We start from the raw sequence: 230,686 nt of genomic DNA on the forward strand, positions 1-230,686 counted from the left end.
GTCCCCAGAAATCGTGGCCTCGACGGAAGAAGCCGGAGCGGCATTCCCGCTTCGAGAGCCGCCATCACTGCCGCCGATTGACCGTCCCGCCTTCCACCGGCTGGTTCCGGATGACACACGGTTGTCATAAAATTAGAGATGCAGCGGTTCATGTCGTTCCAATAAGTGGTCGATTGATAAAGGAGAGTCGGCTTTTGTGGAGGGATGGAGCCGGGGAAACTCCGCAGGCACGCCCTCCGCCGCGCAGCGATCGAGAAGCCAGGGCAGCGTCTGGAAATGGCCGTGTCCCTGGGCTGGAATGTTGGGCGGAAGGTTCGGGTTGGAATGTCCAGAATCTTCGCAGACAATCGGCAGGGGCAGCGGCTAAGATGATGAGCATCGGTTGGCGATGAACGATCCTGGGAAGGCAGGTGCAGTCATGAAGATTCATGAGTATCAGGCCAAGGAGTTGCTGGCAGCGGCAGGAGCGCCGATTCCCCCGCATATTGTGGTGCGTAGTGGAGCCGAGGCGGCCAATGCCTTTGATGCGCTCAGTGGGGGCGGGGGCGTGGTTGTCAAGGCTCAGGTGCATGCGGGGGGCCGCGGCGCGGGGCAGTTGCTGGGTTATCCGGAGAAGCTGGGGGGGGTGAAGTTTTGCCCCAGCCGGGAGAAGGCGCAGCAGGTGGCGGAGGCGATGCTCAGCCATCGGTTGCAGACTCGGCAGACTGGTCCGGAAGGCGTGCCGATCCGCACTCTGATCGTTCAGGCCGATGCCGAGCCGGAACGAGAGTATTACGTGGCGATCGTTCTGGATCGTGCGGCGGGGCAACCGGTGCTGATGGCCTGTGCGGAAGGGGGCATGGAGATCGAGGAGGTGGCCGCCCGCCACCCGGAGAAGATTCTCAAGACCCCGATTGCTCCGGAGGCAGGATTGCAGCCGTTCCAGGCGCGGCGCTTGGCGTATGAGCTGGGTTTTTCCCCGGAGCAGGTGCCGCAGGTGGAGAAGGTCTTCCAGGCGCTGGCACGGGTCTATCTGGAGAAGGACGCCTCGCTGGCCGAGATCAATCCGCTGGCATGGACGCGCAAGGGCCAGATCATGGTGCTGGACGCCAAGATCGATTTTGATGACAACGCCTTGTTCCGGCATCCGGAGATAGCGGCGTTGCGGGACCCGGAGGAGGAAAACCCCCTGGAGGTACGGGCAGCGCAGGCTCATCTGAATTACATTCAGTTGGATGGGACGATCGGCTGCCTGGTCAACGGAGCGGGTTTGGCGATGGCCACGATGGACATCATCCAGTACTACGGGGGCCAGCCGGCGAATTTTCTGGATGTCGGCGGGAGCGTGACGCCGGAAGGGGCGGTGGAAGCCTTCCGCATCCTGCTGAGCGATCCGAAGGTTCGGGGCGTTCTGGTGAATGTGTTCGGCGGGATCGCGCGCTGCGATCTGATCGCGGAAGCGCTGGTTCAAGCGGGGCGGGAGGTGGGCTTCCGGGTTCCGGTGGTGGTGCGGCTGGAAGGAACCAATGCGGACAAGGCGCGGCAGATTCTGGCCGAAGCGGCGGCGGAACTGCCCACGCTCAAGACCGCACCGGACCTGACCAGCGCTGCCCAGATGGTGGTCGCCCTGAGCCGCTAACTCTGGGCCTGGCGGAAACTGAACTTGGTGACGAGGTCTTGTCATGGCAGCATCGCAGGAACCATCACGAGCGGCAGGTTTACTCTCTTGGCCAGGAGGATCGCCTTGCCGCCAGGCTCTCGTGGTCTGGGGCAGGCGGGGTTGGTCCCGTGGGGGCACCGGTTTGGCCGCCTTGCTCAGCCTGGCGCTCGCTGCATGCAGCAGCAGTCCGGTCAAGCCGACGGGAGGAGGGGAACCGTCGGACCGCACGCCGGGAACGGCTTCCCATTCCCAGCAGGCCCCGCCGCTCCCTCCGCCGTCCGGAAAGGATTCCGAACCGCCGGCAGGGCAGAAGTCGGGCGATCCCGCTTCTTCGAGCACCGTTTGGCGGACCGCCAGTGCCGAGGAACCGGCGGTGGCCACAGCGATCGCCTTCCTGAAAAGCCTCAGCGAGGGCACGCCGCGCTTGGAGCTGCTCACCGCTGACTTGGTGCGGATCATCGGGCGGCCCTGGGAACTGCCGGGCGATCGGGAGAAGGGTTACAGTTCGCTGGCGGCCGAAAGCTGGCTCAAGCGCGCTGGCCGCGGACGGACCTTCGCTCCCCCCATCGGCCTGGTGGGAACAGAGTGGGCCATTCTGAGCGGTTCGGCCCAGCAGGACAGCAACCCCGGCCACTATTACCTGCTGCTGCGGCGGGAAGGGCAGAACTGGCAGGTCGATCTCCTGGTCCTCAGCTCGGCGGAGGTCCCCTTGACCTGGCCGAAGCGGGACCAAGCAGCCTCGACTCCGGGAGCGGATCGTGGGGAGCAGGAATTGGCCGGAGCTATGCTGCGATGTTGGCTGGCGGCCCTGGCGGATCGCAAGGCCCTGAGTCCTGATGATCGCTCGGTTCTGGTGGCGGCGGGTTTGTCTCCGGCGTTGCGCCAGGCCTGGGCAGCGCCCTTCGATTCCGACAAAGCCCACGGCTACGACTTCAACCGCGGACAACTGCAACTGAAAATCGCCGCCATGATCCAGGACCTCCAGCAATTCCACCTCCATCCTCTGGATCCGCCCCGGCACTGGCAGATCGAGGGGAAGGGGGACAAGGGCGCCAGCCGGCGGTGGGTCCTGGCGCTGGAATCGGCGGGACCGTCCGGGAAATGGCTCATTGAGCGCATCCAGGAAACCCCCTGACTTGCCGGTGGCGGGAGAGTGAGGGCGGGGGAGCGAAACGCCACAGGGAAGCGAGTGCGGGGCGGGTCTCGCCCTCCGGCCACGGCCTCCGTAACCTCTTCCCCAAGGTGTGCGAGTTCCCCACGATGGGCGAGCGAGCGATGCGCCACCGTTCCTGGAGCGGGAAGCCGCCAACATACGGAACCGCCCCGGAGGTGCCGGAGGACCCAGGGTCGGTCCGCGATAGAAAACGCCGGAGAAAACATCGAAGGAGCCACGGCCTCGGTGCGGAGAAGGTATCGCTGCATTCGGACCCCGACGTGAGAGGGTAAGGAGTTCCACACAGCCATGAGCATATTGGTGGATGCCAGCACGCGTGTGATTTGCCAGGGGATCACCGGGAAGGCGGGCACGTTTCACACGGATCAGTGTCTGCTGTACGGGACGCAATTTGTCGGCGGAGTGACGCCGGGACGGGGCGGGACAACCTGGCGGGGTCCGCAATCGGGCCGGGAGTTGCCGGTGTTCAACACCGTGGCGGAAGCGGTGCGCAAGACCGGGGCGACGGCCAGCATGGTCTTCGTCCCTCCCGCCGGCGCGGCGGATGCCATCCTGGAGGCGGCGGACGCCGGCATCCGCGTGATCGTGGCCATCACGGAGGGCATTCCCGTCCTGGACATGGCGCGGGCCAAGCGCTGGCTGGCGAGCAACACGCCGCACGTCCGGCTCATCGGCCCCAATTGTCCGGGGATCATCACGCCGGGGCAATGCAAGATCGGAATCATGCCAGGTTATATTCACACGCCTTGTGCTCCCGGTCAGGCGGGCGTCGGCGTGATCAGCCGTTCGGGAACCCTGACCTACGAGGCGGTTTTTCAACTCAGCCGCCTGGGCCTGCCGCAATCGACGTGCGTGGGGATCGGGGGCGATCCGATTCCCGGCACGACGCAGGTGGAGCTGCTGGAGATGTTCGAGAAGGACGAGGGCACGTCGGCGATCCTGTTGATCGGGGAGATTGGCGGAGACGCCGAGGAACGTGCCGCCGCCTACGCCGCCCGCCACGTGACCAAGCCGTTGGCCGCCTTTATCGCAGGTCAGACTGCACCGCCGGGACGCCGCATGGGACATGCCGGGGCCATCATCTCCGGCGGCAGTGGTGGAGCGGCCGGCAAAATTGCGGCCCTGCGCCAGGCCGGCTTTGAGGTGGCCGCAACACCCGCCGAGATGGGCGCTGCCGTCCAGAAGGCGTTGTCCCGCCGCCAACACTCCGCCTGAGTCCCCAAAGCCAGCCCCTCCTGGCCGCGGCTCAACCTTCATACTCCCCGGGCTGCCTCCTAAAATATGGTAATGGAACACAGGGAACATGCTGAAACTCGTCTCACCACGCCGACAGTGACCTTCTGGGGAGCCGCGGGGGATGTCACCGGTTCCATGCATGTGTTGCGTGTCGGCCGGCAGGATTACTTGCTCGATTGCGGCCTGCATCATGGACGGAGCCTGGAAGCCCGCCTGCGGAACAGCCGCTTCCCCTTCCATCCCCAGCAAATCCGGGCCGTCCTGCTGAGCCATGCCCACATCGACCACTGCGGCAACCTCCCTACGCTTGTCCGCCAAGGGTTCCGCGGTTTGATCTATTGTACACCTGCCACCGCCGACCTTTTGCCGGTGATGCTCGCCGATGCCGCCCGCATTCAGGAAGAGGACGCCGCTTTCCTCAATCATGCCCGGCACTTCGTGGAACCTCTGGTCGAACCCCTCTATACCCAGCGGGACGTTGAGTGGACACTTAGACAGGTCAAGCCGGTACCCTATGGCCGGGAGGTGGAACTCGGTCCTCACGCCCGCTTCCACTTTCTGGAGGCCGGGCACATCCTCGGCGCGGCCATCTGCCACTTGGTCCTCCAGGGGCCGCAGCGGGAACATCACCTGGTTTTCAGCGGAGACCTGGGCCGGCGCGGCTTGCCCCTGTTGCGGCCGACTAGCCCCTTGCCCCCCGCCGATGTCCTCATCTGCGAGAGCACCTACGGCGACCGGCGCCACCCGTCCTTTTCCGAAACCGTCGAACGGCTCTATGAGGTCATCCGGCAAACGGTCGCGCGCGGCGGCAAGGTGCTCATCCCCGCCTTCAGCCTGGGCCGCATCCAACTGATCATTTACGTCCTTCAGCTCGGCTTACGCCAGCAAGCCTTCCCGCGCGTTCCCATCTACGTCGACAGTCCGCTGGCCCGGCAGGTGGCGGAAGTCTATCGGGCGCACACCGATTGCCTGGCCCCGGATGTGGCCGAAGCCATCCGGCAAGGACGCGGCTTACTCGGCGGCGACGGCATCCACTACGTCGAGGATTTCCAGTTCAGCCTGCGCCTGGCCTCTCAACCCGGCTCCTCCGTCATCCTCGCCTCCAGCGGCATGTGCGATGCCGGACGCATCCAGCACCACCTCAAGCAACTCATCGACGATCCCCGCTGCTCCCTCGTTCTGGTCAGCTATCAAGCGGAAGGCACCCTGGGCCGGCGCCTCCTCGAACCCCGCCCCACCGTCACCTTCCAGGGCCGCACCTGGAACAAGTGGATCGACATCATCCACCTCGACGGCTTCAGTGCTCACGCCGACCGCGACGACTTTGAAGCCTACCTCCGCCCGTTGGTCGGACGCCTCCACAAAATCCGCCTCATCCACGGCGAACGCTCCCAAGCGGAAACCCTCGCCCAGCACCTGCGGCAACTCGGCTTTCCCGATGTCGAAGTACCCTGGCCCGGCGACCAGGTCACCGTCGATCCCCTCCCTTCCTCCCCCTCGCTACATTGACTAAGAGCTGTCATTCGCTCCATCCCCCGTTCCTGTCCGCCCGCTGCCCTGTCCTCCTAAACCGCGGCTTCTCCCCCTGAATCGATGCCTTTCCCCCTCTACCCATGCCCTTCTCCTCCTGAATAAGCGAGGCGCATCTTTCTCCCTGCAACTGCCCTGACACCATTGGTGGCAAGGGCCGTGCTCCCTCAGCACTCGCCCAGCACGGCTGGCTCCGCCGCCCCACGATTGCCGGAATGTCCGCTCCAGAGGATACTGATAACATCGGGGCAAAACCATGCCCAACTCCAGAGAGTGACAGGTCCATAACGACGCCGACCGTTCTTCCGTCCGGATCCCCTCCGCGTCCGACACCGACCCCCGCCGGGCCGCGGGAACCCGATCCCTTCTACCCCGAATCGGACGGTATTCAGTATCGCTGGATTGTTACCATCAAGGAAAACCTGGACTATCTTTACCGCAATGATCCGAATGTCTTTGTTGCCGCGGATAACTTTATCTACCCGGTTAGGGGTGATCCGAGTATTCGCCAGGCTCCTGATATCTCCGTGGTTTTCGGCCGGCCCAAGGGAGATCGGCCCAGCTACAAGGTCTGGGAAGAAGACAACATTTTCCCGCAGGTGATCTTTGAAATCTGGTCGCCCAGTAACCGCGAAGGGGACATGGCCCGCAAGCGGGCTTTCTACCGCCGCTATGGCGCGGAGGAGTACTACGTGTACGATCCGGAAACGCACACGCTGGAAATCTGGCTCCAGAATACCGGCACGGATTTCCGGGAAATCATGGAGCCGCGCAGCTTCATCAGTCCGCGCCTGGGCATCCGCTTCGAGTTGACGCCGGGAGAAGAGCTGCGCCTTTACCACCCGGACGGCCAGCCTTTCCTGAGCGTCGCGGAACTCTGGCAATTGCGCGAGCAACTCGCCCTGGCCTGGGAAACGGAAAAACAACGCGCCGAAGCCGAAAAACAACGCGCCGAAGCCGAAAAACAACGCGCGGAGGCCGAGAGGCAGCGTGCCGAAGCCGAAAAACAACGGGCCGAGGCCGCCGAACGGGAATTGCAGCGTCTGCGCGAATGGCTCCGGCAAAAAGGCCTGTCCACCGAAGAAATGTAATCGGCCCGCCACAGAGTGTCACCAGCCTGCCGCAGGATGTCGCTGGATCGTCACAGGGTGTCACCAGCCCGCCGCACCGGAGGGTGCCACTGGCCCACTTCGGCGTTCGCTGTCTCGCCGCGATTTCGGAAGCACACGGCAATAGAATGGCGGTCGAGTAAACGTTGTCATCCACGAGAGAAGATGGTATCGGGAAGCTGCGCGGCGGCCGGCTTTCGTGAGCGGTCGGAGGCGCAAAACAAGAGGATGGAAGGGCGGATGTCAGGCTATGGCATGCGGAGGGATACCATCCCTTGGACAGACTTTTTGAGCGAGGGGGAAATGATACCAGACCCGGACGCAGGGCGGTTCCCAGTGCCTGCGGGAGTGAGGTTCATCGGATGGTCTCGGTCGGCTCGTGACGGTGGATGGGGGCGGATGCCGGGGAAACAGGGGGAAGTCCAACCGAATTGAGCGCAAAGGTGAGGTCGGGAAAGGAAGGCCAGGAGTTCCGAACCATGACCGAACGCGAGGCACTTTTGGCGGCGATCGTGAGGGAGCCGGAGGATGACCTGCCGCGCCTGATTTATGCCGACTGGCTGGAGGAGCGGGGCGAGACGGCCTACGCCGCATTCATTCGCGTGCAGTTGCGCTTGACCCGCGGTTCCGGCAGTTTGGCCGAGCGGCGGAGCTGGGAACGCCAGCAACGGGAGCTATTGCTGCGGCACGAGGAGGAGTGGGTGCAGCCTTTGCGGGAGGTGCTGAACCTGCCGGCGGGCGTGTGGGGCGGGTGGGTGTTCCGACGGGGTTTTGCCGAGTATTTTCATTTACCCGCCGCCGTGTTGCAGCGTTATGGTGCCGCCCTGGCCGCCCGGACACCGCTGCGCTCGCTTTACGTCCACCCCTGCTCGGCCCCGGAGTTTGCCGAGTTGGTCCGCCAGCCGTGGTTTGGGCAGATCGCCGAGGTGTACGCCCCGCAGACGTTGCTGCATCTGCCCGCGGTGATCGCCCTGCTGGACAGCCCCTACACGCAGCGGTTGCGGCATCTGGGGGTGGGGGGAGCCAGCGGGGATGTGGACGACTACTGGCTGCACGCCTGCCGGGAACGCTTCGGCGTTCAGCTCCACCGGGTCATTCCCCAGTTACCGCCGGCCCGTTCCCGCTTCTACGCCGCCTGACTCCCCACCCGCGCCGTCGCCCAGGTTCCGCGCAACCTTCCCTGCTTCTGCCCCAACTTCTAGAACAAATCCATCCCGGCGGAGAAAGGCACGTCCAGGACAACACCGATGGCCACCTGGTTTCAGACCACCGCGATCGACTATCCCAACAGCCGGCCCCACATCGGTACCGCGTTTGAAAAATTGGGGGCGGATGTCCAAGCCCGCTATCGCCGCATGGAAGGCTTCGAGGTGTTCTTCCTCATGGGCAATGACGAGAACACGGTCAAAGTCTCCAAGCAAGCGGCGCAGATGGGGCTGGACCCGCAGAGCTATTGCGATGAAATGGCCCGGCAGTTCCGCGCCGTCTGGGATGCCCTGGATATCAGCTACGATATCTTCATCCAAACCAGCAGTGAGCGCCATAAACAATGCTGCCGCAAATTCATCCAAAAAGTTTATGACAACGGCTACATCTACAAGGGGGACTACGAAGGCTGGTATTGTTCCGAATGTGAAGAGTTCAAAACCCAGAAGCAGTATGACGAACATCAGGGGATGTGCCCGACGCACAAGATCGCCCTGATTCGGCGGAGCGAGCCGTGCTACTATTTCCGCCTCTCAGCCTTCCAGGAGCGCCTGCTGGAGCACTATCAGAAGCATCCCGAATTCATTCAACCGGAAAGCCGGCGCAACGAGATCATCAGCCTGATCCAGACGGAGGGGTTGCGCGATGTGAACATCTCCCGGCGTGGGGAAAGCTGGGGGATCCGCATGCCCTTCGACCCGGAGTTTACCATCTACGTCTGGTTCGACGCGCTGCTGACGTACATCACGGGCATCGGTTACGGGGACGACGAGGCCACCTTCCGCAAGTACTGGCCGGCGAATGTGCACTTCATCGGCAAGGACATCACCCGCTTCCACTGCGCGCTGTGGCCGGCGATGCTCTGGGCGGCGGGCGAAGAGGCCCCCCGACAAGTCTTTGCCCACGGGTTTGTCTACATCAAAAATGAAGAATCCGGCATTGTGGAGAAAATCAGCAAATCTTTGGGGAATGTCATTGAGCCGATGGAGGTGATCTCCAAGTTCAATCGTGAGGCGTTCCGTTATTATTTTCTGCGGGAATGTCCGTATCCGTCCGATGGGGAGTTTTCCTGGTCTCGTTTTGCGGAGATTTATAATTCCGAGTTGGCGAACAATCTGGGGAACCTGCTGAGCCGCTGCCTGACGTTGATCTGGCGCAACTACGCGGGAGCGCTGCCGGGGTTGGTCGGTCAGGCGCCGGCGGCGGTGGTGGCGGCGGGATCAGCGGCGGAGTTCATCGCTCAGGTGCGGCAGGGGGTGGAAAGCTACCACTATCACCAGGCATTGCAAGCGACCTTGCAGCATCTGCTCACGCCGACGAATCAATATCTGGAAGCGCAGGCGCCGTGGAAGCTGGTCAAGACGGACCCCGCGGCGGCGGCCCAGGTGCTGGCCCGTGCCGTGGAGTCCCTGCGGGTGGCGGCGATTGTGCTCAAGCCGTTCCTCCCCCGCACGGCGGCGGCGATCTACGAGAGCTTCAATTTCCAGCTTCCCTGGGACCAGGTGCGCTATGCCGATGCGGCGGAACCGGAAGTGCTCCGGGAGGACCGGCGGGCCGCCGCCCCCCTGGTCGACGGCAAGCCCAAACCGCTGTTCCCCCGCATCGAGTTGGACAGTCCGCCTCAAAGTCCCAAGACTTCGCGGTAGGCTGCCTCCTGGAAGCCGACGATCAGAGTCGTCCCCACGCGGGCGGTGGGAGCGCGGAGATTGCCGCTAGGGCCGAGCAAACGCCGGAGCAATTCCTCCTCCGCGGGTTTCTCCTGCCGCAGGTCCCACTGCTCCACCTTCTGCCCCCGTGTGACAATCAGCCGGCTTATCCCAGGGAGCAATCCCAACGCCTCCTGCGGACCGTAGCGGACTTTGCTGGCATTGACGCTTTCCCGCACCGAAACCTGCGCGCGCTCCAGGAACTCCTGGGCCTTCTGGCAGGTCATTCACCCTTTGCGTTCGTAGAGCCAATCGATGGCTGGCGGTGCTGCCCCGGGGTGACGACGAGTCATGGCGGTGTTCCCTCCTCTCCTCAGATTTGTCAAAATGGTGCTCGCAACGCGTCTGGGATGCTGCGCCGTCCCTCTTCAAAGCCAAGCGTTGTGTGACATCGAGCGGAACAACCGAGTTGTTTTTCCCTCCTCCGAAGAAATATCGGTTGTTTCACCTCCCGGGGATGACCTGGGCATGATCCAGCAGTCCAGCAGCAGCCCAACCGGATCCGCCACGCCGTCCGGTCTCACGTCTCGAGGCCGCGGAGGACCAACTGGAACTGTTCCGCATCGCGGAAGGTGCCGGTATCAGGATCATAGGCGCGGCGGAGGACGTGAAGCCCAGGGCCATCCAGGCGGTATTCGAGATAGCCGGCCCGTCCCCGTTGGGTGGCGCTGCCGGCTCCGATGGTCGGGCAGGGGAGGTCTGCGCCGGCATCCAGGTAGTACCAGCGATGGCGGTGGCCGTGGAGCCAAAGGCTGATGCCGCAGGACTCAATCCAACGGCGGGCGTCGGCGGCGTCGCGCAGGCGGCGGTGCCAGCCTTCGGGACGGCGTTGTTCCGTCAGCAGGGGGTAATGGCAGACGGCGATCCGCGGGCCAGGGTCCAGCTTCTGGCAGAGTTTTTGGAGGTCCTGCCACTGGGAAGCCCCCACACTGCCGCTGGCATCCCAGAAGCCGACATGGGGGCGGGCCGCGTGCAGGGCGATCAGCCAGACCGGCCCTATGCGGCAGGCAAAGGGATAGGGGCGCTGGGACAGTCGGAGACCGCATTGCCAGGGGGCAAAGAGGCGTTCAAAGGCACCGGATCGTGCTGCCGCTGCCACGTAGTAGTCGTGATTCCCCGGTACGGCGACACCGGGGCAGGGCGCATTCTCGGCCAGTCCCAACAGGCGAGCGGCTTCTTCCAGTTCCGCCGGAAAACCGAGGAGGGATGCATCCCCGCTGAAGATGACGGCGTCGGGCTGCCGCTGGAGGATTTCCGTGTGCAACAGCCGGGTCAGGCGCCCCGCTTGAGCCAGGCGCGCTCCCCGGCCCAAAAGATGGATGTTGATCCAGCCCATCAGCCGCTTGTTGCACCACTCCCGCCAGCTCTTGCTCCGCGGCGCCGCCGTCACGTGAATATCGCTGAAGTGCAGCAATCGCACCATAACACCCTTTACAATCGGCGCTCTGTCTTCAGACTATCGAGCAGGGGCCAAGGGAACAGGGCCGGCATGTTCCGCCGCCGAGCGAGAAGCCGACCCAAAACCGGCGGAACACCCCGCAGCCGGAGAGGCGGCGGCATGCAGGTCCGGACGGGAAAAATGGGGCTGCCGGCAGAATAGGCCAGCGGAACGTTCCCGCCGAACAAGGGCGAGGGAGCGTCGGAAAGAGGAATCCATCCCCGGAAGACCCACGGAGAACGGAGCGATGATCCGGTACGATTTCAGCGGGCGGGTGGCCCTGGTCACGGGCAGCTCGCGCGGGATTGGCGCGGCGATTGCCACGGCGTTTTCCGCCGCGGGAGCCACGACGATCGTGCATTATTGGAACGATCCCAGCGGGCAGAATCGGCGGGACGCTGAGGAGTTGGTCCAGCAGTTACAGGCCCGCGAGCAGGCGCCGCCGGTGCATCTGCTGGCCGCGGATGTGCGGGAAGCCGCGGAGGTCGAAGCCCTCATGCGGCAGGTGCAGGAGCGCTGCGGCGGCCTGGATATTCTAGTCAACAATGCCGGTATTCTCCGCGATCGCAGCCTGCGCAAAATGACCCTGGAGGACTGGCACGCCGTCCTGCGGACCAATCTCGACGGCGTCTTCTATTGCTGCAAGTATGCCGTGGACATCCTGCGGGAGGGGGGGCGGATTGTGAACATCGCCTCGGTGGCTGGACTTGTCGGCTTTCACGGCCAGACCAACTACGCCGCGGCGAAAGCTGGTGTCATCGGTCTGACACGCGTGTTGGCCAAGGAGCTGGCCCGGCGGCAGATCACCGTCAACGCCGTCGCCCCCGGCGTCATCCAAACCGCCATGCTCGGCGAACTCCGCCCGGAAGTCCTCGCCGAGTACCTCAAGCAAATCCCCGTGGGACGCCTCGGCACGCCCCAGGATGTCGCCCATGCCGTCCTGTTCCTCGCCAGCGACGAAAGCAGTTACATCACCGGCCAAGTCTTGCCCGTCACCGGCGGCTGGATCTGAACCGACTGGACGCTAACCGACCGGACTCGAAACCGATGGGGTGAAACTGTTCCTGGCCGTCGGTGAGAGAGTGCCGGCACCATCCGCCTCTCAGACTGCGTCTGGCAACAAGCGACGGCGGGTGAGACATCACCGTGACCGAGAAGTAACGGTATTGCCAGTGAGGTCGATATCCACTCAGAGAAATTCGACATACTGCCGCAAAGCAGAGACAGTTTGCCCCAGCCCCTGCCTTTCCAGAGATTTGAGGTACTGTTCGACGGTCAAGGGTGGGTTTTTGAGACTCTCCCTCTGCTTCTTGGCTGCGGAGCAGACAAGGTGAGGGGCTAGATCGAGCAGGTACAGGATAAACTCGTCCGGATGTTGGGCTTCGATCCCATATTTAGCTAGCGTCTCTTTCGGAAAGTCCGCGAGATTGGCCGTGACAATCACACTGGCACCCGCACGGATTGCAGCGGCGAGGACGTGTCTGTCGTCCGGGTCGGGAAGAGTTAGCGCTCCGATGAGGTCTTCGTAATCCGTGACCAGGCAATCTCTGACATGGGCATTCATAAGGTCGCGGATACGTTCGACTTGGGCTTGAGCGATGTCCGGATAGTCCTTCCGAACGTTTCGCATCCATTCTTCGTGGATAGCGTTGGTCCACTTGGCACGGAATAAGCCCGTGAGCGCCAAGTACATGAGCAGGCTCCGGAGCGGAGCCGGGTAGAGGACGCTGGCGTCGTAAACAACGGTGAGTTGGTTCACTGTCAGTAGCCCATGCCACCGAGTTCCTGATCGAGGGCGGACAGCTCTTCCAAGACCTTCAGCCGCTCCTCGTCATCCTTCTGTTTGTAGGCCATTAGGTCATCGAAGCGAATGCGGCGGTGCTTGCCGACCATGCGGTAGGGGATTTTGCCTTCGTCAAGCAACTTGATCAGATACGGCCGGGAGACGAGGAGCAAGTCGGCGGCTTGCTGCGTGGTCAGCTCGACATGGGTGGGGATCAGCGTCACGGGATTGCCTTTGGCCATCTGGCTCAGGATGTCCGCGAGCAGTCGAAGGATCGACAGCGGCAGCGTGACGGTCTCTTCCGGCTTGTCGGTCGGCTGGATGCGGAAGCGGACGTTCTTCTTCCTCCCCTGGAGCAGCTTGGCGAGCTGCTGGCTGGCTTCCTGGGCCAGCCGCGTGTCCTCCGGTGTCGGGGTGATGGTCGCAGGAAATGCGCCGAGCATGACCGTCATCTTTGTGGCTCCTCCCGTTTCTCTCTTCCCACCCTGCATTCTATCGGCTCATCGCAATAATCGCAATCAACGAAGCCATCGCCAGGGGCCAGAAACCTCGGAGAAAGCATACCGCAGCCGGTGATTTGACCGGATGGAACCGAGTCGACGGGAAGCGGTGGGGTTCTTTCCCAGAGAAGAGAGTGGCCGACTGCCGCGGACAAACGAAAAGGCAAAAAAGACAGCCGGACCGATGTCAGCAGAAGGACGCTGCCCACCTTCCACTGGATCAGTCCGGCCTGTCGCTCCCACATGAGAGGCGACGCTGCCAAACGCCCCTCGCTAGATACGATGCGCGCCGCCGCCGGTTTATTGTCCCGTTGTCGGAAAATTTTTTGGTCCCGTTCCCGAACACCTCTGGCTACGTTATGGCTCGCCGCTCTTTCGCTTCACTTTTGCCCGGCAAGGTTTGCAGCCCCCGCCCTTTTTGATCCGCCGGAATCTCCCCGCTCTTCGCCCTCCTTATAGAGTGGCAGAAAGCGGATAGGGCGGTGGATGGTGCGGGTTTCCCTGCCTGCTGCCGCCTTGGGAGGTTCCCCAGGCACCACGGGGCGAAGGGCCGCTGGGGAAAAGAGGGAGCGCGGCGGAGGGGAGGTAGAAACCTGGACCAGGTAGAAACCTGGACCCCAGGAAAGGCAGCGGACGGCAGGACGAATCTCCGGGGTCCCAACCGGCCCTGGGGAGGCTGATACTGGGGCCATTTTAGCGAGGAGGACAGAGCGATGCGTGCGATCCAGCGGGAGCAGGGTGTGTGGAGTCGGCGTGAGGTGGTGGGAGCCGGGTTGGCCGCCGCGATCGGGGGAGTGAGGCTCGCCGCTGTCCAGGCGGCGAACGACCCGCCGGCCCAGGAGGCGCCAGTCCGCTTCCGCCTGGGCCTGGTCACCTACAACGTGGCCAAGGACTGGGATTTGCCCACGGTGCTGCGCGTCTGCCAGGAAGTTGGGATCGCCGCGGTGGAGTGCCGGACGACCCACAAGCATGGCGTGGAACCGTCCTTGACCGCCCCCCAACGCCAGGAGGTGAAAAAACGCTTCGCGGATGCCGGGATCATTTTCTGGGGTTGCGGCACGGTGTGCGAGTTCCACGCGGCGGACCCCGCAGTGGTGCGGAAGAACATCGAGGAATGCAAGCGGTTCATCGACCTGGTTCGGGACCTGGGCGGCAAGGGGGTCAAGGTGCGTCCCAACGGCGTGCCCAAAGGCGTGGAACCGGCCCGGACCTTCGAGCAGATCGGCAAGGCCCTCATCGAGTGCGGCAAGGCCGCCGCCGACGCTGGCGTGGAAATCTGGGTCGAAGTCCACGGTGCCGTCACGCAAATCCCCCAGAACATGCGCACCATCATGGAACATTGCCAGCATCCGGCGGTGGGGGTCTGCTGGAACTCCAACCCCACGGATGTCAACCGCGGGTCCGTGGCGGAGGCCTTCGCCCTCTTGAAGCCCTACCTCAAATCCTGCCACATCAACGACCTGGACAATGACGCCCGCGGCACTTACCCCTACCGCGAACTCTTCCGCCTCCTCCGCCAGTGCGGTTACGACCGCTTCACCCTCTGCGAAGTGGGCCGAGCTTATCCCGATGTCGCCGAAGGAACCGCCTTCCTGAAGCGGTACAAGGAGCAGTGGCAACGCTTAGTCCAGGGATGAGGCCGCTGCTAGTCTTCGACCGCGCCACTTCCCCTCCATGCGTTTTGTCCCCCCGACTGAGTTAGTCCCGATTGAGTCATTCCCTCCGGCGGAGCCGGCCCCTCCTGGCTAAGTCATTCTCTCCGGCGGAGTTGGCTGGAGATCGGCCCGCGCCTCCCTTTTCCCCTCCTGTTTCCCTCCTTTTCCGGCGAGCGGAAAGACGCTTTTTCCAGCGGATGGCCGGCTTCCTACGGACATTGCCGGAGGCGGGGGAGTTCGGGGACAATCTTGGGCGTATGGCACGGTGCCTTGAGACAAGGCGGAACTTACCCGCGAGGGGCGAACGGACGGAATCCGGCCGCTGGGGCGGCAGAGAGGAGGCGAAAATGGCGGTGCTCACCAATCACCAACTGGCGGAACTATTGCGGGCACGTGCTCAGCATTTGGCGCAGGAGGGGGCCAACGTGTATCGGGTCCGGGCGTTGCGGCGGGCGGCTCTGGTGCTGCTCGGTCTGCCGTGGGAAGCCGCCGAGCTGGCCACCCCCCAGGGACGCAAGGTGCTGGAACGCATCCCTGGCATCGGGCGGGGCATTGCACGCACCCTCTGCGAATGGGTCCGCCGGGCGCACCAGGAAGCGGAAAGCGCTTCCGTTCCGGTGCCTTGTGGGGAAGCTTCTTCCTTTCCCAGCTTTCCCAGGCAGCAAGGAGAAGGTTCCTCCCTCCCGGTGCGGCTAGGGGAAGGTTCTGCCCTGGCGGCCCAGCCCGATGTCGGCAGCCTGTCAGCCGCGGTGGAGAGGAGCGGGAGCGAGACCCAGCCCGTAGGTTGAGGCATGGTCCCGGCCCAGGAGCGGCCCCCTTTCCCGACCCAGGAGCGGCTCACGGAATACCCCGGATGCTTTGCTAGCGCACTGTCAGGATGGAGCGGACTTCAGGGGGGAGGGGGCAAACGGCCCGCGGGGGGTGTAGGCGTGGAGGTAGGCGTTGTCGGAGAAAGCCGCGATGGACGCTTGGGCGAGGTGGAGGGCGTCCGACATGAATCGGGCGGCGCGGCCCTGGAGGGGGACTCGGCCCGTGGCCAGCAGCAGAGGAGCGAGGTACACATGCCATTCATCGATGGCATCGGCCTGCCAGAAGGAGGAGAACAAGGTTGGGCCTCCTTCCACGAGGACGTGGGTGCATCCGCGCCGGCCGAGGTCGTCCAGCAGAGCGGAGATGGAGAGCCGGGGAGCGGAAGGATCGGCGGGGGATTGCAGCGGCAGGGGGACGATTTCGACGCCGGCCGCTTGCCAGGCGGCGAGGCGGGGCACGGCTTCGGCGGTGGTGTAAACCAGGGTGGGCACTTCGCGGGCGGTGCGCAGGAGCTTGGCCTCCGAGGGCAACTGTCCGCTGGCCGACACCACCACTCGCCGCGGCTTGCGCGGTGTGGGCAGTTGGGGGATGAGCAGCGGATCATCAACGCGCACCGTCTTCGCCCCCACAATGATGGCATCCATCACGCCGCGCAACTTATGCACGTGGTACCGGGAGGCCTCGTTGCTGATCCAGTACGAGTGCCCACTGTCACTGGCCAGACACCCATCCAGACTCATGGCCCATTTGGCATGCACCCAGGGCTGGCCGGTGGCGACGCGCTTCAGGTAGGCGGCATTGAGGCGGCGGGCTTCGACTTCTCCCACACCGACAATCACCTCGACCCCGGCCTCACGCAGGCGCTGAAACCCTCTCCCCGCCACCGCGGGAAAGGGATCGGTCATAGCGGCCACCACCCGGCGAATCCCGGCGGCCAGGATCGCTTCGGTGCACGGCGGCGTCTTGCCGTGGTGACAGCACGGCTCCAGCGTCACGATCAGCGTCCCGCCGCGGGCGCGCTCCCCAGCTATCTCCAAGGCTATGATCTCGGCATGCGGACCGCCGTACTCCTTATGGCAGCCCGACGCTATATAGCGCCCCTCGGCGTCCAGGATCACGGCCCCGACCAGCGGATTCGGCTCCACCCTGCCGCGCCCCCCGCCCGCCACCCGCAGGGCCTCTTTCATAGGCTCCAAGTAACGATCGGGAGAATCCATCGGACTATACCCTGCGTATTGGCTCAGCCCACCTGCCGCTACCGAAAATCGAACCCCACGATGAAAGTATGGCCAACTTGCAACGGTAATAATTATACCTCGCGGACAGGAAACCTGTCCCACACGCCTCCGGTCTCGGCGCTGGGAAAGCCGCAGGAAACGGCGACTCATGCCGGCCAGCGGTGCCAAACGTGCCAGGAAAGCAGGCGCTGGTTGTGACGTGCCGCAGTCACTCGAATTTCTGCCAGAAGGTGGATTTTCCGCTGACTGTATACTAACAGTACCGGGAATGCCGATAACGGAGAGAAATCGGACTGGAGTGAGGGGACGGAGCAGAAGAAGCCACGAATAATAAGGGCAAGACCAGCGGAAAGGTCTTGGCCGGATCGTTTGACTTGGAGAAGTGGTGACGAGTGATGATGGAATTGCGTGAAGCGCGGCCCATTGCCCGAATGCTCGCCGGGTTGAGCGAACCAACCCGTTTGATGATCGCCTTGTGCCTTTTGGAACGGCCGCATTACGTGGGCGAGTTGTCCGAAATCCTGAAGATGCCGATGGTGAATGTGTCGCATCATTTGGGGGTCCTCAAGCAAGCCGGTCTGGTGGAGGATACGCGGGAAGGGCGCCGGGTGCTCTACCGCCTGCGGGAGGGAGTTCTGGATGCGGCCAGCGGACCGGACACCCACGTGGTGCTCAACCTTGGTCCGTATCGCCTGTGGATCACGGAACCTCCGCCTGTGCAACCGGTGAATTGGCAGCAGGGGCGCAAGCGGGGCCGGCCCCGGCGGCATAAACGCTCTCACTAAGCCGGCGGTCGCTACAATGACGCAATGCTGGCTCCTGCACCTCCGCCTGCCCCTTCTGCCTCCCTGAGCCGGGCCGTCCTGCATCTGGCGCTCCCGGCCCTGTTCCAGCAATACTTGCACCTGCTGGTCCGCCTGTCCGATCAGTTCCTGGCCGACCGCTTCCCCCTGAGCGATCCTGCCGGGCGGCCCTACTACCTCGCCGCCTTGACCACCGCCGGGTACATCTACTGGTTCATCTCCAGCTACACGGTCCTGGTGAGTGTGGGAGCAACGGCGCTGGTGGCGCGGGCCATCGGAGCACGGGATCACCGGCTGGCCTGGCAGGTAACCGCTCAAGCGGTGCTGCTGGCGGGCGTCTTCGGTAGCGTGGGAACCGTCGCGGGGCTGGCCGGTTTGCCCCACCTTTTGCACCTGTTGCAGCTCGAAGCGGCGGCGGTGCGCTTCGCCCTGGAGTTCCTCACGCCTTTAGCCCTGCTCCTGCCCTTCCAGATGATGGAGACGGCCTGCACCGCCTGCCTGGCCGGCGCGGGGGATACCCGGACTGGTCTGCACGTCCTCGGCGGCGTCGCCCTGCTGAATCTCCCCCTGGCCTGGCTCTTGTGTTTCGGCATTCCTCCGCTGGTCCCCGGCCTGGGATTTGCCGGCATCGCCTGGGGAACCGGCCTGGCGCATACCCTCGGCTGTTTCATCCTGCTGCGGCTCTTGCGGCAGGGGCGCTCCGGCCTGCGCCTTCAGGGGCAGGATCTCTGGCCGAATGGCTCGCTCATCCGGCGGCTGCTGCGCGTCAGCGTCCCGGCAGCGGTGGATAGCCTATCGATGGCCGTCTGCCAGTTCTGGTTCCTCAGCGTGGTCAACCGGCTCGGAGCGACGGCGGCGGCAGCTCACGGCATCGCCTTGCAGTGGGAAGCTTTGGCCTATCTCGCCGGGGGAGCATTCGGCACGGCGGCGATGGCCCTGGTCGGGCAGAACCTGGGGGCGCGCCAGCCGCAGCGGGCAAGCCGGGCCGCCTGGATCGCTTGGGGGCAAGGGGCGGCCGTCATGTGCGGCATGGGGCTGGTCTTCGTCCTGGCTGCGAAGCCGATGTTCCGGCTCTTCTGTCACGAAGCGGATACGCAAGCAGTGGTCCAGGCGGGCGTCCCCGTCTTGCAACTTATCTCGCTGGCCATGCCGGCCCTGGCGGCGCAGATCATCTTCACCGCGGCCCTGCGCGGCGCCGGCGATGTCCGCGTGCCGGTCCTCATCACCTGGTTCGGCTTCCTCGGCATCCGCTTGCCATTGGCTCATTTCCTCGCTTGGCCGGAAATCCCTCTCGGTGCGGACCTCCGCCTGCCCGCCCTGGGCCTGGGACTGCGCGGCGCCTGGATCGCTATGGTCCTTGACCTGTGGGTCCGCGGTCTGCTCCTGACCTGGCGCTTCGTGGCCGGCCGCTGGCGCCACATCGAAGTCTGAGCCTTCGCGGAGACGCTTTGGACACCGGCCTGTCATTCCCTCCCCCCCTTCTCTCGCAAGCTCGGCCTTCCGCTTTCCAGGATGCCCTCCCTTCCGCCCTCTCAGGCTCGGCATACTGTGGGAAAACCCAGGCTAGACGCTTCCGCCGCTCTGCAGTACGTTGGGAGAAGAGCATCGCTTGTGGACGAAATGCCGGTCCAGAGGAACTGGAGAACAAGGCGGAACCCCAGGGGCGAGGAGGCTCAGCGATGTCAGGTGAGAGGCGCAGGCGAGTTTTTCCCCCTCTTTTCCGTGGGCGAGGCAGGTGGCTTCCCCTCCTGCTGCTGTTTTGGCTCCTGGCCCCGCAGCCGCTGCCGTCGAGCATGGCGCAAACTCCTCCGCCGCAGAAGCCAACCCCGCCGGCCCCCCCATCGGAGCCGCCTCAGTCTCCGCCGCAGAAATACTGCCCGGTCATGACCAGCGAGGAAGTCGATCCTGAAACTTCGCCGCGGGTGATGTACGAAGGAGTGCCGATCTACTTGTGCTGCGATCAGTGTGTCAGTAAGTTCCGGCGCGATCCGGCAGCCTATCTCGACTCGGAGATTGTCCCGGCCCTGCGTGGCAAAAAACTGCCTCCGCGTGGTCTGGAACAGGTCTATTGCCCCGTGCTGCGGGACCGCAAAGTTTCGGCGAAAGACCCCTTCACGATCTACCAGGGGGTCAAGGTGTATTTCTACAACGATCTCGCCCGGCAACGCTTCGAGAAGGAGCCGCAGCGCTACGCCGATCCTGCCATCCTGCCCCAGTTGAAGAAGGCCAAACCGCCATCGTAGCCCTGGCGCAGAGCTTGTCAGACCGCGGAACCTCACGCCCGGCACTGGGCGGCAAGACTCAGGCGGGGTGATAACTTTCTGCACCCTGTTTCCTCTGTGCCCCGTTTCCTGGCGGCGGGAAGAGTCATAAACTGTCTGCACTTTCCTGCCCTGGGCCGAGGCAGCCTGCTCTTCGGCCCTCCCCTGTCTCTGGAGGTGGAGTGATGCATCGCAGTGTGGGACTGACGGCGGCTGGTGTCCTTCTGATGGCAGCAATGTTTGCGTCCGCGCCGCGGGGAGAAGCGACCGCACCCGCAGCGGATACCCGGCTGTATGAACTGCGGGTGTACTATGCCGCACCTGGCAAGCTGGAGGCCCTCCATGCCCGCTTCCGCAATCACACCCTGAAGCTCTTCGAGAAGCACGGGCTGAGCAACGGCGGCTACTTCGTCCCCGCCGGCGACAACCCCCAGCGCAAACTGGTGTACTGGATCACGGCACCCAGCAAAGCGGCACGGGACAAGAGCTTCGCCGACTTCCTCCAGGACCCCCAGTGGAAAGCCGTCGTGGCGGAAACCGAAAAGGACGGCAAGCTGGTCGAACGGATTGAGTCCACCTTCCTGCAACTGACCGATTACTCCCCGCCGGTGAAACTGGAACGGGCCGATCCGCCCCGCGTCTTCGAGCTGCGCACCTATACTGCCACGCCCGGCAACCTCGGCGCTTTGAATGATCGCTTCCGCAATCACACGCTCAAGCTGTTCACCCGTCACGGCATCACCAACATCGCCTACTGGAACCTCCTGCCGGACCAGCCGAAAGCGGACCGGATGCTGATTTACCTGCTGGCCCACAAGAGCATCGAGGCGGCGCGGAAATCGTTTGAGGCCTTCCGCAACGACCCGGACTGGATCGCCGCCCGCAAGGCCAGTGAAGAAAAGGCCGGCGGCAGCCTGACCGAACCCAAGGGGGGCGTCGTGAGCGAATTCCTGCTCCCCACGGACTACTCCCCCTTGCGCTGAAGCTCTCCCTGGCGCTGAGAGGTGAAAGAAGGCAGGCACGCCCCGGCCGCGGATCCGGAAGCGCACGCCGGCAGGAGAGGCGGCACAGGACGTGGAGAAGAAACGGTCACACCGCCTCGACCGCCGGGAGGAGATGCACCTATGGCCGAGTATCGTATCGAAACCGACACCATGGGGCCAATTCGGGTCCCTGCTGACCGGTATTTCGGGGCGCAAACCGCCCGCTCGCTGGTCCACTTCGCCATCGGGATCGAGGTGATGCCCCGGCCCGTGATCCGGGCTTTCGGCATTCTCAAAAAGGCGGCGGCCTTGGTCAATCGTGAACTGGGACTGCTGCCGGAGGACAAATGCGCCTGGATCGTTCAGGCCGCGGATGAGGTGATCGCCGGCCAGCTCGACGAGCACTTCCCCCTGCGCGTGTGGCAGACCGGCAGCGGCACCCAGACGAACATGAACGTCAACGAGGTGATTGCCAACCGGGCCATCGTCCTCGCCGGCGGCACGCCGGGCAGCAAAAAGCCGATCCATCCCAACGACGACGTCAACATGTCGCAGTCGTCCAATGATACCTTCCCGACCGCGATGCATATTGCCGCCGCCACGGAGGTCCGGCAGCGCCTCCTGCCCGCCGTCACGGCCTTGCGCGACACGCTGGCGGCCAAATCCCAGGAGTTCGCCGACATTGTCAAAATCGGCCGCACCCATCTCATGGATGCCGTCCCGCTGACGCTCGGCCAGGAGTTCAGCGGTTATGTGGCCCAGATCGACTACGGCCTTCAGGCCATCCAGGCGGCGCTGCCTCCGGTGTACGAGCTGGCCCTGGGAGGAACCGCCGTCGGCACCGGCCTCAATGCCCATCCGCAGTTTGCCGAGCGGGTCGCCCGGAAGATCGCCGAATTGACAGGCTTGCCCTTTGTCAGCGCGCCGAACAAGTTCCAGGCCCTGGCCGGTCACGAACCGCTGGCTAGCCTCGCCGGCGCGTTGCAGACCCTGGCCGCTGGCCTGATGAAGATCGCCAACGACATCCGCTGGCTCGCCTCCGGACCCCGCTGCGGACTCGCCGAAATCACCATCCCGGAAAACGAACCCGGCTCCTCCATCATGCCCGGCAAGGTCAATCCCACCCAGTCCGAAGCCATGACCATGGTCTGCATCCAGGTCATGGCCAACACGACCGCCGTGGCTTTCGCCGCCAGTCAGGGCAATTTTGAACTCAACGTCTTCAAACCCCTCATCATTTACAACATTCTCCAATCGATCCGCTTGCTCGCTGATGCCTGCCGAAGTTTCCGGGAACACTGCGCTGCCGACATGCCGGAGCTGGACTACCAGGCCCTGGAATACGCCGTTCATCCGGAGACGGGCCGCCTGGAAGTCGATGCCAGCAAGCTGCGCCCCAAGGCCGGCGCTCCGCTGCGGCCAGGGATCACGCCCAATCGTGAGCGCATCCGCCGCTACCTGAACGAATCCCTCATGCTGGTGACGGCCCTCAATCGTTACATCGGCTACGACGCCGCGGCCAAGATCGCCAAAGCAGCCCACGCCAACGGGACCACGCTGCGGGAAGAAGCCATCCGCCTGGCGCCGCCGCTCAAAGACGGCTCCGGCGTCCTGACCGCCGAAATTTTCGACCGCATCGTCCGGCCCGAAAAGATGGTCGGACCGGGGTTGGAATAAGCCGACGCAACTCCCAGCGAACCGACTTAAGGACGCGATCCCGCACCCCGCCGCCCTCCCTCCGGCCCACGGAGGCGGTCCGAGCGCCCCGTCCTCTTTTTTCAAGCCATCCGCCAGGATTCCCCCCCTTTTCCCAAGCGGTCCGCCGGGGTTCCCAAACTTTTCCGCCGCTGCCTCGTCTGGAACGATGAGCGGCACAGGGGGTGTGTCGAGGGGAGGGTTTTGCCCTGGAGACGGCCACCCCTAGAATGGCCCGAAACGATTCCTTCTCTTCCGTGGAGGTCAGCCATGAAGAAACGGTTGCTCGGCCTGAGTCTGGCCCTGCTGGGCGTAGTGGTGTTGGTGAGTCCCGCTCCGGCGTTGCGCATTGCCTTTTTCCCGCCGGCGCAGCGGGCGATTCATGCGGAGGTGATTGTCATCGGCAAGGTGGTTGGCATCGAGAAGCAGCCGGTGGACCTGGCCCCGGCTCCCGGCGCCCCGGAGAAAGTGAGCCACAAGATCGCCCTGGTCAAGGTGCAGGAGAACCTCAGCGGTGCGGAAAACATCACGCATTTGAAGATCGCTTTCGTTCCGCCGGCGGCTCCGCCTCCCCCGTCGGATGTCGATGTTCCCGTCCGCCCCGTTCGGCCCGTGCGCCCGCCGATCCGCCCCGGCCTGCAACTGCCGGAATTGCGCGAAGGGGATGAGTTCCTCTTCTTCCTCGTCAAGCATCCGGGCGGGCCGTACTACATGATGCCGGGCATGTATCCCCCCATCGCCGCCAAAGGCGCCAACAAGGAGATCGAGCAGGTCAAGAAGATCACCGCGATCCTGGCCAATCCGCTGGCCGGACTCAAGAGCGACAAACCGGAAGTCCGCGCCCAAACCGCCGCTGTGTTAGTCATGAAGTTCCGCGCCGCCCCAATGTTCGCCCAGCAAGTGGACCAGGTGCCGATCGACGCGGAGATGAGCCGCCTGATTCTGCAAGCCCTGGCGGAAGCCGACTGGAGCCAACAGCCGAATGGCGAGGAGTTCCCCTTCCAGGTCGCGCAAGCGTTCTACGCCCTTGGCTTGACGCCCCAGGACGGCTGGACTCCCCCCAAGTTCACGCCGCCGCAGCCGGGCCAGCCGCCGGTGGACTACAACAAGCTCGTGCACAAGTCCTTCGTCGAATGGCTCAAAGGCCCTGGCAAGAATTACCGCATCAAAAAGTTCGTGGCCAAGAACTGACCTCTATCCTCCCGGCGTCATCTGACCCAAACTCCCCCATTCATTCCGCCGCCCTAAACGACCGGCCCGGCGAGGGGTGCGATCACCCCCGTGCCTGGCTGGCATCTGGCGTGCGGAGGCGGTCCGAGCGCACGTCTCATTTCCAAGCCAAGCGGGCTGCCGGGGTTCCCAAACTTTCCCGCTGTTGCCTCGTCTGAAACGTTGAGTGGCACCCAGGGGTGTGTCGAGGGAAGAGTGAACCCTTCGGCCCGCTTCCCGTGGGAGGCCTGGTCAATGTCCCGTGGGAGGCCCGGCCAATGATCTTTCTCTTCCGTGGAGGTCAGCCATGAAGAATCCAGCCTTGCTGGGTGTAGGTTGGTTGGGTGTATTGGTGCTGGCAATTCCCGCTGCGGCGCAGAAGGATGAGTGGGAGAGGGCGATGGGGTTTAGGATGCTGGTGCAGAAAGTCGTCCGTGCTGACGTGGTGGTCATCGGTAAGGTGATTGGTATCGAGAAAGAGCCGGTGAACTTGGAGACAGTCGAAGTGGTAGGATTCGACTGGCCCCAGAGGAAAACAAGAACAGTAAGCTACAAGGTGGCCCTGGTCAAGGTGCAGGAGAACCTGATTGGTGCGGAGAACATCACGCATCTGAAGATCGCCTTTGTCCCGCAGGAGGTGGCTCCCCCTCCCCCCATCGCCCGTCCCTTCCGTCCCAAGGACCAGGAGATTGTGCAGAGAACCACCGCTTACCCGGTGGATTTGCGGGAAGGGGAGGAGTTCCTCTTCTTCCTCGTCAAGCATCCGGGCGGGCTGTATTTCATGATGCTGTACCCCGACCTGCCCATCGTAGTCAAGGGAAGAGACAAGGAAATCTATCAGGCTAAGGAGGTCGCGGCTATCCTGGCCAAGCCAATGGTTGCACTCAAGAGTGACAAACCAGAGGTCCGGGTCCGAGCCGCCGCTGTGCTGGTCATGAAGTTCCGCTCCGCCCCGATGTTCGCCCAGCAAGTGGACCAGGTGCCGATCGACGCGGAGATGAGCCGCCTGATTCTGCAAGCCCTGGCCGAAGCCGACTGGAGCCAACAGCCCAATGCCGACGAGTTCCCCTTCCAGGTCGCGCAAGCGTTCTACGCCCTTGGCTTGACGCCCCAGGACGGCTGGACTCCCCCCAAGTTCACGCCGCCGCAGCCGGGCCAGCCGCCGGTGGACTACAACAAGCTCGTGCACAAGTCCTTCGTCGAATGGCTCAAAGGCCCTGGCAAGAATTACCGCATCAAAAAGTTCGTGGCCAAGAACTGACAGGGACCACCCGGATGCCTGAGACCAAGGTTTCCAGACTCCTCTGACCAAGAGCCGCGGATTCCCTCCGCCTTCGCAACCGGCAGCTTCCCCCGGCCGGTTTGTTTTTGTCGCTTCTGCCTTTGTCGCTTCTTCCGTCAAACCCCGAAACGGAACTCGACGACCGGCAGCGCCCCCCTGCCGGTTCCTTTGGGGGGTCACACCTTGTTGGCAAACGAAGAGCTGGCCGGAACGGCCGAGCGGCAGCGGGAACGTCAACGGGCAACGTCAGCGTTAGGGTCAATCGAGATGGAGGGCGAGCTGGTAGATTTCCTCGATGTCGAAGACGGCGGTGTGGGTTTCAAACAGTTTGGCCACGGCGGTTTTGTGGATTTTCATCTTGGTGCTGCCGACCCCCAGGGCGCCGTAGCAGACGATGCCATCGCGGATGGTGCCTTTGTCGTTGAGTTCCACGCCTTCGATACCGGCGGGGGGGACGCCGTTGAGGTCGATGAGGAGTTTGAGGGCGTTGGCTTTGTCCCGGATTTTTTTGGGCAGAAGGACGACACCGGGTGCTCCGGCAGCGATGACAAGCTGGCGTCCCTCGAGGGCCTCAGGGGCATCCGCCGCAGTGGCGACGCTGACAGCCTCCACGCCTGCACCGGGGACCTGAGCGCGAATCCGCTGGCAGACCGCCTCGGCCCGTTCCAGTTGCCGGGAACCGACCCGCACATGTCCGCCGGCGCGGGCCAGGAGCCGGACTACCCGCTGCCCCACCGGCCCCGTTCCCCCCAGGACCAGCGAGCGGGCGCGGGACAAATCCAGATGCCGGGCCGCGACCCGCACCGCCGCCGCGGCGGTCGTGTTCGCACCGTTGGGGTCCAGCAGGATCGACACGCTCAGCCCGTATTGCGGCAGCAGATGCTTGCGCACCTCGCTCAGCAGCGCTTCCCCCGCTTGCACATCCGAACCGCCGATGAAAATCGCCGTGCGGTGCAAATCCTGCGGGCCGCGCGTGAAGATGCAGCCATGGACCAGGGGCGCCACATTCTGCGGCGTCACCCCGCCGTAGCTCAACACCTGCTCCGCCCCGGCGTCGATCGCCACGATCCGGTCAAACACGCTCGGCAGGGCATCGGTGTCCAACTGCACCAGAATCTTCGTCTTCTCGGCCATAGGTCCCACCTCGATGATGCTGCCGCGGAGTTGGAGGTCCTGGCGTCCGCTTGCCGCCGCGATGACAATGGCCTGTCCCCCAGAATTTCACCTCCACCGCAGGACGGAACCGAATTGTCCCCCTCCTGGCAACTGCTGGCATCCCGGCAGCGCAGCTCGCACTGCGGTTGCGCGAGCGGTCCCGACCTGCCGTGAGGACCCGGCGAACAGGCAGCGACCACCTCCCGCTTCTGATCGAGCCAGTGTCTGGGGAGACGGCAGCCCGCAGCTCCTCTCCGGCGAGTCAGGCCCCACCGCCTCGCGCAGACACTGGCTGAATCTGGGCCTACCGACGACACACACCGGGCTTTCCCGGTGCTATTGATGCAAGCGCCGCTTATTCAAACGGATGCTTCGTTTCCTTCTGGGCGATGATTTCGTCGATGGTCGGCTTCTGTTGCAGCGCTCGGCGGATGGCCAGTTTGGTCGCTTCGTAGTTGTTCTTGTAGATTTTTTTGTTGTCATTGGCGTTGGGGTCGATGAACACGCCGCAGACGATGCACCACTCTTCGGCCTTGTCCTTGGGGATGACTCCTTCGACGACGCTATCGACGACGGCGCGGGCCACCGCCGCCTGAGCCGGGCCGAACATCTGCATCACTTGCTTGCTCCCCTTGAGGGTCACCTTGGTGATCATGACTGTGGCCGGCTTGGCGGGAATGTTCGGGCTGATCACCGCGAGGAGGTTGGTATGGCCTTGGGATTGGCGGGCCAAGGCGTTGGCAAACGCTTCCCCGACCGGTCCGTCTTTCGGGCCGATCACCAGATCGATGTGGGCCACGTTCGGCAGATCATTCCCTTCCAGCACCAGGGCTTCACCCACATACATCACCGACATGGGAGGCACTCCTTTCCGTAGCACCCAGGGTTTGAAAGACCGCCGGCCGGCGAGCGGCTCGCACCCCCGCCGCGGCACAACCGACGGCGTTGATCGTAGCATTCGGCCCGCTTGAGGCAAGCACCCCGCTGACAGATTCTACCCTTTTTTCCTTGTGCACCAGCCCCCAGCTCCTGGTTGCAAGCCGGTTCGACTCCGGGGCCGGTTCTCGCCCCGGCGAGCCGGCCAGAGGAAAGGAGACGGAGCCAGCTTGCCGTGGCTGTGCGACCGGGGGAACCTGCCGGAACTGGCGGCTCGCCGCGGACCTGCTAACTCAGGATCGCCGAGATCGGATTGCCCCAGGGGCAGACGACCAGAGGCCGCTGGAGGCGGTCATACAGTTCCAGATCGGGAGGGATGCCGAGGCAGGTGTAGATCGTGGCGATCAGGTCGGCGGGAGTCACGGGGTGCAAGCTGGGCCGGGCGCCGATCTTATCACTGGCTCCGTGGACATACCCGGCGCGAATGCCGCCGCCGGCCAGCAGGACGGAGTAGCAGAAGTTCCAGTGGTCCCGCCCGGCGTTGTTGCCGTTGATCCGGGGCGTACGGCCGAAATCGCCCAGGACAGCCACCAGGGTCCGTTCCAGCCGTCCGCGTGCGGCCAGGTCTTCCAGCAAGGTCGAGACGGCGGCGTCAAGCTGCGGAAGCAATTCACGCTTGAGCTTGACAAAATTGCTCCCGTGGGTGTCCCAGGTGGCGTTGGCATCCGGCGCCCAGGACATGCAGACCACCCGCGTACCAGCTTCGAGCAAGCGCCGTGCAAGCAGAATGCTCTGGCCGTAAATGTTCCGCCCGTAGGCGTCCCGGAGTTTGACCGGTTCCCGATCCAGACGGACCGCTTCCCGCAGGGCGGGGGAGGTGAGCAATTCGTAGGCGCGCAGGCGGGCGGTATCCAAATCGGTGGGAGCCAGGCGGGACTGCCCCTGGAGCAACTGGTCGATCAGGCGGCGGCGCTGATCCAGGCGCTGGGGGGTGATGTCCGGACCGAAGGTCAACTCCGGCAGGCCGAAGTCCGGCGCATTGGGGTCCTTCAGGATGACGAAAGGATCGTAGTGTTTGCCCAGCCAACCGGCGAAGAAGCCGGGTTGCGGCGGTCCTCCCGCTCCTTCCTTGGTGATGAACGGCAAGAGCACATGCGCCGGCATGGCCGTCTGGGGCGGGCGCTGCCGGCCGGCCACCGCGCCGATGCACGGATGATCATCCGGGCGGGCGCCCCCGCCAATCTCCCCGCGATCATGCCCCGTCAAGGCACAATACACCGCCGCCGCATGGGCGTTGTTGACGCTGTGATGCATCGAACGGATCAACGTGCAGCGGTGCATCTGCCGCGCCAGTTTCGGCAAATGCTCGCTGAAGTGCACCCCCGGCACCGAGGTCGGAATCGGCCGGAACTCCCCGCGGATCTCCGCCGGCGCCAGCGGCTTGGGGTCCCACATGTCCAGATGCGACGGACCCCCGTTGAGGAAGATGATCAGGCAGGCGTCCGCACGAGCCGGAAGCGTTCGCCGCTGCTGCTCCGCGCGCAACACCTGCGGCAAACTCAAACCCACGTAAGAAGCCAGGCCGACTTGCAACATCTGCCGGCGCGTCACTCGCGGACCAGGACAGACACGATCCATGGGAAAGTTCCTGCACGGAGGGAAGACCACAAGTGCCAGCCCCAATGAATAGGGCTAGCGGCGGGACTTTTCTTCCTTCTATCATGAACACCCGCCCGGCCAACAGCAAGAGGGAAATCCCGATGTGGGAAATCCCGATGTGCAGCGCCCCACGCTCCCTCGGAGCTTAGAGCCAACGGCGTGCTCTCAGCCGGGGCTGAGGGTGAGTCCCCTTTCCCCTCTGGCCGGGGCTGAGGGTGAGTCCCCTTTCCCCTTTGGCCTGTCGCATTCCGTCGGAGAGCTAGCCTTGCTTCGTGCGTGCTTCGGGCTGCCGGTAGGATTGGCCGTGCTGGTAGGGAGAGCAGAGACTGCTAGGACTCCGGAAGTGCCGATTGGCCTTCAATCGCCGACTCCAAGATCGTAAGCGGGAAATTCCTCCTCAAGCTGGCTGCGGTGCCGCCGCTGGCGGGACGTTGTCATCGGCGGAGAGGAGGGAACGCGGGCCGGCACGAGCTTGAGCCGGATGGGCAATTCACTCCCTTCGCCGCGAGGGACGTGGACGGTGACCTCCTGTTCTTCCTCCAGCAGAAAACCGACAGGAACGACCACATGCAACTCGCCGTTGAACAGGTGCGTCATAATTGCCTCCTCCACGGCTCAGGACAACCCTCGCCGGATGACCGGACCACGTTCGCGAACACCTTGCCTGCTTTGCGGAGAGGGGCAGGCCCTCTCTTCCACGTTGCGACTCAGAAACCACCCGCCCCGCGAGTCCCTTGCATGATACCACACCACCGGCTGGGAATCGAGATTTTTTTCCAAATACGGACTGTTTCCGCTCTCTTCGCTGCATGCAACATCTCTAATCCCTACGACCGCTTGGGCAATGAAAACTTTCGGAATGGTCGAAGAAGGAAGAAAACGCTCCACCGCCGAGGAGCGGGAAAGACAGAGGCAGAAACGATAGGGCCAAGAGGCGGGGGCTGTCCAGAAATTGGCCTAGTAGCGCAAGCCGTTTTTGCGAACGGGGGGCGGAAGGCTGTCCAGAAATTGGCCTAGTAGCGCAAGCCGTTTTTGCGAACGGGGGGCGGAAGGCTGTCCAGAAATTGGCCTAGTAGCGCAAGCCGTTTTTGCGAATGTGAACGGTGGGGCGCCCCTCGTGCAGGATGGCCCCGCCGGTGATGTCGGCGAGCACGAGGATGTGGTCTCCCGCGGGGCAATGTCCGGCCACCCGGCAGATGAGATAGGCATGGGCTTCGCAGAGCACCGGAGCCGGCAGATGCTCTCGCCGCACCTTCACGCCCGCGAAGGCATCCGTTCCCGGTTCCCACCCTTTGCCGAAGTGGGCGACCAGCTCCCGGTTCCCTTCCCCCAGAATGTTGAGGACAAAGACCGCTCCCTGAGTCAGCCAGTCGAGGATGGGCCGCCCTTGACGCAGGGCCAGACTCAGCCGCGGGGGAACCATCGAACACTGCTGCACCCAACTGATCAGCAGGGCGGCTTCCTCCTGCTGGCGGCGGACTGTCAGAACGAATAACCCACTGGGAATGCGGCCCAACGCCGCGGCATAATCTGGCGTATCGGTCATATCGCTTCACTCAGCACAATGGCCCTGGCCTAGCAGTCTGGGCCGCTCGCTTCGCCCAGGCATCGGTTCGATGCGTTTGCTCCGAGGGCCGAGCGGGCCGATCGGCCTTGGGTGCGCCGCCACGAGCTTCGGCTCATTCCGCGGTTGGGGGAGCGAGCGGGGACGTTCCCGGCGATGGCTCCGGCGGGGCTTTCTCTGGCGTGGAGGGCGGGGTCCCATCCGCCGCTGGGGGCGAGGCCGTCTCCGCCGCGGAAGCGTTCGGCTGGCGTGCCGGCTGCTCTTGCCAGTACAGCTCCCGGCCGGCGGCGTACACCTCGCTGGCCCGATAATCGTGGACCTTGGCCTGTTCTCCCGGCTCCAGCCCTGAAGCATCGAGCATGAGGTAAAACAGACCGTTCCAGTAGCCGAAGCGAGCCTCCTCAATGATCCGGCGGGGTAGATGGGGACGCATTTGGAAGCGGAACTCCGCGACCTGATGCAACAGGAGTCGGAGGCGGACCGGGCGTGCCGCCGCTTCGCCCGATCCTCGGCCGCTGCTTTGCACCAGCAGGTCGAAGACCACCTGGGTCACCCCCCCGCGCCGGTAGCGGAGCTGAACCCGCCGGACCTTGCCCCCGCGGAACTGATACTTCCGGGCAAACCCTGCCGCCTCATGTGCTGCGAGACGGTTCATCGGACTCTCCTGCTGCCACTCCCATGTCCGAGCGGCTGACGGCCTCGGAGGCCTCCTGTTGGCTTCCTCCGGCGCGCTACTCCCACGGACCCCAGCGCCGTCTCTGGGCAGCCCTCACACCAGGGAATCGAAAACCCGCACCGCGGCCCAGTTCGCCTTGTTCCGAGCGATGAACTCATTGTGGGTGGCATCTTCCTGGTAGGCATCGTGCGCCGCTTTGTCGATAAACACGATGTGCAGACCGACGTGCCAGTCCACATCATTCACATCGCGCGTCAGCTCCGTGCAGCGCGGTCCGGCGGCGAAGAACACAATCCCCGGCTGCACGTTGAGATACTTTTTGCAGTCCTCGACCAGCGCCTGGATTTTTTCGGGACTAGCATCTTTAAGCTTGAAAAAGACGTTGTGGGCCAAACGGGGCGTCGCCATAAGATACCTCACAGAACCGGGGGGCCTTTCCAGAGTTTGGCATACGCTTGTGCCGGGACGCGGTCAATGAGGCCGCGGGAAATTCCTAACCGGCGGGCACACCAGACATTCGGAGAGGATCCCTCCCCCATTCCACCAAGCACTTGCAGGACTTATGCATTGTCTGGAGTATACCGGTCCAACGGCGGCGGAGAATCTGGCCTGGGAGGAAGCCCTGCTGCTGCACGCGGAAGAGAGCGGCGGCCCGGAATTATTGCGGCTCTGGGAATTGGAGCAACCGGCGGTCGTACTTGGTGCGGGCGGCTGCGTCGCCGCGGAAGTCTGCCAAGCGCACTGTCAAGAGGATGGCATTCCGATCCTGCGCCGGGCCAGCGGCGGCGGCACCGTGTTGCTCGGTCCCGGCTGCCTGTGCTTCACCCTGGTGCTGCGCTACGATCGCGCCCCGCTGTTGCACGACATCCGCCGCTCCTTCGCCTATGTGCTGGAGCGGATCATCACCGCTTTGGCGCCGGAGGTCCGCCTCCATCTTCAGGGAAGCGACCTGACGCTGGACGATCGAAAAGTTTCGGGCAATGCCCAGCAGCGCAAGCGGCGGTATTTTCTGCATCACGGTACGCTGCTCTACGCGGTGCAAGCTGCTGACTACGCCCGCTATCTGCTCCCGCCGCCCCGGCAACCGGAGTACCGCCGCCTGCGTTCCCACGAGCAGTTCGTGACCAATCTGCCCTTCACCGCTGCTGAGCTGCGCCGCCGCCTGCTTCAGAACTGGGACGCACGCGAACCGTTCGACCCCCGCCCCCTCTGGCCCCGCGTGCAAGAGTTGATGACGGAAAAATACGCCCAGGACGCCTGGCACCTCCGCCGCTGACAGGGGAGTGTCTGGCTCGGTTTAGCGCCGAGGCAATAACCACACCGCCAAGAGGACGCCGCACCCCAACGCCAGCAGACCGGCGAGAACGCTGACGACCACATTCAGCACTGCCAGCGGCCAGCTTCCCTGCCGAATCAATTGCAGCGTTTCCCACTCGAAGGTGGAAAAGGTGGTATAGCCTCCGCACAGGCCGGTCCCCAAAAACAGGTACCATCCCCGCCACTCCGGTCCCAGCCGCTCCAAAAGCCAGACAGCCAGAAAGCCCAGGAGCAGGGAACCGGTCAGATTGACCCAGATCGTGCCCCAGGGCAGCCCGCCGGGCCACTGCTGCGCCTCCACCCATCGGCCGAGCCAATAGCGCAGGTTCCCTCCAATCGCACTGCCGAGGCCCACCAGGACGATCGGTTGCAGCCACAGTCCCCAGATGCCACTGGTATTGTCCACAGTCATCCCCCTTTCCCACGGGCGTGCCCGGTTGGTGGACAGCGTTGCGTCATCGCACCCCGTCCCCCCGCAGACATTCCGCGTCCCACCGGCTTCCTGCGCTGGCGGCTCCCACCCCCTTCGCCCCCGGTCCCTCCTCTCTCTACGCCTCCACCTTCCGCCACATCTTCACCCCTTCGATGGTGACCAACCCCTCCGGCACCGCCTCGTCCAGAAACGGCAGGAGGCGTTCGATCTGCTCGCGGCTGTCCACGACTTCCACGAGGACCGGCAAGTCGGTGAGGTAATCGGCGGAGCGCGGACTATGGACCCGCCGGTGCGTGCCGTAGCCCAACGGGGCGCGCAGGACCACCAGGGAGTGCAAGCCCAACTGCTGGGCCTGATGCAGGATCGCCTGATACAGCGGCTGGCCGCGCCACTCATCGGAATCGTCCATGAAAATGCGCAGCAGATAGCCGTCCACAAAGGTACGCATCAGGGGAAACTCCTCGGCGGCAGGCAAGCAGGCGGACGGGGGAACCCGGTCCGGAACGGCCAGGTGGGTGCGGATGGCTTGCATCTGCTCCTGGCGGCGGCGAAACACCAGCACGTGGGCGCGTTCGAGCATCAGGGTGCCCCGCCGAACGACCGCGGCGGCGTCGGACAAAAAAGCGCCGATGATCGCTGGAGCATCCAGAAACTCGGCCACGAGTAGGCGGCGGCGGACCAGACTCCACCGGCTCGACCCGACGAACTGCCCCGCGCTATCCAGCCCTCCTTCCCCTTCCAGGACCGTCGCCCCCATCAGACCGCGGGCCAGCGCCCGGCGCAGCAACTCCTCCACCGTCCGGCGCCGCCAACTGTAACGGTCCGTCGAACGCAGCACCACGCGCAGCAGGGTCTGCTCCCCTTCGAGCTTCATCCGCTGCCCATCCTCGGCGGGTACGGCTTGGGCTGGTAATTTTTTCATTGTATCGCCATCCTGTTCCAGCATCTCGCCCCCTGTTCCAGCATCTCGCCCCCCTGTTCCAGCATCTCGCCCCCCTGTTCCAGCATCTCGCCCCCTATTCCTCCCGCCTCCCCCGCTTGCCCTGGCTGTTACTCGCTTTTTTCCCCTCACCAGGGAACCACGCCGTTGCCCAGAGAACACCGCAGGGAACCACGCCGTTGCCCAGGGAACACAGCCGTTGCTCAGCGAACAAACCCACCTCCAGAAACAAATCCACCCCGCCGGGAAGCCCCAGCGGGGTGTCGCACATACCCACAAAAAAACCCCTGCCGGGAGATTCTCCCCGCAGGAGTCATCAGCCACGGCTCGGCCAGGAGAAGGACGGCATTCGCGTTCTGGAGTCGGCGATCGCCGCGGCGGTTCCGGTGAACTCCATCACCGTCAGGTTGTCGCCCGTATTGTACGCCGTGATGTTCCGGACTTCCAGAGGGGAAGGCTCGCCGATGCGCTGGGCCGTTGGGCCTGGGTCTTCCTGTCGCATGGCAAGGTGCCAGGGTTGAGTTGAGGAACCAGCGGAACAAGATCAGACGGGAGACCCAAGTAGGCTACGAGAACCGCAGAACGAAACGAGACGAGAGAAAAGGCGGAAGGGAAGGGATCGACTTTGTCGATACGAAGGGTGGGACTCTGAGGAAGATGTGGGATTCTGGGGCGTATTCGTCCGGTGGGGAAGGAAGGGATGATGGAGCCGGTGTGGGGGCCGCTGTCTCGGCGGGCCTGGATGCAGAGCGTGGCGGCGATCGGAGGAAGCGGAGCGCTGGCGGGAGCGGTCTCCGCTGGGCCGCTGGCCCGCCTCCGGCAACGGCGCAAGCCGGATTGGGTCGTGGGCCGCATGAGCGGGGCGGAAGCCCTGGTCACCGCCTTGCAACTGGAGGGGGTCGGTTGCGTCTACGGCATCCCCGGCGCCCAGGAGAACGAGCTGTGGGACACCTTCAAGCAAAAGGGTTTGCCGTATTTGCTCGTGGCGCATGAGTTCTCCGCCGCCTGCATGGCCGATGGGTATGCGCGGAGTACAGGGCAGCCCGGCGTGCTCTGCGTGGTGCCCGGTCCCGGTGTGACCAACTCGCTGACGGGCCTGGGGGAAGCGCTGCTGGACTCCAGCGCGGTCGTGGCGATTGTCGGGGACGTAGCCAACGGCGCCGACGCCCGACCGTTCCAGGTCCACTCCTTGCCTCAAGTCGAGCTGCTCAAGCCGGTGTGCAAATCCATTTATCCGGTGCAAACGGTGGAGCAGATTCCCGCCGCGGTGCGCCAGGCGTTTGTCGCCGCCCAGCAGGAGGAACCCGGTCCTGTGGCGGTGGTGGTGCCGTACAACCTCTTCATCGAGGTGCGAGATTTTCGCTGTCCGCCGCCGCCGGAGCCGCCGCCGCCGTGGGATGAGGCGGCGTTCGCCCGCGCGCTGGAGCTGCTAGCCGATCCAACGGCCCGCATCGGCATCTATGCCGGCTACGGCTGCATGGAGGCGACAGCGGAGTTGCAAGCGGTCGCCGAGCTGCTCCAGGCTCCGGTCGCCACGAGCGTCTCCGGCAAGGGGGTGATCCCGGAGAACCATCCTCTGGCCGTGGGGTGGGGTTTTGGACCACACGCTTCGGAGGTGGCCGAGGCCGTGTTCGCCGGGGATGGCCGCTTGCCGCGACAGGCCGGTGTCACCACCTTGCTGGCCATCGGGGTCAAGTTCAGCGAGGTGTCCACGGGGTATTACGGCAACCCTCAGCCGCAGCGGGTGATCCACGTTGATAGCAGCGCGGCCAATTTGGGGCGGATTCTGCGCACGGATGTCTGCGTCCATGCGGATGCCCGCCTGTTCCTCGGCCGCCTGCTGACTCACGCGGACCGCCTCCGCCGCCCGGCCAATCCACAGCTCATGCAGCGCATCGCCCAGCTCAAAGCCGAAGTCCAGCGCCGCTTTGCCCGCATTCCCCAGCCGCCGTGCGGGGTCGATCCCCTCGCCCTGATCCGCGCCCTGCGCTGCCACTTGCCCGCTGACGCTTTGCTATTCACCGATGTCACGGTCAGCGAGCACCTGGCCGCCGAGCACTTCACCGTCTATCACCCTCGCACTTACTTCAATCCGGTGGACAACCAGGCGATGGGGTGGAGCATCCCGGCGGCGATTGGAGCGCAACGCGTGCATCCCGGCCGGCTCGTTGCGACCCTCACCGGTGATGGCTGCGCCCTCATGTCCGCCCTGGAACTGAGCACCGCCGCCCGCGAACACCTCCCCGTCAAATTCTTCATCCTCGATGATCAGGCGTATCACTACATGCAGATGCTTCAGCTTCCGGCTTATCTGCGGACCACCGCCACCATCCTGGCCCGCCTGGATTACAAGGCCCTGGCCCAAGCTCTCGGCCTGGCTTATCTAGACATCACCCGCCACGACCAGCTCGACGAGCGCCTCCGCCAGGCCCTGGAGCATCCCGGCCCGGTCCTGGTGCGCGTGGCCACGGATTACCACGAGCGGAAAATCCGCTGGATCGAAGCCGTCCGCCGCCGCTATGCCCGCGAACTCACCCCGGCGCAGAAAGCCCGCTTCCTGGCCCGCATCGGTGCCCGCGCCCTCCGCCTCAAAGAAAGCGACTGACGCCCCCAAGAGTGCGATTGACGAAGGGGGAAAAACCGCCTCCCGCTTCGTCGGACGGCTTCCAGCCAAACTACGCGTCCCCTGCCGTCACCGTTCCCCGTCAACGCTTCGGACTGTGCCCGTGGATCGGACCGTGCCGCTGGACCGGGAGAACAGCGACCGGCGTGCAGACCAGTCCGTGTCCCTCTGCGCTGCCGCTCAGAGCACGGGCAAGCCGAAGTGGCCCCGCCCTTCTTCCGACTGGAGCAAAATCAGCCCCCACAGTCCGACGAGCGCTCCCGGCAGGCAGCAGAGGCCCACAGGATTGAGTCCCGCGGCCAGGCAGCCGATTTGAGCCAGGCGGTAATTCCAGCGCAGGGCGATGGAGAGACCGCCGAGCAGGGCTAGGGCCGCCGCTCCCGCCGAAGCCGGGACAATCCACGGCAGATGCCGCATGGCCCACTCCCCGCGCTCCGCGTCCCGCTGCGGCCGTTCCGCTTCTGCCTCGTCCGCCCCAAAGCCCCACTCCCGCAACCGTTCGATCTGATGCTGGACGTAAGCCCGCGAGCCTTCGGGATCGCTGTACAACCGCCAGGTGATCAGGACGTTGACGATCAGCCCTGCCAGGCCGCAGACGATCAAGCCGTAGGCCGGCAGCCACAAAGCGGCATCGGGTGCTCCCGGAGCGGCTTCCGCTCCCCTTCCCGTCTGGCTTCCCGCTGCGGCTGCTCCGCCTGCCTCCAGCAATTCCGGCTCGCTCAACCGCTCGCCTTGGCGGATCGGCGCTCGGAAGCGCGCCCGGCATTGCGGGCACTGCACCGCTTCCCCCAGCCAGGCTACCGGCACCCGCAACAGATGCCGGCAGGCTGGGCAGGCAATCACCTCGGTCGATCCCGGCTCAGATGGCCCAGACACGCTTTCTCCCTCCCCTCGTGGGGACCCGTGCAGCGACACTCCCACTCCGTACAATAGCAGAGATTGACGGCAGGAGGCTCAGCCGACGGCTTCCCGGTGAATCCCACGATGGCGAACTGTCCCATGTCTCCCCTGCTCGGTGCAGACACCCCTTCCTGGCTCGCCCCCTATCTCCCGGAAGGAAATGGCTGGTTCCTCGCCGTCGGTGTCATCCTACTGACGGTGTTCTCCGCCATCATCAGTTTAGCCGCCGTCGCCTTCGCCTTGACGCGCCTGCCGCCGGACTACTTCGTCAATCCCGAAGCGCGCCGGCCCATCGACCGCCATCCCGTGCTGAAAATCCTTTTGGCCCTCCTGCGCAACGTCTTCGGTTATCTTCTCATTGCTCTGGGCATTCTTCTGTCGCTGCCGGCTGTGCCGGGCCAGGGACTGTTGACGATCTTTCTCGGCGTCTTGCTGGTCGATCTGCCGGGCAAGCACCGCTGCCTCCGCTGGTTCCTGACCCGCCCCGGTGTTCTGGAAGGCATCAACCGCCTGCGGGCACGCTTCGGCCATCCCCCGCTGCTCCATCCCCTGCCGCACGACCCGCCCGACACTCCCCGTGACCCTGCATCCCAAGCGGCGGCCAATCCCGCCCCCCACTCTACGGACCCAAATCCCGCATCCCAAGCTGCGACTGCGACCGCGAACCCCGCCTCCCATGCCGTAGAGACAAACCCTTCGGGCACGAACTCATCGCCCCTACTCGCCGGGAATCCTCCGCCTCCACCTGCGGACACTAACCCTGCCTCCCAAGCCGCCAAGCCGCCATCCTGACTTTCCCCTGGCTTTCTCGAAATGCCCCGAAACATTCCCTTAGCTGACTCGCAATGGCTCCGACACCCCGGCACGACGCAGAAAAAGATGGTATCCTAATAACACCTGGCCGTTGCCCCGAGACGTAGGAAAAGATGGTGTCCTAACAACACCTGGCCGTTGCCTCATCCCATAACCGATGGCCGCTGCCTCATCACCGGGGTGGCTTCCTGACCAATAGTGCGGAGGAACCGTGTCGCTCATTCTGCTGTGGCTCTTGGTAGTGCTGGTGTTGTTCGCCCTGTTTTGGGGAGGCGGACTGCTGGCTCAAGGTCTGTGGTATCAGGAGGTGGCCGACCTTTTTCCGCTCCGCGCCATCGCCGCCGCCGTGCTGGTGGGCAGCTATCTGACCCTGTGGGTGGCTCTGGACCGCCGGGCGCCGGGGAAATACGACACGCTCTTCGAGTTCGCCTCGGAGGAGCAGGTGCCGTTCGAGGAGTTCGAGGCCATCCGCTGGGTGGCGGTGGAACCGCCGAAGCTGAAACGTGATGAGAGCGGCCAGCCGGTGGAAGTCGTGACCCGCTTCCGCAAGAACGTGGGGAACCGCGGGGAGGGCTTCGTCGCGGTGGGAACGGGGGAACCCTTCCGCCTCAACGGCGTGAACCGCAACGGGGAAGCCTTCATGACCGTGGCGCTGCGCGTGCAGCTTGACCCTTCCGGGAAGCCGATTCGCTTCAACGCCGTCCTCCAGGAGGACCCACCGGGAGTCCCCGCTTATGCCAGCGGTTTCGAGGGGCGGCGCTTCATCGAAGCCGGAGGCGAACGCTACATCTTCGCCGATCAACTCGGCACCGTCCACGTCCCCACCCCCAAAGTCGTGGCGGTGTCCCTGGTGCTCAACATCCTGCTGTTTGTCGTCTGGTTTATCGCCTTGTGGCCGATCCTTCAGTTTCTGCCCAGCCACGCCGCCGGCCTGACCCTGGCCTTCGGTTTTGCCACGATGCTGATCGTCTTGCCCCTGCTGTTCCAGCCGAATCGTCAGCCTCCGCCGGCTCCTCCCCCCGCGGCGGTAGCCTGGATCGGCCCCCTCTCGTCCGTCTCCTCCGCTGGGGAACGGCCCGGCTGGTCCAGGGCATAAGGCCGTACCAGAGCGCCGCGCCAGCGTTGTCCGATGGCCCGCAGCTTCTGGATCGCCCACCGCATGGGAAGCCACGCCCGCAGCTTCTGGACCACTCGCCGCACTCGCCGCCCTATCTGACGGACCACTTCCTCCAGAAACCCCCAGGCAAAGCCGAAATGAATGGCGACAAAGGCCAGCGGAATGCGGCAGCGCACGCGCCAGGATCGGCCCCGCCCCACAACGAGGGAAACTGCGACCAGGAGCAAAAGATACCCCGCGGCGGCGAGACCCAGCAGCAGAAGCAGATGCGGCCAAAAAGCAGCGGCGAGAAGAGACGCCAGCAGTCCCACAAGGAGCAGCGGCGGCAGGACCGCCGGCAGCGTCAGCGCTTGCGGATGCTTGAACGCCAGGCGGGCGCGGCCCGTGCCATAACGGCGGAGCTGATAAAACAACGCCCCGAAACTGCGCCGCGGTTCGTAATGCACTCGCAAAGCTGGAGCGAAATAGCAGCGCAACCCCGCCTGATCCACCCGCGTGTTGAACTCGACATCTTCACAGGCATCGAACGTTTCGTCAAACAGCCCCACCTGGTGGAAGACCTCTCGGCGGTAAGCCACCGCGGTGTTTTGCGCCGGAATGAAGCGCGGCGTGTCGGCAAAGATGTCCGAGTCCGGGTTGTGGCCGAGCCAACTGCGCCGAGCCAGGGCCACCGCTTCCTGGAACGGCGTCGGGTCCGGCACTTCCAGGGGTTGGGGCCGCCCCAGGCAATCGGCTCCGCTTGTGGCAAACGCCTCGACCACATGCCGCAGATAGCGCCGGTCCGGCAGATGGCAATGGCCATCCACGATGACGATGTATTCGCCGCGGGAGTGCCGCCAGGCCGCGTTGCGCCCCGCCGAAGACCAGCGCCGCGGATTCGCCACCAGATGCAACTGAGCATACCGCTCCTGCCAGCGCCGGACGATCGCCACCGTCCCATCCTCGGATTGCCCATCCGCGACGATGACCTCATACCGCTCTGTGGGGTAATCCTGAGTCAGCAGGGCCTGTAAGGTCCGTTCCAGATGCCGTTCCTCATTGCGCACCGGCACCAGGACGCTGACAAACGGCCACACTCCCGCGGCAGACTCGGTGGGTGCAGGTTCATCAGCGAACGCACCGCGGGCATCCGCGAAGGCATTGCCGCAAGCAGCAGATTTCACCTGTCCCTCCCTGGTGTGCATCGCGTTCCTCATGTTCCAGGCCCTGTCCTGGGATGGCGGTAGCCGCAGGCGGAAGACCGCGTCAGCTTGCCCCCCTGCCCTTTCCCTGGCCTCGGTGTTGTTCTCGCTGGCCTCTCCTGTTTTCCTTTTGCGCCTGCCACTCCTGCTTGCTGTTGCTTGCCTCGCCAGCGCGCTGTCAAGTCGAGTGTCTGGCCCCAGCCGGCTAGCGGGCCGGGGGTGAGGGGAGAGAGCCGTTTCAGGCGGTGGGATAGCGCGGCGGGCGGTGATAGAGCCGGCGCAAGCCCAGGAGTTTCAGCACGGTGGCCAGCAGAATGTACAGGTCGAAGCGCCAGTGGCGCCGCCGGATGTAGAAGAGGTCGTAAGCCAATTTGTTGCGGACGCTGCGCAAACAGGTATCCGGGGGCAGGTGGATTTGGGCGAATCCGGTGATGCCGGGCTTGACGAGATGGCGGCGGTCGTAACCGACGATGTGTTCGCGCAGTCGGGCGACGATTTCGGGCCGTTCAGGGCGTGGGCCGATGAGGCGCATATCCCCCCGGATTACGTTCCACAATTGGGGCAGTTCATCGAGGTGGAGTTTCCGCAGGATGCGTCCCACAGGGGTGATGCGCGGATCGTTAGGGCCGCTCCAGCGGGGTCCGGTCGCCTTCTCGCAGTCGTGGTACATGGTGCGGATTTTGTAGAGGGTGAAGATGCGGCCTCCGCGGCCGACCCGGCTTTGGGAGTAGATCGCCGGACCGCGGGAAGTCACGCGCACCAGCAGGCAACAGAGCACGCACAGCGGAGCGGTTAGCAGCAACAGTCCCGCTGCCAGCAGCGCTTCCAGAGCATCGCGCAGTCTTTCTCCCACCGTTGGAGGCGGAACCACCAGCGGCGGGACAGCCAGGCGGCGGCGGAGGCGCGGAACCGCTGACGTACGGTTCGCGGAACGCACTTGCAGCTTGCTGCTGCCGGAGGACGAAAGCAGAGTCGGTGCCATAGGGTGTCGATCCTGAAGGGTGGATAAGGGACCAGTCATAGCTTCCCTGCCAGGGGTCACAATGTTTACACCTCAGGGGCGAGACAGCGCCGCCGCGTACTGGCTCAAAGCGGCCTGGGTGAAGGCGCGGATCGTCTCGTCATCCTCGCGCTGACTTGCTAGCTCATCCCCCGCCAGAGGTGTGGCCACGTACAATTTGAAGAGCACGGGGGCCAATTGCAGTTGCCGGGCGAATTGCCAGCGGGGCCGATCGGGAGCGGACCAGGTCCCAAAGTCGCTCCAGGACCAGCGCACGCGGACGCGGTCCCGCTGCGTGGCGGAGCGCTTCTCGAAGTCCGCTACGTAATAGGCAGCCACGGTGCCATCAGGCAGGGTCACGGTCTGCCGGCGCGGGCCGGAAAGCACCCGATAGCCGCTGGCGGGATAGCAAACATCCGGCGTGTGAATGGTGACAGCACCGGGCGGACCGCTGATCAGCGTGACCACCGCTCCTTCCCCGGAGTGGGCCGGACCGTAATGCCGCGCCGTCGCCCGACTCTTCTCGTGGGGGGGCAACTCCTCCGTGGTCAGCAGCGTGGGCCGCCAGTCCGCAAAGCGAATCTCCAGAGCGTGCAGCCGTTCCACGCGGTCCGCCTGAGCCGGGGGCAGACGCCAGCGCTGCGTACTGGCTCCGTGCACCCAAGCCGCCACGACCAGCAGGCCGGCTGCCACGATCGCACCGATCGCACTGATTCCGCGCATCCTTGCTCCTTATGCTTCCTATCGGTCGATCCCGTCCCTTGGGGCGAACTCCGCGGGCCTTCCCGGCTACCCGCTGCCACGGCGAACCCGCAGGGGCGGCAACCCTTGTGGAGATTAACAGAGGCTCTCCGCTGGGCTGGCTCCCACATACACAATCCCGCTGGAAGGGGCCTCCAACTGGAGGATGCGTTCCGCCACCCGCTTGAGCAACGGGACGGTGGTCTCTCGGTACTGGCAGCAGACCAGCAGCACGTCGCAGCGGCGCCCGACCTCCAGGGCCTCCGCCGCAGCCAGCAGTGCGTGATTGTGCACAATGACGCAGTCGAAGCTTCCCTTCCAAGCGGCGAGGAGCTGGGACAGACGCTCGCCCGTAGCCGCCGCCCGGACCTCCTCCGTCCAGCGTCCCGCGGGCAGGAAGTGCAACCCGCCGGACAGCGAGCGGATCGCCGCTGTGGCGTCGGTCTCGCCCCGCAGCCATTCGCTCACACCGTTGTGGTTCTCCACTCCCAGGAACCGGTGAAGCTGCCCCCGACGCAGATCGAAATCCACCAGCAGAGTGCGCAGCCCCGTGTGAGCAATGCTCGCTGCCAAAGCCACGGCCACCACCGCCTTGCCGTCGTCCTGGAGGGCACTCGTCAGGCCGATGACGGTTGCTCCCCGCGTCAGGTAGGCTTGCGAGACATAAGCCCGCAGCTTGTCCACCGCCTCGACCGCCGCCGCTCGCTCCGACGCCGAACGCGCAAAGACCGCCTCCGCCTTGCCGGGGATCACCCCCACCACCGCAAGACCGGCCGCCTGCCGCACATCTTGCAGCGAGCTGATCCGCTGGGCCAGCGTCTCCACCGCGATGACGCCCGCCGCCACCAGCACAAAACCCATCAGGCCGGCGAAGATGGTGCCGACGATCTGCTTCTTCATGTCCCGCTGGATCGGCGTGGATGCCGACTGGATCACACGCACCCGCGGCGGCGAGTCCAGCTCCAGCCGGGTCAGATAATACTGCTGCACCAGGCGGCGGTAGATGCCATCGGTGCTATCCAGATCGCTCAGCTCCGGGCGGTAGATGCGGCCATCGCTCCCCTCGGCGACTTTCTCCCCCAGCGGCAGATGGACCAGTTGCCGCTCGGTTCGGGCGAGCAGGGCCTTGGCCGTGTCGAGCTGCTCTTGCAGGCGCTGGATGCTGCGGATCACCTCCTCCATCTCCGCGGCGACCTTCTGGGCTTCGGCCAGGCGGCGATTCCGTTCCAGGGCATCCGCCTTCTCCTTGCGCAAGGCGGCCAGAGCGGCTTCGTGCGCCTCGTAGCTGGCCTTCAGCTCCCGCAGCTTCGGCGCCTCCGGATCAGCGGCAGCATTGCGGCGGAACTCGTACTCCCGCAGCGCCTGACGGGTCCGCTGCACCTGCGCCATCACCTCCGGGTCCTTCTCGACCAGTTGCAAAGTGATGTCCGAGACCGGAGCGTTTTTGATCGACTCCATCTTCTCCCGCAGGATCGCCAGGCGGCGCTGGGCATGATTGATCTCAATCGGCAGGCGTTCCACCTCCTGGATCAACGCCGTGACTTTGTTGACCACAATCGCCGGATTGCTGCGGATGAGGCGGTCCCACCCGGCTGGTTCCGCCGGCAGCATCGCCGCTGCGGGGATCAGGATCGGGTTGGGAGCGGGCGGTGCTCCCGCTGCGGCAGGTCCACCTTGGGGAACGGCTCCGACAGGCAGGGCCGGCGCTCCCCCCGCTGCCCCAGCCGGTAGCACCGGCGGAACGGGCAAGGGATGATCGCCGCGTCCAGCCACGGGCGGGTTCGGACCGCCCGCGGGCGGATTGGGGCCGGCTCCGGCACCCTCGCCGCCCTCCCGCGCTGCCAACGGACGCTCCGCCTTCCGCTCCAGGATCTTCCGCAGCTCCAACTGCGCCTCTTCCACCTTGCGCAGGAAGAGCTGCTTCTCCTGCACGTCCTTCTGGATCACCTCCGCCATGAAGGCCTTCTGCACCGCATCGACAATCCGCCGCGCATCCTGCGGTTCCCGGCTCTTGAAAGCAATCCGCACCACTTCGGACCCATCCTGCCACTGCACGATCAGCTCCTCGTCCAGGAACTTGATCGGGTCCTTCTGGTTCCGGATGGTGGGCAGGTCGCGGATGTCGCGCAGAGCGGCGTTGAGGACGAACTCCGAGCGGAGCAAGGCCGCCGTGGTCTTCAGGTAGGTCACAAAGTCCGTGCGTGCCTGCGTGGGATTGTTCTGGTTGGCCAAAGCCGCCGGCACGGACGACACCTGCAACAAGGCGTACGACTCGTACTTGCTCGCCAGCAACTGCCACGCGGCATAAGCCGCCACACCTCCCAGCAGCGAACCGCAGAACAGAATCATCAGCCAGTGCAGGCGCAGGTAGTGCAGGACCCGCCAGGTGTTGGCCGCCTCCGGGGCCGGCATCCCCCGCCGCTGTACTGCCAGCCGCAGGGAGGGATTGGCTCCCGTCCCGGAAGGTGTCGCTGCTGTCGCTGTCGTGCTGCTCATCGTGCCATCCTCTGCCAGGTGCCAGGGGAGTCACTCCCCGCTTGTCTCCGAGCCGTGCTTGCCCGCCGTTCCACCGCTGGCCAGGGGCCGAAGACCCGTCGGCAACAAGGGTTCGCGCAGATACTCGGCCGTCTCCTCGACCACCAGGTTCCGCAGGACCCACAGCTCCAGGGCCAGCAAGCCCAGCCCAATCGGCATCATCAGCCAGCCGTGGAAATCGTGAAGAAAATCGAGCAGGCGGGGATCGCGCACATACACGTGGCTCAGCCCCGTCGCCGTGATCCGCACAATGTTCGACACAATCGCGATCGGAATGATCCCCAGCAACACCATTAGCTTCTCGAATCGGCTGCGCCGCAGCAAAAGCACCGCCCCCACCGAAAACGCCGCAAACGTCACGAGCATCTTCAGCCCGCTGCACGCATCGACCACCCCCAGCCGCACCTCGCCCATGAGGATGATGTGCCCATCGCGCAGGGCCGGTTGACCCAGCGTTTGCAGCAAAAAGGTGCTCCCCACCGTCGCCGCCACCTTCAACGGCTCCCCCACGTTCCGCTCGAGTTCGTAAGGCAACGGCACCATGAAAATCAAAAAGCCGATCGCCGCCGCACTCCGCCGCAGCAAACACCAGCCCCCGCAGCCCAGCACCACCGCCGCCAACGACAATTGCAACGCCACCGCGTCGAGCTGATGGAACAGCAGCCGCCCCGCCACCGCCCGCAGCAGCAGCACCGCCACCAACAGACCCAACGCCGCACCCCAACGCGGCGGACCCCACCACGCCTCCGCTTCCTCCCGCTGCCGCCACAGCAGATACAGCGAAAACAACGGCACCAGCGGACCGTGCGAATACTGCGGATCGTGCCACCACCGCTCCGCCAAAATCGCCAGCAACGGCGCATGCCCCCACACCACCAGGGCCAACAGCCCCACCAGGGGCACCCACCGCTGCCCCACGCTCTCCGCTGCTCTGCTCTGTGCTGGCTGACTCTCCGCCATCGCTGGCCCTGCTCGCCCTCTCGCGGACCTCGGCCGGTCCCTCACACCCTCGGACCTCCGCCGGTCCAAGCGGCGAGCCATCCTCACACATTCCGCCATTGCGAATCAAGCCCAATTTTTCGCCTTGGCTCTTCCCCGGCCCATCCCCGCCATTTCCCGCCTCTTTCTCACCCTCTTCTTCCCCGTCCCCTGGCACTCCCGCCGCTCCCTTTGTCGGGGCAACATTCCCGTGGACGACATGACCCGATGAAGCCCGCACGCCGGATTGGGCCGACTCCTGCGCCTCCCCCACCCAGCCGACACCACCGGATAGCTTCTCCTGCCAGGGCAATAAGTCATCAGAACAAAGATTGAAACTAAGAGAACCTAATTTTAGAGAATGATTTTTCCAACGTTGAGTCAGATCAAAAACTTCACAGACTGAATCATCGGATTGGCTCGGATCATCGGGAGATGCTGGATTCGACCGGGGGATGGTCCCCGCAGCGGACTCTGACGGCGGCGGCTCTGCGGCGGCATGGTCAGCCTGACTCTGGGACGGAGAGGAAGATGACAGGTCACCGTCAGCGGCGGATTCCCGGTTCTCCTTCCGCTCCTGGCGTTCGAGGCGGCGCAGGAAGGCGGAGACGCGGGCGAGCCAGCGGAGCTGGGCCTGATGGCGCTTGCGGGCCAGGACGGCGGGGGAACGCGAGCGGCGGCGGCGCTTCTTCCGGCGGAGTTTCTGGCGCAGCAGGGACAGGAGCTTGACCATCAGGGCTAGACGAAGGGTGCGGGCCAGACGGCGGGAACGCTTGCGACCCCGGCGGTGCAGTGAGCGGATGGCTTGACGACAGCGAGAGCGGAACGGCGAACGCCGGTCGCACCCCTCGGCTTCCTCCTCGGCATCACCCCAGCCGATTTGACAATATTCGTTACTATCGCATGAGTGTTCACTATAACAGCAACCGCATTCCGCCTCGTCGCCGTCGCAGCCGTGGCAGCAGTCGCCATCCTCGGCATCGTCCCAGTTGATTTGACAATTTTCGTCACTATCGCATGAGTGTTCACTATGACACCGACTGCATTCCGCCTCGTCGCCGTCGCAACCGTGGCAGCAGTCGCCATCCTCGGCATCGTTCCCGGCGGGATGGCAACAGCCGCGGCAGGCATCCGCGTCATCCCCAGCGTATTCCCAGCCGTCTGGGTCGTCCGCGGAGCAGGGACAGTGACCGTTGCAATGGCAATAGCCATCGCAAGAGCAATGGCAATGACAGTGACACGTCATGTCCTCGTGGCCCGGGTGATCAGTGCCGCAGCCATCGTCGTCCTCGTCATAGCCATCGTCCCAGTTTTCCGGGGGATTTTCGCCGTCCTCCGTGGAGAAATGGTCGTCCTCCCAGGTTTGGCTGTTTTTGTCGGAGTCGGCATCGTTGGGGAAAGGGTGGGAAGCTGGGCGTGCGGTAGGGGAAGCGGTGGCGGCGGGGCGGGAAGCGCGGGCGGGGTCAAGGGGTTGGCTTTCAGCATACAGGTCGGCGGCGGTTGGGGCGGCGTCGGCTTCTTCGAGGAGGTGGACGGGGAGCCACTCGCGGATGACCGCGTCGGGCGGGAGGTTCGGCGGTGGGTTTCGGCGGGCGGTCATGGCTTTGCCTCCATTTGACTTCGTCACTTTTACTATACATCTGATCTGATGTAACTATGCACCCTATTTTGTCCGAAGTCAAGGAAAAATTTTCCGAAAAGGGAAAATTGTTCCAAACCCGCAGAACACGAGGGATTTTTCACGGGGTTTTTGAGAGGAAGGGCAGCGAACGGCAGGATCAGCCCCGTTTCAGGGGGGTGCTTTCCGGTGATGGGTCCCCGTTCTCTGGTCCGCGGGATTTGGTGTCCACGACTTGCTAGGGTAAGACTTGGGAGGTGCCGATCATTCCACCTCGATTTCGATGCCTCCCACAAGGGCGGCCACACCCCGACCGGAAGCGTGATGCTGCCGGATGACTATGGTACCTCATCGCAGTGTGCTTTTCCAGCTCCGTGCCCCGTATCCACCGCCAGGTTAGTTTTACAGGTAAGGTGACGAGAAGCCACAATTCGTTGTCTCTGAAGAGCGGCATTTCTCCAGTCACTCCTCAACGAGTTTACATGGGTTGGAACATTTTCAGGTCAGTGCACGAAAGAGCGTATCAGAACCATTCTTTCTTCTCGATGTAGTAGAGTTGATAAAATTCTTCGTCGCTTTTGGATAGGTAGATGATTCCTTCTATCAGTCCGATGATTGCCATCACCCATGCACCAGGTCCACACACACACGTAAGCAAGCTGACCAGAAGCATGATAAGCCCCGGTCTTGTCAAACCGAGGATAAACTTGTGAATACCGTATGCTCCCAGAAAGATGCCGCAAACACCTGCAGCAACCTTTTTGCTAACAAAAGCCTTGTAAGATTCGTCGGAGGACATGGGCGTTTCAAACCGAGGGTTAGGTTTGAGTTCGACGGTGCTGAAAACTCTTCCTGCGGGTCACAAGAGAAGGAGACGGTCCGTCCGTCCCCGGTGCACCAGTGCAGCGACCGGACCGGGAGGTCCTCCCGCCCGCTTTCCCTTTTGGAAGCGGTTCTCCCTCTGGAGGAAGTTCTCCCTCTGGAGGAAGCGGCCCATCTGCAAGTGCTGAATTGATTGTAACTCTAACGGCTTGATTAATGCTGTCAAGGTAAGAAGGTTTTTTTTCGTCGTTTTGAGGTGCAGGGTTGAATGACGGGAGGGGAGGAAGGGGCGTACAATCCGAGGGATGGGGGGAGCGGCGGGGTGGCTTGGCGGCGTTTGCGTGGAGAAACGAGGAGGAGAGTATGAAGGTGCAGGATGGGGCGGATCGGGGCCGGGCGGGGGCGCGGGAGTTGGGGGCGTTGGCCTTGCCGCTGGTCCTGAGCCAGAGTTTTGCCACCCTTCAGGTGACGGTGGATCGAGTGCTCCTGTCGCGGCATGATCCGCGGGAGGTGGCGGCGGCGTTCCCGGCGATGATGATCTTTTGGCTAGCCTTGGGTTTGGGCCAGGGAACGGTGGGGTATGTGACCACCTTTGTGGCCCAGTATTGGGGTGCGGGGCGGCCGGAGCGGGTTGGTATCGCGGTCGGGCAGGGGTTGTCTCTGGCGCTGCTTGGGGGTCTGGTGTTTCCGCTGCTGGAGCCGGTGTTGGAGGCCGCGGCCTGGTGGGGGGCGGCCGAGGAGGACGTGTGGGAGCTGGAGCGGGTGTACTTGCGGTATTTGAGCTATGCGGCGCTGCCGATGCTCGTGGTGGCGGCGGTGAGCGGCTATTTTTCCGGCTTGGGACGGACCTGGGTGGTGCTGGGAATGGACCTGGCGGGGACAGTGGTGAACGCCGTGTTGGGGTGGGTGCTGATCTTCGGCCGCTGGGGTTTTGCGGAGATGGGGATCGCCGGGGCGGGCGTGTCCACGGTGGTCGGGGCGTGGGTGTCGGCGGGGGTGGGGCTGGCCTGGATGCTGCGCAAGGCGGAGCGGCAGCGCTTCGGAACGGGACGCTGCTGGCAGGTCGAGGGGGACTTGTTCCGGCGCCTGCTGCGCTACGGCGTTCCCGCCGGCGTGCAGATGTTTCTGGAGGCCCTGGCCTTCACCCTCTTCACCCTGCTGGTGGGTCGGCTCGGCGTGGCCGCCATGACCGCCACCAGCATCGCCGTCACCCTGAACATGCTCGCCTTTCTCCCCATGCTCGGACTGGGCCAAGCCGTCGGCATCGTCGTGGGCCAACGCCTGGGGGCCAACCAACCCCAGGAGGCGGAAGCAGTCGTCTGGCTCGGCCTGCGCTGGATGCTGGCCTACATGGGGCTGATCGCCACCCTCTACGTCACCTGCCCCCAGCTCCTGGTGGCGGCCTTTACGCCCCCGGAGCCAGCCGAGGCGGCACGCTTCGCGGAAGCGGCCCAACTGGTGCCCGGACTCCTCCTCGGCGTCGCCCTCTACTCCCTGGCTGACGCGGGCAACGTCACCTTCGCCTCGGCCTTGCGCGGCGCGGGGGATACCCGCTTCGTCGCCGGGGTGACCTTCGGCTTGGCCTGGCCGGTCATGGTGCTGCCCACCGCCTCCATCGTCCTCCAGAGCCAACAGTGGCAACAGAAAGGACTGGGGGAACCCCTCTACGCCGCCTGGGCCAGCGCCACCCTCTACATCATCCTGATGGCCCTCTGCCTCTGGGCACGCTTCGCCGCCGGACTGTGGAAACAAATGCGGGTCATCGAACCGGGACCAGAAGCGCCGCGACGGTGAGCCCCGCTCCCTTCCCCCCGCCATTTCCCATTCGCCGTTTCCCACCATTCGCTCTTTCTATGCGGAATTGACCCACAACATTCAAACCAACAGACATTCAAGCACCTCCGCGTTCAACTTTGACCTCGCCTCAATTTCGACGTAAATCCCTGTCTAACATCCACTTACTCCGAATCCACTAGCGTGGACGTGCTTGATTAATCGCAAACCCTTGTGTCCCAATACTATGCGTTACTGATCTTTCCTCAAAAGGGGGTGGCCGAAAAAAATCGGAAAATTTTTTGGGGGGGTGCTTGAAAAGAGGTCGAGGAAAGGCTATGATTCCTAGGGCGGCGAGAGCCAGCTCTTAAACATGCAGTGATGCCGAAAGGCGTTTGAAACTACTCCTGCACGGCGGCTAGGAAGAGGTCTTTCGTCTTAAACATGCAGTGATGCCGAAAGGCGTTTGAAACCTAAGAGAAAGGAGAGAAGCGATGGCACTACTACCCTTAAACATGCAGTGATGCCGAAAGGCGTTTGAAACGTCAGCTGCTCATTGACCGGCAGAAGGCGTGGCAGGCTTAAACATGCAGTGATGCCGAAAGGCGTTTGAAACCAGTTTTCCCAGCGCATAGCTTGCCCTCCGTTTTGGCTTAAACATGCAGTGATGCCGAAAGGCGTTTGAAACAGGACGATTCTTATCGAAGAAGCACGGAGGAGATCCACTTAAACATGCAGTGATGCCGAAAGGCGTTTGAAACATGATGTCGCTGCGGCTGATGGCAATCAATCGACCCTTAAACATGCAGTGATGCCGAAAGGCGTTTGAAACGTCACGTTATAGAGATGTGGACTCGAATACGCGTTGCTTAAACATGCAGTGATGCCGAAAGGCGTTTGAAACGTGGAGCAGATTTCGCTGTCGGCTGACGGAATTAACCTTAAACATGCAGTGATGCCGAAAGGCGTTTGAAACCAAGACGGCCGCGAGATTCGCTGCGGTTTCCGCTGCGGCCTTAAACATGCAGTGATGCCGAAAGGCGTTTGAAACATCGTCCAATTAGGTGCTGTATCACGAGAATTAAACCTTAAACATGCAGTGATGCCGAAAGGCGTTTGAAACTCCTTGAGCGTTCCGGTAAACCCAGTAGGCGGAGTCTTAAACATGCAGTGATGCCGAAAGGCGTTTGAAACGTGCCCAATCCTGGCATCAAAACAACTCTTGATGCCTTTCACATGCAGTGATGCCGAAAGGCGTTTGAAACTTCGGGGGAGAGCACCAGACGTGCTTTCTGATTTCTAACTTTCACATGCAGTGATGCCGAAAGGCGTTTGAAACTCCAGGACAGGGCTATAATGTTCTCCGACAAGGATACTTTCACATGCAGTGATGCCGAAAGGCGTTTGAAACTCGGACCAGGACGACCCCCCGTCGCCCAACTCGTCTTTCACATGCAGTGATGCCGAAAGGCGTTTGAAACCAGATGACACCGCACTGGCACCTACTCCGGCACTAACTTTCACATGCAGTGATGCCGAAAGGCGTTTGAAACAGTTTTGCGGTTGCCCCACCCCAGTCGAGGTATAGCTTTCACATGCAGTGATGCCGAAAGGCGTTTGAAACAATAGTACAGTCAGGTGTACAGAACCCAATTTCTCTTTCACATGCAGTGATGCCGAAAGGCGTTTGAAACTAGTTTATTGTTGGGAAGAATTGTTCCATAGAACCGCCTTTCACATGCAGTGATGCCGAAAGGCGTTTGAAACAACATCCTCCTCAAACAACTCGCCTAACGTCCCCCTTTCACATGCAGTGATGCCGAAAGGCGTTTGAAACCACTAACAGGAACACCTCCATCTGTCTTCCTCCTCTTTCACATGCAGTGATGCCGAAAGGCGTTTGAAACTTCGCGGCCACCGATGACGATATAGGTACCGCCAGCCGGACTTTCACATGCAGTGATGCCGAAAGGCGTTTGAAACATAGACCCGGAAAATGAGCCTCTTCTCGGAACTACCTTTCACATGCAGTGATGCCGAAAGGCGTTTGAAACACTTCGTCTTCTGACAATACTCTGCCGTTGAGCTTCCTTTCACATGCAGTGATGCCGAAAGGCGTTTGAAACTTTTGGTCCAAGATCAGAACCTCCAGGTTCGGCATCTCTTTCACATGCAGTGATGCCGAAAGGCGTTTGAAACTCGTACGTCCATGCCCGGAAATCCGGGTGACAAAGGACTTTCCCATGCAGTGATGGCGAAAGGCGTGGGAAGCCAGCCTCTCTCCCGAAGCTTCGGAAGAGGGGAAAAAGGGGTGAGGGCCAGCCCCTGATGCCGCAAGGCGTTTGAAACGGGCGAATAGGCCGAACCTTCGAGGTGGAACGGACCTCTTTTCATATGATGCCGAAAGGCGTGGGAAGCCAGCCTCTCTCCCGAAGCTTCGGAAGAGGGGAAAAAGGGGTGAGGGCCAGCCCCTTCACATCCCCTGATGCCGTAAGGCGTTTGCAATGGAAATGCGGAAGAGAATGAGATAGACTCAAATAGGTGTGCTGTTACCTCCTGTGACACCCCAGAATATCGGACCACTGCCATGAGCCAGACAGAAAACAAAAGCAACTTTGAAGACGAGTATTTCGAGGGTTACTTGAAAATTTACAATTACCTTCATCCGTCGCTCGTCGATCTCGTCGTCTTCGACATCCTGGCCGAGAAGTTTGTCAAGGCCGCGGGGCACATCCTGCCGAACCTCGACGGGATCATCATGATTCCGATTTTTGCTCCCTACGAGCGAAGCGAAATCTGCAAGGTGGACGGAGAAGAGCGCGTCATTGTCGAATCCGGTTCGACCGACACCACCGGCTGTTTTTACTCGACCGAGAATTGTCTTCACTACTTCTCCGAGCAAACGCTGCCGGAAATTTTGGCTGCCCACCGCAGTCTGCTGTACCATGCTCTGATTCAACTCGAATTGGTTTATAACAAGATGAAGCGGCTCGCGGACTCAACCGAGCCGCTCAACGGGCTTTTGCAAAGCATCCTCGATCTTCAGAAACGCCTTCAGAAACTCCGGCAGAAGGCGCGGCAGCAGCCAGCCCCCGCCGACGACCCCGACGCCGAGGAGGAAGACGAGTCCTCCCCCAAGCCCTCGGCCTACGAAGTGGAATTGCGTTTTCTTTTGGAACAACTCCGGGACAAATTGCTCGAAATCCCCCTGCCGGAGGACAGAGTCGACGCCGGGGTCGATTACATCAAGTTGTTGCACAAGGCGTTCCATGTCGATCCATCGGAGACCGCCTCCCCCTCGCCGCCGCTCGTCTCCGCCTCGGAAGATACAAATCTCGCCTTTGCCTCGGAAGATGAAATGAATGAGGAAGATAGTCAGCAAATGATCATTCATCAGGCCATGATCAACCAAAGATTTCGCAATTTGGTCGAAAAGAAATTGATCAATTGGAAAGAGTTTCATCAGCACCTCCCCCAACCCCAGCTCTTTCCTGAGGAGGAGCCGACCGAAGAGGAGACAGAGCCGGAGTCGAAGGAAGACATCCCCCCGCCGAACAAGTCGCTGCTGTGAAAGGCATCTCCGCTGAGCCGCGAACGGCGGCAGGCAGCCGATTGATGGGAAAGAGCGAATGAGTCAAAAGGTCCAGATCGTCCGCCAAACGAGGCGGATCGGCTGCCTTCCTTCTTCTCGACAACCCCCGGCCAGCACGTTAGGATAGGGTGGGACATTTTCCAGATCATTCCCCACGCACCACCAGCGGTCCTGGATGCATCCTCGGCAAGCGGGGTGAGGAGGCAGTGTCATGAGCCGCAGGTACGAGTATCGCTCAGCACAGGGTCTGAGCACTTTGTTGCTGCTGTTTCTGGTTTTGTACGTGGTCGGCAATGCGGTGAGCGTCTGGTTCACGTGGGACGAGATCGTCCTGCTCCAGCAGATCATCGACGGGGTGCCGCCGCCGAAGGAGGAGCTGGTAGCGAACGATGAGCGGCTCTTCCAGTTGGGGATTGCGACGCTGCTGGAGCATGTGGTCACGGCCATTGTGTTTCTCAGTTGGGCGTATCGGGTCCATGCGAATGCTCATGCTCTGGGTGCGGAAGGGATGCAGTACACACCGGGTTGGGCGGTGGGGTGGTATTTTGTGCCGATAGCCAATCTGTTCCGGCCGTTTCAGGTGATGCGGGAGACGTTCCGGGCCTCGCATCCGGACTATGGGCCGCGGAATTGGCGGCAAGCACCGGTGCCGTCGCTGGTGGCCTTCTGGTGGGCCTTGTGGATTGTCGGCAACGTGGCGGGGCAGATTGTCATCCGTATGTCACTTGGTCAGAAGGAACCCACACCGCGGCAGATGCAGATTGCGGACAGCCTGCACATCCTCTGCGATTTGCTCTGTGTTGCTCTGGGGTTTGTGGCGATCGGCATGGTGGCCACGTTGCAGCGGTGGCAGGAGGAGAAGCATCAGCGGCAGATGGAGGCGGAGGCGGAGGGGGGGCCGGTTTATGCGGCGGAGCTGGCGGAGGAAGGCGAAGGGGCAGCAGCGGGCGCGGAACTGGCCGCGGAGGAGGAAGGGCGGACGCCGGACGATCCTGCTATGCGCTGGATATTGCCGGTGGGGCGGTCCGGGTGGGCGATTGCGGCGGGGTATCTGGGCTTGTTTTCGCTGTGGATTCTGCCCGGTCCGCTGGCACTCTGGGCGGGGATCATGGCGGTGCGGGACCTGCGGCGGCATCCGGAGAAGCGCGGCATGGGGCGGGCGATCTTCGGCATCATCATGGGCGGGCTGGCGACCCTCTATCTCTCCGTGGGGATAGTCGTTCTGGTGACAGACCTCATCATGAAGAACTGAGGGCGGGGGGCGGTGCGTTGGGCAGCGCTGGCTTCGTTCCGGGTGCGTCTCTGGTGCGTGGCATGGTTTTGTCAGCGGTTGTCGAAGTCCGAAGCGGGGCAGGAGGGAGCTAGCATGCGGCAGAGTGCTGGGGTGCTGGGGGTGGTGCTCGCGTGGGGGGTGCTGGGGGGAGGTCTGCCGCTAGCCGGATGGGAAGGCGGAGCGGCGGCGAGGGCGAAGGGAGCAGCGGAGGAAGAGGCGATGACAGCGGTGGGTCAGTCGATGGAGGCGGAGGTGGTGTATCGCGGGGGTCGGATGTGGACGGGGGAGGCAGCCCAGCCGGAGGCGTCGGCCCTGGCGGTGTGGCGCGGGCGGATCATCTGGCTGGGAGCGGAAGCGGAGGCGAAGCGGTGGATCGGACCGAGCACGGAAGTCGTGGAGCTGGAGGGTCGGCGGGTGGTGCCGGGGTTCATCGATGCCCATGTGCATTTTCTGGGCGGGGGGTTGCAGTTGGCGCGGGTCGACCTGCGGGAGGCGCGGGACGAGGCGGAGTTCGGCCGGCGGTTGCAAGAGTTTGACCGCAAGACGCCGCGGGACCGCTGGCTGCTGGGGGGAAACTGGGACCACGAGCGGACCTTCGGGGGGCGCTTGCCGACGGCGGAACTGCTGGACAAGTACGTGAAGGATCGGCCGGTGTTTTTGCGGCGCTATGACGGGCACATGGGGGTGGCGAACCGGGCGGCGCTGCGGGCGGCGGGGATCACCAAAGCCACGGCGGAGGTGGAGGGCGGCGTGATCGACCGGGATGCGCAGGGGGAACCGACGGGCATCCTGCGGGACAATGCGATGGCGTTGGTGGAGCGGGTGATCCCGGAGCCGACGGACGAGGAGATCGCGGAGGCGGTGCGGGCGGCGTTGGCACATGCGGCGGCAGTGGGCGTGACCGGCGTGGACGACATGGACGGCAGCGCCCCGCAGACGCGTCGGCGGCTGCTGCGCGTCCTGCAAAACCTGGAACGCGAAGGGCGCTTGACCTGCCGCATTCACCTGCGCTGGCCCCTGGGGCGCTACCGGGAACTGGCGGAGCTGGGTCTGGCCGGCTGGTTCGGCAGTCCCTGGCTGCGGATCGGCGGGGTGAAAGGGTTTGTCGATGGCTCGCTGGGCAGCAGTACGGCGCGGATGTGGGAACCCTACGAGAACCAGGGGGGCAACCGCGGGGTGTATGTGACGCCGGTGGAGACGCTGCGGGCGTGGATTCGCGGGGCGGATGCCGCCGGCCTGCCGGTGTGCGTCCATGCCATCGGGGACGAAGCCAACTCGGTACTGCTGGACATTTACGAGCAGATTCAGCGGGCGCAGCCGAGCCGGGAACGGCGCTTCCGCATCGAACATGCCCAGCACCTGCGCGAAGCGGACTATGGGCGCTTCCGCCAGTTGGGTGTCATCGCTTCGATGCAACCGTACCATGCGATCGACGATGGCCGCTGGGCGGAAAGCCGCATCGGGGCGCGGCGCTGTGCCCGCTCCTACGCCTTCCGCTCGCTCTTGGAGGCTGGGGCGATCCTGGCCTTCGGTTCGGACTGGCCGGTGGTGCCCCTCTCGCCGCTGTTGGGGATCGACGCCGCTGTCAACCGGCGCACCCTCGACGGCAAACACCCCCAGGGCTGGCACCCGCAGCAACGCATCGGGGTGCGCGACGCCGTCCGGGCTTACACCTGGGGCAGCGCCTACGCCACCGGCACGGAACAGGAGCGCGGCACCCTCGCCGTCGGCAAATGGGCCGACTTCGTCGTCCTCGACCGGGACATCTTCGACCCCCAGCAGCAGGACCGGATCGCCCACACCCAGGTGCTCCGCACCGTCGTCGCCGGTAAGACGGTTTACGTCAAGCGCTAAACAGAATATGCAGAGCAAATCGAATAGCTGAATCTGTCATACTTAATCACTGAGAGTATCTTCGATCTAACGCATCATGGAATGTGGAGGTGGCGGCGGGGTTCAGGTGGCGGCGCGCTGTCAGGAGGGGGAGCGCCGGATGGCCGAGGCCGGGAAGCGGACGCCGAGGATCGACGTGACCGGAATCTCACGCTCTTTCCAGACGAAGATGCCGGTGCGGAGGTGGACGTGCCAGAGGAGGTCGGCGGGGGCATTGCGGACGGCGCGGCGGAGGGTGGGGTCCGCGGCACTGCAAATGACGAAGGTGCGGCTTTCGCCGGGTTGTAAGGGGCGGTCGTGGTCCTGCTGGGCGGCTTCGTAGCGGCGGACGCCCCGGCGGAAGGGCCACTCCAGCGGCCCGCCAATGAACACCGCCGATCCCACATGCAGGCGGGTGCCGTTGAAGCGGTCCTCCTGTTCCAACTGGCTGGCCTTGCGCACCAGGGCCGGGTCCACCGGATGGAACACCCAGGCGTCGGACGTGTTCGTCAGCTTCAGATGCAGCACCAGGGCCGGGCCTGTCACCTCCTCCCGCTTCTCCTGGGCGGATTCGGCGATCAGGCGCAGGGGCCGCTCTTCCACCCGTAGCGGCTCCACGCGGAGCTGCCCCACGGTGAGCGCCCCGCCCAGAGGGACGATCAGCTCCTCCGGCAAGGGGCCGGTCAGAGGCAGGCGCAGGGCGATCTTTTTGCGGCTGGCCGGATCGTATTCGCCAAAGGTGTCCGGCAGGATGGCCAAGGGATGCGCAGGAGGCAGCGGCGGCTCGCGGAAGAACAAGCCGTAGAGCGCCACACAGGTGGCGAAAGCGGCGTAGACCGCCAGCACGGCAAACGCCAGGGGGGAAATGGGCCGCGGAGGCGGAGGGGTCGCGCGGGCCGCCCCGGACGACGGCGGAGCTTCGACCGGCACCTCCACCGGCACAATCAACGGAATGGGCAGCGGCGGCGTCGGCACATCCCCGGCGTTGCCGAAACGGAACGGACCCGGATCATCCGTCGGTGCGGACGCGGGGGGTGACGGTGGCGCGGGCGCGGCAGCCGGAACGGCGGAAGCTGAAGGCGTGGGAACGGCAGCTAGCGGCGGCACCGGAGCTGAAACCGTGCCGGGAGGCGGAGTCGGCGGGGAAACCGCGGGGGACGGCCCTGCTGCCCCCGGTCCAGCCACCGGCGCACGCGGCGGCGGCAGCGGCGTCTGCGGAGTCACCGACGGACGCTCCGGACCAGCCGGGCGTGCCGCGGCGCCCTTCCCCTCCTCCATCACTGGCAAAATCGGGCGCGGCAACTCATCTCCACAGTCGAAGAGCGAATCGGTCGGCGCGGCTTCACTCAGAATGCTGGCAGCGTCTTCCCCACCGGAGGCGGGCCGGGAAAACGGCAGCGGCGGCGACACGCTCTGCACCACCGTCGGCGCTTCGGACGCTAGCTCCTCCAGCCCAGGAGAAGAAGACGACACCACCGGAGGAGAAGACGACACCGGAGCCGACCCCGCCGAAAGCCCACCGTCCGCTCCCCCGCTCCCTGGCGGTGAAACCGCCCCCGCGGCCCCGGTCGCACCCGCCGTACCGCCTCCCTCCTCCTTCGGCACCACCACCATCTGGCGGCAGTGCGGACACCGCACCACGCGCCCCCGCTGGTGCTCCAACACTCCCATCGGCTTGTGGCAAAACGCACAGGTGATTGTCGCCGTGGCCATAGAGTCGGCAATTTTCAGTAGCTAGCTACAGTTTGTGATCATGCTTCGCTTATCCGGTCCGACGTTCCCCAAATCTTTTTTGTTCCCAAAAAGATACCTCATGGAGAGATTTTGGTCCAAACAAAAAAACCGCAAGCCGGGAACGCCCCATCGGGAACGGCATGGTCCATTCGCCCCCCTGGATGATGACACTGCAACGCTCCACTGCCGCGGGATCAACTTCCGCTTGCTCTTCTGGAAAAGGTGGAAAGCAGTACCGAACCACGCGCCTCCCCTCGGTCTGGCGCTAAACGTGACCGGGTCCGCCGCTAGGCGTCCGGGCGTTCCGTCCCCCGGCTTGCCGCGATGGGCGGCAGTTCGTCGTAGGTGCGGCCGTGGAGGAGGCGTCCGGTCAAGTCCTTGCGCACGCCGCCCCACTGCTTGAAGAAAAACGCCACGCCCGCTCGGCGGCACTGGGTCAGGATCGACTCCACCCACTCCGGCAGCATCGGCCGTGCTCCCGGCCCTGACTCCCCGCCCACGATGACCCAGGCGATCCCATCGAGGGGAAGGTGATCCAGCGGCCCCAAGAGCGGCTCGCAGGAGAGAAACCGCACCGCCGCCGGCACCTGCCGCAAGTCTGCGATGCGGCCCAGCACGCGCTCATCCTCCACGCTTACCCCCATCCAGACATGTTTCGGCCAGGGCAGCCGCGGCGCCAGCTCCCGCAATCTCTGGCTGCGCTTGGTCAGCACCTGGAAGATGTGCTGCGGGCAGGCCGCCATGGTGTCGAAGACTCGGCGGATGAACTCCTCCGGCACCTGTTCGTGGAACAGGTCGCTCATGGAGTTGACGAAGATGCGGCGGCCTCGGTGCCAGCGGCGCGGCAGGTCGAGCAGCTCCTCGTGAAGTGTCACCGCAAAGCCCCGGGCGTAGCGGGGATTACCCATCGCTTGCAGGCGCTGGGCCAGGCGCTCGGCGTAGCAGTGGCGGCACCCCTCGCTCACCTTGGTGCAGCCGGTCACGGGGTTCCAGGTCATCTCGGTCCATTCGATGCTCGATTTCGTCGCCATCGCCTGTCTCCAACACTGCCACTCGTGGTCCGCCCCTGCGGCACGGCGACTTCACGTCGCTTTCCATTCCCGGTACGGCACGGTGACTTCACGTTGCGTCCCACTCTTCCCCTTGCTGGGCCGATTCTCCCCGACCTCCGCCTCCCGCCGGTCTGGTTCGGGAAGCGGTCTTGTCGTGGGGAGCGGGGCTTTCGTCATCTGTGACTTTAGGATGTCATGGACCATTGGGAGCGGTTCTACCGTCTCGGTCACCGCTGGCGCGGCATGGGGGAGATTGCCCGGCCCGTGATGTGCTGCGGGGAAGCCGATGCACCAGAGCACTAGGCGGCGAGCAAAGCCTTCTGAAACTCTGCCGGATCGGACCACTTCACGACGGTGGAGAGGCTCTCCACCAGGCGGAAATCTTCGGGATTCCACACATCGAGCGTGTCGTCGAACAACGAAACGCATTGCAGGGCTTCCGGTCCGACGGTCAGATGGTTTAAGTCATACCAGGCAGCTAGGACGTGCTCCGCGATGGACCGTGCCGCGGCTCGGCTTCCTGTGCTCAGGACGTACACCAGGGAACTGCGAGCAGGAACGCGCACATGGAAGTCCACGACCCAAGTCCGCCCAGAACGGCCCGCGAGTTTCTTCTCCCGCTCGAATGGGAACTGGTGCTTCGTCAGCCAATCGGCTACCTCGTCCTTGACGGATTCCACCGAGCGGGTGCGGAAGGCCAACCACAGGTCCGCGACACGTATAGCGGCCTGGGCCACGCGGAGGACCACCGCTGCCACAGACTCACCGGGCCGACACCGCGCTTGCAGCATCCCCTTGTAGAACTCCACCCCGTGGGTCAGGCAGATGTCTTCGATGAGCGCTCGCTGCTTAGCGGATCGTTTCGGAGAGAGGGTTTGCAGGCGGAGCCAGCGTATCGTCTCGCCGAGGTCGGTAATCGTCAGCTCTTCCCCTGGGAGTGGTCCCACTGCTTCCTGGTGGCAGAACAGATCGATGACATCGCCGTCCGGGTACAGATAAGGCGTGCGGATTCTCAGATATCGCCCTTGGGGAGAGCAAACAAAGAGCGCTCCCAAGCCTTGACGCAAGTCTTCGCAAAAGGACGGAGCCATCATGAGAAGAGGTCCGGCTGCCAGCTTGGCCCCGCCTGAAGAGTGCCGTTGCCCGCAGAATGTCGTTGGCATTAGCTCTTCGCTCATTCTATCTATCGCCTGACTGGGAGATACACCCAGGTATTGTGGCGTCGGGCAGCCTGGCGGCCAGGGGAGATAGGCATAGAACGTGGCTAAGCCTCCTCCTGCACGGGAGCCGGGAAAACATGAGCAAACCATTTCATGAAATCCGGGATCCGATTCACGTCTTTGTGCGTCTCGATTCCGATGAGAGAAAAGTGCTCGATTCCCGCCCGTTTCAGCGTCTGCGGCATATTCACCAATTGGCAATGACTTACTTGCTCTACCCGGCGGCGACCCACAAACGGTTCGAGCATTCCCTAGGTGTCATGGAATTGGCAGGCCGAGTGTTTGATGTCGTGACCAATCCCGCACACATTACCGACGCCATTCGACAAGAATTGCCGGAATTGTCGCAACCGGACAAGCTGAACTACTGGCTGCGTGTTCTGCGGATGGCTGCGCTCTGTCATGACATGGGACATTTGCCCTTTTCCCATGCTGCCGAGAAAGAGCTCCTTCCAGAGGGGTGGAATCACGAGCGCTTGACACGCGAAATCATCCTCTCGGAGGAGATGAGGCAAATCTGGAACGCGGTGACGCCACCTTTACGGGCCGAGGACATCGTCAAGTTAGCTCTGGGACCGAAGGAAGCCGACGACATGACTTTCTCCCCCTGGGAAGCAGTCCTTTCGGAAATCATTGTGGGGGATGCGTTTGGTGTGGACCGAATGGACTACCTGCTGCGCGATTCCCACCATATCGGAGTTGCCTACGGCAAGTTTGACCATTTCCGATTGATCGATACGTTGCGCATCCTACCGACGGACTCCGGACCGGCGTTGGGTGTGGAACGGGGCGGTCTCCACTCCGCCGAGGCGCTGCTCCTAGCACGCTACTTTATGTACACGCAGGTTTATTTTCATCCGATCCGCCGAATTTACGACATTTTGCTCAAGGACTTTCTCGCGGAATGGTTGCCCGGCGGCAAATTCGATACAGACCTCGAAAAACACCTGAGCCTAACAGATGACGAGGTGCTATCAGCAATCCATGAGGCGAGCCGGGATTCGAAAAAGCCAGGCCATGCGGCGGCCCGAAGAATCGTCCGCCACGAGCACTTCAAGATGCTTTACGAACGACACCCGGACGATGTGAAGGTGAATCCCGACGCTGGTGCCGCAGTGGCCGCTGCTGCTCAAGAGAAGTTCGGCCCGGACAATGTCCGCCGCGACGCCTACACGCAGAAACGGCCCGCCACGCTTTTTCCGGTTCTTCACCGGGATGGGCAAATCCTTGATGCTGGCAAACTTTCCGAGGTCTTGGAGCACTTGCCGGTTGTCACTGTCGATTTCGTTTACATTCGCCCTGATTTGCGAAACGAGGCTAAGCAGTGGTTACGACAAAATCGCGGTGTCATCATCGGGGAACTCGCTAAAGAGGAGTGACATGATGGAGCGGTTGGATCGGTTTCAACGGGCCGCGATTTTGACCGAACTGATGGAACAACTTCGCGCTGCCGGAAGCTGGTGCGGCGAGACGCATGTTCAGAAGGCTGTCTACTTCCTCCAGGAGGCTTTGAAGGTCCCTTTGGGTTATAGGTATATTTTTTACAAATATGGCCCTTATTCTTTTGATCTCACCGAAGATCTGACCGCGCTGCGTGCGGACTATCTGATCGAATGGAATCATCGCTCGCCAGGTTACGGTCCCTCGTTGATTCCCACGCCCTGGAGTGATCAATTGCGCCAGCGCTATCCCAAAACCTTGGAAAAATACCGTCCGGCTATTCAATCCGTGGCCCAAGCTCTGGGGAGAAAGGATGTCAAGGAATTGGAGAAACTGGCCACCGCGCTTTACGTCACGCGGCAAGCCGGTGCGCCGAGCGACGTGGATAGCCGAGCGCGGCGGCTTTGTGAGCTGAAGCCACATGTGAGCCTTGAGGAAGCCCAGGCCGCGGTGGACGAGGTGGACCAGATTTGCCAACGTGCCACAGTAACGCACTAGCCATGCCGGAGGCAGAGCGGGTGCAGGGTCCAGCACCAAGGGCAAGGGTGCCGGGGGCGAAGGGGGCGGTGGGGGGCGCGGAGTGGCCCCTCGGCGTTTGTTGGGGAACGGGAAGGGCCGCGCGCAGCGCTTGATTTAGCATCGATGGCGAGGGTCTGAGGCGCAGCGCTGATCGGGCGCCGGTGGCGAAGGGCGGTGGGTCAGCGCTTGAGTTTGCTGCTGGGGGTGTCGTCGCCGGGGAGCAGGCCGACCGCCCACTGCAAGCCGCCGAGCAAATGCTTCTGGAAGCGGGGGTCCTTCCACACTTTCGGATCGTGGCCGAAGGAGGTATAAAAGACGCGCCCTTGCCCTTCCCGGCGGCACCAGGAGATGGCGTAATCGTTGTCGGCACGGGTCAGGTTTTTGCCGGGGTTGAACGACGCCGGGTCGATGCTCAGGATGATGTGGAGGCGGTCCCGGCTGAAGGGCTGATCGCGGAAGACGTACATTTCATCCTGGAACTCTTCACCGTCGGTGAAGGCGGCGGCGGCGGGATGCTTGGGGTCCTCGACCCGGATGCGGATTTTTTGGAGTCCCGGCGGATGGCCGCGGAAATAGGCGCCGATGAGGTCGCCATAGACCGATTCCGTGTAGAGGGTGTCGGTGGCGCAGTGGGTGCCCGCCAGGGCGCCGCCGGCGCGGACCCATTCCCGCAGGTCGTTCAGCTCTTCTTTGGTGACCGGGTTGCCCGTGGTGAAGAAGAGGACGACGTCGAAGTTTTTGAGGGTCTGCTTGTTGATGCGTCCGCAGTGTTCGCGTTCGACGGGAAGGCGGGTGCTGCCGCGGAAGCGTTCGGCGTAGACTTCCAGGGCGGAGCGTTCGCGGCCGCTTTTGTCTTTGACTTTGCTTTCCGGGTCGCCGGTGAAGCGCCAGCAGGTGACCTCGAAGCCGTGGGCCGGTCCGATCTGTTTGAGGACTTCCTCAGCGGTGGCGACGGAAGCGTGGATGAAGCCGCCGCTATGGGTGACCAGGAGCAGGCGTTTAGCGGCACGGGTGCCGCTGGAGGCGGCCCCGTCGAGGCGGGGCGCATCCTGATCCGCCTGGCAAGCCGCCAGGACCGCCAGGGAGAAACCGGCAGCCAGCATTCCGAAGGCGAAGGTTCGGCGACGCATGGGAAAGGACTCCTGAAGAAGGAACGGGAGGGAGGGACAACGGAGCGCCGGGCGTGACTCGGCGGCGCTCTCCGCCAATGTTATAGTCCCCCGGCGGCGGCGGAGCCTAGAGGGCCGATGGTTTCTCGTCTACAACAGGGGCAGGGCCGCGTGCGGGCCAAGGGCCAGATGCAGGGCCGGCTCCGTCTGAGCCTCCATGAGGTGACACATGGCTGACGTTGCAGCATCGAACGGCGGCCAGACTCTGCCTTCCTCCGGCCGACGAGGCTGGCGCGTGCTGCTGGTGTGGACTGTGGCGGTGTTGCTGCCCGGCGCGGGGGCGGTGGCCTGGCCGTATTTGGGACCGGCGGAGGTGGAAGTGTGCTCCAGTCCGGTGTCGCATTTTCCCGCGGCGGAATGGCCCTACGACAAACAGATTTTGGGAGCGGCCCCCCGCTTCCGCCCGCGCATCACCCACGTGCGTCTCGTGGACCTGGACCAGGATGGCCGGATGGACATCCTCGCCTGCGACGCCCAGCGGAAGCGGCTCTACTGGTACCGGCAGACAGACCGGCGGCAGTGGCAGGAAATCCCGGTGGGACCGGAATTGAACGTGCCGGCGGGGCTGGCCGTGGTCGATCTGGATGGCGACGGCGACCGGGACATCGTGGCCGCCGTACTTGGAAGTGTACTGCCGAGCGATGAGCGCATCGGGCAGGTCGTGTGGCTGGAGAACCGGGGCGGCACGTTTGTGCCCCACGTGCTGCTCGATCACGTCCGGCGGGTGGCGGATGTGCAAGCGGGGGACTTCACCGGGGAGGGCCGGCCCGATCTGGCGGTGGCGGTGTACGGCTACCATCACGGCGAGCTATTGTGGTTGGAGAACCTGGGGGGCGGGCGCTTCCGGGAGCATCTGTTGCTGGCGACGCAGGGGCCGTCGCACGTGCCGGTGGCGGACTTCACCGGAGAGGGCCGGCTGGACATCGCCGCTCTGGTGTCCCAGGACCACGAGGAAGTGTGGCTGTGGGAGAACCGGGGCAGCGGAGAGTTTGCCCCGCGGCGCATTTTCCACACGCTCAATTTTGACCTAGGCAGTGCCAGCCTGCGTGCAGCGGACCTGGATGAGGATGGCCGCCCGGACCTGCTCTTGTGCGCGGGAGACAATTTGGAGATCAACCATCACTATCCGCAACCCTGGCATGGGTGTTACTGGCTGCGCAACGGCGGAAGGGGCGGGGAGTTCACGGTCCAGCGGCTGGCTGCGGTCGGCGGCGTCTACGGAGCGGCAGTGGCGGACCTGACCGGCGATGGACGGCCCGACGTCGTCCTCGCCTGCATGTTCAACGACTGGCACCGGGCGGGTGCGGCCAGTCTGGTGCTGTTAGAGAACCGCGGCGGCGAGTTCCTGCCCCGCACGCTCGACACCCATCCGATCCACCTGGCTGTGCTCGATGCCGGTGACCTGGACGGGGATGGCCAAGCCGACCTGGTCGCCGGCAGTTTGCATTTGGACGACCTGGCGCCGGAACGCTGGGGACGGCTCACCCTCTGGCTGCGCCGCCCGCGCTAGGACTGACATGTGTTCGTCACCGTGACCTGCGAGGAACCTGCCATGCCGGCCCGCCCGCTTCTGGCCCGTTTGGAACGCCTCGGCACCTTGCTGCTGTTGCTGGAGCTGGCCGCCGCTGCGCTCGTCCTGTACCGCCGACAGGTTCAGCCCCCGCCGCCCGTCCCGGACCTCGCCGCCCTCGAACCGCTGACACGGACTGAGCTGGAAGCGCAGATCGCCCGCTGCCGTTTCGGGACGAGGTGGTGGAACCTTCTTTCCTGGCGGGACGCCGCTGCCTGGCAACAGCTCGGCGAGCAGTACCTGGCCCTGGGCTACTTTCCCGAAGCGGAAGCCTGCCTGCGCCAGGCGTTGACATGGGACCGTCATCAGGCCGATGCGGCCTTCCGCCATGCTTTCGCTCTGGAACGTCTGGGGCGGATCGACGAGGCCATCGCGGGGTACGAGGAGGCCCTGCGGCGAGGCCACAAGCGTCGGGCGGACATTCACTATTCCATCGGCAAAAATCACCTGCGGGCGGAGCGCCGGGAAGCAGCCCAAGCGGCATTCCAGGCGGCGGGGGACCTGGCGGCCGCCCGCTACGAGCTGGCCCTGCTCGCCGCCGAGGCCGGACAGGGGGAACAGGCTCGCACGCTGGCCGAACAACTGGCCCAGGAGCACCCCCAGGCGTATCACCCCGCCGCCCTGCTCCACCGCCTGGCCGTCTGGCAGAACGATCGCGCCGCTGCCGGACGCTGGGCCGACGCCTTCGAGGCGCGCCCCCACCCTCTCCCTTCCCCCTTCGACACCGAGTTCGACTGGGTCGTCCGCACCGCCAACAGTCTGGGGCGCGACCGGCGCTTCCGCGATGCCGGCCGGCTGTACCACGCCGGCCAACTGGCCGAAGCCGAGCGGCTGCTGCGCCAGACCCTGGAGGCCGCCTGGAGTCCGGAGGCGGCCGACCGCCTGGCGGATACGCTCGCCCTGCAACGCCGCCTGGCCGAAGCCCGCGAGGTGCTCCAGGACATGCTGGCGCGGGACGGGCCGACCTGGGAGCTGCTCTGGCGGCTGGGCCAAGCGGAAGCGGACCTGGGCCGGCGGGCGGAAGCCGAGGCCTACTGGCAGCGGGCCGTCACTTTGGCCACCGGTCCTGCCGCAGCGGAACTGTACCGCGATCTGAGCCAGTGGTATCAGGCGTCCCAGCCCCAGCGGGCCAGGCACTATCAGGCGCGGGCCGCTTTGGCGGAGGGGATCGGCCAGTTGGATCAGGGCCAGGCGGCGGCAGCCCTCCGCTTCCTCGAAGACGCTGTGAAGGCGGACCCGGAGCTGGCGCCGGCCTGGTTTTTCCTGGGTCAAGCTCGGCGCCGGCTCGGCCAGACCGCCGCCGCCCGCCAGGCCTACGAGCAGTGCCTGCGCTTGCAGCCGCATCATGGCCGCGCTGCTGCCGCTTTAGCCCTGCTGCCGCCGCCTTGACAATCGGATGAAATGGATACAGTTGAACATCCTCCGCTTGCGCCGCTTTGGCCCTGCTACCGTCCACTTGACAATTGGATAAAATTGATACAACTGAACATCATCCGACGGCCGCCCTCTGCCGGGCGTTCCTCCCTTTCCCCCGGCCCTGTTCGCCGCCGGCCGTTCTGCCGCCGCTGGCGGCTTTTCCCAGAACCCGGTTCGTGAAATGTCTACGTGGTGTCACAATTGCGTTTCCGCAACTTCGATGGCGCGGAGCAGGGCGCGGGCTTTGTTCACCGTCTCCTGGTATTCCAGCTCCGGCTGACTGTCGGCGACGATGCCGGCCCCGGCTTGGACGTAGGCGGTGGAACCAAGCAGAACCATCGTGCGCAGCGCGATGCAGGTGTCCATGTTGCCGCTGAAGTCCACATAGCCGACGGCCCCGCCGTAAGGACCGCGGCGGTGGGGTTCGAGTTCGTCGATGATCTCCATGGCGCGGACTTTGGGGGCGCCGCTGAGAGTGCCGGCGGGCAGGCTGGCGCGCAGGGCGTCGAAGGCCGTCAGGCCGGGCCGCAAACGCCCCGTCACCGTGCTCGACAGATGCATGACATGGCTGTAATACTCGACGGCCAGCAGGTCGCTCAACTGGACGGAACCGATCTCGGCGACGCGGCCGACATCGTTGCGGGCCAGATCGACGAGCATGATATGTTCCGCCCGTTCCTTGGGATCGCGGCGCAGTTCTTCGGCCAGGGCCTGGTCTTCCTGGGGCGTGCGTCCGCGGCGGCGGGTTCCCGCCAGAGGGCGGCTGGTGATCAGGCCGCTTTCCACCCGGCACATGATCTCCGGCGACGCCCCGATGAGCGTGGCCGGCCCGCAGCGCAGATAGAACATGAAGGGGGAAGGGCTGACCACGCGCAGGGCGCGGTAGATGTCGAAGGGGCGGGCCGTGGTCGCCGCCTCGAAGCGCTGGCTGAGCACGATTTGGAAGGCATCGCCGGCATGGATGTAGGCACGGGCTTTTTCCACCGCTGCGGCAAACTGCTTCGGCGTGAAGTTCGAGCGGACGCGGGGGGGCAGCCCCCCTCCTCCTCCTTCGGCACTGCGCGGGGCGATGTCCCGGAGCGGCCAATCCAGCCGGACCTGTTGCAGGCGCTCCACCAGGCAGTCCACCTGTTCGCCGGCGCGGGCATAAGCCGCCTCCAGGGCCGCACGCGAAGCTGCCATCCCCGGCTCGATCCGGGCGTGGGCCACCACCCGCACCGTCTTGTCCACGTGGTCGAAAATGACCATGCGGTCGTAGAAGCCGAAGGACAGGTCCGGCAGGCCGCGATCATCTGGCGGAGGCTGCGGCAGGCGTTCCACATAGCGCACGGTGTCATAACCGGCATAGCCGACGATCCCGCCGCAAAACCGGGGCAACTCCGGCAGGTGCGGACCGCGATAGCGCGACCACATCTCCTCCAGCCGCCGCAAGGGGTCCGCGCACACCTCTTCGCCCCCTTCCCCTTCGTTCCCCTGCCAGCGCACCCGCCGCTCATACGCCTCAAAGCGCAAAAACGGTCCGCTGCCCAAAAAGCTGTATCGTCCCACCCGCTCCCCGCCGACCACGCTCTCGAAGAGGAACGACCACTCCCCCTCCGCCAACCGGCCAAAGGCCGTCACCGGCGTGAGCGTATCCCCCGTCAACTGACGATACACTGGCACCATGGTGTACTGCTGGGCCAGCTCGGCGAACACCTCCAGCGGCGGATAATAACGCATGCTTGGCACCCGCTTCGTCCCTCCTCCCATTTTCCCGCTCGTGCGGCGGTCAGACCCCGGCTTCTCCCATTCTCCCGGCGGCCAGACCCCGCTGCTTCCTATTGTCGCAAACCGACCAGCCAATGGCGAAGGGGAAAACGGCGAGCGGCGAGCCGTGGGTGGCGGCGAATGGTTAATGGCGAATGGCGGAAGCGGGCGAGCGGGGCGGGTCCGGGCCGAGCTGGGCTGCGTGGTGCGGTTCTATCCGCCTTTTCCACCCAGCGTTCAGCGATTGTCGAGCTGCCAGGGTGACAATGGAAAGACACAGGGTTCAATCCACCTTTTCCACCCAGCGTTCGTCAACCTCCGCTTCCAGGCGCAGCCCCAGGAAGGAAATCTCCAGGACTAAGGCCCAGCGATTCGGTTTGAGGCGGACGACGCGGCCGAGGAATCCTTGCAGCGGCCCGCCGAGGATGCGGACCACATCCCCGACTTGGGCGATGAGCCGTTCTTGGACCAGGCGGCGTTCACTCAGCAACTGGGCCAGGTCGAGCAGTTCGGTCTGCAAGCGGCGGGGGTCCGGGGGGCGCAACACTTGGGCCACCTTGCGTCTAGTGACGGCCAGGACGCGCGGATTGCCGAGGAAGTCCGGCTCGGACACAAAAAGGTAGCCACTGAAGAGCGGGACGAGGCTTTCGCGCCGTCGGCCTTGGGAGCTAGTCCAGCGGGTCAGCAGGGGGAGGAACACGGGCACGCCCGCCTGTTCGAGGGCCTGGGCCAAGGATTTCTCCCACCGTGCCGCCGTGCGCAGGGCGGCCCAGCGTTCCACCGCGCGAACCAATTCCACCAGTTTCGGACCTTCGGTGGGAATCATGGGCGGATACCTCTGAGCACCTTTTAATCTATCATTTATTCTTATGATGAATCCATAATACCCATTGTCCGAAATTTTCTATCTCTACTGCGATTTTCCCGCAGGCTGTATCTTCGGTATTCTCCAACCCCGTGGGTCAAGTCGGGACTTGTGGGCCAAGTCGGAGAGCAACCTTTGTTGACAGCATCGTTTCAGCACCTGTAGAAAAAACAACACCACATGGAATGGGGCGGAATTGGCGCAGTTAAGCGGCGAGGGGACAGGGAGCGTCCCGCGGGTGGGACCTGGCGGTCGCGTTGGCCTGGCGCCAGGCTCGCGGAGCGTTGTCTTTTTTCGGGTGGGAAACTTGCCGGGCAGGGGCCGTTCTGATGCAGGCGGGCGGCTTGCGGATCGTGCAACTGGGCAAGTATTATCCGCCGGCACAGGGCGGGATCGAGCAGCACACCCGCACTCTGGCCCAGGGGTTGGCGCAGCTTGGCTGCCAGATGGCGGTGGTCGTGGTGAACCATCAGGACCGGCGGGGGCGGGATGTGACCTATCGGCCGGTGGCGGTGACGGCGGACTGCCAGGAATGGGACGGTGCGGTGCGGGTTTATCGCGCGGGGCGGTGGTTCCACGCCTGGCGGACGGATGTTTGCCCGCGCTTGCCGGCGCTGTTGGGCCAGTTGCAGCGGGCCTTTCGGCCTCACCTGTGGCATCTGCATGCTCCGAATATCACCATGCTGGCGGCCCTGTGTTTGGTTCCCGGCTTGTCGCCACTCGTCATCACCCATCATAGCGACATCATCCGGCAGCGGATCGGCAAGTATTTGGTCCGGCCCGCGGAACTGCGCCTCTACCGGCGGGCGCAGGCATTGGTGGCCGACAGTGCCGCTTATGCCGCGGGATCGCCATTACTCCAGCGCTTCCGGGCCAAGGTGTTCGCGGTGCCGTTGGGGATCGACGTGACAGCGTTCAGTCAGCCGGAGGCAGAAGTGCTGGAGGAAGCGGAGCGGTGGCGCCGGCGGTATGGCCAGCCGCTCTGGCTGTGCGTCGGGCGGATGACGCCGTACAAAGGGTTCGACGTGGCGATCACAGCCTTGCAGCAGGTACCAGGCCAGTTGCTGTTGGTGGGCAGCGGGCCGGAGGAGAAACGCTGGCGGCATCTGGCGGAACGCCTCGGTGTGCAGGCGCGCGTGCACTTTCTCGGCGCGGTGGAGGAAGCAGTGCTGCGCGTAGCGTACCGGGCGGCCACTGCCTTGTGGTTCCCCAGCCGCAATCGAGCCGAAGGGTTCGGCTTGGTCCAGGTGGAAGCGATGGCCTCCGGCTGCCCGGTGATCAACACGGCGATTGCCCACAGTGGGGTGCCCTGGGTCTGCCGTCATGAGCAGGAAGGGCTGACCGTGCCGGCGGACGATACGGACGCGCTGGCCCAAGCGGCGCAGCGCCTGTGGCAGGATGCCGCCCTGCGCGCCCGTCTGTCGGCGGGGGCGCTCCGCCGAGCCGCGGAGTTCGACACCCGCCTCATGTGCCAGCGCTACCTGAAGCTGTACCAGCGGGTGATCGCCAGTGCTCACAAGGGGCAGCCCGCCCTGTGCAGAAGGTTCGCCGAGTGCCCCTGATGGTTCCGGAGGACGGCCTGCTCCGCGTGCTGCATCTGAACGCCGGCAATCTCTTCGGCGGCATCGAGACCTATTTACTGACACTGGCCCGGCAGCGGCATCTCTGCCCGGCGATGGAGCTGCACTTCGGCCTCTGCTTTGCGGGCCGACTAGAACAGGAGCTACGGGCCGTGGGGGTCGGCGTGCTGGACCTGGGTCCCGTGCGGCTGAGCCGGCCCTGGACCGTCCTGCGGACGCGGCAGCGCTTGCGGCGCTTCCTGGCGGAAGGGACCATCGACGTGGTCGTCACTCATGGTTCCTGGCCGCACGTTGTTTTCGCCCCAGTGGTCCGGCGCGTGGGTCTGCCCCTGGTGCATTGCCTTCACGGCTGGCTCGATTCCCGCCACTGGCTCAACTGCTTCGCCGCCCGCACTCCACCCGATCATCTGCTGGCCAACAGCCGCTTCACCGCGGATTCCGCCGCGCAGCTCTGGCCTCAGGTTCCCGTCACGGTGATTTATCCGCCACTGCCACTGTCCGAGGAAGCCGCGATTTCGGAGGAAGCCCGGCGGCGCCTGCGGGCTAGTTTCGGTACGGACCCCGACGCCATTGTGATTCTCATGGCCGCTCGGATCGAACCACTCAAGGGGCACGCCGTACTCCTGGAAGCCTTGGGGCGCTTGCGCGCGCAGCCGGGGTGGGAATGCTGGATCGCCGGAGGTGCTCAGCGGCGGGAGGAGGTGCAGTGGCTTGCCGAACTGCGGGCAGATGCTCAGCGGCGGGGGATTGCCGAACGGGTCCGCTTCCTTGGCCAGCGTGCGGATGTGCCGGCGTTGCTGGCCGCCGCCAATCTCTACTGCCAGCCGAATGTCCAACCCGAAGGGTTCGGCCTGGCCCTGGTGGAAGCGCTCCGCGCCGGGCTGCCGGTGATCACGAGCCGCTTTGGGGGTGCCGTCGAGATCGTGACGGACGACTGCGGTATCCTTTGTCCGCCGGGTGACAGTGCAGCCGTGGCCGAGGCGCTGTGCGCCCTGATGGCCGATCCGTCCCTGCGGCAAAGGTTAAGCCAAGCCGGCCCGGCGCGAGCGCGCGCCCTCTGCAATCCCACAGAGCAATTGGCGCGGCTCTACCAGACGCTGGCGGCAGTGCGGCACTCAGTCCGGACATCGCGCCGGTAAAAACACGATCCCTGGGGGAAGACAATGCAGACCCCGCGGGCGAAGCAAAGCAAGCCGGAACGCACCGCAGGTCGCTCTTCGCCGAGGGCGGTTTGACAGAACTATGACACTGATCGCCCTTCCCATACTGGCATTCGGAGCGGCGCTGCTCGTGACGCTGCGGTCGCTGGGCGGCGGGCTGATCTGCGTGATCACGATCGGTTACTTTCATGGATATATTCGTGCCAATTATCTAAGTGTGTACACAACATTCCTGTTTGATGCAGCGATCTTGGGGTTGTATTTGGGGTTTGTGCTCGGCCATTCGGCGCGAGTGGGGCAGTTGAGCCGGTGGGCGCTCAGCGGCTGGGTGGGGCTGCTTCTGCTCTGGCCGGGGATGCTGGTGTTCGTACCTGTCAATGATTTCCTGGTCCAACTCGTAGCTTTGCGGGCGACGGTGTGGTTTGTACCCGTGCTGCTGGTGGCCAGTCAATTGACAGCGGCTGAGCTGGTGCAGTTGGCCCGCGCCCTGGCAGTGCTGAATCTGCTCGCCCTGGGCGGCGGCTTGTATGTGTATTACGCCGGTGTGGAAGCGTTATATCCATTCAATGCTGTGACCCAGATTATTTACATATCGCGGGATGTAGGCTCGGCCGGCTATCATCGCGTGCCGTCCTTCTTCCTGAGTGCCCATGCTTATGGCGGGACGATGCTCTGGACGCTGCCGCTTTTGGTGGAGCGGACCTTTGGCGTGGGGGTGCGGTGGGGGGAACGGCTGTTGGCAGCCAGCGGCCTGTTCGCGGCAGTGGTGGGGATTCTGCTCTGCGGGGCGCGGCAGCCGGCGGCTTTGGCCTTACTCATGCTCCCGGCGGCCTGGGGCTTGGCCCGCTTCCATGCCGGCGTGGGACTGCTCGCTGTCGGACTCGCCGGACTGGGACTGATCCTGTTGGAACAGAGCGAACGTTTCCAGCGAGCCAAGGAACTGCTGGACACGGAGCAAGTGGAACGGCGCGTGCGCCTGAGTGCCAATGAGTCGTTTCTGGAGTTGCTGCTGCGTTATCCGGCGGGGGCGGGGCTGGGGTCGGCGTATGGCACGAGCATTCCGTATTTTTTGGCGGATCGGGCGCCGCAGGCCATCGGCCTGGAAAACGAGTTCAGCCGCCTGCTGGTCGATCAAGGCTGGCTGGGTGTGGGATTGTGGCTGGGGTTTCTGCTGTGGCTGCTGGGCCGGCCGCCGCCGCTGCGCCTGGAGGCGAGTTTCGGCCTGGCCGTGGTCTTCATGCACGCCCTGGCGCTCGTGAGCTGGGCGACGGCCTTTATCGGCACGGGCTTGCTCTCGTCAGTGCCAGGATCAGTGCTGATGCTAGCGCAGATGGGAGTGCTCGCACGGGTGCGGGAGGTGCAGACGGCGTGGAGAAACCGGCCGGCTGGCTGATCGTGGCGGGGGACCTGGCGTTCCACGGCGGGATGGACCGGGCCAATCTGGAGCTGGCGCGGCATCTGGCGGCGGAAGAAGCCGTGCAGGTGGTCGCCCATCAGGTCGATGACACCCTGCTGACGCTACCTCAGGTGCGCGTCCAGCGCGTGCCGCGGCCTGCGGGGCGGCATCTTTTGGGCCGCCCGCTGTTGGCCTGGAGCGGACGGCGCCTGGCCCAGCGCTTGGCGCCCCAAGGCTGGCGCGTCGTGGTCAACGGCATGAATTGTCCCTGGCCGGATGTCAACTGGGTCCACTACTTGCACACGGCCTACGCTCCGGCGGCTTACGGCTCGTTGCTGCAACGCTGGAAGATGCGCTACACCCACCGCTGGGATTGCGCCGCAGAGCGCCGCCTGTTCCCGCAGACACGCCGGCTGGTGTGCAATAGCCGCCAAACGGCGCGTGAGCTGGTGGAGAAACTGGGGGTCTCTCCCGAACGCGTCTCGGTCGTGTATCTGGGGTGCGATCCGCAGGAGCTTCCTCTCGTGACTGTCGGGGAACGCGAAGCGGTGCTGCGGCAGTTCGGCTGGTCCGAGCGTCCGCGTGCCGCCTTCATCGGACAGTTGAGCGACCAGTGTAAAGGCTTCGACGTGCTTTATGCGGCCTGGCGGCGGCTGCACCAGCAGGGGGGATGGGACGCCGAGCTGCTGGTGATCGGGGAAGGGTCCCAGCGGCGGCTGTGGGAACAACGGGCAGGCGCAGAGGGACTGGCGGGGTCGATCCGCTTTCTGGGCCGGCGGCGGGATGTGCCGCAGTTACTGGCTGCCTGTGACATTCTCGTGGCACCGTCCCGTTACGATGCCTACAATCTCGCGGCGCACGAGGCCCTGTGCCGGGGCTTGCCCGCCTTGGTCTCCATCCGCGCCGGCATCAGCGAACGCTACCCGCCGGAGCTACACGACCTGATCCTGGCTGATCCAGAGGACGAGGCCGATTTGGCGGACCGCCTGCGCTCTTGGCTCCCCCGGCGGGAGGAATACGCCGCTTGCGTCCGCTCCTTCTCCGCCACGCTGCGCTCTTACACCTGGGCGGACATGGCTCGCGATTTCCGCACGGCTGTCCTGACCAGCTCCTGACTCGGCCTCCGGCGTCCTTCCGATGTCTCCGCTGCGGATCGTTCTGGTGATGATCGAAGCGCCGGTGCCATTCGGCAATGCGGCGGCGCGCTGGTTCTACGTGCTGTTGCGGGAGCTGACAGCCCGTGGACATCAGGTGACGGCCCTGGCCGCCTGTAGCAAGGCCAGCGAGATGGAAGAGGCCCGGCAGCTCTTCCCCGCGCCGCAGTATGATCTGCGCCTCTACCCTTTCCCCCAGCGCCGGGGCTGGCGGGCCAAGCTGGCCACCCTGCGCCGCCCCTACTCCTACATGTTCTCCGAGACCCTCCAGGAGGACCTGCGCGCGGAACTGGCCCGCGGCTTCGACATCCTCCATCTGGAGCAGCTCTGGTCCGGCTGGCTGGGCTTAGAGCACTGCGAGCGCGCCCTGGTCAACGTCCATCATCTGGTCCAGATCGACCTGGAACAGGTGCATCCCGACACCCTGCGGGGCCGCTTCGACCGCGCCCTGATGCTTCAGGCGGAACGTCGCCTTCTGCGCCGTCTGCGGCATTTCCGTGCCTGCACCGAGCGCCTAGTCCCCCGCATTCGCCAGCTCAATCCCCAAGCGCGGATCACCACCATCCCCGTCGGCCTGGACGCCAGCCTGTACCCGTACATAGCGGATGACCAGCGCTCCGGCGAACCGGTCGTCAGCATCATCGGGAACATGGGGTGGTATCCGACTTCCTCGGCCGCCCGCCGCCTGCTGGATCGGCTTTGGCCAGCGATCAAAAAGCGTGTGCCGACGGCCCGCCTGCAAATCGTGGGCTGGAACGCCAAAAGCGTCCTGCGCGGCTATTTGGGACAGCCCGATGTCAGTATCGAGGAAAACGTACCGGACACCCGGCCCTATTTCGAGCGGACCGCCGTGTTGCTGTACGCTCCGGCGCGCGGCAGCGGCATGAAGATCAAGATTCTGGAAGCGTTCGCTTACGGCGTGCCGGTGGTCACGACCGCGGAAGGGGTGGAGGGTCTGCCCGCCCAGGACGGCCTCCAGGCCGGCATCTGTGACGAGGACGCCGGCTTGATCGAACGCACTGTCGCCCTGCTGAAGGACCCCGCGGCGCAGAACCGGCAGCGTGCCGCCGCCCGGCAACTGCTGGAAACCCACTGCCACCCGCAAGTCACCGGATCCGCCCTGGAAGCCCTTTACCAGCAAATGCTCGCCGAGCGATGAAAACCATCGCCTCTGACCGTCCCAACATCATTCAGGGGAACCGAATCAACCTGAGCAGCACTTCCTGGGTTAAAGTTACAGTGACCATGTCATGGCATTCCCATTTGCTGCTGCTCCCTATCTGCTTCAATGCCCGCCGGGAGAGGGTGTTCGATGTCCGCTGAGGGGGGCAGCCGGCGTCAGCCGCCACGTCCGTGGGTGGTGACGGGGGTGGCGGGCTTTCTCGGTTCGCATGTCGCCGAGCGGCTCTTGGCGCAAGGCGTGCCCGTCGTGGGGGTGGACAACTTCTCCGGTGGGAAGCGAGAGTTGGCGGCGGCGTGCGCGGCCCACCCGCACTTCACCCTCGTCGAGCAGGACCTATGCGAAGCGGCAGCGCTGCGGGCGCTCCTGGTCCAGCACCGCCCGGCGGCGGTCGTACATCTGGCGGCCCTCCATTACATCCCGGCCTGCCAGGCGGACCCGGTGGGTACCATCCGCCTCAACGTCCTGGGCACGCAATGCGTCCTGGCGGCGGCGCGGGCCGCGGCGGCGGAACGCTTCTTCTTCGCCAGCACCGGCGAGGTGTACGCGCCCAGTGATCAACCCCATCAGGAAGACGCTTCCCCTCTCGGCCCGTTCACGCTCTACGGCCTTTCCAAGCTCATGGGGGAGCAGTTGCTGGCCCTGGAAGCGCGGGAGCGGCCTTGCGCCGTTTTTGTCATTGGCCGCCTGTTCAATCTGTACGGTCCGCGGGAGACCAACCCGCACATTTTGCCCGAAATCCTGGAGCAACTGCGGCGGGCGCCGGAGGAGCCGCTGCGCTTGGGCAATCTGTGGCCGAAGCGGGACCTGGTGCCGGTGGCAGACGCCGCCCGGGCGGTGGTAGAACTCGTGGAGCGCTGCCCGCCGGGTGTGACCACGGTCAACATCGGCAGCGGCGTGGCGGTTTCTATGCAGGAGGTGCTGGCCCTCCTGGGACAACTCCGCGGACAGCCGGTGAACATCCAGACGGACCCGGCGAAGGTCCGGCCGGTGGAACGGCCTCATCTGCAAGCCGACGTCACCCGTTTGCGCCACCTGCTTGGCTGGACGCCGTCCCGCGATCTCGCCCGCGGCCTGGCCGAGCTGCTGCGCCAGGAGGGATTGCTATGAGCGCGGCCGAGGTGATCCGCCGGGAGCTGCCCGCCGTGCTTCCGGGCTTGCTTCTCGCTGTCACTCTGGCGACACTTCCGTACGGCTGGCGGGGCCAGTGCTCCTGGATCGCCGATTACGACGAGCTGGCTTTCTACCTGCCGGTGGGGGCCAAAGCCTACCGCGAGCATCCCTGGCGTTTGGCTGATCCGGCAACCGGCGGGCCGACGTATTACCAGCCGCTCTCCGTCGTGCCGGGGATCGTACTGCTGCGTGTCTTAGGCGGGAGTCCGTGGTCTTTGGGTTTGGCCTGGCGGCTGTGGGGCGGGATAGCGGCGGCGCTTTTGTGGTATGCCGCACTGCGCTGGAAGCTGCGCCCGTGGGCGGCGGCCTGGGCCACGCTCCTGGTGCTTTGCGATCCGGGGGTGTTGCAGGGCCAGCTAGGGTATGCCTTGCTCAAGACCGGCGTGCGGCATCTGAGCGGGGCGGACCTCGGCCCCACTCCCACCGCCGCTTCTCTACCCCAATGGCGCATTTGGAACCCGCTGCTGAGCTGGCCGTGGTGGCTTGCCTTTCTGCTGCTGGCGAGCCGGGCGGCGGAGCAACCGAGCCGGGGGCGCATCCTGGCGGCGGGGACCAGTTGCGGCCTGCTCTTCCACATTTACTTTTACTTCTGGACCACCGCCGTGGCGGGCCTGCTGCTGGCTTGCCTCGCCGATCGACATCGGGCTGTCACTTACGTGAAAATCCTGGGACTGGGCCTGCTGCTGGGTCTGCCCGCCCTGGCCGGCGCGGTGCAATTCCGCCAGCAGTACGGTGCCGATTGGCTCCTGCGCACAGACAAGTTCCTGCCGGTACCCCGCGGCAGCGAGCTGCTCCTGCCCCGCTTGAGCCTGCTGCTTGTGGCCGCAGCCTGGGTGTGGGTCTGGCGGCGAGGCCGGGAGGTGCGCTTCCTGGCTTGCCTCGCCACTGCTGCCCTGCTGCTGCTCCATCACACCCTTCTGACCGGCCTGCAAATCGAGAACTTCCACTGGAACTTCGCCCTGGGTCCGGCCTTGTCCCTGCTCGTGATCTTCCTGCTGGCCGACCTGGCGAATTGCTTTCCCCTGGTGCAGCGCTGGGGCGGGACGCTGGCAAAAAGCGGGATAACCGCGGCGGTTCTGCTCGCCCTGGTCCTCTGGGCGCGGGCGTGCAGCCTGCTCCCCGAAAACCAGCACATCCAGCAGGTGACACAGGATTATCACTTCCAAAGGGCGAACTGCGCCCTGCCGGCGGGAGGCACAGTGGCCGGTGACCCGGACTTTCAGTATTTGGCGGCGATCGATGCAGGTCTGCGGCCTCTGGCCGGATACACCGCCGTGCTTAGCCCAATCCGCGAGGCGGAGCTATCCGAGCGCTTGGCCCTCAACGCGTGCCTGCTGGGGCAGTCGCGGGCGCAGTTCGAGGCGGAGCAGCGGGAGCAGTTGGCACGCAACCGCTGGGGCGCAGAAGCCCGTTCGGCGGCGGTCCGAGCGCAGCGCTTGGCCGAGCGGCTGGCGGCCTGGGAAGCTGTGAACGCGGACCTGGCTGGGGCAGTGCGGCGCTACGACGTCCGCCTCGTAGCCCGTCCTCCAGGAGCGCCGGAACAACCGCCTTCCCCGGAGTGGGTCCTGCTGGCGCGCGGCCCGCGCTGGACCCTCTATGTCCGCCGGGAGTGAAGGAACAGCCAGAGTGACAGCGTGCTGAGAGTCGGCTTCAACGCCTATCTGCTGGCTGATGGCAATCGCCGGGGGTGGAACCGTTACACGGTCAATCTGCTGGCGGCCCTGCCGGCGCAAGGGGTTCGCCCCGTTCTGTACACACGAGCGCCGCTTCATCCCGATCATTTGGCTCGCCTGCCGCCGGGAAGCTACGAACTCCGTCTCGCTCCGCCGATGCGCTACGTGCTCTGGGAAAACCTCTGGCTGCCCCGGCAACTCCGCCGCGATCGGATCGACCTGTTCCATTGCCCGATGAACTTCGGCCTGCCTTGGTCCACCCCTTGCCCGCGCCTGCTCACCCTGCATGACGCCATCGATCCGGCGTACTATCTGCGGCAAGCGCCGTGGCGCGAGCGCTGGTCCTGGTCCGCGTTGCGCCTGCGTTGGACCTTATGGTCCTGCCGGTCCCGTGCTCATCACATCCTCACGGTCAGCCGGCATGCACGGGAGGACCTCGTGCGGGTTTTGGGCGTGCCGCCGGAGAAGGTGAGCGTGATTTACGAAGCGGCGGACCCGCAGTTCCAATGCCGCATGGAAACCGAAGCGGTTCGAGCGGTGCTCGCGCAGTGGGGGCTAGAGCGGCCCTATTTTCTCTACGCCGGCGGTTGGGAGGGGCGCAAAAATGTGCTGTTTTTGCTGGAGGCGTTCGCCCAGGCTGCCCTGCCGCAGACGGAGCTGGTTTTAGCCGGGGGCACGGCGCCACAACAGCAAGCCCTGCGAGCGCTGGCCGAGAAACTCGGTGGCCCAGCCCAGGTGCGCCTGCTCGGCTTCGTGCCGGACGCCGTCCTCCACGCCCTCTACGCGGGCGCCTTGGCTTTCGTCTATCCCAGCCGCTACGAAGGCTTCGGCCTGCAACTGTGCGAAGCGATGGCGGTGGGCTGCCCCGTGCTGGCGGCCCGCGCTACCGCTCTGCCGGAAATCCTCGGCGATGGCGGCGCAACCTTCGCCCTCGACTCCCCGCAGGAACTGATCGGCCTGCTGCGACAAGTGGCTGCCGATCCGGACTACCGCCGCCAATTGCAACAACGCGCGCAACAACGATCTCAACACTTCTCCTGGCAAAAAACCGCTCAGGAAACTGTGCAAATCTATCACCAACTACTTCAGCGGAAATCATTATAAGAGTTCATGCGACATCACTGGGTCATCCTCACAGGCGAGTATCCTCCAGAGTGCGGCGGGGTCGGGGATTACTCGGCCCAATTGGCAGCCCGGCTTGTTCAGTGCGATCAAGATGTCACTGTCATGGCCTCGTCGGCGGAGGAGGAAAGCGAACAAAGCGGCAATGGCGTGCGCGTCCTGCGGATTCCCCAGGCATTCCGCCTGTCAGGACTCGGTCGGACGGAGCGCGTCTTGCGGCAACTTCGGCCGGACCGTTTGCTGCTGCAATACACGCCGCACGCCTTTGGCTACAAGGCGATGAACCTGCCGCTGGCTAGCTCTCTCGGCCGCTGGGGGCGGTCGATCGCTCCGCTTTGGGTCATATTCCACGAAGTGGTTTTTCCTTTTTCTTTATACAAACCTCAGTATATGGTTTTAGCCTTTGTGACACACATGATGGCACGGATGATTGCGCAGAGTGCTTCGCGGATATTTGTGACGGCGTGGGCGTGGAAGCGGGTCCTGCGGCGGGTCGGTCCCCAGCGGGTGGCGAGTGAGTGGCTGCCGGTGCCGTCGAATCTGGAAGGGGTGGCGCCGGCGGGAGCGTCTCTGCCCGCGGAGGACGATGGGGAGGTGTGGCTGGGGCATCTGGGGGCGTATGGCCCGTGGGCCGAGTCGGTGCTGGAGGCGGCCGGGCGGAAATTGCTTCCCTGTTATCCACGAGCTAAGATGGTGCTGCTTGGTCGTGGGTCGGAGTCACTCGCTCGGCAGTGGCAGGAGCGCGGCGTGGGATGGGCGGACCGCCTGGTGGTCCCCGGCGTGTTGCCGCCGGCGGCATTGGCGGCCTGGCTCCAGCGCTGCTGCCTGCTCTTGCAGCCGTACCCGGACGGGGTGAGCAGCCGGCGGACCACCGCGATGGCGGCCCTCTGCGGCGGCATTCCCTTGGCAACCAACCTCGGCCCGCTGAGTGAGCCGTTCTGGTCCGTCCGCCTGCCGTCTATCGCCGCGGCACCCCGGACGGAGGACTTGCTGGAACTCGCCACTCAGCTCCTCGGCGATGCCCGCCGGCGCGCGGAACTCACCCTCCACGGCCAGCAACTCTATCAGGAACTGTTCCGCTGGGACTGCCTGCTAACCCGCTTGCTGGTCTAAAACCATGCCCTCCGTCCGCCGCCTGCTCACGATTGGGCACTCTTACGTCGTGGCCTTCAATCGCCGTTTACCTCATGAATTGATGCAGCAAGGGAACGGTGCATGGGACGTAACTGTCGCGGCACCAAGATTTGTGTATGGAGATTTGCGGCCCATTCATCTGGAGAATGTCCCGGACGAAAGCTGCCGCTTGCAGCCGCTTTCCGCCTACTTCACACGCCGACCGCACCTCTTGCTCTATCACCACCGGGTCCGAGAATTGCTGGCGCAAAAATGGGACATTGTGCACTGCTGGGAGGAACCGTTCGTGCTCTCGAGCTTGCAGATTTCTCTCTGGCAGCGTTCGGGGAAATTGGTTTATTACACATTTCAAAATATCAGCAAAAGTTATCCTCCGCCGTTCAGTTGGATTGAGTGTTATAGTGTGAATCATTGTCATGGCTGGATAGCCGCAGGTTATAGTGTAGATCACACACTCAGTATGCGGGCGGGTTATTGCGATCGGCCGCATTGTGTCATCCCGCTGGGTGTGGATACGTTGGTGTTTCATCCGGAGCGGGAAGCGGGTGTGTCCGTGCGGCGTCAGTTGGGTTGGGCGGAGGGCGGGCCGCCGGTGGTGGGGTATTTGGGCCGATTCGTGGCGGAGAAGGGGATTTTATTTCTGCTGCGGGTGTTGGAACGGCTGCGCGTGGCGTGGCGGGCGTTGTTTGTCGGCGGCGGCCCCCTGGAAGGCTGCCTGCGGCGTTGGGCCGAGCGGCAGGGAGCGGAACGGGCGCAAGTGGTGACCGGCGTGGCACACCAGGCGGTGCCGCGCTACCTCAATGCGATGGATGTGCTAGCCGCGCCGAGCCAGACGACGCCGCGCTGGAAGGAACAATTCGGGCGGATGCTCATCGAGGCGATGGCCTGCGGCGTACCCGTGGCCGGCAGCGACTCCGGCGAGATTCCCTATGTGGTCGGCGATGCGGGCTTGGTTCTGCCGGAGGCGGATGCAGCGGCGTGGGTCGCGGGTTTGGCCGGCTTGCTGGAAAGTCCGGCGCGGCGGCGGGAACTGGCCGCGGCAGGGCGGGAGCGGACCTGCCAGCGCTATGCCTGGCCGGTGGCCGCCCGGCAGCACCTCCGCTTCTTCCAGCAGTTGCTGGACCTGCCCTGCCATGACTGACAAGGTTCGGTCGCTGCGCCTGGGCGTTGTGCGGGATTACCGGGCCGAGAATTGGCCGAGCATGGACCTGTGCGCCGATGCACTTTTGGCCCATCTTCCTGCGGAAATCGAGGCGGTGGAAGCAGCCCCGGCCTTCCGGCGCTATCTGGGGCGCTGGCAGCCGTCGAGCCGCTGGGCTTTCAATGCCGACCGCTTCTGGAACCGGTATGTCGTCCTGCCGCGCCAGGTGCGCCGCCTGAGCCGCCAGGTGGATGCCGTCCACATCGTGGATCACAGTTACGCCCATCTGGTGCATGCGGTGCCGTATGGCCGTGCGGGCGTGTACTGTCATGACATTGACATCTTCCGCTGTCTGCTGCCGCTTTCGGAGGAAACTCCGCGGCGCCGCCTCCTGCTGACCCGCCTGGCCCGCTGGATCCTCACCGGGCTGCGGCGTGCCGCCCTCGTCTTCACCAACAGCCGCCAGACCGCCGAGGAGTTGCTCGCCCGCGGCTGGGTCCAGCCCGATCGCCTCCATGTCGTACCCTTGGGGGTGGCCCCAGAATACATGGAGATTCACTTGGAAAATGAGTCTTTCCTGCAATATGAAAATCAGCCGTATATCTTGCATGTCGGCAGCACGATTGCCCGCAAGCGGATCGATGTGCTGTTGGCAGTGTTCGCCCAGGTGCGGCAACGGTGGAAAAACATGCGCCTGATCCAGGCCGGGGGGGAATGGACGGGGGAGCAGCGGGAGCAGTTGCGGCGTTTAGGCCTGGAAGGAGCTGTGCAGCAGGTGCGGGGACTGAGTCGGCGGGAGTTGGCGGCGCTGTACCGGAAAGCGGCGGTGCTGCTGTTTCCCAGTGCGGCGGAGGGTTTCGGCTTGCCCGTGCTCGAAGCGCTGGCCTGCGGGACGGCGGTGGTCGCCTCGGACCTGCCGGCCCTGCGGGAAGTCGGCGGCGCGGCGGCCTGCTACTGCCCGCCGGGAGACATCCGCGCTTTTGTGACAGCCGTCTGTCAAGTGCTGTCCGAACCCGATACGCTCGTGCGGCGGGAACAGCGCCGGAGCCAAGCCCAGCGTTTTCACTGGTCCGTGCACGCGCGGCAGATTGCCGAGGCATACCAGCAGCTTCTGAAGTAGGCCATGTGCGGCATCGCCGGCATTCTGGGAGTACCGGAAGAGTTGGCTCGGCCAGCAGCCCAGCGCATGCTCGAGGCCTTGCGTCACCGCGGGCCGGATGACTGGGGTCTGGAAGTGCTCGCGGATCCGGCGGGCCGGGCACCGCCGCTGGTGCTCGTCCATACCCGCCTGGCCATTGTGGACCTCTCGCCGCAGGGGCGCCAGCCGATGTGCCACGCGCTCTCCCCGCAGACATCTCCCACGCTTCCCTCCACGGACCGAGCCTCGGAGAAGCTCTGGATCACCTTCAACGGGGAAATCTACAACTATCGCGCTCTGGCGGCGGAAGCGGCAGCCCACGGCCTGCCTGTGCGGACAGCCACGGATACCGAAGCGATCCTGCTGGCCTATCGCCTCTGGGGGGAAAGCTTCGCCGAACGGCTGCGCGGCATGTTCGCCTTCGCCCTGGCCGATCTGGGGCGGCGGCAGGTCATTCTGGTCCGAGATCGGCTGGGGATCAAGCCGCTGTATTTGGCGCGTGCGCCGCAGGGGGGATTGCTATTTGCTTCGGAAGTGCGGGCGTTGCTCGCTGCCGGAGGGGAGCTGGTCCCGCGCCGCCTCTCCCTGGCCGCGGTGGAGTCGTTCCTGGCCCAGGGAGCAGTTTGGGGCGAAGCGGCCCATGTGGAGGGCGTCCGTCTGTGGGAACCGGGCCTTGTGCTGAGTTGCGACTGGGAAGGCCGGGAGTTGTCCCGGCGGCGGTATTGGCCCTGGCCAGGGAAGGCAGCGCTCGATCCAACGCTGGACCGTCCGGCGGCCGTGACACGGCTTCGGCAAGTGTTGCAGGAAGCGGTGCAGCAGCATTTGGCGGCGGATGTGCCGGTGGGGGTGTTTTTGTCCAGCGGTGTGGATTCGGCGGCGGTGGCCGCTCTGGCGGCAGAGGGTGCCGCGGGGCGCATCCGCACGGTGAACGTCGGGTTCGACCTGCCGCAGTGGGACGAGAGTGCCGAGGCCGAGGAGATCGCCCGCCAGTTGCAGACGGAACATGGCACGATCCGCGTAGCCGCCGGGGACATTGGCCGGGACCTGGAGGCGGTGCTGGCCGCGATGGATCAGCCGACCGTGGACGGGTTCAACACCTGGTATGTGTCGCGTGCGGCGCGGCAGGCTGGCTTGAAGGTAGCGCTGAGCGGTCTGGGCGGGGATGAGCTATTCGGGGGTTACGCGAGTTTCCGGGATGTGCCGCGGGGGGTGCGTTGGCAGCGGCGGCTGGTGCGATGGCGCCTCGCGGTCCGCTGGGTGCGCCGCTGGAGCCAGTGGCAGCCGTCCCGCCGCCTGTTCAAACTGGCCGAGTTGTTCCAGCGCCCCGCCAATCTGATGGCGGTCTATCTGCTGCGCCGCGAGCTGTTCCTGCCGTGGCAACGCCGGGCGCTCTGGCCTTTGCCCCCGGAATGCGATCCGCACAGCGGCCTGCCCCAGCCGGTCCTCGCCGCCCTTCAGCCACACCAGACCGATGGTGACAGCGTCTCGTCCCTGGAACTGAACGGCTATCTACGGCACATGCTCCTGCGGGATGCGGATGTCTTCAGCCTGGTCCATGCCCTGGAGCTGCGCGTGCCGCTTTTGGATCACCTGGTGGTGGAAGCGGTGCTGCCGTTGCCGGTGGAGTGGAAGTGCGACCCCAGACTGCCGAAGCGGCTCTTGGCGGACGCGGTCGGAGCGCGCCTGCCGCCCGCGGTTCTGCGCCGGCCCAAGCGCGGCTTCACCTTCCCCTGGACGGATTGGCTCCGCGGCCCCCTCGCTCCGCACGCCCAGGAACGCCTCCTGCCATCGGCCCTCTGGCACCGCCTCGGCTTCGACCCCCGCGCTGTCCGCCAGCTCTGGCACCGCTTCCAGCAAGGCGACCCTGGCATCGGCGGCCTGCACCTCCTCGCCCTGCTTGTCCTGGCCGACCTCGTCCAGCGCCAGAAACTCACACTGTAAAAATAATGACTTACTGCTGTCACAAAATGACTTTGTACTGACACTCAATGACTTTAATATGTCATAAAGTGACTTTATGATAGCATCAAATGACTGCATATTGTCTTTAGATGTCATTAAATTGTCATCAAATGACTTAATCATGTCCTGGAATGTCTGTCCGTGAACCCCTGGCGTTGCGGATGCGGGAAAGATTGCCCCTAGGGTTCGGGACGCTGCCGTGGCAGGAGGGGTGATGCCGTCGCGGATGCCGGTGGTGTTTTTGACGTCGGCGGGCCAGCTTGGGGGCGCGGAGCGCAGCCTGCTGGACATGGCAGCCGTGCTGCGGCAGCTTCGCCCGGATTGGCCGATCGGGGTCATCGCCGGGGAGGAAGGGCCTTTGGCGGAGGAGTTGCGGCGGCAGGAGGTGCCGGTGGCGGTGCTGCCCTGGCCGGAGGCGGTGGCACGGCTGGGGGAGTCGTTTTGGCTCGGGGCCGGGCGGGGGAAGTGGCGGCAAGGCGCGGCCTGGAGCTACGCCTTGCTGAAAGCGGCGGCGGCCCTGCCCGCTTACCAGCGGCGCTTGCGGCGGCAGCTCTTTCAGTGGCGGCCCCGCCTGCTCCATTCCAACGGTTTGAAGTGCCACTTGCTGGCCCGCGGGGCGGCGCCGCCGGGCTGCGCCGTCCTCTGGCATCTGCGGGACTTCCTCTCACGGCGTCCGGTCCTGGGCCGAACGTTGCCGTATTTGGCGCGTCCCCCGCAGCGGATCCTCGCCATTTCCCAGGCGGTGGCCGAGGATGCCCGCCGCCTCTTCCCTCAAGCCGCCATCGAGACCATCTACAACGGCATCGATACGGAGCATTTCACACCCGCCGGACCGGCCCGGAATTGGGACGCCTTCCTGGGTGGGGCTTCGCTGCCCAGCGCCGCGGTGCGGGTCGGCCTGGTCGCCACCTATGCCCGCTGGAAGGGGCAGGAGGTGTTTCTGGAAGCGGCGGCCCGGCTGCTGGCGGCGGGGGTGCACCACGCCCGCTTCTTCCTCATCGGCGGCCCGATCTACCGCACCGCCGGCTCGCAATTTTCCGTCGAAGAGCTGCGGCAGCGCATCGAGGCGCTCGGACTGACCGGCTATTGTCATCTCGTTCCGTTCCAGTTGGACCTGCCGCCGGTGTATCGGGGTTTGGACATTGTGGTCCATGCCAGCACGCAGCCGGAGCCGTTCGGGCGGACCATTGCCGAGGCGATGGCTTGCGGCCGGGCGGTGATTGCCAGTCGCACAGCCGGAGCAGCGGAACTGATGGCGGACGGCGTCGATGCCCTGAGCGTGCCGCCGGGGGATGCCGGAAGTCTGGCCGCCGCCCTCTACCGCCTGATCCAGGATGGGGAATTGCGGCAGCGTCTGGGCCAAGCGGCGCGGCAAACCGCCCTGCAACGCTTCGACCGCCGGCTCCTGGGGCAGCGTCTCGTGCAGGTCTACGAGGCGTTCAGCCGCCCGGAGGATGCGTCGCCGGAGGGAACCGCAGGATAACCCGCACTGTTTCGACCCAGCAAAAGAAAAAACTTCCTCCTTCCTGGGGAAAGAAGGAAGTTCGATCTTTTCCAGGACCAGCCGAAGGAGGCTCTCCTAGCCGAGGAAAACGGAATGGCGGTCAGTCGATGTTGACGTTGACTTCCCCGCCATTGCGGCTGACCAGAGCGGCGACGATGCCAGAGGCGATGGAGTCGCGGATGAAGTGGACGGAGCCGTCCCCGCGCAGGGCGTTGATGCCGCCGCTGTGGAAGGAGTACATCTGATAGTTGGCCGCACCTCCGCCGTTGGTGCAATTGATGGCGCAGCAGCCGCCGTCGCGGATCAGGCCGTCCGCGCTGTAGCCCCGCACCAGGATCGCTGCATTGTAATCGAAGAAGGCGGCATTGAGCGCCCAGCCCGCGGAACCCGGCGTGTTGGGGCTGACCGGACGATTGCGGGCATAGACCTGATGCCGGCCGGCACTTTCCGCCATCAGGATGGTGTTCGAGGCGCCATCGGTGATGTGCACGATGGAGATTTTGCCGATGGTCAGGCCATTGGGCGTCATCAGTCCTTTGATGCCGAAGGCGCCGCCGGTGTCATTGCCCGGACTGCTGCCGGTGGAAGGGGCGAGCGGGCTGGTCGGGGCGCAAGCATTGCGGAAGTTGTTGTGGTAGCCGCGCACCGGCACATAGTCCGTGCCGCCAAGAGTGAACGGCCCACGATTGGGCAACCCCAGGGAGACAAAGTACGGAGCGTAGTCGATCTCCCGGTCGGGAGCAGAAGGGCAAAGATAGCTTTTGACCTTGGCGGAGGCAGAAGCCTGCGTTCCCCACGCCGGCGGCCAGTTCCGCGGATCGATCACCGATAACTGCGTGTTCGCCGTGCGGATGATGTTCTCCTGCTCCATATACGGCAGGATTTGCATGAGGGCGGAGTGCCCTTGCGTCTGCGCTCCAAGCGGATTGCCAGACGGCGCGGGATTGAAGTCAAAACCCCAGGGCGGCAGATAGCCGTAGGCATCGTGATAATTGTGCAGGGCCAGGCCGATCTGCTTGAGATTGTTCGAGCAGCTCATTCGCGCCGCTGCTTCCCGCACCTTCTGCACCGCGGGCAACAGCAAGCCGATCAGGATCGCAATGATCGCGATCACTACCAGAAGTTCGATGAGGGTGAACCCTCGGCGTCCCAAGGACGATAACCGGGCGGTCATGATACCTCCTTACTCCATAGAGCGATACAACAAGGATAAAGAGAAAGCACGCGGCAGCCACCCGCGGTCTGTGGGAGCCTATTGCAGTTCAATCGGGGGCAAGCTGTTGTTTCCCGGCTGGACCTGGACGGTGATCTTCGAGGTATTCGGGTTGGCGTAGACCCCGCCGAGAATATCCACGCTGTCGTCGCCGCCTGTGTTGATGATCTTCCCTTGGCCTTCGGGTTGAACCGTCCGGGAGCAGATGACCGTCACGAGGTACTGGCCTGCCGGCGCCCCCGGTTTTTGACCCGTGGAAACCGTGAAAGTTCCATCCTCCTGGGTGAAGCCGTTGGGGCGCTCTACGCGGGGATCGCTGCTTCCTTGGGGATGCAACGTGACCAAGGCTCCGGCCAAGGGCTTGCCTTTGTACAGGACTTTGCCGCTGACCGGATGCAATCGCTCCCCAGAGGAGCAACCCAGGCAACCCAGGGCCAGCACCAGCACTCCGGCCCCCGCACTCCTCCAAAGTTTCATAGTGACTCCCGGATTCCGGCTGAAGCGAAGGAATAGTTAGTTTGCAACTTATCAATCTCCGTGGGACTATGCAAGTGAAAAATGCCGGAAAATTCCGTGAGCCGATCACTTGCGATTTATCGGGCCAATCCGCCAGCTTCCTTTCGGCAACAACTCCGCCACCGGCGGGGCCAAGGAGGGGCAGGCCGATGAGGCAACCGGCGAGGAGGGACAAGCAGACGGCAACGCGGAGGATCGTCCAGGAGGCGGCGGATCAGAGGATTTGCAGGCGGGCGGCGTGGTCGCGGAGTTTTTTCCCCAGCTCGTGGATGCGGCGTTTGCATTCATCGCGGGCCTTGGCGAAGCCCGCGGGGGTCACGTGCCCGGCCTGGAGATATTCGAGAATGACGGCCTCGGCGGCGAGGAACTCCGGGCAGGCGTCCGCGACCCACCCGGCCAGCTCCAGCGGGATGGTGGTCACGCCGTTGCGGTCCCCGTGGAGCAGATCGCCAGGATGCACCCAGACGCCGCCGACGCGCACGGGGCAATCCAGGGCCACGATCTGGGTGTAGCCGTGGGAACAGATGGTACCGCTGGTGAAGCAGGGGAACTGGAGTTTTTCGATCTGGTCGAGGTCGCGTCCGGCCCCGCTGGTGATGATGCCGACGCAGCCGAAGGCCTTGTACGTGGTGCACATCACCTCGCCGAAGGTAGCGGCCACCGGCGGATCATCCAGGTCCTGGAAGACGACGACCTTGGGGCCGTCCAGGGCAGCGATCCGCTCCACCTGTTCGCTCAGGCCCATGTAGGTATCTCCGCTGCGGGGCGGAGCGGCGGCTCGGAAGGTCGCCGTCGTCGCGAAACCCACCATCGGCGGAAGCTGCGGGAAACAGGCCCGAATCCGGCTGTCCATGTACCCCGCCGTCCGCGGGCGGTAGTCGAACAGCTCCAGCACATTGCAGATCGTGGGCGTATCAAACTGCCGCAAGCGGTTGAGCACATCTTCCGGCACGCGCATCCTCAGTCCCTCGCCCGTGGGGATTTTCTCCGATGTTGATTGTTCCCCTGCCCCACCTGACTTTTTCTCTTTTTTTATATTGCAACCCCTGCTGCTCCAGTGTATGGTATTTTTTAGCGTGATCGGGGCGATCCGATCCGTCCCACCCCATTGTGTCCCGCCTGTTTTTCTCGTCCCCAGTGGGCCTATTGGCAAAGGAGGGGATCCCGCCATGCTCAGCATTCCCATCGGAACGACGCGGTTTTGTGATGGTGTCAGCCGCCGGGCGTTTTTGCAGATCGGCGCGGTAAGTTTCGGGGCGCTGCATTTGACGTTGAGCGATCTGCTCCGGGCCGAAGCCGCCCAGGACCCGTTCCCCCGCACGCGGCACAAGGGTTTGATCCACATCTTCCTCGGCGGCGGACCACCGCACCAGGACATGTGGGACATCAAGACGGAAGCACCGGCGGAGATTCGCGGCGAGTTCCAGCCCATTGCCACGAGCGTGCCCGGCATCCAGATCGGCGAATGCTTCCCGCGGATCGCCCAACTGGCGCACAAGTTTGTGTTCATCCGCAGCGTGGTCGGCTTGCAGGACCGGCATGACGCGATCATGTGCACCACCGGCTGGCCGGCCAATTCGTTGGCCAACATGGGCGGGCGCCCCAGCATCGGCAGCGTGGTGGCGCGCTTGCAAGGAGCGGTGGATCCCAGCGTGCCGCCCTTCATCGGCCTGGCCGAGCGCACCCAGCACATGCCCTGGAGCGATCCGGGACAGCCCGGCTTCCTCGGACCCACCTTCGCCGCCTTCCGCCCCAGCGGACCGGACATGGCCAACATGGTCCTCAACACCGCCAACCGCGACCACCTGCCGGAACGCAAGACCCTCCTGCGGGCCTTCGATCAGCTCAAGCGGCAGCTCGACCACTCCGGCGTCCTGGAAGCGGCGGACAACAACACGCAGCGGGCGCTGGAAATCCTGACCTCCTCCAGGCTGGTCGAAGCCCTCGACCTGTCGCGGGAAAGTCCGAAAGTGCGGCAGCGCTACGGGGACGGCAAGCCGTACAAGTACCAGTACGACGGCGCGCCGACCGTCAACGAACACTTGCTCATCGCCCGCCGCCTGATCGAAGCCGGAGCGCGGGTCGTTTCCCTCAGCTACGGCCGCTGGGACAGCCACGGCAAAAACTTCGACCTGGTCCGCGATCACGGCGGCAAACTCGACCAATGCCTCACCGCCCTGGTGGAGGACCTGGACGCCCGCGGCCTGCTCGATGATGTCACCGTCATCGCCTGGGGTGAGTTTGGCCGGACCCCCCGCATCAACAAGGACGCCGGGCGCGACCACTGGGCACCGGTCAGTTGTGCCATCCTGGCCGGCGGCGGCATGCGCACCGGGCAAGTCATCGGCAGCACCGACCGCACCGGCGGCTACGCCAAAGACCGCCCCGTCCACTACGCCGAGATCGTCGCCACCCTCTACCACAACCTCGGTCTCGACCCCTCCACCACCACCGTGCTCGACCCCACCGGCCGACCCCAGCACCTGGTCGAAGCCAAGCCCCTGCCGGAGGTCATCTGACCGCTCCTCCGCCAACCCTGAACCATCCCCGATCACAGCTCTGACAACCCAAGCTCACCATCCCCATCGGGCGGGCCAATCGGCTCGCCTCGCTTTTTTTCGGGAGAGAAGCCCAGGCACGGGAAGAAGACGGCCCTCGACGGCAGCGGGAATCACTCGCAGCAGCGGGAATCACTCGTAACGCAGGGCCTGGACGGGGTCAAGGCGGGCGGCACGGCGGGCGGGATAGGCGGCGGCCAGGAGCGTCCAGAGGAGGACGAACAACCAGGTCGCCGGCCCCAGCCACCAGGGGGTGACAAAGAGGGATTCGGAGAGGAGCTTTTCCTCACTCGCCAGTTGAGCCACCTGGGCGCGCAGCCAGGCGTCCGCCGGCCACATGAGCAGCCAAGCCAAGAACAGACCCAGCGCACCCCCGATCGCTCCCAGCAAGGCCCCTTCCCGCAGGAACAGCCGTTGCACCTGCCCTTGCGTCGCGCCAACCGAACGCAGGATGCCGATCTCTCGCGTCCGCTCCAGCACGTTGGTCACCAGGGTATTGGCAATGCCGACCGCTGCCACCCCCAGCGCGAGGAAGGCGAAGAGATTGAGTCCCGTGGCGATCAAAGCGACTTCACGCTGAGCGCTGGCGAACCATTTGGCCGCCGAGATGGTACGCAGATGTTTCGCTTCCACGGCCTGGACCACGCCGAGCACATCCCCGCCGGGCCGAATGCGCAGCAGGGCCGCCCCCAGGTCCCCTTCCCGAATCCAGGGCAGCGCCTGGAGCAGTTCCTCGCCAGGATCGGGAGCCAGAAACAGATCGCCGCGCGCCAGCTCCCAGTTGTCCAGGGGGGTGCGGCGCTTGCGTTCCTCGCGGGTCAGGAGGCGGACCACGCCGCAGATACGCAAGCGGCTGCGTACGGTGGTGGTGGCATCGGTGGCCGGGGCGTTGGCCGCCGAGGGAGCCAGCAGGGCGTGCAGGGCGGCCCGCTCCGCCGCGGTCAGCGTGAAATGCTCCAGACGCTGGGGCAGTTGCTCGGCGAGATGCTCCAGAGCTTCCAGTTGGGTGCGGGTTAGGTCATCGCCGAGGAGCCGTCCGCTCAGGACGCGGGCCAACGCCAGCGGGGGGGACTGCCGCACGCGCCCCAGGACCACCTCCACCTCGCCGCCCAGCAGAGCGGGCAGGTCGGCATCACTTCCCCGGCCCAGGTCGTAGAGCATCAGTTCGTTGACCACGACTTCCCGCGCCCCCGGCTGAGGCAAACGTCCGCAGAGGAGCCGCGGGGAGAGTTCCTCCAGCGGGCCGCAGATGAGGGTGCCCAGGGCCACCGCGTCGCTGCCCGGCAGACTCAGGCGTGCCTCCACGCTGCGGTAGGCCTGCACCGCTTCCACATCGGGCCAGCTCGCCACTTCCGCCAGCAACTCCGGCGTCAGCATCCGTTGTCCCCGCCGGGGATGCCGGGCAAAATACCGTTCCGCCAGCGCCGCCTGCAACCGCTCCCGCCGCTCCGGGGACACCTGGCCGCGGATCGTCACCACCGCCGCCGGTGCCGCCGCCACATCCCCCTCCGCCGGGTCCGCATGAACCAGCACCCGCCAAAACTCCGCCCGGCTGTGAAACTCCCGCGCAATGAACGCCCGCAGCCCCAACGTCAACGACAGACTAAAGGCCAAAGCCAGCGACCCCAAGGCGATCCCCAACAGCGTCAGCAGGCTCCGCACCTTCTGCCGCCACAATCCCTGCACCGCTAAGAGCCACTCCACGCGACCGCCCATCTCTGCATCCCACCCTGATCGGACACCTCCCGCACCCCTCGCTCCCGCCGCCCCGCTCGCTCCTCCCCTTCCCCCTGCCCCTGCGAGATAGAATAAGTCCCTTCCTTCCCCCTCTGCCAGATCATATAATTCCCAGACTTCGCGTGCGTCTGCTGTCCTCGGCGGCGGTCGCCGAGCGGACCGCGCCCGGGGAGGTTCCGCCCTGCCCTCTGGAGCGAGTCTGGCTCCAGAACCGGAGCAAAAACTCCCGCGGAGGCCAAAGGCGGTACTTTCCCCCAAAAACCTCCTTTTTCCCCCAACTATTGTTTATGCCAAACCGCAAGCTGCTTCGTGAAATCGACCTCGGAGAAGAGGTCATTCAACAGACCGACCAACAGTTCGAGCAAGCCCTCCCCGAATGGCTGTTTAACCAAGAGCGGGATTTTGAACCGAACAAGGTCGTCACCGGCAAAGTCCTGGAAATTCGCGGCGACGAAGTGGTCGTAGACATCGGCTACAAATCGGAAGGCGTTGTCAAGGCGGAAGAATGGCGGGACGAGACCGGCGTGCTCCACCTGCCCCAGCCGGGCGACACCGTCGAGGTGCTCATTGAGGACACCGAAACCGACGAAGGCACCATCCCGCTGTCCTACCGCAAGGCCAAGCGCCAAAAGGAATGGAGCCTGTTTTTGGAAAAATGCAAGGAAGGAGATGTGGTCAGCGGCACCGTCCTGAAAAAAGTCAAAGGTGGTCTGCTGGTCAACATCGGTGTCAACGCCTTCCTCCCGTCTTCCCAGGTGGACATCCGCCGGCCCCAATCCCTGGACGAATACATCGGCAAGACCATCGAGTGCGTCATTCTCAAAATCGACGAGTCCCGGCGCAACATCGTGGTCAGCCGCCGCAAACTCATCGAGGATCGCCGCAAAATCCAAAAGGAAAAACTGCTGGCCGAGCTGCAAGAAGGGCAAATCCGCAAAGGCGTGGTCAAAAACATCGCCGAGTTCGGCGCCTTCGTCGATCTGGGCGGCCTCGACGGCTTGCTCCACGTCACCGACATGGGCTGGCAACGTGTCACTAACCCCCACGACGTCGTCAAACTCGATCAGGAAATCGAAGTCTACATCCTGCACATCGACCGCGAAAAGGAAAAAATCGCCCTCTCCCTCAAGCACAAGACCCCCAGCCCCTGGGAAAACATCGAGCAGAAATACCCCGTGGGCAGCCGCCATATCGGCGAGGTGGTCAACATCATGCCCTATGGCGCTTTCGTCAAGCTCGAACCCGGTATCGAAGGACTGGTCCACATCTCCGAGATGTCCTGGGTCAAGCGGATCAACGATCCCCGCGAGGTGGTCAACATCGGCGACAAGGTCGAAGTCCAGGTGCTGGCCATCAATCACGAGAAAAAGGAAATCTCCCTGGGCATCAAGCAGTGCCAGGTCAATCCCTGGGATGAGGTCACGCGCAAGTATCCGCCGGGCACCATCGTCACGGGTACGGTGCGCAACCTGACCAGCTACGGGGCCTTCATCGAGATCGAGGAGGGAATCGAAGGACTGCTCCATGTCAGCGACATGAGCCATGTCCGCAAAGTGTCCAATCCCGCGGAGCTGCTCCAGAAGGGGCAGCAGATCACCTGCGTGGTCCTCAACGTCGACCAGGAACGCAAGCGGGTCGGGTTAGGCTTGAAGCAGATGAGTCCCGATCCGTGGGAGACGGACATTCCCAGCCGGTACAAGCCGGGGCAGAAGTGCCGGGGCCGGGTCACCAAACTGACGAACTTCGGGGTGTTCGTCGAGCTGGAACCGGGTCTGGAAGGGCTGCTGCACATCTCCGAGCTGGCCGACCACAAGGTGGAAAGCCCGGAGGAAGTCGTGCAGGTGGGCCAGGAAGTCGAGGTCAAGGTCCTGCGGGTCGATCCCAAGGAGCGCAAGATCGGCCTGTCCATGCGCCAGGTAGACGACGGCCAGGGAAGCCAGGAGGCGGCCGCCCCCGCGGAGGACAGCGGCGAAGCGCCCAGCCGCAGCCGGGAAAGCAAGCGGGAACTGCGCGGCGGAACCGGAGCGGCCGGACCCCTCATCCAGCTTCCCAGCGACGCGGACAATCCCCCCGCTGCTTCCTGAACGCAACCCGTTTTCTCGGCGGATTCCCACCGCCGCTCGGCGGGTTTCCCCCGTCGCCGGGCGGCGCCCCTGTCCCGGCCGTTGGGCCGGCAAGGGCCTTCTGTACCCTCGCAATCCAGACCGGAGGCGGCCCCCCGGTTTTTTCGTTCCGCCCTCTCGGACCGCGGCTTTCTCGGCCCGTGGCTTCTTCCGAGGGGGCATTCTTCCGCGGAGATGAGTCAGGACAACCCTCAGCAGAGGGGGAGAGGCGAAGCCGGCCGAGAGGGTAGTCGTACACGGCGGGTATCGAGGATAGACACGCCGCGGTCCCCGTCATTTGGACACGCCGCGGTCACCTATCACATCGACCGTGGCCTGGGACCAGCGCGACTCCCACATCGACCGTGGTCATGACACCTGCGTGCGCTCACCGACTGGGTCGTAGTCAAAGACCCAGCGCAAACCTCCTTCGGCTGCCCCCGTCTCGCGCCATATGCTGGATCAACGGAGGATCTGGCAGCACTCCTGCGTCGCGTGCTGGATCAACGCAAGATTATACAGCCCGGCAAGGCTTTTCGCAGTTCCCGAACCCCTGCAACCGTGACACGGGTGCCATACAGGTACAACCCTTGCAGGTTTTGGAGTTGTACGAGGTGTGGGAGTCCGGCGTCCGTGATCGGGGTGCGCTTCAGGTCCAGCTCTTGCAGGTTTTGGAGTTGTGCTAGTTCTTTGAGTCCGGTGTCGGTGATTTTGGTTCTGCTCAGGTACAGCAATTGCAGGTTTTGGAGTTGGGTCAGTTCTTTGAGTCCGGCGTCGGTGATCCGGGTGCTGTCGAGCCACAGCGCTTGCAGGTTTTGGAGTTGGGTCAGCTCTTTGAGTCCAGTGTCGGTGATCCGGGTGTTGTCGAGCCACAGCGCTTGCAGGTTTTGGAGTTGGGTCAGCTCTTTGAGTCCAGTGTCGGTGATTTTGGTGCTGCCCAGGTTCAACCCTTGCAGGTTTTGGAGTTGTACGAGGTGTGGGAGTCCGGCGTCGGTGATTTTGGTTCCGCTCAGGTCCAGCCATTGCAGGTTTTGGAGTTGAGTCAGTTCTTTGAGTCCGGCGTCGGTGATTTTGGTGCTGCCCAGGTCCAGCTCTAGCAGGTTTTTGAGTTGGGTCAGTTCTTTCAGTCCCGTGTCGGTAATCTTCCAACCTGAAAGACTAAGACGGGTCGGCGGTTGCATGGCCGCCAGGTAGTGCTTCAATCCGAGGTTCGTTTGCGCCTCATCCGGGATGATCAATTCCCGCAGCTTCAAGCCGCTGAGTTCTCTGAGTCCGACGTCGGTGATTTGGGTGCCACCCAGTTTCAGTCTTTGCAGGTTTTTGAGTTGGGTCAGTTCTTTGAGTCCGGCGTCGGTAATCCGGGTACGGCTCAGGTACAGCTCTTGCAGGTTTTGGAGTGGGGTCAGGTGTTTGAGTCCGGCGTCGGTGATCTGGGTGCCGAACAGGTACAGTGTTTGCAGGTTTTGGAGTTTGGCTAGGTGTTGGAGTCCGGCGTCGGTGATGGGGGTAAAGCTCAGGTCCAGCGTTTGCAGGTTTTGGAGTTTAGCCAGGTGTTTGAGTGCGGCGTCGGTGATCGGGGTGCCGCATAGGTTCAGCGTTTGCAGGTTTTGGAGGTGGGTCAGTTCTCTGAGTCCCGCATCAGTGATCGGGGTATCGTCTAGGTTCAGCGTTTGCAGGTTTTTGAGGTGGGTCAGGTGTTGCAGTCCGGCGTCGGTGATCCGGGTGCTGTGCAGGTCTAGCCATTGCAGGTTTTGGAGTGGGGTCAGGTGTTTGAGTCCGGCGTCGGTGATCTTGGTGCCGAACAGGTACAGCGTTTGCAGTTTTTGGAGTTTGGCCAGGTGTTGGAGTCCGGCGTCGGTGATCGGGGTAAAGCTCAGGCTCAGCGCTTGCAGGTTTTGGAGTTGTGCTAGTTCTTTGAGTCCGGCGTTAGTGATCTGGGTCAAGCTCAGGCTCAGCCATTGCAGGTTTTGGAGTTGAGTCAGTTCTTTGAGTCCGGCGTCCGTGATTTTGGTTCCGCTCAGGTCCAGCGTTTGCAGGTTTTGGAGGTGTACTAGTTCTTTGAGTCCGGCGTCGGTGATCTGGGTCAAGCTCAGGCTCAGCCATTGCAGGTTTTTCAGCTCGATCAGCTTCTTCAGCCCTGTGTCGCTGATCCGAGTGCCCCACAGATTCAGGGTGTGCAGGTTTTTCAGTTGGGCAATCTCCTTCAATCCCGCATCCGTGATCCGAGTTTTCATCAGGTTCAGCGATTGCAGATTTTGGAGTTGGGCTATCTCCTTCAGCCTTGTGTCCGTGATTGTGGAGCCGCGCAGGTCTAGCCCAAAGGGTGCGCCGGGAGCGGGGAGCTTGCCTACTACGCCGTCCCCTGGCCGAGTCCGAAACCTGAACCCCGGCAGGTCTCCCGCCTGCGCCTCCTGCTCTTCCAAGAACTGAATGAATCCATATTCGTTGACGCGGAGCCAGCCCGCCTCCGCACCCGCCGCACGCCATCGCTGGACCACCTCCTGGGGCAACCGACGAAGTTTTGCCTTCCCCGCTGGCTCATTGGGTTGTCCCCGACCTGACCCCTCACTGAGCAGAAAAGCCACGACCAGACCGAACCACACCCCCGCCAGAGGAAGTCGCCGCTGCATGGCTCACCTCTCCCAAGACTTGAGCGTGAGATGGAATTGACCCCTTCAGTGTAACCCGCAGCCATCAGGCCAACAAGCGAAAAGGCAATTCCGGCGATCCTGGCGGCGGCAGATTCTGTGACGGATGGGTGTCATAGTGGGAGGTATGTCAGGCCGAAGCGGCAGGGGACCGCCTCCTGACCCGGCTTTTCCTGTCGCGGGCCGCTCCCAGGGGGGAAGGGGTTCCTCTGCCTCACGCTGGCCGTGGCTCGGAAGTCTGTCTTCCGCCTCACTTTGGCCCTGGCCTTGAGGTACAATACGCACAAGCGGTGAAGACGCGGGTTTCCGCAACGTGAGGAAAGCGGGATGGTGCGTCCCTATGTGGCTGGGCATCGATTTGGGCACGACTTATTCGGCGATGGCCACGGTGGATGAGAGCGGCCGCCCGCAGATGGTGCCGAATCGGGACGGGGAGATTCTCACACCGTCGGCGATTTATCTGGCGCCGGATGGCAGCGCGGTGGTGGGCCAAGCGGCGCTGGACATGGCCCTGGAGCAACCGGAGCGGGTCGCCACGCTGGTCAAGCGCTTCATGGGCCGGCCGGAATATGATCGACCCGTCGCGGGTCGCACTTTTCGTCCAGAAACTCTTTCGGCGATCCTTCTCAAGAAGCTGGCGCAGGATGCCCAGGCCGCCCTCGGTCCGATCGAGGGATGCGTCATCACGGTGCCGGCCTATTACGACGACACGCGGCGGCAAGCCACGCTCAACGCCGGGCGCATTGCCGGCCTGCCGGTGCTGGACATTTTGGACGAGCCGACTGCTGCGGCCTTGGCTTACGCCTGCCAGAGCGGCTGGTTCCATCCCCGCCCGCTGGACGCCTCCGACTCTGGGAATTCGTCGGACCGACCGCGCATTGTCATGATCTACGATCTCGGCGGCGGCACCTTCGACGTCACATTGGTGAAGCTAGCCCGGCAGCGCTTCCAGGTCCTGGCCATCGAAGGGGATGTCCGCCTGGGAGGGCGCGACTGGGACGAACGCCTGGCGAACTGGGCGGCGGAACAATTCCTCCAGCACTTCCACGCCGATCCGCGGGATGATCCCCAATCCTGCGCCCAATTGCTCGCGAATGCGGAACGGGTCAAGCGTACTCTTTCCAAAATCGAGCAGACGACCTTCACGCTCAATTATGCTGGCCAGAGATTGACTTTGCCGGTCACGCGGGCCGACCTGGAACAGCTCACCCAGGACCTCCTCCTGCGCACGCGTCTGACGGTCCAGCAACTCTTGCAGCAAGCCCATTTAGACTGGGAGCAGGTGGACCAGGTGCTCTTGGTCGGGGGCAGCACGCACATGCCGGCGGTGACGCGGATGCTGCGGGAGCTGAGCGGGCGGGACCCGAACCGTTCTCTGGCGGTCAGCGAGGTGGTGGCGCGCGGCGCCGCCCTGCATGCCGGCATCCTGGGTGCCCGGCGCCAACTGTTTCCTGCCGCGCCTTCATTGCGCCCGGGGTCCGGGGAGTCCGCCGCCGGCTTCCGCTGGGACGAGATCGTGGAAATCCACGTCAACGCCCACAGTCTCGGCGTGGAGGTCCGCAACGGTCCGGACCGGATTCACCACAAGCTCATTGGGAAGAACACGCAACTGCCGGCGAGCGCGGAGCATGTGTATTACACGGTTCGGGAGAACCAATCCCGCGTGCGGGTGCGCATTTTGCAAGGGGAAGCGCATCAGGCCGACGCCTGCATTCCGGTGGGGGAATGCTGGATCGAGGACCTGCCGCCGGGGCTGCCCCAGGGTTCGCCCATCCGCGTCCGCTGCACGGTGCAAGCCAACGGCTGCATCCACGTCTCCGCCGCGGACTTAACCAGCGGCCGATCGGTCACCGCCACCCTCTACCGTCCCAGCGGACTGACCGACGAGCAGATCGCCCGCGAAGCCGACTGGCTCTCCCAACTGCGCATCCTCTGACCGTCCTGGCACACCCGAAGCCCCAGCGCCTGCGACAGCCCCATGACACCCCCCCGGCCTTCGCTCGTTCCCCCGCCGCCCTGGCCGACCGAGGATCCCCAGCGGCATTTCGCCCAGGCTGCCGAACGGCTCCTCTTCCAGGCCCGGCTGGAGGTGCTTGGCCAGCCCTGCCGCCTCGTCGAGATCGAGTTTTACTGGTACAGTGCCAGCCATCCTGATCCCTTCTGCCACCGCCATCCTCTGCAACGGGAGCCGGGCCGGTGGTACTTTCACCGCATGGGGGAGGCTTACCGCGGCGGCTCCTTCAAAGGTTTGGACATCACCTTCAGCGACGGCCAAGGCTGGGGCGGCATTCTGCTGCGCGGGCTGCAACTGCCAGATGGCACCATCACCTCCGGTCCATCCCGGCTGGTCGATGCGGTGTTGCGCCTCGCGGGACAGCGGCAGGCAGCCGATTTGGACCGCCTCTTACAGGGGCGGCATGCCGAAGACGTGACGGCACCGCTCTGCCTGCGCCGAAGCTCCGAGGCGGAGGGCCAGGGGAAGCCAGGCGATGCCTCGATCCGGGAGATGTATGCGACGGCGCGCGTCGGGCTGACCCTGCGTCGGGAACGGGCCTGTCCTGCCGGGCTGCGCTTCCTGCTCCGCCCCTATCGCTTTCTGATTCAGCCCCGCGCCCTCGCCGCCGGCCGGCCCCAGCTCATCCTCGCCCTCTATCTCCAGGGGCACACTCCCGACCGCATCCAGGCGCTCACCGGCACTCCCGCCGCCGCCATCCGCCGCTACCTCCAGGCCTACCAGCAAGGCCAAAAAGCCCGCCCCACTCCGGCGCAGTTCCAGGCGCTGATCCGCCGGCCCCTCACCGGCCCGTCCTGGTGCTTCCTCAGCGGACTGCTGGCCCAGCTCGAAGCCTGGCCCGATGCCGCGCTAGCCCGGCTCTTCACCTGAAGAGCGCGCCCGGCGGCGGGTGGAGGAGGGAGGAGAGCAAAACAGGCCCAGCCGAAAACCGAGCGGGGAAGCAGAGCGTCAGGGCCGGACCAGCGGATGCTCCCCGGCGGAATGACGCCGGCGGAGTGAAAGAAAGGCGGAGCGTCAGGGCCGGAACATCGGATGCTGCCGGTCGCCGCGGGACAGCATGTAGGCGAGCAGATCAAGGATTTCCTCCGGCTTGTAGGTGTCGAGCAGGCCGGCCGGCATCATGGAGATTTTCGAGGGCTTCATGCTCTCGATGTTGTTCCGGTTGACCGCGACGGTGGAACCGGGATTGAGCATGTCGGTGTTGACCATGACGACGTCGTTGTTGAGGTTGACGATGCGGCCGACGACGACGCGTTCATCTTTGGTGAGGATTTCGACGGCCTGGTACTGGTCGCTGATTTCCTTGCTGGGTTCGAGGATGGATTCGAGGAGGTCGCGAGGGCTGAAGCGTCCGGCGACGCCGGTCAGGTCCGGCCCGACGCTGCCGCCTTCGTTGTCGAAGCGGTGGCAGGCGAAGCATTTGGCGGTGGCGAAGATGCGGCGGCCGCGGTCAAAGTTGCGGCCCCGTTGCAAACCTTGATCCAGCAACGGCGTCAGGTCCTCCATCGTCCAGGCTTTGACGAAGGGGCGCGGGGCCTCCTCCGGCAGCTTGATCGTCGCGGGATTGGCCTGGAGGATGTCGGCCAGGGCTTGCTGTTCCGCCGGCGAGAGCGTGGCCACGGCATCCGCCTTGATCAGCTTGAGGAAGTTCGCAAAGCTGGCCCCGCCCTTGTAATTGGCCGCCTTGACGAACCAGAGGAAATACTGCCGCCGCAATTCGGGCGTCCAACCGGCCCGCAGCATGCGCAGGGCGCGGACATATTCCAGTTGCTCCTCCTGCGTCGGGGCTTGGGCCAGCAGCTTCATCGCCTTCGGGGCCGCCGTCTCATCCTGGAGATAGACCAGCACCTGGAGCAGCTCGCCGTCCACGTAGCGATCGCCGGTGGGGAAGAGCGGCCGGTACTTCTGGAGGTACGCCTCGCGTTCCTGGGCCGTGGGGGGGCCGAAACGGTTGAACAGCACATGATAAACGCGGATCAGGTCCAGCCGCTGGGCCGTGGTCAGGTCCGACCAGTTGATGCGGGCCAGGGCCTGGAGGATTTTGCCGCGCAGGGCGGGGTCCCCTTTCACCTTTTTCTCCCGCGTATGTTCCGGGCAGGGGGCGGAGACGCGAATCAGAGCCAGCAGGGCGTGGGCCGCCTTGACCGGGTCGGTTTCCGCCAGGGCTTTTTCCGCCCAGAGTTTGGGGTCCTGATGTTCCAGCACCACGCGAGCGGCAAACTGGATGAAGCGGTCCGGGTTATTGAGTTCCTTCCACGCTGCTGTCACCGCGGCCTCTCCGACCGGGGCATGGTAGCGTTCCAGCTCCAGGCGGGTTTGCCGGGCCGCCGCGGCGCGGGCCTCTTCCGCTCCCGCATTCGCGGAACCCGAATTCGCTCCGGCATTCGACGAACCGGAACCAGGATTGGACGAACCGGAAGCGGCGTCTCCCACATAGGTCACGCGATACAAGCCGGACTTGGTCCGCCGCCCGCCGATGGTGAAATACATGGCCCCGTCGTGAGGGTTGATCACGACATCGGTCAGGGGCAGGGGAGTACCGGAGATGAACTCTTCCAGCTCGCCGGTGTAGGCGCTTCCCTGGGGTTTCAGATGGACGGCGTAGAGTTTGCCGTAGCTCCAGTCGCAGATGAAGAGCGCCTCCTGGTACTTGCGGGGGAAGCGGGCCTGATAGCCGAAGCAGACGCCGGTCGGCGAGCCGGGACCGACGTTGAGCACTGGCGGCAGATTGTCAGGATAGTACGGCGGATACTTCCCCGCGCCGTTGCGCCAGCCGAACTCGCTGCCGCTGGTGATCAGACAGACACGCGTGGGCCGGTACCAGGGCGTGTTCATGTCCCATTCCATGTCGGCGTCGTAGGTGAACAGGTCGCCGTTTTTGTGATAGGCCACGTCGTATTGATTGCGGAAGCCGACGCTGAACAACTCCCAGTGTTTGCCATCGGGGGAGACGTGATAGATGGCGCCGCCCGGTCCCAGCACGCCTTTCATGAAGCCGTTGCCATCGGGCAGGCGGGGCAGCAGATGATCCTCCCCCCAGACCGGCGGGACGCGGGTGGTGTCGTAGCGAGTCAGGCGTGTCTGGTTGCCGCAGACCACGGTCAGCCGCTTGCCATCAGGGTGAAGGACGACGGCATGGGGGCCGTGCTCTCCGCCGCCCCCCTCGAAGCGCCGCAACAATTCCACCTGGTCCAGCGTGTCGTCCTGCCGCGAGGAGGTGACCCGGTACAAGCCGGCGTTGGCAGCGTTGACCACCACATAGAGGGAATCGAAGGCCCACAGCAGTCCCTGGGCGCTGCCAATGGGCGCCGGGACCTTCTCCACCTTCGTCCCTTCGCTCTGGCCGAGCGGCGGCGGGGTGACCCGATACAGCGGACCGTATTGATCCGAAACAATCAGCCGCCCTTTGGGGTCCACGCACAGGCACACCCAGGAGCCTTGCTCATTCTTCGGCACCGAATAGAGCAGCTCGACGCGGAAACCCTTGGCCACTTTCATCGTCTTGGGATCGGTGGCCGGCGGCTCCGGCCCGGCCTTCTTCTTCGGCGGCTGGGTCCCCTTCTGGGCCGGTTGAACCGCTTTCTGCGCCGCCTGCCCCTGCCCTACGGCTCGCTCCCCCACCGGCACCCACAGGACTGCCCCGACCAGAACCACCACACCGGCATGAAAACTCCACCGCTTCATGAACACTCTCCCTGAGACGGAAAAGTTGCTGGCACTTGCCTCAATTCGCCCCCGCAACGGGGCGGCACCCCTGGCTGGATCCAACTCTTCCCTGGCAGTATAAGACCTGCTTCTCCCTCCAGGCTACGGGATAACCGCCCTTGGCCGCCGTTGCCCCAGAAACCAGAGCCATCGGTATTTCCGCAGCATCGGGCCACGCCATTAGCCCTGGAGATCAGGCCACGCCCATCAGCCCTGGAGGAAAAGCGCACGGGACGAGGGGGCAGCCCTTCAGCTTCCACTTCCTGCTGGCGGAGAAGCGGGGGAAGGAACGGCTGCGGCAGACTCCGCCGCCGGAGCACAGCGGGCACAGCGGTTGTCGAGACTGATCGGTCCCGGTCCCATGCCGACGATGAGCAAGAGGCCGCCGAGGATGGCCACATTCTTCAGGAACATGATCATTTGCAATTGCTGTTCCTGACCTTGCAAGGCCCAGAAATTGTGGAAGATCAGCGTGGCGGGGATCAGGAAGAGGATGAGCAGGGCGGCCCCAAGGCGGGCGTGGAAGCCGAGGAGCACCGACAGGCCGCCGGCCAGCTCCAGCACGATCGCCCCGACCAGAAACAGCGGCACCAGCGGCATCCCCTGGGCTTGCATGTATTGGGCCGTTTGCTCCCAGTTCGTGATCTTGTTGACCCCGCTGAGCAGAAAGATGGCGGACAGACCAATGCGCCCCAACAGCGGCGCCCAACAGATGAGGCACTTCATCGCACGTCTCCTCCTGCACGGACATGGGCGAAGGTGACAGAACAAAGGCAGGAATCCTGCCTCCCCGGCCATTGTATGCCGCTTTCTGCCCGCCACGTCCGCCGGCCTTCTGACCTCTGAGCGGTCTGCCTCCGGTCCGGAGGGACTCTCCCCGTCTGCCCTTTTGACAGGGGAATGGAGCGGGGGTTATAGTGGAAGGGGAGTGACTATCCGGAGCAGTCATGGTCTTCCCGGTCGTGGCGGCGGAGGGGAAGGAACCGTCCGCAGCGGCCAGTGTGAGGTACGAGGCACGAGGGAGGAGGCCAGCGGTGAACCGGAGCATCCGCAAGCAACGGCACGAGGTGGCCCGCAAGCGGCACCGGCAGCATCTCCACGAACTGGAGCGGGCCTTGGAGCGGCGCAAGCCGTCGCAGACGGCGGCGTGGGTCCTGGGGATCACCCTGACGCTCTTTCTGGGGTTTGTCATTTTGGTGCTGGTGTGGTAGCGGGTGCGGCGGGGTCAGGCGCCGCGGAGGCGCCGGCGGGCCAGTTCTCCCCTGTCAGACCATCGCCCTGTTGGGCCAGCCACTGCGCCAGGTCGTCCCACCAGGGGTGGTCCGCCGCCTCGAACTCTAGGGTGTGGTGCGCCTGGGGATACTCGCGGACAGTCAGCGGGCCGGGCACTGCTGCCAGGAAGGCACGTGTCGCCGCATTGTCGATGATCCGGTCCTGCCCCGCCAGGGCTAAATACACCGGCACCTGGACGTGCTTCCGCGCCCGGCGCAGATACACATCCAAGGCAAAGCTCTGGAAGAGGAAGCGGGCCGTCGCCTGCTGCAAACCGTAGCGATCCGCGGCGATGTACCGCTGCGCGGCGGGATCGGCGGTGAACAACTCCGGCTCGTTCAGAGGAATTGGGAAGCGTTTCTCCGGGCGCAGATGGGCGGCCAAGGCGATTCGCAGGCGCTGCATTGCCGGCGGTTGGACCCGCGGCTTCAGGCCCGGACAGAGAAGCACCACGGCCTGGACCAATCCCGGCTTGCGGTAGGGCAAGGCCAAAGCTAGCTTGCCGCCCCAGGAGATACCGCCCAGGATCAGGGGCAGCCAGGGCCGGTCCTGCCGCAGGTGCTGGACAAACTCGGCCACGTCGTCGAGCAGACGGCGGAAACTCGGCGCATCCCCGCGCCAGGGCGTGTTCCAGCCCGCCCCCCGCCGGTCCAGAAAGTACGTCTCGTACCCGGCTTCGGCCCACCGGCGGCAGGAGCGCTCATACCAGCCTCCGTGGCTGCGGATGCCGTGGAGCCAGACCAGCCGTCCGCGTGGACGCTCCCCGCTCGCCGGATAGTACCGGTAATAAAATCGATAGCCGTCCGACGCCCGGAAGGTGCCCACGAGCGCTCCGCTGGCCGCCCCGGCCTCCCCGCCCCGGCCTCCGATTCCCCCGATCAGCGAACCCCACGCCGCCGATGCTGCCATTGCGCTGCCGCTCCGACCAGGAGGACCATCACTCACTCTTACGGCCGCAACCGATGAGCATCTCGCGCCGGACAGCCACTACAGCCAGCCGCTGCGGTTCGATTGTCACCCCCAGACCGCAGCCCGCCAGGGCCGGCGCCCGCCCCCCCCAGCCGATGGTGATGTCCTCCCGGCTCAGCCATTCCCGTACCAGATACCGATCGTAGCTGCCCTCCAGATAGCGCAGGCCGCCCACACTCGTCGCAAAATGCCGCCCCGCCGCCGATAGGATTGCCGTCTCCCCCACCTGGCAGCCCAACTGGCATCCCAGTCCATGCTGCCGGGCCAATTGCACCAGCCGCAGCGAAGGAATGAACCCCCCGCACTTCGACAGCCGGATGTTGAACAGGTCGCACCAACCGTGGCGAATGGCCAGCTCCGCATCCCGCAGGCTGCAAACCGATTCATCCAGCATGATGGGAATGCGCACCTGCCGCCGCACTTCCGCCAGGCAGGACACCTCTTCCTGCGCCACCGGCTGCTCCACGCAACTGATGCCGAACGGCTCCAACTCGCGGATACGCTCAATGACTTCCCCCGCCGACCAGGCCTCGTTGGCGTCCACCCGCAGATCGATCCGCCGCCCCAGATAGCGCCGCAGCACACTCAGCCGCTTGACCTCGTCTTCCCCCTTGATGCCAACCTTCACCTTGACGTGTTCAAAACCGGTCCAGCGGTACACCAACGGATACAGCCGGCGCTTCCAGCCGCGGGGATTGGCCAGAATGCCGCTATAACGCACCTGGGGGCGGAACTGGTACAGCTCCGGTGCGAGGATTTCCGCCACCCGGCTCAGCGGTTCGCCAAAAGCTCGCCCGCAGGCGTCCAGCAGGGCCAGCTCCACCGCACAGCGTGTGGCCTTGCCGATAATCTGCCGCTCATCCTCCTCCACCGGCGCGATTTGCAAGCGCTCCGCCAGCCGGACCCCCGCCACAAAGTCCGGAATCTCCTCCCCCAGTTGTTCCTCCAGCGCACTGCGCCGCAGCAGTTCCCAGCACGTGTCGATCGTCTCGCCGGTCACATACTCCCGCGGCACCCCTTCCCCGTAGCCCACGGAACCATCGGAGAGAATGCAGCGGACCACCAGGTTCTCCGTCTCGCTGCGGCTGTGTGAAGCGTGTGTCACCCGGCGCTTCAAGGGAATCCGCACCTGCAACGCTTCCAGTTCCACCACGCGCATGAGTCTGATCTCACTTTCCGCTGGCAAGGGGAAGGAGGCCGATCAGCCCACACGGCCGCCGAGCAGCCCCAAAGCATTCTGGCACAGCCACAAACCCAGGCCGACCAAAAGCGCCGCACTGAACGTCGGCAGCATCCGGAACCACCGGCTCTCGGAGAAACGATGCTGCCCGGCCCGCAGAGCATACACTACCGCCACACCCAAACCCACCAGCACCGCCCCCAATCCCAGACTGAAAGCCAGCAACAGCGGAATCGCCGCATCCAGCCGTCCCAGCGCCGACGCCGCCACCAGCAACAGCACGGCGTCCCAGCACGGCACCAGTCCGCCCCCCAAACCCATCAACACCACGCGCAGCCAGCCGATCGTCCCCTCATCCTTCTTCGCCGTCGAGGACGGTGGACCTGCCTGCGGACGGCGGCTTCCCTCCGGTGAAGCAAATGCGGGCGCATCGGAGAACGGTGAGGAACCAGGAAGCGGAGAGGAACCAGAGGGAGGCGAACTTGGGCCGGTTGAATGCGGCTCATCACGGGCAGGGGTGGAAGGATGCCCCTGGGCAGGCGAGTCTTCCGGCGCCTCGCTCGGCGACTGATCCCGGCCAGAAGCATGGACCCGCTCATGGACCTGAGAAGCGGACTGAGCATGGGCCGGAGGGGGGGAAAGAGGAGAGGAAAGAGAGTGCGAGTGGTGGTGATGGTCGTGATGATGATGGCCCTGGTGATGGTGATGATGGTGGTGATGGTGATGGCCGCCGAAGAGGTGGAAGTGATCGGCTTGACCGGCGAGGCGGCGCGAGAGAAGCCACAGGCCCACCCCCACCACGAGAAGCCCAGCGGCCAATTGCAATAGGCCGTGGGCCAGAGCCGGGATTTGCGTCCCGTAGATCAGCCACAGAACAATCGCCACCAGGAACACCGAGCCGGTGTGGGCGATCGTGGTAGCCAAAGCCAGCAGGCAAGCGTGGCGGACCGTCCCCCGTTCGCCGATGAGATAGGCCGCCACCAGGGTTTTGCCGTGGCCGGGCGTGAAGGCATGCGCCGCTCCGAAGAGAAACGCCGCCAACAGCAAAATACCCCAACCGAGGTGCGAATCGAACAGGGCAAGCAGCCCCCGTTCGTGCAAGTCCGCCCAGAGACTGGAAGACGGACCCTCCGGCAGCGGCTCCGTGGAAAGCTCGGATGGCCCTAGCTCTGGTACAGCGGAGGAAGGCCCCGCGGAAGGCGGTGCCGGCCGCTCCGCCGGCAGGAGCACCTCCGCCCGCGCGCGCCGCGCCTGGAGCGCCTCCTCTGCGGACAACTGCTCGATCGGCCGGGAACGCAACCGCAGCGGCGGTTCCTCCAGGTCCACAATCTCCACCTCCCCTTCCGTCCCGCGGGCCGCCACCGTCAGATGCACCAGGCCGGGATACTCCTCAAATGTCCGGTCCTCGATCTCCACGAGGCGTTGCCGCCCTCCGTTCGGCCAGCGGCCCCGCAGCAGGTACCGGCATGTCGGGTGATCGCTCAGCGTCACGTCCCAGTGGATCAACTCCAGTGCCAACGGCTGGCCATCCACCCGGACCTGCAACCGCCCCTGCACTTCCTCCACGGCCTTCCGGGCGTAGGCCGTGGCATAGCCGCGCCAGGTCCGCTCCATGCGGGCGATTTCCTCCGGTGCCAGCCGCCGGGCCGCGTCCAGATGCATCCCAAGCACGCTGACATCCAGCGTGTACGTGACGTCCACCCCCGCCGCCGATAAGCGCACGGCAATCGTGCGGTCAAAACGGACCTCCGCCAGGGGATGGGCCGACACCGGGGGAACCGACCCCATCCCCCCTGAGGCCAACTCCCATACCCCCGCCAGCAGGAGCAGCCCCAGGAACCGCCCGAACGGGAGGCCGCGCCGTCCTCGAAGAACGCTATCCCATCGCATACTGCTATCAAACAGGAAACGCCCCCTGCCTGCAATGGGGGGCGTCCTGTTCGGCAGCTTGCGGAGCCTGCACCGCTTATCCTGAGATAAGGATGGCCCTGCGGAGGGATTATCTTGAGGAAGGAAACCGCCGCCTCTCCCCACCGGACTCGCTCGCGGCCCGAAATCCGAGACCGACAAGTGACGGACGGCCAGCGGTCAGTTCCAGGGAGGCCTTTCGCCTCACTTCTTCGGCTTGCAGTACGACAGGGCCATCAAGGCATAGCCGGTAACCAGATTCGGATCCCCTTCCATCCAGCGGTCGTTCTCATTGACCCAGCTTCCATCGGGCCGCTGGCGTTTGGCCAGCGCTGCCAGCAGGTCGGCCCGCCAGTCGTGCTTGACACCTTGCGCATCGGTGAACGTATCTTCACCCAAGGCATCCATGCACTTGGCAAACGTGTGATAGTAGTAATACAGGCCACGCTGGCTGTTGGCGGCAGGCATCCCCGGATTGGCGTCGAGCGTGTAATTCTTGGCAATCCACTCCAGGGCCTTCTTCATCCGCGGATCGTCCTTACTCACCCCGCAGTAAATCATGCTCTTGATCCCGGCGTAGGTCATGCTGCCGTAGCCCGCCAAATCCCCCTTGGTGTCGTCCGTGCGGCGGTTCTCTCCCTGATTGGCTCCCGTATAGATGAAGCTGCCGTCGTTGTACTTCCCGGCCCATTCTGCTGTGTTAAATTCGCTCTTGAAGTTCTGACACCGGCTGACGAAAACGAGCGCCTTTTTGAACGCCGGATCGTTCTTGTCCACCCCCGCCTCCTTGAGCGCTTCCAGGAAAAAGGCCGTGTTGGACAGGTCCGGCCGCGACTTGTCCCCGGCATAGCCGGCCCCGCCATAGTAGGTATGGTCCGGCGTCACCCCCCGCGCCTCATCCCACTGATACGACTTGAGGTACTTCACCGCATTGCCAATCACTGCCCGGTACTTCTCCTCCCGCTTCGCCGCTGCCAGTGCCATCACATTGACGCTCGTCACATAGTTGATCAACGTCGCTTTGGCGTCATCCCCGGCAATATGCCCCGACTTCGCGTTCACCAGGGACTCGATATACTTCAAACCCTTGGCGGTCGTCGGGTCCTCCGGCCCATAACCGGTGCGGATCAGGCCCGTCACCACGATGCCGGTAATGCCCCGGCTCATCGGCTCCCGGCTCCAGCTCCCGTTCTCATTCTGGCTTTTGCGCAGAAACGCCACGGCCTTCTCCACCGTGGTCTGCCAGAGCTTCGCCGCATCCTCTTGCTGCCCGACGGCTTGACCCCGCCCCAGTCCCAGTCCCACCGCGGCTGCCACACCGAGAGCTGCGGCCAGTACACCGCTCACACGCTTGCCTTTCCCCATCGTTTCAGCTCCTTGTGCCAAGTAACCTCCAATCGGTAAACCTGTGGGGAATTCCCCCCATCTCAGGCCAGGGGTGAAATGTGCAATTCCCAAGCCGTAAGAACCAGCCCGGGCATCTTTCATCACTCACCCCACTATTCTACGCTCCAGTCCGAAGGATCAGGCCCTCCCCCGCTGGTCATCCTTTGACCACGCCTGATCACGCCGTAGCCACGCCCAAGGGACCAAGCCGCCCTGACTTCTCCATCGTAACCGGCGGCCGGCTCCCCACGGATCACCCTTGACACCTTCCGCCTCGCGCCCTCATGATGCCCGCCACGGTTGAGGAGGAACCGGCATGGATGCTACGCTTGCTCCGGTCACACCGCTGCATGTCTTGCGGCACCTGGTCACAGCCGTCCTGTGCCCCAGCCGTCCTTGCCCGGACACCGCGCCGCGCCTCGCCTCGGCCCTGGTGCTCCTCCTGCTCCCCGCGGCCCTCCTCTATCCGACGCTGGACTTCCACCTGCTCGAACCCGACGAGGGCCGCTACGCCCAGATTCCCAAAGAGATGCTGCAACAGGGCCAATGGATCGTTCCGACCCTGCAAGGAGAGCCGTACCTGGACAAACCGCCGCTGATGTACTGGCTGACCGCCCTGTCCTACTGGCTTTTCGGTGTCAGTGCCGCCTCGGCTCGCCTGGTTCCCGCCTTGGCCGTACATTTGACCATCCTGAGCGTCTATTTTCTCGGCCGCCGCAGTGTCGGAGAAAAAGCCGCGTTTTGGGCCGCCCTGATCCTGACCCTGGCACCCGGCTACTGTGCTGTGGCCCGCCTCTTGCTCCTCGATGGACTTTTGACCCTCTGCATCACCCTGTCCCTCCTCTGCGGTTATGAAGCCGTCCGCACCGGCCGCTTCCGCCCCGGCTACTGGCTCGCCGCCGCCGTGGCCTCCGGCCTGGGCTTCCTCACCAAAGGCCCGATTGCGGAAATCCTCCTCTTCATCCCCCTCTGGATTTTCACCTTCTTGACACACGGCCCCGGAGCTAGTCGCGCCACTCCCCCTCCTGCGGCCGTCCGCCCCGTTTGGTACCTGCTCTTCTTCGCCATTGTCGCTGTTGTCAACTTGCCGTGGTATGTGGCTATCTACCTCCAGCAACCCCGCTTTTTGTTCCACTTCTTCTGGCAGCACAATGTCCTGCGCTTCCTCCAGCCCTTCGATCATCTCGAACCGGTGTGGTATTACTTGCCCCTCCTGCTAGCCGGCCTGCTCCCTGCGACGCCGTTGTTTGTGGTCCACCTGTTCCGCCTCTTTCTGCGGCCCGCCCACGACCCCAGCCGCCCCGCTTTGCCCGAGTTTTTCTGGCTCATCACCGCTCTGTGGTGCCTCCTCTTCTTCAGTTGTTCCGGCAGCAAACTCCCCACCTACATCCTGCCGGCCTACCCCCCTCTCTGCCTGGCTCTCGGCGCCGCCGCCGTCCGCTATCGCTGGCATCAACTCCTTCTGCCGCGCCTCAGCCTCGCTGCGATGGCCCTCCTCCTGGCCTGCGCCTTCCACGTCCTCATCCCGCTTTATGCGCGCGAACGATCTCCTTATGGACGGCCAGAACTGATTGATCCATTCGTCGCAGATAAAAGTCAAACTATCGTTTGCTTCTCACGCAATTGCGATTCCATCGCCTTCTACCTCGACCGCTCCGACCTGCGCTCCGTCCGCACGCGGGATGTCAATCATCTGTACGTCGCCTGCCACTTCCGGCCCCGCACCGTCATCCTCTTTACCCACCGCGAAGCTTTAGCGGGCTTCCGCAACGCCCTGCCGCCAAGCCTGATGATTGTGGAAACCGTCTCCCTCCGCCGCAGCTACGGCCACCCTTGGCTTGACAAAATCCTCGGCATCACACCGTGGGGACTCTGCGACATCGCCGTCATCGCCCCCCGCTCCCTCCAACCGTGATTCCACTGACTGCTCCGGCACTTCTCGGACGCCTCAAGCTGCCCTCCACAGCAGAGCACCTCCCCAGTCCGCGCTTTCTTTCTGGCTGAAAAAAAAGGCGCAGGCAAACAGCACCAATATCGACCGGCCCGGAAATTCCTCCTCTCCCCCGAAAAATCCAGGTTTTCCTGCCCATTTTCCGCCCTCCAACCTCTCGGCCTTGCCGCGAGCATTTGACCCGCAGATTTCTCCGTTCTAGGTTGGAGACGGTGTGCGGATCGCACCGGCACGCCCTGTCTTTTGGCGGAAAATCCCACAGACCTGTCGCCCACGGTGTGGACCCATGCTAGCCCGACGACACCTGCAAGCCCGCCGCGGCGTCTCGGCCGTGGAAATGGCCGTAGTCACCGTCGCCATCCTCCTTCCCACCATCATCGGCCTGTGGGAAGTCGGACGGCTGATCTATGTCACGCAAGTCGTCAGCCATGCCGCACGGGAAGGCGCACGCCTTGCTGCACAGGCTTATACCATCAACTCCAGTGGTCAAGTCGTGGACATCCACCGCGCCACCGGCGTCCCCAATGTCGCCAGCACGGTCTACCAAGCCCTTCGCGCTGGCGGACTCGCCCAACTCCAACCCACGGATGTCGCCGTTGAATTCCAATTTACCAGTGGAGACACCAGCCGCACCGAACCCTACCAGGGAGAGCGCGGACAGACATTCTTCGTCCGGGTCACCGTCCCGTGGTCCCGAGTGCGACTCATCAACCTCGGACTGATCAACCCAACGCAAGTGCAATTCACCGCCCACTGGCGAATGTTAATCGACGAGCGATTTAGCATCAATGATCGATTACCAACCTGGTGATAACCATGAAAGTCAACACCACCCATAATTTGCAAAAACGTAAAGGTGCGGCCATTGTGGAAATGGCCCTCGTCATCACCGTACTGGCGATGCTCTTATTCGGCATCTTTGAATACGCACGCTTTTTGTTTGTCATGCACATCACACATAATGCCGCTCGTGATGCCGCTCGCTACGCCGCTGTCAATCTAGATAAACCCAGTAATTTTGATACAACAAACTACACCAATGCCACAGGCACAACCTTTCTCTCCGTCCAAAATTATGCCCGCGAACGCATGGCCGGCGCTCACGGCCAACTTGTCAACTTCCAAGTCGCCGTCTATCCGGTAGATAATACAGGTCTTTATCTAGATCCACCTGTTATTCGGCCAAAATCTAAGACTCCTGGAACATACCCAGATCCCTTCAATCCGAGCGACCCGAATCGTGTGCCTTGGAGCCAAGCGGACTATACAGAAAAAATTGCAGTGACTATCCGAGGTGAATTCAGGAGTATTTTACCGAATCTCCTGTTGATGCCAGCTACGATACAGATTGAAATAACAGGTATGTCAGCCGCAGAAGGATGATATATTCACCAGGAGATTAGCTATGATCTGTCGGCAGAAATCACAGGCGCGTCGCGGGATCGCCATCCCAGTGATTGCCATCTGCATCATCGGGCTATTCGCCTTCGTGGCGTTGGCTGTCGATCTTGGCATGTTGGCCATCTCCCGCACCCATGCTCAGAACGCTGCTGACATCGCTGCTCTTGCAGGCACCCGTCAACTCAGCAACCGTCCGGGCGTGGTCAACAGCAACTTGGCCCAAGCCGTTGCTGTCGCTCGCGATGCTGCCACCAGTAACTTCCATCGGAACGAACAATTTACACTTGCTCAAATCGAGCGGATCGATGTTGGGCAATATCTTTATGATCCGGTAAGTCAACAGTTTCGCGTCTCGACATGGTACAACGCCGCTGAGAATCCCACCCCACCGAGCGGTTCTTGGACCGCAATGCGTGTCCGCATGACGGCACCCCAATCCACCTATTTCATGAGGATCCTTGGTGTCAACACAATGACAACCTATGCCGTCGCCACGGCTGTCTATCGACCGCGTGATATTGCCTTTGTATTGGATATGACCGGCTCTATGCAATTCAGCTCGTTATTCAATTATGGCTCAAGATCACACAATCCAGATACCTTGATTCCACGCTTCGGACATTACAGCAATTCTACGATTCAATCTCGGTTAATATCAACAACGAACTACTCTTCTGGGGCTTATACTTACGCCAGAAACAATTTCACCATTTACACTCCTGGCGGTCCCCCCATCATCCGCAACTTTTACTTCGACCCCGCCAATCTGAGCAATCCTACGACGCCCGCCGTGGCGGTCAATCCCGCCAATCTCCGCAATGCTTTCCATCGTTGGAATCCTCCAGAAAGCGGGGCCAATTCCGATACCTACACACCGCCGACCTACGATTTCACCGGTTACGATGCCTTTGACACCACCAACAGCCGTGGTCCCACACCCGCCCCGTACAACTTCCAGTACATGACAGATTCCGGTGGTATCACCTATGTGGGTGATCGCTGGCGCCGTGCTGATGGTTCTATTAATAAAACAGATACAACATGGAGCACTAGCAGTACTTCAACTAAGCCTGCAACGACTTTGATTGAGCTATTAGGTTATAATATTAGTGGTTCTAATGTCCGTGGCGGAACCAGTGGAACAACTGTCATTACAACGATTGATCGATTCCGCGATCCCATTTGGGAACAATATGGATATGATTTGGATATTGTCGCCTATCGAGCCGCGAAGGGAAACGGTCCGCCGCTGAATCCTGGTAGCTTTTCGACTCTCGTTCCCCCCCAGGACCGCTTCAAGGGCTACTCCATGGGACCGGGGTATTGGGGCAAGACCTTTTTCATCTGGCCTCCTGACCCCCGTGCTCCAGTCGGTAGTCCAGGAGATGCCAACTATGTGCCGGGAGATTGGCGCCGCCGGTATTTCCTGAACCGAAACGGTAATCCCTTCGATCCTCAGGTGGATAATAATCCCAGTACATCTCCGGGGGCAAGCACGGGTTTTGAAGGCATCAATCAGGTATTGCTTAATAACGCTGCGAATCAATTGACTGTGGCTGGATTTGGTACGACCTCAAATCCCAATTGGCGAATCAATTATACAGCAGTCTTGAAATGGATTAAGAGTGACCCACAAGTACTGCCACCTAATCTCCGAGCAGGTCGAATTGTATATTATACATCGATACCAGATGATGTTAATACTTCATCTGGTACGACAGAACAAAGATTAGATAAAGTATTTTGGAAGAATTATATTGATTTCGTATTAGGATGGAATTATATAAATAGTGGTTATTTGTATGGTCTTGGTGATAGTTGGTCAATTGCGGCAACAAGTATCTACCAGAATAATCTCAATACGTGGACCGGGCCATCGAATAACTGGCCTAGTGCACGTCCATATATGCGCTATGACGATTCCCCGAATCGGCCCCGCTTGCATTTTTGGTTCGGTCCTCTCAGCATGGTAGCGTTCATCGCTCAAAGATACCAGGTAAGTTCCAACGTCAATTGGCTCCCTGGAACATGCTATGAATCTCAATGCTGGCAACTTAAGGCCGGTATGAACTCTGTAGTTGATGACTTGCGGAACAATCGTCCCAATGACAATTTCGGTCTTGTCTTTTTCGCCGCTTCACATCAGAACGGCATTCGTGTACCCATGGGACAAGATTACACTGCATTAAAAAATGCATTATTCTATCCGAGATCATTACTCAATGCTATCAATAGTGGTAATACAACATCAGAGATTCGTCCATACAACTTGAGTTTTTCTGACACTATCAGTCGGGCAGAAATACCTAACGCTGCTGGTAGTACAGACCCAGTTACTGGCTTCTCTTACGCTTTCAATTTGTTGTCTCCATCGACGTATTTGCCAGCAAGTACCTATGGAACCATTCGCGGCCGTCGTGGTGCCGCTAAAGTAGTTATCTTTGAAACTGACGGTGTACCTAATACGGTACGAGTATTCAACTTCCGGATGCGGGGATATGATAGCTACTATGAATCTACAGATTCAGTATATGGTGTAGGCGATGGTGGAGCAGATTCCATGAATACGGCGTATGCCGTGGTGCAGCAGATTGTCAAGCCGATGGCCACGACGAATGCTTCGGGTGTGGACAGCGGGTTGAGTCTACCGAATGCGCCGGCGCGGGTGTATGCCGTGGCGTTCGGCGATTTGTTCGATCCGCTGAACAACTCGACCTTCCGAACAACTGCGTTACAGTTTCTAGCGAATGTGGCGGCCTACGGCGGCACAGGCGAGATGGGAGCGACGACTATTCCTGACGATCAAATCATCACGGGAACGTATCAGCAGCGTATCGACCGCTTGCGCAATTGCATGCAACGGATATTCAAGTCAGGTGTATCTGTCACTCTCATCGAATAGGAATACCATACAAAAATGGAGCGCAATGTGAATTGTGCTGTTCATTGGGAACATGTCAGCAAGTTCTATCCGGTCGGGCCGACAGGTTGGCGGCGGGTGACGGCGGTGGAGGACATCACGCTGTCCGTTCCTTACGGCTCGGTTTTCGGACTCATCGGCCCAAATCGCGCGGGAAAGACGACGCTGCTGAAGCTCTTACTTTCGCTCACCTATCCCAGTGCCGGGCAGATTTATCGTCTGGGCCGTCCAGCTCATGACATACATACATTATCTCGTGTTGGATATATGCATGAGAATCATGCATTTCCATACTATTTGACAGCTTCGGAGATATTGTATCTTTATGGTGGTTTGACAGGCTTAGCGGGGGCGGAATTGCGGCGGCGAGTGGAGGAAGAATTGCGGCGCGTGGGCTTGGCCGATCGGCAACATGAGGCGATCCGCACTTATAGCAAGGGGATGCTCCAGCGGCTAGGATTGGCCCAGGCGTTGCTCGCGGAACCGGAGCTTTTGGTGCTCGATGAGCCGACGGAGGGGCTGGACCTGGCAGGACGGCAGTTACTGCGGCAGGTGGTGACAGCGATGCGGCAGCAGGGAAAGACGGTGCTGATGGTTTCGCATACCCTGGCGGAGATCGAGCAGTTGTGCGACCGGGTGGCAGTTTTGGTCGCTGGCAGACTCGCCTTTACGGGGACAATGGCTGAGTTGCAATCGAACCATCTGGAGTATGATACCTTGGAGAAAAAATTGATGGCTATTTACGAACAGAGGATTGCTATATGACGGCCTTGCCTCTGGCTATACGCACAGTTCGTTGGATGATATGGGATACTTATCGTCAATCTCTGGCATCTCGTTTGTTATGGGTGATGCTCGGTTTGACTTTTTTATGCACTTTACTTTGCTTAAGTTTATCTGTCACTGGAGATGAATATTCGGCTAGCCATCCGTTTGAGTTGCCGATGTATGTCCCGGCAGCGGAGGCGGGGGAGGAGGTGCGGGCCGAGGGGATTCGAGTCGTGTCGGGCGAGGTGTCGCTGGGGTTTGGGTTGGTGCGTTTTCCTGTGGGGCGGAGCCGGGCAGATGCGGTGCATTGGTTCCAGGTTTGGCTGGCTGGCGTGCTGGCGGACACGGTGGGAGTACTGCTGGCGCTGCTGTGGACAGCGGCGTATCTGCCACAGTTTTTGGAGCCGCAGTCGATCAGTGTGCTCTTGGCCCGGCCCACGCCGCGCTGGGCCTTGCTGACGGGCAAGTATCTGGGCGTTGTCCTCTTTGTGGGATTTCATGCATTTCTTTTTATATTCGCAACATGGTTTTCTATAGGATTAAAGACTGGTATTTGGGAAGTCCGTTATTGGTTCGCTTTGCCTATTTTGCTGATGAATTTTTCGGTGTTCTACGCATTCAGCGTGATGCTTGCTGTATGTAGCCGCGGTGTTATGGTTCCGCTCTTTGGCACACTCTTGTTCTGGGTGCTATGTTGGGCGATGAATATCACGCGGCATACATTCCTGACGCTGGAGGCGGTGGAGTGGTCCACGCTGACGCCGCTGTTGGTGGAGGTGGGCTATTGGCTGTTGCCCAAGCCGCTGGATGGGAGCGGGCTGTTTTACGAGGCGCTGCGGGCGGAGGGCGTAGCCGCTCCGGTCCCGGAGTGGGAAGCGGCGTGTGCGCGAGGAGCCGTCGTGCCGGAATTGTCCGTGCTGTCCTCCCTGCTCTTCGGCCTGGTCGTGCTGGTGCTGGCCGCTTGGGAGTTCCGCCGGGCGGAATACTGATCCTTTCCACCGCCTTTCGGGTTATCATACCGTTCTTATCACCGAGCTTCCCAGCGTGAGAGTTTTCTTCCGCGCATCTTTGGGGGGCATTCTGGATTTCCCCGCAAAAGCCAAGGCGTGCCGGGAGGACGAAAAAGGGGGGGTCCGTGTTTGGCCCGTCCGGGGATTTCGCGGCAATTCGCTTGAATCTGGGCAAGTTGTGCGGTCGATAACAAGGGTGCGAAAAGCGCCGGACGGAGGGGCGCCGCAGGAGGCGACATGAGAAGCAGAAGGGGTAAGCGCGGTTGGGTGGCTGTGGCCGTGGCGGCGATGTTGGCGGTGGGGTGCACGCGGCAATTTTTCCGGGAGCGGGCCGACGCTGACGTGGAAGGGATATTGACGCAGAAGAATGTATTTCCGGAATGGGCAGTGCAGAATTGGCACGTGTATCCGGACCCGCGGTCGCGCTTTGCCGATCCGTATTCGCCGGACCATCCGCCGTATCCCCCCGATGATTATGCAGCGCGCTTGCTGTCGCCGAATCCGCAGCGGCCGGGGAAGAAGAGCGGGGTGGGGCGTTACGAGGGGACGGGGTATTTGGCGCTGTTGGCGCAGTGGGATGCAGCCAATCGAGCGGAGGGGGGAGAGGAAGTCCGGCCAGCGGGGGGATGGGTTATGCCGGAGGAGGCGGTCCCTGGGGAAGCGAACGGCGGAGAAGGTGGAGCGGGAGCGGAAGACGCAGGCGAGGAGAAGAAGGCGGCTCCTCCGCGGGGGGGAGAGGCGGAGGCAGCGGATTATCAGCGGGCGCTGCGGAGCGAGCAGCGGGGGTACCGCATCAAGCTGCACCAGGCGGTGGAGCTGGGTTTGCTCAACAGCCGGGAATTTCAAGACCGGCGGGAGGATTTGTATTTGGCGGCGCTGCAAGTGACGCTGTCGCGGTTCAATTTTGCGGCCCAAGCGTTTTTCGCGGAGCAGGTGTTCCGCCGGTCGATCGGGCAGGATTTGGGCGGCGGGGAGCTGTGGGACATCAATACGACGGCGGGCGTGAGCAAGCGCTTTCCGAGCGGGGCAGCGCTTTTGATCCAACTGGCGAATCAGGTGGTCATCGACCTGGGTTCCAACCGTCCGGACATCGCGGTGTCGAATTTGACGTTGAGCGTGCTCCAGCCGTTTTTGCGCGGCGGGGGTTTGGCGGTGAATTTGGAGAATTTGACAGCGGCGGAGCGGAACCTGGTGTATGCAATGCGGTCGTATGCGCGCTTTCGCAAGATTTACTATGTGTCGGTGGCGGCAGGAGGCGGACTGACGAACAATCCTTACGGACTGCAAGGTCTGGCGCCGAATTTGGGACGCGGGATCGGGGGAAATTTGACCTCGCCGAGCGTGGGGTTTCTGCAATTGTTGCAGCAGGCGGCGCAGATAGCCAATCAGCGGAAGAATGTGGCGGAGTTGGAGCGGCTGTTGCGGTTGTACCGGGCGTTTCGGGAAGGGGGCCAGCAGTCGGATTTGCAAGTGGGTCAGGTGGAAGTGTCGATGCTCAGCAGCCGGGCGAATCTGCTCAACGGGGGTGGAGGTGCGCCGGGTTTGCGGCAGTATTTAGATCAGTTGGACAATTTCAAGCTGCAATTGGGTTTGCCGCTGACGGTGGCGCTGGAGCTGGACGACGAGCCGCTGCGGCCCATTCGGGAGCAGTTGGGACGGTTCGAGGCGATCTATGCGGACCTGCGGGCGGTGGAGGAGGCGGCACGGCAGTTTGATCCCCAGGAACCGGTGGAGCGGTTCCGGGAGCGGTGGCGGCGCTTGCTGACGGAGTCGGCCCTGGTGAAAGGAACCCAGTTTGCCCGCGGTATAGAGAGTCGCTGGGAGTCATGGCGGCGGCTGACCGAGGACCAGTGGCAAGAACGGATGGCCCGATTGCGGCGGGAGCGGACGGAGTTGCTCAATCGCCGGGCGGAGCGGCAGCAAAAGGGGGAAGCGGAACCGGCCGAGGAGGCGGCCCGGCTGGAGGCATTGGAGAATGAGCTGGCCCTGGGAACGTTCGAGCGGGCGGTGCGGCAATACGAGCAGCAGCCGTGGTTGAAGGAGAAAGGCCCGCAGCGGGAAAGTGTGCAGGCGGTAGCGTTCCGGGAGGTGGTCAACAGTTTTTATCAGGTGGTGCTGGAGGCGCGGGGGGAACGTTTGGAGCGGGTGCGGGGGCAGTGGCCGGCTTTGCCGCCGGTGGTGGTGGACGGGGTGGATGTGCTGCAAGCGCCGCTGGACGAGGCATACGCGGCGGGCATGGCCACGGCATTGACCCACCGGCTGGACCTGATGAACGCCCGCGCCCTGGTGGTCGATGCCTGGCGGCAGATTGCGGTCCAGGCAAATTCCTTGCAAGGGGTGTTCGATGTTCGCTATGATATGACAGCAAGCACCCCCGCGGGGGAAAGTCGGCCGTTTGCCTTCGCCGCCGACCGAACCCGCCACCAATTGACCTTCCGGGCCGAGTTGCCCCTGGTCCGCCGAGCGGAGCGGAACAACTACCGGGCGGCGCTGATCAGCTATCAACGGCAGCGGCGCACCCTGATGGCCTTCGAGGACAACATTGCCAATGACGTGCGTGCAGACATTCGCCAGTTGCGCACGTTGGCAGAGCTATACCGGATTCAGCAACGGGTGGTGGAGCTAGGCTACTCGCAGGTGGACAACGCCCAGGCGGTGCTGTTGCAGCCGCCGGACCCGCAGGCCCGGACCGACGCTGGCAGTGCCGCCGCCCTGACACAACAGGTTCTGCAAACGCAAAGCAGCCTGCTCGCGGCTCAGAACCAGTTGTTCACTCTGTGGGTCAGCTATCTGACGGCCCGGATGCAACTCTACCTGGATTTGGAATTGTTGCACCTGGACGAGCGAGGAGTCTGGAACGATGACGCCGAGCACGGAATCGATGAGCCGGTCCGAGCCGTTCCCCGCCGTTGGCCTGCCGAGCGGCTCCCCCTCCCCCGGCCTGCCGCCGAGCCACTCCCCACTGCTCCCCGCCCCGCCCAGTAACCCGCCGCGCTTGCCGCCCCCGGCGTCCAGCCGCCGTCGGCCCCTCTGGCTTTTCGCTGGCTTCCTCCTCCTCGGCAGCATCGCCGGAACCACCTACTACTACACCCGGCCCGAAGCCGCCCCAGAAGGCGTCCTGCTCTACACGGTCAAGAAAGAGTTCCTCCACGTAACGGTGGTGGAGAAAGGAACGCTGGAGTCGGCGGACAATCGGGACTTAGTCTGCCGGGTGCGCGCCGGCAGCCGCGGCTTTGCTACCTCCATCAACTGGGTCATCGAAGATGGCGCCCGCGTCCGCCCCGGCCAGCTCCTCATGATCCTCGATGATTCCGCCCTCAAGGAACAAGAGGATAACCAAAGCGTCGTGGTCAAACGCGCCCTGGCGGCCAAGGTGAAAGCCGAAAAGGACTACGAAATCCAGATCAAAAAGAACGAAAGCCTCATCGCGGAAAAAGAGGCAGCTTACCTGCTGGCCCAAATCGAGCTGGACAAACTCACCGGCCTGAACGTGGACCCCAAGCGGCTGCCCCTGGCGGCCCTGGCCAGCCTGCCGGCCTCCTTAGTGGAAGGCGGTGCCTTCCAACAGCAACTCGACGACCTGACCGGCCAAATCTCCCTGGCCCGCTCCGATGTGGAACAATACCGCGAACGGGTGCACTGGGCTGAGCGCATGGTCAAAATGGCCTACATGAGTCCGGCGCAAGCCCAGGCGGAACGCTCCAAGCTCGACAGCGCCCTGGAAAAACTCCGCAGCCTGGAAGCCCAGCGCAAGCTCCTCATCTCCCACGACCGGCGGCAGAAAATCACCCAGTTGACCAGCGAACGGGACAACGCCCGCCGCGCCCTGGAACAAGCCCGCCTGGAAGCGGAAGCCCTAGAAATCCAATACCGCACCGAAATGGAGACCACCACCTCCATCTACGAACAGGAATTGGAAAAGCTGGAGGACATCCGCCGCCAGCGCCGGGAATGCCGCATCCACGCCCCGGAGGACATCCAGGATGGCTCCATGGTCGTGTACTTCAAGAACGAAACCCGCCGCTTCAGCAGCAGTACTGACGGCCTGATCGAACAGGGGGCCCAGGTCAAAGAAGGGCAGAAACTCCTGCGGATTCCCAATCTGAGCGTCATGCAGGTCAATACCAAAGTGCACGAGGCGATGGTCTCGCGCCTGCGGGGAGAAATTCGGGTGCCGACCCGCATCGTGGAGTTCACCCAGATCGGCCTGCTGACCAATCCCCACCTCCTGGGCCGCATGGTAGCCACCCGCCCGGAAATCGTGGAAGACCTGCGCCACCGCTTCCGCCAGTACGAGTACCGCAAGATCGCTGACGGCCAGCGGGCTTACATCCGCATCGACGCCATGCCCGACCGGCAATTCGTCGGCTATGTCCGTTCCGTCTCGGCCGTTGCCAGCCAGGCGGACTCCTGGTTCTCCGACGTCAAGGTGTACCAGACCAATGTCCGCATCGAAGGGGAATTGCTGCCGGACGGCCGGATTGCCCCTCTGGAAGGGGAAATCCTCAAGCCCGATATGACTGCTGAGGTGACCATCCACGTGGAAGCCTCCAAGGAACCGGTACTGGTCGTGCCAATCCAGGCGATCATCGGCGGCGCGGAGATGGGCGCGGTGAGGGAGGTATTCGTCAAAACGGACAACGGTTACGAACGTCGCCAGGTTACCCTCGGCCTCTACAACGAGAGGATGGTCGAAATCCGCTCCGGACTAAGCGAAGGGGAACAGGTGGTGATCAACCCTCGCGTGCTGCTTGGCGATAGCAAGACCCGGACCCGCGAAGGACTGGAGAACACCAAGAAAGGGATGCGGGAACGGGGAGAGAAAGGCGGCGGAGAAGGGAACGGCGGCCCCAACGGCGGCGCTCCCGGCGGCGCTCCCGGCGGACCGAATGGGAGCGTTCCAGGGGCTGCTCCCGGCGGCAAAGGTTTCAAAGGCGGCAAGAAAGGCGGCGGCTTCTCCGGTCCTCCGCCGGCGGGCGCGCCGGGACTGTAGGCTTTCCCCGCGCCCCGGCCTCCGGGCTTCCCCCGCCGTCCCTGCCCTTCACCGCTTGGCCCTGTGGGAATCATCGCATGCCTGCCCTCGTGCAACTCGTGGACCTGGTCAAAAACTACTACATGGGCACGCAGACGGTCCACGTCCTCAAGGGTTTGAACCTGTCGTTTGACGAGGGGGACTTTATCGCCCTGATGGGGCCGTCCGGTTCCGGCAAATCCACGCTGCTCAACATCCTTGGCTGCCTGGACCGGCCCACCAGCGGGCGCTACTATCTGGCCGGCATGGATGTGTCCCAAATGGATGACGATCAGTTGTCCGAAATCCGCAGCTCTTACCTGGGGTTTATCTTTCAATCTTACAATTTGCTGCCGCAGTACACCGTGGTAGAAAACATCGAACTGCCGTTGCTGTATCAGGGGGTCCGGCTGGACGAGCGGACGCGGCAGCATTGCATTGCCCTGGCGGAGATGGTGGGCTTGGGGGATCGGCTGGATCACCGGCCGCTGCAATTGTCCGGCGGGCAGCAGCAGCGCGTGGCTATCGCCCGCAGCCTGGTCAACAACCCCCACCTTATCCTCGGCGACGAACCGACCGGTAACCTCGACACCCGCACCAGCATCGAAATCATGCAGATGCTGCGCGAACTCAACCGCCTGGGGAAAACCATCATCATGGTGACCCACGAAAATGACATCGCAGCCTGGGCACGGCGGGTCGTGCGGCTGCGGGATGGACGGGTGGAATCGGATACCCGCAACGATAGCCGCACCGTGGTCGAGCTGCACGCGTGAGCCTCGTCCGCTCCGCCAGGTTGTTGCGCCCGCCCCCGCAGTGGGAGAGGGTCCGCCGCGGGAGCCGGCAGCAGAGGCCGAGCAGGCGGAAGAGGAGCGGTGGGAATCAGCGCAAGCGTGTCATGGAGGCGCCAGCGATGGGGAGCCATTCCAAGCAACCAGCGGCGGGGCGCGGAGGAGGAGGCGCGGCCTCCCTCAGTTTGGCGGTTCTGGTGCTCAGCACTGCCCTGTTGAGTGCAGCAGGGATTCCCCGGCTGAGCGCCCCTTCCCCTTCTTCTTTCTCAGCGATGACAGCGCAGAAGTGGTTCGAGAAAGCGGTCAGCCGCCTGGAGGCGTCTTTCACTCCCGCGCAAGCCCGGCGGGGGCAAACCGTCACGTTCACCCTGACCCTCCAGTTGCAGGAGGGTTACTATACCTATCCGACGCGGCAGAGCGATCCACAGGCCGCCGCCTTAGTCAACGACCTCCGCTTCCCCGATCCGCAGGAGGTAATTTTCGTCGGTACGGTGGAAGACCCGAAAAACGTCCGGGTCAAGGCGGAACCGCAAGCCGGCATCCAGAGCCTGCGTTACTGTACGGGGACGGTCACTTACACCCGCGCCGCCGTGGTTCATCCGCAGGCCCGTCCGGGTCCGGTGACTGTCCGGCTTCCCAGGGTTCGGCTCAACATTTGTGATGCGAGCACCTGTTTCCCAGCCAAGGAAGTCGCTGTGGAAGCGGCCTTGACAATCCTGGATGGCCCGCCGCTGCCTGTGGAAGAGCGCTACGCCGAGGAGGTCCGCCGCGTGCTGGAAAAGTCCCCGGCGCGCAAATGAAGCTTTCCGCGCCCCCACGGGCTTCCACACCCTACGGGCAAAGAGAGTGAGACCCCGACCGCCGCGGCCCGGAGTTTGGCGTCCGGGGGAGCAGAATCGACGGGAGAGTTCGGAATGATGGGAAACCGATGGCTCTGGTTCGGTGCACTGGCGGGGCTGCTGGGTCTGGATGTGTCTGCGACCGCTCAGGTGCCGCGGAAGTTCGCCGACATTGCCGAAGTCAAGGCGGAGATCGTGCCGGCGCAAGCCCGCCGAGGCCAGACCGTCACCTATCGCCTGACGGTGGCTCCCAAGCCCGGCGCCTGGACCTATCCCATCGCTCCCAAGACAGGACAGGCGTCTGTCACCAAGCTGGTGGCGCCGCCGCCGGGTGTGCTCATCTTCGTGACGCCCCCCGCCGATCCCCCCAATCATCCCTGGAAGACCAAGACCGAGCCGGACGATCCGCTGCAAACCATTCAGTACAGTCCGACTCCGGTGACGTGGGAGTTGAAAGCGGTGGTTTCCCCCCAGGCCCCGGCGGGCCGGCATGCCGTCAAGCTCGATCGGCTGACGCTGCTGTCGGTGTGCAATGACTACGGTTGCGTCAACAGCCGTCCAGATGGGCGGGACCTGCCCGTGGCGGAGTTGGAAGTGCGCGATGAGCCGGCGGTTGCAGTTGAGGAAGCCTACCGGGCCGCGGTGGAAAAGGTGGTGGGACCGCTCGCGCCGTCGGGGCCAGCTCCGTCGCCCGCCCCTGGTGGTCCCACGCCGGGTCCAGGAACGGGGCCGTTGCCTCCGGCCCCTTCGCCGGGACCTTCTCCGTCGGGTCCCACCTCCCGCCTGCGCCCCGCCAAGCCCGTGGAACAGTACGAAGCCGAGTTGGACGCTCTGCGCCAAGCCCTGCGGTTTGCTGAGGATACAGCGGGGGAAAGTGGACGCCGTACCGGTCTGTGGGGCTTTCTTCTGACCGCCGCCGCTTGGGGGTTGATCACGCTGCTGACGCCCTGTGTCTTCCCCATGATTCCGATCACGGTCAGCATTTTCCTCAAGCAAGGGGAGCAGTCGCCGCGGCGGACCTTGCTGCTGGCCGGGGTGTACTGTCTCACGATCATCGCCGTTCTGGGCGTGTCGGCCTTCTTCCTGCTTTCCACCTTCGTCGAGCTGAGCACCGATCCGTGGATGAACCTGGGGCTGTGCCTGCTGTTTGTGGTTTTCGCCCTGAGTTTGTTCGGGATGTATGAGGTGACGCTCTCGACGGTGCTGCTATTGGGGGGCGGGATGGCGGCCCTGGTGCTGGCCCCGCGCCTGGTCGACCGCTATGGCCTGGAGGCGGCGCTGCTGCTGGGAGGTGGTGGGGCCGCCGTCGCCATTCTTCTGTACGCGTGGGTCCGGCGCAGCGGCGGGGAAAGCGTGCTTTTGCGCTATTTGCAGCACAAGCAAAGCGGGGGCGGCATCCTGGGAACCATCTTCGGGGCGATCGCGTTCACGCTGGTCGGTTTCACCTGTGTGGCGCCGTTTCTGGGGGGCTTTGCGGGTCTGAGCGCCTCGGGCCAGTTCAGTTCCGGGGAGCTGATGCTGGGGGCGTTGGCCTTTTCCGGGGCCTTCGCCGCTCCGTTTTTCCTTCTGGCGTTGTTTCCGAGTTTGCTGCGCCGCCTGCCGCGCTCCGGACAGTGGCTGGACACGATCAAGGTGGTCATGGGATTTTTGGAGCTGGCCGCCGCTGCCAAGTTCCTGCGCACGGCGGAGCTGCGCTGGCTGCCCGAAGCGGCTTATTGCACCTACGACGCTGTGCTGGCGGGCTGGATCGCTTTGAGCGCCGTCTGCGGCTTGTACCTGCTCGGCCTGTTCCGCCTGCCGCACGATGAGGAAAGCCATCCCATCGGCGTGCCGCGCCTGCTCCTGGCCCTGGGCTTTCTGAGCCTGGCAGCCTACCTGACCCCAGCGCTGTTTGTCGGCCCCGATGGCAAGCCCCAGCGGCCCCGCGGCGCCGTCTTCGCCTGGATCGATGCTTTCCTGCTCCCTGAACCGAGCCGGGAAGGCGAGCTGCCCTGGTCCTACGACCTGCCGGAGAGCGTCCAGCGCCTCGTTCAGGAAGCCCGCAAGAGCGGCCGGCCCCAGCCCCTGTTCCTGGACTTCACCGGCGTGACCTGCACCAACTGCAAGTACAATGAGTTCCAGGTCTTCACCCAGCCGCGCATCCGCCAATTGCTGGAACGCTATCACCGCGTGCAGCTTTACACCGACGAAATCCCCGCCTCCCTCTACGCCGTCGACCCCGGCAGTTATGACCGCACCCGCGAAGCCCAAGCCAACCGCCTCTTCAAAATCGACCTTTTCGGCAATGACCAACTCCCGCTGTATGTGGTCATGCACGTGCTTCCTGATGGCGGCGTCCGGGTGTGGGGAGCTTACGATGAAGGCAAGATCAACGAGCCGGAACGCTTCGCCGCCTGGCTCGCCGCCGCTCTCGACGGCACCCCGCCCGCCCCGTGATCATGATGACCTCGCCTTTCTTCCCCGCAGCTCCTTTGAAATGAGGAACCCCCCTAGCCCAACGGGCTTTTGATATAGCCTCCTCTCCTTGTCCTTGGGTAGAGTCTCCGGACCTTGTGGCTGTCATTTCCAGCCGGTATCATGAGGCAACGGCAACCGATGACGGAGGGATTCTTCCAGAGGGTGTCATGCCCGCATTTTCCTGTCCGGGGTGCAGGCAACTTTATGAGTATGCGGAAAGTGACAGCGGCCGACCCTTTATCTGCCCGCAATGTCGCACCCAGGGCCACCTGCCGCGCGAGGAGGAGGTGGAGTTGGCCGCTCCCTCCAGTCCGGCGGAGTGGCATGCCGCCTGCCCCCGCTGTTCCAGTTCGCTTCCCCTGGCCTGGCGTGCCCTGCACCGCTGGGTGCGCTGCCCGGTGTGCCAGTTGCTCTTTGTGGCCCGCCAGACGGTCAACCCTGCCCCCGCCGCCATCCCGATCAGTCCGCCTTCTGTTCCCCCTTCTTCCCAGCGTACTTCCAACCGCACTCTTGTCGGCGGTCTGCTGCTCGCAGGCGGCATCTGCGCCATCCTCAACGTCGCCGTGGCGGTGCTCTTCAGCGTTTTTCTCTGCTGTTTGTGGCCGGGAGTTTATCTGGCTCTGGGCTGGAGCATCGTGGCCATTGTCCGCGGCAGCCAAATGTTGAGTGTCGATTATCACGGTCCGCCGCCTCGCCTCCTGGCCATCCTGCAAATCCTTCTCATCATCAATCTCGATGTAGTGAACCTGATTCTGGGCATCGTCAACCTGGTCTCTTTGGAGAAATGGTGACGGGCCAACGTGGGGCGACAGGCCAACGCCCAGCGGATCCCTGGGGGAGAAATGGCGAGCGGTGCAGGAGGCCGGAGGGCAAGAAACTCTCAGCGTGAGGAGGGGGGGTGATCCGCGGCGGGGGGCTGCTGGGGGAGGGGGAGCAGTTCGGGGTCGAGGAGGAAGAGCTGGCGTTTGCCAGCAGGTAGGCCGTCGTCGAGGAGGATTTTGTCGCGTTGGCGCAGGGCGTCAGCGGCAGCCCAAAGGGCCAGGCGGGTGTCGATGAGGAAGCGGCGCTGGGCGAGCAGATGCTGGCGGCGGCGCTCCAGATCGGCTTCCACTTCGGCGGGCGATTCCCCCTGTTGTAAGCGGCGGCGGCGCTCCTGGGCCAGTTGTTCCTCCTGGTGGGGCGAAAGGGCCTGGCGGGCGCGGACCCAGGCGAGGAAGGCGTCGTGATCCGCTTGGGCCGCTTGCCGGCGGGCCTCGGCCTCCGCTTCGGCCTGCCGCAGCAGCCGCTCCGCCTCTTCCCCGGCGCGGCGGACCAGGCGCAGGGCATCAGTGCGAGCTTCGTTGATGAGACGGTCCCGCTCCTGAATGGCCCGCGCCACGGCGTGATACGCCGGCACGACTTCCGGCGGGGGGTGCAGATCGTGCAAAGTCAGACCCTCGATGGCGAGGCCGAAACTGGCTGCGTCGAGCTGGGCCAGCCGGCGGCGCAGACGCTGAAGGGCCTCCGCTTCCAACTCGCCGCGCCGCCGCGTCAGAATTTCCTGGAACGAACGGAGGGCGAACAGTTCCCGAAGTTGGGCTTCCAGTTCCCCGCGCAGCAGGTGGTCCGCGGACGCGACTTCAAAGAGGAAGCGTTGCGGGTGCGCAACCCGGTAACGCAGCGTGGCGAAGACTTCGATGAGTTCGCCATCGGCGGTGATCATGAGGGCTTCGTCGGTCCGGGGTACGATCGGTCCGCCATGCGCGCTGGACCAGGTGAAGGCGGGGTCCGCCACGGGTTGGCGGCTGGATGCCGCGCCAAGTTCGCGGAAGCCCAGGGTCACGGTGCGTGTCCGATCCGGCGGCAGGCGGAGCACCGTTTCCACCGGCCAGGGCCAGCGCAGGTGCAATCCCGGTGTCAATTCCGCTACGGGCCGGCCCCAGCGCAGGACGATCCCCACCTCATCCGTAGCAATCGCCGTCAGGGTGGAACCGGCCCACAGTCCGCCGCCGAGCAATCCTGCGCCGAGCAATAGGACACGCCAATGATGGGCGGCCGCGTGCAGCAGTTCTTCCACCGACCAGTTGTGCCAGCGGCGCTCCCACGCCCGCAGCCGTTGGAGCCACCGTCCCCACGCGGTCGTCGCGGGCCGTTCAAATGCCAGCAGACGCATCGCATTGAGGAGCACCAGCAGCGAGCCGAGTTGGTGATAAATCACGCCCAAAAGCGGCGCCTGGAGGAGGGCTTCCGGATGCGGCGCGAACCAGGGCCAGAGCCAGCCCGTTAGCAATACGCCCGCCAGATTGACGCCGAAGGCGAAGACGTAAAGATTCTGGCGGATGATGCGCACCGTCTGGCGAGACAGGCGAACGAGAAAGGGCAAGGGGCGCAGCGGCTCGCCCATCAGGACGATGTCGCCCGCCTGAGCAGCCAGGTCGGTCCCGCTGCCCACCGCTATGCCGACGGTGGCACGGGCCAGGGCCGGGGCATCGTTGATCCCATCGCCGAGAAAGACAACGCCCCGTGCCGCATGCTCGGCCACCCAAGCTGCCTTGTCCGCCGGTAGCATGTCGGCGTGGACTTCCGTGACCGGCAGCTCCGCGGCGATCGCCGCCGCCACCGCCTGGCGATCCCCCGTCAACAAGGCCAGGGGAGAAAAGCCCAGCTCGCGCAGTTCCGCCAAAACCGGGGCGGCTTCGGAGCGGAGGCGGTCCTGGAGGCCGATCAGTCCCAGAATGGTCTGGTTCCGGGCGACGAGCAAGGCGATCTGCCCGCGGGCATCGGCCTGATCCAGAGCGTGCCGGACCTGGTCTTCCGCGATGCAACCCAGGGCGGTGAGGAAGCGGAGATTGCCGACGGCCAGGCGGCTGCCCTCCGCGGTCGTCGCAATGACTCCGCCGCCCGGCTGGGTGGACACCGGAGTGACACTGCTGTCCGGACTCCAGCCGCGCTGCCGGGCCGCAGCCAGCACCGCCTGTGCCAAGGGGTGTTCGCTTCCCTGCTCAGCCAGGGCCGCTTGCCGCAGAAGTTCGCCTTCATCCACGTCCGGAGCGAGGGGTTGCAGATAAACCACATTCAGCCGTCCCTCGGTCAGAGTGCCGGTCTTGTCGCAAGCCCAGACTTGGGCCGAAGCCAGACGTTCCAGGGCCGAACCGCCTTTGAGCAGGACACCGCTGCCCGCCAGGCGTCCCAGAGCCGCGATGACCGCTGCCGGAGTCGCCAGCACAAGCGCGCAGGGGCAAGCCACTACCAGCACGCCCAGGGCGGGATACAGAGCGCTGATCGCCGCGGCACGCCAACTCGGCGGGGGTAGATCAGGAGCACTAGGGGCGGACCAGCGCTGCAAGAGCAGATTGGCGGCGAAGGTGAGAAGGGCCAGGGCCACGACCAGGGGGAGGAAGTAGCGCGCCCAGCGGTCCGCTTGCCGTTCTAGGGGGGCTTTGTCCCGCAGGGCCTGCACGGTCAGTTCGATAAGTCGGCCGGCGACAGTGTCCTTGCCTGTCTGGCGGGCCTCAATGGTCAGGGGCGCGTCGCAGACAATACTGCCGGCCAGGACTTTGTCCCCCTCCTGTTTTTCCACCGGCACGCTTTCACCGGTCAAAGCACTGACATCGACCGCCGCCCGGCCCGCTACCACGACTCCATCCACCGGCACTCGCCCGCCCGGCTTGACCACCACGCAATCGCCCACCTGCACATCGGCCACATACGCCCGCACTTCCTGCCCATCCCGCAGCACCCAGCAGCGGCGCGGAAACAACTCCGCCAGGCGGCCCAACGCCCGTTGCGTCCGGCCAAACACCCAGGCTTCCAGGCATTCCCCGATTAGGCCGATGGCGGTCACCTCCGCGGCGACCAGCACTTCACCCAAGGCCAAGGCCGCCAGCACCGCGACGGCCAGCGCCAGGTCCACCCCCACGCGCCCCCGCAGAAGGGCTTCCAGCGACAAATACAGAATCCGCCCACCGCCGAGCAAAGCCGCTAGCATCGCCCAGCGCATGCCCCCCACGGTCCGCGGCCAGGTGTAACTGCTGATGCCCCAGGACGTGAGCTGTTCCGCCACCCACGGCCAGAGGTCCGCCAGCAGCAAACCCGTCACCACCCCGGTGACCAGGTATAGCCCCCAGGGCGCCTCCACACGGAACGGATCATGACTCGCCGCTGCTTCCCGATGCATGCGCGTGCACTCGTGCTAATTCCCCCACGCCTTTTGCAGCACAGGGCCTATCCCCCTTCTATCTCCCTTCTCTTCCCTTGACCATCTCCCTTCTCTCTCGACTCCGAGACGTTTCCCGCTGCACTCTCGCCCCCATTCTTTCCCCCAGGATTCCAAGTCCTTTTCGACTTCAACCCAGGGAGGAACCAGGTGCACCAAAGTCAGGGAACCGGGTTCACCAGTAGAGGCGGTCGAGGGTGACGTTGCCGCCGCTGAGAACGACGCCGACGGTGGAAAGACCCGGCAAGGCACGGAAGGCTTCGCTGAGGACCACCGCCGCCGGCACCGCCCCGCTCGGTTCCACGATCAACTTGAGGCGTTCCCAAAGGAAGCGCATGGCCGCCCGGATTTCATCGTCGCCGACCGTGAAGACCCGCTCGACCCGGTCACGGATGACCGGCCAGGTGAGCTGCCCGGTGCTGGTGAGCAAGCCATCGGCGATGGATTGGGGCTGGAGCTGCGGCAGCCATTGACCGGCGGCCTTGGACCGGGCTGCGTCATCCGCCCCCGCCGGTTCCGCCCCGAAGATACGCATCGAAGGACGTACCCCCTGCGCGGCAATGGTGCAGCCAGCGATCAACCCGCCGCCACCGATCGGAATCACCAGCGCCTCCAGCTCCGGGGCTTGTTCCAAAAATTCCAGTGCGACCGTTCCCTGACCGGCGATGACATCGGGATGGTCGAACGGCGGGATGAGCACGGCTCCGGTGCTCGCCGCGATGCGCGCCGCCGCTTCCTCACGGGCTGCCAGGGTCGGTTCGCACAACGTGATCTGCCCGCCATAATCGGCGACCGCTTGGCGCTTGACTAGCGGGGCGGTATGGGGCATGACGATATAGGCGGGGATGCCGCGTTGCCGGGCCGCCAGGGCTAGCGCCTGGGCATGATTGCCGCTGGAGTGCGTCACCACCCCGCGCCGGGCCGCCGCTTCGGGCAAGAGCCGCACCGCATTGGACGCCCCCCGAAACTTGAACGCCCCGACCTTTTGAAGGTTCTCGCACTTGAAGAGAACGCGCCGGCCCGCCCGTTGATCGAAACTGCGCGAATGCATCACCGGTGTGCGATGCACCACCCCGTGCAGGCGGTTCGCCGCCGCTTGCACCGCGGCCAGATCGCAGGCATACTCCCCGCTCATGATGTTGCCCGACTACCCGTATATAGCAAACTCATGATCCCACCTTGGCCCCCGTTCCGCCCTCCCCGTCCGCTGTTCCGTATCGATCTGCTGTTCCGTATCGACATGGTGCTACACGGCGCTGGGCCTACCCCATCCCTAAAACTTTTACACCGGCGTGGTGGTCGGGGACTGCCCCGCCGGCTGTTCCGCGGAGAGATCACTAGGCCGGTCCGCAATCCGCTCGGAGGTACGCTCACCAGGCCGCTCAGAGGAACGCTCGGCAGCCTGCTCTACGGTCGAGGCCACCGATCGCTCACTGGTCCGTTCGGCCGGGGAGGCTGTCAAGGGAAGCGCCCGCGGCAGGGTCACCCGGAAGGTCGTACCCTTGCCGACCGTACTACTGGCGCGCACCTGGCCTTTCATCGCCTGGACCAAGTGCTTGACGATAGCTAATCCTAAGCCGGTGCCGCCGACGGCGCGGCTGCGGGCCTTGTCCACCCGGTAGAACCGCTCGAAGACTCGCGGCAGGTCCGCCGCCGGGATACCGACACCCGTATCTTCCACCTCAAAGCTGACGGTATCCGCCGTGCCACTCCAGCGAATGGTGATGCGGCCGCCGTTGGGAGTATATTTGATGGCATTGTCCACGAGGTTGTCCAGTATCTGGCGCAAGGCGTCGGGGTCCGCCCAGACCGCGAGATCGGCGGGACCGTCCTTGGGCGGCTTTTCCACCAAAGTCAACGTCTTGCTCTCCGCGCGGGGATGGTGCCGCTCCAGGCATTCGCTGATCGCCCGCTCCAGGGGGATGGCTTGCGGTTCTAAGCGCAGATGCCCCGACTCGATCCGCGCCAGGCTGAGTAGGTCCTTGATCAGTTCTTCGAGCCGGTCGGCTTCGCGGACAATCTGCTGGAGGAACAGATGCCGGGATTCCGGTTCTTCCGCCGCTCCGTCCACCAGGGTTTCGACGCTGGATTTGATGACGGCCAAGGGGGTTTTCAACTCGTGGGAAACGTTGGCGACGAAATCCTGGCGCAAGCGCTCCGCCTGACGCAGCTCGGTGGTATCGTGCAGGACAATCACCGCGCCAGGCATGCCGTGGCCCTGAAAGCGGGAGACGTACACTCCCAGGCTCCGCGGCGGCGGACCTTTCCATTCCAGCTCCTCGCGGTACGGCTCGCTAGCCGCCAAACCCTTATGGATGATCTCCAGCAGCCCCGGCTGGCGCAACGCCTGCTCCAGGGATTGGTGCACCACGGCTTTGCGATCGAAACCCAGGAGTTCCCCGGCTCGCTGATTGGCGAAGACGATCCGGTGCTGCTCGTCGATGGCCACCACGCCTTCGACCATGCCGGAGAGAATAGCGCGGAGCTGTTCCCGGTCGTGTTCCAGCAAGTTGAAGGTTTCCGCCAAACGGCGGCTCATGGCGTTGAAGGCCTCGGCCAAGGCGGCCAATTCCCGCGGTCCCCGGCTGCGAATCTGATGCTGAAAATCGCCGGCGGCGATCCGCCGGGCGCCATCCATTAGGGCCTGCAACGGGCGGGTGAAACGCCGGGCCAGCAGATAGGCCGCGCCGGCCGCCAGACCCAGCACCACCACGACGATCGCCGCCACTTCCTGCACCGACTCGTAAAACAAAACTTCCGCCCGCTGATATAAAGCAATACCCACCAAACCCACCACCGCGGCGACCAGCAACAGATAGGTGGCGAACAGGCGCCAGAACATGCCGCCCTTTCCTCCCCAAGGACTAGCTTCCCCTCCCGAAGTTTCCTCTTCGGTCCTTCGGCTGTCCTCGTTACTCCCCCGTCCTGGTTATCATACCGCGGAAAAAATGGGCTGGCCCCGAAGCGGACGCGAACCCGCTCCTTATACCGAACCCGCTCCTCACACCGAACGGGGTCTGACACCGGACGTGCCAGCCGAAGCCAGCCGTGAGCGTAGGGCTGCTATCCTCTCCAGCAGACCAAGCGTCCAGGTTTCGAGCCGAGGAGCGGGTCTTCAACACCGGCTAGAGACGGCGAGCGCTCAATGGCGGAAGAGAAACTCGCGCGTGTTGATGATGGCCCAGAGCACATCCTCCCAGGCCTTGCGGCGATCGGGATTTTTGCGCAGGTGTTCCTGGACCTTGCTCCGTTCCTCCGCCGTGGGCAGGCGGCAGTAGGCGGCCAGGTACAGCTCATCGAGAATGGCCTCATCGCTGGCATTGGCGGCCAGCAGCTTGCCCAAGCGGTTATTGGGATTCCGCACCTTTTCGTTGACGGTCGGCCCGTTGATCAGTTGCAGCGCTTGGCCCAAGTTCCCTTCGCTTTCCCGTTCGCATTCGCAGGCCAGTTCCCGCGCCGGCTGGCCGAAGGCCTTGAGGAATGGATGGTTCACTTCGCCATCCGGCAGTTGCACGGCGCGCGTCCCCAGGGGCAGGCCGGCGAACTTCTCCGGCACGCCGGTCAGGTCGCACAGGGCGTCCAGGAGTTGCTCTGCCGTCAGCAGTTTTGTCACCGCCTTGGAGAAGTATTTGTCGTCATCGGCGTTGAACTCGTTGGGCTGGGCCGACAACTGGTAGGTCCGGGACTTCAGAATGGTGCGGATCAGGTGTTTGAGGTCGTATTTGTGGGCGGCGAAATCGGCAGCCAGTGCTCGGAGCAGCTCGTCATTGCTGGGGGGATTGGAGTCGCGGAAGTCGTCCACGGGATCGACGATCCCCTTGCCCATGAGGTGGAACCAGACGCGGTTGACGACGGAGCGGGCGAAGAAGGGGTTATCGGGAGCGGTGAGCCAGGCGGCTAGGAGGTCGCGGCGGTCCTGGCTGGGGTCCACCTCCTTTTCGCCGGCGCCGAGGAAGCGCGGCTTCATGACCCGTCCACTGCGCGGTTGTGTCACTTCCCCCGACCGCTCGACATAAACCACTTCCGCCGCTGGAGGGCCATTGGGCCGGCTGCCAAGCACCGGTTCCGGCCGCAATTTCACGCGGGCAAACCAGGCCGCAAAACCGTAGTAATCGTCCTGCGTCCAGCGCTCGAAGGGATGATTGTGGCACTTGGCGCACTGGAGGCGGATGCCGAAGAACAACTGAGCTGTGGTCTCGGCCAGGCTTTGCGGATCGCGGGCCACTCGGTAGTAGTTGGCCGGCGGATGGCTGAAGGTATTCCCCGTGGCGGTGAGCAGCTCCCGGACCACTTCATCCCAGGGGGTATTGCGCAAGAGGTGGCCGCGCAGCCAGGCTTGCAACCCTTGGCTGCCCTTGAGTTGGATCGTCTTGCGGCTGCTGCGGAGCACATCCGCCCATTTGAGCGCCCAGAAGTCCGCGAATTCCGGCATCTCCAGAAGCTGGTCGATCAGCTTCTCCCGCTTGCGCGGGTCGCGATCCTGGAGGAAGGCTTGAGTTTCCGCCACCGTGGGCAGTCGGCCGAGCACATCAAGGTAGACCCGGCGGACAAAGTCCCCATCGCGGCTTAGCTCCGAAGGCGCCAGGTTCATCTGCCGCAGCTTGGCGTACACATGCTTATCGATGAAATTGTGCTCCGGCGGGTTGGGCCAGCGGAATCCCTCCTTCGGTTCCAGATAGGTCAGGCGGACGGAGACGAGTTGGTCGAGATAGCGGACGAGGATGGCCACTTCCCCGCCGCGTTTGAATTCGACCAGGCCGTTCGGAGAGACCTCCGCAATCGACGGGTCACTGCTGGAGTAGTTGCTCAAGCGGGTGACGTCGCGCTGGTGGCCATCGGCGAAGCGGGCCAGGACGGCCAGTTGCTGCCAGCGGGCCGGCGCCGTCTGGACGCGCGGTCCCGGTTGCACCCGCACCTCCTGCAAGGGGGGCAGGTTCGCCGGATCGTCCCGCAATCCTTCCGAGAGCCAGGCCAGCAGCATCTCCGCCGCCAGACTCGACGGACTGAACCGCTGCCCGCCTTCATGGGGCACGCGTCCGACGCCTTTGAGGAAGATGAGGCTCTGCTCGGCGTTGTGCCGGCCCGTCCGCCGCCCGAATTGTTCCCGCGTCAGTTGGGCATAATCGAAGCTCGGATCATCTCCGCGCAGGGAGAGGCGAAAGCCGTTTTTGCCGCTCGGTGTGCCGTGGCAGGCCCCCATATTGCAGCCGCCGACGTTGAGCGCTGCCACCACATCCCGCCGGAAACTCACCGGCTGGTCCTGTTCCATCCCCTGCACAGTGACTGGCAGCCGGACCGTTTGACTGCCCGCCTGCACGATCAGCGTCGCGCTTCCATTCTGCCGCGGGCGGAGGAACAGCCCCTCCTGCACCTCCACAATCCCCGCCGGTTCCACACGCACCGCCGCCGCGTGGGTCAGGTCCCGCACCGAACCATCCGCATACTGGCCGCTGACGAGCACCTGCTGGGCGGAGCGCCGACCCTGGAGCGTTACCGCTTCCGGCGCCACCACCAGCCGCACCGGCTGCCCGATCACACGCTGCCGTTCCTCCGCCTCCCGCGGCGGCGCCCCCCAGGACCACCCCAGGCTCCCCAACCACAGCACGGCTGCCACACCGGCACTCAACACACGGCGATCCATGACTCGTTCCTCACGAACTTGCAGGCGGGAATGCCATCGTTCAGTCGGCAGGCCGGACGCTTCCGTCCGGGTCTTCAGGAGGGACCGAAAAGCTCACGCTTTCGGCGAATACGTCGAGATTAGTTTATCCGATCCACCGGTCGAATGCGAGAGAAAAAATTTTGCCCGCCATTCTGCACTACGAAGGAAAGCCCAGAGCACCGCCTTTGCGCCGAGCGGATCAGCACCGCGGCCTCTCCACCGCGCTAGCCCTGCCACAGGGCAAAAAGTGGCTGCGCCACGGGGGTCCTTGTTTCTCCCTGGTAGGTCCTGTTTCCCGGAGTCCTTTTCCCCCCAGCAAAGATAATCCCGCATCCGAATGCACCCGGAGGGAGTCGAACCCCCAACCCTCGGTTCCGAAGACCGATGCTCTGTCCAGTTGAGCTACGGGTGCCTACCGGCGGCTGGTTGCTCCTCGCCAGCCGGGGACTAACCGCGCCGGGGAAAGTCCCATCCGACTTCGGGAATCCGGATTTTGATTCGGAACTCCCGCTTCAAATCGGGAAATCCCCAGCCTGAATCCGGCACATCCCTCACCAGAGCCGAGGAAAATCGCCCCGTTATTTCAGTGTAAGAGGCAGCGGTGTTGGACTCAAGAGGCAGGTCAAGCAACGGGCAGGGCGGGGTGCAACTAGATTCTCTGGGGGTGGGGGCTGAAGCCGCGAGGTGTTTCCCCAGACTAGCAGAGCTGCCCGGCAGGGAACTCCCAGAAAATCTGGCTGCCCCCTTGCGAACAGTTCCTCCCAATCGCTCTTGGCGGGGGTTGGGCAGTGGCGTTACAGTCAGCGGTGTGCGATCCCCCCTTCGGGATTCCGGTGGAGTAGAGTCAAGTTAAGCATCAGCAGACGGATCAAAAGGAGTAATGGCGAGGGGATCAGCGGAGGAGCAACCAGAAGAATCGGCGGAAGAATGATGGGAGGGGTCAGCGGCGGGGGAACGGTCGCGCCAGTTGAGAGAAGCCGGCGGTTTCCTGGCGTGAGATAGAGCGGCCGCCTTCCCTTCCCAGCCTACCATCTGTCGGGCAGAGGCCATGTGGGCATGAGTGGGTGGACCGAGCAGCAGCGGGAAGCAATCACGCGCCGGAATACCTCGGTGGTGCTCTCGGCGGGGGCGGGGTGCGGGAAAACATTCGTGCTCACGCAGCGGTACGTCAGCCATCTGGAATCGGATGGGGCGACGCCGCGGCAAATAGTGGCCATCACCTTCACGGAACGGGCCGCGCGGGAAATGCGGGAGCGCATCCGGCGGGAATTGCGCCAGCGCTGGCAGCAAAGTTGGCAGCAAAACGATCCGCAGGCATTCGCCCGCTGGCAGACCCTGCTCCTGGAGCTGGAACAAGCCCAAATCACCACCATCCACGCGTTTTGCTCCGCTCTGCTGCGCCGCTATGCCATCCCCGCGGGTCTGGACCCCTCCTTCACCGTCCTGGACGAACTCCAAGCCGTCACCTGGCAGCAGGAACATATCCGGGAAACCCTACCCCGCCTGCTGCTGCACTCCCAGGCTTCCGCCGCAGAGAGTTTGCGCCAACTTCTGCACTATTTCAGCTACTCGGAACTCCTCCGAGCCATCGAGGGATTGCTCGCGCAAGAGGATTGTCCGGCCTGGGAAGAATGGCTGCGACGTTCCCCGGAGGAGATCGTCGAGTTTTGGCGGGAGCAGGCGGTGCATCTGCGGAGTCTGTGGGTCCGGCACCTGCGGCGAACCGATCCCCGCTGGGTGGCCGTCGAACGGCTGCTGCCCCGGCTCGCGGTTCACTCCAACTCCCTGGGCCGACTAGCGCAGACGCTGGGGCAACTTCTGAAAGAACTGAGCCAGCCGTCCGCCTCCCCGGACACCCTGGATCGCCTCCGCGAGGCCGCCCGCATCCAAGGCATCCCCCGCAAAGACTGGCCGGATGACACTCTCAAGGAACAAACCAAGACAATCCTGGCGGACTTCCGCGAGGCCCTGAAGCGTGACGCCGAGACGTTCGACTCCCAGCTCTGGCAAACCGAGGCCGAGGGAATCCTCCAGGCCGCCCGGATCAGCCAGCACTGGCTAGCGGTCGCTCTCTGGGTCGCCAAAGACGCCCACCGGCGCAAAAGCCAAGACGATGCCCTGAGCTTCCAGGATCTCCTCCTGCGCTGCCGCGACCTGGTCCGCGACCACCCCAACATCCGCAAGGAACTCCAAGATCAGTACCGCTTTCTGCTCCTGGACGAATTGCAAGACACCGACCCCGTCCAGATGGAATTGATCAAGTGTCTCTGCGGGGATCAACTGACGAGCGGCAAGCTCTTCGCCGTCGGGGATCACAAGCAATCGATCTATCGCTTTCGGGGTGCGGAGGTGGAGTTATTTCTCCAGTTGCGCCAGCAGATGCCGCCGGAGGGCCGACTCGATCTGACACGCAATTTCCGCTCCCAGGCCGGGGTGCTGCACTTCGTCAATGCCCTATTTCGCCAGCATCTGAGCGAGTATGTACCGTTGGAGGCGCACCGAAGGACCGAGGGGAGCGAGGTGCCGGTCGAGTTTCTCTGGGTTGTACCGGCGGTGGCGGATCAAGCCGAGGGGAAAGCCGAGAGCAAGGAACAGGAGGAGGAAGCGGGGAAGAAGCCCAGCGAGGAGGGGGAGGAAGACGGGGAACACGAGGGTCCGGCGAGGCAGCGGCGCCGCCTGGAGGCCGCCGCCGTCGCCCAGCGCATCCAGGAGCTGCTCGCCGATCCGACTCCCCGGCTCTGGGGCCGGGACACCCAGCCGCGCCGCCTGAGACCGCGGGACATCGTGCTCCTGTTCCGCGCCATGACCCACGTGGACATCTACGAAGCCGCCCTCCAGGAAGCGGGGATCGATTACTACCTGGTCGGCGGGTGGGCCTTCTTCGCCCAACAGGAGATTTACGACATCCTCAACGTGGTACGAGCTATCGAGAATCCGCACGACAGCATCCCCCTGGCTGGCGCCCTGCGCTCCCCCCTGCTCCAGGTGTCGGATGACAGCCTGGCGATCCTGGCCCAGCATCGGGACGGCTTATGGGGCGGCTTGCGGGACGCCGCCTGGCAGCAACAACTGCCTGCTGCGGAACAGGAGGTGGTCCGCCGGGCCGCCCGCCTCTTGCAGCAGTGGCAACGGCAGAAGGACCGCTTGCCCTTAGCCCGGCTGTTAGGGCAGATTGTGGCCGACACCGCCTACGACGCTGCTTTGCAATTCGAGCCGCTGGGGGAACGTAAGCTCGCCAACCTCTGGAAGATTCTCGATCTGGCCCGCGAGTTTGAGCAAGGCGGCCTCTTCGGCCTCCATGAGTTCGCCGACCGCCTCCAGGACCTCATCGCCCGCCAGCCGAAGGAGGAGCAAGCCGCCACCGTCCCTGAAGAGGCGGATGTCGTCCGCTTGATGAGCATCCATCAAGCCAAGGGCTTGGAGTTTCCAGTGGTGTTCCTGCCGGACCTGGCCGGTGCGCGCCGCAGCGGCTGGACCGCCCCCGTCCGCTGGCACCGCACCCTGGGATGCCTCGTCCAACTCCCCAGCGAATGGAAAATGCTCCCGGAGGGCCAGGAAACGCTTCCCTTCTCCCCTCTGCCCTGTCAACTTGGCCAGAAATGGGATGCCCTGGCCGACACCGAGGAAGAATGGCGCATCTTCTACGTGGCCTGCACGCGTGCCGCCGACCGTCTCATCCTCTCCGCCGCCCTTCAACGACCCCTCGAACCCCACGAGTCTACCTTGCCCCTTCAGCACAACCCCTGGACCCTCTTGCTGGAGGATCGCTTCGACCTCATCCATGGCGTATGCCGAGACCCGGCGGAGTCCCTCCAGGTCCGCGTGCGTTTCGTGGAAGCCCGCCAACTTACCGCTTCACCCCTCGACATCACTGCGGGCACCCACCCCAACTCGGCCACCGAAGCTCGCTCGGAAATCCCCGCACGGGGAATGCCCGCAGAGATAAACCCTAACGTGGCTACGGAACCCAACCCCCTCCGAACCGATCCCTTCGCCTCGTGACGGAAGTATGGAGGCGTCCCCGACAACTTTCCAGCTTCGACACCAGATTCTGAAAACGGCGGGCACCGCGGCTTCAATACTCAGCGTGTCCCGGATAGCGTGGGAAGGGAATGACATCGCGGATGTTGGTCAAGCCGGTGAGGAACAGGAGGGTCCGCTCCAGACCCAAGCCGAAGCCCGAATGGGGAACGGAGCCATAGCGGCGCAGGTCGAGGTACCAGCGATAGGCCTCGCGGTCCAGCCCTTGCTCTTGCAAGCGTTCTTCCAGGACCTCGTAGCGGTCCTCGCGCTGGCTGCCGCCGATGATTTCTCCCACACCGGGAACCAAGACATCCATCGCCCGCACGGTCCGGCCATCGTCGTTGACCTTCATGTAGAACGGCTTGATGGTGCGGGGATAGTCGTAGAGGATGACCGGGGCGCGGAAGTGTTCCTCGGCCAAGTAGCGCTCGTGCTCACTCTGGAGGTCCTTGCCCCATGCGATGGGGAACTCCCAGACGCGGCCTGCCCGGCTGAGGATGTCCACGGCTTCGGTATAGCTAATCCGCTGGAAGGGAGTTTCCAGCACGTGTTGAAGCCGGGGTAGCAGATGCGGATCGACCCGCTCCTGGAAAAACTGCATATCCTCGGCGCAGTCCCGCAAAGCATCGGCGATGATGCGCTTGAGGAAGGCTTCGGCTAGGTTCATGTTGTCGGCCAGCTCGTAGAAGGCCATTTCCGGTTCGACCATCCAGAACTCGGCGAGGTGGCGGGTGGTGTTGGAGTTCTCTGCCCGGAAGGTGGGGCCGAAGGTGTAAACCTTGCCCAGGGCGCAGGCATAGGCTTCCGCCTGCAACTGCCCGCTGACGGTCAGATAGGTCGGCTTGCCGAAGAAATCCTGGGTGTAGTCCACCCGTCCCTGCTGCCGGGGAAGGTGCTCCAGGTCCAGGGTGGTGACGCGGAACAGAGCGCCGGCCCCTTCGCAATCGCTGGAGGTGATGATGGGGGTGTGAATGTAGTAAAAGCCGTTCTCGTGGAAAAACTGGTGAATGGACAGGGAAACGCGGTGGCGGAGGCGGGTCACCGCACCGAAGGTGTTGGTCCGGGGCCGCAGGTGGGCAATGGTCCGGAGGAACTCGTAAGTGTGGTTCTTCTTCTGAAGCGGGTAGGTGTTGGGGTCGGCATCTCCGAGCAATTCCACCTGTTGGGCCAATAGCTCGGTGGCCTGTCCCTTGGCCGGGGAAGCCTGAATCACCCCTAGCGCCCGAATGCTCGCCCCGGTGTGCAGATGCTTGACGACTGTTTCATAGTTAGGCAGACTCGCCGGCGCCAGCACCTGTAAGTTGCCCAAACACGAACCATCATTGACCTCGATGAAACTCAAGCCCGCTTTGGAATCTCGCCGCGTCCGCACCCAACCCCGGATGCACACCTCCCGGCCGATCGCCTCCGGACGCCGCGCCTCGACGACACGTATCGTTTCCACAACCTGCCTCCTGGAAATGTCTGGAAAACCTCACCCACCAGTTTCCTCGGTGGTTCGAACCAACCCTTCCACCCTTTCCCAGCGGATGGCTCTGTTGAAACTCTTCCCTCCCCGAACGGGAAATCTCTCCTCAGCCCGACGGAACGAGAACGAGAATGAGCCAGAAGGCGAGAGAGATTACCGCCTGCCATCAGCCTAGCGGACAGCACTCGTGAGGAAAAGCTGCTTCCCTGCTGCCGCGATGTCTCGCCATTCCTCATCTTACCCCACCTGAAAACCCGAAACTTCCCCACTATCTTTCAAAGGGTTGTACCGAACTTTCGGGAGGGTTGTATCAAAACCCAGAGTCTCGCCTCTGGAACCCGGAGTCTCCCCTTCTGGAAAGGTCAAGGAGGTGGAATGGCCAGCAAGCGGATAAAAAAGTCAGATTTGTCCCCTTGCTCCAAGGGGAAGGGGGGGTATAAGGTGACTTTGTGAAAAGAGCGGCAAAGTAGGGTTGACGTTGCCCGCGTGCCAGCATAAGCCAGCAGCAGCCGCCGCGGTGTGAGGTGAGCGTACACGACGGTTCGGGAGGAACAAGAGAAGCCGCGAGAAGGTTTTATCCGGTGCGCCGCCGGTGAGCCAGGAGGTGCACCCAGCCATCGCGGCGAGTTTTTTCGCCAGGCTTGTCGCAAAATTCACAAGCCCCTGTTGCCGCCGCGGAGCGAGATACGGTTAGACTTTCAGCCGGAGAGATGGCACCGCATTCTCGGCTAGCAGCAGGGTAGGCTCCGAACGAGGTGAACCGGCGGACGGAAGACCTCCCAGCAAACTCCACGGTCTGTGCCGGCCAGATGAAGTCGAGCCAGCCAGACGGAGTCGAACCAACCCAAAAGGAATGTTCAGCTCGCGCTCTCGGCGGGAGCGGCTAGGCTATCTCGGACCGAAAATCGCCTCGATTCCTACGGCTGGCGGATGAGCCGGTTGTTGTGCCGAGGTTCGCGGGGTCGGGTGCTTCAGGGAGAGAACGACGTGGAACCGGACATTACGGCAGCGTCCCGTTACGGAAACGATCCCAACGCTTCGTATGTGCTACGCGGCCTGGCCGGGGCTTCGTGCGGCATGGGATTTTTCAGCCTGATTGTGTTCTGGTGGACGCCATTTGGCGGTTTTCTGGCCACGGTGGGTCTCGCTTTGGGCCTTTTCTGCTTGTTCCGAGGCGTGCGGGGTGGACTGCGCGGCGAGCGCTACGCCCTAGCCGGGACCGCCCTCTGCGCCACCAGCCTACTGATTGCCTTGAGCCTCAATCAGGCCTTGCGCTACATGATGTGGGACAGCACGTGGTGACCGCGCATGCCACCGCAGAGGATAGCCCCTGGCCGCGTGGAGGCTTGAGTGGGGGATGGCATGCGGTCTGAATGACGAGGATTAAGTTGGAAGCGGAACAGCCGGCGGTGCAAGCGATCCGATGCCAGGGCCGGGGTCGTTCCGCAGGACGGGAATCAGGCGTCCGCTCCCTCCGGGAGTGTTTCGAGGTGGCCAGCTATGCCGCAGATTTTCCCCAAAGCCGTCAATCCGATCGCGCGGGTGGTCGTGCTGGGCTTCCCGTTGCTGCTCGGCTCCGCGGGTCTGACGGGGGCCGCCTTCTACCGGTCCTCCTACGCGACGGGAGTCGATGAAATCTTGCCGCAGCCGGTGGCGTTTAGCCATGCCCACCATGTGGGCCAGCTCGGCATCGACTGCCGCTACTGCCATACTTCCGTGGAGCACTCCAGCTCGGCCAATATTCCTCCGACAAAGACGTGTATGAATTGCCATCAGCAAATCTGGCAGGGGGCGGATATGCTGGCACCGGTGCGGGAAAGCTACCGCCGGGATCAACCGATCGAGTGGAACCGCGTGCACAACGTGCCTCACTATGTGTACTTCAACCATTCCATCCACATCGCCAAGGGGGTGGGATGCGTTGAGTGCCACGGCCGAGTGGACCAGGTGAATCTGACCAAACAGCACGCCACGCTGCTGATGGAGTGGTGCATCGATTGCCACCGGCAGCCGGAGAACTTCCTGCGTCCGCGCAGCGAGGTCTTCAGCATGACCTGGACGCCGGCCAAAGGGGGCGTGTGGAAGCCGGAAGACTTCTTCCATCCCGAATCGGAGGCGGCCCAGAAACTCATCGGCCAACCCCGCCCCACCACCCAGCGGGAACTGGGAGAACTACTCAAGGAACAGTACAAGGTGCGGGACAAGGTCACGCTGACGAATTGCTCGATGTGCCACCGTTAGGAGCGTGGCCAGGTTCAGGAGGTGAGCCAGTAGCACTAGCAGGGTGAGTTGTCCTACGAGGAGCGAACACAGGCGGGGCAGGACAGGATCGCGCGTTTGGCGGCCAGTCTTCCCTAAGCGAGAGATTGCGGGAGAGAGGTGGACATGAGCCAGGAGCGGACGGAGCAGCAGCGCGTGGAACTGGGGGTGGTGCCCGCCGGCGAAAGTCAGAGCGCTGCCGCTGAAGCGGAGCCTTGGCGGGACGAATTCCCCCCCGGTGCGATGGAATGGACCGATGAGGTCAGCCGCCGCCATTTCCTGACGCTGATGGGGGCTTCCCTAGCCCTGGCGGGCGCTGCCGGATGCAACGTCCGCCCCGCGCCAGCTCGCAAAATCCTTCCTTACACCGTACAACCCGCCGAGATCACGCCGGGCGTGCCCCTCTTTTTCGCCACCGCCCATCCGCTGGGAGGCTACGGCACCGGCATCCTTGTTCGCAGCAACGAAGGCCGACCCACCAAGATCGAAGGCAACCCCGACCACCCCTCCAGCCTGGGCGGCACCGATGCCATCGCTCAAGCCAGCCTCCTGGACCTCTACGACCCGGACCGCTCGCAAACCCCCACGCATAATGGCCAGCCGATCGGCTACGAACAGGTGATCCAGGCGGTGCGCAAGGAGCTGTACGTTCTGGGGGAACCGAAGAAGAGCGTCCGGCTGCGGATTGTGACGGAAACGGTGACCTCGCCGACGCTCGGTGCGGCTATCACCCGCCTGCTCCAGGATTTCCCCCAGGCCAAGTGGGTGCAGCATGAGCCAGTCAGCCGGGAGAATGTCCGGGAAGGCAGCCGCCTGGCCTTTGGCCGCCTCGTCCACACCCTCTTCGACTTCACTCAGGCGGACGTGGTCTTAGCCCTGGATGCGGACTTCCTCGGCTTCGGCCCCGGCCATGTCCGCTATGCCCGCGACTTTGCCCGGCGGCGCAAGGTGCGGACCGACCCCCAGGACGGCGTCAAACCGGAGCAGATGAACCGGCTCTACGCCGTGGAATCGATGCCCAGCAGCACTGGCTCGGTGGCGGACCACCGCCTGGCTCTGCCTAGCTCGATAATAGAGTCGTTCCTGCGTGATGTGGCGCGCGAAGTGGGGCTGCCGAATGTCCCACCCTCCGGGCCGCTGCCGCCGGTGGTGCAAAGCAGCGTCCGGCCCATCGCCGAGGACCTCAAGAGCCGTCAAGGCCGCGTGGCTATCGTCGTCGGAGAACACCTGCCGCCTTCCGTGCACGCCCTAGCCCATGCCCTCCATGTCCACCTGGGCGCGGTCGGCAAGACAGTACGTTACACCGAACCGGTGGAAGTCCTCCCCGAACCCGCCCGCCGGATCGATCTGAAAACTCTCGTGGCGGAGATGCAGCAGAAGCAGGTGGATGTTCTGCTCATTCTCTCCAGCAATCCCGCCTACACCGCTCCGGCGGATGTTCCCTTTGCCGAAGCCCTGCGTTCCGTGCCTTTCAAGTTGCATCTGGGCACCCATCAGGACGAGACAGCGGTGCTCTGTCCCTGGCACGTTCCGGAGGCACATTATCTGGAAACGTGGGGGGACATCCGCGGACACGACGGCACCGTGACGATCCAGCAGCCACTGATCGCGCCCCTCTACGGCGGCAAGTCGGCCCTAGAGCTGCTCGCGGACATCACCGCCGCCCCCTATCGGGAAGGGTACGACATTGTGCGGGACTATTGGCGCAAGCGCTTCCAAGCCGAGAAGCGCAGCGGCATCTTCGAGGTGTTCTGGCAGGAGTCGGTCCGGCGCGGGACAGTCGCAGGGACGGAGGCTCCCGCCGTCACGCCGACTCTTCAGAAGGATTGGCTAGCGCAAGCCTCCGTGCCTCCGGGGCCGCCCGTCGAGGGGCAATTCGAGTTGAACTTCCGCCCCGATCCGCTGCTTTACGATGGCCGTTACGCCAACAACGGCTGGCTCCAAGAATGCCCCAAGCCGGTCACCCGCATGACTTGGGACAACGCTGTGTACATGAGTCCGAACACGGCGCAAAAGCTCGGCGTGAAAGTCAACTTCCGCTGGACGGGGGGCGAACATGGCCGAGCGGAAGTGACGGTCGTGGAATTGAAGTATCGGGACCGGACAATTCGCGCGCCGGCGTGGATTCTGCCTGGCCATGCCGACGGCTGCCTCACAGTGCACCTGGGGTTTGGACGCACGCGGGCCGGCAAGCACGTGGCCAGCTCCCCGCAGGAACCGAACGCTGAAGGCAAGCCGGTCCGCGGCTTCAACGCCTACGCCTTGCGCACCTCGGACGCTCCCTGGGGAGGCCGCGGCGCCACCGTGGAACGCACATCCCAAACCTACTACCTCGCCTGCGTCCAGGGGCGCTGGTACTCTGCCCAGCGTGATCCCATCTCCGGTCTGGAAATGGACCGCAAGCCCGTCCGCTACGGCACCCTGGACGACTACCGCCGCTTCCCCCAGTTTGCCAAAATCCCGCCGATGGCCACAGGCGAATGGGAACTGATCAACGAAAACGTCCCCATGCCCAAGGGGTACTCGCCAACGGGCCATAACGGCCACAGCCACACCGGTCACAGCCACAACGGCCATGACCACGCTCAGCAGGGACATAAGGGTGAGCACAACGGCAAGGCGGGTCACGGCACCGACACCCATCAGCATGATGAAGACAACCACCACGATCCCCGCCTGCGTCCTCTGACGATGTACCACCCGATGGAGACGCTCGCGCCAGACCTACGCCCGGAACAGCGGCGGCGCTGGGCCATGGCGGTGGACCTATCGGCATGCAGCGGCTGCTCGGCCTGCGTCATCGCGTGTGTCAGCGAGAACAACACACCCGTGGTCGGCAAGTACGAGGTGACGCGCGGGCGCCTCATGCACTGGATCAACATTGACCGTTACTACGTGGGACCGGAAGACAAGCCGGAACAGTTGCAGACCTACTTCCAGCCACGCATGTGCGTGCAATGCGAAAATGCCCCCTGCGAGGTGGTCTGCCCGGTGGGAGCGACGGCGCACTCCAGCGACGGCCTCAACGACATGGCCTACAACCGCTGCGTCGGCACCCGCTACTGCTCCAACAACTGCCCGTACAAAGTGCGGCGGTTCAACTTCCTGACCTATTCGGACTGGTCCACGGGTACCCTCAAGCTGGGGCGCAATCCGGAGGTAACCGTCCGCAGCCGCGGCGTGATGGAAAAGTGCACATTCTGCGTGCAGCGGATTCGCTATGCCGAGATCGTGGCGGAGCGCGAAGGGCGGAGCATTCGGGACGGGGAGATCGTGACGGCCTGCCAGGCGGCCTGCCCCTCCGGAGCCATCGTCTTCGGTGATCTCAACGATCCGGACAGCGTAGTGTCCCGCTGGAAGAAGGAACCGACCAACTATGGTTTGCTGGCGGAACTGAATACGCGGCCACGCCTGACCTATTTGGCGGCGCTGCGTAATCCGAATCCCGCCATGCCGAAGGGGGCATGACCGTGGCGACGACTGTGGAACTGGATCACCGCAAGCGCCCGCCGGCCGGCTCTGGGCTGCCGCTGGAACCGGAGATGCACCCGCTGGTGCAGCGGCCCCACACGTTGGTGTCGGTGGGTGAGGCCCTGGGAGATGTGGTGTTCAAGCCCCACCCCCGCGGCTGGTGGCTCGGCTTTCTCGCTGGCTTCGCCTTGCTCCAGATGCTGCTGGTGGCCATCGCCTGGCTCTTCTACATGGGTGTGGGCATCTGGGGCATTAACGTTCCCGTGGCTTGGGGATTCGCCATCGTCAACTTCGTCTGGTGGATCGGCATCGGCCACGCGGGCACCCTCATCTCCGCCATCTTGTTGCTCATGCATCAGAAATGGCGGACCAGCATCAACCGCTTCTCGGAAGCTATGACCATCTTCGCCGTCATGTGCGCGGGGATGTTCCCCCTGCTGCACATGGGCCGGCCGTGGTTCTTCTACTGGCTTTACCCCTTCCCCAACGTCGCCGGTGTCTACCCGCAGTTCCGCAGCCCGCTGACCTGGGACGTGTTCGCAGTCACCACCTATTTCACCGTCTCGCTGGTCTTCTGGTACATTGGGCTGATCCCGGACCTGGCCTCGCTGCGGGACTCGGCGCCCAAGCGCATCCAGCGGATCATTTACGGCATTTTAGCGCTGGGATGGCGCGGCTCGGCCATCCACTGGCGGCGCTACGAGAAGGTGTATCTGCTACTGGCCGGCCTCTCCACGCCGCTGGTCTTGTCCGTGCACACGGTGGTGAGCTTCGACTTCGCCGTCTCCATCGTGCCGCTCTGGCATGCAACCATCTTCCCCCCCTTCTTCGTAGCCGGGGCGATCTTCTCTGGATTTGCCATGGTGGTGGCTTTGGCCATTCCGGTCCGCCGCTGGTACCACCTGGAAGATTTCATCACGGACCACCATCTGGATTTGTGCGGCAAGGTGATGCTGGCGACCGGCATGCTGGTGTGCTACGGCTACTTCAGCGAAGTCTGGATGGCCTGGTACGGCCACTCCCTCTACGAATGGGGCACGACCATCGAGCGGCTCTTCGGCCCTTACGGCTGGTCGTATTGGTGCTTGATCTTCTGCAATTTGGTCGTGCCGCAGATTCTCTGGTCCCGGCGGGCACGTCGCAGCGACTTCTGGCTGATGGTGGTGTCGATCTTCGTCCTTATTGGCATGTGGTTTGAGCGGTACGTGATCGTGATCACGCTCAGTCGCGAATATATTCCGGCGGCCTGGGGCCGTTATGCACCGACGGTGTGGGATTACGCCACGATGCTCGGCTCCCTGGGCCTGTTCCTGACGTTATTTTTCCTATTCGTGCGGTACTTGCCGATGATCTCAATGGCGGAAATGCGGGAACTGCTGCCGAAACGTCAGGGCGGCGGCGGTGGCCACTCGATTATGGAGAACGCTCCGTGAACCCAGCCGAGACTCCCTCTGGAGCGGGTCTGACCCCGGCGAAACTCTACGGCTTGCTGGCCGAGTTTGAAACCAGCGAGCAGATGGTCGAGGCGGCCCGCCGTGCCAAAGAGAAGGGGTACACCTACCTGGACTGCTACAGCCCCTATCCGGTGGGGGAAGCCGCCGATGCCCTGGGCTTCCCCAAATCGGAGATGGGCACCGTGATGTTCCTGGGCGGCCTGACCGGCGCCGTCTCCGGCTTCCTGATGCAATACTGGGCCAATGCCTACGGCTACAGCCTCAACATCGGCAGCCGGCCGTATTTCAGTTGGCCTTCGTTTGTGCCGGTCACCTTCGAGATGATGGTGCTGACCGCGGCCCTGACCGGCCTGTTCGGGCTGATCGCCATCTGCGGCCTGCCCTGCTATTACCATCCGCTGTTCCATAGCGAACGGTTCGCCCGGGCGACACGGGATCGCTTTTTCCTGTGCATCGAGGCTAGCGATCCGCGCTTCGATCCGGTGGCGACCCGCGAATTCCTCCAGAGCCTGCAACCGCTCTCGGTTGAGGAGGTGCCGGAATGACGCCGCTATTGCCGCTCTTAGACCGCTTTGCCGCTCGGCTGCGCCGGCTCCCCCGTTCGGGTCTGCTGCTTTTGGCCGCTTGCGCCTGGGCGAGTCTGTCCAGCGGCTGCCGCCAGAAAATGGCCGACCAGCCCTATTACCGGCCTTACGAACCGAGCGACTTTTTCGCCGATGGCCGCTCCGCCCGGCCCCTGGAGCGCGGCGTCATTCACCGGGCACAGTACCTGGAGACTGACCCCATCGCTACCGGCTTGACGCTGGAAGAATGGCAGCGGGCCTATGCCTTGGCCGCCAATCCGACCGTGGACCTGAAAACGCCCACGCCGATAGAGAATCGGGACCTGGCGGTCGGTGCGCCGCGCTTCGATCCGCGAGACAAAGACAAACCGAAGGTGTACGTGGAGGAGTTTCCTTTCCCGCTGACGGAGGCCGATCTGCGTCGAGGCCAGGAGCGTTACACCATCTACTGCGCGGTGTGCCACGGTCCCCTGGGCAATGGACAGGGGAAAATCTGGGAGCGGGGCTACTTGACGCCCACCTCCTTCCACACCGAGAAAGTCTCGCCGCAGGAAATCGACGTGCCCAATCCCTCGGACATTCCCCTGGGATATTCCCGCGGCTATGCCCTGTGGGGGATCAAAATCCCTCTGCGGGAAGCTCCGATCGGCTACTATTTTGAGGTGATTACCAAGGGTTATGGGGGCATGCCCAGCTACGCAGCCCAGATAGCACCGGCGGATCGCTGGCGGATCATCGCCTATATCCGCGTGTTGCAATGGAGCCAGCGTCTGCCGGCGGACTGGCTGCCCCCGGATGTGCGCTCCCAACTGGACGCGGGAGGTCAGAAGTGAGTCACGATCCCGCCTTGCACGCAGCGCCGGGTAACAACGGCAACACCGGCAACGGCCCTGGAGAGGCTCCCGAAGCCTTCGCCAGCCTCAAGCGCCTGGCCTTGTCGGCCCTGATCGCCGGAGTGGCCTTGTATCTGGTCACTGGCGTGGCGTACCAAGCCTCTCTCAGCAGCGACAGTCCGGCCCGGCATACGGCCCAGCAGCGCTTCGCCACCGCCTTCCTGACCAGTTACATCTACTGGCTCAGCCTGCCCATCGGAGCGATGACCCTGCTGATGATCTCCTACCTGGTCAAAAGCTCCTGGGGTGTGCTGCTGCGTCGGTTCCTGGAGGCGGCCACGCGCACCTTCCCGCTCTTCGTCGTGCTGTTCATTCCCTGGGCTTACATTGCCAGCACGGACCTGTCCCCCTACTGGTGGACCAAGCCGCACGAAGCCCAGCCGCCCGAAGGCGCCGCGGCTAGCCCCCAGCAACAACTCGCCACCGGCAACCCGGACAAGCGCCAGCTTACGGAAGATGTCGGCAAGGCGATGATCCGCCGGGCGATCGAAAAAGAGCGCGAACTGCGGGAAAAAGGCACCTTCAGCTTCCTTTCTCTGCCAGCGTTCATCGGTACCGCCATCGTTCTGTTCGCGATCTGGGGCACGCTCATTTACCTGCTCAACCGCTGGGGCCAGGAGGCCTCTACCCTTCCGGACAATCCCAATAATCCGGAGGAAGTGCAAGCGGCGCAGGATAAGGTCGATGCCGCCCTGGAGAAGCTCAAGAACATCTCCGGGCCGGGGATCATCATCTACGCCCTGACGATGACCGCAGGGGCGACCCATTGGGTCATGTCCCTGGAGCCAAGCTGGTCCTCCACCATGTTCCCGGTGGTCTTCGGCATCAATCAATTCCTGACCTGCTTCGCCCTCTGCCTGGCGAGTTTCCTCTACTTCTCCCCTTATTCGCCGATCCGCGAGGTGCTCAAACCCAAGTTCCAGCTCGATATGGGTTCGCTCATGCTGGCCATGACCTTGCTGTGGTCCTACACCTCGTTCTCCCAGTTCATGCTGGTGTGGATCGGCAACCTGCCGGAGGAGATTCCCTTTTATCTCAAGCGTTCCGTGCCGCAGTACGGGCTGTGGTGGTGGGTCTCGGTCATTCTGATCTTCTTCCACTTTGCCCTGCCGTTTGTGCTGCTGTTGTTCCGCAAGATCAAGCTGCATCCGGTGCGTCTGCGGCTGATGGCCATCTACCTGTGCGTGATCTGCGCGATCGACGTGACGTGGTGGATTGAACCGGTCCTGCTTCACGAGGGAACCTTCCCCTTCTGGCTGATGGATGTGGGAGCGATCGTCGGCCTGGGCGGTCTGTGGGGCTGGCTGTGGCTCTACTTCCTCCAGCAGCGGTCGCTCGTGGTCCAGGCGCAAACCTTCTGGCTGCCGGAAGCCCACGCCCATGTGGCCGACCAGCCGGAGCATGCCGCCCCAGCCGGACATGGACATGGAGACCAAGCCCATGCCATACCGGAGGGACATTGACACCGGAGGAACATTGACGTTACGGACCCCAAGGGCCAGACACAAGCCCCCACCGGCTAGAGTGGATCCGGCATAGCCGGACGTTGACCCCGAAAGCCGGACGTTCACCCCAAAGGCCATACACCTAGCCGTAGGAGGAAAAATGAGCCGGGGGTGGGAGAATAAAAAGGTTCGCAGAAAGAGAAATCCTCTGGGACACGGAATGCCATCCGCGGTAAGCCGCCGCTTGGAGGAAGGAGTACCGAGGGTTCCAGAGCCAAAGCGGGAACTGTGGGAGAAGGGAAGATCATGACGAGCCGTGAGTCAGAGCGTTCGGGCCACGAGGAGCATGGCGGTCCAGTCCTGGCGCAGCCTGCCCCCGAAGTGATCGCCCGCGGTCACGAGGAGGACGGGTACGATCCAGTCAGTGTTTGGAGCGTTCCGCTTCTGGTGGTGCTGTTTTTCGTGCTGGCGTTCGTGACCACGACGATCCTGTTTTACTACCTGGCGCCCCAGCCGGCGCAGCCGGAGACTCATCCCCTGGCGGCCGAGCGGAACAAGGCCCCGCTCGAGGAGCGCTTGGCCCGGATCACCCGCGGCGGGGAGGTGGACCAACCCCGCTTGGAGCCTCTGCGCATCCGCACGGGCGATGCCCGAGCTATCACCCGGCCCGAAGCCCCGGTCGGCAATTCGCCGGAGATTCACCCCGAAGACTTGCGTCCCTCGCCGACCACCACGCCGGACCTTTACCGCAGCGGCTGGCTGGACCCCAACAAGAGTGTGGCGCGTGTAACCATTGATCAGGCCCTGCGTCTCTCTCTAGAGAGGAATCTTCTGCCGGTGCGCAAGGAAGCGATGGCGCCGTGGCGTTCGACGCAACTGCCCACCGCAGCTAACGCCGGCCGGGGCCAAACGGGGGAGACCTCGGCCTCCGAAGGTCGCCGCTCCGGAGCGCAGGCCCCCTCTGGAAAGCCGCCCGGCAGTGCGCCCCCAGTTACGTCCACGGGCAAGAAGACACCGGAAGACAAGGCACCGGATAAGAAGGCGGCTTCCCCCGGCAGTGAGACGCCCCAGGGTTCCAGCCGCTCGCCGGAGCCGACCCTGCCGCAGGCCCCTGCGCCGCGGCCCAACCAATGACTCCAGCACGGACACCCCACGAGATGAACTCCATGCTCCGCGGTTTCTTCGGCTTACTGATCGTGCTCATGGTGGCAGCCCTTTTTGCCATCGCCCGCGCCCAACCGCGCGTGGAAGCCGGAGTCGATGAACGCATCGGCGTGCAGGTGCCCCTCGATTTGCCCCTGCGAGATGAACAGGATCAGCCGATCACCCTCCGGGAGTGCATGGCGGGCAAGCCGACGATTCTGGTGCCGATGTACTACCGCTGCCCGATGAATTGCAACCTCATTCTGCGCGGCCTGGTGGAGACGCTCCGCGAGATGCCCCAGAACTTCTCGGTGGGCCAGCAATTTCACGTCGTCTGCCTGAGCTTCGACCACCGGGAGCACGGCGACCTGGCCCGCGCCAAAAAAGAGGTCACCCTCCAGGAATACGGCCGGCCCGGCGCGGAAAGCGGCTGGCGCTTCCTCACAGGCAGCCAAGAGTCCATCGCCCAGACCATGGACGCCATCGGCTACCGCTTCGAGTTCGATAAAGCCTACAAGGAATACAACCATCCCAGCGCCATCATCTTGCTGTCCCCGCAGGGGTTAACCACTCGCTACTTTTACGGTTTCAAATACGACGGAGAAATTCCCGTCCAGGGCGACATGATCGAATTGCCGGATGGCACGCGCAAAGTGCCGACGACCACGCTGCGGCTGTCGATCATCGAAGCCGCCGAGGGCAAAGGCGGTTCGGTCCTGGACCGCTTGATTCTGCTCTGCTACCGCTTCGATCACTTGAACAAAGGATATTCGCTCAACGTGCTGCGTGTGGTGCAATTCGGGGGACTGCTGACTCTGGGGCTGCTGATTGTGGGGGTGGGGCTAGCCCTGTGGCGGGAGCGTCGCCAGGCGCCGGCCGCTGCAACCCTCGCCGCGGTGCGCAACCCACCGGCTGTCGGCCCCTCTGTTGGCTCCCCCTGGGCATCCCCCCAGCCTGATTCCAGTGACGGCAAGCCGTCAGGAGGTTCCGCGTGAGCTACCTGCTGCCTTTCATTCCGGAGCGCGCCTCGGTTCTGGCGGACCGCTTTGAAGCCCTCTTCTGGTACATCACCCTGACCACGGCCACGGCTGGCCTTCTGGTCTACGCCTTCATCGTGTACTGCTGCATTAAGTACCGGCGCTCCGTCTCGCCCGGCACCACGCCTCGCATTCTCGGCTCGCATCGGCTGGAGATTGCCTGGACCATCATCCCCACCATCATCTTCTTCACCTTTTACGGCTGGGGAGTAGCGGTGTATAACTACGCCTTCCATCCGCCGGAAGATGCCCTGGAGATTTTCGTCATCGGCAAGCAGTGGATGTGGAAGGCCCAGTATCCGACGGGCCAGCGGGTGATCATCGGCGGCAATCCGGCCAACATGACCGAAGCGGAACGTGCCAGCATCGGCCGGCTCGTTGTGCCCATCAACCGCCCCATCAAGGTCACTCTGACCTCGGAAGATGTGATTCACAACTTCGGCATTCCGGCCTTCCGCAGCAAAATGGACGTTCTGCCTGGACGTTACACCACCTCCTGGTTCCAACCGACGAAACTGGGAGAGTTCCACATCTACTGCGACCAGTACTGCGGCACGTGGCACTCCCTGATGGTGGGGAAAGTAGCCGTGGTCACGCAAGAGGAGTTTGAAGACTTCCTTCTGGGCGCGAAAAATCCCCAGGGGAGCGAGAATGCGGTGGACGGCTCTCTAGCCGCCCAAGGCCGGCAATTGTTCCTGAAGTTGCAGTGCAGCACTTGTCACACGGCCAAGCCGACCGCCCGTGCCCCCGTGCTGGAAGGACTCTACGGCAGCAAAGTCCCCCTCAAAGGCAACCGCACGGAAATCGCCGACGAACAGTACATTATCGAGTCGATCCTCAAGCCACGGGCCAAAGTCGTCGAGGGCTGGGAACCGATCATGCCCTCCTACGAAGGGCAGGTGACGGCTGAGGACCTGGCGGCCCTGGTCCAATATATCCGCAGCCTCAAGCGCGGCACCACGCCGGACCGCACCGAAGACTTCCCGGTCCCCGTGGGCGCTCCCACCGAGCGGCCTGAACCCATCTCCCCAACTAAGGAAAAGAAGTGAGAAGGGAGGACGGCAGGAAAAAAGAATTGAGACAGAAACACCGGAAGACAGGGAACAGACGAGGAGCAACCCCAAGCCCCCCGCTACCTGATCCTGGAGCGGGAGCGGAGAGAGCCGCGGAGGACACGCCTGGGGACCGCGACACAGGAAGGCTGGAGTTGCTGCTACCTTTGTTCAGGCAGTCCGACAAATGCGGTCCGGTCCGGCTGACATGGGGAATACGTGAGGGAACGACGCAGGAACGACTGCGAAATTGAGGAACGATAGCGAAACGAAGGGAACCGCGCCCCTTACCGGGAGCGGCATAGCATAGCGAGGGACTGATCGATGAGCGCTACCACCGTTTGGGCTACTCCCACCACTACTCCGCCTCCGGAACCTCCTCCGGCGGAGCCGAATTATCTCAATCACAACTACAGCATCTGGTCGTGGCTGTTGACCACGGATCACAAGCGGATCGGGATTCTGTACTTGATCTCGATCACGCTCTTTTTCGTGGGAGGGGGAATCGCCGCCGGTGTCGTGCGGCTCAATCTGTTGGCACCCAATGGGGCCATTGTCACGGAGGACGTGTACAACCGGGCGTTCACGGCGCACGGGGTGCTCATGCTTTTCTTCTTCCTGATCCCTGCCGTTCCTGCGGTGTTCGGCAACTTTTTCATCCCGATGATGATCGGGGCGAAGGACCTGGCCTTCCCGAAGCTGAACCTGGCGAGCTGGTACGTGTTCATGATCGGGGCGGCGTGTGCGGCCTGGTCTGTGCTGGTTGGCGGCATCGACACAGGCTGGACGCTCTATCCGCCGTACAGCACGCGAGCCAGTCAGGCTAGCGTCATTCCCGGCGTGCTGGGGGCCTTCATCTCCGGCTTCAGCTCGATCATGACCGGCCTCAACATCATGGTGACGATCCACAAGATGCGAGCGCCCGGACTGACGTGGAACCGCCTGCCGCTGTTCGTTTGGGCGCTGTATGCCACCAGTCTGATCCAACTTTTGGCCACGCCGGTGGTAGCGATCTCCCTGGTCTTGATCATGGTGGAGCGGGCTTGGGGCGTCGGCATCTTCGATCCGAGCATCGGCGGCGACCCGCTGCTGTTCCAGCACCTGTTCTGGTTCTACTCGCATCCGGCGGTGTACATCATGATCCTGCCAGGGATGGGAGTTATCAGCGAGGTGATCACCTGCTTCAGCCGCAAAAACATTTTCGGTTACGCAGCGGTGGCCTGGTCGAGCATGGGGATTGCGGTGGTCGGCTTCCTGCTCTGGGCGCACCACATGTTCGTGGCGGGGATCAGCTTCTACGCGGCCCTGCTCTTCAGCTTCCTCAGCATGCTGGTGGCGGTGCCGTCGGCCATCAAGGTGTTCAACTGGACGGCGACGCTTTACCGCGGCTCCATCACCTTCCAGGCGCCGATGATCTTCTCGCTGGGGTTCATCTTCCTGTTCACCATCGGCGGGCTGACCGGTCTGTACCTGGCCACCTTGGGCACGGACATCCACCTGCACGACACCTACTTCGTGGTGGCCCACTTCCACTTCGTCATGGTGGGAGGGATGGTCATGGCGTACTTCGCTGCCCTGCACTACTGGTGGCCGAAGATGTTCGGGCGCATGTATTCCGACTGGTGGAGCCGCGTCGCCGCCATGATCATCATCGTCGGCTTCTTCCTGACCTTCATTCCGCAGTTCGTCATGGGCTACCACGGCATGCCGCGCCGCTATCCGAACTATCCCGCGGAGCTGCATATTCTCAACGTGATGTCCACAGCGGGCAGCTCCATCCTTGGCCTGGGCTATTTGCTCCCCGCGATCTACCTGACTGTGTCGCTCTTCAACGGTCCCAAGGCGGGAAGCAATCCCTGGAGCGCGACCGGTTTGGAATGGCAGACGCCCAGCCCGCCATCGATCCATAACTTCGAGGAAACCCCGGTGGTGGTCTGCGGACCTTACGAATATGCAATTGGCGTCGATCAAATGGGGCGGCCCTTGCCGGAAGGACCGGGAGAAGGCGGACCGATCGATCCGGCTTCCCACGCCGGCCACCCCTACCCCGCGGGACCAGCCCCCAAGGAAACTGAAGTGGTCGGGTGATCCTCCGAAAGCCCCGCTGCTGGCCGAGGATGACCCCAGACCCTAGCCCAGGGCTGCTGCCGGACCGAAAAAAGCCACACATAGCGTCGGCGGGCAGTCCCTAGGGTTTCTGGAACAACAGAGTTTCTGGGATAATGACCTGAACCCGGTTTCGGAGAACAACAACCTCCCGGTTTTCTGAGATAGCAAGCCCGAATTGTCCCCGATAGCAAGAAGGAGAGCAACGTTGTCGGCCCACACGCATAGCTCAGTGCTCAAGCACCACTTCGATCACCTCGAGCAGCAGCATGCCTCAGAACGACTGGGGATGTGGATGTTTTTGGCCACGGAGATTCTCTTCTTCGGCGGCCTGTTCGGAGCCTATACGGTCTACCGGCTCTACTACCCCACCGAGTTCGAGTTTGCCAGCTCCAAGCTCAACCGGGTGATTGCGACGATCAACACGCTGTTTTTGATCACCAGCAGCATGACCATCACCTTCGGCATCCGGGCGGCGAAGCTGGGGGACCGCGCGGGGTTGATCCGCTATCTGGTGCTGACCCTGCTTTTGGGCGGGGCCTTCATGGTGATGAAGGGGTTCGAGTACAACGCGGACTTTGAGGAGCGTTACGTCCCCGGCACGCTCTTCCGCAGCGAATACAATGCGGCCTTCGAGGCGGTCTTTCCGACCAGCCCGCTGCAACCGCCGCTGAGCAAGGAACAGGCCAAAGCTTACTTCGAGCAGGATGCCCAGAGCGCCCACCCCAAGCATCAGCACTGGGCTGCCGAGCTGGTTCTGCTCAACTACGGCAAGAGCACCAAGGACCCCGACTACATCGATCCGGGCAAGGTCCAGCTCTTCCTGAGCTTTTACTACATCATGACTGGCATCCACGGCATCCACATTCTGGTCGGCCTGGGATGCATTGTGTGGCTGATCATCGAAGCCGCCCGCGGCGCCATCCCGCCCGAAAACTACTCCACCGTAGAAGTCGTCAGCCTCTACTGGCACCTGGTGGACGGCATCTGGCTCTTCCTCATGCCGCTGCTGTACCTGGCCGGAGCCGGATGGGCAGGCCACTAAAACGGAGGGGTTCCCCAAGATCATCGAAGGAAAACTGGTCAAACTCCACAGGCGAGGCGCAGGACTATGGCTCACGAATCGCATCATCTCAAACCAGGAGCGCTGGAATTCGACCGGGAGACCGACAGCCCCAGCTTGCTGCTGGGCGTGTGGCTGGTCATCGTGTTGATGGCCTTGGCTTCGATCGGGCTTTCCAGTCTGGGACTAGGAAAGTATGCCCTGCCGGTGCAGCTCATCATCGCCTGCATACAAGCCGGTCTGGTGGCGTATTACTTCATGCACCTGCGGCAGAGCGACCGCGTCGTGATTCTGACAGCGCTGTCCTCGCTCTTCTGGATGGGCATCCTGTTCGTCCTGGTTCTGGCAGACTATCTGACCCGCACCCGGCATGTGGGGTGGTGACGGCAGCGGGCGGCAGAAGTGGTGCGGGACGTTTATCAGAGCTGGGATCAAGCCGGGGGCAGCGGGCGCACCGGAGAAAGGGCGCCCGTTGTTGTTTCTCCCCGCAGCCGGGAAGAGCGAGCAGCTGAGAGCCTAGCGAACACCCGAAAGCAAACCAACGCTTGAAGTAGGGGGAAAGGGGAACGAGGGTTTCGGGGTCAAGCCGATGATGGAGGTGCCAGCCAGGTCAGGGCAAGCGCGGGGGACGACGAGCGTATCCGCTTGCCCCGGTAGCCGAAATACCGGTGCTGGGCAGCGGCAGTTTCGTCGGTCAGGCCGCCTGACCCCCCTCGCACTGGCGCTGGTGATTCTGCTCTCCGGCTGCCAATCGTCTTCGGAGGAAACCGACTATGCCTTCCCCTCGCGGACGGATGCTTTGGTGCTCCGCCTGCCGTCTCAAGCACCGGATCAGCCGACCCAACCAGGCCAGTGGGAAGCGGAACTGGCAGCTCTGGCGGCTAAGGGAGGCCAGGTACTGTCTCCACTTCAGATTCCGGCGGATCAGCGAGCGGCGATCGATGCAGGCTTGCGGGAGTTGTTCGGCACACCCTCCCGGCCTCATCTGGTGAGCCAACAGGCGGCAGTGCTGGAGCGCCTGGGGTTGAGCGAGGAGCGCCTGCGCCAGGGGGGGCAGTTGTATCGCCGCCATCGCTGCCTGCAATGCCACAACTTGACGGGGGACGGGCGGGGACCTGCCGGGCAATGGGTCATCCCCTACCCGCGAGACTTCCGGCAGGGGGTGTTCAAATTCACAACTAGCGGCAACAGCAAACCCCGGCGGCAAGACCTGCTGCGCACCCTGCGGGAAGGCCTCAAAGGGACGGCCATGCCTTCCTTCGCCCTGCTGGCGGAGGCGGACCGGGACCTGCTGGCGAGTTACGTCACCTACTTGGCGATCCGAGGGCAGGTGGAGTTCGAGGCGCTCGTGGCCGTGGGTCAGGGTTCCGTACCGGAGATCGGACCGTGGCTGGCCCAGCAGGCCGAAGTGGTGCTGCGGCAGTGGCAAGCCGCCGAAGAAGCTCCCCCGGTGCCTTCCCCTCCCGACGACGGCCCGCCCGGCTCCCCCCGCTATCAGGAGGCGGTGCAACGAGGCTTCGCCTTGTTCACCGCCGGAGGTGAAAACTCCTGCCAGAGCTGCCACGGGAACTTTGGCCGCCGCCCGCAGTTGCGTTATGAAGTTTGGGGAACCACGGCACGCCCGGCGAACCTGACGGAGCGCCCGCTCAAGAGCCAGCCACAGGCCGAGGATTTGTACGCCCGCATCCGTTGGGGCATCCCCGCCGTGGGAATGCCGGCGCACCCGGAATACAGCGAGCGGCAGGTGTGGGATTTGGTCCGCCTGGTGCAGTCGCTGCCATTCCCGCGGGAGCTGCCGCCCCCGGTGCGCGCCGCCGTCTACCCAGAAAGTGGAGAGCTGCCATGAACCGCCTGGCATCCTCGCCAAGCGATCCCAGCGATTCCGTCCCAAGCTTGCCTAGCCTCCTGCGCGTCTGGGCCTGGCTGACCGTGGGGGCGACCTGCTGCCTATTGGCCCTGGGGCAACTCGTGACCAGCTTCCAGGCGGGCATGGCAGATCCCATCTGGCCCACCGAGCCGTGGTACCTGCTCCTGATCGACTGGCAAGAACCGAGTCCGGGTTATCTGATCGAGCACAGCCACCGGATCGCTGGCTTTCTAGTCGGCGGGCTGACAGCGGTCTTAGCTTTGGGGCTGTGGTGGACGCAGCCGCAGCGGTTCCTGCGTGGGGTGGGATTGGCGGCCCTGCTGCTGTTGCTGGCGGCCTACGGGCAGTTTCATGGCGCCTTAATGGCCCAACGGCATGTCACTCCGGAAGCGGTGCAGTGGCCGCGCTCAGCCACCGTGGGGTTATTGTTCGCCGGACTGCTGAGCCTTGCTTTGGGTCTGTGGGACGTGGGGCGCAGTCCGAGGGGTGCCGCCGTGCGCCTCTTGGGAATCCTGGCACTGATGGCCGTGATGATCCAGGGACTGCTCGGCGGTTTCCGTGTGCTCTGGGATGCCCTGGCCGGGACCAACCTAGCGGCGATTCACGGCGTGTTCGCCCAATGCGTCCTGGGTCTTCTTGTGAGCGTAGCTTTGCTGGCCGGTGCTGTCCCCGCGCAGCGCCTGCCTTCGGGGAGCCTGGCCTTTTTCCGCCGCAGCGCCGTCCTGCTCGCCGTGCTGGTGTTTGTGCAGATCGCCCTGGGAGCATGGCTGCGGCATCACGTGAACCCTCTGGCCCAGCGGCTGCACGTGCTCACGGCGTTTGCGGTGCTGGGCGGCTGGGTCTGGCTGGGGACACGGCTGCGGGCTGTGCGGGAAGCCTGGAGCGGGGTAAAGTATCTGGTGATCGGCGCGGGTTTGGTGCTGGCGGTTCAGGTGTATCTGGGTGTGGAAGCCTGGCTGGTGCGTTATGGCGCGGGCGTTCCGCCGGAATTGGCGCCCATCACTCTGGCCAGTGCTGCCTGGCGAACCGGCCATGCTTTGGTGGGCAGCCTGCTGTGGGTTTTGAGTTTGGCCCTGGCCCTGCACTGGGTCCGGGGTATGACCACCGTCCCCGCGGGAATCGGAACCCGGCGGGTTAGCCCCGAAGGAATGGCTTCTCCGGAATCTCTGGAATCCCGTTCCTCGCCAGAAGGAGCATCGCGTCCATCGCCGGAGTTGCGCCGGTCTTTGAGCGTGGCCGTCCCGGCAGCAGGGGAAGAAGAATGAGACAACACAGTTGGGCCATCGAAGCTGAGGCGATGGTGATGAGCCTGGGCGGCAGCGCGGGAGCGAGCGTCGCCGGAGTGCGCCGCTGGGCGGACCTGTTGGCACTGACCAAGCCACGGATCACGCTCTTGGCCTTGTTCACGGTGGCAGCGGGATATGTGCTCGGAGCGGGAGCGACGGAGGTGCGCCTGGCCGGACTAGTTCACGTGCTCATGGGCGCGGGATTGGTGGCGGCAGCGGGCGGCGTGTTCAACCAGTTGTGGGAACGGCGCTACGACGGCTCCATGCCGCGCACACGGGACCGCCCCCTGCCGGCAGGCCGGATTTCGCCAGAGTTTGCCGCCGCTTACGGGGCCGCTCTTCTGGGCATTGGTCTGGCCTGGCTCTGGTCCACAACTACCCCCGCCGCTGTGGCAGCCGCGTCGGCCACCTTCGCCCTCTATGTCTTCGTCTACACGCCGCTCAAGCGGAAGACGGTCTGGAACACCGCGGTCGGAGCTGTGCCGGGCGCCCTGCCGCCGGTCATCGGCTGGTGCGCGAGCCGTGGTGCGGAGGGACTGCTCGCGGCTGCCGGCCTCTTCGCCATTCTCTTCCTCTGGCAGATTCCGCACTTCATGGCCATCGCCTGGCGCTATCGACGCGAATATGCCGCCGCCGGCTTCCGCATGCTGCCCAATGACGACGCCCAGGGGAAGAAAACCGCCGCCGTTTCCCTGCTCTGCTGCCTGCTGCTGCTAATCGTCGGCGGGAGCACCGCCTGGTACCTGGGCAGCCGCTTGGCCTGCGCGGGAGCGATTGCTGCGGGGTTGCTCTTCCTCTACCCCGCGCTCCGCTTCGCCCACCAGCGCAACGACGCCACCGCCCGCCAATTGCTCCGCGGCTCGCTCCTGTACGTCCCCCTGGTCTATGGCCTGCTCGTCTTCGATGCCTGTTGGTAGTCCCCCGATGTCTGGAAATGCGCCGATGCCCAGTCGTTCGCCGAAAACGACCACTTCCGCTTGTCTCCCTCTCTCCTCAGCCTGCCCCTTGCGGACATCTCCCGCTGGAGCTGGCGTCAGGGTTCCCGTGCTCCTACCCGTTGTGGGGCAAGTTGTGAACCGCTGCGGGAGAGTGCAAAGGGGCCGCGTACCGATCCTAATCCTGGCCAGCCTGCTGCTGCTCCTCGCGGGATTAGGAGGATGCCGTCCCCTTCCGAGTGGAACCAATCCCCCGGCGGAGACGGAGGACCTGCCGGACCCCCAATGGCCGGTTGGACCCTTCGCCCTCACAGAACGGAGCGGACGCACTGTCACCGATCAGGACCTGCGCGGTCACGTCTGGATTGCTTCGTTCATCTTCACCCGTTGCACTGGTCCCTGCCCGTCTGTGGCTTCCACTGTCGCCCGGCTGCAACACGAACTGCGGGACCTGCCCAACGTCCGCTTCGTCACCTTCACTGTAGATCCGAAACGGGACGACCTGCGCGCCCTCAACGAATATGCCCAAGCCCGCGGGGCCGACCCCCAGCGCTGGCTCTTCCTCACCGGTGAAGAAGAAACCATCCACCGCATCATTCGGGAACAGTTCAAACAAGCCGTGGGACGCAATGAAGGGCCAAACGTGCCTCCGGGCGAGGAGTTTATCCATTCGTCCAAATTGGTGCTGGTCGATGCCCAAGGGCGCATCCGCGGCTGGTGCGACGGCTTACCCCACGAACAATTCCCCGAACGCTTTGAAAGCGATCTGGCCCGCTTCCTCCGCCGCGTCCGCCAATTGGCTGCCGCTCCTGCCCCCTGATCTGGGCCGGCACACAAGGGGCGAGAAGGAAAGATGCGATGGATGGCGGGAAGGATAGCAGCGGGAAGTCTTAGAGGGAACCGAACGGAGGAAGTAGGGGCAGGAAAATCCCTTTCACAGGGTTGAGTCATTCCGCTATGATACAATTCTAAGGTGCGCAGATCTCACAGGTGCGCCGATCGGAGCCACAGCAGGGTGGCGGGCTTCATCCCGCGGGGAGGCGTTATGCCCGGCAGTTTCAAGGTCACTTGCCCCAGTTGCGAGAACCTGGTACTAGTCACCAATCAGAAAAGCGGGGCCAAGGTCGAATGTCCCAAGTGCAAGTATCGCTTCAAGGCGGAGCCGCCCACGGAGGGGGATTCCGCCGAGGGTGAAGAAAAATCTCCGGCGAAATCCAAGGAGAAGAAAGGGGGCAAGGAGGGGGCATCCAAGGGCAAGAAGAAGGCTGCCAGCGCGGGGAGCAACAAGACGAAACTGGTCGCCATCGCCGCGGGAGTCGGCGGAGTGCTGGTGCTGGTGGTCGTCGGCGTGCTCCTCTTCGGCGGTGGCAGCTCGAATTCCTCCGGAACGCCTAAAGGTGGCAGCGGATATGCCGGAATCACCCCGGTCCCACCACCGGGTGGCGGCAACACTGGTCCGGGTGACTCCACGACTCCCAGCGATAATGGCGATCCGAACCAGAAGAAGGACGACCCAACCAAGCCGGTCCGCCCCAAATCCACCGCTCCTTCCAGCGACAAGAATGACCAGGCTGCGACCAATCTGCTGCCGAATGACACCGTAGCCGTTTATCGCTTCGCTCTCGATCGGCTCCGCACCACGGCACCGGTCAGTGCGCTCTTCGATCGTTCCACGAGCCGGTTGTTCCAAGATTCCTTCGGTTTTGAGCCGGAGCGGGTCGCCACTTATTACCACGCCTACGTCGGTGCTCAGCGGCTGCCCTTCGGCATCTTGCGCTTGGCGGAACCAGAAGCAATCCCCACCTTGGCCCAGGGCATCAAGGGCCTGGAGGAACAGGTGGTGATCCAGGGCCGGCCACTCTTCGCAGTGCGGTCCAATCCCTTCATGCTAGCGTCGGCGAATACGCTCTCCTTCCGCTCCCTGTTCGGCCCGCTCTTCGACAAGATGCCGCCCTTGGCCAATCTGCCAGCGAACCGCCGCTGGGGAGTATGCCTGTACGATACCCAACACATTCTGCTCGGCGATCACGAACTGCTGGCCCGCTATTTGAGCGAGTTGACACCCCGCGGCCTGCCGAAGTTCCGCAGCGAAGTGGCCGAAAATCCTATGTACCAAACGATCGACCCCCAGTTGAAGCGACTGCTCAAGGCCCTGGGAGCCGAGGACGCTACCCCGCCTTTGGTGCTCTACGCGGAACAGACTGTCGGTACCGCCTTTAGCCCCCTGGAACTGAAAGGCCCCTATCAGGCGGCGAACGTGTTGCTCGAACCCTTCCAGGACAAAACCCGGTACGTAGGGGTGCGGATTACGACCCTCTCGCCACGGCAATTGTCCGGAGCCGTTCGGATCGTGTTCCGTTCGGATGCCGCCGCGGTGGAAACCTTGCGGGACGTGTACGCTCCCGCCTTGGCTTTAGCCACACCGCTATTGAGCAAGACTCTGGAGAGCCGGGTCGAGTTCCGCAACCTCGCCATGGGGGGAAGCGGACCGGGAGGCACTCCAAACTATCCGTTCCCCAACCCGCCCGGTGGTTTACCCATGCCGCCGGATGGCCTTGTTCCGCCGCCGGGTGCTCCGCCGGGAGTCGGCGCACCAGGAGTGCCGCCAGGAGTCGGCCCGCCGGGAGTACCGCCGGGAGTTGGGGCACCGGGAATACCGCCAGGAGGAACCGGTTCCCCAGATGGCGCCGCACCGGGTGAAGGACCGGGAGTGCCGCCGGGCTACCCTGGCCTGCCGCCGGGCTACCCTGGCCTACCCGGCCAGCCTCCCGCTGCGGGAGGGGACAAAAAGCCGGAGTCCCTCTTGCAACTGTCCATCTCGGATGCGGACATCCTCCTCAGCTTCGACCTGCGTTGGAGCGACGAAATCTACCGGCAACTGATCGCACCGCCGCTGTTTGCCACCCTCAACGCCACCAAGGGGAAGATGGCCGTTTATGCCGCGGAAGTCCCGATGCAAGGACTGAGCGAGGTGGTCCAGCGGCTGGCGGCGCAGCGCAAGGCGTTCCCTGCCGGAACTGTTCTGCCGCGGAGTTCGGAGGCCAGCCGCTATGGTCTGACCCGTCCGCCGCGTTCCCGCGTCAGCTTCTTCTACGAACTGCTGCCGTTGCTCGGCCACAACGAGGTCGCTTCCCAGATCGATCCCCAACTGCCGTGGTATGATGAGAAGAACCTCAGCGCCGCCGAGGTCTGGCTGCCGCAGGTCCTCTGCCCGTGGTATCCCACCAGCGAATGGCGGGCTAGCTCGCCCCTGGTGCCCGACGGCCGCCTGGTCGGAGCCACGCATTTCGTCGCCATCGCCGGAGTCGGACTCGATGCCGCACGCTACGATCCCAAAAACCCCGAATTCGCCCGCAAGGTCGGCATCACTGGCTATGATTGGGGATCGACCATCGAGGAGATCACCGACGGGCTGGATAAGACAATCTACCTGATGCAAACGGCGCCGGGATTGTCCCAGCCGTGGCTTGCCGGAGGAGGAGCCACCGTGCGCGGTCTGAATGAGACCGACCCCCTTGACGGCTTCCGCCACACGTTCGGAACCCCCGACGGCAAACCGGGCACCTTCGCCTTGATGGCTAACGGCGACATCCGCTTCATCCCGGCGGACATCGACAAGAAGGTGCTCCTGGCGATGGCCACCCGCGCCGGCGGCGAACCCCTTCCCGACCTCGACCGCCATGCCCCGCTGATCTATCCCAAACGCACGCGGGAAGCGGCGGTCAGCACCACCCCCCAACCGGCGGGTTCCTCCAGCTCAACTGCCGAAACCGTCCCCTTGCCCAAACCGGAACAGCCCAAAGCGGAGCAACCCTCGCCTCCACCGCCTTCGCGCAACGCTTCGCCAGCCGACGCCGCCCTGCCCGTGGCTCCTGCACCGCGGGCGGTTCAGAACGAGTGACTCACTCTCCGGGAAGTAGTTCCCGAAGTAGTCACGAAAGAGTGACATGTAAGAAGTAGTCACGAAAGAGTGACATGTAAGTGGAAGAAGGCGGGTGTTCACACCGGCGGGCAGGGGTCAGCCTTCCGATCCGCCCCGTTCCAGGGTTTCTTCCAGAACGGCGATGATCTCCTGGACATCGTCGAGGTCGGGATTGATCGCCAGGGCAGTGCGGAAGGCCTGGAGGGCGGCGCGGGGACGGCCCAGTTTGAGCAGGCATTGCCCCATTCCCGCGGCGGCGGCGTAATGATGCGGATTGAGTTGCAAGACCCGCTCGCAATCCTCGACCGCTCGGGCATACTCGCCGTTCTGATAAAACCAGATAGCCCGCTGATTGTAAGCCTCAGCGAAGTGAGGCGCTTCACGGATCAAGGCATCGAGGGATTGGCGGGTCTGCAGAGTCCGGCCCTGGCGCAGGGCTTGGCGAAGCCGCTGATTCTGTTCCGCCGTTCCTCCCCGGAACCACAACTCCCACAGGGCATCCGCGGCCAAGCGGCGCACCAAGGGATCGCGATCCTGCAAAGCGGCGGCCACCGCCGCGTTCGACTCCATCGTGCCGATCAGCCCCAGGGCCAGCACCGCGGCCCGCCGTGTCCGTACATCTTCAAAGGTCAGCAAGCGTTGCAAGGTGCCTTCCGTGTAGCGGGCAAGGATGCCATCGCGGAACTCTCGCATGGCATCCCGCACGCCAGCGGCCCAGAGGTCTTCATCATCTCCCGGCTGCAACTCCGGCAAACGCTCGTACAACGTCAGGAGCACCGAACTGGCCACGGCAGCGTCTCCCCCTGGGCCGGATTCCGCGACTGCCTTATCACTTTAGCACATCTTGGCCCCTGCGGACAACTCCTCCCCTCTTCCCCCCGCAGGCGGCGACATTCGACAGCAGGTAGTGACATTCGGCAGGAGAAACCTATTGGGGCAGAATGCCATCTCCAGGGTGCGGCGGTTCAATCCTCGGCCGCGGGCGGAATGCTTGGCGGAATGGCCGGAGCAGCAGGAGCAGCCGGGGAAGGAGGAAGGGTGCCGTCCGGTTCTGTTCCGCGAGGCGATGACATTGGCGTGGCAGTTGGGGAGGGTGCCGGCGGACGGCGGCTATTTCCCCCACCGGCAGGCACGCTCGAAGGATGAGCTGGGCGGGGCGACTCAGGCGGCCGAGAGGACTCGGCAGGCCGAGGCATCGGCGCTACCGGACAAATGTGCGTCATGTGGGTATCGGGAAGCAGGGGATGGCCCGTCTCCTGCCGCTTGGCCCGCCAGGTCCGTACCTCCGCCGCCACGACCTCCACCGCTACCAGCAACTGCCGATCGATTCCCTGCTTCCAGTCCTCGAAGGTCACTTCCACCGGCACATCAGGTTCCACTCCTTGCTTTTCCATGTTGATCCCTTCGGCGGTGAAGACGCCGATGCGCGGCAGGCGGAAAGTGGAGCCATCGATCAGCCGCATCGAGGTGGTGCCGATGACATGGCCGCCCGTCGCTTGACCCACCAGCTTGCCCAAGCCCATCGTCCGGAAAGCATGGGGGAAGATTTCCGCGTCGGAGTAGGAACGGTTGTTGATCAAGACCACGACGGGGCGCGTCCAGCGGCGCTGATCGCTGCGCAGGACCAAGCCGATGCCGCCATCCCGCTGCCGGAAGAAGGTGTGTTCCTTGCCCGCCAGGTAATTGAGCACGTGATCGTGGGTGAAGCCGCCGCCATTGTAGCGAACGTCGATGATCAGCCCCTCTTTGTCGAAATGGTCGGAATAGAGACTGCGCACGAACACTTCCAGGCCGTTGTCGTCCATGCTGGGAATGTGGATGTAGCCGATGCGGTTCTGGCTGGCTTGAGCCACGCGCTCGGCATTTTTGCGCACCCAGCGTTCGTACATGAGTTGGGCCATGCGGCGGCGATCCACGGGCACCACCTCCACCTTCCGCCGGGTCTTGGGATTGCTGGGGTCCCGGATCACGTCCAAGAGGACTGTTTCATTGGCCTTGTTGTTGAGCAGGCGGGAGAGGTTGACCTGGTCTGTGAGTTCGACCCGGTCGATGGCCAGGAGAATGTCACCCGGTTTGATGTCCAACCCCCGGCGGTCACAAGGGCCGCGGGCCACCACCTCGGCGATCTTCAGGCCCCGCCCGCGGTATTGCTCATCGAAGATGAGGCCGAGTTCCGCCGTCGCTTCCTGGGGCACAGGCAGCTTGCCGCTGATCCCCAGATGGGAGGCATTCAGTTCGCCCAGCATCAGGCTGATGAGGGCATACATGTCTTCGCGCAGGGCCACATGGCTGACCACTGGCTGATACTTGGCCCGGACGGCTTTCCAGTCCACGCCGTGGAATTGCGGATCGTAGAAGGCGTTGGCCAGACCCTGCCAGCACTGGGCGAACATTTCGGCGAACTCGTCTTCCCGGCGGATGGTCATGGCCGCCTCGAAGCGGACCCGCTGCGGTTCGGCAGGGAGAGCACTGGCGGCTCCCAAGGCGGGAGGCAATCCGGCCACGCCGGCGGCGCGGAACCAGCACAGCTCCCCTTGGCCGTTGAGGAAGTAAATCAGGCCGGGGGTACGGCGCGACCAGGTGATCTGCCGGGGGGCTTGATCGCCAGTGGTCAGGCGGATGAGGGTGGTGCCGCTGCTGGTGGCCAGCCAGAGGTCGTCGCCGGTGCCTTTGTGGCGGAAGGCGACGTGCAAGCCGTTGGGCGAAATGGCCGCTGTTTCCGCCGTGATCCCCGCCGCCCGTACCGCTCGCAGGTGGATGTCCTCCCAATCGATCTCGTCGTTTCCACCTGGCGCCCCCGGCTTTTGCAGGCTGAGCACATAAGGGGAAGACTGGCCGCGGCGCTGACTGATGAAAGCGATCCGCTGGCCGGTCCGGCTCCACGTCACATCTCCGTTATAGGTGGCATAGCGGGTGATGTTGCGCGGCCGATCGCTGCCATCGACCGGTACGATGAACAGCTCGCTGGCAAAGTGGCCGTCCATGAGGCTGTAGACCAGCCACTTTCCGTTGGGGGACCAGTCGTAATCCAGCACCGTGGCCCCATCCCCCGCGGCCAAGCGCAGCTCGCTGCCGTCCGGCTTCATCGTCCACAACTTCCCCTGCCGCAAAAAGGCGATCCGATCCCCGCGCGGGCTGAAACTCACTCCCCGCTCCGCTTCCGGCGTTTGCGTCAAGGGGCGGACCCGGAACTTGTGCGCCGCCAGCAACTCCGGGTGTTCCACATCGTCCGGTTCCAGAAGGTAGATGTCCTCGTGGCCGGAACGATCCGAGAGAAACACGAGTTTTTTCCCATCAGGACTGAACGCGGGGCTGTGGTCGTAGGCTGGCGAGTCGGTCAGGCGGGTGGCCTTACCCCCTTCCGGCAGTCGAATGAGGAACAATTCCCCTTGCACTGTGATCACAGCGGCGCGCTCTTCTGGATGCAGGGCGAAACCGCTGATGTCCTTCGTGAACTTGACGTGCCGCTCGGTGTTCGATTTGTCATCGGCGTGGACTTCGATGGCGAGTTTGCGCGGGATGGAACCGGGGCGGGTGCCGACAATCCACAGGTCGACACCGCATTCATACACGATCCACTGGCCATTGCGGCTGATGCGGGCGCGGCGGACCGTGTCCTGCTCGTGCTGGGTCAAACGCCACCAGGCTCCCTCTGCTTGCAATCCTGGTCCCAGGGGCTGGGCCACGATATTGGCGCATCCCCGTGGGCTGCCACGCTCCGTGACGTAGTACAGCGTCCGTCCATCCGGCGACCACATCGGCGAACCATCCGGACCGGCGAACTCGGTGAGCCGCTTCTGGAGGCTTCCATCCGCCGTGGCCAGCCAGATTTCATCGTTGCTCGAACCGCGGTAGCCCCGCCGATACCACACTCCCGGACCACGCACAAAGGCCAGCACCTGTCCATGGGGCGCGTAATGGGCTTCTTTGCCCTCGAACAGCGGCAGCTTTCGGTCCCGTCCCCCTTCGACGCTGATCACATAACACTCGATCTGCGACGGGTAATCCACCTCCCGCAGCGAGGAAAACACGATTCCCCGGCCATCGGGCGTCCAGCCCAGGACCATATCTGGGGCGCTGTCATAGGTCAGCCGCCGCGGACGACCCCCCTGCACCGGTACCACATACACGTCGTAACTGCCATGACGATTGGAACTGAACGCGATCCACCGCCCATCCGGACTGAACACCGGGTTGATGTCGTGGGCCTCATGCATTGTCACCGGACGGGCCACACCCCCAATCGACGGCACCACCCAGATATCCCCCAGATAGCTGAAGGCCACCTGCGTCCCATCCGGGGAAATATCCGGCGTTCGGGCGAAGCGGATCGGCTCCTGACCTGCTGCCAAAGGCGAGCCGCCGCTGAACAGGAACATTACCCACAACCACCACGAACCGCGCACCCTCATGACCAACGCTCCCTTCTTCATTTTCATCTCACTGCAATCTTGCTGCGTGTTCTCCTGCGATCGCACGTTAACGCCCCTCCCGCTCTTCCTAATCTCCATTCTCCGTTTCTTCCGCCGTGCCTTGGATTGCCGGCTCTGCCCGTGCATCTCCGCTCCATCCGCACCTCGCCGGCTTCGGCTCCGCATCCCACTTTGCCCGTGCATCTCCGCTCCATCCGCACCTCGCCGGCTTTAGGGAAGGCGCCATTACCGCCATCCTAGCACTCCCATTTCTGCTTCCCTAGGGAAAATTATGCCCAGAATCCCCATTTTTTCTTTCCGGAATCCTCATGGTTCATCCCTCAGCTTCTCTCTCTCCAGCGGCCACCTCTCGTTCCTGCTGATTCCTCCGGCACTGCCCCTTCGGCGAATCCTTAGGATCCCTTTTTCCGGCCCGCTCTCCGGGCTTTCCTGCACCTCTGTCCCTTCCCGCCTTCGTTTCCCTTCAGCCGCTGGACGTATCTTTATCAAACCTACCCATAATTTTCATGGTTCTGGCGGAGAAGATCAGTAAACTAGTCGTATTCTCCGCCTCCTCTCCCCCGGTTCCGATAGTCCGATGCGGGGGCTGATGGTTAGCACTCCTCAGCCGTCGGGTGTGGCCCAAGGCCATCACCGCCGTGTGAAGGTGTGAGCGTGCTGCACCCTGGGCAGAACGAGGGGGAGGGAACTTGATTCGGGTCATGGACTCCGAGGATGGGCGTATCATCGGTGTGTCATTGGTGTGTCATTGTTATGCCTCCAATTTGGGGGCGGGATTTCGGGGAGGACTCATCTATGAGGATTTGGGGTCGAAGTGGGCGAAGCGCGGGGCAGCGCGGCGGCGGCTTTACGCTGATTGAGCTGCTAGTCGTGATTGCAATCATTGCGATCCTGATCGGCCTGTTGTTACCGGCGGTGCAGAAGGTTCGGGAAGCCGCCGCGCGGATCAAATGCAGCAACAATCTCAAGCAGATCGGTTTGGCGATTCACAATTACGAATCGACCTACGGCGTGTTGCCGCCGGCGATTGTGAACAATCCAGGTTCTACGGACTGGGCACAGTTGCAGGAGTATCAGAAGAATCCGGCGGTGGCGCCGACTTCGGGAGCCGACTTTGCCCGTCACGGTTTTCTGTCGATTCTCTTGCCGTATTTGGAGCAGGCGAACGTCCTGGCGCAAGCGGTTGGGGGGTACAATTTGCGGCGGGACTGGTTTGATCCGGTGAATCAACCGGCGGCGAGCCTGCGCATTCCGGTGTATGAGTGTCCCTCGGTTCCGAGCGATCACTTTGTCACGCCGGTTCCTGCGGGCTGGAGCCGTCCTCCGGCGACGGGGGATTATTGGCCGGTGACGCGGGCCAACAATGTCGCCGCCGTCTGGGCAGCTCTGGGGCTGGTCTATCCAGGGGATGACAATGTGCGCGGCGTGCTGACGCACAACCGTCCGACGCGCATGCTGGCTGTGACCGACGGCCTGAGCAATACGATCATGATCGGTGAATCAGGGGCGCGGCAGGAGGGTTGGGCCGCAGGGCGCCTGTATGCTCCAGCGGGGACTCTCTCCGGCATCCGCGGCGCGTGGGCCGCCGAAAGCAACAACATTGTCTGTGCCGGAACACGGGGACCGATTGTGCCAGGTTCTGCACCGGCGGGCAAGGTGTCCAGCGCCAGCCACGTTCCCGGAGCCATCGCGATCAACGGCTGGAACCAGGGCGAACTCTATGCCTTCCATCCGGGACTGTGCAATGTCACCATGGGGGACGGTTCCGTGCGCGGACTGCGGGATACGATCGGCCTGGCCACGCTGTTCAAACTCGCCGCGCGCGCCGACGGCTACCCCAACGATCCCGATTGATCCGGCACTCACGGGGCCATCTCCGGACCAATGGCCGTCCCCTGAATGGGACTCCTGCCGTGCCCCTGCCGGACCGCCGCCTGGTTCGCCTTTCGTTCTTTCTCGTCGGCCTGGCTCCGCACCTGCACTCCCCAGCGATTCCGACCTGCTGCTTCCCCTTTCGGACTGGTACAATCGACAGGAAGGGCGGAGGGAGCGGAGGGAGAAGGGGCGATGATGCTTGCCAGCGGAGTACGCCATCCCTGGCCATGCCTGTGGTTCGTCGGGTCATTATGGCTGCTCTACGAGGCGGGTCTGTGGCGGCTCAGCGCCCAGGGCCAGGCCGTTAGCCGCTGCGGGGTGGACCTCTGGCTCCGCTGGCTGAGCGAACAGAGTGGCATGCCCGTTCTGTCTCTCGCCCCCGCCCTGGCGCTGGCCATTCTGGCCGGAAGTTGCTTCCTACGCTGGAAGGAACGGCCCGCGTCCACCCCCGCCGTTCTCCTGGCCATGTTGGTCGAAAGCCTCATCGCCGCCCTACTACTCTGGTGGGTCAGCCGGAACTTCGACATGATCTGCCAGCGGGCCGGCATTGCCTTGACGGTCCCCGGTATCTCGTTCGCCCGGCTTCTCACGTTCCTTGGGGCAGGCGTCTATGAAGAGATCGTCTTCCGCTTTGGCCTTTTTGGCGGGACGTTGTTGCTGTTGCGCCTGCTCTTTTTCCCGCGCTTGCTGGCAATACCCCTGGCCGCCATCGCCTCAGCCCTGCTCTTTGCTCTCGCCCATCATGTCGGACCGTGGGGCGAACCCTGGCGGCAGGACTACTTCCTGTTCCGAACCGCCGCCGGCCTGTACTTCACCGCCCTGTATCTGTTCCGCGGTCTGGGAGTGGCGGTGGGCGCCCACGCCGCCTATGACCTGTTGATCGGCCTGAGCCAGCAACCAGCGGCGTAAACCTGCCTGCGCTGGGGAGAGACCGCCTCGGCGGAGCGAAGGCATTCCGCCTGACTTCCCGGAACGAGAAGAGATGATGAGGAACCCTGCCGAGATCAATTCAGCAGGGAAAAAGCTGGTTCAGTCTGACTCCGCGGCGCGAAGCCGTTGAGCAAGGTAGGGTCGTTGGCCCACGAGAACCGGGAGCAAGCTCATTTGCCTGGCTTTTTGTTGCCTTCGGGGTCTTCGGTAGCGCCGCCGCGCCAGAGGGGAGCGATATTGTGCCGGTCCCACTCCTGCCATTTCTGGGCCATTTGGCGGACGCGCTCCGCCTCGTGGGCGGCCAGGTTCTGCTTTTGGCCGGGATCGCGCCCCAGGTGGTACAGTTCCCAGCCGCTGTTGGTCCGCTTGGAAAAATCCCGCCAATCGACGAGCATCCAGTCCCCCTGCCGGATCGCCTTTTGCGGGCCGAAGCGCCAGTAGAGCGCCTCGTGGGGATCGCCCGCTTTCTCCCCGCGCAGGTAAGGCCAGAGGTTCACTCCGTCGGCGTTGGCAGGTACGGGCACACCGGCCAGGTGACAGGCGGTCGGCAGAATGTCCAGAGAGATGATGGGGCGGTCGTACGTTTGGCCCGCCGGGAGAACGCCGGGCCAGACCCAGAAAAACGGCACGCGAATCCCGCCTTCCAGGACCTGCCCCTTATATCCCCGCAGCGGATCGTTGCGGGCGGCATTGTAAGCCAGGTACGGCTTCTGGCCCGAACCGCCGTTGTCGCTCAGAAAGATCACCAGGGTCTTGCGGTCCAATCCGGCTTTGGCCAAATACGCCTGGAGGCGGCCGATGGCATCGTCGAGGTTCAGCAACAGCAGCAGATAGGCCCGGCGCTGGGGGTCCTCAATCGGGCGAGACAAACGCTTTTCCAGGCCGTCGGGTACTTCCAGGGGAGTGTGCACCGCGTTGTAGGACAGGTAGACGAACCAGGGCCGGTTCTTGTGCTGCTCGATAAAACGGATCGCCTCCTCAGTCAAAAGATCGGTTAGGAATCCCTCCGTAGGTTCCACCTGTTCCCCCCGATAGATCATGTTCTCGGACTGGCTGGTGCGGAAGAGCGGCTTGGCCTCTTTCTTGAGGCGGAAGTTATGGGCACCGACGAGGAAGCCGTAGAAAAAGTCAAAGCCGCGGTTCTGCGGATGATAGGGGCGGGCAAAGCCCAGGTGCCATTTGCCAATGCAGGCGGTGGCGTAACCGGCGGAGCGCAGAGAGTCGGCCAGCGTCTTTTCGCTCAGAGGCAACCCCAGTTTTCCTTCCTCGCCGACGTGGGGGTTGAACTCATGGCCGAAGCGCGTCGGATAACGCCCGGTGAGCAGACCCGCACGGGAAGGACTGCAATAGGGGCTGCACACATACCCCTGCGTGCAGCGGAGGCCGGAGCGGGCCAGGCGATCGATGTGCGGCGTCTCTATTTCCCGGCAGCCGTGAACGCTCAAATCGCCATACCCAAGATCATCGACAAAGATCAGCAAGAGGTTGGGTCGCGGAGGAGACTCCTGACCCGCCGCTCCCGGCGCCGACAGTAGCATGCCGACCCCGGCCCAGATTAGGACGCGCCGCATGGCCTCACCCTCCCGCAGGAACACTCATAAGGGGAATGCACATCATCAGGGCAGCACAACCGCCTTATTCAGGAACGGTACCGCTGCTGTCTCCAATCTGGCTCGACCACCGGATGATTGTAACGGAATACAGAAGCAGAGGGGAGCACCCCCTGTAACGGCGTCCGCAAACGGAATCAGCAGCAGGGGGAATACCCAGAGTGCAGAGGGAAAGAAGCCCCTGGAGAGTTTGACACCACGATGACACCATAGCTTTTGGGAACACCAGCAGAATCATTGGAGCGGCAGAAGCAGAATCACCGGAGCGGCAGAAGCATCACGGGTGGGCAGGTACCGTTAGCTCGACGGCGAAGGAGTAGAGATTGACCTGGCCGGCGCGGATGTCGCGGAGCAGGCCAGACTGATCGGGCCGAGTCAAAGCGAGCGGGAAAGGCGCAGCATGAGGGGCATAGCGCCAATGGGGAGGCGGAGCCAAGGCCACGCGGTAGTAGCCGGGAGCGATCGGGCGCTGCGGTGTTTCGACGATGGCGTACGACCCATCCGCGGCGATGTCCGCCGTCAAGGGCGGTCCTTGACCGCCGCGCTCCGGGTCGGGAGCGAAGACGATCACCCCTCCGGATAAGGGTTGGCCTTGAAACGTCACCACGCCGCGGATGCTAGTGGCTTCCATCTCCCCGCTGTCGGTCCTGCCCCCGCAACCGCTACAGGCCAATACCAGCGCCAACACGGCATACGGACTCCATCTCCCCCTGTCGGAGTGAGCCGTAAGTTCCGAGCCTCCTGTCCCGGCTCGCCGCGGTTTGGCCGTCATTCTCCGCATATTCCGTTTATCGGCCGCCGATCGGATCAGGTTTGAGAAGAAAAGAGATATTATGAAGAAATGATGTATTTTTAGTGAAAATATACACATATGTAGAATTTGTGTTTTATTCGAGAAAAGTTAAGTAGTGCACTAGTCATAACGCTACGCAGCTACTTTCATAGGGGATGTAGTTCTTTCGCGCCTAAGGTTGTTTTTTCACTCATGGTGAAGGGAATTTGAAAGTCCCGGAACCACGACATGATCTTCCTCAGGAGGACCCAGGCATGCCACACCGTCGCCAGGCTTTCACCCTCATCGAGCTGTTGGTGGTGATCGCCATCATAGCGATTCTGATTGGCCTTTTACTGCCGGCGGTGCAGAAGGTGCGGGAAGCCGCCGCCCGGATGAGCTGCCAGAATAACCTCAAGCAGATCGGCTTGGCTTTGCACAATTACGCCTCGGCTTACGACAGCCAACTGCCACCGACGCGCGTCAACGTGCCAAGCAATAAGTTCCGGTCTTGGACGCCGATTGTGGTGTCCTACGTGGAGCAGGACAATGTGGCTCGCCAGTGGGACATGAATACACGTTGGGATCAAGGCTCCAATCTGGTATTGGCCCAAGTTAAGATGAAGGTCTTTATGTGTCCGTCGGCTCCCGAAGATCGGCCGGCGCCGGTCCAACCGCCCTTGGGACCGTGCGACTACCTGGTCTTCCACCGGATTCGCCCGCGGTTTTACGCCGCCAATAACCTGCCCGTTCCTCCCGCTGAGCTGGACGGTGCCATGCATATCACCAGGCCCACCCGCCTGACGGACATCACAGACGGCACCTCACAAACAATCTTGATTACGGAAGACGCCGGGCAGCCGGCCTCGTATATCCTGGGCCGGGCCACCGGAAACGTCCTGCCGGAAGGGCGCGGTTGGGCGGACCCGGATGGAACATCGGGCAGTTTGGATGGCTCCCATCCGGCCACAGGTGCGATCAACAGTAGCAGCATTACGGGGACAGCGGGTGCCACCTGTATTATGAACTGCAACAACTTCAGCGAACCGTATAGCTTCCACCCCGGCGGGATCAACGTGTGCATGGCAGACGGCTCGGTCCGCTTCATCTCCAGCTCAGTCTCCGCGGCTACTTACGCCGCTCTGTCCACCCGCAGCTACGGCGACATCCCCGGTAACGACTGGTAAGCCTTCTGAGCACACCCTCGCTCTCGTTCCTGGGGGCGGCTCGCCGTGATCCCCCAAAGGATACATGGCGCCGCCTCCGATGAGCCGGACAGCACACCCGCTGTAGAGTGCGCCCTCTATCATCCGCAAACCTCATTCCGGGAGTCAGGACAATGCTTCGCCACCTGTGGCTACTCGTCGGCCTGACGGCACTGGCCGCCTCCTCAGTTCAGGCTGACATCCAACTGCTCGGCGTGGGGACGGTTCCCGGAACCGCCGCGGATCGCTCCGGATTAGAGGGGCAAGCGTCGGATGGCACGCCGTTGAACCGCCTAGGAGGGCAGGGGTCGGCGATTGCCTACACCGGCAAGGGTTCGGAGTATTGGCTGCTCTCCGACCGCGGACCGAAAGATGGCCAAGTCGATTTCCCCTGCCGTCTGCATCGGATGGAAATCCGGGTAAGACCGGGGGAACGCGAACCGGTCCAACTGCGCTTGCTGGAGACCGTGCTTCTATCCGACGAACAGGGCCGCCGCCTCACCGGGGCACTGGAAGCGGTGGAAGCAGACGACCCGCGGAAGAACCGGCGCTATGATCCCGAAGGGTTGCGAATCGGCGCAGATGGCACGATTTACATCGCCGAGGAATATGGGCCGCTCGTGGATGCGTTTCAGCCCCAGGGCCGGCGCGTGCGTTCCCTGCCGGTGCCGGACGCCTTCCGCCCTCTGCACCTCAGCCGTCGACCCGCGGAGGAGCTTCCCCCGAAAAACAGCCGTGGCCGTCAACCCAACCGCGGGTGGGAAGGATTAGCCATCTCCCCCGACGGCCAAAAACTCTTCGCCATAACTCAGGGACCGCTGATTCAGGACGGCGCTTTGGATGCTAACGGCAAGCGCGTGGGCCGCTTCTGCCGCATCCTGGAAATCTCCCTCCGCGACGGCAGCACCCGGCAGTACGCCTATCCCCTGGAGGACCCCCAATATGGGGTGAGCGAAATCCTCGCCCTCAATGATCGGGAGTTCCTCGTTCTGGAACGGGATGGCAAAGCGGGAGCGAAAGCTCAAAGCAAAAAGATTTTCCGCATCGATCTGCGCGAAGCCAGTGACATTTCCGCCGTGGAACGCTTGCCGAGCCAGGAATTGCCCCCGCCGCTGCGAGCGGTTTCCAAGCAACTTTTTCTCGACCTCCTCGACCCGCGCTGGGGGATTGCCGGGGCCGACTGCCCGGAAAAATTCGAGGGACTGGCCTTCGGTCCGGACCTACCCGATGGCCGCCGCCTGCTGCTGGTCACCGTGGATAACGACTTCCTGCCTGATCAACCTTGGCGCGTGTATGCCTTCGCCATCGACCGGGCCGACCTGCCCACTTACCAGCCGCAGCACTTCTCCCCTTCCTCATCGGACAAAAAGTGACGCTGGATAAGACCGGATCAACCCCCAGGATCGGATCGTAACCGCGGTCCAGGAAGTGACACTGCTCTGACCTCAATCCTTGGAGCTGTTCAAGGCCGCGGAGGACGAGACGGCCCAAGAGTTCCCGCCGCCTGATTATCGCATTTTCCCTCGGCGAAAAAATAATCATCCAGCTTCCGGCTTCGATCCCGCCAAGCGAATCCTTATGATGATACTGATTCTCAAGCGGTGTAGCGGCCCCCTATTACCAGGGGCGGGTACCGCCAGGCTGCTGTTGGGAACCTCAGGAAGGGAAAGCCTTAGAACTCCAGGAAGGGAAAACCTTGGAGCCACAAACCGACAGGCAGGCGGGGTAGGCCTGACTCAGTTGCTGGAAAGGATCGCATCATGACAGCGGGATGGAGCAGGCGAGAATGGCTGACTGTGATCGGCAGCTTGGGAGTGGGGAACGTGGCCTTCCAGCGGGCGTTGGCGGCCACCGCCGCGCAGATGCCCAGCGAGGGGATCACCCCGGAGATGGTGAAGAATGCGGAGTGGATCGCCGGGATTTCGCTCAGTGACAGCCAGCGGCGGGCTGTGGCCAATCGCCTGACGGCCAGTCTGCGGCAACTGCGGCAACTGCGGGACACGGCGGTGGGATACGAGGTGCCGCCGGCGCTCGTGTTCACTCCGGTGCCGGGACAAGCCCACGGGACAGGGGAACGAGGCCAGGTCCAGCCTTCGCCGCTCAGCGAGCCGGTCCGGCGGCCCAAGAGCGACACGGAACTGGCCTATCTGCCCGTCTATCAACTGGCGGAGTTGTTGCGCACGCGGCAGGTTTCCTCCGTCGAACTGACCCGCTTGTACCTGGATCGCCTGCGCCGGTACGATCCCGCCCTGCTGTGCGTGGTGACGCTGATGGAAGACTTGGCTTTGCGCCAGGCAGAGCAAGCGGACAAGGAGATCGCCGCGGGGCGCTATCGAGGGCCATTGCACGGCATTCCCTGGGTCGCCAAGGACTTGATCGCCTATCCGGGATACCGGACCACATGGGGGGCGGAGCCGTTCCGCGAGCAGCGGCTGGAGCAGAAAGCCACAGTGGCGGTCCGCTTGGAGGAAGCCGGCGCGGTGCTGCTAGCCAAGACCAGCCTGGGAGCTTTGGCCCAAGGGGATCAGTGGTTCGGCGGGCAGACGCGCAATCCGTGGAATCCGAAGCAAGGGAGCAGCGGTTCGTCCGCCGGAACAGCAGCAGCGGTAGCGGCGGGACTAGCCGCTTTCGGTCTGGGCAGCGAAACCCTCGGCAGCATCATCTCCCCCAGTGCCCGCTGCGGGGTGACCGGCCTGCGTCCCACCTTTGGCCGCGTCAGCCGCTTTGGGTGCATGCCGCTAGCCTGGTCGCTGGACAAGATCGGCCCGATGGCTCGCTGTGCCGAAGATTGCGCCCTGATTCTCGCAGCCATCCACGGCGCTGACCCCCAGGACCCCACCACGGTCACGCGGCCGTTCCACTGGCCGGGGAAAAAACCCTTGCGCGAGCTGCGCGTCGGTTACTTCGAGGAAAAGGGACTGGCCACGGCGGAAACCGACCTGAAAGTGCTCCGCTCGCTGGGAGTGCGCCTGGTGCCGATCCGCTTGCCCTGGCGCCTGGCCAGTGCGCTGGTCGGGATCATTCTGGAAGCGGAAGCGGCCGCTGCCTTCGATGATCTGACGCGCTCCGGCGTGCAGACTGGCATCGGCAATTGGGCCATCACCTTCCGCCGAGCACGCTTCCACACCGCCGTGGATTACCTCCGCGCTCAGCGCCTCCGCACCCTCCTCCTGCGGCAGATGCAGGAAGTGTTTGAAACCATCGACCTCTATGTCGGCGGCAACGATCTGGCCATCGCCAATCTCACCGGCCATCCCACCATCTGTTTGCCCAACGGCTTCACGTCGGCCGGCACGCCCACCGCTATCACCTTCACGGGGCCGCTCTTTGGCGAAACCGATCTTCTCGCCCTCGCCAGGGCCTATCAAGAGGCCACCGGCCACCATCGCCGCCGCCCTCCGGAGGAGAAATGGCTTCCTATCGAGAAGGAAAAAACCCCACCGGAAAAGGAAAAGCCCCCGCTGGAGAAAGAAAAAACGCCGCTGGAGAAAAAGTAAAACTTCGGCGGATACAAACGGCCCGACCGGTATCGAGCCAGTCTGAGCGTTTTCCTCCCCCCGGCCGACAAACAAAGAGGGCGCCGCGTTACGACAGCGGTTTGTCAGCGGCGGATGAGGATGCCGGGGGTTTGGGGCAGCGGAGCGCCGAGCTTGGCCAGGGTGCGGCGAACGGCGGGGGCCAAGGCGGGGTTATCGCTGAGGCGGCGGAGCTTGTCTACCGCGGCTTGGGCAGCCGGTCCGAGCCGGGCGAGGGCTTCAATGGCAGCCGTTTGCACGGCGGGGTCGGGGTCATCCAGAAGTTTTGTCATGGCAGGAACGGCGGCGTGGGCCACCGGTCCCAAGTGGCCGATCGCTTGGACTGCGGCAGCCCGTACCTCAGGATTGGGTTCGGCCAGCAGGCGCTGGAGGTCCGGCAGCTCGGCGGAGGTGGGCGAGAGCACCAGCAAGGCGTCCACCGCGGCACTGCGGAGATCGGGCCGTGGGGAACTCAATGCCGTCCGCAGGAGTTGGCGTGCCCGTCCGGTCTGCTTGTTGGCATTGGCCCGCACCACCTGGGCTAGCAGAGCGAGGGCATCGGGAGGCGTCCGCTCGGCCAAGGCTTGTAACGCGCTGGCGGCCTTTTGGGCTTGGGACCCCGCCGCGATCAGAGCCAGCAGGGCGGCCCGGCGCGGGGGCAAGCGGTTATCCGTCTGGGCCATCGTAGCCAGGCGCTGGATCGCCTCAGCCGGCAGCGAGGGAATCTGTCCCAGAGCGCGAGCGGCAGCCACCCGCACATCAGTGTCTTTCTGCTGCGTCAGTTGGAGAAGAGACTGGACCACGCGCGGGTCTGTTCCTCCTGCCTGGGGCAAACCGGCGATGATCCGCAGGCGGCGGGCCACGGGGAGATTGTCATCGGCGACGGCTTGCAAAAGCACCTCCAGCGCCGGTTGGGCCTGCCCCGCCATTGCGAGGAGGGCATCGATCCAGGCATCGCGCAAGGCTTCATCCATCTCCCGCTGCCAGGCTTGAGCCACGGCGCTGGCCGTGGGACCGGCGAGCGGACCCAACTGTTGCAACACCGCGGCCACTTGCTGGCGGATCAACACCTCCCTATCCGCAGTGAGCTGACCCAGTTGGGGCAGATAGCGCTGCGCTTGTTCCGGCGGCAGGGTGGCGATCAGCCCCACGGCGCCATAGCGGGCATAGGGATTGTCACTCTCCAAGCGGGCCAGCGCCTGGGGGAGCAGTTCTTTAGCTCCCTCGCCCAGCCGGGGCAAAGCGGCGAGAGCGGACAAAGCCACGGCATTGGGGGCATCCATAGCAGCTTGAAGCAGTTGGCGGGCGTCCTCCTGGGCGACACCCAGACGGATCAAGGTGCAAGCCGCTTCGATGGCCACGTCGGCGAACGGGTCCTGCAATGCTTTTTTCAGGGGTTCTTTCGCCGCCTCGGCAGCCGCAGGGCCGATTTCCCCCAAGGTATTCGCCGCCAGATAGCGCACCAGGGGATGGCCGTGTTGCATCAATTCGACTGTTGCCTCGACCGCGGGTGCACCGATGGCTGCCAGAGCCTGCCAGTAGGCCAGATCAGCTCCCAGGCGGAAGATCGTCGGCTGGGCGGGGTCCAGCATCGGGGGATAACTCTGGCGGATGGCCGCAAGCAATTCGGGGATGGCCGGAGCGGCCTCAGACTTCAGATTCACCAGCAGGCGGGCCGCCGCCGTTCGCACCTCTTCGTCGGTGGAGCGCAGGGCTTGCCGGAGTGTCTCCACGCTCTCGGCCGGCACAGGCGGAACCAGGGCGGCCAGCTCTGCGGCCAAGCGGGCCACTTCCCCATCCGGGTGAACCAGGAGCCGGACATACTTACGGGGGTTCCCCACGCCGACCTGCCGCAGGGCATCCAGGGCCGCCCGGCGTACTTCGGCTTGCCCATCCTGGCAGGCATCCAGCAGATCGTCCGCCGCCGCCTGCGCCAAAGGTCCCAGCAACCCCAGCGTGTAGGCGCTGTGTTCACGTACCGCCGCCTGGGGATCCCGCAGTCCGGCCCGCAACACGGCCACTCCCTGCTGCCGCAACGCTGCCTCCCCTGCCTCGCCCAACGCTAGCAGAGTCCGCGCCGCTGCTTCCCGCGTGCTGCCGATCCGTCCGCTTTGCGCCTTGCCCACACCGGCTGTGCTCGGATCACTCAGCAAGCTGACGAGCCGCGCGATCGTGTCCCCTTGGGCGCCTTGCTGGGCCAGATAGGCGATGGCATCGCGCCGCGCTTGCTCACTGGGACTACCCAAGGCTTTCCAATGCCGCTCGGCCAGCGTATCCCGCTGATCCGAGACTTGGCCCTCTTCCGATGCTCCGTTCCCCGCGGGTCCAGCGGCACCGCCGGGATCGGTTCGTTTGCTACAACCCCCGCTGCTCAGACCCATTAGCACCGCCAGCATTCCCGCCAGTGCCCATCTTCCTCCCCCACGCGTCCGAGCCATCATGATGTCGCCTCCGCAATCGGAACCAAGAGCCGCTCAGTTGGTCCAGCCGAACCCGCCCTCGTAGGCCGCTCTGCTAGCAAAGTTAACACACTCTGGGATGCGAACCGTCAGGCTCGCCCCTTCCCCGTCCCCGGCCTCCTGCTCGTCTGGTCCCGTTCAGTTCGATCCCGCTCAGTCGGGTCCTGTTCCCTCTTGAAACCGACCCTGTCCTGGGATGAGGGCGGGAAGCAGCGCATGGGAGACTCGCCTAGTGGGAACGATGGGCGGATTTCTTGCGGGCGGGTGAAGCCGAGAGCCAGGCTTGCTTGCGCCGCTGCAACTCTTCTAGAACCTCTGGCAACGAGCGGGTATTGAAGACCTGGCGGCGTTCCAGCCAGCCGCGGCGAGCCACCATCACGCCGTAGCGGACGTATTCCAGCTCTGGGAGGGCGTGGGCGTCCGGGTTGATCACCAGCGGCACGCCCAGAGCGCGGGCTTGCTTGACATGGAGCCAATCCAGGTCCAGGCGCTGGGGCTGAGCGTTGATTTCGATCATTTTGCCATACTGGGCCGCGGTGCGAAGGACCGCCTCCAGATCGATCTTGTAGCCGTCGCGTTTGAGCAGCAGCCGCCCGGTGGGATGGCCGAGCATGGTTACCGCCGGATGGGCCAGGGCTTTGCAGACGCGCGCCGTCATCGCTTCGCGGGACATCTGGAAATGTGTGTGGACACTAGCCACGACATAGTCGAACCCGGCCAGCAGCTCGTCCGGATAATCCAGGCTGCCATCGTCGAGAATGTCTACCTCCGTACCTTTGAGCAGGCGTACTTTGTGGAGGCGAGCGTTGAGGCGGTCGATCTGCTGCCATTGGTCTCGGACCGCTTGCGGGGACAACCCCCCGGCCACCGTCAGCGATTGCGAATGATCGGCGATGCCCAGGTATTCCAGTCCCAGGCGTTCGGCGGCAAGGGCCATCTCCTCCAGGGTCGCTCGGCCGTCACTGGCAGTGGTGTGGCAGTGGAATACGCCCCGCAGGTCGCTCTCTTCCACCAAAACCGGCAATTCTCCCCGCTCGGCCGCCTCGATCTCCCCCGTGTCCTCACGCAACTCCGGCGGAATGTAGGCCAAACCCAAAGCGGCATAAATCTCTTCTTCCGTCTTCGCCAGGATCGGCTGGGACTCCGTGCCCATCATGTACTCGTTCAACGTCCAGCCGCGAGACAAGGCCCGCTGGCGCAGCCGGATATTGTGCTCCTTACTGCCCGTGAAATACAGCAACGCGTAGGGATACTGGGAGGGAGTCACGATGCGCAGGTCCGCCTGTAAGGTGATCTTTTCTCCCTGGATGTGCTGAACCAACACCACGCTGGAGCGGGTAGGACCCTGAGCCAGTACCTGTTGAACTTGCGGCAGCCGCACAAAGCGGTCCATCACCGGCTGCGGAGCTTCACTGCACACCAGAATGTCCAGATCATGGACTGTTTCCCGGCGGCGGCGGACGCTCCCGCAGACGGCGATCTGCTGCACGTGCCCCCCGCGGCGCAGTTGCTCCATCAGTTCCTCCGCCAGCGGCAATGCCTGATCCAAGCGCACCCGCTGCCCCTGCCTCTGGAGGAACTCGATCCCTTCCAGGATTTTCGCCTGCGTCTTGTCTCCGAACCCCTTGAGACGTGCCACCTCCCCCCGTTCGCAGGCCGCCTTCAATTCGCCAATGTCCCGGACGTGCAACTGCTCGTAGAGGGCCTTCACCTTCTTCGGGCCGAGGCCGGGAATGCGCAGCATCTGGACCATCCCCGCCGGGACCGAAGCACGTAACTCGTCCAGAAACGACAGGCGGCCTGTGGTCACCAGGGTGGCGATCTTCTCCTGGAGCGCCTCGCCAATGCCTCGAACCTCCGCCAACTTGCCGGAAGCGACCAACTCGTGCAGATCACCCTCCAGTTGCTGGATCATCCGGGCTGCCTGGTGATAGGCGTTGCAGCGGAAAGGGTTCTCCCCCTTCAGCTCCAGCAGCGTCCCGATCTCATCCAGTGCCGCCGCCACTTCCTCTTTGGTCATCGGTCTGATCCGCCTCCTTTTCTCGACCGCCGTCCACTTCATCAGGGTTTCGGCTGCCCCCTGTTTTGATCCTAGCAAATGACCCACCGGCCTGGGAATCTTTCCGCAACCGTTGGGAACCGGTGGAGATCGGTAGTTACCATCCTTTCGCCACGGTTCAAGCAAACGGAGCCGGAAGCCGACCCCTTCCCAGGCGAAGCCTTTGGACCAGCGTCGGAGCGCGGGCATCGGAGGCAAGCTACAGCGAGGAGGGACCAGGCCGGGTCAGGCCAAGTTGTTTGGACAGTTCCAAGGCAGGGTTTTCACTCCTGCCTGAAAAAAGTGTACTAGACTGTAAGCAAGGTGAGGAACCGCTGAGGCGAGGATGATGCAGGCGCCAAGCCCCCCGTGGCACCTCAGGCGACGAGGGAATAGCCCCGGCGGTTCGAGGCGAGGGAATCCATCCAGCGGTTCAAGCAGGCGGGTCCTGCGCTCCATCGGATGCCTTGGGAGGGAAGCCAGGAGATGTCGCTCTTTTCTCTGATCGATGCGAACCGAGGGAACGTTCCGCTCCCAGACTATGTGGAACGGGTGTATGGGGAAGCGGAATTGCGGGTGTGCAGTGAAGTGCTGGCTCTGGCGTTTGACCGGGATGGCGCCCTCTGGTCGGTGGAAGAGCAAGGGATATTGCGGCGATGGTCGGCCCAGGGGCGGCTGCAAGGGCGGTATTATTTGAGCGATCTGATGACCGTGTGGAGTTTCAGTGCGCAGGCTCAGTATGTAGCGGGGGGCAGCGACGAAGTCCTGATTTGGGATGTCCGCAGCGGGGAATGTGTGGGGCGCTGGAGTGGCGGGGAGTGGATCACGGCGCTGGCCTGGAGTACCAGCGGCGCATGGCTAGCCAGTGGTCATGAAGATGGCAGCGTTCGTGTCTGGGATGTCCGCCGGGGACAGTTACTCCGAGTCTTGGCCGGCCGTGGACAGCCGTGCGCCGCCGTCGCTCCCTCGCCGGATGGCGCACTGCTCGCTGCCGCGGGAGAAGATCGCCACATCTACGTCTGGGACCTGACCACCGGCGAGCTGCGCGCCCAATGGCAGGGCCACCCCGACCGGATCGCCGCCTTGACCTGGAGTCCTGATGGCCGCTGGCTCATCTCCGCCGGCTGGGATAGCTCCGCCCGGGTCTGGCAGGTGGGGCAGGCGGACCCGCTGATGCTCCTGAACAGCCACGCGGAGCAAGTCGTCGCCCTGGCCTACAGCCCGGATGGCCGGTACCTGGCCTGTGCCGATTCCGATTTTGCCATCCACCTCTGGACGGACCCGGTGCAGGCCCAATTGGCGGGGATTCTGCGCGGGCACGCCGACGAGGTGCGCTGCCTGGCGTTTTCCACCGATGGGCAACGATTGGCCAGTGCCAGCGCCGACGGCGTCATCTTAATTTGGGATGTCGAACGACGCACGGTGGTCGCCGGCGGCTCCCGTGGGCACCGTCACCGCCTGGCCTGGCTCTCTGGCGAACGCCTCCGCCTGGCCTCCGTCTTTGCGGGCCGGGCACGCCTCTGGGATGCCGAGACCGGCGCCCCGGCGGAACCTTGCCCCAGTCTCAACGCGTCCAGTGTGGCGGCTAGTCCGGAGGGACGGTATCTAGCCTTCGGCGGCACCGATCACTTCACCCACCTTTACGATCTGAGCCGCCCAGACGCACCGCCGGTGCTGCTGGAAGCGACCAAACCCCCGATCGGCCAGCTCGCCTTCGCCCCCGATGGCCGACGCCTGGCCCACACCAGCCCCGCCGATGGCCTCGTCTGGATTTGGAACACCGCCAGCGCTCAGCCGGAACTCATCCTCATCGAGGCCGCCGACGGGTGCACGCTGGAAGGCCTTTGCTTTCACCCCGATGGTCAAAGGCTTGCCGCCGGCGGACTGGATTATCTCGCCACCGGCCAACGCAACGGAGCGGTCGTCGTCTGGCATCTGCCTACACGGGAACAACAGTATGTCCTGGACACCGGTGTCACCGCACTGGCAGCGGACCCGCAGGGGCGGTGGTGGATCGGCGCGGGCCTGGACGGCCAGGTGTATCTGTGGGACGCCGCCAGCGGTCAAGAAGCCCTGGTTCTGCCCGGCCCTTCCGGACGCCTGCTGGATGTCGCCTGCTCCCCCTGCGGGCGCTACATCGCCGCCTGCGGAGAGGATCAGACGGTCCGCATCTGGACCCCCTACGACGGCCAAACACGCATCATCCGCGAGATGGAAATGACCGTGGAAAGCGTGGTCTTCTCCCCGGACAGCCGCCGCCTGTTCCTCGGCTTGGCCAACGGTATGGCCTGCGCCGTCCGCCTGGCCGCCTTCCTGGAGGAGTGACCTCTGCGAGTAACAGCTTGCTGGAAACCGCAACCGGTTTTCCAGTCCAATCGCCCCAGAAAAAATCAAACCCGTCGCCCAAACAACATCTACCTGGATTGACACCTGGAGGAGGCAACGCCATGAAGCGATTCCTCGGCTTGCTGCTCGCCCTGACCGGTTTAGGCGGTGCCTTATGGGGCGGCGCTCATGTCCTCACCACCGGGGCCACCACTCCCCTGCATCTGACCCCCGATTGGTCCCTGCCCGCGATGGGAGTCGGACTGATCGGAGTTGCCCTGCTCACCTTGGGCTTTGTCTGGCTCCGCGAGTGACACCGGAGTGGCAGCCCTCCTCTCCTTCCTTCCCCCTCTCTTTGTGCGCTTTGCCGGCTGACCCGCATGGGGCCTTTCCCCCCTCCGGGGCGGCACAGGAGGGGAATCTGCACTGATCCTTCTGCCCTTCGCTTCTCGGAGGAACACCCGGCTGGATCCTTTCAGCGAGGACCGCCCTGAGCGGCGGCACGAGGTCCTCCGCTGCCTTGCACATTGAGGATTGACAAATTTTTCATTTAGTTTAGGCTAAATAGCCAGGAAAGGTCTTCCGTAACAAAGTCCGGGAGGAAAAGGCCATGAGGCGAAGGAATGAAGCCGGTATGTCTCTGGTGGAACTGCTGGTGGCGATCGCCGTGATGGGGCTGCTGATTAGCCTGCTGCTACCGGCGGTGCAACAGGTGCGTCAAGCGGCGGCCCGCTTGCAAAGCCAAAACCATCTGCGTCAGCTCGGTCTGGCCTGCATGGGTACCAAGACGCGGAAGGGATGTTCCCGCCGGGGTATCAGTCCGGGCGCTGGGGCGGTCCGGCGGTGGCGGTCGATACCGCCCCGGGTTGGGGTTGGGCCGCTTTCCTCTTGCCGTATCTGGAACAGGAAGCCCTTCACCGGCAGATTCGCTGGGACTTGCCCTGCTGGGACCCAAGCCAGCTCCCCGCCGTGAGCCGAACCATTCCCGTCTTCCTCTGTCCCGCTGCGCCCAACGCCGATCCCACGATGACGGTCCGCGATGCTTCTGGGGCCGCCCTGGCGGTGTTCGGGCGCTGTCACTATGTGGCCAACAACGGCCAGCCGGAATCCTGGGCTTATCCCTTAGCCGATCTGGGCCAACTGCCAGGAATCGGCCCCTTCTACCGCAATTCGCGCACGCGGATCGCCACCGTCCAGGATGGCCTGAGCAACACGGTCTTCCTCGGCGAACACACGACCATCAGCGACAAGACCTGGGTCGGCGTCGTCCCCGGTGCGGCAGTCTGCCCGCTGGACCCGCAGCGCTACCCCTTCACCGCCTGCGACAGAGCAGCGACCCTCGTGCTATGCCACAGCGGCCCGGCGGAAACGGAACCGGGCGTCATCCATCCCCCCAGTTTCCCCACCTGCCATGTGTGCCAGATGTACGCCCCCTGGCCGGGAGGCAATGTCCTGCTCGGCGATGGCAGCGTGCGCTTCATTCCAACCTCGATCCACCTCGACACCTGGGCCGCTTTGTGCAGCATGCGCGCCGGCGACCTGCCGGGGGATTTCTGACCCGAAGAGGCTTCCGAACCCAAGGACTTTTGAACCTGGAAACCCCAGCTCTCCGAACATCCCGTGAGCGCAGGGACAAGCTGATACGGATATCGACGTGTCATTCCCAGAAGGAGGCAAGCGGCGATGGCAAAGCGAAGCGAAGCGGAGCGGCCCCGCCCCTGGCTTTGGGTGCTGCTCGGTGTGCTGGCAGTGGCCGCAGCGGTGGTCTGGTGGCCGGGATGCCGCAAGTATCCCCAGGTAACCAGCCCTGAAGCCCTGAGTCTGGCCCGGCGGCTGTACACCGCTTGCAACACCCGCCACGAAGGCCGCCTGACCGCTGTCGAAGCGGAGGTGGACCGCCTGGCCCAGCAGGGCATCCTCACGCCGCGGGAAGAGGAAGCCTTCCGCTTTATCGTGGGGCTGGCCCGCGCCGGCCAGTGGGAGCGCGCCGAGCGGGAAAGCTTCCGCCTCGCCGAGGATCAACTCCGGCCCGGGGCGCGCCGCTAAGCTTATGGCCGTTGCAGGTGGAATGGTGGGCACTGAGCGTTTCTGCGACGCGCCGCCCCGCCAGTAACACCCGAACAGCTAACGGCCTGAACAGCGAGGTGGCCGCAGCGAGGCGGGCACTACTTATGGACACGCCCCTGTCAGAGATGTCATCCGCCGTGCGCGACCACCGCATGGACCCTGGCCGTAGGACCAGCACAAACCTCCTTCGGTCCCCCTCCTCCGCCGCGTGCTGGATTAATCGATGCTCTGATAGGAACATCCCACGATGCCTGTCGAATCAGCGGATGATCTGACAACGCGGCCAGGCTTTTTGCAGTTCCTGGACACCCGCAGCCGTGACTTGGGTGTTGCTCAGGTCCAGCCATCGCAGGTTTTGGAGTTGGGTCAATTCCTTCAGGCCCACGTCGGTCCATTTCTTCAGGTCCGCGTCCGTGATTGCGGTGCCGCTCAGGTCTAGGCCGAAGGGCATGCGGGGATCGGGGAGCTTTTCTCTCGCGCCATCCTCTGGCCAAATCCTGAACCGAAACCGCGGCAGGTCCCCCGCTTTCGCCTCACGCTCTTCCACGAACTGAATGAATCGATCTTCCGTGACGCGAAGCCAGCCCACTTGGGCACCCGCCGCACGCCATTACTTGACCACCTCCTCCGGCATGCGACGGAGTTTGTCTTTCTCCGCTGATTCACTGGATTGACCCAGATTTGGCCCCCCGCTTAGCAGCCACACAGCGGCCAGAGCGAACGCAATAGTGCTGCCAACCCGCCGCTTCATGGCTCGCCCCCAACTAAGATTTGCACGAGGAGAGGGAATTGACCCCTTCAGTGTAACCCTCCGTCATCATCCCTAACCAGCGAAAAAACGATCCTGGCGATCGCGGCGACTGTGACGGTCTGGTATCAGGGCGTCGGGGTGTCATGGCACAAGGGATGTCAGGACGAAGTGGAGGGAACCCATCCTACGGCCAGAGCGGCGGGGGGATTAGGCCGAGCTGGACTCAGCCGGTGGCGGCTCTGGGGTGCGGCGCGGCGGCTGCAAGGCTTGCACCTGCTTCCAGATTGGGCCGTACACCTCCTTGTCGAAGGGCGGGCAGCCCGTGGGAAACTGGCCCAAGGGATGCTGCTTGGCCCGCATCAGAGCAGTGCAGTAGCTGAAGGTGCGGCAGATGCGCTTGCGGTCGAGCCGGCCATGCTCGCGGAGCTGGCGGACCCAATCGGGTTGAGCCAGGGACAGCCGCCCTAATCCCACGCAGGTGACGCGCGCATCGCGGATGTTGGCTGCCCCCGCATAAGGGAAAAACTCCTGCAAGTAGCTGTAGCCCGTGCCGACCACGACCAGGTCGGGAAACGCCTGCTGCACCGCCGCGGTGAGACGGAAATGGCGATCGACTCCCACCAGCGGATGCTCCGGCGCCGGGTAGCCATCCGGCGGAGGATACTCAAACGGACGCCCGATATGCGGCTGGGCATACGGATTGCCCATGCTGATGTTCACCAGCACCACGCCGAGCGCCCGCATCTGGCCGATCCACTCGATCGGTTCCCGCAGATCGGGCTGGAAGGGGTCGTCCAGATTCATGCCCCAGCCGTTAGCCAACGGCGTGGTGAAGGGCACAGGCTGGCCATTGGCTTGATAGGGGATGCCGTCATAAACGTTGATGCGGGTGGCGAGCAAGACGTGGGAAGGCAGAACGGCCCGGACCGCTTCGAGGACCAGGCGGATCAGGCGCGTGCGGTTTTCTAAGGAGCCGCCGAAGCGCCCCGGACGATTGCGTGCGCCGAGCAACTCGCTGAAGAGATAGCGGTGGCATTGTTTGATGTCCAAAAAGTCGAAGCCCGCCTGAACGGCAAGGCGCGCGGCGGCCACATACGCATCCACCAGCCGGAGCAGGTCGTCATCACTTAAGAGCGGTGTCTCCGCGGTGACACCGTATCGCCCGACCAAGAGCGGGTCGTGGGTAGCCAGCAGAGGGCGGGGATAGCTGTAGCGGCCGGAGTGGGTCAGTTGCAGGCCGATGAGCAGATCGTTGTCGTTTTCCCCGGCCTGGCGGTGGGCCTGCCGGCAGGTGTCCACCAGGCGGGCGAAGTCCCCCACCGTCTGCTCGTTGAGCCACAATTGCCGAGGGGTGGCCCGGCTCTCCTGGACCACCGCGCACGCCTCGCCCCAGATGAGTTTGGCTCCGCCAGCCCCGAAACGCTGGTAGCGGCGAAAGGTCAGTTCACCGGGCCGGCCGTCCAGCTCCCCGTCGCAGCCTTCCATCGGGTGGATGCACCAGCGGTTGCCCAGCCGCCGCCCGGCGATCTCCAGCGGCTGCCACAGCGGCGCGAGGTCCTCGGAGAAGCGCAGGTCGATCCCCAAGCGGGCATTTTCCGCCTCGATGTCCGCTATCGTCTTGTAGTGGAAGAAGGTTGCCATAGGTGCCAACTCACGCGCGGGACTGCCGGGAGGGTGCGAACCCAGTTGGAGACACACTAGAAGCCTGTCCTTCCCGGAACAAGGCGGCGAAGAGGAGCAGGATGGCCAGATACGCCAGCAACGGCCAGCGCCAGACGGCTTCCCAGTCGGTCCACAGCTCGTGCCGGTGGGCCGCGACGATCATCCCCGCCAGCAGGTTGCCCGCCAGGATAGCCGGGCCATGAGCCAGAAAGGTCACCAGGGCTTGGGCGCCGGCTCGCAAGTGCGGCGGAGCTTGCCGATCCACATAATGCATTCCCACCAGTGTGTAAAAGGCATAGCTCCAGCCATGCATGGGCAAGGCGATGGCGACAATCCCGGCCCGCCAGCCGCTGTAAAGCAAGGCATTGCGCAGGAGCCACCCCGCCAGACCCAGCAGCATCACCCGCTTCAAGCCCAGCCGGTGCAACAGCCACGGTGTCACGGCCATGCAACCCATCTCGCACCACTGGGCCAGGGTCATGATTAGCTCCGGCGTCCACCGCCCCCACCTCCCCAGGTCCGCCTGCACTCCCAGGTCCGCCAGATAGCGGGAAGTGAAGACGGTGTAGAACTGATTCATCGCCCCGCCGACAAACAGCACCACCGCAAAGACCACCAGGGACCGCTGCGTGAACAATTGCACGGCAGGCAAACCGAGCACCTCGCGGATCGGCCGGCCATAACCCTTGGGAGGGGTATGGGGCAGACCCGGAGCGAGCAGGGCTAGCATCCCGGAAGCCACCGCCGCCACTCCCAACGGCTGCACCGACACCGGTTCCAAGAGCCAGCCCACTACGAAACCGGACACAATCCAGCCCAACGTCCCTGTCAAGCGCACATACCAGAAGGTCCCGGCGCGATCTTCCAGATTGCGGAAGCTGATGACGTTGGTCAGCGTTAGGGTGATCTGGCAACCGATGGCGTAACCAAGCAGACTGACAAACAGCAGGGTCAGAGTCGCCTCTGGTCCCGTGAGCGGAGAGATGCAGGCCCAAGCGGCCAGGGTCATGAGCACCGCCATGCCCGCGTGCGTGACGGCCAAGACACGTTCCACGGCGAACCAGCGATCCGCCAGCGGACCGACCAGGAGCGGCGCGGCCAAGGCCCCAAAGGCAAAGGTGCTGTAAACCAGGGCGACCTGGAACGGGTCAAATCCCAGCCCTCCCTCCGCCGTCGGGGCTTGCAAATAGCGCGTCAACGGAACGACCCACGCCCCCAGGCCGAAGTATTGTAAAAACATCATCCCCGCCAATTGCCAGGGAACGATCCAGCGGCGCCGGCCTGTACTCCCCGTTTCACCACTTCCCTGCCCTCCCGCATCCACCGGAGTTGCTCCTTTCCCTGATGGCCCCCGCCTGCTCCGCTTCCCCGCTTCCACCCCAGGGATTCCAACCGGGAACATTCCCCTGCCAGGGCGGGCGAGTGTTTCCTGTCCTGGGCCGCGAAGCCGCCTGAATCACGTTATACAAACCCCGTCGCTGCGGTAGGGGAGACCCCGCGGACGCCTCGTCACCGAGCAGGGCAGATTGCTACAACAATTATTCCGGTTGATGGCGGGCTAGCCTCGGCCTGGCTGCGGGGGCGCGACCGGCTCCCCAGGAAGCCGAAATTGCGACCGACTTGAGGGGAGAAGGCTCGTGCCGCAGGGCAGTGACAGAGCCTGGTCCGGACCGGGCATCGACTTGGACAGTGATCTGCGAGGGAGTGACCCACCATGGCAGCAGACCCGTGGTTTCAGGATTTGTTTGCCGAACGGATCGGGGGGGCCAACTACGGCAAGGGGACGGAGATCTACAAATTCGAGAAGATCAAGCGAGCCAAGCGGAAGGTGCTAGCCGAGCATCCAGAGCGGCCGCTGCTGGATTTTGGCATCGGCGAGAATGACGACATGGCGGACCCGCGCATCCGCGAAGCGCTGGCCCGCGAAGCCAACAAGCTGGAAAACCGCGGCTACGCCGACAACGGCATCATGGCCTATCGCGAAGCAGCGGCGGAGTTCATGGAGCGGCAATTCGGCGTCCGCCTTGATCCGATGACAGAAATCTGCCACTGCATCGGTTCCAAACCGGCGTATGCCCTGCTGCCCGCTTGCTTCATCAACCCCGGCGATGTCACCCTCATGACGGTCCCCGGCTATCCCGTGGCGGGAACCTGGACCCGTTACTTCGGCGGGGAAGTCTACCGCCTACCGCTGTACGAGAAGAACGGCTTTTACCCTGAGCTGGACAGCATCCCTGGCGACATCCTTCGCCGGGCCAAATTGCTTGTCCTCAATTACCCCAACAGCCCGACGGGCGCGGTGGCCAGCCGGGAGTTCTACCAGCGGGTCATCGATTTCGCCCACCGGCACCGCATCGTGGTCATCCAGGACGCCGCCCACATCCTGCTCACCTACAAAGGGGAACCCTTGAGCTTTCTCCAGGTGGACGGGGCCAAGGAGGTGGGCGTCGAAGTCCATTCCATGTCTAAGGGGTTCGACATGATCGGCTGGCGCCTGGGCTTCGTCGCGGGCCATCCCCGGATTGTGCAAGCCTACGCCGACGTCAAGGACAACACCGACAGCGGCCAATTCATGGCCATCCAGCATGCCGCCGCCCTGGCTTTGCGCACTCCTGATATTCCCCAGCGGATTCGTGCCAAGTATCGCCGCCGCCTGGAAAAACTGGTGGCCGCTTTGCAACAGGTCGGCTTCCGCTGCCAAATGCCCGGAGGCACTTACTTCCTCTACACCCCCGCTCCGATCGCCGCGGGAGAGCGCCGGTTCGCCACCGCCGAAGAGGCCGCCCACTTCCTCATCCAGGAACAAAGCATCTGCACCGTTCCGTGGGATGATGCCGGGGCGTATCTCCGCTTCTCCGTCACCTATTTCGCACCCGATGAAACGGCGGAGGATGCCCTGATGGCCGAAACAGTACGGCGGCTTTCCACCCTCCGCCTGCAATTCGCCTGAGCTGCGCTCCATTCGTCGGAGCTGCTCGCGCAGTTCCCAAGGCTTCGAGCCGCTCCGGCGGAGCTTTGGGGCATCCGAGCTTCAACGGTCCTCCCTGTCGAGTTCGCGCGGCGCGGCGAGTCGGCCTGGCGGCGCTCGGCGAGGGCATCCGGAGGGGCTACGGCAAGCAGCCCGGCAAAGGCCGTTGCTTTGAGAGAAAACCCGGTGCTTATCCGTGCGGCAGACGGCGAGGGCGGCGGCATTTCGGGGGACCGAGGACTTCCTGCAAAATCACCGCCAGCGCCAGCCCCTGTCCCGTCGAGAGCAGAGTTGTCAGGTTTTTGGCCAACGGGGTTTTCGGAACGGGGCGGGCACGGGGTGCGAAACGGGTGACTTGGGTGGCAGGAGCGCCGGTCTCGCCGCTGGGAGGCGTGGCCGCGGTCGCGGTGTAGGGCACAGCAACCGGAGGAGGGGGAGGAGGAGGCGGAGGCGGCGGAGTGGAACGCGCTCCAAACTGGTCCGGCATCATCAGCTCAGCCCCGCCGGGCGCACGCGACGGCAGCGGCGGGGGAGGGGGAGGAGGCGGCGGAGGGGGCGGCGGCGGAGGGGGCGGAGACGCCAGAGGTTCCGCCACTCGGCGTGGGCGCGACGGTTTCTTCACCGGAACAACCACAGGTGCCGGCGGCGGTGTGGAGGGCTTGCGGGCATTTTCCTTTTTGCCGCGTAACCGATCCAACTCCGCCAGGAAGCGCTCCATCTCCTTTTGGCCGGAGGCGCCTCCTTCCTCTTCCCCAAGAACGGGGCGGGCGGGACGGGGACGCCCCATCTGCTGCTGGTGCTGCTGTTCCTGGAAATTGCTGAGCACCTTGGCGATCATCCCCACCACCGAGGATAGGACGATGATCCCCACAATGATCCAGATGAGCGGTCCCCCCATGATCACTCCTCAGTTTATGGTGACAATGGCGCGTCCTGGCGGAGCCGAAGCAGCCGGGGCGAGCGGCAGAGGCTTTCGAGCGGTCCCCCCTCACGGGAGCGGGCGGGACAGCACGACGCCCCGGTTCAACTGGCACGTCCCGGAGTGGCTTCACTGCCGCCGCCGGTCATGGCCGCGATGTTATTGCGCATCGCCGTGTCGGATTGCAGATTGCGTAGGGCATAATAATCCATGACGCCGAGGTGGCCGCGGAGGAAGGCTTCGGCAATCGCCTTGGGGATCAACGCCTCGGCTTCGACCACTTTGGCGCGGTTTTCTTCGACCAGGGCGCGCATTTCCTGTTCGCGAGCCACCGCCGCCGCCCGCCGCTTCTCCGCTTCCGCCTGGGCCACGCGCAGGTCCGCCGCTGCCTGGTCTGCTTGCAGCTTCGCCCCGATGTTCTCCCCCACCTCGATGTGGGCGATGTCAATCGACACGATCTCGAAGGCCGTCTGGGCATCTAGGGCATTGTGCAGCACGGTCTGGGAAATCATGCCGGGATTGGCCAGCACCTGGCGGTGATCATCGGCGGAACCAATGGCCTTGACGATGCCTTCCCCGACACGGGCAATGATTGTTTCCTCGGTGGCGCCGCCCACCAGGCGCTCCAGCTTGGTGCGGACCGTCACGCGAGCCTTGGCCAAAAGCTGAATGCCGTTTTTGCACACGGCATCCAGGAACTGCTTTCCCTTGGACGGGTCCGGGCAGTCGATGACTTTGGGGTTGACGCTAGTACGGACCGCTTCGAGGATGTCGCGGCCTGCCAGATCGATGGCCGCCGCCGTCTTCCAGGGCAGCTCCAGCCCGGCCTTGTGCGCCGCGATGACCGCCGTGGCCGTCTTCGGCACATTCCCGCGGGCCAAATAGTGAGACTCCAAATCCTGCGTCGTGACTTTGACCCCGGCTTGCACCAGAGCGATCTTCTGCCGCACGATCATCGCATAGTCCACGTTCCGCAGCTTCATCCCGATCAGGGTTCCCATGCCAATGTCGGCCTTGGTGAGCAGCGCTTGAATCCACAAGCGGATGAAGCTGAAGAACACGAACAGGAACACCAGGATGATCAGGACGGCCACGAAGGCCAGGACAATGAGGATCATGTTCCCCTGGCTGATCCCCTCACTGCCTGCTTTCTGTTGGGCGAACATGAGGAAGGAATGGAGTGTGTTCATCGTCGGCTTCCCTTATATCGGATCGAGAGTTCTCTCCCTGAGAGCTTCGGAGCACAGCGCAAGGAAGATGTTTCAGTGGCTTATATGCAGTTGTTCGTGATCTCGTGATATTCCTTTTAGCGAAGATCGGGGTATTGGTCGAGACTCTCCCTGTTCGGCGCAGGTCGGTTTCCAAGCCGAGGTTCGGGGTCCCAAGGCGGCTCCTCTGCCTATTAGCGCAGGTCGAGGTCCAGGTCGAGGTCGTCGCCGCTGCGCCGGGCCGGAGGCGGGGAAACCAGAGGGTCCGCCGCACTGCTAGAGCTAGGAGAGGCACTCGGTGCCGCACCCGGCGGGGCCGCGGGGGAGGCGCCGCCTTGGGGTTGGATTTCTTCGAGCGCTTCCGGCGGCACTTCCAGTTTGCGGACAATGACCCGCCCCGGCTTGACATCGATGCAGCGGACCCAGACGCCGGCCTCCAGCATTTCGCCTTCGGTGAGGGCATCCACCCGCTTGTTGCCAAAATCCACGATCCCGGAAGGACGCATCGGTGAGACAGTCTTGCCCACCCGGTTCTTCAGGGCCTCCAATTCGAGCACAGCGGGGATCGTGCTGGGGGCCGTCGCCGTATCGGGAGGCACCATGCCGATCGCCATGCGCCGCCAGGCCGCCACGATAAAGTAGAAAGCGGTCGGCAATCCGAGCGACAGGGCCGTGATGGCAATGACTGCCTCCAGGGTCGTCCCTTGCGAAAGGATAATCCCCACTCCGCCTGCGAAGGCCAGCAGGGAAATGACCACCAGAATCCCGCCGCTGGGCAGGAAAATCTCCGCCACCAGCAGCACTAGCCCAACCGCGAAGAGCACCAGGGAAAGCGTCAAGTAGTCCATGACTGTCTATTGTCATACTGGCATCGGGGAGCAGGGGCGAGTCAACTACCCCACCCGGCCCGTCCGCCTTCCGTCACCGGTTCCGAGTCCCGTTAGACTTCCTTTACCACAATCCGAGTCCCTTCTACCTGGATCACTTGGACGCGCGTGCCGGCGGGGATGAAGCTGCCATCGGAGACCACATCGACGAATTTGTCGCCGAAGCGGACCACGCCGGCGGGCCGCAAGGGTGTGTGACTGGTCCCAATAGCGCCGAGCAGTTCGGCTGCCTCTTCCGCACCGGGCAGAAACTCCACGGCCCGTTCTCCCCGTTCCGCCGGGGCCTCCAAGATCAACCGGTTGGCATACGGCACCTTCGGGAGAAACCGCGCGATCAGGAACGCGGACAACAGCGCTCCCAACATGGCCAGCAGGTACATCAGGATCCGCCAGCCGAGTTGGCCCCACTCCGCCCCGCTCTCCGGCAAACGGTCGAAAGTGACCAACGCCAGCCCGGCGAGCATGGATAGAATACCAAATAATCCAGGGGCACCAAAACCCGGCAGCACAAAAATCTCGATGCCCACCAGCACCAGACCTAACAGGAATAGCAGCAGCGCCAGGACAAAGGTCTGGCCGCTGAAGCGCGACTGGGACCAGAACACCAGAATGAAGCACAGAGCCGCCACGATGCCGGGGACGGTCAGCCCGGGGACCTTGAGTTCCAGGATCAAACCGGTAAAGCCGATGACGACCAGCAAGACCGTCACGACCGGTTTGCGTAAGAACTCAGCGAAGCGGTCGAGCCAGCCGGGGTCCGCCGGCCGCAGCTCGCGGAAGCCGAAGAGGGTGGCCACCTCGCTGACCTGCTTTCCTGTCACGGTGTAACGGGCCACGCCAATGTCCTTTGCCAAGGCGGCATCGAGCACCAACCATTCCCCCGGATGCTTAATGACCTTGTCCAGTTGCCATTCGTTCTGTTGGGCTTCCAGGTCGGCACGGGTCATGAGGCGGCGCTGCCGGGCATCGTCTTTGCGCACGGCCCGCACAATTTCCACCTGACGATCCAGCATCCCGTCGATGAGCACTTCGGGATACCCTTGCAGCCGGGCCAACTCGCGCAAGCTGAGGCGATGCGCCTCGATGTCTTTCGGCGGAGCCGACTCCACATAGCGGCTGAAATCGCCCAGGGTGGCACTGGGCAGCGGTTCGCCGCCGCCTTCTGGCGGCTTAGGCAGCGTCATGACAATCTGGGTACACCCCAACGCCACAACCGTCCCGGCGGCCGGGGCGGATTCAGGAATGAAGGCGATGATCTGCAAGGGTTGGTCGCCGCTCTGAGCGGCGCGGAGGTCTTCGGCTAGGCCGCGGGCCGCCACCAGATCGTTGCCGCCGCAGTGCAACTCCAGGATGAGCACATTCCCGCCCCGGCTGCGGACATTGCGGAGCACGCGCTGCACCGATTCCCGCATCGCCCCGTCGACGTTTCCCCGCAGCACGTAGGTGAAAACTTCCGGCGTCCGCCCGCCCAAAGGATCATCCCGTACCACCGCCGCCGGCAAGCCGTACATCTCCGCCACTTCCGCCCGGCTCTCCACGAGCGCCCCTCGCCGCAAACCCACGTCCCGCGCTACCTCCGCTGTGTACAAACCCACCGTGTTATCCGCCACGCCTCTCACCGGCTCCAAGCCCACGTAGAGCTTCTCCACGTTCGGATCGCGGGCATCCACATACGCCTTCTGATTCGGGTCCTTGCGGGCGGAGGCCTTACGCAGTTGCACCTGGGGATCGTACATCTTCTTGATCAGAGCGAAGCGCTGCTCCCCAAAGCGAGGATCGCCGCGCAGGAAGTACCCCTCGTACTCGGTGCGGGGCGGTTCGATCCCTGGTCCTGTGATTTCCCCCAGCGCTCCGTTGCGGCCCATGACGATCTCGTCGCAGGCCAGCACGGGCATGACTGTATGGCCGCTCACCTTATTGTGCACATAGGCCACCGTGGTGGCCCGACCCCGCAAACTGCGGATCAGATTCGTCAGGTCGCTACAGACGCCGGGCCGAGCGGTCCACGCCGGCTTTCCATCGGGATTGAAGTCAAAAACGATCACCCCCAGACTGCGGCCTCCATGCTCCCGCGCTTCGATCTGCTTCTGAATCCGTTCGACGGCCTCGCTGGTGATCGGACTGGGCACCGTGATGAAGAGTCCTTCCGACACTTCCGGTTGGGCCGCCGGCCCGCTCGCCGCTGCCAGCAGCAGGGCCAAGCTGGTCCACAACTCCACGGCCGGCCGCCGGAACCTGCTACCTCCTGTCACTGCCGCGCCCCTCCCCATCATGGTCTGCATTCCTCACTGCCTGGAAACCAAACTTACGTGTCTTCATGGTCGAGAAAATCACTTCTCACCATCTCACCATCGGGAAAACGCACAACCGGGAAAACCGCGCAATCCGCCGACGCCGTCGCTCTTCTGATTTTTTTCCTACTCGCTCTTCAGTCCCAATGACGATTCAAAGTCCTGAATCCCTTCTGGCTCCGCTAGCCGCGCCTTTTCTGTTGCCCCTGCGGACGGAGTCGAAGAGGCCGGTCCCCCCGCGCAGGGGGTTCGCCTTCGGGTAGCAAGTTTCGGAGCATCCCATCGCTTCCCGCCCTGGTCTGGGGAAGACAGCACCCTCCCCTTAGACCGGACCCCTCAAACCAGAATCCCCCCGCATGCCAATTATAACGCTTTCGCGTGCTCAAGCCAAAGGCTTAACAGAAGGCAACGCCAGAAGGAAGGTTGGGACGGCAGAAGCTAGCGGATTGCGTGCAGCCTCGCGCCCTGTCCCCTGGGTCCCTGCTCCACGGTGTCCTGGAACCCGCCCTGTGCCCCCGCCCGTTCCCAGTTTCCGAAATGGAACCGATGCTTCTCAGACGCTCACCTCCACCTCTCCTCCATGAGCGTCGATAGGCGTGCCGCTCCCCCATACCGACCGTCAGGGCGCCGCTTCGTCTCGATATGAGGAACCGAACTCTCGCATCGAACCGAACTCTCGCACCGAGAGGAACCGAACTCTTGCGCCCTTCCGCCGAGGTCTCTGGCGCTGTCTCTTGTCCAACTCCCGCTCGTCATCTAACATGTCTTACACCTGTGCGGCGGGGTAGCTCAGGGGTTAGAGCAGTCGCTTCATAAGCGACGTGTCGTGGGTTCGATTCCCACCCCCGCTACTGGGATTTGTGCAGCTTGTTGCAGGCCGATCAAAGCAGTGGCCAGCCGCAACTCCCAACCTGGAATACAAGCTCGCCCTCGTCCCGCGTCCAGTTCCGCACAAAATGCTTCCGTTTAACTCCTCGATGACATAAAATAAAGTCTCGCAACCTACGGCGGGTTGTGGGTGACCCTTCTCCTTTCCACCGTTCCATCTCTGGAGACCTGGTCATGACACGGATTTCGTCGAAGCCGGCCCCTGCCGCGCTGGGCATTCTGTTGGTTGGTCTGACCGCAAGCGTGGCTTTAGTTCCCTCAGGCGATTCGTTGGCTCAACCGCCCGGTTCCCTCCGAACGAGCGGCCAGGCGCGGGAGGCCCAAGTCCCCCTGGCTTCGGACTTGGCTCTCATTCCCCCCCACGCGTTTGCTCTGGTGCACGTTCAGGCCGCGGCCATCTGGAAACACGAGCGCATGGCCCCTCTGCGGAACATCGTGCTCAAAGCCGGTCCGGAAGCGTTGCAGCGTCTCGACACTCTCTTTGTCCCCAAAATCTCCACTTTGGACCGCATCAGTGTCTGCCTTCTGGAGGAAGAGCGTCAGGATGGAGAAGTCCGGGAGCCGTTGCTCTACGTGATCCTCCGCTTCCGGGAAGCGTTTGATCCTCAGGAGGTGGTGCGGGCTTACATTCCCGCCGCGGCTGCCGTCCGTCTGGAAGGGGGCCGGACTGTCTACCGCAGCGAGGCCGACCCTATCGAGTTGTGGTTCCCCGACCGCCAGCATATTGTCGTCGGCCAGGTTCAGAAGATGCCGCTGCTATGGGCCAAGCCGGAGGGACGGGATCATCCCTGGCACGCGATTCTGCGTCAGGCTGAACGGAATCACGTCACCGTGGCGGTCCACATGGCCTCTCTGCCGATTCCTGAGCACGTCCGGCGCGAGATTCCCCCGCCGTTCCAGCCGCTTTTGAAGATGCGGACCGTGGTCGGCGCGCTGCAATTGGCCGACAAAATCAGCCTCGATGTCACGGCCGAGTTCGGAACCGCAGTGGCAGCTCAAGAGGCAGAAAAAGCCTTGCAAGCCTTGTGCGAGCTAGGCCGCCAACAACTGGCCTTGTTCGCCAAGGAGATGGAACAGCAACTGTTCGATCCGAAGCGCCAACCGCCGCTGCCCCTTTCCGAGCTGCCCAACACCGCCGGAGCCGTGGTCATGTTGGGCATGCTCAAGACGGTCGACGAGTGGCTGGCCAAACCCCAGGAGTGGATCAAGCGGGAGGAAAGCCGCCTCTACACCCGCGTCCAACTCGAGGACATCAACCAGTGGACCAACGTAGTGAGTCTCGGCATGGGTTTGCTGGTGCCGGCGGTGCAGAGGGTCCGGGAGGCTGCCAGCCGGTTGTCTTCGCAGAACAACCTCAAACAGATCGCTCTGGCTTGCCACAACTTCCACGATGTGCACGGCCATTTACCCCAGGATATTGTGGACAAAAACGGCAAACCGCTGCTGAGCTGGCGCGTCGCCATCTTACCCTACATCGAACAGGAGGCCCTTTATAAACAATTCAAGCTGGATGAACCCTGGGACAGCGAGCACAACAAAAAGCTGATCGAGCAGATGCCCAAGATTTACGTATCCCCCAGCCTGCCTCAGTTCCCCGGCTTGACTTACTACAAGGGGTTCTCCGGTCCGGGAGCCGTCTTTGAAACCGGCAAGAAGATCAAACTCCAAGCTATAACGGATGGCTTGTCCAACACTATTTTGGTGATCGAAGCCGGTCCGCCGGTGCCCTGGACGAAGCCCGAAGACATTCCCTTCGATCCCAAAAAGCCGCTGCCCCCGTTGCAACCGCTGCCCCGCGAGACCCAGACCAACGCCGCGCTCTGCGATGGCTCGATCCGCGTCCTGGACTTGAAAAAGATCGGGGAGAAAAGGTTACGCCTGCTGATCCAGCGTGACGACGGCCAACCCATCGATTTCGACTTCGAGTGATCGCTGGCGACTTCGAGCGAGGGGGTATGGCTGCCCTGGAGCAGGTGGATGGGTGGAGCTTGACTGTCTCTCACCACCTGATCCAGGTTTAGGTGTGTACCGGCATGCAGACCTGAGTGAGCAGGTGCTCGCATTTTTGCTGGATGAGGTCGGCGAGATTGGGCAGGGGCACGCCTTCCGGCAGGCTTTCGCGCAAGGCGGCGAGCCAGCGGGGGAAGGCGTAAATCTGGGCCAGGGTGTCGAGGGAGGCAGGTTCCAAGCGGGCCAGGTGCCCCCGCTGCTCGGCTTCGCTCCAGAGTTTTTTGCTTCGTCCGGTCAGGGAGAGGTCGTCTTCGGGGCGCAGCAGGACGAGCAGGTCCAGGGGCGGGGGTTGTTGGTCGAAGAGGCTGAATTTGATTTCCAGTTCGCGCGGTTTGCCCGCCCCCCGTGCGAGGAACAGTCCCACGGCCACCTTCCAGGGCTGGCCATCCTTGCAGGCCCAGTATCCCAGGGAGACAACGCCGTAGGTGGGATGATCGCTGAAGACATATTCGGGCACCACATGTTGCAGGCGCCAGGGTCCGACTTTGACCCCATGTTCCAGGCAGTGGGCGAGGAATTGTCCCAGGGCGGCTTGCAATTCGCGGGTGGCGCCCGTGAGTGCCCCTTCCGGTTCGAGTTGGCGGCGGGCGGTGCGGTGTTCCTGGTCCCACAGTTCGGCCATCATCTGGGGGGTCAGGGTGGTGCGGGCGGCAGACGGAACCGGTTCCGGGCAGGATGCCACAGGGATGGCCGCCGGGACTTCCCCCGGTGCAGGGGGAACCGTGGCGGTGGAGCTAGCCGCCTCCGCCGGCGGGATCGGCGACTCTGCCGGCGCTTCATCCCCGCAGGCCGGAGCGGATTCCGCTGGGATTTCAATCACGTCGACCTGGCGGAGGGTCACACCGGCGGCCGTCGCTTCATTCTCCACCGCTTCCAGGGTCGAAGTGATCCGAGAGGGAGGGGGGGAACCCGCTTCCCACTCCGCCGGGCCATAGACCAGATGGTCGTAAAGATGGCGGCACTGCTGGAGCATGTCGCGCAGGGTCGGTTCGGTCCGGGCGATGCGCTGGACCTGCTCTTCACGGAAGGGGAAGATGTCGGAGAGGACCTCTTCCGGCGGCAACTCCGCATGGCAGGGGCGCAGGCGGGCAGCGATGACCTGGCGGACCAACTCCGGCGGCGGCGCTTCCAAGCGCACGGCGGAAACCGTCCCGTAACCGGCCACGTGCACCGGATGGGTCAGGCGATCCTGAATGTAGCCGTCCAGCGAGGGGACAAAGCGGTTCCACAAGCCGCGCTCCGCGAAGATGAGGAAGCAGAGGCCATCCAACTGATGCAGGACCTGGACGATACCAGCGAAGAAGGCTTCGGCCGTCCGGTGGACATCGTCGCCACGGCGGACCAGGAGCAAGTCTTCCAACTGATCGAAGGCCACCACGACCGGGATGTGCAGGGAGGCGAACAGGTCCATCAGCACTTTGAACAGGGCCAGCACCAGGTCCTGGCGGGTCGGGCGGACGTGGAACTCCAGCTCCGCAAAACCGTAGGTGAGGAAGTTCGCCAATTCGGCTTCATCCCGGCGGAGGATGGCATGGGCGAAGCCGCGAAGGATGAAGCGGCGCATCAAGCCGGCGGGGTTGCGCGGATCGCCTTCGTTACGGAAGTGGTCGAAGAGTGGAAGCAGGCGCTCCGGTTCCACGCCAGTTTGGTGGAGCAGGGCGAGCAGGGAAGGCGGCGCCAGGAACGGGGGGGCCTGTTCGGCGGCTTGCAAGCCTTCGAGCAACTGGTGCCGCCGCTGGCGGGCTTGGGCCAGTCCCCAACCCAAGCGCCGGCCCCAGCGCCCCAAGCCTCCCGCAGGGAACAGGTCCAGCAGGGCGTTATCCGGAAGTTGCGGCAGGGTCTGGAGCAGGGCCTGACGCAGCAGACGCTCCCCAATGTACTCCAGAGGCCGAAGCCCTTTCTGTCGTCCGCCGCCCAGCAGAGTGTCCAGAATCTGAAACAACAGATACTCCAGGAAGTCGCATTCCCGCTGGTACACTCCCGGAGTGACGAGCAACTGCCATTGTCCTCCTTCGCCGTGTTTGATGGAGTGCAGTAAGTGGGTTTTGCCCGCTCCTTTGTTGCCGAGCACCGGCACCACTTCGGAATGCAACCGCGGTTGATAGCGGTACTGGTCGATGATGGCGTGGAGCAACTGCCGCTCCTCGGCAAAGAGTTCCGGGACGTGATAGCGGGCGCAGACTTCGTCGTCGGGATTGCGGGCGAAGTAGTTGCGGAAGGGGTTGCCGAGCCGTTGCAGAATGCGGCGGGTCGGCTCCGAGAGAGCAGGCGGATCGGCAGCAACGCTTCGGGTCATGGCTGGTTCTCCGGGAAAGCCAAGGCAGGGGCGAGAGTCGATGTCAAGGGGGCAGCGCCAGCGACGGCGGCCGGAGGCGGGTTCCCTGCTTCACGAACGGGAGGCGGGTTCCCTGCTTCACGAATAGGGCGGGCAGCAGCCGAGGTGGGAGTGCACGGGCGGAGGCTGGCGTAATAGGCGACACCGTGACCGGCGAGGAGAGCGTAAGCCGGTTCCGGCAAGGCGTAGAGGGGGCCGGTCCAGGGATGCAAGGCCAGCGCCTGGCGTGCCTGCAAACGGCGCAGGGCATCGTGGAACAAGCCGATACTTAGCGCCCGGCGCTGGGACACCGCCCGGAACAGCTCCGGCAAGGGGCAATCGGCCCCACCCTGGCGGGACCATTCCGCCAGAGCGTGCAGGATCGCTTCCGCCGCCGCTATCTCCGCAGTGGCCGCTCCGGACGAATCGGGAGGCTCCTGAAGCGAAACGCTGCGTTCCGGCGAAGATATGCCACGATCCAGCGGCGGAGGCGTATTGCGGCTCGGTTGGGCTGGCAGCGGCGGTGCACTCGCGGCGAGCCAGCGGTTCAGGGCCTGCCGCAGTTCCTGCAATTCCTCCTGGAGCCGCTGAGCGGCACTGAGCCATTCCGCGACGAGGGCCGTCCGCTTTTCGACCACCCGCAGGAAATCTTCGAGGACCTGACGGGGCTGGGCTTCCTGGAGCAGGCGTTGCCAGCCGCGGTCGCTGAGGGTGTAGCGCTCCGAGGCCGCGGTTCCCGCGCCGGCGGCACGGGAGGGGGGAACGAGTTGCAGCCAATTCTCGGCCAGGCATTTTTGCGCCGCGGTGCGCCCCGCTTTGCTGGCGGGAAACAACCCCCCTTCCCCCTGGCGGGAAGGAAACAGAGGCAGGCCGCCGGGATGGGCAGCCGCCCGGCTCAAAGCGGCGGTGATCAGGTGCGTGAGTGCATCGGCCACAACGGTGCGTCCTTGCAGGGTCCCTCAAACCGGGCGTATGCTAACCATAGCTCGGATCGCCTTGCAAGCCCGATCCCCACAGGGCAAGATGACGATCCCTCGCCTCGGTGGCACAACGATCCCCGCCCGCTTGGGCTTCCAGTTGTGGGAGGATTTCCGATGTCTCTCCGGCTCCCGCCTCGATGGTCGCCTTGCATTCTCGGCAGCCCGCCGGCTTGGACCTGGCTGCTGCTCTTCCTCACTCTGGCCTTAGGGAGCAAGCCGGTCTTGGCCCAACCCCCTGCTCTCCTCGCCCTTCAGCCGGTCCCTTCCGCTCAGCCGCCCGCGCCATCCGCTGGCCAACCGCCCGCACCACCCGCTGCCCCACCGGCTGCCCAGCCACCCCTCCCCTTACCCACCGATCCGGCCGCCTTTGACCGCCTGGTGGTCGATACCCTGCGCGATGTCCACAACCTCGGAGCGGAGCTGTACAACAACTCCCGCGATTACGCCGGCACCTACCGCCTCTACCACGGCGCCCTGCTCACCGTGCGACCGCTGTTGTCCCATCGGCCCCCTGTCCAGCAGCGCATCGATCTGGGACTGCAAGAGGTGGAACGGGAACCCACCCTGGCCCATAAAGCCTTCCGCCTCCATGTGGTCATCGAGGACGTGCGCAGCGAATTGAAGAAGACGGCATCCGCACCCAAACCCCCGGAAAAGAAACCCCAGGACAAACCACCGCTACCCCCGGAAAAGAAACCCCAGGACAAACCACCGCTACCCCCGGAGAAAAAATCTCCTCCTCCGCCGCCGGAGAACAAACTGCCGCCTTTACCCGTGGCCCCACCCCCACGACCGGCCCTGAAGTGAAACGGCTTCGCCCCGCTAGCTTCCCCCTCCTCCCTCTTCCGCCCTGTTGGATGGAATCTGCCTTCCACCAACCCCACAGACCATCGGCTAGCACCGCGGAGGCACGGTGAGATCAGGGGGTTTCCCCTGACCCAGTCGAGCGCTCCTGGCTTCCCCCCCTGAAAAGAGAACGGTCTTTTTCCTCGGCGTCCGGTCCTGCGGTGCTAGCGGGATGACATGCGGATTCCCTGCGGTGCTAGCGGGATGACACGGCGGAATCTTCGGCCACGGCTGCCGGAGCGGGCGGCGGTGTCGCGGGAAGGAGAGGTTCGATCCGCAGGTCATCACAGTAGGCGACGCCGACGGCGGTGAGGGCGACGGTCAAGGCGAGGCGTCCATCGGCGGGGACGCGGCGGTAGAGATGGAAACGCTTCCAGTGGGGCTGGTAATGGAGGCGTAGGGCTAGGGGTTCGCCCGCGGCGTCGTCGTAGAAGAGCAGGCCGTCAGCGGAGCCGGTCAGAGGCTGGGGAATGCAGAAGGCGCCGCTGATGCGGACCAACGTGCCAGGGGGCAGAGTCACCGCGGGGCTATCCACAGCGAGGAAGGTACGCTCCAGGGGTGCGGGGGCGGGTTCGGAGCGCTCCGGGGCGGCGGCTTCCACCCGGCGGCGGACTTCCAAGCGCAGGACGGAGCGGCCCACGGCCACAGGAGGGGTTGGCTCAGCCTCTCCCGCACTCAGGGGGGGCAGGCGGCTCGGCTTGAACAGCCCCACCGTCAAGGGTGCGGGACGGCTCGGCGGAGAAGCCGGCTTGGCGCGGACCGTTTCGGCGGGAACAATCCCGGCTGCGGCTTCTACCCGGTCGGTCGTTCCAAAACGGGCGGACCAGCCAGGCATGGCCGACACGGGCGCCCCAGACGGCGGCAAAGTGGCCAACTCAAACTGCCCAGAAGGAAGCCGGTTGTCTCCGATTCGGGCGTTCTGCACGGCACGGGCCAGGTGCCAGTGCTTGGGCAAGGTGGCAAAACTGACGACGTAGGGACTAGCGGTTGGTACATCGAGACTGCTGGCCGCTTGCCGCCAGTGGGCGTGCATGAGCACCCGTAGCGGCCGCAGGGCGCGCTGGGCCTCGCGGAAGGCTTTATCGTACAGCTCCGCGGAATAGTGCCGCCGGGCCTCGGCATAGAAGCGGGCCGACTGGAGGAACAGCTCCTCGCTGTCGCGCACTCTGGCTCCCAGGGCTTGCAGTTGCTCGTGGACTTGGCGCACCTTGTCGTAGCTGACCGCCGCCTGATCCATCGCCCAGCGGGCAGCCAGCCGGCCATATTTGCGGACGTAATCCTGCCACCAGGCCACCAAGCCGAGGCGGTCGCTGGTGAAGACGATCGGCGTGACCAGGTCGAATTCGTGGAGGGTCAGTTCGGTCCCTCCCACGACTTTGCGGGTGTGATGGGCCAGGCATTCGACGCCGGCGGGGGTGATCCGCCAGGGGTCCGCCCCTTCTGGCACCAAGGGCACCACCACGGTCAAGGCCGCCACTGCTCCCTGTTCCGGGACGTATTGAGTTGCGGGACCGAACCAAATGGGGAGCACAATCAGGCCGCGTTCGGAACGAATCAGTGCCGCTTGCACCTGGGGATGGCTGGTCTTGAGCCACTGCGTGCGCTGGGTATCTCGTGGGGCGAGCAGCACGGGACTGAGCATATCGAGTTCACAATTGAGGATGGCCAGGGCCTGCAAGCGGTCGCGGCCATGATGCGAATCGGCCAGGAAGCGGTCAGACCAGAAGCCCAGTCCTTGGCAGCCGCAGGCCACGGCGATGTAGGCCAGCAGGCGGACTTGTTCCGGTTGCGGTCCCAGAGGCAACGCTGCTTCGCCGCTGCCCGGCTCTGGCGCCTCCAGGACGGACTCCAGATACCAGTCCGGCAGGTGGTTCTGCACCCAGGTCCAGAAGACGGCGCGGTGGGCGGTCAATTCCCGGCGTTGGGCCAGCCAGTCGCGGTAGCCGCTCAGTTCCAGCGAGGTGAACAGCGGCCAGCGGTGGGCACCCACGACATCGACCAGGGCGGAATAGCCGGCGAAGCTGTCCCAGGCATCCACCCCTTGCGGCCGGCGCGGATCGATGGCCCGCACCGCCTGATGGGTGCGCTCCACCCGTTCGTAGTCGGCCCGGCTGCGACCGCCGCCCAGATCGTAAAAGAGCACATCCGCCTCGCTGAAGCGGCGCAGGGCCGGACTCAACTCCGACACCGCACGTTCCACCACCGGCCCCCCCTCTGCTTCTTCGCGGGCCGGAGCCAACGGCAGGGTCGCAATCACCAGCCAGCCTTCCCGTTCCGCCTCGGCGAGCAATTCGGTAGCCGCATCAGGGGGCAGCCAAAGGGTGTCAAACCCGGCTTGCCGCAAGACGTGAAGGGGCGTGCCAGTATAACGAATGGCCCGGAAGAAAAACGGTTTGCCATCGACCAGCAACTGCCCTCCGCTCTGCTCGACCAGCCGCGCCCGCCGCCAGCGGCTGCCGCCCCCTCGACCGGTCATCTGAGCAGCCCCTTTCTCCACCTGCCGGGAGGCATCCACCGGACCAATGTCCAAATCGTCGATCCACAGTTCCAGCGGGCCGGGACCGGTGTACACGTTGAGGATCAAGCGGTCGATGTACGCCCCTTGGGGGTTGACTGTGCGGCCAATACGCGCCTGCAAAATTGGCAACTGCCGGGATAACAGGCGGGGCACATCCTGCAATTTCAACGGCCACCACCGCCGCGACCGCTCCGCCGGATACGTATCCCCCTGGAGCAGCAAGGTGAGCGGCGTCTGAGGATTGGCCGGGTCCGGTTCCTTGGGGAAGACCACCCGTGCCCGCAACTGGATGCCGCCGCGCGTCGCTTTCACCCACACCGTCGCAGAGAGCAACTCCGTCACCAAGGCCGGCGGCGTCTCGTAATACCAGTGAATGTACGCCGTCTCCCCTGTACCTGCTTCCGCGACCAGCTTGATATGCTCGCTCGACGGCTGACTGTGAAATGCCACACGCGAGATGTCATGCTCCAGGACATCCACCCGCACATTGGCTTCCCCCCGCTGCCAGGCCGTCTGGCGGCCGCTGAATTGATGCCGGTGGATCTGCTCCGCCTGCACAGGCCAGACTGCTACCGCCAGCGCCAGCAGGACCAACACCGCTCCCCGCCCCAGCCCGGACCGCTGGAGCCATCGCGGAACCTGCCTTCGCACGCGCCCAGCCATCGTCCCGTCCTCCTCCCCCCACCGCCTATACCCACAACTTCGGATCGGGGAAAGGGCAACATGACCGTTCCCACGGAAGCTGCCGAGGGACCGGTTGGGTCCCCGGACTCTGACCCAATTCACGCCAAGGGACCAAAGAGCGGGAAGCAAACAAGGAAGGACGACTGGGCAAAGCCGGCAGGGTTGGCCGCGCAGTCCCGGCTCTGAGAGCCACGGCCGGCTCTCGGAGGAAGTCTACCCCCGCAGGGAAGGCAGTTCCCTGGTCTACCGCCCTCACGGCGTCCAGCGAGGGGAACGAATCGGTGCAGAGAACTGTTTTCAGCGCGGCCAGAGGAGATGGGAGAGGCGGTCAGCTTCCCTCTTCGGCCTCAGCGGCCCGCTGGCGATAAATCTCGATGGCTTTGCGGAAGGTTTTCTCTGCTTCAGGCCGTTCTTCGGGTTTGATGTGGTCGGCCCGCATGCGCCAGAGTTGCTCGATGACCCCGGCGCACCACAAAGCGCTGGCCCGGCTGGCCCGGATCGGCTTCCCTCCCACCAAAACCTCCACGGGATTGGTGTGCATCTGGGGGAGATGCCGCAGGGCCACCCAGGAGCTTTTGCGAATCGGCACTTCCCATTCCACCTCATGGACCTGATCGTCGGCGGGGACTTCCTGACGTGCTGCCACCTGGCCGTTGACCACCAGCTCCACCAACCGCGTTTTCCCCTGGGGAACGGCCGCTCCCGGAGCAGTTCCGAGCGCCACTTCGCTGCCGAAGGCGACCTTGGCCCGAATTCGCACCTTGCCGGGGGAGTTCAGTTGGACGGTGCCGAAGCCGGGAGCCACACCATTGACCGTAAACTCCAGGGCGTGGGCATAACCATCCGAGACGTAGGAGCGCCCCTTGGCCAGGTGGGCGCACCACTGGGCGAAGTCCAGGGCTTCGATCTTGCCCATCTGCACATAGACGCGTCCCTGGCCCACCCGGCTGCCGGAGATGCAGGGGAAGTCAGTTTCCCCGGAGATTTTCAGCGGGAAGCCGCTGTTGAGAATGTGGTACCAGCAGTTCCACTCCGGAATCCGGTCGGTGTCCATCGCACTGAGGAAGTCGCACACTCCCATCGCGGTGGTAACGCAGACTTCCTGGGCGCCGATGCCGTCCATCTGGGGAATGTTGAGATTGGGCAGTTGCCGCAGGGTGCGCCGGGTGCTTTGCAGCAATTCCTCCGCCGTGAGTCGGCCATCCTGATCGCGGTCGATGGCGGCAAAGGGTTCCGGCAGAGGTAACAAACCCTGGCGGGCTTCCTCCGGGCTGACCTGCTGATCCCGATTCGTGTCGAGGGCGGCGAGCAGCCGACGGGCGGCTTGTTCCGGCTGGACTCCCAAACCGCTGGCGGAGTGGGCATAACCGGTCACCGCTCCCTGGGCTTTGGCCCAGCGCATCAAGGGGGTCGTCCAGCTCGGCCAGCCTTTGTACTTGGTTCCTTCGGAACCGGGGTAGGTCTGGTCCTGGAGATTGAGCAGGCAGACATGCCCCAGGGCTTGGGAGCCGAAACCGGAGACTTCCACGTCATACTTGAGGATGGTGAACGGTTCGCTGCGGGACCAGGGGCGTGCCTCGAAGAACTGCCGCTGATACTCGTAGCAGGGTCCCCAGGTCAGGCAGCAGCCGACATTGAGGCCTTCCCCTTTGACGTGCAGGAACATGTCCTGCGGCAGGACCCCTTCGGTCGGATTGGTGTAGTGGGCACAGCCCGCCGCGTGAATGTGATGGTCCCCGCTGTACCAGCCCCAGGCCGCCGGGTGAATCCACCGCTCCAGGGTGAAGCTCAATTCCACCGGCCCCTTGTCGGGAATGACAATCCGCTGACGCTTGAGGCGGTACTCCGGTCCGCGGCCGTATTCCACCTCGAACTCGCCGGGCGGCAGCAGGACGGTTCCTCCATCCGCTCGGTAAATCTGCCGCTGGAAGAAAAAGTCCGGGGCAAGCCGCTTGGGCTGCGGGGGATAGACATGCCCCCATTTATCGGTGAAGGTGAAGCGGCCCACGGTAGGCGTGCCATCGAAGTCGCGGACCTTCAAGCGCACCTCGATAGCCGGGCGGACCTCGAAGAGGATCGGCACTTCCCCACGGAAGCCCAAATCCTGGGTCCCCTGGCCCACGTCGAAGGCCAGGGTCGCCTCTCGTTGGCCAGCATCACGGGAGTAGATCAAGGCAATGACATATTCCACCCCCAAGCCGCTAAGCTGTCCGGTCATCGGCGGCGAGCGGAACATTTCTACCTGCAAAAAGCGGCGCACAATGTTCGGGTCCGCCTTGGGGTCCCGCTGCTGGCGCCCCGGATCGCTGTACACCGGTCCGGCCTGAGGACTGCTGATGTTGAGCGGCTTTTTGACAGTGCTCTCATTGATGACCTTGATCAACACGGGGGTGTATCCCGCTTGCTGGAGCCGGGCCGACGCCGGTCCGCGGGCGGCCTTGACCCGCGACTCCGGATTGAGCGTCACCACCACGAGCACCTGCTGGTCCAGAATCTCCTGGATTCGGCGGGCATCCTGCGCTTGCACGGCCTGGCGCAGCGACCGGGCGGTGGCAGCCTCCAGCGGCGCGCCGAGAAATTCCAGCGCCTGCATGAGCCGTTCCACATTCGCCGCCAACGGCTGGCCTTCCACCGCCACCACCGGCGGCCCCTCTGCTCCCCGCAGCGGCACCGCCAGCACCAGCACCACACCGGCGGCCAATCCCATACGACTACGGCAGACCATGACCCTTCCTCCTTTCCGAATGACCGCGGCATCCACCAACCCGATTGTCCCAGTACAGGGAGGATGCTCCTGAACTTTTCCTTCCGGCGGACGGCAGCACGGGAGGCATCCTCGGCGATAGCACGGGAAGCATCCGCAGGGCAGGATGTTATTATCCCACCAGAGCGGCAGGGTTTTGTCCAATGAAAAATACCGCAATCCCCGCTTACCTCAAAGCGGCAAGGAGTCTTACGGAGCTTGCATCCTCAAAGATAGCCGGCAATAATACGACCGGTTTCCTTATCGAAACTCCAGGAGTTCGCGATGAACAACCTGTGCCCAGCCTGTGGAGCAGCTTACAACATCCGACCTACCGATGTCGGCCGAAAGGTCCGGTGCAAACGTTGCGGGGCGGCTCTTGTGGTCGCCCCGGAAGGTCTGGTCGCGGAAGCGGCAGCCGGGGCTGCCCCTACTGACCCCAGTGCGGTTTCCCCGCCAGTTCCAAGTGCCGATCCGCCGCCTGCTCCGGCCCCAGCGGAAGCCTACATGGAGATACCGGTCCCCTCCCTCGTGGCATCACCGTATCAGCGGCCCTATCCTCCCAACAACTTCCTGGCTGCCATCGGCGGAATACCCACCGTGCTGTTTGCCCTGGGCGTCTTCTTCGTGATCCTGTTCACCTTTATGACGCCAATCGGAGAGGCTGCCACGCGGCGCGCCCAGGCCCGTGTGGACCTGCTCAAATGGGAGCAAGATTTGGAAATACGGCGTCTCAAAGATAAAGACATCGAGAAGGCGGCCAAAATTGCCGAGAGTTACCTCCCCAAACTGGTGGAAGCCAGTAGCAGCGCCGAATATACCCGCATCAGCAACATCCGTTCCCAGTGGTACGATCGATATGGCCAGTTGCTGGGTTTTTTGCTGCTGGCCTTCGGCTGCATCGGCTATTTGCGGACGGAGCAGCCATTGGTCTTGCGGATCGTCGCCGCCGTGACCCTTAGCTTCATGCTCATGGTGATCTTCGTACTGGGTGTATCGGGAGGATGCAATAGCACCCCTGTGGCAAAGATGCCTTCCCCTCCCAAGCTCCCCTTCCCCCCGGATTGACCAATCCCTATTGCCGCGGTGCCGTTCCCCTTCCCGCCGGGATGGAGGCCAGGATGTCGACGTGAGGGAGCCAGCATGGGGGGATGACGGCTGGGACTGGCAAGTCCCCGTGCCGTTCGTATAACGAAGCTACTATGCCTGAGACACACTCTCTGGTTCCGAAGTATCGCCGGGTGCTGCTCAAGCTCAGCGGGGAGGCTCTCGGTTACGGAGGCAGCCGCCTGGGGATCAATCTCGATGAAGTGCGGCACATGGCGGTCCAGTTGCAGCGGGTGCATCAGCGCGGGGTGCAACTAGCCGTGGTCGTGGGCGGGGGCAACCTGCTGCGGGGCGCTCAATTCACCGCAGGTGGCGATACCATCAAGCCGGCCACCGCTCACTACATGGGCATGCTCGCCACCGTCATGAACGGCCTGGCCTTGCAAGATACTCTGGAGTCCCTGGGACTGGAAACCCGCCTCCTATCGGCCATCCGCATGGAGACAGTGGCCGAACCCTTCATCCGCCGCCGAGCTTTGCGCCACCTGGAGAAAGGCCGCATCGTCATCCTCGCCGCCGGAACTGGCAATCCCTTCGTCACCACCGACACCGCCGCGGCCCTCCGCGGGACGGAGTTGGAAGTGGACATCGTCCTCAAAGCCACGCGGGTCGATGGCGTTTACTCCGCCGACCCCGAACTGGACCCCAACGCCGTCAAGTATGACCACCTCACCTACGAACAGGTCATCCGGGACGGCCTGCGGGTCATGGACATCGCCGCCTTCGAGATGTGCCGCCAAGCCTCCTTGCCCATCCTCATTTTCAACTACAAACAGGAAGGAGCCATCGAACGCGCCATCGCCGGCCACCGCATCGGAACCCTCATCAGCGCCTAAGAGTATCCCCTCACTCCGTCAGCTCGACGCTGTTCGAGCCGCAACTTCTCCTCGTGACCTCCGCCGGGACTCCTTCCCTGGCCCTTCCTTTGCCGAAGAGCAAGTGATCCCTTTTGGAAACTGCCTCGCGGCAGGAAAACGGAATGCCAAAAGAGGAAGGCCGAAAGAGGAAAAAAAGCGAACCGATTGCTGTGGTCCGGGATCATTTCTTGGAGACAACGCCAGTGGCGAAAGAAAAGGGAGCGCAACGATGGGAGCGAACCATTCAGAACTTCGGAGCTTCCTTAGAAAAGGGAGCCTTAGCAGGGATTGCGACTCCGCGAGGCGATCGACGCTCTGATGACGGCCTCGTGCTCAGAACGTCCTGGGGTCGTGCCGCGGTGAATCCAAAGGTATCCTAACGGAGGAACAGTTATGAGTTATCTTTTGGGCTTGCTGGTGCTGGTGTACGTCATCCTCTGCATTGCTCATGAGATCATCCGCCTGCTGAAAGACCTGTTTTGCTCCTGCTGAAAGACTTGTTTTGACGCTGAGCTACCGAACTGCTATCCGTCCAGTTCCATCCCTACCGCCGCCGGTGAAAACCGCAATTCACCGGATTTTTTCTCCCGGATCGATTCTCCGAGCGCTACCTACTCCGTGAGCCGCCCTGCGGGCAGAGGGGGCGCCTCCTTCCCATGGCCCGATCTCCCCAATCTTCATCTCCCAATCCCCCTCGCCCTACGGCCCATTCCACCGCCTGACCCAACTGGCCGATCTTCAGCCATTCCAACAACCGACCCAACCGGGTGCATGACCGACCCACCCCGGTTGGCTTGAAGAATCGATCCCAATCCGTGGAATGCTCTCTGCCGGTTTCTGTCCTCGAAGTCTGCACTGAGCTGGGGAAGAGAGCCGTTTTCCAGCGGCGGGTTTCGGCATCTTTCCTTCCCTGGCCTGGCTTGGGATAATCATGATGAGGCCACCTGGTGGAGGTGGGATTCCGGGAGCGTGCATTCTCAGGCAAGCGGGATAGCAGGGGAAAGCTATGACCACTCAGGAAATTCTCAAGGACGCGGAAACGCGGATGGAAAAGGCCTTGGAGGTGTTCCGCAACGATTTGAAGGGCTTGCGCACCGGGCGGGCGTCGCCCCATCTGCTGGACCCCTTGCGGGTGGATTACTACGGCAGCCCGACGCCGATCAAGAACATCGCCTCGATCACCTGTCCGGATGCGGCCACGATCGTCATCAAGCCGTACCAGGCGGAGATGCTCAAGGACATCGAGAAGGCGATCCGGGCGAGCGATCTGGGGCTGGCCCCCAACAACGACGGCAAGGTGATCCGCCTGAGCCTGCCGCCGATGAGCGGGGAACAGCGCAAGAAGCTGGTCCAGCAGATCAAAAAGCAAGCGGAAGCCGCCAAGGTCGCCTGCCGCAACATCCGCCGGGATAGCAACAAGCATTTCGACGATGCCGAAAAGAACAAGCTCATGACAGAAGATGAACGGGATCGTGGCAAGGCCAAGATTCAAGACCTGCTCAAGTCTTACGAAGCCAAAATCGACGAACTGGCAGCGAAAAAGGAAAAGGAAGTGATGGAACAGTAGAATAACCCTTTAATAGGGGAGCTGTTCCGCCGAAAATCCCGGAGTTCCCGGCAGGAGAGGACTCCGCGGAGGAGCGTTCTCTGCCTTCGGCAAGGTGATGAAGCAGGGCGGAGACTGGCGGCAGGACCCCGGCTGGGATTGCTGCCTGCGAAACCAGGAGGCCTCCCGAACTACGTGTTTTCTTTCCCTGACAGCAACCTTTCTTTCCCAATACTGACTCTGCCATGCGTTCCTTGCAAGAAATCACCGCCCAGTATCCCAAGGCGACGGATCACGGACTGAGCGAAGCGGAGGTAGCAGATAGCCGAGCGCGTTTTGGTTCCAATCGCCTGACGCCCTTGCCGCGCGTGCCCGCCTGGCAGAAGTTTCTGGAGAAATTCGACGAGCCGATTATCAAGATTTTGCTGGCTGCCTCACTGCTCAAGATCGTGGTGGACCTGTTCGAGGCCAGTATGTCCGCGGGGCTGGGCATGTTGGCGCTGGTGGTGGCCACGGGAGTCGCTGGCTGGCTCTGGCAACGTCTGGCGGCGTGGCTGCCCTCCTTGTTTTTCGCCCTGGCCTGTGTCGGGGTGGCCGTCAGCATCGCCCAGGGACATCCCTCCTACGAAGGGCTGGCCGTCATGGTCGCGGTGGTGCTAGCCACCGGCGTGTCCTTCCTGAGCGAGTACCGCAGCGACCGGGAGTTCGAGAAACTCAACGCTGCCCGCGAGTCGGTCATGGTCAAAGTCGTGCGCGGCGGCACGGTGCACGCCTTGCCCTTGGAAGAAGTCGTCGTCGGCGACCTGATTCTCCTGGAAATGGGGGATGAAATCCCTGCCGATGGGCGGGTCATCCGCGCCAATGAGTTATACGTGGATCAGTCGCTGTTGACCGGGGAGAGCGAACCGGTACGCAAGCAGCCGGGACCGGCCGAACCGGCCCATGACGATCCCCACGACCCCGCCAACGTATTCCGCGGCACCCAGGTGATCGACGGCGTCGGCTACATGATCGTCACCAACGTCGGCGATGATACCCTGTTGGGCCAGATCGCCCGCAAACTTGCCGGCGAGGAGGAGGAAGACCGCGAGACCCTCTCCAGAGAGGAGACGCCCGAAGCCCGTGTCCAGCGGAAATTGACCATCTCCAAGCAATCCACCCCGTTGCAGGAAAAGTTGGCCGTCTTGGCCCAGCTCATCAGCCGCGTCGGCTACGCCGCTGCCATTGCCATCTTCCTCGCCTTGCTGATCCGGGGAGCGTTCTTCGCCGAGCCGCGGGAGATTTTCCTGCCGGAAACGTCGGCCCAGGCTTTGACCGTCATCCGCCATTTGCTCTCCTACTTCGTGTACATGGTGATCATCATTGTAGTGGCCGTGCCGGAAGGGCTGCCAATGAGCGTGACGGTCTCGCTGGCGGTTGCCTGGCGGAAAATGAGCCGAGCCAATTCGCTGGTGCGGCAACTGGTGGCGTGCGAGACCATCGGGTCGGCCACAGTCATCTGTTCGGACAAGACAGGCACGCTGACGCAGAATCGGATGCAGGTGGCGCGCTACGGCATCGGGGAGCAGGTGTGGGAGCGTCGCAGCAGCCGGGCATCCGAGGAGGGGTCGTCTTCTTCCGAAGCCGCCGCGCCCTCCGAAGCGGCCCGCCGTTGGCTGCTCCTCAATGCCGCCGTCAACTCCACCGCCAATCTTGAAGAGCGCGACGGCCGCCCTGCCGTCATCGGCAACAGCACCGAAGGGGCCTTGCTCCTGTGGCTGCGCGACGGCGCCGACGCCGGTGCCGGACCCATCGACTACCGCCAGTGGCGCGAACAGTACCCGCTGATCTACCAGTTGCATTTCTCTTCCGAGCGCAAGCGGATGACCACCGTCACGCAGGTGGATGGCCAGGCCGTGGTGCTGGTCAAAGGGGCGCCGGAGATGCTCCTGGAGCACAGCACCCACTACCAAAAGGCGGACGGGAGCGTCCACCCGCTGACAGCGGAAGTGCGCGAGGCCATCCGGGAACAACTGGCCGCCGCCGCTCGCGAAGCCATGCGGACTCTGGCCTTCGCCCATGCTCCCTTGCCCCCCCATCTGCCGGCGGACGAAGACGTCCTCCACGCCCACCACGACGAGCTTGAACAGGGCCTCATCTTCGACGGCTGGGTGGCCATCCGCGATCCCCTGCGGGAAGACGTGCAGGAAGCGATCCAGCGCTGCCGCTCGGCGGGAATCGAAGTGAAAATGATCACAGGCGATACTCTGGAGACGGCCAAGGCCATCGGGCGGGAAGTCGGCTTGCTCGATAGCCCCGATGCTTTGGCTCTGACCCACGATGAATTCGCCCGGCTCAGCGATGAGGAAGCCCTCCGCATCCTGCCTCGCCTGCGGGTGCTCGCCCGCGCCCTGCCAGGAGACAAATACCGCCTCGTCCGGCTGCTTCAGCAGCAAAACCATGTCGTCGCCATGACCGGGGATGGCACCAATGACGCCCCCGCTCTGAAAAAGGCCGATGTGGGACTGGCGATGGGTTTGTCCGGCACGGAAGTCGCCAAGGAAGCCAGCAAGATCGTCCTGCTCGATGATGCGTTCGGCACCATCGTCCGCGGCGTGCTCTGGGGCCGGGCCTTGTACGAAAACATCCAGCGCTTCGTCCAGTTCCAACTGACCATCAACGTCTCCGCCCTGGCCATCGCCTTTTTGGGGCCATTCCTGGGCCTGCGCCCTCCCTTCACCGTCCTGCAACTGCTCTGGATCAACGTCATCATGGACACCTTCGCAGCGATCGCTCTGTGCAGCGAACCGCCGCGCTGGCGCCTCATGGAAAAGCCCCCGAAGCGCCGCGATGAAAACATCGTCACCCGCGAAATGCTCGTGACCATTCTGGGCACCGCTGCCTTCTTCGTCGTAGTCATGATCGCGTTGCTTTTAGGCATGAAGCATTACGGCTGGTTCGCCGCGGGCAGCGGCCCCAACTACGAACCCTGGGAATTCGCCCCCCTCAATGTCCGCCAGGTGACCATCTTCTTCACCGTGTACGTCTTCTTCCAGGTCTGGAATCAGATCAACTGCCGCTCGCTCGATCCGGCGGAAAGCGGCCTGCACCGCCTCTGGGAAAATCCCCAATTTTTGCTCATTGCCTCGCTGACCGTCATCGGACAAGTGCTGATTGTGACCTTCGGTGATGGGATTTTCCACGTCGAGCCGCTGCGGTGGACTGACTGGCTGCTGATTGCGGCCGGAACCTCCAGCGTGCTGCTGTTCCGCGAGATCGCTCGCCATTTCCGCCTGTGGTTCCGATCTCCCGCAGCGGCCCTGCCCGTCCGGCCTCCTTTACCCCAGCGCTTGTCCTGAAAACTAGTCCCTCAGGAGCGAACCACATGGCTGATGCCTCACCTTCACCCGTAGCAGCATCTCGCACTCCAGAGGAAGGGAATGATCCCCTGGCGGCGGAGCGCCAGCGCCTCGCCCGCATCGCCCGCCAGCTCAAAATCGGCTGCTACCATCGCCATGTCTTCCTCTGCGTCGGCGGGAATTGCTGCTCCACAGAAGTGGGAACCGCGGCCTGGGAATGCCTCAAAGGAGAATTGAAGCGCCGCAATCTATCCCTGGCCGAAGGGCCGCAGGCGTGCTACCGCACCAAGGTCGATTGCCTCCGCGTCTGCACCGGCGGACCGATCCTCGTCGTCTATCCCGAGGGAACCTGGTACATGGGCATGACGGCGGAACGCATTCCCCGTTTCGTCCAGGAGCATCTCGTGGAAGGCCGGCCCATTGCTGAGTGGATCTTCGCTTCCAATCCCTTACCGTTGCTGCAAGAAGCGCCCGCCGCCTCGGAGGAATGAAGAACGGACCGGCCCGGCAGATGTGCCCCGTCTTGAAGGAATGAGGAATCCCGTTTCTGCCCTTCCCATTCCCCCATAGGACTCAGATCAGAAGGATGGAGGCGCTCGACTGCGAGCGCTGGCAAAGACTCTTCTCAAACGCTTGCCGTTCTTCGGAAGCGCTCCACCGATTGGCTTATCGATGCCGCCGGTTGGTCAGGCATAGGCTTGGGCGTAGCGGTGGGTGGGCACGGGGCGGCCGGGGCGCAGGCTTTGCATCTGGACCAGTTCCACCGCGATGTTCCGCTGTTGCCCCTCAGCGGCGAGGACCTGTCGGAGTTGCTCGGCCAGCCACTCCGGCTCGACGGCGACCCGGGCATTGATGATCACTTCCGCCTGCTGAACTATCGCCCGGCTGGCCAAACTCAACTGACTGCCTCCTGCGCTGGTGATCGCGTTGGCCACCGCGTAGCTCCCCCCTTCTTCCCACCCGATCCCCTTGAGATGGGCAATTTCCGCCCCCTGCTGCTGGCATCGCTCCGTCAGGTTTTGCACTACCTCCAGGACAATCTCATCCAAGGCGAAGCCGGTGCTGGATTGCCACCGCGTGGCCGCATTGAGCCAGCCCAGCTCGGCTTCTCCCGCCGCGTAGATGTCGTAATCAATGTCCAGAATCCGGCGGCCAAATCCCCCTTCCTGTTCGAGCCATTCCACCAGGGCGTCAAACCCCTCGCCAGTGCGGGCGGAGAGGCACAACAGCGGCGTCTGGGGATAATGCTGCCGCACCAACTGCACCAATTCCTCCCGCTCTGCGGCAGTCAGTTCATCGATCCGATTGAGGGCGATGACGTCGGCTTCTTCAAGCTGTTTGCGGAAAATGTAAGCGGCCTTGGGGCTGAATCCCCCTGGCTTTGTCCCTTCCTGACTGGGACCGCGCAAGATGCGCTGGCCGTGACTCGGCTTGAACAGCACCACATACGGCGCCACCTGGACCTGCTGGCCATAGAGATGCCGCAGCGGCTGAATCACAGTCGCCACCAGATCGGTGCAACTGCCCACGGGTTCCGCCAAAATCACCTCCGGGCGCTCCGCGGCTTGCAAGGCACCGACCCGCTGCATCAGCTCGTCAAAGCGGCAGCAGAAGCAGGCGCCGGCGACTTCCTCCACTGCCCACCCCTGCTGGCGCAACGTGACCGTGTCCACCAGGCCAGCAGCTTGATCGTTGGTCACGATCCCCACTCGTTTCCCCTGGGCCTGATAGTGCCGGGCCAGGCGGCCCAAGGTGGTCGTCTTCCCCGCCCCTAGAAAGCCGCCCACCATCACGAAACGGAGCGCCATGGTTTTTTCTCTCCTTATCCCGCCACTTGGCGGCTATGTTATCTTACACGCACTGGCGGATCCTCTTTACACCCGCTGATCGATCCCAACTGGCCGCACTGCTACGGAGAACCTCCATGCTGCACGCTTGGCTTCGATGGCGCCTGTCCCTGGGAAGTGGGATATTTCTGGCTCTCCTCGGAGGGGGAGGGCTGCTGTCTTCGGTCCTTGTAGGCGCGGCGGGAGGCACAGCCACTTCTTCGGCGTCTGAGGGAAAAGCCTCACCGGCGGTCCCCCCCGCCACCCGGCAGTTTCGCCTCAACGGCCACACCTTCACGTTGCCCGACGGCTTTGTGATCGAAGTGGCCGCTGCCAGCGATCTGGCGCCCCGCCCCATCACAGCGGCCTTCGATGACCAGGGGCGGCTGTATGTGGCCGACTCCAGCGGTTCCAATGAAAATGTACAAATTCAGCTCCAGAAGAAACCTCATCGTATCCTTCGTCTGGAAGATACAAATGGAGACGGCGTTTTCGATAAAGCCAATGTCTTTGTGAAAAACATCATGTTCCCTGAAGGGACAATGTGGTACAAAGGTTCCCTCTATGTTGCTGCTCCGCCTCAAATCCTCAAGTTCACGGATACCGACGGGGATGGTCAGGCCGACCGGGAGGAAGTCTGGTTCGACGGCAAGACACTCACCGGCTGTGCCAACGACTTGCACGGCCCCTATCTCGGCCCCGATGGCTACATCTATTGGTGCAAAGGGGCTTTCGCCCGGCAGGAATACACCCTGCCCTCCGGACGGAAGTTTGTCACCCGTGCCGCCCACATCTTCCGAGCCACTCCCGATGGCAAGCAGATCGAACCGGTCATCACCGGCGGTATGGATAACCCCGTGGATGTTGTCTTTATGCCTAATGGAGAAATGATCTTCAGTACAACGTTTTTCCAACATCCAGCCTATGGAAAACGAGATGGATTGATCCATGCCATCTATGGCGGTATCTACGGCAAAGATCACGATCCGATCTATGAGCATCCTTGGACGTCGCCCCAGTTGATGCCAGTGTTGACTCATATGGGGCCGGCTGCCCCCTGCGGCCTGCACCGCTACACCAGTGATCAGTTCGGACCGGAATACCGCCACAATCTCTTCTGCTGTCAGTTCAATCTCCGCAAGGTCAGCCGCCACGTTCTGACGCCTCATGGCTCGACGTACACCTGCCAGGATTTTGACTTCCTCGTCTCCGATAACATAGACTTTCATCCCACGGATGTGCTGGAAGACCGCGATGGTTCGCTGCTGGTGGTGGACACCGGCGGCTGGTACAAAATCTGCTGCCCGACCTCGCAATCCATGAAGCCGGATGTGACCGGGGCCATCTACCGCATCAAACGTGTCGGGGCGCATCAGCAGCGCCAGGCTCCCCTTCCCGAACCGCTGCCCCGCCTCAAGCGGATCGCCCTGGAACGAGATGCGAGCGGCCTGAAGGAAGCCCTTGCTGCCTTGCGTGATGCGGACCTCATGAAGCGGCGCTGGGCCGCGGAAGCGTTGGGGCGCATCGGCGATCCCCAGGCCGTGCCGGCCTTGCTGGAGGCACTAGCCGATCCGGCGAACGACCGCCCCCTGGATCATGCCCTCACCTACGCGCTGCTGGAAATCGGAGACGCTTCCGCTACGGCCGCTGGCTTGCGCCATTCTTCCCCCCGCGTCCGCCGTGCCGCCCTCACGGTGCTCTCCTATCTCCCCGCTGCCCGCTCGGACCCCCAGCCGGTCTTGGCCGCCCTCAACGACCCCGATGCCGACTTACGGGCCACTGCCTGGTGGATCGCCGGACGCAATCCTCCGTGGGGCGAGCATCTCGCCGGTTACTTCCGCAACCAATTCCGCCACCTCGAACGCCTGGATGCTGCCCAGCGACAGGAGCTAGTCGATCGGCTCACCCGCTTCGTGACCCATCCGCTGATCCAGCAGGTCGTCGCCGAAGCTGCCGCCCAGGAAAAGACGGCCCCCCTGGCTCTCACGGTGATGGCACACAGCCGGCTCAAGACTCTGCCCGAAAGTTGGCAGAAGGCCCTGATTGCTCTGGCGCCTCAGATCACCCAGCGCTCCCTTTACGAGGCCGCTCTCGCGGTCTTTCGCGCCGTGCCCTTGAACAGTCCGGCAGAAGCCCGCTCGTTCGCCGCTTTCCAGGCGGCCTTGCCCCTCGCCCGCCTCTGGCCGGAGGGAACGCCTCCCGCCGAGGTCCGCCTCCTGATCCTGGCTTCCCGGCCCCCCAGCCACACCCTCTCGGAAAGTGACCTGGCACTGACACTCGAATACCTGCATCGCCAAGCCGACACCTCCCCGCGTGCCCTGGCTGCTGCCGCCCTGGCCCGCGGCCCCCTTTCCGCGGATCAACTCCGCCGCCTCGCCCGCACCCTCCCCCATGTGCACCCCCTGGAAATTCCCAAAGTCCTCGATGTGTTCAGCAAAACTCCCTCGCCGGAAGTCGTGCGGACCCTCCTGGAAACCCTGGAGCAACCGGAATGCCGCAGCCTCGTCCGCCGCGAAATGCTCCAGCCCATCCTAGACAAGGTTCCCGCCTTGCGAGCGGAAGCCGAACGATTCTACGCCCTGCTCGAACAGGATCGCGCCGCGGAAAAAGCCCGTCTGGATCAGTTGCTGGCAGAATTGCAGAAACTCCCCGCTGATGTCCGCCGCGGCCAACGCGTCTTTCACTCGGCGAAAGCCAATTGTGCCGCCTGCCACAAAGTCGGCTACGTCGGCGGGATTGTCGGACCGGACCTCACCCGCATCGGCAGCATCCGTGGCGAACGCGACCTGCTGGAAGCCATCGTCTTTCCTAGCGCCAGCTTCGTACGCAGTTACGAACCGGTCCGCGTCATCACTGCCGATGAACGGGTCCTCAACGGCATCATCACGCGGGACAATCCCGAAGAAATTGTCCTCGTCCTCGATGCGGACAAACAGGAGCGCGTGGCCCGGCGCGACATCGCGTCCATCACGCCCAGCACTGTTTCTATCATGCCGGCGGGATTGGATCAGCAGCTCACGCGCCAGGAACTAGCCGACCTGCTCGCCTTCCTCAAAGCCTGCCGTTGAGTTTGTCCCTGAACTCAGGAAAGAAAACAGGTCAATGAAAGCTGTGTATTGGAAACCATACTTTGGAATGTTGAGACCGATAACTAAATGTCATAGGGAGGATCACTGTTCGCATAAGCTTGTTTCTCGAACCAATTGTCATAATACGGATGCTGGCCGCGCCACCAGGCCCAGAGGCTGCATAACCCATAAGCCGGCAAGAAAAACGGACCCCAGCGGCAATACTGACGGATATGGACGTGTTCGTGCGAGCGGCAGTAATCCAGAGCGGCGGTCGATCGACCCACAATGACGTGGCCCAGTGTCATCGCCTCGGCACCGCAAATCCGTTCCAGAAACCACCGAGCCAGTCCGCCGTAAATCTCCAGAGCACCCTGCCGCCAGCGCACCCCGCCGCCCCCCAACCACGACGGCAATAGGAACAAGCAACCCAGCACGCTATTGGGCAAGGCCCAGACAAATCCCAGGCAGCGACCCGCCACGTGGAACCACCGCATCGGACAGCATCCATCTCTCAGATATGTTAAATACAACCCGAAATTAATACCGATATATCCAATTACAAAAACCCACGATTGCGTTTATTTTTGCTCTCGAATCATCCAGTTTCTCTCAATCATTCCTTCTGTATTATCAATCTGTGCTGGCCTGCCAAGATAATTGTCAATGATCATGTTCTCTTTCCCACCTTGAGCTTGAATACTGATCGAATTAGCGTGGGGACGATCATCCCGGATGAGGCAATCGCTGATGCGCGAGCGCGTCACTCCCCGTAATAACAAGCCAATACCATCACAATCCACAATGGATAACCCTTGGACCTGGCAGCGATGGCATTGTTCCAAGGTCACCGCGGCCGTACAAGCCCGCGTCGCTGAGATAACAAATCCTTTCAATATACATTCGGAACATCGGCGCAATACTATGGCATTTGCAGTGTCCTCACGTTCTTCACGCCAATAGCGGGGATTGCGATCAAAATTATTCTCACCGACGATGATATAGGAACTATCTTCTATTAATAGATTATGTTCATAAGCCGTCCAGAAGGTGTTGCCGGTGATGACGGCCCCACGGACATGATCCAAATGGACGTTAACCATGACGTCGCTGAGAACGTTGCCGGTTATGGTGATGTGCCCCTCGCGGCGTTCATCTGTCTTAGGAACCACTCGTTCGCTGAGACCCCGGATGCGAATGTTAGCCGAACCGCGGGCTTCATGATTGTGCTGGATGGTGCAGCCGCTGATCGCCACCTCGGCGTTGGCACCGCCTTCGATCAGAACATTCGCCGTGGGCGGGCTATTCTTCCCCTGATTGCTCTCGAGGTCGCAACCGCTGATTTGCAAATTGCGAATCTCTCCGCCGCGACAGACGATGCCCCCTTCATCACAGTAGCTGATATGCGAGGCTGATATATTGATTTGATGCAAATTGACATGGTCGAGAAAAATACCAATTCCTTTGTTGTGATATATGTGGGAACTTGCAATGATCACATTGCGATTGCGCTGGAGCAAGTGAATGCCATGGCGGCACTGGCGGATCAGCACATGGGAGATGATCATCTGCATGGTGCCCGTAACGGCGAGGCCGTCGGCTTGCGGGTGCGTGCCGGTGATCTCCAGTCCTTCGACGCGTGGCATGCGTTCTTGTTTCCAGACAACCTCCTGCACCGTGTGGGGAGCAGCGGTTCCCTGGTGAGTGCCGACAAAGCGCAGAGCTGGTCCTGCACCCGTCATGAGGAGGCGCGCCACTCCGCCGCCATCGAGACACACATAGCCGGTTTTGCTCAAATCGACCGTCACGGTCCGGCTCAGGCGGTAGGTGCCCCGCGGCAGAATGATGTGTCCCACGCCGCTGTCCACCGCCTTCTGCAAGGCTTCCGTGTCATCCTGGATGCCGTCGCCTTTGGCGCCGAAACGGCGGACGTCGCCCGCCGCCAGCTCCACCTTCCCCTCGCCCGCCGTGTCACTGCGGGGCGCACGAGACGCAGCGAAAGCCAGGCAAGTGGCCAAAACCATCATACATACTGATGTCCATACATAAAATCGACTCTTTTTCATACTAAGATTTACCTCCTATACCAATGGCATATTTGGCGGTATTGCTGAGCTACTGATGCCAATCGCCCTCGAAGAAACCGCGGTAAGCCCGGCCGAACCATGCCGGCGACGAGGGTTGCCCTTCCTGGCCCAAATGATCGACAGCGGTGACCCAGAAACGGGTGACACGCTGCCGCCCGACGCGATAGCGGTAGCGGGTTTCCCGGATCGGTTGATCGGTGAGGCGAATGATTTCCCATGTACCCCGAAGCATGTAGATATGATATCCAATCACATTTTTTTCCAAGGGTGGTTCCCATTGGATTTCCGCAAAGTCTTCCACTTCCCGGCAGAGGACATGGCGGGGTTCGCTGGGAATGGTCAGGACGTAGGGCGAAGGGCCGCTTTCGCGCCCCAGGCGATTGACCGCGCGAAGAACATAGGCATAAACGGTCCAGGGGTAGTCGCTGTCTGGGGATTTCTGACGGAGTGTGACAGTGTCATGCCAGTGGGTTTGGCGGACCGGTTCGCGGGTGAGGCGCTGCCACTGCACGATGTCCTGGACTTCGACGAACTGCGGTTGGTCGTATTCGGGGTCATTGTCGCGCCAGGCGGCAGGCTGGCCCTTGCGGACCGTGCGCGGAATGACCCGTCCCCGGTAGACATGCCAGCCGACGATATCTGCCTGGTCAGCCGCAGGCCATTGCAGTGACACGCCCTTGTCTGTAGCGGAAGCGGTCAGGCGGCGCGGTGCAGGAGGGTCGCTGCGGGCACGCCGGCTCGGAGGGCTTTCCCGTCCCTGGGCATCCACGGCGGTGATGCGATACCAAGTCGTGGCGGTAGCAGAAGGTGCGCGATCGCGCCAGGTGCAGGAGTCGGTCTGGCCGGCCAAAGTGAATTGCGTTTGCCACGGCTTGTCAGCCACGGCCCGGTAGATGCGATAGCGCTCCGCCCCGCCCACGGCGGACCAGGCAAGCTGCACGCCCCCCTCTTCATCCGTCAAGGCACGTAAAGATTGCGGTGCAGATAATTGTTTTTCCTGCTTCTGTTCTGCATAACGATACGTCCAGATTTCCGGACGATTGGTCTTGTCGGATGAGGTTTCCAGAATGAATAGATTCCGTTCTTCATCATAATCCAGGTTTCGTGAGCGACTTTTGCTGGGAGACGGTTCCTGAACTGGATTCATTTTCCGCCATTGTCGTTGTTTTAAGTCTAATACCCATGTTTCATGTCCATCTTGGGCCTTCCAGACGACGAGGAGCAAGACCTGATGGCGGGAGTCGTAGGCCATGCGGGGAATGGTGCAGTAATCGCGGGTGACTTTATGGGCCGGGGGATGGGGTTCCAACTTCAGGGCTTCCCAGTTTTCGGTTTGAAAATCGTAGAGCCAGGTGCGTTCATCGACCAGATACTGGCTGCCAAAGAGCACAAGGCGGTTCTGGCTGCGATCGTAGGCGAGGGCGGCGCCATCGCGGGCAGGCGGCGACTGTTTCGCCGGCAGGATGTACAATTGATTCGAGTAAACATCATAAGCAAATAATCGCTGATGTGCACCAGAGCTACTTTGCCCGCCAAAGCTGATGACCAATTCATGTTCTGGGTCATAAGTTCCACTACTATTCAAGCCTCCGATAGGTGCTGATTGCCGTCCTTTCATACCATAAGGTTCTGGTCTCATATTGATGAACTCGTTGGTTTGCGGATCATAGATCCATACATGGGACTCTTTGAGTTTGACACCGCGGCTCCATTGGTAGCCGTGGCCCAGGCTGCCGCCGGGAAAGCGGACGAAAACACCCTGGACGCGGTCGAAGACATTCGCGCCATCGACACAGCAGGCGCCGGGGGGCGAAGTAGGCGGAAAACGTTGTTCCCACCGACCACTTTCCAGGTCGAAGAGGAAAGTCTGGAACCCCTGGGGGATGCCATCATGGCCGCCGTGATGAATCCAGCGCCGGCGGAGCGGATCGTAGCCGCCGCTGCCTTCGTAGGGAAAATCGGGGACAGGCTGGCCGGGCCGCGGACTCTGCAAAACCCAGCAATTGACCGGATGCGCTTCCCGACGAGGCGCCCCCGGCGGATCGGCTTCTGGAGCCGGGAAAGACAGGAGGGACGGCGGCAGCGCCCCCATCAGCACCGCCGCTGACATAGCTCGGACAGTCATCAGGATGCATCGCGGGAACATGGCAGCGTCTCCGGCGAAGGGAAGGCTCATTCTGGGCGGGATTACATCGGCAACGGGTCAAGGCTGGCATCATTGTACCTGCGTGGCGGGGATTTTCCTAACATAATTCTGAGCGGAAATGCGGGAGATCGAGGTCCTGGCGGCGACGCCCCGGCAGGCACTGCGGCCACGGGACCAGGTACGCAGGGCCCAGTAATCGATCCACAGGGAGAAGCTGATGGCGGAGCGGGTGACTGATCAGGTCCTGGAGTTGCCGGTACCGGCGGCGGGCCAGTTGGTGGAAATGGATGTCCGCACGGACGAGATGCTCCTGAATATGGGACCGCAGCATCCGAGCACCCACGGGGTGTTGCGGCTGGTCCTGCGGACTGATGGGGAGGTGGTCGAGGAGGTGACCCCCCATCTGGGTTATTTGCATCGCTGTGCGGAAAAGATCGGCGAGAATGTCACGCCCATCCAGTTCATCCCGTACACAGATCGTATGGATTACCTGGCCGGGATGAATATGAATCTGGGTTACTCACTCGCCATTGAGAAATTGGCGGGAATCGTTGTTCCCGAAAAAGCCAACATCATACGTGTCATTGTTTGCGAATTGAATCGTATTGCTTCCCATCTTGTGGGCATGGGAGCATATGGTCTGGATTTGGGTTCCTTTTCTCCATTTTTGTATGCATTTCGCGAGCGGGAGCATATTCTGGATTTGTTTGAAGACGTCTGTGGAGCACGTTTGACATATAGCTACATCACTATCGGCGGAGTCCATGATGATCTGCCCGCGGGATGGACGCAGCGGGTGCGGCACTTTCTCGACTATTTCCGGCCCCGGATTGAAGAGTACCATGCCCTC

162 protein-coding genes, 2 tRNA genes, 1 CRISPR repeat array and 1 riboswitch (1 of these 166 cut by a window edge) are annotated in these 230,686 nt (G+C 63.6%); of the genes, 98 read left to right on the plus strand and 66 right to left on the minus strand.

Annotated elements, in window-relative coordinates; translation table 11 throughout:
* Positions 1-418 precede the first annotated feature (418 nt).
* The 7 genes from sucC to metG all read left to right on the plus strand — a co-directional run bounded on the left by sucC (position 419) and on the right by metG (position 9,540).
* Positions 419-1,618 carry an ADP-forming succinate--CoA ligase subunit beta gene (gene sucC, locus H0921_RS07445; protein WP_194537436.1) on the plus strand — a complete coding sequence of 400 codons (1,200 nt, stop codon included), beginning with the start codon at positions 419-421 and terminating at the stop codon, positions 1,616-1,618.
* 43 nt (positions 1,619-1,661) lie between these two features.
* Positions 1,662-2,774, plus strand: coding sequence for a hypothetical protein (locus H0921_RS07450; protein ID WP_194537437.1), 1,113 nt, complete (start codon positions 1,662-1,664; stop codon positions 2,772-2,774).
* Positions 2,775-3,101: 327 nt separating this feature from the next.
* Positions 3,102-4,028: a succinate--CoA ligase subunit alpha gene (gene sucD / locus H0921_RS07455; protein ID WP_194537438.1), complete on the plus strand. Its 927-nt coding sequence runs from the start codon at positions 3,102-3,104 to the stop codon at positions 4,026-4,028.
* A gap of 72 nt (positions 4,029-4,100) precedes the next feature.
* Positions 4,101-5,558 carry an MBL fold metallo-hydrolase gene (locus H0921_RS07460; protein ID WP_194537439.1) on the plus strand — a complete coding sequence of 486 codons (1,458 nt, stop codon included), beginning with the start codon at positions 4,101-4,103 and terminating at the stop codon, positions 5,556-5,558.
* A gap of 236 nt (positions 5,559-5,794) precedes the next feature.
* Positions 5,795-6,670 (plus strand): Uma2 family endonuclease, encoded by an 876-nt coding sequence (locus tag H0921_RS07465; protein WP_194537440.1) that lies wholly within the window; start codon positions 5,795-5,797, stop codon positions 6,668-6,670.
* Between the two features lie 497 nt (positions 6,671-7,167).
* Complete coding sequence (locus H0921_RS07470) at positions 7,168-7,827, plus strand: TIGR02996 domain-containing protein (protein ID WP_194537441.1); 660 nt, start codon at positions 7,168-7,170, stop codon at positions 7,825-7,827.
* A gap of 108 nt (positions 7,828-7,935) precedes the next feature.
* Positions 7,936-9,540: a methionine--tRNA ligase gene (metG, locus tag H0921_RS07475; protein WP_194537442.1), complete on the plus strand. Its 1,605-nt coding sequence runs from the start codon at positions 7,936-7,938 to the stop codon at positions 9,538-9,540.
* On the opposite strand, the gene H0921_RS07480 is transcribed toward metG, so the two are convergent.
* Together H0921_RS07480 and H0921_RS07485 are read right to left on the minus strand one after the other, a co-directional pair.
* Positions 9,516-9,827 carry an ArsC family (seleno)protein gene (locus tag H0921_RS07480; RefSeq protein WP_194537443.1) on the minus strand — a complete coding sequence of 104 codons (312 nt, stop codon included), beginning with the start codon at positions 9,825-9,827 and terminating at the stop codon, positions 9,516-9,518. The two genes, metG and H0921_RS07480, sit on opposite strands and share 25 nt — an antisense overlap.
* Before the next feature lie 293 nt (positions 9,828-10,120).
* Positions 10,121-11,023 carry a metallophosphoesterase family protein gene (locus tag H0921_RS07485; RefSeq protein WP_194537444.1) on the minus strand — a complete coding sequence of 301 codons (903 nt, stop codon included), beginning with the start codon at positions 11,021-11,023 and terminating at the stop codon, positions 10,121-10,123.
* Between the two features lie 262 nt (positions 11,024-11,285).
* Here H0921_RS07485 and fabG point away from each other — a divergent pair, with 262 nt between their 5' ends.
* Positions 11,286-12,050, plus strand: a complete 765-nt coding sequence (gene fabG / locus H0921_RS07490) for a 3-oxoacyl-ACP reductase FabG (protein ID WP_194537445.1) — start codon at positions 11,286-11,288, stop codon at positions 12,048-12,050.
* 177 nt (positions 12,051-12,227) lie between these two features.
* Here the strand turns inward: fabG and H0921_RS07495 are convergent, their stop codons facing one another.
* Together H0921_RS07495 and H0921_RS07500 are read right to left on the minus strand one after the other, a co-directional pair.
* Entirely contained in the window at positions 12,228-12,797 is a 570-nt protein-coding gene (locus H0921_RS07495) for a PIN domain-containing protein (protein ID WP_194537446.1), read from the minus strand.
* Between the two features lie 2 nt (positions 12,798-12,799).
* Positions 12,800-13,273: a helix-turn-helix domain-containing protein gene (locus H0921_RS07500; RefSeq protein WP_228499197.1), complete on the minus strand. Its 474-nt coding sequence runs from the start codon at positions 13,271-13,273 to the stop codon at positions 12,800-12,802.
* Positions 13,274-14,034: 761 nt separating this feature from the next.
* Here H0921_RS07500 and H0921_RS07505 point away from each other — a divergent pair.
* Together H0921_RS07505 and H0921_RS07510 are read left to right on the plus strand one after the other, a co-directional pair.
* Positions 14,035-14,958, plus strand: a complete 924-nt coding sequence (locus H0921_RS07505; protein WP_194537447.1) for a sugar phosphate isomerase/epimerase family protein — start codon at positions 14,035-14,037, stop codon at positions 14,956-14,958.
* A gap of 365 nt (positions 14,959-15,323) precedes the next feature.
* Positions 15,324-15,764 carry a helix-hairpin-helix domain-containing protein gene (locus H0921_RS07510; RefSeq protein WP_194537448.1) on the plus strand — a complete coding sequence of 147 codons (441 nt, stop codon included), beginning with the start codon at positions 15,324-15,326 and terminating at the stop codon, positions 15,762-15,764.
* Positions 15,765-15,848: 84 nt separating this feature from the next.
* Here the strand turns inward: H0921_RS07510 and ribD are convergent, their stop codons facing one another.
* Complete coding sequence (gene ribD, locus H0921_RS07515; RefSeq protein ID WP_194537449.1) at positions 15,849-17,003, minus strand: bifunctional diaminohydroxyphosphoribosylaminopyrimidine deaminase/5-amino-6-(5-phosphoribosylamino)uracil reductase RibD; 1,155 nt, start codon at positions 17,001-17,003, stop codon at positions 15,849-15,851.
* Between the two features lie 416 nt (positions 17,004-17,419).
* Between ribD and H0921_RS07520 the strand changes: the two genes are divergently transcribed.
* From H0921_RS07520 to H0921_RS07550, 7 genes are all read left to right on the plus strand, one after another.
* Positions 17,420-17,809: an ArsR/SmtB family transcription factor gene (locus H0921_RS07520; protein ID WP_194537450.1), complete on the plus strand. Its 390-nt coding sequence runs from the start codon at positions 17,420-17,422 to the stop codon at positions 17,807-17,809.
* Positions 17,810-17,833: 24 nt separating this feature from the next.
* The gene (locus tag H0921_RS07525) at positions 17,834-19,258 is read left to right on the plus strand and encodes an MATE family efflux transporter (protein ID WP_194537451.1); all 1,425 of its coding nucleotides are present in this window, start codon (positions 17,834-17,836) and stop codon (positions 19,256-19,258) included.
* Between the two features lie 248 nt (positions 19,259-19,506).
* Positions 19,507-20,070 carry a hypothetical protein gene (locus H0921_RS07530; protein WP_228499199.1) on the plus strand — a complete coding sequence of 188 codons (564 nt, stop codon included), beginning with the start codon at positions 19,507-19,509 and terminating at the stop codon, positions 20,068-20,070.
* Positions 20,071-20,273: 203 nt separating this feature from the next.
* Entirely contained in the window at positions 20,274-21,071 is a 798-nt protein-coding gene (locus H0921_RS07535; protein WP_228499201.1) for an NIPSNAP family protein, read from the plus strand.
* 141 nt (positions 21,072-21,212) lie between these two features.
* Positions 21,213-22,748 carry a class II fumarate hydratase gene (gene fumC, locus H0921_RS07540; protein WP_194537452.1) on the plus strand — a complete coding sequence of 512 codons (1,536 nt, stop codon included), beginning with the start codon at positions 21,213-21,215 and terminating at the stop codon, positions 22,746-22,748.
* Between the two features lie 288 nt (positions 22,749-23,036).
* Entirely contained in the window at positions 23,037-23,957 is a 921-nt protein-coding gene (locus H0921_RS07545; RefSeq protein WP_194537453.1) for a hypothetical protein, read from the plus strand.
* 325 nt (positions 23,958-24,282) lie between these two features.
* Complete coding sequence (locus tag H0921_RS07550) at positions 24,283-25,236, plus strand: hypothetical protein (RefSeq protein WP_194537454.1); 954 nt, start codon at positions 24,283-24,285, stop codon at positions 25,234-25,236.
* Positions 25,237-25,515: 279 nt separating this feature from the next.
* On the opposite strand, the gene H0921_RS07555 is transcribed toward H0921_RS07550, so the two are convergent.
* From H0921_RS07555 to H0921_RS07585, 7 genes are all read right to left on the minus strand, one after another.
* Complete coding sequence (locus H0921_RS07555) at positions 25,516-26,391, minus strand: NADP-dependent methylenetetrahydromethanopterin/methylenetetrahydrofolate dehydrogenase (protein ID WP_194537455.1); 876 nt, start codon at positions 26,389-26,391, stop codon at positions 25,516-25,518.
* Positions 26,392-26,767: 376 nt separating this feature from the next.
* Positions 26,768-27,268: a formaldehyde-activating enzyme gene (gene fae, locus H0921_RS07560; RefSeq protein ID WP_194537456.1), complete on the minus strand. Its 501-nt coding sequence runs from the start codon at positions 27,266-27,268 to the stop codon at positions 26,768-26,770.
* A 308-nt stretch (positions 27,269-27,576) separates the two neighbouring features.
* A complete protein-coding gene (locus H0921_RS07565) occupies positions 27,577-28,926 on the minus strand; it encodes a DUF1501 domain-containing protein (RefSeq protein WP_228499203.1) in 1,350 nt (449 codons plus the stop codon).
* Between the two features lie 378 nt (positions 28,927-29,304).
* Positions 29,305-29,544: a hypothetical protein gene (locus H0921_RS07570; protein ID WP_194537457.1), complete on the minus strand. Its 240-nt coding sequence runs from the start codon at positions 29,542-29,544 to the stop codon at positions 29,305-29,307.
* Positions 29,545-30,016: 472 nt separating this feature from the next.
* Positions 30,017-30,493: a flavin reductase family protein gene (locus H0921_RS07575; RefSeq protein WP_194537458.1), complete on the minus strand. Its 477-nt coding sequence runs from the start codon at positions 30,491-30,493 to the stop codon at positions 30,017-30,019.
* A gap of 133 nt (positions 30,494-30,626) precedes the next feature.
* A complete protein-coding gene (locus H0921_RS07580; RefSeq protein ID WP_194537459.1) occupies positions 30,627-31,166 on the minus strand; it encodes a hypothetical protein in 540 nt (179 codons plus the stop codon).
* A gap of 114 nt (positions 31,167-31,280) precedes the next feature.
* Positions 31,281-31,595, minus strand: coding sequence for a Dabb family protein (locus tag H0921_RS07585; protein ID WP_194537460.1), 315 nt, complete (start codon positions 31,593-31,595; stop codon positions 31,281-31,283).
* Positions 31,596-31,749: 154 nt separating this feature from the next.
* Here H0921_RS07585 and H0921_RS07590 point away from each other — a divergent pair, with 154 nt between their 5' ends.
* Complete coding sequence (locus tag H0921_RS07590; RefSeq protein ID WP_194537461.1) at positions 31,750-32,463, plus strand: lipoate--protein ligase family protein; 714 nt, start codon at positions 31,750-31,752, stop codon at positions 32,461-32,463.
* A gap of 21 nt (positions 32,464-32,484) precedes the next feature.
* Here the strand turns inward: H0921_RS07590 and crcB are convergent, their stop codons facing one another.
* Entirely contained in the window at positions 32,485-32,916 is a 432-nt protein-coding gene (gene crcB / locus H0921_RS07595) for a fluoride efflux transporter CrcB (protein WP_228499206.1), read from the minus strand.
* Between the two features lie 136 nt (positions 32,917-33,052).
* A complete protein-coding gene (locus tag H0921_RS07600) occupies positions 33,053-33,859 on the minus strand; it encodes a DUF190 domain-containing protein (RefSeq protein WP_194537462.1) in 807 nt (268 codons plus the stop codon).
* Between the two features lie 318 nt (positions 33,860-34,177).
* A riboswitch (Fluoride riboswitch) is annotated at positions 34,178-34,287 on the minus strand.
* A gap of 290 nt (positions 34,288-34,577) precedes the next feature.
* Here H0921_RS07600 and H0921_RS07610 point away from each other — a divergent pair.
* Complete coding sequence (locus H0921_RS07610) at positions 34,578-36,482, plus strand: thiamine pyrophosphate-binding protein (RefSeq protein ID WP_228499208.1); 1,905 nt, start codon at positions 34,578-34,580, stop codon at positions 36,480-36,482.
* A gap of 198 nt (positions 36,483-36,680) precedes the next feature.
* Here the strand turns inward: H0921_RS07610 and H0921_RS07615 are convergent, their stop codons facing one another.
* The gene (locus tag H0921_RS07615; protein WP_194537464.1) at positions 36,681-37,376 is read right to left on the minus strand and encodes a hypothetical protein; all 696 of its coding nucleotides are present in this window, start codon (positions 37,374-37,376) and stop codon (positions 36,681-36,683) included.
* A 108-nt stretch (positions 37,377-37,484) separates the two neighbouring features.
* Here H0921_RS07615 and H0921_RS07620 point away from each other — a divergent pair, with 108 nt between their 5' ends.
* Both H0921_RS07620 and H0921_RS07625 read left to right on the plus strand, forming a co-directional pair.
* Positions 37,485-38,192, plus strand: coding sequence for a hypothetical protein (locus tag H0921_RS07620; RefSeq protein ID WP_194537465.1), 708 nt, complete (start codon positions 37,485-37,487; stop codon positions 38,190-38,192).
* A 232-nt stretch (positions 38,193-38,424) separates the two neighbouring features.
* Complete coding sequence (locus tag H0921_RS07625; protein ID WP_194537466.1) at positions 38,425-39,309, plus strand: hypothetical protein; 885 nt, start codon at positions 38,425-38,427, stop codon at positions 39,307-39,309.
* Here the strand turns inward: H0921_RS07625 and H0921_RS07630 are convergent.
* The 5 genes from H0921_RS07630 to H0921_RS07650 form a co-directional block, all read right to left on the minus strand.
* Complete coding sequence (locus tag H0921_RS07630; RefSeq protein WP_194537467.1) at positions 39,210-40,493, minus strand: glycosyltransferase family 2 protein; 1,284 nt, start codon at positions 40,491-40,493, stop codon at positions 39,210-39,212. The genes H0921_RS07625 and H0921_RS07630 overlap by 100 nt on opposite strands.
* Before the next feature lie 256 nt (positions 40,494-40,749).
* On the minus strand, positions 40,750-41,493 hold the full coding sequence (locus H0921_RS07635) for a sugar transferase (RefSeq protein WP_194537468.1): 744 nt from the start codon (positions 41,491-41,493) through the stop codon (positions 40,750-40,752).
* A 72-nt stretch (positions 41,494-41,565) separates the two neighbouring features.
* On the minus strand, positions 41,566-42,234 hold the full coding sequence (locus H0921_RS07640; RefSeq protein ID WP_194537469.1) for an exosortase-associated EpsI family protein: 669 nt from the start codon (positions 42,232-42,234) through the stop codon (positions 41,566-41,568).
* A 114-nt stretch (positions 42,235-42,348) separates the two neighbouring features.
* Positions 42,349-44,748, minus strand: coding sequence for a polysaccharide biosynthesis tyrosine autokinase (locus H0921_RS18150; RefSeq protein WP_194537470.1), 2,400 nt, complete (start codon positions 44,746-44,748; stop codon positions 42,349-42,351).
* A 30-nt stretch (positions 44,749-44,778) separates the two neighbouring features.
* Positions 44,779-45,747: an exosortase/archaeosortase family protein gene (locus H0921_RS07650; RefSeq protein ID WP_194537471.1), complete on the minus strand. Its 969-nt coding sequence runs from the start codon at positions 45,745-45,747 to the stop codon at positions 44,779-44,781.
* A 1,048-nt stretch (positions 45,748-46,795) separates the two neighbouring features.
* Here H0921_RS07650 and H0921_RS07655 point away from each other — a divergent pair.
* Positions 46,796-47,383, plus strand: a complete 588-nt coding sequence (locus H0921_RS07655) for a hypothetical protein (protein ID WP_194537472.1) — start codon at positions 46,796-46,798, stop codon at positions 47,381-47,383.
* 523 nt (positions 47,384-47,906) lie between these two features.
* Here H0921_RS07655 and H0921_RS07660 read toward each other — a convergent pair.
* Entirely contained in the window at positions 47,907-48,182 is a 276-nt protein-coding gene (locus H0921_RS07660; protein WP_194537473.1) for a TM2 domain-containing protein, read from the minus strand.
* Between the two features lie 386 nt (positions 48,183-48,568).
* Here H0921_RS07660 and H0921_RS07665 point away from each other — a divergent pair, with 386 nt between their 5' ends.
* The 4 genes from H0921_RS07665 (at position 48,569) to H0921_RS07680 (ending at position 56,697) form a co-directional block, all read left to right on the plus strand.
* Positions 48,569-49,999 (plus strand): MATE family efflux transporter, encoded by a 1,431-nt coding sequence (locus H0921_RS07665; protein ID WP_194537474.1) that lies wholly within the window; start codon positions 48,569-48,571, stop codon positions 49,997-49,999.
* A gap of 345 nt (positions 50,000-50,344) precedes the next feature.
* Positions 50,345-52,250: direct repeats of the CRISPR family, unit length 36 nt; unit sequence CTTTCACATGCAGTGATGCCGAAAGGCGTTTGAAAC.
* Positions 52,251-52,565: 315 nt separating this feature from the next.
* On the plus strand, positions 52,566-53,549 hold the full coding sequence (locus tag H0921_RS07670; protein ID WP_194537475.1) for a hypothetical protein: 984 nt from the start codon (positions 52,566-52,568) through the stop codon (positions 53,547-53,549).
* Between the two features lie 232 nt (positions 53,550-53,781).
* Positions 53,782-54,822 carry a DUF4328 domain-containing protein gene (locus H0921_RS18155; RefSeq protein WP_194537476.1) on the plus strand — a complete coding sequence of 347 codons (1,041 nt, stop codon included), beginning with the start codon at positions 53,782-53,784 and terminating at the stop codon, positions 54,820-54,822.
* Between the two features lie 114 nt (positions 54,823-54,936).
* Positions 54,937-56,697: an amidohydrolase gene (locus tag H0921_RS07680; RefSeq protein ID WP_228499211.1), complete on the plus strand. Its 1,761-nt coding sequence runs from the start codon at positions 54,937-54,939 to the stop codon at positions 56,695-56,697.
* Positions 56,698-56,817: 120 nt separating this feature from the next.
* On the opposite strand, the gene H0921_RS07685 is transcribed toward H0921_RS07680, so the two are convergent.
* From H0921_RS07685 to H0921_RS07695, 3 genes are all read right to left on the minus strand, one after another.
* Entirely contained in the window at positions 56,818-58,428 is a 1,611-nt protein-coding gene (locus H0921_RS07685) for a hypothetical protein (RefSeq protein ID WP_194537477.1), read from the minus strand.
* Between the two features lie 308 nt (positions 58,429-58,736).
* Entirely contained in the window at positions 58,737-59,480 is a 744-nt protein-coding gene (locus H0921_RS07690; RefSeq protein WP_194537478.1) for a DUF5131 family protein, read from the minus strand.
* A gap of 320 nt (positions 59,481-59,800) precedes the next feature.
* Positions 59,801-60,679 carry a DUF1828 domain-containing protein gene (locus tag H0921_RS07695; RefSeq protein WP_194537479.1) on the minus strand — a complete coding sequence of 293 codons (879 nt, stop codon included), beginning with the start codon at positions 60,677-60,679 and terminating at the stop codon, positions 59,801-59,803.
* A 119-nt stretch (positions 60,680-60,798) separates the two neighbouring features.
* On the opposite strand from H0921_RS07695, the gene H0921_RS07700 reads away from it, so the two are divergent.
* The gene (locus H0921_RS07700) at positions 60,799-62,100 is read left to right on the plus strand and encodes an HD domain-containing protein (protein ID WP_194537480.1); all 1,302 of its coding nucleotides are present in this window, start codon (positions 60,799-60,801) and stop codon (positions 62,098-62,100) included.
* A gap of 1 nt (position 62,101) precedes the next feature.
* Positions 62,102-62,659: a hypothetical protein gene (locus H0921_RS07705; RefSeq protein WP_194537481.1), complete on the plus strand. Its 558-nt coding sequence runs from the start codon at positions 62,102-62,104 to the stop codon at positions 62,657-62,659.
* Positions 62,660-62,859: 200 nt separating this feature from the next.
* On the opposite strand, the gene H0921_RS07710 is transcribed toward H0921_RS07705, so the two are convergent.
* Positions 62,860-63,810 (minus strand): ThuA domain-containing protein, encoded by a 951-nt coding sequence (locus H0921_RS07710; protein WP_228499213.1) that lies wholly within the window; start codon positions 63,808-63,810, stop codon positions 62,860-62,862.
* 208 nt (positions 63,811-64,018) lie between these two features.
* Here H0921_RS07710 and H0921_RS07715 point away from each other — a divergent pair, with 208 nt between their 5' ends.
* Together H0921_RS07715 and H0921_RS07720 are read left to right on the plus strand one after the other, a co-directional pair.
* Entirely contained in the window at positions 64,019-65,359 is a 1,341-nt protein-coding gene (locus tag H0921_RS07715) for an FG-GAP repeat domain-containing protein (protein ID WP_194537482.1), read from the plus strand.
* Positions 65,360-65,368: 9 nt separating this feature from the next.
* Positions 65,369-66,808, plus strand: a complete 1,440-nt coding sequence (locus H0921_RS07720; RefSeq protein ID WP_194537483.1) for a tetratricopeptide repeat protein — start codon at positions 65,369-65,371, stop codon at positions 66,806-66,808.
* Positions 66,809-67,030: 222 nt separating this feature from the next.
* Here H0921_RS07720 and trpE read toward each other — a convergent pair whose 3' ends face one another.
* Positions 67,031-68,554, minus strand: coding sequence for an anthranilate synthase component I (gene trpE / locus H0921_RS07725; RefSeq protein ID WP_194537642.1), 1,524 nt, complete (start codon positions 68,552-68,554; stop codon positions 67,031-67,033).
* 310 nt (positions 68,555-68,864) lie between these two features.
* Entirely contained in the window at positions 68,865-69,407 is a 543-nt protein-coding gene (nusG, locus tag H0921_RS07730) for a transcription termination/antitermination protein NusG (RefSeq protein WP_194537484.1), read from the minus strand.
* 368 nt (positions 69,408-69,775) lie between these two features.
* Here nusG and H0921_RS07735 point away from each other — a divergent pair, with 368 nt between their 5' ends.
* From H0921_RS07735 to H0921_RS07795, 13 genes are all read left to right on the plus strand, one after another.
* The gene (locus tag H0921_RS07735; RefSeq protein ID WP_228499216.1) at positions 69,776-71,008 is read left to right on the plus strand and encodes a glycosyltransferase; all 1,233 of its coding nucleotides are present in this window, start codon (positions 69,776-69,778) and stop codon (positions 71,006-71,008) included.
* Positions 71,008-72,165 carry a glycosyltransferase gene (locus tag H0921_RS07740; protein ID WP_194537644.1) on the plus strand — a complete coding sequence of 386 codons (1,158 nt, stop codon included), beginning with the start codon at positions 71,008-71,010 and terminating at the stop codon, positions 72,163-72,165. Before H0921_RS07735 ends, H0921_RS07740 begins: the two co-directional genes overlap by 1 nt.
* 103 nt (positions 72,166-72,268) lie before the next feature.
* Positions 72,269-73,579, plus strand: coding sequence for a hypothetical protein (locus H0921_RS07745; protein WP_194537485.1), 1,311 nt, complete (start codon positions 72,269-72,271; stop codon positions 73,577-73,579).
* Positions 73,555-74,697: a glycosyltransferase family 4 protein gene (locus H0921_RS07750; protein ID WP_194537486.1), complete on the plus strand. Its 1,143-nt coding sequence runs from the start codon at positions 73,555-73,557 to the stop codon at positions 74,695-74,697. The genes H0921_RS07745 and H0921_RS07750 overlap by 25 nt, the downstream gene beginning before the upstream one ends.
* Positions 74,698-74,719: 22 nt before the next feature.
* Positions 74,720-75,895, plus strand: coding sequence for a glycosyltransferase family 4 protein (locus H0921_RS07755; protein ID WP_194537487.1), 1,176 nt, complete (start codon positions 74,720-74,722; stop codon positions 75,893-75,895).
* Positions 75,896-76,048: 153 nt separating this feature from the next.
* The gene (locus H0921_RS07760) at positions 76,049-77,026 is read left to right on the plus strand and encodes an NAD-dependent epimerase/dehydratase family protein (protein ID WP_194537488.1); all 978 of its coding nucleotides are present in this window, start codon (positions 76,049-76,051) and stop codon (positions 77,024-77,026) included.
* Positions 77,023-78,702, plus strand: a complete 1,680-nt coding sequence (locus H0921_RS07765; protein ID WP_194537489.1) for a hypothetical protein — start codon at positions 77,023-77,025, stop codon at positions 78,700-78,702. Before H0921_RS07760 ends, H0921_RS07765 begins: the two co-directional genes overlap by 4 nt.
* A 21-nt stretch (positions 78,703-78,723) precedes the next feature.
* Entirely contained in the window at positions 78,724-79,866 is a 1,143-nt protein-coding gene (locus tag H0921_RS07770) for a glycosyltransferase family 4 protein (protein WP_194537490.1), read from the plus strand.
* Between the two features lie 6 nt (positions 79,867-79,872).
* A complete protein-coding gene (locus tag H0921_RS07775; RefSeq protein WP_194537491.1) occupies positions 79,873-80,997 on the plus strand; it encodes a glycosyltransferase family 4 protein in 1,125 nt (374 codons plus the stop codon).
* Between the two features lie 4 nt (positions 80,998-81,001).
* Positions 81,002-82,159, plus strand: coding sequence for a glycosyltransferase (locus H0921_RS07780; RefSeq protein ID WP_194537492.1), 1,158 nt, complete (start codon positions 81,002-81,004; stop codon positions 82,157-82,159).
* Positions 82,152-83,279 (plus strand): glycosyltransferase family 4 protein, encoded by a 1,128-nt coding sequence (locus tag H0921_RS07785; protein WP_228499217.1) that lies wholly within the window; start codon positions 82,152-82,154, stop codon positions 83,277-83,279. The genes H0921_RS07780 and H0921_RS07785 overlap by 8 nt, the downstream gene beginning before the upstream one ends.
* 3 nt (positions 83,280-83,282) lie before the next feature.
* Complete coding sequence (gene asnB / locus H0921_RS07790) at positions 83,283-85,238, plus strand: asparagine synthase (glutamine-hydrolyzing) (protein WP_194537493.1); 1,956 nt, start codon at positions 83,283-83,285, stop codon at positions 85,236-85,238.
* A 235-nt stretch (positions 85,239-85,473) separates the two neighbouring features.
* Positions 85,474-86,742, plus strand: coding sequence for a glycosyltransferase family 4 protein (locus H0921_RS07795; protein WP_194537494.1), 1,269 nt, complete (start codon positions 85,474-85,476; stop codon positions 86,740-86,742).
* A 121-nt stretch (positions 86,743-86,863) separates the two neighbouring features.
* Here the strand turns inward: H0921_RS07795 and H0921_RS07800 are convergent, their stop codons facing one another.
* The 3 genes from H0921_RS07800 to H0921_RS07810 form a co-directional block, all read right to left on the minus strand.
* Positions 86,864-87,937, minus strand: coding sequence for a DUF1559 domain-containing protein (locus H0921_RS07800; protein ID WP_194537495.1), 1,074 nt, complete (start codon positions 87,935-87,937; stop codon positions 86,864-86,866).
* A gap of 78 nt (positions 87,938-88,015) precedes the next feature.
* Entirely contained in the window at positions 88,016-88,453 is a 438-nt protein-coding gene (locus tag H0921_RS07805) for a hypothetical protein (protein ID WP_194537496.1), read from the minus strand.
* Positions 88,454-88,706: 253 nt separating this feature from the next.
* Positions 88,707-89,450 (minus strand): RraA family protein, encoded by a 744-nt coding sequence (locus H0921_RS07810; protein ID WP_194537497.1) that lies wholly within the window; start codon positions 89,448-89,450, stop codon positions 88,707-88,709.
* A gap of 211 nt (positions 89,451-89,661) precedes the next feature.
* Here H0921_RS07810 and H0921_RS07815 point away from each other — a divergent pair, with 211 nt between their 5' ends.
* Complete coding sequence (locus H0921_RS07815) at positions 89,662-91,011, plus strand: DUF1501 domain-containing protein (protein WP_194537498.1); 1,350 nt, start codon at positions 89,662-89,664, stop codon at positions 91,009-91,011.
* A 171-nt stretch (positions 91,012-91,182) separates the two neighbouring features.
* Here the strand turns inward: H0921_RS07815 and H0921_RS18160 are convergent, their stop codons facing one another.
* Positions 91,183-92,766 (minus strand): ABC transporter permease, encoded by a 1,584-nt coding sequence (locus H0921_RS18160; RefSeq protein WP_194537499.1) that lies wholly within the window; start codon positions 92,764-92,766, stop codon positions 91,183-91,185.
* A 308-nt stretch (positions 92,767-93,074) separates the two neighbouring features.
* On the opposite strand from H0921_RS18160, the gene H0921_RS07825 reads away from it, so the two are divergent.
* A complete protein-coding gene (locus H0921_RS07825; protein WP_194537500.1) occupies positions 93,075-94,871 on the plus strand; it encodes a 30S ribosomal protein S1 in 1,797 nt (598 codons plus the stop codon).
* Positions 94,872-95,392: 521 nt separating this feature from the next.
* On the opposite strand, the gene H0921_RS07830 is transcribed toward H0921_RS07825, so the two are convergent.
* The gene (locus H0921_RS07830) at positions 95,393-97,519 is read right to left on the minus strand and encodes a leucine-rich repeat domain-containing protein (RefSeq protein WP_228499219.1); all 2,127 of its coding nucleotides are present in this window, start codon (positions 97,517-97,519) and stop codon (positions 95,393-95,395) included.
* A gap of 358 nt (positions 97,520-97,877) precedes the next feature.
* On the opposite strand from H0921_RS07830, the gene H0921_RS07835 reads away from it, so the two are divergent.
* Positions 97,878-99,473 (plus strand): Hsp70 family protein, encoded by a 1,596-nt coding sequence (locus tag H0921_RS07835; RefSeq protein WP_194537501.1) that lies wholly within the window; start codon positions 97,878-97,880, stop codon positions 99,471-99,473.
* A 42-nt stretch (positions 99,474-99,515) separates the two neighbouring features.
* The gene (locus tag H0921_RS07840; RefSeq protein ID WP_194537502.1) at positions 99,516-100,421 is read left to right on the plus strand and encodes a hypothetical protein; all 906 of its coding nucleotides are present in this window, start codon (positions 99,516-99,518) and stop codon (positions 100,419-100,421) included.
* A gap of 144 nt (positions 100,422-100,565) precedes the next feature.
* Here the strand turns inward: H0921_RS07840 and H0921_RS07845 are convergent, their stop codons facing one another.
* Positions 100,566-103,235, minus strand: coding sequence for a c-type cytochrome (locus H0921_RS07845; protein WP_194537503.1), 2,670 nt, complete (start codon positions 103,233-103,235; stop codon positions 100,566-100,568).
* Between the two features lie 270 nt (positions 103,236-103,505).
* Complete coding sequence (locus H0921_RS07850; protein WP_194537504.1) at positions 103,506-103,982, minus strand: DoxX family protein; 477 nt, start codon at positions 103,980-103,982, stop codon at positions 103,506-103,508.
* Positions 103,983-104,290: 308 nt separating this feature from the next.
* Between H0921_RS07850 and H0921_RS07855 the strand changes: the two genes are divergently transcribed.
* Positions 104,291-104,467, plus strand: a complete 177-nt coding sequence (locus H0921_RS07855; RefSeq protein WP_194537505.1) for a hypothetical protein — start codon at positions 104,291-104,293, stop codon at positions 104,465-104,467.
* On the opposite strand, the gene H0921_RS07860 is transcribed toward H0921_RS07855, so the two are convergent.
* The 4 genes from H0921_RS07860 to H0921_RS07875 all read right to left on the minus strand — a co-directional run bounded on the left by H0921_RS07860 (position 104,445) and on the right by H0921_RS07875 (position 109,950).
* Positions 104,445-105,437 carry an alpha/beta fold hydrolase gene (locus tag H0921_RS07860; protein WP_194537506.1) on the minus strand — a complete coding sequence of 331 codons (993 nt, stop codon included), beginning with the start codon at positions 105,435-105,437 and terminating at the stop codon, positions 104,445-104,447. The two genes, H0921_RS07855 and H0921_RS07860, sit on opposite strands and share 23 nt — an antisense overlap.
* Positions 105,438-105,465: 28 nt before the next feature.
* Positions 105,466-106,656, minus strand: a complete 1,191-nt coding sequence (locus tag H0921_RS07865; RefSeq protein WP_194537507.1) for a dipeptide epimerase — start codon at positions 106,654-106,656, stop codon at positions 105,466-105,468.
* Positions 106,657-106,698: 42 nt separating this feature from the next.
* Positions 106,699-108,465 (minus strand): HoxN/HupN/NixA family nickel/cobalt transporter, encoded by a 1,767-nt coding sequence (locus H0921_RS07870; RefSeq protein ID WP_194537508.1) that lies wholly within the window; start codon positions 108,463-108,465, stop codon positions 106,699-106,701.
* 324 nt (positions 108,466-108,789) lie between these two features.
* The gene (locus H0921_RS07875) at positions 108,790-109,950 is read right to left on the minus strand and encodes a prenyltransferase/squalene oxidase repeat-containing protein (protein ID WP_194537509.1); all 1,161 of its coding nucleotides are present in this window, start codon (positions 109,948-109,950) and stop codon (positions 108,790-108,792) included.
* Between the two features lie 337 nt (positions 109,951-110,287).
* Between H0921_RS07875 and H0921_RS07880 the strand changes: the two genes are divergently transcribed.
* From H0921_RS07880 to H0921_RS07930, 11 genes are all read left to right on the plus strand, one after another.
* On the plus strand, positions 110,288-111,886 hold the full coding sequence (locus tag H0921_RS07880; RefSeq protein WP_194537510.1) for an ArnT family glycosyltransferase: 1,599 nt from the start codon (positions 110,288-110,290) through the stop codon (positions 111,884-111,886).
* Positions 111,887-112,208: 322 nt separating this feature from the next.
* The gene (locus H0921_RS07885) at positions 112,209-112,733 is read left to right on the plus strand and encodes a TadE/TadG family type IV pilus assembly protein (protein ID WP_194537511.1); all 525 of its coding nucleotides are present in this window, start codon (positions 112,209-112,211) and stop codon (positions 112,731-112,733) included.
* Positions 112,734-112,738: 5 nt separating this feature from the next.
* Positions 112,739-113,305, plus strand: a complete 567-nt coding sequence (locus tag H0921_RS07890; RefSeq protein WP_194537512.1) for a TadE family protein — start codon at positions 112,739-112,741, stop codon at positions 113,303-113,305.
* A gap of 22 nt (positions 113,306-113,327) precedes the next feature.
* Entirely contained in the window at positions 113,328-116,225 is a 2,898-nt protein-coding gene (locus tag H0921_RS07895) for a Tad domain-containing protein (protein ID WP_194537513.1), read from the plus strand.
* A gap of 15 nt (positions 116,226-116,240) precedes the next feature.
* Complete coding sequence (locus H0921_RS07900; RefSeq protein ID WP_194537514.1) at positions 116,241-117,008, plus strand: ABC transporter ATP-binding protein; 768 nt, start codon at positions 116,241-116,243, stop codon at positions 117,006-117,008.
* A gap of 35 nt (positions 117,009-117,043) precedes the next feature.
* Positions 117,044-118,000, plus strand: coding sequence for an ABC transporter permease subunit (locus H0921_RS07905; protein WP_228499249.1), 957 nt, complete (start codon positions 117,044-117,046; stop codon positions 117,998-118,000).
* 258 nt (positions 118,001-118,258) lie between these two features.
* Positions 118,259-121,006: a TolC family protein gene (locus H0921_RS07910; RefSeq protein WP_194537516.1), complete on the plus strand. Its 2,748-nt coding sequence runs from the start codon at positions 118,259-118,261 to the stop codon at positions 121,004-121,006.
* A 2,085-nt stretch (positions 121,007-123,091) separates the two neighbouring features.
* Complete coding sequence (locus tag H0921_RS07915) at positions 123,092-123,808, plus strand: ABC transporter ATP-binding protein (RefSeq protein WP_194537517.1); 717 nt, start codon at positions 123,092-123,094, stop codon at positions 123,806-123,808.
* Positions 123,809-123,945: 137 nt separating this feature from the next.
* A complete protein-coding gene (locus H0921_RS07920) occupies positions 123,946-124,623 on the plus strand; it encodes a hypothetical protein (protein ID WP_194537518.1) in 678 nt (225 codons plus the stop codon).
* Positions 124,624-124,737: 114 nt separating this feature from the next.
* Entirely contained in the window at positions 124,738-127,098 is a 2,361-nt protein-coding gene (locus H0921_RS07925; protein ID WP_194537519.1) for a protein-disulfide reductase DsbD family protein, read from the plus strand.
* A 188-nt stretch (positions 127,099-127,286) separates the two neighbouring features.
* On the plus strand, positions 127,287-127,910 hold the full coding sequence (locus tag H0921_RS07930; protein WP_194537520.1) for a hypothetical protein: 624 nt from the start codon (positions 127,287-127,289) through the stop codon (positions 127,908-127,910).
* Positions 127,911-127,999: 89 nt separating this feature from the next.
* Here H0921_RS07930 and H0921_RS07935 read toward each other — a convergent pair whose 3' ends face one another.
* From H0921_RS07935 to H0921_RS07955, 5 genes are all read right to left on the minus strand, one after another.
* Positions 128,000-131,275 carry a cation-translocating P-type ATPase family protein gene (locus tag H0921_RS07935; RefSeq protein ID WP_194537521.1) on the minus strand — a complete coding sequence of 1,092 codons (3,276 nt, stop codon included), beginning with the start codon at positions 131,273-131,275 and terminating at the stop codon, positions 128,000-128,002.
* 214 nt (positions 131,276-131,489) lie between these two features.
* Positions 131,490-132,449 carry a pyridoxal-phosphate dependent enzyme gene (locus H0921_RS07940; RefSeq protein ID WP_194537522.1) on the minus strand — a complete coding sequence of 320 codons (960 nt, stop codon included), beginning with the start codon at positions 132,447-132,449 and terminating at the stop codon, positions 131,490-131,492.
* Between the two features lie 147 nt (positions 132,450-132,596).
* Positions 132,597-134,156 (minus strand): sensor histidine kinase, encoded by a 1,560-nt coding sequence (locus H0921_RS07945; protein WP_194537523.1) that lies wholly within the window; start codon positions 134,154-134,156, stop codon positions 132,597-132,599.
* 300 nt (positions 134,157-134,456) lie between these two features.
* Complete coding sequence (locus tag H0921_RS07950) at positions 134,457-136,955, minus strand: DUF1549 and DUF1553 domain-containing protein (protein WP_194537524.1); 2,499 nt, start codon at positions 136,953-136,955, stop codon at positions 134,457-134,459.
* 359 nt (positions 136,956-137,314) lie between these two features.
* A tRNA-Arg gene (locus H0921_RS07955) sits at positions 137,315-137,388 on the minus strand.
* A gap of 644 nt (positions 137,389-138,032) precedes the next feature.
* Here H0921_RS07955 and H0921_RS07960 point away from each other — a divergent pair.
* Positions 138,033-140,978 (plus strand): UvrD-helicase domain-containing protein, encoded by a 2,946-nt coding sequence (locus H0921_RS07960; RefSeq protein WP_194537525.1) that lies wholly within the window; start codon positions 138,033-138,035, stop codon positions 140,976-140,978.
* A gap of 73 nt (positions 140,979-141,051) precedes the next feature.
* Here H0921_RS07960 and asnS read toward each other — a convergent pair whose 3' ends face one another.
* Positions 141,052-142,443 (minus strand): asparagine--tRNA ligase, encoded by a 1,392-nt coding sequence (gene asnS / locus H0921_RS07965; RefSeq protein ID WP_315851861.1) that lies wholly within the window; start codon positions 142,441-142,443, stop codon positions 141,052-141,054.
* Positions 142,444-143,454: 1,011 nt separating this feature from the next.
* Here asnS and H0921_RS07970 point away from each other — a divergent pair.
* The 18 genes from H0921_RS07970 (at position 143,455) to H0921_RS18165 (ending at position 166,942) form a co-directional block, all read left to right on the plus strand.
* Positions 143,455-143,769 (plus strand): hypothetical protein, encoded by a 315-nt coding sequence (locus H0921_RS07970; RefSeq protein ID WP_194537526.1) that lies wholly within the window; start codon positions 143,455-143,457, stop codon positions 143,767-143,769.
* Positions 143,770-143,967: 198 nt separating this feature from the next.
* On the plus strand, positions 143,968-144,708 hold the full coding sequence (locus H0921_RS07975) for a cytochrome c3 family protein (protein ID WP_194537527.1): 741 nt from the start codon (positions 143,968-143,970) through the stop codon (positions 144,706-144,708).
* Between the two features lie 144 nt (positions 144,709-144,852).
* A complete protein-coding gene (locus H0921_RS07980) occupies positions 144,853-148,194 on the plus strand; it encodes a 4Fe-4S dicluster domain-containing protein (protein ID WP_228499221.1) in 3,342 nt (1,113 codons plus the stop codon).
* Positions 148,191-149,630, plus strand: a complete 1,440-nt coding sequence (nrfD, locus tag H0921_RS07985) for an NrfD/PsrC family molybdoenzyme membrane anchor subunit (RefSeq protein WP_390622546.1) — start codon at positions 148,191-148,193, stop codon at positions 149,628-149,630. The genes H0921_RS07980 and nrfD overlap by 4 nt, the downstream gene beginning before the upstream one ends.
* Positions 149,627-150,196 (plus strand): DUF3341 domain-containing protein, encoded by a 570-nt coding sequence (locus H0921_RS07990; protein ID WP_315851863.1) that lies wholly within the window; start codon positions 149,627-149,629, stop codon positions 150,194-150,196. Before nrfD ends, H0921_RS07990 begins: the two co-directional genes overlap by 4 nt.
* Complete coding sequence (locus tag H0921_RS07995; protein ID WP_194537528.1) at positions 150,193-151,047, plus strand: c-type cytochrome; 855 nt, start codon at positions 150,193-150,195, stop codon at positions 151,045-151,047. Before H0921_RS07990 ends, H0921_RS07995 begins: the two co-directional genes overlap by 4 nt.
* The gene (locus H0921_RS08000) at positions 151,044-152,570 is read left to right on the plus strand and encodes a hypothetical protein (protein WP_194537529.1); all 1,527 of its coding nucleotides are present in this window, start codon (positions 151,044-151,046) and stop codon (positions 152,568-152,570) included. Before H0921_RS07995 ends, H0921_RS08000 begins: the two co-directional genes overlap by 4 nt.
* A 288-nt stretch (positions 152,571-152,858) precedes the next feature.
* On the plus strand, positions 152,859-153,686 hold the full coding sequence (locus H0921_RS08005) for a hypothetical protein (RefSeq protein WP_194537530.1): 828 nt from the start codon (positions 152,859-152,861) through the stop codon (positions 153,684-153,686).
* Positions 153,687-153,718: 32 nt separating this feature from the next.
* Positions 153,719-154,690 (plus strand): SCO family protein, encoded by a 972-nt coding sequence (locus tag H0921_RS08010; RefSeq protein ID WP_194537531.1) that lies wholly within the window; start codon positions 153,719-153,721, stop codon positions 154,688-154,690.
* Positions 154,687-155,781: a cytochrome c oxidase subunit II gene (gene coxB, locus H0921_RS08015; protein WP_315851864.1), complete on the plus strand. Its 1,095-nt coding sequence runs from the start codon at positions 154,687-154,689 to the stop codon at positions 155,779-155,781. Before H0921_RS08010 ends, coxB begins: the two co-directional genes overlap by 4 nt.
* Before the next feature lie 327 nt (positions 155,782-156,108).
* Entirely contained in the window at positions 156,109-157,872 is a 1,764-nt protein-coding gene (locus H0921_RS08020) for a cytochrome c oxidase subunit I (protein WP_194537532.1), read from the plus strand.
* A 226-nt stretch (positions 157,873-158,098) separates the two neighbouring features.
* Positions 158,099-158,935, plus strand: coding sequence for a cytochrome c oxidase subunit 3 (locus H0921_RS08025; protein WP_194537533.1), 837 nt, complete (start codon positions 158,099-158,101; stop codon positions 158,933-158,935).
* Between the two features lie 66 nt (positions 158,936-159,001).
* Complete coding sequence (locus H0921_RS08030; RefSeq protein WP_194537534.1) at positions 159,002-159,337, plus strand: cytochrome C oxidase subunit IV family protein; 336 nt, start codon at positions 159,002-159,004, stop codon at positions 159,335-159,337.
* A 205-nt stretch (positions 159,338-159,542) separates the two neighbouring features.
* Positions 159,543-160,799: a c-type cytochrome gene (locus H0921_RS08035; RefSeq protein ID WP_194537535.1), complete on the plus strand. Its 1,257-nt coding sequence runs from the start codon at positions 159,543-159,545 to the stop codon at positions 160,797-160,799.
* Positions 160,796-162,085, plus strand: coding sequence for a COX15/CtaA family protein (locus tag H0921_RS08040; protein ID WP_194537536.1), 1,290 nt, complete (start codon positions 160,796-160,798; stop codon positions 162,083-162,085). The genes H0921_RS08035 and H0921_RS08040 overlap by 4 nt, the downstream gene beginning before the upstream one ends.
* On the plus strand, positions 162,082-163,023 hold the full coding sequence (cyoE, locus tag H0921_RS08045; protein ID WP_194537537.1) for a heme o synthase: 942 nt from the start codon (positions 162,082-162,084) through the stop codon (positions 163,021-163,023). Before H0921_RS08040 ends, cyoE begins: the two co-directional genes overlap by 4 nt.
* Positions 163,024-163,195: 172 nt before the next feature.
* Positions 163,196-163,861 (plus strand): SCO family protein, encoded by a 666-nt coding sequence (locus H0921_RS08050; RefSeq protein WP_194537538.1) that lies wholly within the window; start codon positions 163,196-163,198, stop codon positions 163,859-163,861.
* 225 nt (positions 163,862-164,086) lie between these two features.
* On the plus strand, positions 164,087-166,942 hold the full coding sequence (locus tag H0921_RS18165; protein ID WP_194537539.1) for a DUF1559 family PulG-like putative transporter: 2,856 nt from the start codon (positions 164,087-164,089) through the stop codon (positions 166,940-166,942).
* A gap of 117 nt (positions 166,943-167,059) precedes the next feature.
* Here H0921_RS18165 and H0921_RS08060 read toward each other — a convergent pair whose 3' ends face one another.
* Together H0921_RS08060 and H0921_RS08065 are read right to left on the minus strand one after the other, a co-directional pair.
* Complete coding sequence (locus H0921_RS08060; RefSeq protein WP_194537540.1) at positions 167,060-167,752, minus strand: tetratricopeptide repeat protein; 693 nt, start codon at positions 167,750-167,752, stop codon at positions 167,060-167,062.
* A gap of 176 nt (positions 167,753-167,928) precedes the next feature.
* Positions 167,929-171,375 carry a S41 family peptidase gene (locus H0921_RS08065; RefSeq protein ID WP_194537541.1) on the minus strand — a complete coding sequence of 1,149 codons (3,447 nt, stop codon included), beginning with the start codon at positions 171,373-171,375 and terminating at the stop codon, positions 167,929-167,931.
* Positions 171,376-172,191: 816 nt separating this feature from the next.
* Here H0921_RS08065 and H0921_RS08070 point away from each other — a divergent pair.
* Positions 172,192-173,250 carry a DUF1559 domain-containing protein gene (locus H0921_RS08070; protein ID WP_194537542.1) on the plus strand — a complete coding sequence of 353 codons (1,059 nt, stop codon included), beginning with the start codon at positions 172,192-172,194 and terminating at the stop codon, positions 173,248-173,250.
* A 213-nt stretch (positions 173,251-173,463) separates the two neighbouring features.
* The gene (locus tag H0921_RS08075; protein WP_194537543.1) at positions 173,464-174,180 is read left to right on the plus strand and encodes a CPBP family intramembrane glutamic endopeptidase; all 717 of its coding nucleotides are present in this window, start codon (positions 173,464-173,466) and stop codon (positions 174,178-174,180) included.
* Between the two features lie 191 nt (positions 174,181-174,371).
* On the opposite strand, the gene H0921_RS08080 is transcribed toward H0921_RS08075, so the two are convergent.
* Positions 174,372-175,772 carry a sulfatase-like hydrolase/transferase gene (locus H0921_RS08080; RefSeq protein ID WP_194537544.1) on the minus strand — a complete coding sequence of 467 codons (1,401 nt, stop codon included), beginning with the start codon at positions 175,770-175,772 and terminating at the stop codon, positions 174,372-174,374.
* Between the two features lie 316 nt (positions 175,773-176,088).
* Positions 176,089-176,499, minus strand: a complete 411-nt coding sequence (locus H0921_RS08085) for a hypothetical protein (protein ID WP_194537545.1) — start codon at positions 176,497-176,499, stop codon at positions 176,089-176,091.
* Positions 176,500-176,858: 359 nt separating this feature from the next.
* On the opposite strand from H0921_RS08085, the gene H0921_RS08090 reads away from it, so the two are divergent.
* From H0921_RS08090 to H0921_RS08100, 3 genes are all read left to right on the plus strand, one after another.
* Positions 176,859-177,770, plus strand: coding sequence for a DUF1559 domain-containing protein (locus tag H0921_RS08090; protein WP_194537546.1), 912 nt, complete (start codon positions 176,859-176,861; stop codon positions 177,768-177,770).
* 152 nt (positions 177,771-177,922) lie between these two features.
* Positions 177,923-179,161, plus strand: coding sequence for an esterase-like activity of phytase family protein (locus tag H0921_RS08095; protein WP_194537547.1), 1,239 nt, complete (start codon positions 177,923-177,925; stop codon positions 179,159-179,161).
* Positions 179,162-179,548: 387 nt separating this feature from the next.
* The gene (locus tag H0921_RS08100; protein ID WP_194537548.1) at positions 179,549-181,285 is read left to right on the plus strand and encodes an amidase; all 1,737 of its coding nucleotides are present in this window, start codon (positions 179,549-179,551) and stop codon (positions 181,283-181,285) included.
* A 104-nt stretch (positions 181,286-181,389) separates the two neighbouring features.
* Here H0921_RS08100 and H0921_RS08105 read toward each other — a convergent pair whose 3' ends face one another.
* Complete coding sequence (locus H0921_RS08105) at positions 181,390-183,744, minus strand: HEAT repeat domain-containing protein (RefSeq protein WP_194537549.1); 2,355 nt, start codon at positions 183,742-183,744, stop codon at positions 181,390-181,392.
* 247 nt (positions 183,745-183,991) lie between these two features.
* Positions 183,992-185,782, minus strand: a complete 1,791-nt coding sequence (gene polX, locus H0921_RS08110) for a DNA polymerase/3'-5' exonuclease PolX (protein WP_194537550.1) — start codon at positions 185,780-185,782, stop codon at positions 183,992-183,994.
* Positions 185,783-186,286: 504 nt separating this feature from the next.
* Between polX and H0921_RS08115 the strand changes: the two genes are divergently transcribed.
* From H0921_RS08115 to H0921_RS08130, 4 genes are all read left to right on the plus strand, one after another.
* Positions 186,287-188,125 carry a WD40 repeat domain-containing protein gene (locus H0921_RS08115; RefSeq protein WP_194537551.1) on the plus strand — a complete coding sequence of 613 codons (1,839 nt, stop codon included), beginning with the start codon at positions 186,287-186,289 and terminating at the stop codon, positions 188,123-188,125.
* Between the two features lie 122 nt (positions 188,126-188,247).
* Entirely contained in the window at positions 188,248-188,439 is a 192-nt protein-coding gene (locus H0921_RS08120; protein ID WP_194537552.1) for a hypothetical protein, read from the plus strand.
* A gap of 484 nt (positions 188,440-188,923) precedes the next feature.
* Positions 188,924-189,682 (plus strand): DUF1559 family PulG-like putative transporter, encoded by a 759-nt coding sequence (locus H0921_RS08125; RefSeq protein ID WP_228499225.1) that lies wholly within the window; start codon positions 188,924-188,926, stop codon positions 189,680-189,682.
* 126 nt (positions 189,683-189,808) lie between these two features.
* Complete coding sequence (locus tag H0921_RS08130; protein ID WP_194537553.1) at positions 189,809-190,171, plus strand: hypothetical protein; 363 nt, start codon at positions 189,809-189,811, stop codon at positions 190,169-190,171.
* Positions 190,172-190,451: 280 nt separating this feature from the next.
* On the opposite strand, the gene H0921_RS08135 is transcribed toward H0921_RS08130, so the two are convergent.
* The 4 genes from H0921_RS08135 to H0921_RS08150 form a co-directional block, all read right to left on the minus strand.
* Complete coding sequence (locus H0921_RS08135; RefSeq protein ID WP_194537554.1) at positions 190,452-190,781, minus strand: hypothetical protein; 330 nt, start codon at positions 190,779-190,781, stop codon at positions 190,452-190,454.
* 21 nt (positions 190,782-190,802) lie between these two features.
* Complete coding sequence (locus H0921_RS08140) at positions 190,803-190,943, minus strand: hypothetical protein (protein WP_194537555.1); 141 nt, start codon at positions 190,941-190,943, stop codon at positions 190,803-190,805.
* A gap of 207 nt (positions 190,944-191,150) precedes the next feature.
* Complete coding sequence (locus tag H0921_RS08145) at positions 191,151-192,584, minus strand: oxidoreductase (protein ID WP_194537556.1); 1,434 nt, start codon at positions 192,582-192,584, stop codon at positions 191,151-191,153.
* Between the two features lie 10 nt (positions 192,585-192,594).
* Positions 192,595-193,929 (minus strand): MFS transporter, encoded by a 1,335-nt coding sequence (locus H0921_RS08150; RefSeq protein WP_194537557.1) that lies wholly within the window; start codon positions 193,927-193,929, stop codon positions 192,595-192,597.
* Positions 193,930-194,319: 390 nt separating this feature from the next.
* On the opposite strand from H0921_RS08150, the gene H0921_RS08155 reads away from it, so the two are divergent.
* Positions 194,320-195,555 (plus strand): LL-diaminopimelate aminotransferase, encoded by a 1,236-nt coding sequence (locus H0921_RS08155; protein ID WP_194537558.1) that lies wholly within the window; start codon positions 194,320-194,322, stop codon positions 195,553-195,555.
* A gap of 208 nt (positions 195,556-195,763) precedes the next feature.
* Here H0921_RS08155 and H0921_RS18170 read toward each other — a convergent pair whose 3' ends face one another.
* From H0921_RS18170 to H0921_RS08175, 4 genes are all read right to left on the minus strand, one after another.
* Entirely contained in the window at positions 195,764-196,471 is a 708-nt protein-coding gene (locus tag H0921_RS18170; RefSeq protein ID WP_261345460.1) for a hypothetical protein, read from the minus strand.
* 125 nt (positions 196,472-196,596) lie between these two features.
* The gene (floA, locus tag H0921_RS08165) at positions 196,597-197,610 is read right to left on the minus strand and encodes a flotillin-like protein FloA (RefSeq protein ID WP_194537652.1); all 1,014 of its coding nucleotides are present in this window, start codon (positions 197,608-197,610) and stop codon (positions 196,597-196,599) included.
* Between the two features lie 284 nt (positions 197,611-197,894).
* Entirely contained in the window at positions 197,895-198,548 is a 654-nt protein-coding gene (locus H0921_RS08170) for an NfeD family protein (protein ID WP_194537559.1), read from the minus strand.
* A gap of 92 nt (positions 198,549-198,640) precedes the next feature.
* Positions 198,641-200,860: an NfeD family protein gene (locus tag H0921_RS08175; protein WP_194537560.1), complete on the minus strand. Its 2,220-nt coding sequence runs from the start codon at positions 200,858-200,860 to the stop codon at positions 198,641-198,643.
* A gap of 796 nt (positions 200,861-201,656) precedes the next feature.
* Here H0921_RS08175 and H0921_RS08180 point away from each other — a divergent pair.
* A tRNA-Met gene (locus H0921_RS08180) sits at positions 201,657-201,729 on the plus strand.
* Between the two features lie 211 nt (positions 201,730-201,940).
* On the plus strand, positions 201,941-203,695 hold the full coding sequence (locus tag H0921_RS17860; protein ID WP_228499229.1) for a DUF1559 family PulG-like putative transporter: 1,755 nt from the start codon (positions 201,941-201,943) through the stop codon (positions 203,693-203,695).
* A gap of 88 nt (positions 203,696-203,783) precedes the next feature.
* Here H0921_RS17860 and H0921_RS08190 read toward each other — a convergent pair whose 3' ends face one another.
* Together H0921_RS08190 and H0921_RS08195 are read right to left on the minus strand one after the other, a co-directional pair.
* Positions 203,784-206,072, minus strand: coding sequence for a hypothetical protein (locus H0921_RS08190; protein WP_194537561.1), 2,289 nt, complete (start codon positions 206,070-206,072; stop codon positions 203,784-203,786).
* Positions 206,069-207,025, minus strand: a complete 957-nt coding sequence (locus tag H0921_RS08195) for a hypothetical protein (RefSeq protein ID WP_194537562.1) — start codon at positions 207,023-207,025, stop codon at positions 206,069-206,071. Before H0921_RS08195 ends, H0921_RS08190 begins: the two co-directional genes overlap by 4 nt.
* A 159-nt stretch (positions 207,026-207,184) precedes the next feature.
* Between H0921_RS08195 and H0921_RS08200 the strand changes: the two genes are divergently transcribed.
* Complete coding sequence (locus H0921_RS08200) at positions 207,185-207,877, plus strand: hypothetical protein (RefSeq protein ID WP_194537563.1); 693 nt, start codon at positions 207,185-207,187, stop codon at positions 207,875-207,877.
* A gap of 235 nt (positions 207,878-208,112) precedes the next feature.
* On the opposite strand, the gene H0921_RS08205 is transcribed toward H0921_RS08200, so the two are convergent.
* Positions 208,113-211,097: a hypothetical protein gene (locus tag H0921_RS08205; protein ID WP_194537564.1), complete on the minus strand. Its 2,985-nt coding sequence runs from the start codon at positions 211,095-211,097 to the stop codon at positions 208,113-208,115.
* Between the two features lie 349 nt (positions 211,098-211,446).
* Positions 211,447-213,843 (minus strand): CehA/McbA family metallohydrolase, encoded by a 2,397-nt coding sequence (locus tag H0921_RS08210; protein ID WP_194537565.1) that lies wholly within the window; start codon positions 213,841-213,843, stop codon positions 211,447-211,449.
* A 303-nt stretch (positions 213,844-214,146) separates the two neighbouring features.
* Here H0921_RS08210 and H0921_RS08215 point away from each other — a divergent pair, with 303 nt between their 5' ends.
* From H0921_RS08215 to H0921_RS08235, 5 genes are all read left to right on the plus strand, one after another.
* A complete protein-coding gene (locus tag H0921_RS08215; RefSeq protein WP_194537566.1) occupies positions 214,147-214,929 on the plus strand; it encodes an MJ0042-type zinc finger domain-containing protein in 783 nt (260 codons plus the stop codon).
* 134 nt (positions 214,930-215,063) lie between these two features.
* Entirely contained in the window at positions 215,064-215,804 is a 741-nt protein-coding gene (pyrH, locus tag H0921_RS08220; protein WP_194537567.1) for a UMP kinase, read from the plus strand.
* Between the two features lie 1,027 nt (positions 215,805-216,831).
* Positions 216,832-217,392, plus strand: a complete 561-nt coding sequence (frr, locus tag H0921_RS08225) for a ribosome recycling factor (protein WP_194537568.1) — start codon at positions 216,832-216,834, stop codon at positions 217,390-217,392.
* Between the two features lie 224 nt (positions 217,393-217,616).
* Complete coding sequence (locus tag H0921_RS08230) at positions 217,617-220,709, plus strand: calcium-translocating P-type ATPase, PMCA-type (RefSeq protein ID WP_194537569.1); 3,093 nt, start codon at positions 217,617-217,619, stop codon at positions 220,707-220,709.
* A 26-nt stretch (positions 220,710-220,735) separates the two neighbouring features.
* The gene (locus tag H0921_RS08235) at positions 220,736-221,200 is read left to right on the plus strand and encodes a (2Fe-2S) ferredoxin domain-containing protein (protein WP_228499231.1); all 465 of its coding nucleotides are present in this window, start codon (positions 220,736-220,738) and stop codon (positions 221,198-221,200) included.
* Between the two features lie 195 nt (positions 221,201-221,395).
* Here H0921_RS08235 and H0921_RS08240 read toward each other — a convergent pair whose 3' ends face one another.
* Positions 221,396-222,517 carry a GTP-binding protein gene (locus H0921_RS08240; protein WP_194537570.1) on the minus strand — a complete coding sequence of 374 codons (1,122 nt, stop codon included), beginning with the start codon at positions 222,515-222,517 and terminating at the stop codon, positions 221,396-221,398.
* Between the two features lie 116 nt (positions 222,518-222,633).
* Between H0921_RS08240 and H0921_RS08245 the strand changes: the two genes are divergently transcribed.
* Positions 222,634-225,603 (plus strand): PVC-type heme-binding CxxCH protein, encoded by a 2,970-nt coding sequence (locus H0921_RS08245; RefSeq protein WP_194537571.1) that lies wholly within the window; start codon positions 222,634-222,636, stop codon positions 225,601-225,603.
* 83 nt (positions 225,604-225,686) lie between these two features.
* On the opposite strand, the gene H0921_RS08250 is transcribed toward H0921_RS08245, so the two are convergent.
* From H0921_RS08250 to H0921_RS08260, 3 genes are all read right to left on the minus strand, one after another.
* Positions 225,687-226,100 (minus strand): hypothetical protein, encoded by a 414-nt coding sequence (locus tag H0921_RS08250; protein ID WP_194537572.1) that lies wholly within the window; start codon positions 226,098-226,100, stop codon positions 225,687-225,689.
* Positions 226,101-226,184: 84 nt separating this feature from the next.
* Positions 226,185-227,669 carry a right-handed parallel beta-helix repeat-containing protein gene (locus H0921_RS08255; RefSeq protein WP_194537573.1) on the minus strand — a complete coding sequence of 495 codons (1,485 nt, stop codon included), beginning with the start codon at positions 227,667-227,669 and terminating at the stop codon, positions 226,185-226,187.
* 49 nt (positions 227,670-227,718) lie between these two features.
* A complete protein-coding gene (locus H0921_RS08260) occupies positions 227,719-229,836 on the minus strand; it encodes a fibronectin type III domain-containing protein (protein WP_194537574.1) in 2,118 nt (705 codons plus the stop codon).
* Positions 229,837-230,053: 217 nt separating this feature from the next.
* Between H0921_RS08260 and H0921_RS08265 the strand changes: the two genes are divergently transcribed.
* A protein-coding gene (locus H0921_RS08265; protein ID WP_194537575.1) for an NADH-quinone oxidoreductase subunit D crosses the window boundary here: on the plus strand, positions 230,054-230,686 show its 5' end (the start). Its footprint extends 693 nt past the window's final position; only the first 633 of its 1,326 coding nucleotides appear in the window; the start codon lies at positions 230,054-230,056; its stop codon lies off the right edge, out of view.

Source organism: Thermogemmata fonticola (genome assembly GCF_013694095.1).
Classification (GTDB): domain Bacteria; phylum Planctomycetota; class Planctomycetia; order Gemmatales; family Gemmataceae; genus Thermogemmata; species Thermogemmata fonticola.

Bases quoted from the DNA above. Each gene is read 5' to 3' on its own strand.
- sucC (WP_194537436.1), top strand. From the start codon at position 419: ATGAAGATTCATGAGTATCAGGCCAAGGAGTTGCTGGCAGCGGCAGGA.
- H0921_RS07450 (WP_194537437.1), top strand. From the start codon at position 1,662: ATGGCAGCATCGCAGGAACCATCACGAGCGGCAGGTTTACTCTCTTGG.
- sucD (WP_194537438.1), top strand. From the start codon at position 3,102: ATGAGCATATTGGTGGATGCCAGCACGCGTGTGATTTGCCAGGGGATC.
- H0921_RS07460 (WP_194537439.1), top strand. From the start codon at position 4,101: ATGGAACACAGGGAACATGCTGAAACTCGTCTCACCACGCCGACAGTG.
- H0921_RS07465 (WP_194537440.1), top strand. From the start codon at position 5,795: ATGTCCGCTCCAGAGGATACTGATAACATCGGGGCAAAACCATGCCCA.
- H0921_RS07470 (WP_194537441.1), top strand. From the start codon at position 7,168: ATGACCGAACGCGAGGCACTTTTGGCGGCGATCGTGAGGGAGCCGGAG.
- metG (WP_194537442.1), top strand. From the start codon at position 7,936: ATGGCCACCTGGTTTCAGACCACCGCGATCGACTATCCCAACAGCCGG.
- H0921_RS07480 (WP_194537443.1), bottom strand. From the start codon at position 9,827: ATGACCTGCCAGAAGGCCCAGGAGTTCCTGGAGCGCGCGCAGGTTTCG.
- H0921_RS07485 (WP_194537444.1), bottom strand. From the start codon at position 11,023: ATGGTGCGATTGCTGCACTTCAGCGATATTCACGTGACGGCGGCGCCG.
- fabG (WP_194537445.1), top strand. From the start codon at position 11,286: ATGATCCGGTACGATTTCAGCGGGCGGGTGGCCCTGGTCACGGGCAGC.
- H0921_RS07500 (WP_228499197.1), bottom strand. From the start codon at position 13,273: ATGACGGTCATGCTCGGCGCATTTCCTGCGACCATCACCCCGACACCG.
- H0921_RS07505 (WP_194537447.1), top strand. From the start codon at position 14,035: ATGCGTGCGATCCAGCGGGAGCAGGGTGTGTGGAGTCGGCGTGAGGTG.
- H0921_RS07510 (WP_194537448.1), top strand. From the start codon at position 15,324: ATGGCGGTGCTCACCAATCACCAACTGGCGGAACTATTGCGGGCACGT.
- ribD (WP_194537449.1), bottom strand. From the start codon at position 17,003: ATGGATTCTCCCGATCGTTACTTGGAGCCTATGAAAGAGGCCCTGCGG.
- H0921_RS07520 (WP_194537450.1), top strand. From the start codon at position 17,420: ATGATGGAATTGCGTGAAGCGCGGCCCATTGCCCGAATGCTCGCCGGG.
- H0921_RS07525 (WP_194537451.1), top strand. From the start codon at position 17,834: ATGCTGGCTCCTGCACCTCCGCCTGCCCCTTCTGCCTCCCTGAGCCGG.
- H0921_RS07530 (WP_228499199.1), top strand. From the start codon at position 19,507: ATGTCAGGTGAGAGGCGCAGGCGAGTTTTTCCCCCTCTTTTCCGTGGG.
- H0921_RS07535 (WP_228499201.1), top strand. From the start codon at position 20,274: ATGCATCGCAGTGTGGGACTGACGGCGGCTGGTGTCCTTCTGATGGCA.
- fumC (WP_194537452.1), top strand. From the start codon at position 21,213: ATGGCCGAGTATCGTATCGAAACCGACACCATGGGGCCAATTCGGGTC.
- H0921_RS07545 (WP_194537453.1), top strand. From the start codon at position 23,037: ATGAAGAAACGGTTGCTCGGCCTGAGTCTGGCCCTGCTGGGCGTAGTG.
- H0921_RS07550 (WP_194537454.1), top strand. From the start codon at position 24,283: ATGAAGAATCCAGCCTTGCTGGGTGTAGGTTGGTTGGGTGTATTGGTG.
- H0921_RS07555 (WP_194537455.1), bottom strand. From the start codon at position 26,391: ATGGCCGAGAAGACGAAGATTCTGGTGCAGTTGGACACCGATGCCCTG.
- fae (WP_194537456.1), bottom strand. From the start codon at position 27,268: ATGTCGGTGATGTATGTGGGTGAAGCCCTGGTGCTGGAAGGGAATGAT.
- H0921_RS07565 (WP_228499203.1), bottom strand. From the start codon at position 28,926: ATGGATCGTGTCTGTCCTGGTCCGCGAGTGACGCGCCGGCAGATGTTG.
- H0921_RS07570 (WP_194537457.1), bottom strand. From the start codon at position 29,544: ATGACGCACCTGTTCAACGGCGAGTTGCATGTGGTCGTTCCTGTCGGT.
- H0921_RS07575 (WP_194537458.1), bottom strand. From the start codon at position 30,493: ATGACCGATACGCCAGATTATGCCGCGGCGTTGGGCCGCATTCCCAGT.
- H0921_RS07580 (WP_194537459.1), bottom strand. From the start codon at position 31,166: ATGAACCGTCTCGCAGCACATGAGGCGGCAGGGTTTGCCCGGAAGTAT.
- H0921_RS07585 (WP_194537460.1), bottom strand. From the start codon at position 31,595: ATGGCGACGCCCCGTTTGGCCCACAACGTCTTTTTCAAGCTTAAAGAT.
- H0921_RS07590 (WP_194537461.1), top strand. From the start codon at position 31,750: ATGCATTGTCTGGAGTATACCGGTCCAACGGCGGCGGAGAATCTGGCC.
- crcB (WP_228499206.1), bottom strand. From the start codon at position 32,916: ATGACTGTGGACAATACCAGTGGCATCTGGGGACTGTGGCTGCAACCG.
- H0921_RS07600 (WP_194537462.1), bottom strand. From the start codon at position 33,859: ATGAAAAAATTACCAGCCCAAGCCGTACCCGCCGAGGATGGGCAGCGG.
- H0921_RS07610 (WP_228499208.1), top strand. From the start codon at position 34,578: ATGATGGAGCCGGTGTGGGGGCCGCTGTCTCGGCGGGCCTGGATGCAG.
- H0921_RS07620 (WP_194537465.1), top strand. From the start codon at position 37,485: ATGGCGAACTGTCCCATGTCTCCCCTGCTCGGTGCAGACACCCCTTCC.
- H0921_RS07635 (WP_194537468.1), bottom strand. From the start codon at position 41,493: ATGGCACCGACTCTGCTTTCGTCCTCCGGCAGCAGCAAGCTGCAAGTG.
- H0921_RS07640 (WP_194537469.1), bottom strand. From the start codon at position 42,234: ATGCGCGGAATCAGTGCGATCGGTGCGATCGTGGCAGCCGGCCTGCTG.
- H0921_RS18150 (WP_194537470.1), bottom strand. From the start codon at position 44,748: ATGAGCAGCACGACAGCGACAGCAGCGACACCTTCCGGGACGGGAGCC.
- H0921_RS07650 (WP_194537471.1), bottom strand. From the start codon at position 45,747: ATGGCGGAGAGTCAGCCAGCACAGAGCAGAGCAGCGGAGAGCGTGGGG.
- H0921_RS07655 (WP_194537472.1), top strand. From the start codon at position 46,796: ATGACACCGACTGCATTCCGCCTCGTCGCCGTCGCAACCGTGGCAGCA.
- H0921_RS07660 (WP_194537473.1), bottom strand. From the start codon at position 48,182: ATGTCCTCCGACGAATCTTACAAGGCTTTTGTTAGCAAAAAGGTTGCT.
- H0921_RS07665 (WP_194537474.1), top strand. From the start codon at position 48,569: ATGAAGGTGCAGGATGGGGCGGATCGGGGCCGGGCGGGGGCGCGGGAG.
- H0921_RS07670 (WP_194537475.1), top strand. From the start codon at position 52,566: ATGAGCCAGACAGAAAACAAAAGCAACTTTGAAGACGAGTATTTCGAG.
- H0921_RS18155 (WP_194537476.1), top strand. From the start codon at position 53,782: ATGAGCCGCAGGTACGAGTATCGCTCAGCACAGGGTCTGAGCACTTTG.
- H0921_RS07680 (WP_228499211.1), top strand. From the start codon at position 54,937: ATGCGGCAGAGTGCTGGGGTGCTGGGGGTGGTGCTCGCGTGGGGGGTG.
- H0921_RS07685 (WP_194537477.1), bottom strand. From the start codon at position 58,428: ATGGCCACGGCGACAATCACCTGTGCGTTTTGCCACAAGCCGATGGGA.
- H0921_RS07690 (WP_194537478.1), bottom strand. From the start codon at position 59,480: ATGGCGACGAAATCGAGCATCGAATGGACCGAGATGACCTGGAACCCC.
- H0921_RS07695 (WP_194537479.1), bottom strand. From the start codon at position 60,679: ATGAGCGAAGAGCTAATGCCAACGACATTCTGCGGGCAACGGCACTCT.
- H0921_RS07700 (WP_194537480.1), top strand. From the start codon at position 60,799: ATGAGCAAACCATTTCATGAAATCCGGGATCCGATTCACGTCTTTGTG.
- H0921_RS07705 (WP_194537481.1), top strand. From the start codon at position 62,102: ATGATGGAGCGGTTGGATCGGTTTCAACGGGCCGCGATTTTGACCGAA.
- H0921_RS07710 (WP_228499213.1), bottom strand. From the start codon at position 63,810: ATGCGTCGCCGAACCTTCGCCTTCGGAATGCTGGCTGCCGGTTTCTCC.
- H0921_RS07715 (WP_194537482.1), top strand. From the start codon at position 64,019: ATGGCTGACGTTGCAGCATCGAACGGCGGCCAGACTCTGCCTTCCTCC.
- trpE (WP_194537642.1), bottom strand. From the start codon at position 68,554: ATGCGTTATTATCCGCCGCTGGAGGTGTTCGCCGAGCTGGCCCAGCAG.
- nusG (WP_194537484.1), bottom strand. From the start codon at position 69,407: ATGATTCCCACCGAAGGTCCGAAACTGGTGGAATTGGTTCGCGCGGTG.
- H0921_RS07735 (WP_228499216.1), top strand. From the start codon at position 69,776: ATGCAGGCGGGCGGCTTGCGGATCGTGCAACTGGGCAAGTATTATCCG.
- H0921_RS07740 (WP_194537644.1), top strand. From the start codon at position 71,008: ATGGTTCCGGAGGACGGCCTGCTCCGCGTGCTGCATCTGAACGCCGGC.
- H0921_RS07745 (WP_194537485.1), top strand. From the start codon at position 72,269: ATGACACTGATCGCCCTTCCCATACTGGCATTCGGAGCGGCGCTGCTC.
- H0921_RS07755 (WP_194537487.1), top strand. From the start codon at position 74,720: ATGTCTCCGCTGCGGATCGTTCTGGTGATGATCGAAGCGCCGGTGCCA.
- H0921_RS07760 (WP_194537488.1), top strand. From the start codon at position 76,049: ATGTCCGCTGAGGGGGGCAGCCGGCGTCAGCCGCCACGTCCGTGGGTG.
- H0921_RS07765 (WP_194537489.1), top strand. From the start codon at position 77,023: ATGAGCGCGGCCGAGGTGATCCGCCGGGAGCTGCCCGCCGTGCTTCCG.
- H0921_RS07775 (WP_194537491.1), top strand. From the start codon at position 79,873: ATGCGACATCACTGGGTCATCCTCACAGGCGAGTATCCTCCAGAGTGC.
- H0921_RS07780 (WP_194537492.1), top strand. From the start codon at position 81,002: ATGCCCTCCGTCCGCCGCCTGCTCACGATTGGGCACTCTTACGTCGTG.
- H0921_RS07785 (WP_228499217.1), top strand. From the start codon at position 82,152: ATGACTGACAAGGTTCGGTCGCTGCGCCTGGGCGTTGTGCGGGATTAC.
- asnB (WP_194537493.1), top strand. From the start codon at position 83,283: ATGTGCGGCATCGCCGGCATTCTGGGAGTACCGGAAGAGTTGGCTCGG.
- H0921_RS07795 (WP_194537494.1), top strand. From the start codon at position 85,474: ATGCCGTCGCGGATGCCGGTGGTGTTTTTGACGTCGGCGGGCCAGCTT.
- H0921_RS07800 (WP_194537495.1), bottom strand. From the start codon at position 87,937: ATGACCGCCCGGTTATCGTCCTTGGGACGCCGAGGGTTCACCCTCATC.
- H0921_RS07805 (WP_194537496.1), bottom strand. From the start codon at position 88,453: ATGAAACTTTGGAGGAGTGCGGGGGCCGGAGTGCTGGTGCTGGCCCTG.
- H0921_RS07810 (WP_194537497.1), bottom strand. From the start codon at position 89,450: ATGCGCGTGCCGGAAGATGTGCTCAACCGCTTGCGGCAGTTTGATACG.
- H0921_RS07815 (WP_194537498.1), top strand. From the start codon at position 89,662: ATGCTCAGCATTCCCATCGGAACGACGCGGTTTTGTGATGGTGTCAGC.
- H0921_RS18160 (WP_194537499.1), bottom strand. From the start codon at position 92,766: ATGGGCGGTCGCGTGGAGTGGCTCTTAGCGGTGCAGGGATTGTGGCGG.
- H0921_RS07825 (WP_194537500.1), top strand. From the start codon at position 93,075: ATGCCAAACCGCAAGCTGCTTCGTGAAATCGACCTCGGAGAAGAGGTC.
- H0921_RS07830 (WP_228499219.1), bottom strand. From the start codon at position 97,519: ATGCAGCGGCGACTTCCTCTGGCGGGGGTGTGGTTCGGTCTGGTCGTG.
- H0921_RS07835 (WP_194537501.1), top strand. From the start codon at position 97,878: ATGTGGCTGGGCATCGATTTGGGCACGACTTATTCGGCGATGGCCACG.
- H0921_RS07840 (WP_194537502.1), top strand. From the start codon at position 99,516: ATGACACCCCCCCGGCCTTCGCTCGTTCCCCCGCCGCCCTGGCCGACC.
- H0921_RS07845 (WP_194537503.1), bottom strand. From the start codon at position 103,235: ATGAAGCGGTGGAGTTTTCATGCCGGTGTGGTGGTTCTGGTCGGGGCA.
- H0921_RS07850 (WP_194537504.1), bottom strand. From the start codon at position 103,982: ATGAAGTGCCTCATCTGTTGGGCGCCGCTGTTGGGGCGCATTGGTCTG.
- H0921_RS07860 (WP_194537506.1), bottom strand. From the start codon at position 105,437: ATGGCAGCATCGGCGGCGTGGGGTTCGCTGATCGGGGGAATCGGAGGC.
- H0921_RS07865 (WP_194537507.1), bottom strand. From the start codon at position 106,656: ATGCGCGTGGTGGAACTGGAAGCGTTGCAGGTGCGGATTCCCTTGAAG.
- H0921_RS07870 (WP_194537508.1), bottom strand. From the start codon at position 108,465: ATGGGGTCGGTTCCCCCGGTGTCGGCCCATCCCCTGGCGGAGGTCCGT.
- H0921_RS07875 (WP_194537509.1), bottom strand. From the start codon at position 109,950: ATGGGGAAAGGCAAGCGTGTGAGCGGTGTACTGGCCGCAGCTCTCGGT.
- H0921_RS07880 (WP_194537510.1), top strand. From the start codon at position 110,288: ATGGATGCTACGCTTGCTCCGGTCACACCGCTGCATGTCTTGCGGCAC.
- H0921_RS07885 (WP_194537511.1), top strand. From the start codon at position 112,209: ATGCTAGCCCGACGACACCTGCAAGCCCGCCGCGGCGTCTCGGCCGTG.
- H0921_RS07890 (WP_194537512.1), top strand. From the start codon at position 112,739: ATGAAAGTCAACACCACCCATAATTTGCAAAAACGTAAAGGTGCGGCC.
- H0921_RS07895 (WP_194537513.1), top strand. From the start codon at position 113,328: ATGATCTGTCGGCAGAAATCACAGGCGCGTCGCGGGATCGCCATCCCA.
- H0921_RS07900 (WP_194537514.1), top strand. From the start codon at position 116,241: ATGGAGCGCAATGTGAATTGTGCTGTTCATTGGGAACATGTCAGCAAG.
- H0921_RS07905 (WP_228499249.1), top strand. From the start codon at position 117,044: ATGATATGGGATACTTATCGTCAATCTCTGGCATCTCGTTTGTTATGG.
- H0921_RS07910 (WP_194537516.1), top strand. From the start codon at position 118,259: ATGAGAAGCAGAAGGGGTAAGCGCGGTTGGGTGGCTGTGGCCGTGGCG.
- H0921_RS07915 (WP_194537517.1), top strand. From the start codon at position 123,092: ATGCCTGCCCTCGTGCAACTCGTGGACCTGGTCAAAAACTACTACATG.
- H0921_RS07920 (WP_194537518.1), top strand. From the start codon at position 123,946: ATGGGGAGCCATTCCAAGCAACCAGCGGCGGGGCGCGGAGGAGGAGGC.
- H0921_RS07925 (WP_194537519.1), top strand. From the start codon at position 124,738: ATGATGGGAAACCGATGGCTCTGGTTCGGTGCACTGGCGGGGCTGCTG.
- H0921_RS07930 (WP_194537520.1), top strand. From the start codon at position 127,287: ATGCCCGCATTTTCCTGTCCGGGGTGCAGGCAACTTTATGAGTATGCG.
- H0921_RS07935 (WP_194537521.1), bottom strand. From the start codon at position 131,275: ATGCATCGGGAAGCAGCGGCGAGTCATGATCCGTTCCGTGTGGAGGCG.
- H0921_RS07940 (WP_194537522.1), bottom strand. From the start codon at position 132,449: ATGAGCGGGGAGTATGCCTGCGATCTGGCCGCGGTGCAAGCGGCGGCG.
- H0921_RS07945 (WP_194537523.1), bottom strand. From the start codon at position 134,156: ATGTTCTGGCGCCTGTTCGCCACCTATCTGTTGCTGGTCGCCGCGGTG.
- H0921_RS07950 (WP_194537524.1), bottom strand. From the start codon at position 136,955: ATGGATCGCCGTGTGTTGAGTGCCGGTGTGGCAGCCGTGCTGTGGTTG.
- H0921_RS07960 (WP_194537525.1), top strand. From the start codon at position 138,033: ATGAGTGGGTGGACCGAGCAGCAGCGGGAAGCAATCACGCGCCGGAAT.
- H0921_RS07975 (WP_194537527.1), top strand. From the start codon at position 143,968: ATGCCGCAGATTTTCCCCAAAGCCGTCAATCCGATCGCGCGGGTGGTC.
- H0921_RS07980 (WP_228499221.1), top strand. From the start codon at position 144,853: ATGAGCCAGGAGCGGACGGAGCAGCAGCGCGTGGAACTGGGGGTGGTG.
- nrfD (WP_390622546.1), top strand. From the start codon at position 148,191: ATGACCGTGGCGACGACTGTGGAACTGGATCACCGCAAGCGCCCGCCG.
- H0921_RS07995 (WP_194537528.1), top strand. From the start codon at position 150,193: ATGACGCCGCTATTGCCGCTCTTAGACCGCTTTGCCGCTCGGCTGCGC.
- H0921_RS08005 (WP_194537530.1), top strand. From the start codon at position 152,859: ATGACGAGCCGTGAGTCAGAGCGTTCGGGCCACGAGGAGCATGGCGGT.
- H0921_RS08010 (WP_194537531.1), top strand. From the start codon at position 153,719: ATGCTCCGCGGTTTCTTCGGCTTACTGATCGTGCTCATGGTGGCAGCC.
- H0921_RS08020 (WP_194537532.1), top strand. From the start codon at position 156,109: ATGAGCGCTACCACCGTTTGGGCTACTCCCACCACTACTCCGCCTCCG.
- H0921_RS08030 (WP_194537534.1), top strand. From the start codon at position 159,002: ATGGCTCACGAATCGCATCATCTCAAACCAGGAGCGCTGGAATTCGAC.
- H0921_RS08035 (WP_194537535.1), top strand. From the start codon at position 159,543: ATGATGGAGGTGCCAGCCAGGTCAGGGCAAGCGCGGGGGACGACGAGC.
- H0921_RS08040 (WP_194537536.1), top strand. From the start codon at position 160,796: ATGAACCGCCTGGCATCCTCGCCAAGCGATCCCAGCGATTCCGTCCCA.
- cyoE (WP_194537537.1), top strand. From the start codon at position 162,082: ATGAGACAACACAGTTGGGCCATCGAAGCTGAGGCGATGGTGATGAGC.
- H0921_RS18165 (WP_194537539.1), top strand. From the start codon at position 164,087: ATGCCCGGCAGTTTCAAGGTCACTTGCCCCAGTTGCGAGAACCTGGTA.
- H0921_RS08065 (WP_194537541.1), bottom strand. From the start codon at position 171,375: ATGAGGGTGCGCGGTTCGTGGTGGTTGTGGGTAATGTTCCTGTTCAGC.
- H0921_RS08070 (WP_194537542.1), top strand. From the start codon at position 172,192: ATGAGGATTTGGGGTCGAAGTGGGCGAAGCGCGGGGCAGCGCGGCGGC.
- H0921_RS08075 (WP_194537543.1), top strand. From the start codon at position 173,464: ATGATGCTTGCCAGCGGAGTACGCCATCCCTGGCCATGCCTGTGGTTC.
- H0921_RS08080 (WP_194537544.1), bottom strand. From the start codon at position 175,772: ATGCGGCGCGTCCTAATCTGGGCCGGGGTCGGCATGCTACTGTCGGCG.
- H0921_RS08090 (WP_194537546.1), top strand. From the start codon at position 176,859: ATGCCACACCGTCGCCAGGCTTTCACCCTCATCGAGCTGTTGGTGGTG.
- H0921_RS08095 (WP_194537547.1), top strand. From the start codon at position 177,923: ATGCTTCGCCACCTGTGGCTACTCGTCGGCCTGACGGCACTGGCCGCC.
- H0921_RS08100 (WP_194537548.1), top strand. From the start codon at position 179,549: ATGACAGCGGGATGGAGCAGGCGAGAATGGCTGACTGTGATCGGCAGC.
- H0921_RS08105 (WP_194537549.1), bottom strand. From the start codon at position 183,744: ATGATGGCTCGGACGCGTGGGGGAGGAAGATGGGCACTGGCGGGAATG.
- polX (WP_194537550.1), bottom strand. From the start codon at position 185,782: ATGACCAAAGAGGAAGTGGCGGCGGCACTGGATGAGATCGGGACGCTG.
- H0921_RS08115 (WP_194537551.1), top strand. From the start codon at position 186,287: ATGTCGCTCTTTTCTCTGATCGATGCGAACCGAGGGAACGTTCCGCTC.
- H0921_RS08120 (WP_194537552.1), top strand. From the start codon at position 188,248: ATGAAGCGATTCCTCGGCTTGCTGCTCGCCCTGACCGGTTTAGGCGGT.
- H0921_RS08125 (WP_228499225.1), top strand. From the start codon at position 188,924: ATGTTCCCGCCGGGGTATCAGTCCGGGCGCTGGGGCGGTCCGGCGGTG.
- H0921_RS08130 (WP_194537553.1), top strand. From the start codon at position 189,809: ATGGCAAAGCGAAGCGAAGCGGAGCGGCCCCGCCCCTGGCTTTGGGTG.
- H0921_RS08140 (WP_194537555.1), bottom strand. From the start codon at position 190,943: ATGAAGCGGCGGGTTGGCAGCACTATTGCGTTCGCTCTGGCCGCTGTG.
- H0921_RS08145 (WP_194537556.1), bottom strand. From the start codon at position 192,584: ATGGCAACCTTCTTCCACTACAAGACGATAGCGGACATCGAGGCGGAA.
- H0921_RS08155 (WP_194537558.1), top strand. From the start codon at position 194,320: ATGGCAGCAGACCCGTGGTTTCAGGATTTGTTTGCCGAACGGATCGGG.
- H0921_RS18170 (WP_261345460.1), bottom strand. From the start codon at position 196,471: ATGGGGGGACCGCTCATCTGGATCATTGTGGGGATCATCGTCCTATCC.
- floA (WP_194537652.1), bottom strand. From the start codon at position 197,610: ATGATCCTCATTGTCCTGGCCTTCGTGGCCGTCCTGATCATCCTGGTG.
- H0921_RS08170 (WP_194537559.1), bottom strand. From the start codon at position 198,548: ATGGACTACTTGACGCTTTCCCTGGTGCTCTTCGCGGTTGGGCTAGTG.
- H0921_RS08175 (WP_194537560.1), bottom strand. From the start codon at position 200,860: ATGATGGGGAGGGGCGCGGCAGTGACAGGAGGTAGCAGGTTCCGGCGG.
- H0921_RS17860 (WP_228499229.1), top strand. From the start codon at position 201,941: ATGACACGGATTTCGTCGAAGCCGGCCCCTGCCGCGCTGGGCATTCTG.
- H0921_RS08190 (WP_194537561.1), bottom strand. From the start codon at position 206,072: ATGACCCGAAGCGTTGCTGCCGATCCGCCTGCTCTCTCGGAGCCGACC.
- H0921_RS08200 (WP_194537563.1), top strand. From the start codon at position 207,185: ATGTCTCTCCGGCTCCCGCCTCGATGGTCGCCTTGCATTCTCGGCAGC.
- H0921_RS08205 (WP_194537564.1), bottom strand. From the start codon at position 211,097: ATGGCTGGGCGCGTGCGAAGGCAGGTTCCGCGATGGCTCCAGCGGTCC.
- H0921_RS08210 (WP_194537565.1), bottom strand. From the start codon at position 213,843: ATGGTCTGCCGTAGTCGTATGGGATTGGCCGCCGGTGTGGTGCTGGTG.
- H0921_RS08215 (WP_194537566.1), top strand. From the start codon at position 214,147: ATGAACAACCTGTGCCCAGCCTGTGGAGCAGCTTACAACATCCGACCT.
- pyrH (WP_194537567.1), top strand. From the start codon at position 215,064: ATGCCTGAGACACACTCTCTGGTTCCGAAGTATCGCCGGGTGCTGCTC.
- frr (WP_194537568.1), top strand. From the start codon at position 216,832: ATGACCACTCAGGAAATTCTCAAGGACGCGGAAACGCGGATGGAAAAG.
- H0921_RS08230 (WP_194537569.1), top strand. From the start codon at position 217,617: ATGCGTTCCTTGCAAGAAATCACCGCCCAGTATCCCAAGGCGACGGAT.
- H0921_RS08235 (WP_228499231.1), top strand. From the start codon at position 220,736: ATGGCTGATGCCTCACCTTCACCCGTAGCAGCATCTCGCACTCCAGAG.
- H0921_RS08240 (WP_194537570.1), bottom strand. From the start codon at position 222,517: ATGGCGCTCCGTTTCGTGATGGTGGGCGGCTTTCTAGGGGCGGGGAAG.
- H0921_RS08245 (WP_194537571.1), top strand. From the start codon at position 222,634: ATGCTGCACGCTTGGCTTCGATGGCGCCTGTCCCTGGGAAGTGGGATA.
- H0921_RS08250 (WP_194537572.1), bottom strand. From the start codon at position 226,100: ATGCGGTGGTTCCACGTGGCGGGTCGCTGCCTGGGATTTGTCTGGGCC.
- H0921_RS08255 (WP_194537573.1), bottom strand. From the start codon at position 227,669: ATGAAAAAGAGTCGATTTTATGTATGGACATCAGTATGTATGATGGTT.
- H0921_RS08260 (WP_194537574.1), bottom strand. From the start codon at position 229,836: ATGTTCCCGCGATGCATCCTGATGACTGTCCGAGCTATGTCAGCGGCG.